The following is a 230,686-nucleotide window of genomic DNA, read 5'->3' as shown; positions in this document are numbered from 1 at the left end:
CCGCCACCGAGTCGAGAAGCGGGATCATCAGGGCGATGCCACCGGCGAGTTCGAGCGCCCCGATGATGTACATCCCCGTGTGGCCCCAGCCGAGCTTGTCGAACGACTCGACCGCCGAGGGATGGGCGATCAGCTTGGGCACGGCGCTGGCGATCGCGAAGAAGAGACCGAGCACGACCTGCAGTGCGGTCAGGGCGATCCGGGCACGACGGGAACGCGTGCTGGCGGCGGCCGGGGCGGAGGTGGCGGTGGCGGTGGCGGTGGGGAGGGTGGTCTCGGACACGGTGGTCTCCTGTGAGGAAGCGGTGGTTGCTGCTTTCGAGGAGATAGACCGTGGGGATACCGGGAACTCATCGGTGCGGAGCGGGGATCTGTTTCCGGCCCCACCACAGGCCCTGGACCCCCGCGTCACCGCACCCCCGGCTCACTCCTTCAGCCCGCTCCCCCTTCCACCGCTCTCCCCTTTTCTTCCACGCCTCTCACGGTTCCGCCGCTCTCTCCCTCTTCCACGCCTCTCACCTTTCCGCCGCTCCCAGCCGCCTCATCCCTTCACGGCCCGCACCCACATCCCGTCGTCCGTCAGGTACCGGTCCACTCTCAGGCCGGCCTCGCCCAGCGCCTCCTCGAACGCGGCCCGGGTCAACGGTCGGGAGAGGAAGGTCTGGGTCCAGGTGGCGTCCGGGAACGTGTACTCCGCGCGCACCGAGTTCACCCCGTCACCGACCGGGTCGGCGGACAGGATGCGGGCGACGAAGCCGGCCGGATCGATGCGCTCGCGGGGGACGTCGCTGTGCCAGTCCAGGCCCTCGCGCTGGACCAACACGCAGCCGCCGTCGGTGACATGACGGGCGCAGGTGTCCAGCAGGGCCCGCCGTACCCGGACGTCCCCGGCATGGACGAGGAACGACGCCAGCATCACCACGTCGAACGTCTCGCCGAGGTCGAGGTCCTCGATGGCGCTGCGCACCGTGCGCGCGCCGCGGACGTGCTCCAGCATCTCGGCGGACTCGTCCACCGCCGTGACCGCGAACCCGAGGTCCAGCAGCGGGTGGGTCATCCGCCCGACGCCACAGCCCAGTTCGAGGATGCGCGCGGCCGGCGGCACCGCGGCGGTGATGATGTCCGGCTCGCTTCCGACGGGCAGCCGGGCGTAGAGCTCGACCGCGCAGCCGTCCGGAGTGATGGCCCCGGGTCCCGTGCCCTCGTATCCCTGACGCTTCTCGATCCTCATGTCCGTCCAACGGACGGCATGCGCACGGCCGTTCCCCTCCCCTGTCACTCGTTCGGGTCACTCTCGTTGCCCACGAGGAGGAGCCCTCGGGCGGGCACAGGGGGCTTGCGCGGAGCTGACGCGGGTTCCTTACGCAGGCCGCGCGGGTGTCCCACGGAGGGGAACGTGTGCCCTACAGCGCGAACCAGCCGCTTCCTCCGTACCAGTGGCCGCCGGCGCGCAGGTGGTCGCCCACCGCGCGCTCGACGCTGCTGCGTCGCGGCAGCCCGTCGACCGGCAGATCCGGGTCGCCGAAGACGAACCCGACCGGCACCCCGTCGTCCGGGCCGGTCTCCTCGGACTCGACGGCGAAGCGGTCCTGGAACCGGATGATGTTGGAGTCGGCCGCCAGGTACCGCTTGAGCTGCGGGTCGAGCAGCCAGGAGTGGCAGTAGGCGATGTCGTGGCGTTCGTCGGGGTAGTGGCGGGCGAAGAACGCGCGGGCCAGGGTGAGCGAGCGGTCGCAGGCGGCCGGGGAGAGCGGGCCCCGGAAGTCGGTGATGTGCAGGCTGAGACAGGGGTCGCCGGGTCCCGCGCCGAGGCCCGCCGCGGCGACGGCACGGCCGGTGCGCTGTCCCAGCACCGCCCGCTGGAACTGGAGGCGGCCCAGCTGGAACAGCTCGCCGTGGAAGTGCAGGGCTATCCACCAGGGGAAGAGCAGTCCGGGGCCGCCCGGGCGCCGGTGGTGCACCGAGACGTGCCGCCCCAGGTCGGCGAGGGTGCGCCGGGACACGTCCTCCGGGATGCCGCGTTCCCGATGGTGGGAGCGGACGTACGGGAGGGCGGCGACGAAGACGAAAAGGGGGAAGCAGCGGCCGAGGGCCCCGGTCGACGCGGGGAGAACCGGCGGCTCCCAAGCCGTGCCGACCTCCCCCATGTCGCGGACGAAGCGGGTGACGCACCGCGCGAGGAGCGTCACGGCCTCGGGATCGGCGGCCAACTGGCCGCGCAGGGACACGAGTTCGTTGATGTGCTCGTGCGGCACGGACAGGTCGAGCAGGACGTCGGGCAGCTCGTCCGCGTCCGGGATCCGCACCGCCTCCCGGGGCGGGCCGTCGCGCTCCAGGTCCTTCAGCCACTCGGCCAGCCTCGCGTCCGCCCGCAGCTCCTTCAGCAGCACTGTCGCCTCCCCCGGCGGCCGCCCTCGGGGCCGCTCTCCTTTGGTGAACGTGCACCACGAAGAGTACGTTTCCCCATAGGAACGGTGATCCTGATGCGTACGGGCAGTGAACCGGTGACAGCGCGCAGTGCTCTGCGGCTGCGGTTCTGGCTGAGCGCGTGGGGGCTGATCTGGGCCGTCGCCGGGACCGTGGCCTTCGTGCTGGCGGGACGGCCGGGCTGGGCGGCGGCCTGCGCGGTGCTGTGGCTGCTCGTCACCGTGGACATGGCGATGATCGTCCGGCACATCCGGCAGGGGCCGCACTACCAGCCGGGCCGTGACGTCCCGCCGTACGAACCGGTCGACGAGCGGCCGGCTCCCCGTCCGCCCCGCCCTCCGCGTCCGCCGACGCAGCACCCCTCGAAGCCGTCGCACCCCTGAGGCGAATCCCTCAGCGCCCCGAGGCCGGACGGACGGGGCGGCGAGGAGTGCCGGGAGGCGTCCTAGGAGTCGAACCGCGCCGCTTCCAGGTACTGCGGCTTCGGGTCGAGTGCGGCCGCCAGTCTGAAGTGGCGCTTCGCCTGCTCGGGGCGTCGCTGGCGCTCGTAGGTCCGGGCGAGCGCGAAGTGCGCGAACGCGTTGTCCGGTTCACGCTCCAGGACGATCGTGAACTCCAGCTCCGCGGGGCGCAGTTGTGCGGCGGCGAAGAAGGCACGCGCGCGCAGCAGCCGGGCCGCCGTGTTCTCGGGGTGCGCGGCGATGACAGGGTCGAGGAGCTTCACCGCGCCCTGCGGGTCCCGCGCGCCGAGCAACTGCTCCGCGGCACGGAAGTCGATGACATGCGTCTCCGGAGTACGTCCGGTCGGTCCGCTGGTCTCGGGCACGGCAGAGTCCTTCCCTCGCTGCAACCGTTCAACGCCCCTCGCGCGGGATGCTATTCCTGGGGCTGCCGGGCCCTGGGCGCGAGATCGCCCCACACGTCCGCCACGCGGCGCTCCAGATCCGCGAGCGGTACGTCGTTGTCGATGACGATGTCCGCGACGGCCAGTCTCTCTTCGCGCGGGGCCTGCGCGGCCATGCGGGCGCGGGCGTCCTCCTCGGTCATACCGCGCAGACGGACGAGGCGGTCGAGCTGGGTCTCGGGGCGGGCGTCCACGACGATCACCAGGTCATACAGCGGGGCGAGGCCGTTCTCGGCGAGCAGGGGCACGTCGTGCACGACGACGGCGTCCGTCGGGGCGGCGTCCTCAAGAGCGCGCGAGCGGGTGCCGACGAGGGGATGCACGATCGCGTTCAGTGTGGCGAGCTTCTCGGGGTCGGCGAAGACGATCGAGCCGAGCCGCGGCCGGTCCAGTGTGCCGTCGGCCGTGAGCACGTCCTTGCCGAAGGCGTCGACGACCGCCGTCAGCCCGGGAGTTCCGGGTTCGACGACCTCGCGTGCGATGCGGTCCGCGTCGATCAGTACCGCCCCGTGCTCGACGAGGAGCCGGGACACTTCGCTCTTGCCGGCGCCGATACCGCCGGTCAGGCCCACCTTCAGCATGTCTGGCAGCTTAGGGCCTGGCACCGACGGGGCATCGGCCCGGGACGCCCGCGCTCCCCGGATCCGGGCTCGGGCGGCCGGGCGGCCGGGCGGCCGGGCGGCGATGTCAGGAGTCGCCCTCGCGCTCCGCCAGGAAACGCTCGAACTCCAGACCGATCTCGTCCGCCGAGGGGATGTCCACCGGTTCCGCGAGCATGTTCCCGCGGCTCTCGGCGCCCGCCGAGGCGTCGTACTGGTGCTCAAGGCCCTGGACTAGCGCGACGAGTTCCTCGTCGCCCTCCTGGATCTGCCGGTCGATCTCGGTCTGGGTGCGGTGCGCCTCGGTCCGCAGGGCGTGCGCGATGCCGGGAAGCACCAGGCCGGTCGCGCCCGTGATGGACTCCAGCACGGTCAGCGCCGCGTCGGGGTACGGCGAGCGCGCGATGTAGTGGGGCACGTGCGCGGCGACACCGAGCACGTCGTGTCCGGCCTCCATGAGGCGGTACTCGACGAGGGACTCGGCGCTTCCGGGGACCTGCGCCTCGTCGAAGGGGCTGCGGTGGCCGGGCACCAGGTCGGTGCGGTTGCCGTGCGGGGTGAGGCCGACCGGGCGGGTGTGCGGGACCCCCATCGGGATGCCGTGGAAGTTCACCGAGAGGCGGACGCCGAGGCGCTCCACGATCTGCTGGACGGCGGCGGCGAAGCGCTCCCACTCGACGTCCGGCTCGGGGCCGGAGAGCAGCAGGAAGGGGGCGCCGGTGGCGTCCTGGACGAGGCGGACGTCGAGCGTCGGCTCCTCGTACTCCGTCCAGCGGTCGCGCTTGAACGTCAGCAGCGGGCGGCGGGCCCGGTAGTCCACGAGCCGGTCGTGGTCGAAGCGGGCCACGACCTGGTGGGGCAGCGAGTCGAGGGCTCGGTCGACGATCTGGTCGCCCGTCTCACCCGCGTCGATGTATCCGTCGAAGTGGTAGAGCATGACAAGACCGGCCGACTCCTGGGCGAGTGCCATGTCGACCACGGCCAGCCCCTTCGGCTCCCATGCGTACAAACCCTGCGGATCAAGCACTGTGACCGCTCCTCCTCGTGTTCGTACTGCACAACATGGTGCGGAGCACGGACATTCCCGTTCCGCGCTCCGCACCGCCGTCCCGTCGCGTTCTCCCGTCCGCCACGAACGGCCGGGGTCCCGCGGTGACGGGAACCGCCACGAGCACAGCACACGCGTGTTACGAGGACGGCACGCGCGCGTGGAGCGTTACGACGACAGCACGCGCGCGTGGAGCGCGCTGACGGCGTTGCGGGCGGAGGTGAAGGCGCCGTGCTGCCAGGCGTCGGTGTAGCTGAGCCAGTCCCCGGCGAAGTAGACGCGTCCGGTGGGCCGGTTCAGGGACGTGTAGCGCGGGTCGTCGGGTCCGCCGGGGGTGTCGTGCCAGGCGGCTTCGAGGTGCGGTGTCTGGCGCCAGTGGTGGGAGAAGGACGAGTCGAGTTCGGTGCGGTACTTCTCGCCGTAGATCTTGACGCCCGCGGCCACCGCGCGCTTCTCGCGGTCCTTGGGACCGAGCTTGGCGTACGAGTCGGCGTCGGAGCCGTAGTTGTAGTAGCCGATCATGACGCCGCGCCGGCCGTTGAAGCCGTAGGAGGGGTGCCAGATGTGGGTGACGTCCTGGTCGGTCTCGGTGATGCCGCCGTAGATGCGGTGGTCGAGCTCCCACCAGCGTGAGCGGTATTCGAGGCCGATCTTGCCCGCGGACTGCGGGGTGATCGCCTCCAGGGCGCTCTGGACGCCGGAGCCGAGGTTGTGCGGGACCTTGGCGAGGATGTTGGGCGGCAGGGCGCCGACGCAGAAGTCGGCGTCGACGGACTTCGTGCGGCCGCCCTGGGTGTACGTGACGGTGACACCGTGGCCCTTGTCGGTGATCCGGGTGACCGCGGCTCCGGTGCGGACGCGGTGGGCTCCGACGGCACGGGTGAGGGCCTTCGGTATCTGGTCCATGCCGCCGACCGGCTGGAACATCAGCATGGCCTGGTCGAATTCGAACTCGAAGGAGAAGTAGCGGCCGACGCCGCTGGCGAAGACCTCGGAGGCGGCGGGGACGTCGCCGAGGAGGACGCCCGGGGTTCCGGCGGCTGCGGGGACGGTGGTGTAGCCCCGGCGCGGCCCGCCCTCGTAGGCGAGCTTGTCGCCGAGTTCGCCGAAGTCCTTGAGGAACTCGACGAGTCGGTCCTGGTCGGTGGCGGTCAGTTCCTTGTCGAGGGCGCCCTTGTCGGTCGCCTTGGCGAGCAGTTCGGAGACGTAGCCGTACACGTCGGCCTTCGCGGTGCGGTGGCGCACCGGCTTGGTCATGCCGGACGACTCGTTGTACATGTACGCGTCCGCGTTCGTGTTCGTGAACACCTCGACGGGGACGCCGAGTTCGCGGCAGTAGTCGAGGGTGACCATCCACTGCGGGATGCGGGCCGGTCCGGCGTTCATGTACTGGCCGTCGCTGAAGCGTGCCGTCTGGGTGTTGCCGTAGAGGTCGGTGGTCGTGTCCCCGCCGCGCACGGTGAAGTTGCGGCCGCCGGTGCGGTCCCTGGCCTCCAGGACCGTACAGTCGTAGCCCGCCTTGCCGAGCTCGTAGGCGGAGGCGAGCCCGGCGATGCCGCCGCCTACGATCACGACCTTTGCGGCGCCTCTCCCGGTGAGCGTGAAATCGCCCGACTTCGGTGCCCGGTAGGGCTGTTCACGCTGGGCGGCCTGCGCGGTGGGCGCGAGGCCGAGGGCTCCCATGGTGGCGAACATCGCGCCGGCACCGCCGGTCAGGCCGACGGTGCGCAAGAACGCGCGCCGGCTCGACGCACTCGATCGCTCCTGTGCTGCCATGTCTTCGGCTCCCCTCTCGATCTTGGATGACCCGGGGATCCTGGCAACGGCCGGTTACAGCCCTGCAGTTACTCGTGTATCCGCCACGTTTCCCTCCCCGCACACCGGCCCGGTACGGACCTTGACGCGGAACCGGGGCACCCTTACGTTCAGATGGGCGCCCAAAGTTCACGTACAAGAACTGTCTTCTTGCGAACCGACGGGAAGGTCACCCCCACATGCGTATCCGACGCACGCTTCTCCTCCCCCTGCTCGGCGCGGCACTGACCACCGGCGGGATGCCGGCGTCCGCCCTCACCGCGAGCGCGGCCCAGACCATCGAGGTCACCACTGCCGCCCAGCTGAAGTCGGCACTCGCCTCGGCCGCTCCCGGCGACACCATCCACCTCGCGGACGGCACGTACACCGGCAACTTCAAGACGACGACGGTCGCGAGCCCCGGCTCCCGCATCACCCTCACCGGCTCCGCGAAGGCCGTCCTCACGGCGGGCGGCGGCTACGGGCTGCACCTCAACGGCGCCTCGTACTGGACGGTCCGGGGCATCACCGTCACCGGCGGCCAGAAGGGCATCATGATCGACTCGGCGAAGGGCGTCGTCGTCGACACGGTCACCGTCCACGGGCTCGACATGGAGGGCGTCCACTTCCGCAACTCCAGCACGGACGGCGCGATCAGGAACTCGAAGATCTACGACACCGGCAACGACGGCCGCGGCATGGGCGAGGGCGTCTACGTCGGCACGGCCGGCGGGACTTCGGACAAGAGCGACCGCGTCGAGATCAGCGGCAACACGATCGGCCCGGACGTGGGCGGCGAGAACGTCGACATCAAGGAGGGCACGACGGGTGCCCGCATCACCGGCAACACCTTCGACGGCAGCGGACTGACCGGCGCCAACTACGACGACTCCTGGGTCGACGTGAAGGGCAACGACGTCCTCGTGGAGAACAACAAGGGGACCGCCACCACGAACGACGGCTACGAGACCCACACGCAGCAGTCCGGCTGGGGCTGCGGCACGGTGTTCCGCGGCAACACCTCGGACCTGCGGGGTGCCACGGGCGACAAGCAGCTCGCGGTGAACGTCACGAACTACAGCACCTCGTGCAGGACCACCGTCTACGCGTCGAACACGGTGACGGGCGGCAAGGGGCTCACCGACATCACGGTGACGCCCTGACCCCTGCCGGAGAACAGGACCCCCATGGAAGTGGGCCCGCACCGAATCGGTGCGGGCCCACTTCTTTCAGCTACTGCCTAGCGGGGAGCCTTTCAGCTCTGGCCGCCGGCGAGCTTCTCACGCAGAGCCGCCAGGGCCTCGTCCGACGCCAGGGCGCCGGAGTTGTCGTCCGACTCCGAGGAGTACGAACCGCCGCCGCCACCGCCACCGGACGCGGCCGGAGCCGCGGTGGAGGTGCTGGCACCCTCGGCCTCGGCCTGAGCGTCCGCCTCGCGGGACTTGATGACCTGAGCCTGGTGCTGCTCGAAGCGCTGCTGCGCCTCGGCGTACTGGGTCTCCCACACCTCACGCTGGGACTCGAAGCCCTCGAGCCAGTCGTTGGTCTCCGGGTCGAAGCCCTCGGGGTAGATGTAGTTGCCCTGGTCGTCGTACGACGCGGCCATGCCGTACAGAGTCGGGTCGAAGTCGACCGACGCCGGGTCGGCACCGAAGGCCTCGTTGGCCTGCTTCAGCGAGAGGCTGATGCGGCGGCGCTCGAGGTCGATGTCGATGACCTTGACGAAGATCTCGTCGTTGACCTGGACGACCTGCTCCGGGATCTCCACGTGGCGCTCGGCCAGCTCGGAGATGTGGACCAGACCCTCGATGCCCTCGTCCACGCGGACGAACGCACCGAACGGGACGAGCTTCGTGACCTTACCCGGGACGACCTGACCGATCTGGTGCGTCCGGGCGAACTGCTGCCACGGGTCTTCCTGCGTCGCCTTGAGCGACAGGGAGACGCGCTCGCGGTCCATGTCGACGTCGAGGACCTCGACGGTGACTTCCTGGCCGACCTCGACAACCTCGGAGGGGTGGTCGATGTGCTTCCAGGAGAGCTCGGAGACGTGCACCAGACCGTCGACGCCACCCAGGTCCACGAAGGCACCGAAGTTGACGATCGAGGAGACGACGCCGGAGCGGACCTGACCCTTCTGCAGGGTCGTGAGGAACGTCTGGCGAACCTCGGACTGGGTCTGCTCCAGCCAGGCACGGCGGGACAGGACCACGTTGTTGCGGTTCTTGTCCAGCTCGATGATCTTGGCCTCGAGCTCCTTGCCCACGTAGGGCTGGAGGTCGCGGACACGGCGCATCTCGACGAGGGAGGCCGGCAGGAAGCCACGGAGGCCGATGTCAAGGATGAGTCCACCCTTGACGACCTCGATGACGGTGCCGGTGACGATGCCGTCCTCTTCCTTGATCTTCTCGATGGTGCCCCAGGCGCGCTCGTACTGGGCACGCTTCTTCGAGAGGATCAGGCGGCCTTCCTTGTCCTCCTTCTGGAGAACAAGGGCTTCGATCTCGTCGCCGACCTTGACGACCTCGTTGGGGTCGACGTCGTGCTTGATCGAGAGCTCGCGGCTCGGGATGACACCTTCGGTCTTGTAACCGATGTCGAGCAGGACCTCGTCCCGGTCGACCTTCACGATTACGCCGTCGACGATGTCGCCGTCGTTGAAATACTTGATCGTCTCGTCGATCGCGGCGAGGAAAGCTTCCTCGTTGCCGATGTCGTTGACCGCTACCTGCGGCGTGGTAGAGGTGGTCTCGGTGCTGCTCGTCATGTGGGAAAGGGCTCCGGTACGGACAGTGAGTCGAAGGACTGCTCACGCCGGGAGCCCGTTTCGCCCTGTAGAAGCCGGACAGCCAAAGAAACGCCGAACCGGAAAACACCCGGTGGCGCCTCGAGAACCGAGGGGACATACATACAGATGCGAGCGTTACCTGCTACGTCTGAGGAGCGCAGGCCCGCAGCGCAACTTGTAGCATACGGGGGCAGCCGGGCAGGGTCAATGCGCGAAGGCGCACACCCGGGGCGGATCGCCGCAATCCCGGCACAAGACCTGTCTCACGAGGCCACGCGGGCAGCCGAACACCTCTGCCGTGACACGCCCGAGACGGGTTGGACGGAAGAGTACGACGAGGGAGCCGATCATCCAAGAGCCCGAACCGTTCGAACCGGAAGCCACCCGACGCGCCGCCGATCTCACCGAGAGTTCGCGGGCGAACCGGGGCTGGTGGGACCGGAACGCGGACGAGTACCAGACCGAACACGGCACGTTCCTCGGTGACGACCGGTTCGTGTGGAGCCCCGAGGGTCTCGACGAGGTGGAGGCCGAGCTGCTCGGCCCGCCGGAGGATCTCAAGGACAAGGACATCCTGGAGATCGGCGCCGGCGCGGCGCAGTGCTCCCGCTGGCTGGCCGGGCAGGGCGCGCGCCCGGTCGCCCTGGACCTCTCCCACCGCCAGCTCCAGCACGCGCTGCGGATCGGCGGAGGAGTGCCGCTGGTGCAGGCGGACGCCTCCGCGCTGCCCTTCGCGGACGCCTCCTTCGACCTCGCGTGCTCGGCCTACGGAGCGCTGCCGTTCATCGCCGACCAGGTGCTGGTGCTGCGCGAGGTGCGCAGGGTGCTGCGCCCGGGCGGCCGTTTCGTCTTCTCCGTCACCCACCCGATCCGCTGGGCGTTCCCCGACGAGCCCGGCCCCGAGGGTCTGTCGGTGTCCGCGTCCTACTTCGACCGCACCCCCTATGTGGAGCAGGACGACGAGGGCCGAGCGGTCTACGTCGAGCACCACAGGACGGTCGGCGACCGGGTGCGGGACGTGGTGGCCGGCGGTTTCCGTCTGGTCGACCTCGTCGAGCCGCAGTGGCCCGCCTGGAACACCCAGGAATGGGGCGGCTGGTCCCCGCTGCGCGGCAACCTGATCCCGGGCACGGCGATCTTCGTGTGCGAACGGGACTGAGCCGGGCGGGACGAGGAGCACGGGCCGGGACAGAGGCGACAAAGGAGAGAACGGGCACGCGTGTGGGTGCACACGCGTGCCCGCGCGCGTGGGCAACGGGTTTGACGCGCGTACGAGACTGGTGGCGTGATCCGTTACGACGCCCTGGACGTGCTGCCCGTACGCGGTGCCCTGCCCGGTCTCGACGACGCCCTGGAGGGGCACGGCGGGGCGGTGCTGGTGGCGCCGCCCGGCACGGGCAAGACGACGCTGGTGCCGCTGGCCCTGGCCGGGCTGCTGGACGACGGGCGCCCGCCGCGCCGGGTGGTGGTGGCGGAGCCGCGGCGGATCGCGGCCCGGGCGGCGGCGCGACGGATGGCGTGGCTGCTGGGCGAGCAGGTCGGTGAGAGCGTCGGTTTCACCGTGCGCGGGGAGCGGGTCGTCGGGCGGCGCGCGCGCGTGGAGGTCGTCACGACGGGTGTCCTGCTCCAGCGGCTGCAACGGGACCAGGAACTGTCGGGCGTCGATGTCGTCGTGCTCGACGAGTGCCACGAGCGGCATCTGGACGCCGACACGGTGGCCGCGTTCCTCCTCGACGTGCGGGCCGCGCTCCGGCCCGAGCTGCGGCTGGTCGCCGCGTCCGCGACGACGGACGCGGGAGGCTGGGCCCGGCTGCTCGGGGACGCCCCGGTCGTCGAGGCGGAGGGTGTCTCCTATCCGGTCGAGGTGGTGTGGGCCCCGCCCGCGCGTCCGGTCCGGCCGCCACACGGGATGCGGGTGGACCCGGCGCTCCTGACACACGTGGCGTCGACGGTGCGGCGGGCGCTGGCCGAACGCACCGGTGACGTCCTGTGCTTCCTTCCCGGCGTCGGGGAGATCGCGCGGGTCGCCGGACAACTGGGCGGCCTCGGTGACGTCGACGTCCTGCAGGTCCACGGCCGGGCGCCGGCCGCCGTACAGGACGCGGTGCTCACGGCGGCCGAGCGACGCCGGGTGGTCCTCGCGACGTCGGTGGCCGAGTCGTCGCTGACGGTTCCCGGGGTGCGCGTGGTGGTGGATTCGGGGCTGGCCCGGGAGCCGCGGGTGGATCACGCGCGCGGGCTGAGCGCGCTGGCGACCGTACGGGCCTCGCAGGCGGCCGGACGGCAGCGGGCGGGACGGGCCGGGCGGGAGGCGCCGGGCGCGGTGTACCGGTGCTGGGCGGAGGCGGAGGACGGCAGGCTGGCGCGTTTCCCCGCGCCGGAGATCAAGGTGGCCGATCTGACGGCGTTCGCGCTCCAGGCGGCCTGCTGGGGTGATCCGGAGGCGACGGGGCTGGCCCTGCTGGATCCGCCGCCGGGCGGGGCGATGGCGGCGGCCCGGTCCGTGCTGTCGGCCGTGGGTGCGGTCGACGTCTCGGGGCGCGCCACCGAGCGCGGTGTCCGCATGTCCCGGCTGGGCCTGCATCCCCGGCTCGCCCGGGCGCTGCTGGACGCGGCACCTGAGGTGGGCGCGGCGCGGGCCGCCGACGTGGTCGCGCTGCTCAGCGAGGAGCCGCCGCGCGAGTACGGCGACGACCTGGCCGCGGCCTGGCGCACGGCCCGGCGCGGCGGTGACGCCTACGCGTCCCGCTGGCGCACCGAGTCCCGCCGGCTGCGTTCGGCCGCGACGGAGGCGGCTTCCGCGGCGGGCCGCGGGCCGTCGTCCTCCGGCACGCCCTCGCGGAAGGGAGCGGAGCGGGGCGACGGGGAGCGGCGCGACGGTTCGGGAGACGGCACGCCCGGGGACGACCGGGTGGTCGGGCTCGTCGCGGCGCTGGCGTTCCCCGAGCGCCTCGCGCGCGTGCAGGGGGCCTCGCATCTCATGGTCAGCGGCACCCGCGCGGACGTCGGGGAGGGTTCCTCGCTGCGCGGTGCTCCCTGGCTGGCGGTGGCCGTCGCCGACCGTCCCGTCGGGAGCGGGCACGCACGCGTGCGGCTCGCCGCCGTCACCGACGAGGGCACGGCGCGGCGGGCCGCCGCCGGACTGCACTCCGAGGGCGACGAGGTCCACTGGGCGCAGGGTGATGTCGTCGCGCGGCGGGTGGAGCGGCTGGGCGCGGTGGAACTGGCGGTGCGACCGCTGCGCAACGCCGGCTCCGGGCTCGTACGGGAGGCGTTGCTGGAAGGGTTGCGGGAGGAGGGGTTCGGTCTGCTGCGGTGGTCGGGGGACGCCGAAGTGCTGCGGCAGCGGCTGGCGTTCGTGCACCGGCGGCTCGGCGCCCCGTGGCCGGACGTCTCCGACGAGGCGCTCCACGCGCGCGCGGAGGAGTGGCTGGAGCCGGAGCTGAGCCGGGCCCGGCGGCGGGCGGACCTGGCGCGGATCGACGCCGGGCAGGCGCTGAACCGGCTGCTGCCGTGGTCCACGGGAGAGGCGGCCCGGCTCGACGAGCTCGCGCCCGAGCGGATCGGGGTGCCGAGCGGTTCACGGATCCGCGTCGACTACGGCGATCCCGAACAGCCGGTGCTCGCCGTGAAGTTGCAGGAGATGTTCGGGCTGCAGGCGTCGCCCGCCGTCGCCGGTGTTCCCGTGCTGGTGCACCTGCTCTCCCCCGCCGGCCGGCCCGCCGCCGTGACAGCGGACCTGGCCTCCTTCTGGAAGGACGGCTACAAGGGCGTACGGGCGGAGTTGCGGGGGCGGTATCCCAAGCATCCGTGGCCCGAGGACCCGGCGACCGCGGAGCCGACGCGGTACACGAACGCCCGGCTCAGGCGCTGACGGGTTCGGGGTCGGCCGCCGGGGCCCGCGCGGCGTCTCCGGGCCTGCGTCCGCGGGCCTCCAGGTAGAGGGACAGCGCCAGCAGGGCGACGCCGAGGACGAGGAATCCCCAGGGGAGGTACGAGGTCAGCAGCAGGATGAGGGTGCGGTTGGACTTGACGAGGTCGACGGTGTGCTCGATGTAGTCCTCGCGCATCTTCACGTGGCCGGAGAAGGCGGTCACCTTGTCCCGGTCGCCGAGGAGGGTGCCGCCGCGCAGCTCCTCCTTGTGGATCTCCTCGCCGTAGACGGGTGCTCCGGTGACCGGTTCGACCCAGAACCTGCGGACGGTGGTGTACCAGCGGGTGGTGCCGGTCTTGGCGACGGACTCCGGGGTGATGCCCTGGACGGGCATGATCTTGGGGAACGTCACCTTCGTCCAGGGGATGGTCTGCTCGAAGTAGTAGACCTTGACGCCCCGGAAGGTCTGGGTGTTCTTGTAGTGGATGGGCGCCGAGGTGCGGGTCTGCGCGTCGAAGTACTCGTAGTCCCGTTTCTCCGTCCGGAAGGGCCACTTGAACTCGATGCCCTCGCGGGTGACGGCGTCGCCGTCGACGGACTCGCCGGTGGCGTGGACGGGGTCCTGGCTGTGGGCGTCGAAGATGTAGCGCTCGGGGAGCTTGGAGACCATCTTCCCGTCGGGGCCCTGGACGTAGGAGAGGGAGTCCCAGACGACGACGTCGCGGCCCGCGGTGCGTTCGATCCGTTCGGAGGCGCCGACGTTGCCCTTCAGGGTCTGCACGATGGTGACCTTGGGGACCTTCTTCGCCTGCATGGTGCCGTAGTCGAGGAGGGTCGCGTTCTTCGCCTCCAGGACCATGTCCTGGTACTGGTCGGCGGGGACCTTGGCCAGCCGCGGGAACGCGTACCAGCGCAGCAGCGGGGACAGCGCCGTGAAGAACACGGCGAGCGCGAGCAGGATCAGGCTTGCCTTGCGGCGCATCTCGACGGCCCTCCCGGTGCGTGGGTCAGGGGTGTTCGGGGACGGTGGTGAGCATCGGCTTCGGCGAGGTATGGCCGGCCGGCGAGCCCATGGCCGTGATGGTCAGGACCAGCGCGAGCGCCACGGCGAAGCCGGTCGCGGCGGCGATGAGGGCACGCATGCGGGCCTCCCGAGGGCCAGGAGCTGATACATCGTCAGGTCCGGCACCGTAGCAACGGCCGCGCGAGATGAGAACACGTCGCACAGCACCTCACGCGCTCAACGGAGCAGGGCGCCCCTTCGCCGGCGGCGAAGGGGCGCCCTGAACGCGTGAACGGGCCGCTAGGCGGCGGGCGTCTCGGACGCCTCGGGTGCGGCGGCGACGGTCAGTTCGACGGTCAGTGTCGCGCCGCCCGTGGTGGTGACGCGGAGCAGGAACGTGCCGGTGGTGTCGTCGGCGTACAGCTTCGGCAGCTTGAGGAGGCCGTCGGCGTCCGTGGTGAGGTCCGTCAGGGTGTGGACGGTCTTGCCGTCGGCGTCCTTGAAGGAGGGGCCCTTGTCGTTCTCGGTGGCGTCGTCGGCGGACTTCACGAGGGTCGCGGTGGCGGCGACCTTGCCGGCGACGGCACCCTTGTAGGTGGCCTTCACCTCGACCTGGTCGGCGAACTCGCCGCCGGGCACACAGGTCAGCGCGGTGTCTGCGGTGCGGGCCAGGGTGTCGGCCTGGCGGGCGGTGACGGTCGCCTTGTGGTCGAGGCCTGCCAGGACGCGGCCCACGACGGTCGCGCGGACGGTGAAGTCGCCGGCCTTCTCGCCCGCGACGAGCGCGGGGGCGGTGGCCGCGCCCAGCCCGTTCGTCATCACGGTGGCGACGCTCTCACCGCCGGTGAAGGTGGCGTCCGTGTCGCCGACGATGGTGAAGCGGACCCGGACCCGCGCCACGGCCTTGTCGGACTTGTCCTCGGTCCGCACCACGATCTTCTGCGCGAAGGTGTCCCCCGCCGTCGCGGTGAGCTTCCCGCTGCCGCCGTCCGCCAGGTGGTCCACCGTCTCGGTGGGCGTGGGCGGGGTGGTGGTGGGCGGAGTGGTGGGTGGCGGGGTGGCCGGGGTCGTCGGAGGTGTCGTGGGGGGCGTCGCGGGAGGCGTGGACTTGGGCGGCTTCGGGGAGTTGCCGGGGTGCGAGGAGGCGGGCGGTGTGGTGCCCGGGCTCGGCGTGGTCGCGTCGTCGCTGTGGTGCGAGGGCAGCGTGCCGGTGCCGTTCGGCACCTCGTGCGTGCCCTTGCGGTAGAACTCCAGCCACGACAGGACGGTGTTGAGGTACGCCGTCGAGTTGTTGTAGCTGAGGATCGACTGGTTCATCTGCGCCTGGACCGACAGGTCGTGGTCGAAGCGGCACAGGTAGTGCCCGGCGGCGAGGGCCGCGTCGTAGATGTTGTTGGGGTCCTTCTTGCCGTCGCCGTTGCCGTCGCGGCCCGCCCAGTCCCAGGTGGAGGGGATGAACTGCATGGGGCCCACCGCGCGGTCGTACGTGCTGTCGCCGTCGTACGCGCCGTGGTCGGTGTCGCTGATGCTGGCGAAGCCGTTGCCGTTCAGGACGGGTCCGAGGATCGGCGACAGGGTCGTACCGCTCGCGTCGACGCGGCCGCCGCGGGCCTGGCCGGACTCGACCTTGCCGATGGCGGCGAGGAGCTGCCAGGGCAGGTTGCAGCCGGGCTTGGACGCGCGCAGCGACTCCTCGGCCTTCTTGTAGGCGTCGAGGACGCTCGCGGGGATGCCCGCCTCCGCGTCGCCCGTGGCGGCCGGTGTCCCGCTTCCCGCGGTCGGTGAGGGCTTCGGGCTGTCGAGCGGCGGCAGGTCCGTGTAGTAGCGCGAGTTGCCGGTCGCGGTGCCGTCGTCGCCCGTGGCACTCGCGTCCTGGCCGACATCGGCTCCGGTGGTCCGTCTTCCGTGGTTGTCGGTGGTCACTCCGGGCGCCTGCGACGCGGACAGTGCGGCGACCGCGACCGCGGCCACCGCTGTGGTTGCCGCGCCCGTGCGCAGCCTCCTGCCGAATTGCGCCGCCATTGAGTGAACCCCTCCCACCGACGGCCGGGCGAGCCTGCCGTCTCTCGGATGTCAGCGCGCTCCAGGTCCCGGTGCGCGTCCTGCCGCTCTCGTGTTCCTCCGCTGTTCGACCGTGCTCCCCGGCACGGTGACCCAGGCGACCCTACGACAACTTCCGTCGCGCGGGGACCCGTTCACGCCCGATATTCACCACTTGGCCATGTCCCGCCGTCCTCCATAATGGCCGTCAGTGATCAGCTGGCCGGACATATCCGGCCAACAGTTGCCACAGGGGGACGACTTGCCTTTCACGCTCAGTCACGCGGCGGCGGTCCTTCCTGCCCTGCGCGGGGACGGAAGCGGGCGCGGACGACTGGTTCCCGCCGTCCTCGTGGCCGGCTCCTTCTCCCCCGACCTGACCTACTACGCGGCGAGTGTGCTGCCCGGCGCGATGGACTTCGGCTCCTTCACCCACGCGTTCACCGGGGTGTTCACCGTCGACGTGCTCATCGCGTGGGCCCTGGTCGGCGCGTGGCTGGGTGTGCGGGAACCGCTCGTGGCGCTGCTTCCGGCGGCTCTGCGGGGGCGGCCGGCCCGGCTGACGCGCTGCGGGGCGCCGCGCGGACGGCCGCGTCCGGAGGTGGCCCTGTGGTGGTACGTCTCGGCCGCGCTCGGCGCGCTGACGCATGTGGTGTGGGACGCGTTCACGCATCACGACCGGTGGGGCGTACGGCTCTTCCCCGTCCTCGGGCGGGACCTGGCGGGCGCTCCGCTCTACTGGTACCTCCAGTACGGCAGTTCGGCGGTGGCGGCCGTCGTGATCGTGGGCTTCACGGTGGCCGCTCTGCGCCGCACCCCGGCCGGCCCGGCCCTCGGGGTGCCGGTGCTGTCCGCCGCCGACCGGTGGCTGGCCTGCGGGGTCGTCGGGGGCTGCGCGCTGGCGGGCGCGGTGCAGCGGGCGCTGCGCTGGTGGGCGTACCGGGGGTCCGTCGCGAAGCCGTGGGAGCTGATTCCGGCCCTGTGCTTCGGCGGCGGTGCGGGACTGGTCCTCGGCCTCGGCCTGTACGCCGCGGGGGTCAGGGTGTGGCGCCCTGCTCCGGCTCGTCCCAGCCCGGCAGCGGCCCGTACGGAGCCGAGCCGTCCGACCCCTCGCTGACCGGAGTCTCGGGGGAGGGAGCCGGGGGCAGGCCACGTCCCCTCGCGAGGCCGCGGTGCACGGCCTGCGCGATGCGTTCGATGGTGCGGACCCCGTACGCCATCGTCGGGTTGTCGTGCGTCAGGACGACGATGCGGTAGGTGCGGGCGGGGCCGGTGAAGGCACCGACGCTGTGGACGCGCCAGCCGTGGGTGGCGCGGGGCAGCCAGCCGTTCTTGAGGTGGGCGGTCAGACCGCGCGGCATCCCGGAGGGCACCCCCCAGCGCTGGTCGCCGCGCACCTCGGCGAGCAGCCGCAGGCCGTAGCCGCGGGTCTTCAGGAACGAGCGGGCGTCGGTGAGCACGTCCAGCAGGCGCATCTGGTCGCCGGCCGTGGTGCGGGTCAGGCCGAAGTAGCCCTTCGGACCGAGGACCGTGCGGCTCGTCCCTGCACGGCTCAGGAGGCGTGACAGGTGGCCGCGGCCGAGGTCGGTCCACAGACGCACGGCGGACGCGTTGTCGGACCGTGTGATCATCGGGCGGACGTTGGCCAGCTCCCAGCGGGTGAGCCTGCGCCGCAGACTCTCCGCCCGGCGCAGGGCACCCTCCATGATCATCACTTTGGCGATGCTCGCGGCGTCGTACTGCCGGTCACTGGCGACCGCGCAGCTGAGCCCAGTCCTGTCGTCGTGCACCGCGACGGACACGGCGCCCCGACGGGCCGACAACGCCGCCTGGAGGTCACGGGACATCCGGGCCGCCAGGTCCGGGTCCCGCGGGGCACGGCAGACGGCGGGCAGCTGGGCGGTACCGGCGTTCGCGGCGACGGCGGGCACCGGCGCGAGCAGGACCGGGACGACGGCCGCGGTCACCGTCACGGTCGCGACCACGACGGTCGCGGACATGGCCGTACGGCGGTGGAGCGTGCGTATACCCATGCCCGCATCCTTACGGGCCCCCCGCACGGTGGGCCCGCTGCGAGGGCCACGCGAGTGACACCACGGCCGGCAGCTGTGGGCGACGTGGGCGACGGACCGCGCCCGAGGAGTACGCGGCGGCCCGCGCCGGGCGTCCGTCGGGGCGCGGGCGCTGTGGGGCGGCCGGCACCGGGTGCCGGTCCTGGCCCGGGACAGAGCACACCTGTCGGGGCGCGGGGAACGCGGGCCACCCCGCGCCACCGCCTGCCGAGGCGCGGGAGACGCGGGTCGGCTCTGCGCGGGCATCTGCCATGGCGCCGGGAACACGGATCGCCGGCACCCGATGTCTGTCGGGGCGCGCGGTCCGGTCCCGCTGTGCGTCCCCCGTGAGCCCTGCCCTGGTGGCGGGGATCCCGGCAGGTGGTGGTGACTGACGGCTGCGGGCCCGGCACCTCCGTGGTGTCGGGCCCGCAGCCGTCGGTCGCACCGGCGGTCAGTGTGCCGCCGACTCCCAGTCCGGGCCCGAGCCGACCGAGACGTCGAGCGGGGCGCGGAGCTGGACCGCGGACGCCATCTCGCGGCGCAGCAGCTCCTCCGTCCGCTCGCGCTCGCCGGGGGCGATCTCCAGGACGATTTCGTCGTGCACCTGGAGGAGCATGCGGGACTTGAGGTCGGCCTCGCGCAGCGCCCGGTCCACGTTCAGCATCGCGATCTTGACGATGTCGGCGGCCGTGCCCTGGATGGGGGCGTTGAGCGCCATGCGCTCGGCGGCCTCCCGGCGCTGCCGGTTGTCGCTGTTGAGGTCGGGCAGATAGCGGCGGCGCCCGAAGAGCGTCGCCGTGTAGCCCGTGGCGCGGGCTTCGTCGACCGCGCGGCGCAGATAGTCCCGCACTCCGCCGAATCGCTCGAAGTACGTGTCCATCAGCCCACGGGCCTCGCCCGCCTCGATGCTCAGCTGCTGGGAGAGACCGAACGCCGACAGCCCGTACGCCAGGCCGTACGACATCGCCTTGATCTTGCGGCGCATCTCCGCGTCGACACCGGACCGCTCCACGGAGAACACCTGCGAGGCCACCGTGGTGTGCAGGTCCTCACCGGAGGTGAACGCCTCCAACAGGCCCTCGTCCTCGGACAGATGGGCCATCACCCGCAGCTCGATCTGGCTGTAGTCCGCGGTCATCAGGGACTCGAAGCCCTCGCCGACAACGAAGCCCCGGCGGATCGCGCGACCCTCGTCTGTGCGCACCGGGATGTTCTGGAGGTTCGGATCGGTCGACGACAGCCGGCCGGTCGCCGCGACCGTCTGATTGAACGTGGTGTGGATCCGGCCGTCCGCGGCGATCGTCTTGATCAGACCCTCGACCGTGGAGCGCAGCTTCGCCTGCTCGCGGTGCCGGAGCATGATCACGGGCAGTTCGTTATCGGTCTGCGCGGCCAGCCAGGCCAGCGCGTCCGCGTCCGTCGTGTAGCCCGTCTTCGTCTTCTTCGTCTTCGGCAGGGCCAGCTCGCCGAAGAGGACCTCCTGGAGCTGCTTGGGCGAGCCGAGGTTGAACTCGTGCCCGGCCGCCGCGTGCGCCTCCTTCACCGCCTGCTGCACGGCGCCCGCGAACATCTGCTCCATGGCCTCCAGATGGGCCTTGTCGGCCGCGATGCCGTGCCGCTCCAGACGGGCCAGCAGGCTGGAGGTGGGCAGCTCCACGTCGCGCAGCAGGTCGGCCGAGCCGACCTCCTGGAGCTTGCCCTCGAACGCCTCGCCCAGGTCGAGGATCGTGCGGGCCTGCGCCATCAGCGCGTCGGCCTCGGCCTGCTCGTCCGTGCCGAAGGCGAGCTGACCGTCGGCCGCCGCGGCCGGTCCCAGCTCGCGCCCCAGGTACTCGAGGGACAGCGCGTCCAGCGCGAAGGAACGACGGCCGGGCTTGACCAGGTAGGCGGCGAGCGCGGTGTCCATCGTCACGCCCTCGATGGTCCAGCCGTGCTCGGCGGCGACCCGCATCGCGCCCTTGGCGTTGTGCAAAATCTTGCGCTGCGCCGGGTCGGCGAGCCACCGCGCGAACGCGTTCTCGTCGGCCGCGTCGAGCTGCGCGGGGTCGAACCAGACGGCCGGCCCCGCTCCCGCGGCCAGCGCCACCTCGGCGACGGAGCCCGTGCCCAGCCCCCAGGTGTCGACCGTGGCCATACCGAGAACGGCCGGGCCGTGCTCGGCGAGCCACGGCTGCAGCTCGCCCGCGCCCAGCACCGCGCCGTCGACGGCGACACCCTCGGCGACCGGCTGCTTCTCCTCGGCCTCCTCCGCCCCCGGATCGACCGCCAGCAGCCGCTCACGCAGCGACGGGTTACGGATCTCCAGGGTGTCCAGGACCATCGCGAGGGCCTTGCGGTCGTACGCGGCGCGCTCCAGGTCGGTGACCGTCCGGGGCAGCTCGACGTCCTTGACCATCTCGGTGAGCCGGCGGTTGAGCTTCACCGCCTCCAGGTGGTCGCGCAGGTTCTGCCCGGCCTTGCCCTTGACCTCGTCCGCCCGCTCGACGAGGTCCGCGAACGAACCGAACTGATTGATCCACTTCGCGGCCGTCTTCTCACCGACACCGGGGATGCCCGGCAGGTTGTCCGACGGGTCGCCGCGCAGCGCGGCGAAGTCCGGGTACTGCGCGGGCGTCAGCCCGTACTTCTCGACAACCTTCTCCGGGGTGAACCGGGTCAGCTCGGAGACACCCTTCGTCGGGTACAGCACCGTCGTGTGCTCGGAGACCAGCTGGAAGGAGTCACGGTCGCCGGTGACGATCAGCACGTCGAAGCCCTCGGCCTCGGCCTGTGTCGCCAGCGTCGCGATGATGTCGTCGGCCTCGAAGCCGTCGACCGCGAACCGCTGCGCGTGCATCGCGTCGAGCAGCTCACCGATCAGCTCGACCTGCCCCTTGAACTCGTCCGGGGTCTTCGACCTGTTCGCCTTGTACTCGGTGAACTCCTCGGAGCGCCACGTCTTGCGCGACACGTCGAACGCCACCGCGAAGTGCGTGGGCGCCTCGTCGCGCAGCGTGTTCGCCAGCATCGACGCGAACCCGTAGATGGCGTTCGTCGGCTGGCCGGTCGCGGTCGTGAAGTTCTCCGCGGGCAACGCGAAGAACGCGCGGTAGGCCAGCGAGTGCCCGTCCATGAGCATCAGGCGCGGGCGGCCCGTACCTGCGGTTTTCTCGGTCTTCTTCGATGCTGTCTCTGCCACACCCCCGATCCTGCCACGGTCCACTGACATCGAGAGCCGTCCCGGCCCGCCGCACCCGCCCCCGACCGGAAATCCCCCGGCCCGCCAGCTTCGCCTCCGACAACGCGTGCGAGGATCGACGGGCTACCAGGAGACGCACACCGAGGTGCGCACGCGAAGGGGGTCCAGCGATGGCCAGCAAGCCGCCGGCCGGCGATCCGGTCCAGGACGCGCCGCAGGTCACCGAGCCGAAGCACGCCGCGGCCGGGCTGCCCGCCATCGGACACACGCTGCGCATCGCCCAGCAGCAGATGGGTGTCCGCCGCACCGCGCTCACCCTGCTCCGCGTCAACCAGAAGGACGGCTTCGACTGCCCGGGCTGCGCCTGGCCCGAGCCCGCCCACCGGCACACCGCGGAGTTCTGCGAGAACGGCGCGAAGGCGGTCGCCGAGGAGGCCACCCTGCGCCGGGTCACCCCGGACTTCTTCGCCGCGCACCCCGTCTCCGACCTCGCCGGCCGCAGCGGCTACTGGCTCGGCCAGCAGGGCCGCCTCACCCGTCCCATGTACCTGCCCGAGGGCGGCGACCACTACGAGCCGGTCGACTGGCAGCGCGCCTTCGACATCATCGCCGGGGAGCTGAAGGACCTCGCCTCCCCCGACGAGGCCGTCTTCTACACCTCGGGCCGCACCAGCAACGAGGCCGCGTTCCTCTACCAGCTGTTCGCCCGCGAGCTCGGCACGAACAACCTGCCCGACTGCTCGAACATGTGCCACGAGTCGTCGGGCTCCGCCCTCTCCGAGACCATCGGCGTCGGCAAGGGCAGCGTCCTGCTCGACGACCTCTACCAGGCCGACCTGATCATCGTCGCCGGCCAGAACCCCGGCACGAACCACCCGCGCATGCTCTCCGCCCTGGAGAAGGCCAAGACCAACGGCGCGAGGATCATCACGGTCAACCCGCTGCCCGAAGCGGGCATGGAGCGCTTCAAGAACCCGCAGACCCCCCAGGGCATGCTCAAGGGCGCCGCGCTCACCGACCTCTTCCTGCAGATCCGTCTCGGCGGCGACCAGGCCCTCTTCCGCCTGCTCAACAAGCTGATCCTCGCCACCGAGGGCGCCGTCGACGAGACGTTCGTCGCGGAACACACCCACGGATTCGAGGAGTTCGCCGAGGCCGCCCGGGCCGCCGACTGGGACGAGACGCTCACCGCGACCGGCCTCACCCGCGACAGCATCGACGAGGCCCTGAAGATGGTCCTCGCCTCGAAGCGCACCATCGTCTGCTGGGCGATGGGCCTCACCCAGCACAAGCACTCCGTGCCGACCATCCGCGAGGTCGTCAACTTCCTCCTGCTGCGGGGCAACATCGGCCGCACCGGCGCCGGTGTCTGCCCGGTGCGCGGCCACTCGAACGTGCAGGGCGACCGCACGATGGGCATCTTCGAACGCCCCGCGCCCGCCTTCCTCGACGCCCTGCAGAAGGAGTTCGGCTTCGCCCCGCCCCGCGAACACGGCTACGACGTCGTCCGGGCCATCCGCGCCCTGCGCGACGGCGAGGCCAAGGTCTTCTTCGCCATGGGCGGCAACTTCGTCTCCGCCTCCCCCGACACCGACGTCACCGAGGCGGCCATGCGGCGCGCCCGGCTGACCGTCCACGTCTCCACGAAGCTGAACCGTTCGCACGTCGTCACCGGCGCGCGCGCCCTCATCCTGCCGACCCTCGGGCGCACCGAACGCGACCTCCAGGGCAGCGGCGAGCAGTTCGTGACCGTCGAGGACTCCATGGGCATGGTGCACGCCTCCCGGGGCCGCCTGGAGCCCGCCAGTGCGCACCTGCTGTCCGAGCCGGCCATCGTGGCCCGCCTGGCACGCCAGGTCCTCGGCGAGGGCAGCGGCACCCCCTGGGAGGAGTTCGAGAAGGACTACGCGAGCATCCGCGACCGCATCGCGCGCGTGATCCCCGGCTTCGAGGACTTCAACGCGCGCGTGGCCGATCCCGCGGGCTTCGCGCTCCCCCACGCCCCGCGCGACGAGCGGCGCTTCACGACGGCCACCGGCAAGGCGAACTTCACGGCGGCGCCCGTCGAGTACCCCGAGCTTCCCGCGGGCCGCCTGCTGCTGCAGACCCTGCGCTCACACGACCAGTACAACACCACCATCTACGGACTCGACGACCGATACCGGGGCATAAAGAACGGCCGCCGCGTCGTCCTCGTCAACCCCGACGACGCCCGCGAACTGAAGATCGCCGACGGCTCGTACGTCGACCTCGTCGGCGAGTGGAAGGACGGCGTGGATCGGCGCGCGCCCGGCTTCCGCGTCGTGCTCTACCCGACCGCCCGGGGCTGCGCGGCCGCCTACTACCCGGAGACCAACGTGCTGGTCCCCCTCGACGCCACCGCCGACACCAGCAACACCCCTGCCAGCAAGTCCGTGGTCGTCCGTCTGGAACAATCGGCAGCCGACTGAGCGTTCGCTCAGCGAGGGCGATCCACGACGCAGTGGTCCACGACGAACGGAGCAGGACCCGATGGGCGAACAGCACACCCCGACGTTCCCGCAAGAGGTCATCGACGAGTACGCGGCGCTCGGCGTCGACCTGCCCGCCCTCTTCTCCGCGGGCCATCTCGGCAACCGCATGGGCGTCCAGATCGTCGAGGCCTCCGCCGACCGCGTCGTCGGCACGATGCCCGTCGAAGGCAACACCCAGCCCTACGGTCTGCTCCACGGCGGCGCCTCCGCGGTCCTCGCCGAGACCATCGGCTCCGTCGGCGCCATGCTCCACGGCGGCATCACCAAGATCGCCGTCGGCGTCGACCTGAACTGCACCCACCACCGAGGCGTCCGCTCCGGCCTCGTCACCGGCGTCGCCACCCCCGTCCACCGCGGACGCACCTCGGCGACGTACGAGATCGTCATCACCGACGAGGACGGCAAGCGCGTGTGCAGCGCCCGCCTGACCTGCATCCTCAAGGACGCACCCCAGAGCTGACCCCCCGGCCCCGCCGGGCCCCGGGCCAGGGGCCGGCGGGCGCCGACGTGAGACGGCCGCGGTACAGAGCCGCGGCCTCCCTCGGACCGGCGCGCCCCGGCCCGGACATGAACCCCCGGACCCCTTCCGACTCCAACTGCCGCATCCCCGGGCCCATTGACCGCGCGTTCCGCTCCGGCTCGGCGTCGGACGTGCCCGGCATCGGGCCCGGCATCGGGCCCGTCGGGCCGTACCCCCGGACGCGGCCGGCAGCACCCGCCCGGCGACCTGCCGACGTCGAACCCCCCACGCCTCGGCGCGCGTTGGGCCGGGCTCCCGCGCGCGCACCGGCGCCCTGCCCGGGCCCTGGCCGCCGTCGCGACCGCAACCACCGGCTGCCTCACCCCGTGGCCCGCTCCCGGCCCCGCCGCGCCGAACCCCGGCCGGTGGGCCGCCGGCGTCACCGCCCCGCACCACAGGGGCCGCGGCCCCCAACCCACTTCGTACCGCTCCGAAGTCGGCGTCGCCCGCGCGCAGGCCCCGTCACCGTCCGCCAAGTCGAAGCCGCACACCCCGAGTTGGCCGCCACCCCCACGCCCCGGCTGCCACGGACAGTGAGGGCGGGCGCGCGCCGCCCGATCACCGTCCGTATCCCCGTATACGGGTGCGCCGTCCTCGCGCCGGGCCCTCGACCTCCCCCGCCTCGACCTGCTCCTCGGCAACAGGACCGCACAGCAACAGCAAAGCTCTCTCTCCGGCGGCGCCCACGCCCGCGACCCGTGGAGCGACCTGCACGCCCTCCATCACCCCAACCCGCCCTCCCCCGTCCCCACTTCACCCGGACGAGGAGCCCCGAACGATCTCACACGGCAGTAACACTCGGTTACCTCTGCCGTAACGAAGCAATGCGCGCACCGCGAGCCGCCGCACCTCACGTCCCCGACAGGACTCCGCCCCGACACCTCCCCCACACCTGCCGCCCCCCGCCACGAACCCGGATCAGGGCGTTCTCACCATGCGAACACGCAGTCACCACCGACCCGCACACCGAAATGCTCCGATCGTCCGCCCCACACCCGCGAGAGCACCCCCCGCATAACAAGAGCGTCACAGCCTTCCCCACGCTCCTGCCCACTCCCCCTACCTGCGCTTATAGTCACGGCCAGTCACCGCGCCGCCGGGCGCGTCTACTGCACGGCCCTGCTTCACCCAGTACGGCCCGGCGAGACACACGGCCCCCACCCTGGGGTGCCGCGCCAGGGAGAGGATTCAACGTGCGACAGCGTTCCATGGTCATACTCACCGCCGTGCTCACTACGGGAGCACTCACGCTGACCGCCTGCGGCTCGCGCGACGACAACGGCGACAGCAAGGACAGCGGCAAGAAGACCGAGATCATCATCGGCGTCGACGCGCCGCTGACCGGCCAGAACTCGGCCACCGGCCTCGGCATCCAGGGTGGCGTCCAGATCGCCGTCAACGACGCCAACAAGAACAACACCGTGCCCGGCGTGACCTTCAAGGTCCAGGCTCTCGACGACAAGGCCATCCCGGCCCAGGGGCAGTCGAACGCCACCGCGCTCGTCCAGAACGACAAGGTTCTCGGCGTCGTCGGCCCGCTCAACTCCGGTGTCGCCACCCAGATGCAGCAGGTCTTCGCCACCGCCAACCTGGTCGAGATCTCGCCGTCCAACACGGCCCCCGAGCTGACGCAGGGCAAGAACTGGCAGACCTCCAAGTCCCGCCCGTTCAAGACCTACTTCCGCACCGCCACCACCGACGCCCTCCAGGGCGGCTTCGCGGCCGACTACGCGTACAACACCCTGAAGAAGCGCAAGGTGTTCGTGGTCGACGACAAGCAGACCTACGGCGCCGGCCTGGCCAAGCTCTTCAAGGCCGGCTTCACCAAGTCCGGCGGCAAGGTCGCGGGCGAGGACCACGTCAACACCGGCGACACGGACTTCTCGGCCCTCGTCACCAAGATCAAGAACTCCAAGGCCGACCTCGTCTACTACGGCGGCCAGTACGACGAGTCCGAGAAGCTCACCAAGCAGCTCAAGGACGGCGGCGCGAAGGTCCCGCTGTTCGGCGGCGACGGCATGTTCAGCGACACCTACATCCAGACCGCAGGCAAGTCCTCCGCCGGTGACCTCGTCACCTCGGTCGGCCAGCCCGTCGACTCCCTGGCCTCCGCCGCCGACTTCATCAAGAAGTACAAGGCCTCCGGCCTCAAGGGCGACTACGGCACGTACGGCGGCTACTCCTACGACGCCGCCACCGCCATCATCAAGGCGATCGGCGCCGTCGTGAAGGACGGAAAGGTCCCGGACGAGGCCCGCGCCAAGATCGTCGCCGAGGTCCAGAAGACCAAGTTCGACGGCATCGCCGGCCCCGTCTCGTTCGACGAGTACGGCGACACCACCAACAAGCAGCTCACCGTCTACCAGGTCGTCGACGGCAAGTGGAAGGCCGTGAAGAGCGGCACGTTCAACGGCTGATCCGCACCACCCCGGGCCACCAGGCGGTTCGGTCACCAAGGGCCACGGCCCGACCGAACCGCCGACCCGGTCCACACCACCGGGACAGGCCCTCAGCACCACCCCTGGGCCGCGCGGCCATGACCACACGTCACCGCGCGGCCCGATCCATACGCCCTGCTCACACTCCCCACCACATGGAGGCCATGCGGTGAACACCCTGCCGCAGCAGCTGGCCAACGGGCTGTTCCTCGGCTCGATGTACGGGCTGATCGCCATCGGTTACACGATGGTGTACGGCATCGTCCAGCTCATCAACTTCGCCCACGGCGAGATCTTCATGACCGGCGGCTTCGGCGCACTCACGGTCTACCTCTACGTTCTGCCCAACGGCACATCCATGTGGATAGCCCTGCCGGCGATGCTGATAGGCGGCGGAATCGTCTCCGTCCTGATCGCCGTCGGGGCCGAACGCTTCGCCTACCGACCACTGCGCGGAGCGCCACGCCTCGCCCCGCTCATCACCGCCATCGGTCTGTCGCTCGCGCTCCAGCAGCTCGTCTTCAACTGGTACCCCGAGGCGAAGAACGACATCACGTTCCCGCAGCTCCCCTTCGGGCCCGTGCACATCGGCTCCGTCAGCATCCAGAGCGGCTCCGTCTTCGTCATCATCGCGGCCCCCCTGTGCATGGCGGCCCTCGCCCTGTTCGTCAGCCTCTCCCGCACCGGCCGCGCCATGCAGGCCACCGCGCAGGACCCTGACACCGCGCAGCTCATGGGCATCGACACCAACCGCATCATCGTCATCGCCTTCGCCATCGGCGGCTTCTTCGCCGCCGTCGCGGCCGTCTCCTACGGACTGCGCTACGGAACCGTCAAGTACGACATGGGCTTCCAGATGGGCCTCAAGGCCTTCACCGCAGCCGTCCTCGGCGGCATCGGCAACATCTACGGAGCCATGATCGGCGGCCTCGTCCTCGGCCTCGCCGAGACCATGGCCACCAGCTACATCGACGGCATCCCCGGCATGCAGCAGCTCGGCGGCGGCGGCTGGTCGTCCGTCTGGGCGTTCGTACTCCTCATCCTCGTACTGCTGTTCAGGCCACAAGGCCTCATCGGCGAACGCGTCGCGGACAGGGCGTGAGCACCATGGCAACCACCGACACCACCACCCCTGAGCGCGGCCTCGTCGCGCTCCCCGCGACCGCCGCGCGCGCCCTCGTCGCCATCGGCGCCGTCGCCACCATCGCCAGCACCTTCATGTCCTGGACCTACACGTCCGACTTCCCCGGGGACCTCACCTACTACGGCTCCCCGGCCGGACTCCAGATCCTCGACCTCGTCGCCGGCGTCCTGACCCTCCTGTTCGCGCTCACCCTCTTCGGTGTCCGCGGCCTCGGCTGGCTCAACCCGGCGAACGCCACCCAGCCCGTCCTCCTCGCCACCGCGTCCGCGTTCGCCGTCAGCTGGTTCAGCGCGATCGCCATCGCCGTCGACCTCAAAGGCCTCGTCGCCCTCGACCCCGGCGCCTACGTCGCCGCCGTCGGCTCGGCCATCGCCCTGGTCGGCGCCCTCGCGCTCCCCAAGCCCGGTGACACCTTCAAGGACTTCGTCACCAAGCCCGGACGCATCCCCCCGGCCGCCCAGCTCCCCGCCTGGGGCGAACGCCTCGTCATCACCGCCGCCACCGCCCTCGCGCTGATCGTCTTTGCGTACGGCGTCGGCGTCGACCCCGACGCGAGCGAAACGTTCCTGGGCTACATCCTCCTGGTCGTCTTCGGCACCTGGTCCCTGTTCACCGCCGGACTGTTCGACCGCTTCGCCCAGCTCAACGCCGGCCACAAGGGATTCGCCACCTCCATGGCCTTCCTCGCGGCAGCCCTCTTCCCCTTCGTCGAGAACAACGAGCACAACTCGAACCTCGGCGTGAACATCCTCGTCGTCGGCACCGTCGCCCTCGGCCTCAACATCGTCGTCGGCCTCACCGGACTCCTCGACCTCGGATACGTCGCCTTCCTCGGCGTCGGCGCCTACGCGGCCGCCCTCGTCTCCGGCTCCGAGTTCTCCCGCTTCGCCGGCGTCCAGTTCCCCTTCTGGGCCGCCATGCTCACCGGCATGCTCGCGTCGCTCGTCTTCGGCGTCCTCATCGGCGCCCCCACCCTGCGCCTGCGCGGCGACTACCTCGCCATCGTGACCCTGGGCTTCGGAGAGATCTTCCGCATCACCGTCAACAACCTCGACGGGACCTCCGGCCCCAACCTCACCAACGGCCCCAACGGCATCTCCATGATCCCGGACCTCAACATCTTCGGGTTCAACTTCGGAAGCAAGCACGACATCGGCGGATTCGCCCTCGGCCGCTTCGCGAACTACTTCCTGCTGATGCTGCTCATCACCGCGCTCGTCGTCCTCGTCTTCAACCGCGCCGCCGACTCCCGGATCGGCCGCTCCTGGATCGCCATCCGCGAGGACGAGACCGCCGCCACCGCCATGGGCATCAACGGCTTCCGCGTCAAGCTCATCGCCTTCGCCCTCGGCGCCTCCCTCGCCGGCCTCGCCGGAACGGTCAGCGCCCACGTCGGCTACAGCGTCAACCCGGCCCCGTACCAGTTCGCCGGCTCCGTGCCCCCGAACTCCGCGTTCCTCCTCGCCGCCGTCGTCCTCGGCGGCATGGGCACCGTGAACGGACCGATCCTCGGCGCCACCCTCCTCTACATGCTCCCCGAGAAGCTCAGCTTCCTGAAGGAGTACCAGCTCCTCGCCTTCGGCATCGCGCTCGTCCTCCTCATGCGCTTCCGCCCCGAAGGCATCATCGCCAACCGCCGCCGCCAACTCGAGTTCCACGAGAGCGACGACACCGACAAGGCCGTCCACATCCCCGAACAAGGCCTGCCCGACTCCACCGTCGGCGTCACCAAGGCAGGGGCGTAACCATCATGACCACCACCACAGCCCCCAGCCCCGTCCTCGAAGCCACCGGCGTCACCATGCGCTTCGGCGGCCTCACCGCCGTCCGCAACGTCGACCTCACCGTCAACGCCGGAGAGATCGTCGGCCTCATCGGCCCCAACGGCGCGGGCAAGACCACCTTCTTCAACTGCCTCACCGGCCTCTACGTCCCCACCGAGGGCAAAGTCGCCTACAAGGGCACCGTCCTGCCCCCCAAGCCCCACCTCGTCACCAGCGCCGGCATCGCCCGCACCTTCCAGAACATCCGGCTCTTCGCCAACATGACCGTCCTGGAAAACGTGCTCGTCGGCCGCCACACCCGCACCAAGGAAGGCCTCTGGTCCGCCCTCCTGCGCGGCCCCGGCTTCCGCAAGGCCGAAGCGACCTCCCGCGAACGCGCCATGGAACTGCTGGAGTTCATCGGCCTCGAACACAAAGCCGACCACCTCTCCCGCAACCTCCCCTACGGCGAACAGCGCAAGCTCGAGATCGCCCGCGCCATGGCCAGCGAGCCCGGCCTGCTCCTCCTCGACGAGCCCACCGCCGGCATGAACCCGCAGGAAACCCGCGCCACCGAAGACCTCGTCTTCGCCATCCGCGACCGCGGCATCGCCGTCCTCGTCATCGAGCACGACATGCGCTTCATCTTCAACCTCAGCGACCGCGTCGCCTGCCTCGTCCAGGGCGAAAAGCTCGTCGAAGGCACCTCCGAAGTCGTCCAGGGTGACGAACGCGTCATCGCCGCCTACCTCGGCACCCCCTTCGAAGGCGCCCCCGGCGACGAAGAGCTCGCCGAGGTCGAAGCAGCCGAAGCCGCCGGAGCCGCCCCCGCCACGACGGCCACCCCGGTCACCCCGGTCACCGAGGCAGCGGACACCACCCCGGCCGCGGAACCGACGGAGCCGACGGAAGCAGCAGCGGAAACCGAGACCCCGGCAACCACCGAGGCCACGGAGACCCCCGCCACGCACACGGCGCACGACACCGACGCCACCGCCGAAGCCGCCCCGGCCGAAGAAACGCCCGCCGCTCCCGAAGCCCCCGCCGTCACCCCGGCCGACGCCGACGAGCCCGACGCGCACGGCAGCAGCACCAGCAAGGAAGGAAACGCCTCGTGACCGCACTGCTCGAGGTCGAAGACCTCAAGGTCGCCTACGGCAAGATCGAAGCCGTCAAGGGCATCTCCTTCAGCGTCGAAGCAGGCCAGATCGTCACCCTCATCGGCACCAACGGCGCCGGCAAGACGACCACCCTGCGCACCCTCTCCGGGCTCCTCAAGCCCAGCGGAGGCCGCATCACCTTCGACGGCAAACCCCTCGCCAGCGTCCCCGCCCACAAGATCGTCGCCCTCGGACTCGCCCACTCCCCCGAGGGACGCCACATCTTCCCCCGCCTCACCATCGCGGAGAACCTCCAGCTCGGAGCCTTCCTCCGCACCGACAAGGCAGGCATCGAGAAGGACATCCAGCGCGCCTACGACCTCTTCCCCATCCTCGGGGAACGCCGCAAGCAGGCCGCCGGAACCCTCTCCGGCGGCGAACAGCAGATGCTCGCCATGGGCCGCGCCCTCATGTCCCAGCCCAAACTGCTCATGCTCGACGAACCCTCCATGGGCCTCTCCCCGATCATGATGCAGAAGATCCTCGCCACCATCGCCGAACTCAAGGCGTCCGGCACGACCATCCTCCTCGTCGAGCAGAACGCCCAGGCCGCGCTCTCCCTCGCCGACCAGGGACACGTCATGGAGGTCGGCAACATCGTCCTCTCCGGCACCGGACAGGACCTCCTGCACGACGAGTCCGTCCGCAAGGCCTACCTCGGCGAGGACTAGTCCCACGCGGCCCCGCCGCACACACGGAGAGGCCCGCACCCTCGGGGGGTGCGGGCCTCTCCGTACGCTCGACGACCGCGCGGACTAGTCCTTCGACGCCTTCTTCTCCTCGGCGTCCTGGATGACCGCCTCCGCCACCTGCTGCATCGACATCCGACGGTCCATCGACGTCTTCTGGATCCAGCGGAACGCCGCGGGCTCGGTCAGCCCGTACTGCGTCTGCAGCACCGACTTCGCCCGGTCCACCAGCTTCCGGGTCTCCAGCCGCTGCGTGAGATCCGCGATCTCCTGCTCCAGCGCCTTCAGCTCCGTGAACCGCGACACCGCCATCTCGATCGCCGGCACCACGTCACTCTTGCTGAACGGCTTCACCAGGTACGCCATCGCACCCGCGTCGCGGGCCCGCTCGACGAGGTCGCGCTGAGAGAACGCGGTGAGCATCAGCACCGGAGCGATGGACTCCGCCGCGATCTTCTCCGCCGCGGAGATGCCGTCGAGCTTGGGCATCTTCACGTCGAGGATCACGAGGTCCGGCCTGTGCTCACGAGCCAGCTCGACGGCCTGCTCGCCGTCACCGGCCTCACCCACGACGCTGTACCCCTCTTCCTCCAGCATCTCCTTCAGGTCGAGACGGATCAGCGCCTCGTCCTCGGCGATGACGACACGGGTCGTCAGCGGAGGCACGTGCGACTTGTCGTCGTCGGGCGCGTCTACGGGCTGGGGCGACTCGGGGGCGGTCACGGGGGCTCCTCGTTCAGGGCGGGACTGCTGACAAGAGCCTACCTAGCTGCGGTAAGGTGAGGGCACGGCGGGTGATCGCTACCCTTTGTTTCAGAGGAAGCCCCGGTAGCCCAGCGGTAGAGGCCATGGATTCAAAACCCATCCAGCGTCGGTTCGAATCCGACTCGGGGCACTTTTCCTTGGATGTCAAGGTTGCTTCATGAAAGCGGATGTTCCCATTCTGGTGAACATCCGCTTTTTGCTGCGTGTCGTTCATTCCGCGTCCGCAGAGTGGCCACATGTACGACGTGGGGACACGCAAGCGAGCTCTGGCACTCGTCGCGCAGGGGCGCAGCCTCAATTCGGTGAGCAAGGAGACCGGCGTCTCCCGGGCTTCGATCCGCTCCTGGCAGTCACGTATTGAGCCTCTGAGCGGCAACCGCTCACAGTCGTGCCCCAGATGCCGGGCCACCCCTGAACCACCGGACGATCCCGACGCCTACGCGTACCTGCTGGGCCTCTATCTCGGAGACGGCTGCATCAGCGCCCACCGACGAGGTGTCCATTTCCTGCGCATCGCGTGCGCCGACGCGTGGCCCGGGCTCATCGAGGCCTGTGTGTCGGCGATGCAACTCGTGCGCCCGGACAACAAGGTCTGCCGCGTCCGGAGCCAGGGCTGCCAGTACGTCACCTGCTCCAGCAAGCACTGGCCCTGCCTGTTCCCCCAGCACGGCCCCGGTAAGAAGCACGATCGCAAGATCACCCTGGAGCCCTGGCAGCAACGCATCGTCGATGACCACCCCTGGGACTTCGTCCGAGGCCTGATCCACTCCGACGGCTGCCGCATCACCAACTGGACGACCCGACTCGTCGGTGGCGAGGCCAAGCGCTACGAGTATCCCCGGTACTTCTTCACCAACAAGTCCGACGACATCAGGCAGTTGTTCACCGACACCCTGGACAACCTCGGCATCGGCTGGACCCACTGCACCCGCCACGGAAACCCGTACAACATCTCGGTCGCCAAGAAGGCCTCCGTAGCCCTCATGGACCTCCACATCGGCCCCAAATACTGACCTCCACACCGAAAAGGGCCCCTCTGGCGGCTCGGAGGGGCCCGGTGTGGTGGGGGTTACTTGGGGCTGTCGTCCTCGCCGATGTGGTGGACGCGGACGAGGTTCGTGGAGCCGGAGACTCCGGGCGGGGAGCCGGCGGTGATCACGACGATGTCGCCCTTGGCGCAGCGCCCGTATTTGAGGAGGAGTTCGTCGACCTGGTCGACCATGGCGTCGGTGGAGTCGACGTGGGGGCCGAGGAAGGTCTCGACGCCCCAGGTGAGGTTGAGCTGGGAGCGGGTGGCGGGGGTGGGGGTGAAGGCGAGGAGGGGGATGGGTGAGCGGTAGCGGGAGAGGCGGCGGACGGTGTCGCCGGACTGGGTGAAGGCGACGAGGAATTTGGCGCCGAGGAAGTCGCCCATCTCTGCTGCGGCGCGGGCGACGGCTCCGCCTTGGGTGCGGGGTTTGTTGCGGTCGGTGAGGGGTGGGAGGCCCTTGGCGAGGATGTCTTCTTCGGCTGCTTCGACGATGCGGCCCATGGTCTTGACGGTTTCGACGGGGTATTTGCCGACGCTGGTTTCGCCGGAGAGCATGACGGCGTCGGTGCCGTCGATGACGGCGTTGGCGACGTCGGAGGCTTCGGCGCGGGTGGGCCGGGAGTTGTCGATCATCGAGTCGAGCATCTGGGTGGCGACGATGACGGGTTTGGCGTTGCGCTTGGCGAGTTTGATGGCGCGCTTTTGGACGATGGGGACTTGTTCGAGGGGCATTTCGACGCCGAGGTCTCCGCGGGCGACCATGATGCCGTCGAAGGCGGCGACGATGTCGTCGATGTTGTCGACGGCCTGGGGTTTTTCGATCTTCGCGATGACGGGGAGGCGGCGGCCTTCTTCGTCCATGATGCGGTGGACGTCTTCGATGTCGCGTCCGCTGCGGACGAAGGAGAGGGCGATGACGTCGCAGCCGGAGCGGAGGGCCCAGCGGAGGTCTGCTTCGTCCTTGTCGGAGAGTGCGGGGACGGAGACGGCGACGCCGGGGAGGTTGAGGCCTTTGTGGTCGGAGACCATGCCGCCTTCGATGACGGTGGTGTGGACGCGGGGGCCGTCGACGGAGGTGACTTCGAGGGAGACTTTGCCGTCGTCGACGAGGATGCGTTCACCGGGTGTGACGTCGGCGGCGAGTCCGTCGTAGGTGGTTCCGCAGGTCTGGCGGTCGCCTTCGGCGCCTTCTTCGACGGTGATGGTGAAGGTGTCTCCGCGTTCAAGGAGTACGGGGCCTTCGGTGAAGCGGCCGAGTCGGATCTTCGGGCCTTGAAGGTCGGCGAGGATGCCGACGCTGCGGCCGGTCTCGTCGGAGGCCTTGCGGACGCGCTGGTAGCGCTCCTCGTGTTCGGCGTGGGTGCCGTGGCTGAGGTTGAGGCGGGCTACGTCCATTCCGGCTTCGACCAGGGCTTTGATCTGGTCGTACGAGTCGGTGGCGGGGCCCAATGTACAGACGATCTTTGCTCGGCGCATGGTTTGAGCCTAGGCCTTACCGGTGGGTAGGGAATTGGTCGCGCGTGACTGCTCAACAACCTTTGCGTGAAGGGTTATTGACAACTGTTGAATTGTGCGCGGGGGTGCTCTGATGAGCAGTGCCGGGGTCGGGGTGGGGCGGTTTGGGGGTCCGTACGGTCGTTCGGTGGCGGCGGGGTGGATGCGGTTGGTGACGGTGCGTGGCGTGTCAGGGGCGGCGTCGGGGCGCGTCCGGGCCGGCGTCGGGGTGGTGGGCGGCTCGGGTCAGAGCTGGGGTGGGGCCATGGTGAAGCGGGCGTTGACCTGGGCGTGGACGTGCTGGCGTTGGGGTTCGAGGTCGAGGGGGGCGGGCTCGTCGTCGGTGGGGGCGGCGGCGAAGGCTGCGCGTCGGAAGCGGGCGCCGCCGGGTGCGGGGAGGGGTGTGGGCTCGGCTCCGATGTCGGCGAGTTCGAGGAGGGCGGTGAGGGTGGTGCCGAGGGCCTCGGCGTATTCGCGGGCGCGTCGGACGGCTTCGCGGACGGCTTCCTGGCGGGCGGCGCGGTGGGTGGGTGAGTCGGGGCGGAGGTCCCACCAGGGTCCGTCGACGCGGGTGAGGTCGAGGTCGGCGAGGGCGGTGGTGAGGTCGCCGAGGGCGGTGAAGTCGTTGAGTTCGGCGGTGATGTGGACGTGGCCGTGGTGGGTGCGGACGCGTTCGCCGCGGCCGTGTCGGCCGAGTTCGGGGGTGATGGAGAAGTGGCCGGTTTCGAGGTGTTCGACGGCGTCGCCGTGGGTTTTGACGAGGTCGAGGGCAAGGGTGTTGCGGCGGGTGAGGTCGGCGAGGGCTTCTCTGCGGTCCTTGCCGCGGGCGGTGACGGTGATGCCGATGCGCGCGATCTCGGGGTCGACTTCGAGGTGGGCTTCGCCTCGGACGGCGAGGCGGGGGGCGTCGGGGGTGCCGTAGGGGGCGGCGGTTTCGTTGGTGGGGGTCATGTGTCCCACTCTGTCACCGGGGTGGGGGGCGGGTGATGGGTGCGGGTCATCGGATGGAAACCTTCTGGGTCTGTTGCGGGGGCGGTTGTTGGGCCAGAATCTACGCGCGTCGTTGACCTTTTCTCGAGGAGTTCCGGACATGCCGTTGAACCGTCGTAAGTTCCTGAAGAAGTCCGCCGTGACGGGTGCGGGGGTGGCGTTCGCGGGTGCGGTCGGCGCGCCCGCGGCGCAGGCTGTGGAGGTGAGGAAGGGGCATCGGCCGGTGAAGCGGTACGCGCTGACGGTGATGGGCACGACGGATCTGCACGGGCACGTGTTCAACTGGGACTACTTCAAGGACGCGGAGTACGCGGACGCGGCGGGGAACGCGCAGGGTCTGGCGCGGATCTCGACGCTGGTGAACGCGATCCGCAAGGAGAAGGGCCGCGCCAACACCTTGCTGCTGGACGCGGGTGACACGATCCAGGGCACGCCGTTGACGTACTACTACGCGAAGGTGGATCCGATCACCGCCAAGGGTGGTCCGGTGCATCCGATGGCGCAGGCGATGAACGCGATCGGCTATGACGCGGTGGCGCTCGGGAACCACGAGTTCAACTACGGGATCGAGACGCTGCGGAAGTTCGAGTCGCAGTGCGACTTTCCGCTGCTGGGTGCGAACGCGCTGGACGCGAAGACGCTGAAGCCGGCGTTCCCTCCGTACTTCATGAAGACGTTCCACGTCCATGGGGCGCCGCCGGTGAAGGTGGCGGTGCTGGGGCTGACGAACCCGGGGATCGCGATCTGGGACAAGGCGTACGTGCAGGGGAAGTTGACGTTCCCGGGTCTTGAGGAGCAGGCGGCGAAGTGGGTGCCGAAGCTGCGGTCGATGGGTGCGGACGTGGTCGTGGTGTCGGCGCACTCGGGTGCGTCGGGGACGTCGTCGTACGGTGACCAGGTGCCGTACGTGGAGAACTCGGCGGCGCTGGTTGCGCAGCAGGTGCCGGGGATCGACGCGATTCTGGTGGGTCACGCGCATCTGGAGATCCCTGAGCTGAAGGTGACGAACACGGCGTCGGGGAAGACGGTGGTGTTGTCGGAGCCGTTGGCGTTCGCTGAGCGGATGTCGGTGTTCGACTTCGAGCTGGTCCTCGAGCGGGGCTGCTGGCGGGTCGAGTCGGTGGCGGCGTCGGTGCGGAACACGAACGCGGTGGCGGACGATCCGAAGATCACGCGGTTGTTGAAGGACGAGCACGATGTGGTCGTGGCGTATGTGAACCAGGTGGTGGGGACGGCGACGGAGACGCTGACGACGGTGGAGGCGCGGTACAAGGACGCGCCGATCATCGATCTGATCACCAGGGTGCAGGAGGACGTGGTGCGGGCGGCGTTGGTGGGGACGCAGTATGCGTCGTTGCCGGTGATCGCGCAGGCGTCGCCGTTCTCGCGGACGTCGGAGATCCCTGCGGGGGATGTGACGATCCGGGATCTGTCGAGTCTGTACGTGTATGACAACACGCTGGTGGCCAAGGTGTTGACGGGTGCTCAGGTGCGGGCGTACCTGGAGTATTCGGCGAACTACTTCGTGCGGACGGCGGTGGGTGCGGTGGTCGACACGGAGAAGCTGACGAACGCGAACAGCCGGCCGGACTACAACTACGACTACGTGTCGGGGCTGCGGTACGACATCGACATCGCGCAGGCGGAGGGTTCGCGGATCAAGAACCTGACGTACGAGGGTGCGGCGCTGGACGATGCCCAGCAGTTCGTGTTCGCGGTGAACAACTACCGTGCCAATGGCGGCGGTGCGTTCCCGCATGTGGCGTCGGCGACGGAGGTGTGGTCGGAGTCGACGGAGATCCGGACGCGGATCGCGGAGTGGGTGACGGCGAAGGGGTCGCTGGACCCGGCGGAGTTCGCCTCGGTGGACTGGAAGCTGACGCGTGAGGGCATGCCGGTGTTCTAGTCCGGTGGGTTGGAGTGAGCGGCGTCGGCGCGGTGTTTCGCGTCGGCGCCGTCTCTTTTTTCGTCTGCCGATGAGGGGGTGTGCGGTGTCGACGGGGGTCATCTGCCGTCGATGAGGGGGGTGAGGGTGCGGGTTTCCTTGCGGGCGGCGGGGACGCGGGGGGTGGGTTCGAGGCCGAAGGTGGTGAAGGAGGTGCGTGCGGGGAGGGGGTAGGGGTCTTTGCCGGTGAGGGTGTTGAGGATGGTGGCGCTGCGCCAGGCGGCGAGGCCGAGGTCGGGGGTGCCGACGCCGTGGGTGTGGAGTTCGGCGTTCTGGACGTAGACGTGTCCGGTGACGGCGGGGTCGAGGACGAGGCGGAACTGGTCGTCGATGGTGGGGCGTTCGGCGCTGTCGCGGCGGAGGTAGGGGTCGAGTCCGGCGAGGAGGGGGCCGATGGGGCGTTCGCGGTAGCCGGTGGCGAGGACGACGGCGTCGGTGGTGAGGCGGGTGCGGGCGCCTTGCTGGACGTGTTCGAGGTGGAGTTCGACTTTGGTGGTGGCGACGCGTCCTGCGGTGCGGACGGTGACGGCGGGGGTGAGGACGGCGTCGGGCCAGCCGCCGTGGAGGGTGCGGCGGTAGAGCTCGTCGTGGATGGCGGCGATGGTGTCGGCGTCGATGCCTTTGTGGAGTTGCCATTGGGCGGCGACGAGCCGGTCGCGGACGGGTTCGGTGAGGGCGTGGAAGTAGCGGGTGTAGTCGGGGGTGAAGTGTTCGAGGCCGAGTTTGGAGTACTCCATGGGGGCGAACGCTTCGGTGCGGGCGAGCCAGTGGATCTTCTCGTGTCCGGCGGGGCGGTTGCGGAGGAGGTCGAGGAAGACCTCGGCGCCCGACTGGCCGGCGCCGATGACGGTGATGTGGTCGGCGGTGAGGAACTGTTCGCGGTGTTTGAGGTAGTCGGCGGCGTGGATGACGGGCACGCCGGGGGCGTCGACGAGGGGTTTGAGGGGTTCGGGGATGTGGGGGGCGGTGCCGACGCCGAGGACGATGTTGCGGGTGTAGGAGCGGCCGAGGGCTTCGGCTTCGCCGTCGGTGTCGATCTGGGTGAAGTCGACTTCGAAGACGTCGCGTTCGGGGTTCCAGCGGACGGCGTCGACCTGGTGGGCGAAGCGGAGTCCGGGGAGGTTGTCGGCGACCCAGCGGCAGTAGGCGTCGTATTCGGCGCGCTGGATGTGGAAGCGCTCGGCGAAGTAGAAGGGGAAGAGTCGTTCGCGGGCTTTGAGGTAGTTGAGGAAGGACCAGGGGCTCGCGGGGTCGGCGAGGGTGACCAGGTCGGCGAGGAAGGGGACTTGGAGGGTGGCGCCGTCGATGAGCATGCCGGGGTGCCAGTCGAAGCCGGGGCGTTGTTCGTAGAAGACGGTGTCGAGTTCGGTCAGGGGGTGGGCGAGGGCGGCCAGGGAGAGGTTGAAGGGGCCGATGCCGATGCCGACCAGGTCGCGGGGTGCTTCGGCGGCGGGGCGCGGGGGGTGGGGCGTCGGGCTCATCGGGGGGTGTGTCCTTCCACCAGTTTCAGGAGCGTGGCCAGGTCGCCGGGCCGGGTGTGGGGGTTGAGGAGGGTGGCTTTGAGCCAGCGGCGGCCGTCGAGGGTGGCGCGGCCGAGGACGGCGCGGCCTTCGTCGAGGAGGGTGCGGCGGACGGCGGCGACGGTGTCGTCGGTGGCGCCGGTGGGCCGGAACAGGACGGTGCTGATGGCGGGCCGGTCGTAGAGCTCGAAGCCGGGGTGGGCGGCTATGAGGTCGGCGAGTTCGTGGGCGTGGGCGCAGACCTGGTCGACGAGGGTGCCGATGCCGTCGCGGCCGAGGGTTTTGAGGGTGACGGCGATCTTGAGGACGTCGGGGCGTCGGGTGGTGCGCAGGGAGCGGCCGAGGAGGTCGGGGTGGCCTGCTTCGGTGTCGTCGTCGGCGTTGAGGTAGTCGGCGCGGTGGGCGAGGGGGGTGAGGTCGGCGGGGTCGCGGACGGCGAGGAGTCCGGCGGCGACGGGCTGCCAGCCGAGTTTGTGCAGGTCGAGGGTGACGGTGTGGGCGTGGGTGAGTCCGTCGAGTCGGTGGCGGTGCCGGTCGCTGAGGAGGAGGCCTCCGCCGTAGGCGGCGTCGATGTGGAGGCGGGCGCCGTGGGTGGCGCAGAGGTCGGCGATGTCGGGCAGGGGGTCGATGAGTCCGGCGTCGGTGGTGCCCGCGGTGGCGGCGACGAGGAGGGGGCCGTGGAGTGCGGTGAGGGCGTCGTCGAGGGCGGCGGGGTCGAGGGTGCCGGCGGGTGCGGGGACGACGACGGGTTCGGGGAGGCCGAGGAGCCATGCGGCGCGGTGGAGGGAGTGGTGGGCGTTGGCGCCGCAGACGAGTTGGATGCCGCCGTGGGCTTCGCGGGCGAGGAGGAGGGCGAGTTGGTTGGACTCGGTGCCGCCGGTGGTGACGAGGGCGTCGCTGTGGGGGGTGCCGTAGACCTCGTGGGCGAGGGTGCGGGTGAGGAGTTCTTCGAGTTCGGAGGCGGCCGGTGCCTGGTCCCAGGAGTCGAGGGAGGGGTTGAGGGCGGAGGCGGCGAGGTCGGCTGCGGTGGCGACGGCGAGGGGTGGGCAGTGCAGGTGGGCGGCGCAGAGGGGGTCGGCGGGGTCGGCGGCGCCTTCGGCGAGGGCGCGGACGAGGTCGTGGAGGGCGTTGTCGTCGCCGTGGCGGGGCAGGAGGTCGCCGGCGCGGTCGCGGAGGGTGCGGGCGACGTGTTCGGGTCCGCCGGCGGGGAGGGGGCCGCCGCGTGCGGCGGAGCCTTCGGCGAGGGCGTCGAGGACGGTGTGGAGCAACGGCCGCAGTGCGTCGGGGCCTTCGGGGCCTGAGGCGAGGGGCGGCGTGCTCATGGATGTCCTCCGGTGGACGCGCGGCGGGGTACGTCCCAGCGTGTACGCGTTTCGGGCAGGTGCGCCCGCCAAGGACAACGATTCGACCCAAACGGGGGTACTGCCGTGCGGAGGAAATGTGGGGGACGGAGGGGGGTGCTAGGGGGTGGTGCGGGGCGCGTCGATGCGCCCCGTGACCTTCTGGAGCCTCTCCGCCGTGGCCGTCCCGGGAGCCGGTTCCCCGCCGGTGGAGGGCGGGGAACCGGTGTGCGGTGAGGGGCTGTCGGGGGTCAGGCCCGGCGGACGCGCAGGGCGCGGGCGAGGTCGTCGAGCTGGTCGGTGAGCTTGCGGCGCAGGGCCGGGATGGGGTCGGCGTCGCGCAGGCAGGTCTCGCCGAGGGTGAGGGTGTCGGAGGTGACGGCGTGGGCGGGGAAGGCCCAGCGGCCGGCGGCGTCGGCGATGGCGGGGCCGCGGCGTTCGGCGACGGCGACGGCGTCGGCCCAGTAGCGCTCGACGTACGGGCGGACGAGGTCGGTCTGTTCGGGCTGCCAGAAGCCCTGGGCGGTGGCGGTGAACAGGTAGTTGGAGAGGTCGTCGGTGGCGAACATGGCGTCCCAGGCGGCGCGTTTGGCCTCGGGGTCGGGCAGTGCGGCGCGGCAGCGGGCGGCGCCTTCCTGGCCGGTGGCGCTGGGGTCCTGGACGAGTTCGGCTTCGATGACGGCGTCGTCGACGGCGCCGAGGACGGAGAGCCTGCCGAGGATGCGCCAGCGCAGCTCGGGGTCGAGTTCGGGGCCGCCGGGGACGGTGCCTTCGGAGAACCAGGCGCTGATGGTGTCGGGGTGGGCTGCGACGTCGATGTGGTGGCGTACGGCGATGAGGCGCAGGCCGGGGTGGGAGCCGTCTTCGGTGCGGCGGATGAGGTCGCGGCACAGGTCGGTGAGGGTGGCGAGGGCGGTGGGGCGCTGCTCGGGGCCGAGGAAGCGGTTGGCGACGTGGGTGGCGGCGAAGGTGAGGACGCCTTGGACGAGGGCGAGGTCGCTCTCGTGCGGGAGGTGGGCGCGGGCGGCGTCGATGTAGGCCATGGGGGGCAGTTCGCCGTCGCGTACGGCGTCGCGCAGGGCGTTCCAGACGACGGCGCGGGTGAGGGCGTGCGGGATGCCGGAGAGGGCGGCTTCGACGGTGGTGAAGGACTCGGTGTCGAAGCGGACCTTGGCGTAGCTGAGGTCGGAGTCGTTGAGGAGGAGGAGTGCGGGGCGGGGGCCGGGGGCGGAGTGGGGGGAGTCGCCCTGGGGGACGTCGAGTTCGAAGCGTTCGCGCAGGGTGAGGCGGCGGTCGTCGCCGGGGACGGTGTCGTATGCGCCGACGGCGATGCGGTGGGGGCGGCTGCCGTCGCGGTCGACGGTGAGGTGCCATGTGCCGTCCGCTTCGCGGAGGGTGGGGGTGAGGGTGTCGACGCCGGTGGTGCGCAGCCAGGTCTCGGCCCAGGCGTGGACGTCGCGTTCGGTGGCGGAGGCGAGGTTGTCGATGAAGTCGGCGAGGGTGGCGTTGCCGAACTTGTGGCGGGCGAAGTGGGTGTTGATGCCCGCGAGGAAGTCCTTCTCGCCGAGCCAGGCGACGAGTTGGCGCAGGGCGGAGGCGCCCTTGGCGTAGGAGATGCCGTCGAAGTTGAGCATGGCGGACGCGGTGTCGGGGACGGCGTCCGGGTCGGGGGCGACGGGGTGGGTGGAGGGGCGCTGGTCGGCGTCGTAGCCCCAGGACTTGCGGGCGACGCCGAAGTCGACCCAGGTGTCGGTGAAGCGGGTGGCTTCGGTGAGGGTCTGGTAGCCCATGTACTCGGCGAAGGACTCGTTGAGCCAGATGTCGTCCCACCAGCGCAGGGTGACGAGGTCGCCGAACCACATGTGGGCCATCTCGTGGGCGATGACCATGGCGCGGGTCTGGCGTTCGGTGTCGGTGACGGCGGAGCGGTAGATGAACTCGTCGCGGAAGGTGACGAGTCCGGGGTTCTCCATGGCGCCTGCGTTGAACTCGGGGACGAACGCCTGGTCGTAGGAGTCGAAGGGGTAGGGCTCGTCGAACTTCTCGTGGTAGCGGTCGTAGCAGGCGCGGGTGACGTCGAGGATCTCGTCGGCGTCGGCGTCGAGGTAGGGGGCGAGGGAGCGGCGGCAGTGCAGGCCGAAGGGCAGGCCGGCGTGTTCGGTGCGTACGGAGTGCCAGGGGCCGGCGGCGACGGCCACGAGGTAGGTGGAGATCAGCGGGGTGGGGGCGGCCTTCCAGCGGCCGTCTCCGAGGTGTTCGGTGACGCCGTTGGCGAGGACGGTCCAGCCTTCGGGGGCGGTGACGGTCAGTTCGAAGACGGACTTGAGGTCGGGCTGGTCGAAGGCGGCGAAGACGCGCTGGACGTCTTCCATGAAGAGCTGGGTGTAGAGGTAGGTCTCGCCGTCGGTGGGGTCGGTGAAGCGGTGCATGCCCTCGCCGGTGCGGGAGTAGCGCATGGCGGCGTCGACGCGCAGTTCGTGTTCGCCTGCGGTGAGGCCCTTGAGGGGCAGCCGGTTCTCGTCGAGGGTCTCGGGGTCGAGGGGCCGGCCGTCGAGGGTGACGGAGCGCAGTTCGGCGGGCTTCAGCTCGACGAAGGTGTCCGCGTCGTCGCGGGCGGTGAAGCGGATGACGGTCAGGGAGTCGAAGGTCTCGTCCCCTCGGGTCACGTCGAGTTCGATCCCGTAGTGGTGGACGTCGAGGATCTGGGCACGGGTCTGCGCTTCGTCGCGCGTCAGTACGGACATGGGGACATGCTGCCCGATCGCGTCACCGGGTCACAGAGGTGGTCCCGTTCGTACGCTTTGTCGTCGCCCGGTCACGAGCCGCTGTTACGGCGTACGGCCCTGTTCCATGCGGTCGCCTTCGCGGGCCAAGGGCCGTCGGGGCTGTTCGGGGATGCGGGTGCCGGGGTCGGCGGGGGCCGTGTCGGGGAGGTGTTCCTTGACGAGGGCGCGCAGGTCGCGCAGTTCCCGTTCGAGGTTCTGGTGGCGCTGCTGGGCCTCGTAGAGGTAGCGGACCTTGGTGCGCAGGGCCCAGGGGTCGACGGGTTTCATGAGGAGTCGGCGACGCCGAGGGCGAAGGCGGTGGCGGTGAGTTCGGTGTCGGGGCCGAATCCGGTGAGGAGGATGACGGGGATGTGCTGGGTCTGTTCGACGCGTCGCATGTAGCGGACGACGTCGAGGCCGCTGACGCCGGGCATGCGGACGTCGAGGAGGAGCAGGGCGACCTGTCCGCGCAGGACTTCTTTGAGTGCTTCGTCGCCGCCGGTGGCGCGTCCTACTCGGTAGCCGAGCGGGGACAGTGCGCTTTCCAGGGCGTACAGGGTGTCCTCGTGGTCGTCGACGATGAGGATCTTGGCATCCGACGGCATGGCCCGGCGTCCCTCGTTCGGGCATACCAGCATATGCCCGCGAGGGCGCGATGCGTCGGGCTGTTTCGTGCGGGAGTGCGCGGCGTGCGCGGCGTGCGCGGCGCGTTCCGGGAGAGTGGTTCTCACTCCGGCGTGGAACGCGCGTTTTCGGGGGGCGGTTCCGCTCCGGCGCGGGGTGCGCGCCCGGAGGGTCTCGTTCTCGCTCCGGGGCGGGGTGGGCGCCCGGGGGGCGGCGGTGTCCGCCGGGCGGTGTGTGTGCGCCTCGGGGTTCCGCCCGCTCCGGTTCGTGCCGGTCGTGCCGGTCTCACTCCCCCGGTTCGGGGGTGGTGGTGCCGGCGTCGTCCGCGATGCGTTCGTGGTGGCGGATGACCTCGGCGATGATGAAGGTCAGGAGCTTCTCGGCGAAGGCCGGGTCCAGTTTGGCGTTCTCGGCGAGGCGGCGCAGCCGGGCGATCTGGTGGGCCTCGCGGGAGGGGTCGGCGGGCGGCAGTTGGTGGGCCGCCTTGAGGTGGCCGACCTGCTGGGTGCACTTGAAGCGTTCGGCGAGCATGTGGACGACGGCGGCGTCGATGTTGTCGATGCTGTCGCGCAGCCGGGCGAGTTCCGCGCGGACGGCGGGGTCGGTTTCCTGGGGTTTGCTGGTGGTCATGTGAGCCAACCCTACGTGGCGTGCGGGGGTTCGATCATGGGTGGATCGTCGGGGTCGGGGACGCGGTTGCTCCAGCCGCCGGGGACGGTGCGGCCCTGTTGTTCGCGGAAGCGGACGGGTGGGATGCCGACGCGGCGGGTGAAGAGGCGGGAGAAGTAGGCGGGGTCGTCGTAGCCGACGCGGCGGGCGACGGCGGCGACGGGCAGGTCGGTGGCGGCGAGGAGTTCCTTGGCGCGGCCGAGGCGGATGCCGAGGAGGTAGTCCTTGGGGCTGCAGCCGGCGGCGCGTCGGACGGCGGTGCGCAGTGCGGCGGGGGTCATGCCGTGGCGGGCGGCGTGGTCGGCGACGGACATCGTCCTGAACGCGTCGCGGGCGAGGGCGTGGAGGACTTCGTCGCCGTCGGGGGCGAGGTCGGCGCGGGCGCGGCGCAGGGTGACGAGGAGTTCGTGGACGGCGGCGCCGGTCTCGACCTCCAGGAGGGGGTTGCCGCGGCGGGCGGCCCGGGCGATGCGGGCGACGACGGCGCGGGCGGCCGCGGCGTCGGAGAGGGGGACGACGGGGCGGCCGGGTTCGATGTAGCCGAGTTCGGTGTACGTGGCGGTGGCGGGGCCGGTGAAGTCGACGAAGCACTCGTCCCAGCCGGGGTCGGGGCCGTAGTGGTGGGGGGTGCCGGGGGTGAGCCAGATGAGGGCGGGGGCGGTGACGGGGTGCCGGCGGCCGTCGGGGGTGCGGTACCAGCCGCTGCCGGCGCTGACGACGACGGCGACGTGGTGGTCGAGGGTGCGGGGGCCGACGGGAGGCAGTTCGCCGTGCTGGAGGCCGACGCCGAGGCAGGCGAGGCCGAGCCGGAGGTGGGCGGGCCCGGGGGTGAAATAGCGCATCCAGGTGTGGTACATCCGTTTTCGTCCCGCCCGGTCGTTCCTTTGCGTTGCGTCCAATCAGCGCTGATCTTTGTCCATGGACGCGGCCGCCGCCAGGGGTGATCGTGTGGCCATGAGCGAGTTCACGGTGGGGGACACCGATTTTCTGCTGGACGGGCGCCCGGTGCGGCTGGTGTCCGGCGCGCTGCACTACTTCCGGGTGCACGAGGGGCAGTGGGCGCACCGGCTGGGGATGCTGCGGGCGCTCGGGCTGAACTGTGTGGAGACGTACGTCCCGTGGAACCTCCACGAGCCGCGTCCCGGTGAGGTCCGTGACGTGGGGCAGCTGGGCCGTTTCCTGGACGCGGCGCGGGCCGCGGGGCTGTGGGCGATCGTGCGGCCGGGCCCGTACATCTGCGCCGAGTGGGAGAACGGCGGCCTGCCGCACTGGCTGACGGGGCGGGCGCGGACGCGGGACCCGGAGTATCTGCGGCAGGTGGAGCGCTGGTTCCGGGTGCTGCTGCCGGAGGTCGTGTCGCGGCAGGTCGACCGCGGCGGGCCGGTGCTGATGGTGCAGGTGGAGAACGAGTACGGCAGTTACGGATCGGACCAGGTGTATCTGGGGTGGCTGGCGGGGCTGTTGCGCGCGGAGGGCGTGCGGGTGCCGCTGTTCACGTCCGACGGGCCCGAGGACCACATGCTGACGGGCGGGTCGGTGCCGGGGGTGCTGGCGACGGCGAACTTCGGGTCGGGGGCGCGCGAGGCGTTCGCGACGCTGCGCCGGCACCGGCCGTCGGGTCCGCTGATGTGCATGGAGTTCTGGTGCGGCTGGTTCGACCACTGGGGTGCGGAGCACGTGGTCCGTGATCCGCGGGAGGCGGCGGACGCGCTGCGGGAGATCCTGGAGTGCGGGGCGTCGGTGAATCTGTACATGGCCCACGGCGGGACGAGTTTCGCGGGCTGGGCGGGCGCCAACCGGGGCGGTGAGCTGCACGAGGGGGCGCTGGAGCCCGACGTGACGTCGTACGACTACGACGCTCCGATCGATGAACTGGGGCGCCCCACCGAGAAGTTCTGGCTCTTCCGGGAGATTCTCGCCGCGTATGCCGAGGGGCCGCTGCCCGATGTGCCGCCCGCCCTTGCGGCGTTGGGCGCGGACGCGGAGGCCGGGCTCGGCGGCTGGGCGTCGCTGGACGAGGTGCTGGAAGCGGTGGGGGGCGAGGAGGCCGAGTACGCGGTGCCGCCCACGTTCGAGGAACTGGACGTGGACCGGGGCCTGGTGAAGTACGAGGTGACCGTGCCGGGGCCGCGGCAGCCGTATCCGCTGTTCGTGAGCGGGCTGCGGGATCTGGCGGTGGTGTCCGTGGACGGGGTGCGGGCCGGGGTGCTCACCGAGGACGAGCCGCGCCTCGAGGAGCCGGTCGCGGGTCCCGCGCGGGTGGAGCTGTGGGTGGAGTCGCTGGGACGGGTCAACTACGGTCCGCGCACCGGCGAGCCGAAGGGCATCACCGGGGGTGTGCTGCACGAGCGGCAGTATCTGCACGGGGTGCGGGCGCGGGCGCTGCGGCTGGACGCGCTGGACGGGGGCGTGGGGCGGGTGCCGTTCGGCGAGGTGCCCGCGGACGGCTCCCCCGGCCTGTACCGCGGCACCGTGGAGGTGTGCGGGGCCGGGGACGCATTCCTCGAACTCCCGGGTTGGACACGGGGGTTCGTCTGGGTCAACGGGTTCGGGCTGGGCCGGTACTGGTCCACGGGACCGCAGCGGGCGCTGTACGTGCCCGGTGCGGTCCTGCGGGAGGGCGTGAACGACGTGTGGGTGCTGGAGCTGGAGGCGGCGGGTCAGTCCGTCTCGGTCACCTCGAACGAGTCGAGGGTGAACTCGGCGGTGCCGTCGTCGCCGGTCTTGCGCAGGCCGACCCAGGCCTCACCGGTGTCAGGGGCGGTGAACTCGTAGGTGTGAGTGGCGGGCCGGGTCGCGACGGGGAGGTCCGTGCGGCTGAGTTCGCGGGTCCGCGCGCCCTCGTCCACGGCGGTGATCCAGGCGTACTGTCCGGCCTTCTCGTTCTCGTGGCGGAAGGTGACCCGGTAGCGCCTGCCCGGCTGGAACCGGACCGTGTGGGGCACGGTCCGGTGGACCAGGCCGTCGTTCTCGCCGCGTGACTTGAGGGACTGGGTGCCGTCGACGACGTCGTCGATCGCCTTGCCGTTCCAGCCGCGTCCGGTGAACGGCGCGTGCCGCTGGGCGATGTGGGTGCGCGGGTCGGTGACGCCGCCCGCGTCGCCCTTCACGAAGGGGCCCCAGCCCTGCGGGACGTGCTCGAAGTCCTCGTGGACGAGGGTGCCGGGTGCGGTGGCGGCGCGGACGGCGGGCACGACGCGGACGTCGGCGAACCGCACGCGTGCCTGCCCGGCCGCCGCGCCGAGTGTGAGCTGCACGGGGCCGCCGCCCTCGGGGACGGTGAAGTAGGTGAACATCCGCTGGAAGCGGGTGCCGTGCTTGCGGTCGGCGGCGACGTGGTTGCCCGCGGTGGACGTGCGGGTGGTGTTGGCGGCGGTGACACCGTCGGCCGTACGGACCCGGAGCGAGGCCTCGCGGCGGTCGTCCGCGCTCGCGCCGACCTCGACCTGTACGGAGGCGGCGTACGTTCCCGGCTGGAGGCGGCTCAGCCGCTGGGAGACGGTGGCGGCGGCGCCGGCGGCGATGTTCAGTTCGTGGTCGCCGAGGGCGTTGAGCTCGACGGAGGCGGGTCCGTCGACCGTCCAGCCTTTCAGGGAGCCGGAGTTGAAGCCGGGGTCGTGGAGCGGGGTGGCCTCGCCCCAGCCGGGGTCGGCCGCGTCGGCGACCCGGGTGCGGTGGAGGACGTACGGCTGTCCGGCGCTCGCGTCGAGGGTGACGCGGCCGGAGCGGACGGGGACGTACGTCTGGAACCTGCGTCCCTGGTCGGTCAGCCGGTACAGGGCGACCCGGGACAGGCCCTCCCAGGTCTTCGGGAGGCGCCAGCTGCTGCTGCCGCCGGCGGGGTTGTAGTGGTAGAGCTTCGTGGCCTGCCGGGGGTCCCAGGGCAGCAGGTAGGTGCCGCCGTCGTAGACGAGGCGTCCCTCGGTGGTGATGCGGCGGGTGCCGTCGGTGTCGGACACGGCGGTCACGGAGGTGGTCGTGCCGAAGGTGATCTCGTGCTCGCCCCAGGTGCGGATCGGGTACGCCTGGAGGTACTTGGCGGGAAGGGAGTGGGTCCAGATCAGGTCGTGGAAGGCGGTCCAGTCGGTCTTGCCGGTCCAGCCCTCGAAGTTGCCCATGCGGGGAACGCCCAGCAGGGTGGGCCACTTGTCGGCGAAGACGTCCTTCTGGTGGTTGCGGACGAAGCGGATGAGCTGCGAGTTGATGCCGCGGGACGTGTCGGGGCCGTAGTCCGTCTCGGTCGCCCAGTGCGACCACAGGGTGGAGCGCTCCAGTCCGTGGCCCCACTCGGAGGTGACGTGCCAGCCCTGGTCGCGCAGGGCGCGCTGGAGGCGGTCGGAGTTCCATCCGGACTCGCGGAACACGTCGATGTAGAGGGAGTTGAGCGCCGGGTCGGCGTCCCGGCGCAGGTCGGCGAAGCGGCGGACGATGTCGCCGGAGACGAGGTCGCGGCGGGCGTCGATGCGGTAGCTCTGGTCGAGCCAGTCCCACTGCGGGTCGTCCTTGTCGACGAGCGTCTCGGAGAAGGCGTGGGCGACGGGGTAGGACTCGGTGGCGTTGACGTGCACGGCGAAGTCGCTGTTCCACTTCCTTCCCGCCCGGACCAGGGTGTTGAGGTCGTCGAGGCCGCCGGCGCGCTCGTTGTAGTTGCCCGCGTAGTCGGGGTGGGCGGAGTCGTGGCCTTCCGACTGGTAGCCCTTGAGGATCGTGAACTGCCGCAGTCCGTCGGTCGCGAGGGAGATCCGCTTGACGTTGTCGAGGGTCGCGAGGAACGGGTTGGTTGCCTGCGAGGCGAAGTTGAAGGGGATGTGCGGCACGACACGCCGGTAGGTGTCCTCGGCGCCGAGCGGGGTGACCATGATGTCGCGGAAGGCGATCGCCGCGTCCTGCCAGTCGATCACCCCGTCGCCGTTGCGGTCGCCGGTGACGACGACGGTGGCGTACGGCAGCGGCTCGGTGTCGGTCGCGCCGGCGGCGCGGTGGGTCCACTGGCCGGGGGCGAGGCGGGCCTCGCCGTAGCCGTCCTTGCGGACGGTCCGGTGCCAGAGTCTGCCGTTCTCCCAGGAGGTGGCGGCGTCGGGCTTGTCGTAGACGGTGTTGGTCTCCAGCGCGCCGGCGAGCCCGTGGTGGGCGACGACGGCGTACGCGCAGCCGGTGGCCGCCTCCGCCGGGCCGTCCGCGGTCGGCGTGACCAGGGTGTCCCCGCTCTTGGCCTGGTCGAGCTGGACGCGGGCGGCGAGGAGTTGGGCGCCCGGCTGGTCGCTGCGGACGGCGAGCAGGGCGAGGTCGGGGATCTCCAGGGTGCCGACGGGAAGGGCGTCCGTTTCGTCGACGGCGGTGACCCGCCAGGTCACGCGGCGGTCCGTGACGGCGATCTCGACGTCGATGGTGGTGCCGCCGGTGAAGGCCAGGCGGTAGGCGGCCGAGGCGGCGCCGGGGGCGGCGGTGACCGTCGGGGTGTGCGCGGTGCCGTCCACGAGGACGGAGGTGACCGGGTCGGACTGGCCGTGCAGCACCGCGCCGGTGGCGCGGTCGGTGTAGGTGACGATCCGCGGGAAGGCGGTGGCGACGCGGACGTCGAGGTGCGCGGAGCGCAGGGTGACGGTGTCGTCGCCGGGGGCGGCCGAGGCCACCGCGGGCAGGCCGAGCACGGCGCCGATCCCGGCGGCGGCTCCGGCCGCGACGACGGTGCGGCGGGTGGGGGTGAACGTGTCTGAGGGCTGCAAGGCTCTCCTCCTGGGGGGCGACGTTCCGGGGCGCCAGACTGCGTCGCGCGGGGCCGGTGTGCCCATGGACAAAGGAGGGGGAGCAGTTGGACTAACGGCCGCCGTCCGCCGCGCGTACGCCACGTGAGGGCCACACGGTGGGCCCGCGTCCCACCGCGTCACGTGCGGTGCGGGCCCGGGAACGGCCGCGGATCCCCGGAGCGGTCGCCGGCCCGGCCCGTCGGGGAAATCGGTTCGGCCCCGGACCCGGGCGTTGGCATACTCCCCGCCATGACCAGTCCACACCAGCAGCCCGTGAGCGCGTCGTTGCGGATCGGCGGCAAGGACGCCGATCTGGAACAGCGGCTCGACGACGAACTCACCGCGTTCAACGCGACGGCGACGGGAGCCGGCGCGCCCGAGCCGGTCTCGGTCCGGGTGACCGATGCCGACGGGGCACTCGTCGGCGGGCTCACCGCCTGGGTGTGGGGCAGTTGCTGCGCCGTCGACATGCTGTGGGTGCGGGCCGACCAGCGGCACGCGGGCTGGGGCGGCAGGCTGCTCCGGGCCGTCGAGGAGGAGGGCGCCCGGCGCGGCTGCACCGAGGTGATCGTCTCCTCCTTCACCTTCCAGGCCCCCGGCTTCTACCGCGGGCACGGATACCGGGAGACCGGCCGCACCGAAGGCATCCCCGGCGGGCACCAGGACGTGCACTTCCACAAGGTGCTCGCCGGCTGACACCGTGCGGGTGCCCCCCGGCCCCGTGCCGCTCGTTCGCTGAACGCGCGACGGCGCCCACGACCAGGGTCGCGGGCGCCGCGGGCACGGACGGACAGACGGAAGACCGGGGCGGGCGGGTGAGGTGTTACAGCCCTGCCGCCGCCCTGGCTATGTCGGCGGCGAAGGTCGAGACCTCGCTGTACACGCCGGGGTAGCCGGGTTCGGCGCAGCCCTGGCCCCAGCTGACGATGCCGACCTGGAGGTAGGCGCCCGTGTCGTCCTTGCGGAACATGGGGCCGCCGGAGTCGCCCTGACAGGTGTCGACGCCGCCCTGCGCGACGAATCCGGCGCAGATCTCGTCACCGGGGACGAGGTCGCTGCCGTACGCCTGCTTGCAGGTGGCGTCGTCGACGAAGGGGACGGTGGCCTTGAGGAGGTAGCGCTGCTGCGCGCCGCCCTCGCGGGCCGCGCCCCAGCCGGCGATGGTGAAGTTGCCGTTGTTGTAGGCGGTGGTGGTGGCGATCTTCAGGGTGGGCAGTTCGATCGGCTTGGCGAGTTTGATGAGCGCCCAGTCCTTGCCCTTGCCGTTGTAGCCGGGAGCCTGGAGGACCTTCGTCGACTTGACCTTGACGGCGCTGCCGCTCTGCAGGTCGACGACGCCGGCGGTGGCGGTGATGGAGGTGTTGTTGCCCGAGCCGTTCACACAGTGCGCGGCGGTGAGGACGATGCTCTTGGTGTAGAGGGCGCCGCCGCAGCCCATGGAGAGGCGGACCATGAACGGGAACTCGCCCTGTGCGGCGCGGGTGCCGCCGACGACGGGCGCGGGGGCGGCCTGCGCGGTCAGCGGCTGGAGGGACGCGGCGGCGAGGACGACCGCCGCGACGGCGAGCAGTCTTCGGACGAGACGGGACTTCTTCGGAGACTTCAACGCGTTTCCTTTCGTGGGGGGTTGTGCGCCGGGCAGGGACACAGAAACGCGAACTGGCATGCTCCTGCCAAGCTGGTGGGGATTATGAGGACCGCCACCTGCCGCGGGCAAGAGCCGCAATCCGGCCAGACACGCCCGCGGCCGCGCCGCGTCCCCGGCCGCCGCGAGGAAGCCCGCCTACAGTGGAGGGGAGTTCCGGCGTCTTCAGGGGGTGCTGACGTGGCGAACGGCGGACCGGTCGAGCACGGCTTCCCTCACCTGGACACGGTGCGGGCGTCGGTCACCGCGCTCTGGAAACGGCTCTCGTACGACACCGTCCACAGCTTCTCGGCCAGCGTGGCGCCCGCCGACGTGGCGTTCGCCGACCTCGACGACCTGCATCTGGGCGCCCAGCGCGTGGCCCGCGAGATGGTGCGGCACTACCGTCTTCCGGACGCCCGGATGATCGTCGGCTTCCGCGAGATGACCCACGCGGCGAACGTCGAACTCGCCGCGGGACCCGAGTACTTCATCGAGCTGAACGACCGCTTCCGCACCCACCGCAGGGACATCGGCGCCGCCCTCGCCCACGAGGTGATGCACGTCTACCTGCACCGCCTCGACCTCGCCTTCCCCGGCACCCGCGACAACGAGATCCTCACCGACACCGCCGCGGCCTACCTCGGCGCGGGCTGGCTGCTCCTCGACGCCTACCGCGAGGACGCCGCGTCCTCGCAGAAGCTCGGCTATCTGACCCCGGAGGAGTTCGGGTACGTCCTCGCCAAGCGGGCCCTGGTGTTCGGCGAGGATCCCTCCGTGTGGTTCACCAGCCCGCAGGCGTACACCGCGTACACCAAGGGGATGGCGCAGGCCCGCCGCGACGAGCAGCAGCCGCCGCTGACCGCGGCCGGCTGGGCGGGCCGCCGCCGCTACGCCAAGGACCGCCGGCAGGCCCAGGAGCACCGCTCCCCCGACCCCGGGGGCGTCGCCTACGCGTTCGCCCCCGACGCCACCGGCCCGCTGCGCGTGTCCTTTTCCTGCCCGACCTGCCACCAGCGGATCAGAGTGCCGGTACGCGGCCGGGTCCGCGCACGGTGCGCGCTGTGCCGGACGGTGCTGGAGTGCGACACCTGACGCACGCGGCGGGTACGTGACGCACGCGCCGGCCGAGGCGCGACCACCGGCGGGCGACGGCCCCGGGACGGACCGAGGGCCGGCCACCGAGGGGTAAGGGGTGAGGCAGGACACCCCAAAAGTCTTTGCCTCGCGTGTCCTTGGCGAGCGAGGGTCGAGGGATGAGCACCGACGACCCCGCCGCCGCCCTCTTCCCCGCCCTGTACGAGGGGGACGAGGACACGGTCGTACGGCTGCTGCGGGCCGGGGTGAGTGCCGAGAGCGTGGACGAGGACGGCCAGAGCGCGTTGTACGCGGCGGCGGTGAGCGACCGGGCCGGGATCGTACGGCTGCTGCTGGCCGGCGGCGCCGACCCCGACCGGCTCAGTCTGGGCACGGACGCCGCCCTGTGCGGCGCGGCCTGCGGCGGGCACGTCGAGGTGGTGCGGGCCCTGCTCGGCGCCGGGGCGGGACCGGACACGGTGGAGGCGTTCGGCTTCACCGCGCTGACCTGGGCGCTGCGGTGCGGTCACACCGCGGTCGTGGAGCTGCTTCTCGCGGCGGGCGCGGACCCGGACAGGCCGGGCCCCTCGGGCGAGGCGCCGTTGGTGACGGCGGCCCGCCGGGGCTCCGTCGGCTGTGTGCGGGCCCTGCTCTCGCGCGGGGCGGGCGCGCGGGCCGAGGCGCTCGCGGAGGCGCGCCGTCTGCTCACCGTCGGTGTCGAGGCCGAGCTGCGTGCCGCTCTGGCCCGCACGCACGGACCCGGACACCGCTCGGTCACCCGGCGCCACGGATCCGCCGAGGGCATCACCATCGAGGTGGAACTCCTGGACGCCCAGGGCAGTCCGTTCGCGGGGGACGAGCTCCAGACGGGGCACACGGAGATCATCGCGCTGCTGACGGCTGCCATGAAACGGCCCGAGCGCTGAACGCCTCTTCCCGACCCACCCGGCGCTCGCACTTCCCGCCTCTCCCCTCCCCGGCCGCCGTCCTGCCCTCTTCTGTCCTCCCCGTCTCCGCCCTGCCGGTTTCCGCGTCGCCCGCCCCCCGCCCGGTCCTGCTCCGACCCTCCGACCGTCCGCCGCTTCGCCCTGTCCGGTCCCGCCCCGCGCTCTACTCCGCGCCGTACACCGCCCCCGGTGCCACCGCCTCCGTCAGGAGTTCGCGGGCCGCGTCGCCCGCCTCGGACGGGGTCCAGCGGGCCCCCTTGTCCGCGCTCGGGCCGGGCCGCCAGCCCTCCATCACGGTGATCCGGCCGCCCTCGGTCTCGAAGACGCGGCCGGTGACCCCGGCGCTCGCGGCCGATCCCAGCCAGACCACCAGCGGCGAGACGTTCTCGGGAGCCATGGCGTCGAAGCCACGGCCCGGCGCCGTCATCGTCTCGGCGAAGGTCCGCTCGGTCATCCGGGTGCGGGCGGCCGGGGCGATGACGTTGACCTGCACGCCGTAGCGGCCCATCTCGGCCGCGGCGACCAGCGTCAGGCCGACGATGCCCGCCTTCGCCGCGCTGTAGTTGCCCTGCCCGACCGACCCCGACAGGCCCGCTCCACTACTGGTGTTGACGACCCTGGCCGCCGGCGTACGGCCTGCCTTCGCCTCCGACCGCCAGTGCGCCGCCGCGTGCCGCAGCGGCAGGAAGTGCCCCTTGAGATGGACCCGCAGTACGGCGTCCCAGTCCTCCTCGTCGAGGTTGACGAGCATCCGGTCGCGCAGGAAGCCGGCGTTGTTGACCAGGGTGTCGAGTCGGCCGTACGTGTCCAGGGCGGCGCGGACGAGGGAGGCGGCGCCGTCGGTGGTCGCGATGTCGCCGCCGTGGGCCACCGCCTCGCCGCCGGCCGCGCGGATCTCCTCGACGACCCGGCGGGCCGGGCTGTCCGGCCCCGGGGCGCCGTCGAGGCCGACGCCGAGGTCGTTCACGACCAGCCGGGCACCCTCGGCGGCGTACGCCAGGGCGTGCGCCCTGCCGAGCCCGCGGCCCGCGCCCGTGACGATCACGACACGTCCCTCGCACAGCAGCGGTGCGCTCATGCCGGTTCTCCCTGCTGGTTCTCGTTGACGGTCGCGGCGTCGAGGAAGGCGGGCCGCTCGCCGCCTCCGTGGACGAGGATCGAGGCTCCACTGATGTAGGCGGCGGCGTCCGAGGCGAGGAAGACGGCGGCTCCGCCGACGTCGGACGGCCGCGCGAGACGGCCCAGCGGGACGGTACGGGCGACGGCCTCGACCCCGTCCTCGCCGCCGTAGTGCAGATGGGCCAGTTCGGTGCGGACCATGCCGACGACCAAGGTGTTGACCCTGATCTCCGGTGCCCACTCGACGGCCATGGAACGGGCCAGGTTCTCCAGCCCCGCCTTCGCCGCCCCGTAGGCCGCCGAGCCGGGCGAGGGCCGGGACCCGCTCACGCTCCCGATCATCACGATCGACCCGCGCGCCCGCCTGAGATGCTCGTACGCGGCGAGCGACGCGGTGAGCGGAGCGGTGAGGTTGAGCTCGATGACCCGGGCGTGCCGTTCGGCGTCCGCCGCGGCGAGCGGCCGGTAGGGGGCGCCGCCCGCGTTGTTGACCAGGACGTCGAGCCGCGGCAGGGACGCGAAGAAGTCCCGTACGGCGGCCGGGTCCCGCAGGTCGACCGGCACGAAGTCGGCCTTCTCCAGGCGGACTTCGGGGGGTCTGCGCGCGCAGACCACGACGTGCGCGCCCGCTCGGGCGAAGGCCCGCGCGATCCCGGCCCCGACCCCGCGGGTGCCGCCGGTGACGACGACCGTCCGGCCTTCCAGGTCCGCGGCGCCGCCGTCGTCGCCGGTGGTGTCCACGTTGTCCACAGGGCCTCCCGCACGGCCGCGATCGCTGCTAGCTTCGCATCACACCTAACAAACGTTTGGTGGAAAGGTAGCTGATGTGCCCATGGGTGTCTCCACCTCGTCCCCGGAAAAGGGGATTTCCGTCGTCACGGCCGACTACCCACCGGTGAACGCGCTGCCGGTGCGCGGCTGGTTCGAGCTGGCCGGCGCCGTCCGCGCGGCGGGCCGCGACCCCGAGGTCCGCTGCGTCGTCCTGGCGGCTGAGGGGCGCGGTTTCAACGCGGGCGTCGACATCAAGGAGATACAGCGCGACCCCACCGGCCACGAAGCGCTGATCGGCGCCAACCAGGGCTGCGCGGAGGCCTTCGCGGCGGTGTATGAGTGCGAGGTGCCCGTCGTCGCGGCGGTGCAGGGCTTCTGCCTGGGCGGCGGCGTGGGCCTCGCGGGGAACGCGGACGCGATCGTGGCGAGCGAGGACGCCTCCTTCGGCCTGCCCGAGCTGGACCGAGGGGCCCTCGGCGCGGCCACGCACCTGGCCCGGCTCGTCCCCCAGCATCTGATGCGCGCCCTGTACTACACCTCGCGCACGGCCACCGCGGCCGAGCTGCACGCGCACGGCTCGGTCTGGAAGGTCGTCCCGCGCGAGGAACTGCGTTCGGCGGCGCTGGGGCTGGCGCGGGAGATCGCCGCGAAGGACGGGCGGCTCATCCGTCTCGCCAAGGCCGCCGTCAACGGCATCGACCCCGTCGACGTGCGCCGCAGCTACCGCTTCGAGCAGGGCTTCACCTACGAGGCCGGCTTCGGCGGAGTGGCCGGCCGCGTCCGCGACACCTTCGGCAAGGAGGCCCCCCGGTGAGCGACAAGACCATGTCGGCGCAGGACGTCGTCGGCCGGCTGGAGAGCGGGATGACGCTCGGTATCGGCGGCTGGGGTTCACGGCGCAAGCCGATGGCCCTGGTGAGAGCGCTGCTCCGCTCCGGGATCACCGACCTGACCGTCGTCGCCTACGGCGGGCCGGATGTCGGCCTGCTCGCGGCGGCCGGGCGTATCCGCAAGCTGGTGACCGCCTTCGCGACGCTCGACTCCATCCCGCTCGAACCGCACTTCCGCGCGGCCCGCGAGCGCGGCGCGTTCGAGCTGACGGAGGTCGACGAGGCGATGTTCATGTGGGGCCTGCACGCCGCCGCGAACCGGCTGCCGTTCCTCCCGGTGCGGGCGGGCATCGGCTCGGACGTGATGCGCATCAACCCGGCTCTCCGGACGGTCACTTCGCCGTATCCCGACCCGTCGTCCGGGGCGCGGGAGGAGCTCGTCGCCATGCCCGCCCTGCGCCTGGACGCGGCCCTGGTCCACATGAACCGCGCGGACCGCGCGGGCAACGGCCAGTACCTCGGCCCGGACCCGTACTTCGACGACCTGTTCTGCGAGGCAGCCGACACCGCGTACGTCTCGTGCGAGCGGATCGTCGACACGGCGGAGCTGACCAAGGAGGCCGCGCCGCAGACCCTGCTCCTCCAGCGGCCGGCCGTCACGGGCGTGGTGGAGACGCCGAACGGCGCGCACTTCACCTCCTGCGCCCCGGACTACGGACGCGACGAAGCCTTCCAGAAGCTGTACGCGACCACGCCGTACGAGGAGTTCGCCGAGCGCTTCCTCGCCGGTGACGAGCACGCCTACCAGAGCGCCGTCCAGGCCTGGCGGAAGGAGCGGGACCAGTGAGCGTCACCCGAGCCGAGTACTGCGTGATCGCCTGCGCCGAGACCTGGCGGGACAACGGCGAGGTGCTCGCCAGCCCCATGGGCCTCGTCCCGTCCGTCGGGGCCCGCCTCGCCCGGCACACCTTCGCCCCCGACCTGCTGCTGACCGACGGCGAGGCACTGCTCGTCGGCCCGGACGGCACCACGGAGGGCTGGCTGCCCTACCGGCGGCATCTGACGGCGGTGACCGGCGGGCGGCGGCACGTGATGATGGGCGCGAGCCAGATCGACCGCTTCGGCAACCAGAACATCTCCTGCATCGGCGACTGGGCCCGGCCCCGGCGCCAGCTCCTCGGGATGCGCGGCGCCCCGGTCAACACCTTGAACAACCCGACCAGTTACTGGATCCCCAAACACTCGACGCGGGTCTTCGTGGAGCGCGTCGACGTGGTGTGCGGGGTGGGGTACGACCGGGCCGCCGCCGCGGGCCCGAGCGCCACCCGCTTCCACCGTCTCCCCCGCGTGGTGACCGACCTCGCGGTCCTCGACTTCGCGACCCCCGACCACGCGATGCGGCTCGCCTCCGTCCACCCGGGCGTCACCCCCGATCAGGTCCGCGCGGCCACCGGGTTCGAGCTGACGATCCCGGCCGAGGTCCCGTTCACCCGCGAACCGACGGACCGGGAGCTGGAGTTGATCCGGACGGTGCTCGACCCGAAGGGGCTGCGGGACCGGGAGGTGCCCGACCCCGCCGGAGACGGCCGGGACCGCGCCGGCCGGGGCGGGGACGGCGGAGCCGCCGTGCGCGGGAGCGGGCGCTGATGGAGACCGCGCTGACCAGACTCGTCGGCGTGCGGCATCCGGTCGTGCAGACCGGCATGGGCTGGGTGGCGGGCCCCCGCCTGGTCTCGGCGACGGCGAACGCGGGGGCGCTGGGCATCCTCGCCTCCGCCACGATGACCCTCGACCACCTCCGGGACGCCGTACGCGAGGTCAGGTCCCGCACCGACCAGCCGTTCGGCGTGAACCTGCGCGCCGACGCGGCGGACGCCGGCGACCGGGTGCGGATCATCGTGGACGAAGGGGTGCGTGTCGCCTCGTTCGCGCTCGCCCCCTCCCGCGAGCTGATCGCCGAGCTGAAGGAGGCGGGTGTGGTCGTCGTGCCGTCCGTCGGCGCCCGACGGCACGCCGAGAAGGTCGCCGACTGGGGCGCCGACGCCGTGATCGTGCAGGGCGGCGAGGGCGGCGGGCACACCGGCGAGGTGGCGACGAGCGTGCTGCTGCCGCAGGTCGTCGACGCCGTGGACATCCCGGTGGTGGCGGCGGGCGGCTTCCACGACGGCCGGGGACTGGTGGCGGCGCTGGCCTACGGGGCGGCGGGCATCGCGATGGGCACACGGTTCCTGCTGACCTCCGACTCGACGGTGCCCGACGCGGTGAAGGCGAGATACCTCGCGGCGACGGTCAGGGACGTCACGGTGACGACGGCCGTCGACGGGATGCCGCACCGCATGCTGCGCACCGACCTCGTCGACGCGCTGGAGCGGGCGGGCCGCACGAGGACATTCGCCCGGGCCGTGCGCCGGGCCGCCGGTTTCCGGCGCCTCTCCGGCCTGACCTGGTCCCGGATGATCCGCGACGGCCTCGCCATGAAGCACGGCAGGGACCTGACCTGGAGCCAGGTCCTGCTCGCCGCCAACACCCCGATGCTTCTCAGGTCGTCCATGGTCGACGGCCGGACGGACCTCGGGGTGATGGCATCGGGCCAGGTGGCCGGCGTGATCGACGACCTGCCGTCATGCGAGGAGCTGATCGCACGGGTGATGCGGGAGTCCCGGGAAACCCTCGACCGGCTTGCGGGCCCGGGAGTCTCGATACCGCACTGACGTGCACGACCGTGGCGTCGGGGCCCGGACGGCGCTCGCGTCCGGGCCTTGCCCCGGCCTTCCTCAGAGGCGTTCGATGATCGTCACGTTGGCCTGGCCGCCGCCCTCGCACATCGTCTGGAGGCCGAAGCGGCCGCCGGTGCGCTCCAGTTCGTGGAGCAGGGTGGTCATCAGCCGGACGCCGGTCGCGCCGAGCGGGTGGCCGAGGGCGATCGCACCGCCGTTGACGTTGACCCGGTCCGGGTCCGCGCCGGTCTCCTTGAGCCAGGCGAGGACCACCGGGGCGAACGCCTCGTTGATCTCGACGAGGTCGATGTCGCCGATGGACATGCCGGTCTTCTTCAGGGCGTGGGCGGTGGCCGGGATGGGGGCGGAGAGCATCCGGATCGGGTCCTCGCCCCGTACGGAGAGGTGGTGCACCCGGGCGCGCGGGGTGAGGCCGTGTTCGCGGACCGCCCGCTCGGAGGCGAGCAGCATCGCGGCGGCGCCGTCGGAGACCTGGGAGGAGCAGGCGGCGGTGATGGTGCCTCCCTCGACGACCGGCTTCAGGCCCGCCATCTTCTCCAGCGAGGTGTCCCGGCGCGGCCCCTCGTCGACGGCGACCTCGCCGAACGGGACGGTCTCGCGGCCGAAGCGGCCCTCGTCGATGGCGCGGATCGCGCGCTGATGCGAGCGGAGGGCGAACTCCTCCTGATCGCGGCGGCTGATGCCCCACTTGGCGGCGATGAGTTCGGCACCGTGGAACTGGTTGACGGGGCGGTCACCGTAGCGCGCCCGCCAGCCCTCGCTGCCCGCGAAGGGTCCCTCGGTGAGGCCCAGCGGTTCGGCGGCCCGGCGGGAGGCGAAGGCGATCGGGATCTGGCTCATGTTCTGCACGCCGCCGGCGACCACCAGGTCCTGGGTGCCGGACAGGACGCCCTGGGCGGCGAAGTGCACGGCCTGCTGCGAGGACCCGCACTGCCGGTCCACGGTGACGCCCGGCACCTCCTCGGGCAGTCCGGCTGCCAGCCAGCAGGTGCGGGCGATGTCACCGGCCTGCGGCCCGACCGTGTCCAGACAGCCGAAGACGACGTCCTCGACGGCTGCCGGGTCCACGCCGGACCGCTCGACCAGCGCGGTGAGCACGTGCGCGCCGAGGTCGGCCGGGTGGACCGCGCCGAGCCCTCCCCGGCGCCGCCCGACAGGCGTGCGGACCGCTTCGACGATGTAGGCCTCGGCCATGACGACTCCCTCGCGAGGATGAGTGGTTCACGTTCGGCTACGTGCGGACGGAGATCCCGTCGAGCACCATCGACAGGTACTGCCGGGCGATCTCCTCGGGGCTGTGCCGGCCACCGGGCCGGTACCAGGACGCGGCGACCCACACGGTGTCCCGGACGAAGCGGTAGGTCAGCCGGATGTCGAGGTCGGCCCGGAAGACCTCGGCGTCGACACCGCGCTCCAGCGTGCTCAGCCACGCCTTCTCGAAGTTGCGCTGCGACTCTGCGAGGAACGCGAAGCGCTCCTGCACGGCGAGGTGACGGGCCTCCTTCTGGTAGATCGCGACGGCCGCGCGGTGCCGGTCGATCTCCCGGAAGGACTCGGTGACCAGGGCCTCCAGGGTCTCCCGGGGGTCCAGTCCGGCTTCCAGGACGGTGTCGTAACCGTCCCAGAGCTCGTCGAGGAAGGTCCGCAGGATCTCCTCCAGCATCGATTCCTTGGAGTCGAAGTGGTAGTAGAGGCTGCCCGCGAGCATTCCGGCCTCGTCCGCGATCCTGCGGACGGTGGTGGCGTTGTAGCCCTGCTCGGCGAAGACCTCGGCGGCGGTGCCGAGCAGTTCGCGGCGGCGCTCCGGGGTCGCGGTCACCTGGGGCTTCTTCTTGGTAGGCACACGGTCATTGTCGTCCTATGCGTGCTGGCTGCTCACGGACACGACCTCGCCGGTGAGATACGAGGAGTAGCCGGACGCGAGGAACACGATCACGTTGGCGATCTCCCAGGGCTCGGCGTACCGGCCGAAGGCCTCCCGGGCGGTGAGTTCCTCCAGCAGTTCGGGCGTGGTCACCTTCACCAGGTGCGGGTGCATGGCGAGGCTCGGCGAGACGGCGTTGACCCGGACCCCGTATGCGGCGGCCTCGATCGCCGCGCACCGGGTGAGCGCCATGACGCCGGCTTTCGCGGCGGCGTAGTGGGCCTGCCCGGACTGGGCCCGCCAGCCGACGACGGAGGCGTTGTTGACGACGACTCCCCCGCCGCCCTGCTCCTTGAGCCGCCGCAGCGCGGCCCGGGTGCACCGGAAGGTGCCGTTCAGTGTCACGTCCAGCACGCGGGACCACTGCTCGTCGGTCATGTCGACGAGAGCCGATGTCCCGCCCAGGCCGGCGTTGTTGACGACGACGTCCAGGCGGTCGTGGATCCTGACGGTGGTGTCGAAGAGGGCCTGGACCTGCTCCTCGTCGGTGACGTCGCAGGGCAGCGCGGTGACGCGTCCGGCGCCGAACTCCCCGGCGAGTGCGGCGGCGGTCTCCTTGAGCCGGCGTGCGTGCGCGTCGCTGATCAGTACGCGCGCGCCCTCCTCCAGGAACCGGCGGGCGGTGGCGCCGCCGATGCCGGCCCCGGCCGCGGCGGTGATGACGGCGGTGCGGCCCTTCAGCAGCCCGTGCCCGGGGACGTACGCCGGACTCTCGACGTCGCTCATGACCCCAAGCTAACCTACCAAACACTTGTTAGGGAAGCGCCGTCACCCGGCGGAGCAGGACCCCCGCGGTCCCACCGCCCGCAGCCGAGAGGTGCCGCCGATGGATCTCACCCCCTCCCCCGCCGACGAGGCCTTCCGCGCCGAGGCCCGCGCCTGGCTGGGCGCGCATGTCCCGGCGGTCCCGCTGCCCTCGCTGGAGACCGAGGAGGGCTTCGCCGCGCACCGCGTCTGGGAGGCCGAACTCGCGGCGGACCGCTGGTCGGTGGTGTCGTGGCCCGCGGCCTACGGCGGCCGCGACGCGGACCTGATGCGCTGGCTGGCCTTCGAGGAGGAGTACCACGCGGCGGGGGCGCCCGGCCGGGTCGGGCAGAACGGGATCAGTCTGCTCGCGCCGACCCTCTTCGACCACGGCACCCCGGAGCAACGGGCGCGTGTGCTGCCGCCGATGGCGACGGGCGAGGTGGTCTGGGCGCAGGCGTGGTCCGAGCCCGAGGCCGGTTCCGACCTGGCGGCGCTGTCGTCGCGCGCGGTGCGGGTGGACGGCGGCTGGCGTCTGAACGGTCAGAAGACCTGGTCGTCGCGGGCCGCGTTCGCCGACCGCGCGTTCGGCCTGTTCCGCGGCGAGCCGGGCCTGGCGAAACCGCACCAGGGACTGACGTACCTGATGTTCGACCTGCGCGCGCCCGGCGTCACCGTGCGGCCCATCGGCCGGCTCGACGGCAGGCCGGCGTTCGCTGAACTCTTCCTGGACGACGTGTTCGTCCCGGACGAGGACGTGATCGGCGAGCCGGGGCAGGGTTGGCGGGTGGCGATGTCGACGGCGGGCAACGAACGCGGCCTGACGCTGCGTTCACCGGGCCGCTTCCTGGCCGCCGCCGACCGGCTGGTGGCACTGTGGCGCGAGCTCGGCGACCCGGCGGACTCGGCGCTGCGCGACCGGGTGGCCGACGCGGTGATCGGCGCCCGTGCCTACCAGTTGTTCACGTGTGCCAACGCCTCCCGGTTCCTCGACGGGGAGGACATCGGTCCGGAGTCCAGCCTGAACAAGGTGTTCTGGTCCGAGTTCGACATCGCGCTGCACGAGACGGCGCTCGATCTGCTGGGCGAGGAGGGCGGGTTGGCGGACAGCGTGTGGTCCGAGGGGCATGTCTTCGCGCTGGCCGGGCCGATCTACGCGGGCACCAACGAGATCCAGCGCGACATCATCGCCGAGCGGCTGCTCGGCCTCCCGAAGGGCCGCCGCTGATGCGTTTCCTGCTCGACGACGAACAGCGCGCCTTCGCCGCCTCCCTGGACGCGATGCTGTCCGCCGCGGACACCCCGTCGGCCGTACGGGCCTGGGCCGACGGCGATCTCGCGCCCGGCCGTGCCCTGTGGTCGCGCATTGCCGATGCCGGGGTCTTCGCGCTGGCCGTACCGGAGGTGTACGAGGGGGTCGGACCGCTGCCTCTCGAACTGGTCGTGGCGTTCGTGGAGTTGGGCCGGCACGCGATACCGGGGCCGGTGGTGGAGACGGTCGCGGCGGCCGCCCTGCTGAGCGGTCTGGGCGAGCGGGGCGAGTCGGGGCCGGCCGGACGACTGCTGCCGGGGCTGGCCTCGGGTGAGAGCGTCGCCACGCTCGCCGCGGACGGCGGGTACGCGCTCGACGCCGACGCCGCGAGCGTGCTGCTCTCCGTGCAGGGCGAGAGCCTGCACCTGGCGCCGGGCCACGGCCCGGTACGCGCGTCCGTGGACCGCGCCCGGCGCCTCGCCCGGCCGCAGACCGGCGGCGAACTCCTGGCGCGCGGACCACAGGTCACCCACGCCGCCCGCCGGGCGTTGACGTGGGCCCGGCTCGCGACCGCCGCCCAGGCGCTCGGCCTCGGCCTCGCGCTCCTCGACCGGACCGTCGCGTACGTCGGGCGGCGCACCCAGTTCGGTGTGCCCGTCGGTTCGTTCCAGGCGGTCAAGCACCGGCTCGCGGACGCGAGGATCGCCCTGGAGTTCGCCCGCCCCCTGCTGTTCGGAGCCGCCCTGTCGATGACGCCCGCCGACGTGGCCGCCGCCAAGGTCACGGCGGTGGAGGCGGCGTACACCACGGCCCGGACCGCGTTGCAACTGCATGGCGCGATCGGCTACACCGCCGAGTACGACCTGTCGCTCTGGCTCACCAAGGCGCGTCCCCTGCGCACCGCGTGGGGCACTCCCGCCGAGTGCCGGGTTCAGGTGCTGGCCGGTCTCAGTGGTGCCCGTCCCCGCTCGTGATCTCGCGGTACTCCTCCGCGGTCGGCTTCGGGACGCGGGCGGCGGGCCCGAGGAGGCCACGCGCCAGCCGGGCCCGCAGCCGCCGGGCGGGACCGGCCCGGCGGACCACGCCGTTAGCGTCGACCTGACGGCCCACCTCGAAGGGCGGTGCCTGTTCGTGCTGGGTGAGGGTGAACCGCTGGGCGGGGGTGAGGGGTTGGTGGACCTCGACGTACTCACCGTGCGGCAGTCTCCTGATGGTGCCCGACTCCCGGCCGTGCAACACCTTCTCGCGGTCGGCGTGTTGCAGCCCCAGGCAGACGCGCCGCGTGACGGCGAAGGCGAGGGCGGGCCCGACGAACACGCCGACGCGGACGAACCAGGTGATCGCGTTGATCGAGAGATGGAAGTGGGTGGCCCACAGGTCGTTGCCGCCGCCGACCAGCAGGATGGCGTACAGCGTCAGCCAGGCCACGCCGAGCGCGGTGCGGGTGGGGACGTTGCGCGGCCGGTCCAGGATGTGGTGCTCGCGCCGGTCGCCGGTGATCCACGCCTCGATGAACGGATAGACGGCGATGGCGGCCATGATGAGCGGGAACAGCGAGAACGGGATGAAGACACCCAACTGGAGGGTGTGGCCGAAGGCGTTGATCTCCCATCCCGGCATCACCCGGATCAGCCCCTCGGAGAACCCGAGGTACCAGTCGGGCTGCGCGCCGGTGGTCACCAGGTCGGGGCGGTAGGGCCCGAACGCCCACACCGGGTTGACGGTGGCGATCGCGCCCATGATCGACAGTACGCCGAAGACCAGGAAGAAGAAGCCGCCGGCCTTCGCCATGTAGACCGGCATGAACGGCATGCCGACGACCGACTTCTCGTCCTTTCCGGCCCCCGGATACTGCGTGTGCTTGTGGTAGAAGACCAGGATCAGGTGGGCGACGACCAGCCCCAGCATGATGCCCGGCAGCAGCAGGACGTGGATGGGGAAGAACCGCGGGATGATGTCGTGCCCCGGGAACTCGCCGCCGAACAGGAAGAAGGAGATGTACGTCCCGACGACCGGGATGGACAGGATCGCGCCCTGCGCGAAGCGGACGCCGGTGCCGGAGAGCAGGTCGTCCGGCAGCGAGTAGCCGGTCAGCCCGGTGAGCAGCCCGAGCATCAACAGGGTCCAGCCGAAAAGCCAGTTGACCTCGCGCGGCTTGCGGAACGCGCCGGTGAAGAACACCCGCATCATGTGCACGAGCATCCCGGCGAGGAAGACCAGCGCCGCCCAGTGGTGGATCTGCCGGATCAGGAGTCCGCCGCGCACGTCGAAGCTGATGTCCAGGGTGGACTCGTACGCCCTGGTCATGATGATGCCGTTCAGCGGCCCGTACGAGCCGTGGTAGACGACCTCGACGCCGCTGGGCTCGAAGAACAGGGTGAGGTAGACGCCCGTGATGATCAGGACGAGGAAGCTGTAGAGGCAGACCTCGCCCAGCATGAACGACCAGTGGTCCGGGAAGACCTTGCGCATGTTGGCCTTGGCCAGCGAGTAGATGCCCAGGCGGCCGTCAGCCCAGTCCGCCAGCCGCTCCCCCTTGGCCGTCTCGGCCCGCCGCCCCTCACGCACACCCATGACGCCCCCTCGGCCCCCAGGGTGCCACGCCCCCCGCCGTAAGCCAACGGTGCGTCGCCACACGGGAGTTGACTCGCCCCCTCCACCCCTGCCCGCCAGAGGGCATCGAGGACGAGGCCGTCACGCCGATGGGGGTCTGGGGGCGCGCCCCAGGTACGGGACGGGTAGGACGGAGGGGAGAAAGATCGTCTACGGGCCGACCCGGATCACCGCGACGGGCCCGGATCCCCGGAGTGTGGCGGGCTCCGCCGTGAGCAGCGCGGCGTCGTAGCGGCCGAGGGACAGCCCGCCGAGCTGCGCGGACCCGCCGAGCGCGACGACCAGCACGGCCGGCCCGGGCGCGACGGACACCCCGTCCCCGGGGAACACCACGTCGACAACCGGAACCGGCGAACCATCCCGGTTCCACATGACGTTGAGGTTCACGACGGGCCCCCCGAGCAGCCGGCACCCGGTGGGCAGGTCACCGGGAAAGCGCCGGGGCACGTACCGGGTGTCGACGAGCCGGTGTTCGTCCCCGACGGTCAGGTCCATCCCGGCGCCCTCGACCATGGTGAGGATCCGGTCCACCCCGGCGAAGGAGGAGAAGGGCCCGTCGGCGCCGACGTCGGCGAGGCTGACCCGCCAAGCGAAGCCGGCCATGTCCGCGCCCTCGGGGTGGACGACGATCTCCCGGGTGACTCCGCCGCCGTTCTTCCAGGGCACGTCTCCGCGCCCGGCGGCGGGCAGGAGGTGTGCGCTCACGTGACGATGCCCTGGGCCCGGGCGGAGGCCAGCCACCGCGGGAACTCCGCGACGAGCCGGTCGTACAGCTCCCCGTCGGTCACCTTCCGCGGGTCCGAACCGGCGTGGAAGAAACCGGCGTTGTCGACGACCCGCTTCTGCGGAACGGCCAACTCGTCGAGCCTGCGCAGGAATTCGAACTGCCTGCCGGCCGGGTCACCGAACCCTATGAACTGCCAGAACAGGGGAAGCCGGGCAGCCTTGCACACGTAGCGTTCGGCGGCGAGCTTGTTGATCGGTCCGCCGTCGGTCTGGAAGACGACGAGGGCGGGCGCCTTGGAGCCGCTGTCGAGGTAGTGGTCGATGACCGCGTCCATGGCGAGGTGGTAGCTGGTCCTGCCCATGTGGCCGAGTCCGGCCACGATCCGCTCGATCCGCCCGTCGTGATTGTCGAGCGCGATGTCGGTGACGGCGTCGACGTCGGTGGAGAAGAAGACGACGGGGACGGTGCCGTCGTCGTCGAGGTGGGCGGACAGCCCGAGCACCCGGTCGGCGAGGGCCTGCACGCTGCCGTCCTCGTAGTACGGCTTCATCGACCCGGAGTAGTCGACGACCAGGTAGACGGCGGCCCGTTGCCCGCTCAGCCCGTGCTTGGTGAGGGAGACCCCGGCGCTCTTGTAGAGGTCGACCAGCGCGGGCGCGGTCTCCTCGACCTTGGTCAGGCTGATTTTGGCCATGCGGGGCTCCCGTCGCACGAGGGTTGCGGTACGGCGAGGTTACGTCACGGCCCCGGCCCCGGTCGGCGCCCACCGGGGCGGGCGCGCGCGTGAACTTCGGGTGCGGCACACCTGTACGCCGTCCCCGCGCACAGCGTCCCTGCGTACCCTGTCCGTCATGAAACGTGCGGGTTTCCTGTTATTGGCGGTCGTTCCGGTCCTGGTCACGACAGCGGTGTACTTCGCGCTGCCCGAGCACCCGGCCAGAGCCGATGCCGGGACGCCCGCGCCGGCCGCGCGGCAGGGCCGCGAGCGGACCGGAGCGACGGCCGAGCGCGAGGGGGACGACGGCAGGAGGGTCGCCGCCGTGCCGGCGGGGCTCGCGGCCCCTGGCAAGAAGGAGGTGGCCCAGCAACTCGTGGCCAGTGCCGAGAACTCGACGCTCGACTGGCGCGAGGCGTACGCCTATGTCGAGGACATCGGAGACGGCCAGGGCTACACGGCGGGCATCATCGGCTTCTGCACCGGCACCCACGACCTGCTCACGCTCGTCGAGTCGTACACGAGCGCGCATCCGGACAATGGGCTCGCCCGCTACCTCCCGGCGCTGCGCGGGGTGGACGGCACGGACTCGCACGAGGGTCTGGACCCGGGCTTCCCGGCGGCCTGGCGTCACGAGGCGACGGTGCCCGCGTTCCGCGCGGCGCAGGACGCCGAGCGCGACCGGGTCTACTTCGACCCCGCCGTCCGGCAGGCGCGGCGCGACGGCCTCGGCACCCTCGGCCAGTTCATCTACTACGACGCGATGGTGATGCACGGCCCCGGCACCGGCGGCTACGGCTTCTACGGTCTGCGCGCCCGTGCGCTGCGCGAGGCGGAGCCCCCGTCGAAGGGCGGCGACGAGAAGGCGTACCTCGACAGGTTCCTGGACGTGCGCCGCGCGGCGATGCGGTCCCGGGACGCCCACCGTGACACCACGCGCATCGACACGGCCCAGCGCGTCTTCCTGCGTGAGGGGAACCTCGGCCTGGACACACCGCTGGTGTGGAAGGTGTACGGCGAGACGTACCGGCTGCGATAGCGCCCGGCCGGCGCGAACACGCCGGTACGGCACCGCCGTTGTGCGGGCATGCGGCGGCGCCTGCCAGGTCGTCCGGTCGGGGACAGGGAGGCAGGCGCCGTCTCGTGTTCCGTACGCCTTTGTACGGGACGTTCTTGAGTGACCGTCAGGTCACGCGATCGGGGTCACCGATCCACGGGTCAGACCATCAGCGAGCGGTCCGTCGGGCGGATCGGGGCGGGCAGGTCGCTCGCTCCGGTGAGGAAACGGTCGACACCGCGGGCGGCCGAGCGGCCCTCCGCGATGGCCCAGACGATGAGGGACTGGCCGCGGCCGGCGTCACCGGCGACGAACACGCCGGGCACGTTGGTCGCGAAGTCGGTGTCGCGGGCGATGTTGCCGCGCTCGTCGAGCTCCAGACCGAACTGGGCGACCACGCCGTTCTCCACGTCGGTGCCGGTGAAGCCCATCGCCAGCGTCACGAGCTGCGCGGGGATCCTGCGCTCCGTGCCGGGCTTCTGGGTCAGCTTGCCGCCGACGAACTCGATCTCGACGAGGTGCAGCCACTGGACGTTGCCGTCCTCGTCGCCCTCGAAGTGGGTGGTGTTGACGGAGTAGACCCGCTCACCGCCCTCCTCGTGCGCGGAGGTGACCTTGTAGAGCATCGGGAACGTGGGCCAGGGCTGGCCCGGGTTCCGCTCCTCGCCCGGCTGCGGCATGATCTCCAGCTGGGTTACCGAGGCAGCGCCCTGACGGTGGGCGGTGCCCACGCAGTCCGCGCCCGTGTCGCCGCCGCCGATGACCACGACGTGCTTGCCCTCGGCGGTGATCGGGGGCGCCACAAAGTCGCCCTCCTGCACCTTGTTGGACAGCGGGAGGTACTCCATGGCCTGGTGGATGCCGTTCAACTCCCGCCCGGGGGCGGGGAGATCACGGGCGGTGGTCGCACCGGCGGCGATGACCACGGCGTCGTACCGCTTGCGCAGGTCCGTCGCCTTGAGGTCGCGGCCGATCTCGATGCCCGTGCGGAAGCGGGTGCCCTCCGCGCGCATCTGCTCGATGCGGCGGTTGATGTGCCGCTTCTCCATCTTGAACTCGGGGATGCCGTAGCGCAGCAGGCCGCCGATGCGGTCGGCGCGCTCGTACACGGCGACGGTGTGGCCGGCGCGGGTGAGCTGCTGGGCGGCGGCGAGACCGGCCGGTCCCGACCCGATGACCGCGACCGTCTTGCCGGAGAGGCGCTCCGGGGCCTGGGCCGCGACACTGCCGCTGTCCCACGCCTTGTCGATGATCGAGACCTCGACGTTCTTGATGGTCACGGCGGGCTGGTTGATGCCGAGCACGCACGCCGACTCGCACGGGGCCGGGCACAGCCGGCCCGTGAACTCCGGGAAGTTGTTCGTGGCGTGCAGTCGCTCGGACGCGGCCTGCCAGTCCTCGCGGTAGGCGTAGTCGTTCCACTCGGGGATCAGGTTCCCGAGCGGACAGCCGTTGTGGCAGAACGGGATGCCGCAGTCCATGCAGCGCGAGGCCTGCTGGGAGATGATCGGGAGCAGCGAGCCCGGAACGTAGACCTCGTTCCAGTCCTTGACGCGCTCCTCGACCGGGCGGGACGTGGCGACCTCACGGCCGTGGTTCAGAAAGCCCTTGGGATCAGCCATTGGTCGCCGCCTCCATCATCTTCTCGGTGATCGCGGACTCGTCGAGTCCGGCTCGCTCGGCGGCGTCCTTGGCGGCGAGCACTGCCTTGTACGTGCTGGGGATGATCTTGCTGAAGCGTTCCACGGCCACGGGCCACTCGGCGAGCAGCTTCTCGGCGACCGTCGAGCCGGTCTCCTCGGCGTGGCGGCGCACGACGTCGTGCAGCCACTCCTTGTCGGTGTCGTCGGGTTCCTCGACGGCGTCCACGCTGGCGATGTTGACGTTGTCGCGGTCGAGGTCGATGACGTACGCGACGCCGCCGGACATGCCGGCCGCGAAGTTGCGGCCCGTCTCGCCGAGGACGACCGCGTGGCCGCCGGTCATGTATTCGCAGCCGTGGTCGCCCACGCCCTCGGAGACCACCGTCGCGCCGGAGTTGCGGACGCAGAAGCGCTCACCGGTGCGACCGCGCAGGAAGAGCTCGCCGCCCGTCGCGCCGTACGCGATGGTGTTGCCCGCGATGGTCGAGTACTCGGCGAGGTGGTCGGCGCCCCGGTCGGGGCGGACGATAACCCGGCCGCCGGAGAGGCCCTTGCCGACGTAGTCGTTGGCGTCGCCCTCCAGGCGGAGCGTGACACCGCGCGGCAGGAAGGCGCCGAACGACTGGCCCGCGCTGCCGGTGAAGGTGATGTCGATGGTGTCCTCGGGCAGGCCCGCACCGCCGAACTTCTTCGTCACCTCGTGGCCGAGCATGGTGCCGACCGTGCGGTTGATGTTGCGGATCGCGACCTGGGCGCGGACCGGCTGGGCGTCGGTCGCGGAGTCCGCGGCGAGCGCGTCGGCGGCCAGCTTGATCAGCTCGTTGTCGAGCGCCTTCTCCAGACCGTGGTCCTGCTCGATGACCTGGTGCAGCGAGGCGCCCTCGGGCAGTTCGGGCACGTAGAAGAGCGGGGACAGGTCCAGTCCCTGCGCCTTCCAGTGGGTGATGGCGCGCTCCACGTCGAGGTTCTCGGCGTGGCCGACGGCCTCTTCGATGGTGCGGAAGCCCAGCTCGGCGAGGATCTCGCGGACCTCTTCGGCGATGAACTTGAAGAAGTTGACGATGTACTCGGCCTTGCCGGCGAACCGCTCGCGCAGCACCGGGTTCTGGGTGGCGATGCCGACGGGGCAGGTGTCCAGGTGGCAGACGCGCATCATGACGCAGCCGGAGACGACGAGCGGCGCGGTCGCGAAACCGAACTCCTCGGCGCCGAGCAGCGCGGCGATGACGACGTCGCGGCCGGTCTTGAGCTGGCCGTCGGTCTGCACGACGATGCGGTCGCGCAGGCCGTTGAGCAGCAGGGTCTGCTGGGTCTCGGCGAGGCCGAGCTCCCAGGGGCCGCCCGCGTGCTTGAGGGAGGTGAGCGGCGAGGCGCCCGTTCCGCCGTCGTGGCCGGAGATGAGGACGACGTCCGCGTGGGCCTTGGAGACACCGGCGGCGACCGTGCCGACGCCGACCTCGGAGACCAGCTTCACGTGGATGCGGGCCTGCGGGTTGGCGTTCTTGAGGTCGTGGATCAGCTGAGCCAGGTCCTCGATGGAGTAGATGTCGTGGTGCGGCGGCGGGGAGATCAGACCGACACCCGGGGTGGAGTGACGGGTCTTGGCGACCCACGGGTAGACCTTGTGGCCGGGCAGCTGGCCGCCCTCGCCGGGCTTGGCGCCCTGGGCCATCTTGATCTGGATGTCGTCGGCGTTGACGAGGTACTCGCTGGTCACGCCGAAGCGGCCGGACGCCACCTGCTTGATGCTGGAGCGGCGCGCCGGGTCGTACAGCCGGTCCGCGTCCTCGCCGCCCTCACCGGTGTTGGACTTGCCGCCGAGCTGGTTCATGGCGATGGCGAGGGTCTCGTGCGCCTCCTTGGAGATGGAGCCGTACGACATGGCGCCGGTGGAGAAGCGCTTGACGATCTCGGAGATCGGCTCGACCTCGTCGAGGGAGATCGAGGGCCGGTCCGAGGAGAAACCGAACAGGCCGCGCAGCGTCATCAGGCGCTCGGACTGCTCGTTCACGCGGTCCGTGTACTTCTTGAAGATCTCGTAGCTGCCGGACCGCGTCGAGTGCTGGAGGCGGAAGACCGTCTCCGGGTCGAACAGGTGCGGCTCGCCCTCGCGGCGCCACTGGTACTCGCCGCCTATGTCCAGGGCGCGGTGCGCGGGCGCGATGCCGGAGGCCGGGTAGGCCTTGGCGTGCCGGGCGGCGACCTCCTTGGCGATGACGTCGAGACCGGCGCCGCCGATCTTGGTGGTCGTGCCGTTGAAGTACTTCTCGACGAAGGCCCGCTCCAGGCCGACGGCCTCGAAGACCTGGGCGCCGCGGTAGGAGGCGACGGTCGAGATGCCCATCTTGGACATGACCTTCAAGACGCCCTTGCCGAGCGCGTAGATCAGGTTCCGGATGGCCTGTTCGGCCTCGATGCCCTGCAGGAAGGTGCCGGCGCGGACGAGGTCCTCGACGGACTCCATCGCGAGGTACGGGTTGACGGCCGCGGCGCCGAAGCCGATGAGCAGGGCGACGTGGTGGACCTCGCGGACGTCGCCGGCCTCGACCAGCAGACCCACCTGGGTGCGCTGCTTGGTGCGGATGAGGTGGTGGTGGACGGCCGCGGTGAGCAGCAGCGAGGGGATCGGCGCGTGCTCGGCGTCGGAGTGGCGGTCCGACAGGACGATGAGCCGGGCGCCGTTCTCTATGGCGGCGTCGACCTCGACGCAGATGTCCTCGATACGGGCGGCGAGCGAGTCGCCGCCGCCGGAGACCCGGTAGAGGCCGGAGAGGGTCGCGGCCTTCATGCCCGGCATGTCGCCGTCGGCGTTGATGTGGATGAGCTTGGCCAGCTCGTCGTTGTCGATCACCGGGAAGGGCAGGGTGACGCTACGACAGGAGGAGGCCGTCGGTTCGAGGATGTTGCCCTGCGGGCCGAGCGAGGAACGCAGGGAGGTGACCAGCTCTTCGCGGATCGCGTCCAGCGGCGGGTTGGTGACCTGCGCGAACAGCTGGGTGAAGTAGTCGAAGAGGAGACGCGGGCGCTGCGAGAGCGCGGCGATCGGCGAGTCGGTGCCCATCGAGCCGATCGGCTCGGCGGCGGCCTTGGCCATCGGCGCGAGGATGATCCGCAGCTCCTCCTCCGTGTAGCCGAAGGTCTGCTGGCGGCGGGTGACCGAGGCGTGGGTGTGCACGATGTGCTCGCGCTCGGGCAGGTCGGAGAGCTCGATCTCGCCGGCCTCCAGCCACTCCGCGTAGGGCAGGTCGTCGGCGAGGCCGGCCTTGATCTCGTCGTCCTCGATGATGCGGTGCTCGGCGGTGTCCACGAGGAACATGCGGCCCGGCTGGAGGCGGCCCTTGCGGACGACTTTGGCGGGGTCGATGTCGAGGACGCCGACCTCGGAGCCGAGGACGACGAGGCCGTCGTCGGTGACCCAGTAGCGGCCGGGGCGCAGGCCGTTGCGGTCGAGGACCGCGCCGACCTGGGTGCCGTCGGTGAAGGTGACGCAGGCCGGGCCGTCCCAGGGCTCCATCATCGTGGCGTGGAACTGGTAGAACGCGCGGCGGGCCGAGTCCATGGAGTCGTGGTTCTCCCACGCCTCCGGGATCATCATGAGCACGGAGTGCGGGAGCGAGCGGCCGCCGAGGTGCAGGAGTTCGAGCACCTCGTCGAAGGAGGCCGAGTCGGAGGCGTCCGGCGTGCAGACGGGGAAGATCCGCTCCAGGCCCTTGTCGCCGAACAGGTCCGAGGCGAGCTGGGACTCGCGGGCCACCATCCAGTTGCGGTTGCCCTTGACCGTGTTGATCTCGCCGTTGTGCGCGACGAAGCGGTACGGGTGGGCGAGCGGCCAGCTCGGGAAGGTGTTGGTGGAGAAGCGGGAGTGCACGAGCGCGATCGCGGAGGCGAAGCGGCGGTCGGACAGGTCCGGGAAGAAGGGCTCGAGCTGGCCGGTGGTCAGCATGCCCTTGTAGACGATGGTCCGCGCGGACAGCGACGGGAAGTAGACACCGGCCTCGCGCTCGGCGCGCTTGCGCAGCACGAACGCGGTGCGGTCGAGGGCGATGCCCTCGCTCGCGTTGTCGCTCACGAAGATCTGGCGGAAGGCGGGCATCGTCGAGCGGGCGGTGGCGCCGAGGAGTCCGGGGGCGACCGGGACCTCGCGCCAGCCGAGCACGGTGAGGCCCTCTTCGGCGGCGATCGTCTCGATCTGTGAGACGGCCTCGTCCGTGCCGTCCTCGGGCAGGAAGGCGATGCCTACCGCGTACGCGCCGGCTGCGGGAAGTTCGAAATCGGCCACCTCGCGGAAGAAGGCGTCCGGGACCTGGGACAGAATGCCCGCGCCGTCGCCCGAGTCGGGCTCGGAACCGGTGGCACCGCGGTGTTCCAGGTTGCGCAGAACGGTGAGCGCCTGCTCGACCAGCGCGTGGCTCGCCTCACCGGTGAGGGTGGCCACGAAGCCGACGCCACAGGCGTCGTGCTCGTTGCGGGGGTCGTACATACCCTGTGCAGCAGGGCGAGCATCCATGAAGGACCATTTCTGGCCGTTCACGGAGTGCTGGGACGGCTGGCGCGGCGTACGCATCGGCTCTCCCGTCGTCGTCGTGGCATATGACTGATGCCGAGGGACGACGTTGGCCCTCTGCTGGGTGCAAAATTTCGTGCAGGTTACATGATGGAGCGGTTCTCGGGAACCGGATACTTCGTTCCAGCATGCGGACACCACGGGGTCGCGGCGGGGCACCGCGCTCGGCGGTGGAAGGTAAGGGGCCTCAACGGACAGATCGGTGGCCGTCGGGCCGGATCGCGGCAGGCTTCGTGACCCGTCGCGGGGGTGCTGCGCAGGCGTCATTGCCTGCGGTGCTTACGGCTCATGCCCGGTGGTTAAGGAATCGAAACCGCCGGGTAACAACTACTTATGCAGTCCCGTGCATAAGCGCTCGTCGCGTCATCCTACGGCCGTACCGAACACGCTGCCCAGGGCGTACGTCACACCTGCCGCGGCACCACCGAGAGCGAGCTGCCGCAGTCCGCTGAACCACCAGCTTCGCGCGGTCACCTTGGCCACGACGGCGCCGCACCCGAAGAGGCCGAACATCGCGAGCAGCAGCGCGGGCCACAGGGCGGTCGCGCCGAGCAGGAACGGCAGGACGGGCAGCAGGGCACCGAGGGCGAACGATCCGAAGCTGGACACGGCGGCGACGGTCGGGGAGGGCAGGTCGCCCGGGTCTATGCCGAGCTCCTCGCGCGCGTGGATCTCCAGCGCCTGCTCGGGGTCGCGGGAGAGCTGCCGGGCGACCTCGCGGGCCAGCTCGGGCTCGACTCCACGGCCCTCGTACAGCGCGGCCAGCTCGCGCTCCTCGTCCATGGGGTGCTTGCGCAGCTCCCGGCGCTCCACCGCGAGCTCCGCCTCGACGAGCTCGCGCTGCGAGGCGACCGAGGTGTACTCACCGGCGGCCATCGAGAAGGCGCCGGCGGCGAGGCCCGCGAGTCCGGTGATGACGATCGTCTGATGCGCGACGTTCCCGCCGGCCACACCGGTCATCAGCGCGAGGTTCGAGACGAGGCCGTCCATCGCGCCGAACACGGCCGGGCGCAGCCATCCGCCGTTGACGTCGCGGTGGGTGTGGTTGTCGCGGTGCGCCTCGTGCAGCGTCGCCTCGGTCTCGATGAGCGCCATGGCGGTCCCCCTGAATGCTTGATTGGACGTCTTCCACTTTTTGACAACCCTAAAAGTACGCCGAGAAATTCCGTCCCGCCAGCAAGGAAAGGCTGCGCTAACCTGCGGCTTTACCTCTTTCCGCTCATCCGTGGCATGACATGCACAGATGTCGACCGGGTGACAGTGGTGCTCGCGAGGCTCCTGTCAACCGCCAAGGTGGGACAGATCCGCAAAGGGTTCCGCGCCCGCACTCCGCGCACCTGCAGGGGCCCTGAGAGGAGAGGCACGTTATGGCTTCCATCGCCTGCATTCCCTCGGCCCCGGTTCCCGGGAACGCCGCCGGTCTTCGTGACCGGGGGCGCGGCGCACTGCTCGGACTCGCCGTCGGGGACGCGCTGGGCGCGCCCGCCGAGAACATGAAGCCGTCGGAGATCCGCGCGAGGTGGGGCCGGATCACCGGGTACGTCGCCGAGCATCCGGCCGGTACGGACGACACCGAGTACGCGATCTTCTCGGGACTGCTGCTGGCCCGGCACGGGTCGGCGCTCACCGTGGCGCACGTCGAGTCCGCCTGGCACCAGTGGATCGCGGACCTCGACGAGGGGCCGTTCCGCGGGGCCGGATTCAGCGAGCGCGGCACGCTGGAGAACCTCCGGCGGGGGCTCGCGGCGCCCATCTCCGCCCAGCACCGGCACGCCTGGAGCGACGGTCTGGCCATGCGCGCGGCACCCTTCGGGGTCTTCGCGGCCGGACGGCCCGCCGAGGCCGCCCGGCTCGTGGCGATCGACGGCTCGGTGAGCCACGACGGCGAGGGCATCTACGGCGGCCAGGCCGTCGCCGCGGGTGTCGCCGCCGCGATGGCGGGCGCCCCGACGATCGCGGTCGTCGCCTCCGCCCTGGCCGTCATCCCGGACGACTCCTGGACGGCCCGCTCGCTGCGCCGCGCGGTCGCGGTGGCCCACCGCGGCGAACGGGCGGTGCGCTCCGCGGTGGTGATCGGCGGCTACCCGTGGACCGACCTCGCCCCCGAGGCGGTGGCCCTCGCCTTCGGGGCGTACGCGGCGGCGGACGGGGAGTTCACGGAGTCGGTGCTCACCGCGGTGAACATGGGCCGCGACGCCGACACGACCGCCGCGGTCGCCGGGGCGTTGGCGGGCGCGACCCAGGGGGCGTCGGCGATCCCGGCGGCCTGGGCGTCCGCCATCGGGCCGGCCCGCGGCAGTTGCCTCCCCTCGATGGAGGGCCACCACATCCTGGACGTGGCCGAACTCCTGACCCCGGAGTCCGAGGAGAAGTGGCGAGCGGCTCCAGGCCTGTGGGCAGCGGGCATCGGCGCGACCTCGGCCGATCCGGCCGCCGACCCTCACGTGGCCCGACCACCCGGCGTCCCCGCGCCCCCCGCCTCCCCCGGTCCCCCTCCTCTCGGGGCCGGGGGGAGCACGCACACCCCTGAGGTGTCCGTCGACGGCGAGGGCCGGTCGTGAGGCCCGGGCCGGCCGGGGACGCGTCCGGTGCGGGGGCCGCGCCCGCGGGGGCCGCCGAGCTGATGCCGCCACCGGTCGCGGCGGGCACGGAGGCGGCGATGCTCATCACGGCGAACCCGCCGGCGCCGGCCCTGGTGGCCGGCTCCGAGCCGGGGACGGTGGGGTTCACCGCGGAGACGACGGCCCCCGGGCGGGCTCCCGTGATGCCGGGGAGCGCCGGCGAGGCCCGGACCCGGGTGACCGGCGGCGCCGTGTCGCCGGCCGGGACGGAGACGGCCGGTGCGCCGCCCCGGCGGATCGAGGGGCTGCTGCTCGGGCTGGCCGCCGGGGACGCCGCCGGCTGGCCCGCCGCCCGGCACCGGGCCGCGCGGATGCCCGAGTGGACGCGGCGGCTGACCCGCGAACTGGACACGTTCGCGGAGCAGAACGCCACGACGACCCTGCCCGTGCCGATCGCCCTGAACCAGCCCCCGGAGCCCCTGCGACTCGGCCCCTCGGACGACGCGGAGTGGGCGGCGTTCGCGGCGGAGGCCGTGCTGCGGGCCGGCGAGACCGCCGCCCTCGGCGACATCAGCCTCGAACGCCGGATGCGCGCGTCCATCGACCTGTCCTGGAACGCCGTGGCCAGTGAGGTCGCCGCCGCCGCGGACCGCGCCCCCGAGGTCGAGTCCGCCCTGCTCCCGCTGCGCGCCCGCATCTCGGTACGGGCCGGACTCGGCAACCTCGCCACCGGGCTGCGCCCGCCCGCCACCGGTCACGACAACCCGCACTATTTCGACGACGCCGCCTGCGTACGGGCCTGCGTGCTCGCCGTCGCGCACCCGGGAGACCCCCGACTCGCGGCGGAACTCGCCGAGTTCGACGCCCGCTACACCCAGGACGGCGACGGGGTGCACGGCGCCCGCGCGATGGCGGCCGCCGTGTCCCTCGCGCTCGCCGGGCATCCCGTCGAGGCCTGCGTGGACGCCGCCCTCGCCGAACTGCCGGCCGGCACGGAGATCGGCCGCAACGCCCGGCACGCCCTCACCCTGGCCCGGGGCAGCGACAGCGCCTTCGCGCTGGTCCCGCTGCTGGAACACCAGATCGTCGACCACGTCTACAGCTACGGCATCGCGGCGGCCGAGACCGTCCCCGTCGCGCTGGCCCTGGCGATCGCCTCAGGTGGCCGGATCGCCGAGGCGGTACCCGCCGCCGCCTGCCTGTCCCGGGTCGCCGACTCGGCCCCGGCCCTCGCCGGGGCGCTCTGCGGGGCGCTCGGCGGGGGCGCCGCCCTCCCCGCCTCCTGGCGCGACGCCTGCCGCACCCTCTCCGGCTGCGCGCTCCCCCGGCTGACCGGCACGGATCTCATCGGGCTCGCCGAACTCCTCGAAGCGGCAGGACGCGCCGACCCGCTCGATTCCCCGGAACTGGCCACCCCAGAGGGATGATTCGGGCATGACGCCCAAAGGAGAAGGAACCGGAACCCTCGACGAACGGATCACCGGAGCCCTCGTCGGAGCCGCCGTCGGCGACGCGCTCGGCGGCCCCGTCGAGGGCTACTCCCCCGACCGGATCGCCGAGCGCCACGGCGGCCGCGTGCACGGTGTCGTGGGCCCCTGGAACGGCGACGACTGGCCCACCGCCCGCCCCATCGCCCCGTACCACAAGGGCGACGGACACGTCACCGACGACACCTTGATGACCCACGCGCTGGTACGGGTCTACGCCGCCGTCCGCGACCACCTCGACGCCTACTCCGTGGCCACGCACCTGGTCCCGGACCTGATGACGACCCCGCGCTGGATCCCGGAGCTGGAGGCCGAGGCGCTCCCCCTCCAGCGGATCTTCCTCGCCGAGAAGTGGCTGGTGGCCCGGCTGCACTACGGCCACGTGGACCCCCGCGAGGCGGGCTCGGGGAACATCGTCAACTGCGGTGCCGCGATGTACATGGCCCCGGTCGGCCTGGTCAACGCGGCCAACCCGGCGGGCGCGTACGCGGAGGCGCTGGACGTCGCAGGCGCCCACCAGTCCTCGTACGGACGCGAGGCGGCCGGGGTGTTCGCGGCGGCGGTCGCGGCGGCCTGCGCACCCGGCGCGACCCCGGACTCGGTCGTCGCCGCGTGTCTGTCGCTGGCCAAGGACGGCACCCGCGACGCCGTCGAGGCGGTGTGCGAAGTCGCCTCCCGGTACACGGACTTCGAGTCGGCGCTCGTCCCGCTGCGCCGGGCGGTGGCCCCCTACGACACGGTCGGCCCCGACTACCGGTCCCCCTCGCTCGGCGCGCGGCGGCCCTCCCGGCTCCACTCCATCGAGGAACTCCCCGTCGCGCTCGGCATGTTGATCGTCTCCGGCGGAGACTTCCGGCACGCGGTGCTCGGCTCGGTCAACTACGGCCGCGACTGCGACTCCATCGCCACCATGGCCGGGGCCGTCGCCGGAGCGCTGGGTTCCGCGGTTCCGCACGACTGGGCGAAGACGGTCGCGGAGTCCAGCCGTCTCGACCTGGACGCCCCGGCGCGCACGCTCATCGAGGTGACGCGGGAGATCTTCGACCGTGACGTCGAACGCCGCCGGGCCCACGAGACGGCGTACGCGGCGCTGACGGGAACACCGTGCTCCGGCTGACCTGGGTACAGCCCGAGGACCTCCTCGGCCACGAACTCCACCAGGCGGCCCAGGACGGCCGCGACGCCGCCCCCGTCGCCGCCCGCTGGCGCGCCGCGGGCGGCGGGGAGGCCCCGCTGCGCGCGGGCGCCTCGGCGGTCCCGGCGCCGCCCCCGCTGCGCCGGCTGGCCCTGGACCTGCTCGACGAACTCGACACGCTGCCGGCCCCGTCGGCCGACGACGAGCCGACGGAACTGGCCCTCATCAGGGCCCGCTGCCCGCGGTGGCCGGCCCCGCCGTCCACCCCCGCGCCGCCTCCCGGCCCGGCCCGGCTGGAGGCCGCCTGGCTGGGCCGGGCCGTGGGCTGCCTGCTCGGCAAACCCGTGGAGAAGCTCCCCCTCCACGGCATCCGTGAGCTCGCCCGCGCCGCGGGCAACTGGCCCCTCGAATCCTGGTTCACCGAGCGGGGCGTCCCGCGGGGGCTCCTGGACGCGCACCCCTGGAACCGGCGCTCCGCCCCCACCTCCCTCGCCGAGAACATCGACGGCATGCCGGAGGACGACGACCTCAACTACCCGCTGCTGAACGTCCTCCTGCTCCAGCGCTGCGGCAGAGGCTTCAGCACGGCGGACGTGGCGCGGCTCTGGCTGGACGAACTCCCCGCCGGCCGGACCTTCACCGCCGAACGCGTCGCCTACGGCAATCTGCTGGCCGGCGTCGAACCCCCGGACACCGCCCGCAGACGCAACCCGTTCCGCGAGTGGATCGGTGCCCTGATCCGCGCCGACGTGCACGGCTGGACCAACCCCGGCGACCCGGCCGGAGCCGCCGAACAGGCCCACCGCGACGCCGTCCTCACCCACACGGCCAACGGCGTCTACGCGGCGATGTTCACGGCCGCCGTCATCGCCGAGGCCGCGACCGGGGCGAGCGACATCCACACCTGCCTGCGCACCGGGCTGACGGTCGTGCCGCCCGGCTCCCGGCTGGCCCGCGCGGTCCGGCACGCCGTCCGACTCGCCCGTACGACGGCGGACTTCGACACCGTCGTCGACGAACTGCACGCCACGCACCGCGCTTACCACTGGGTCCACGCCGTGCCCAACACCGCGCTGATCGCCGCCGCCCTCACCCACGCGGACGGCGACTTCGGCGCGTCGGTGTGCCGCGCGGTGTCCGGCGGCCTGGACACCGACTCGAACGGCGCGACGGCCGGAAGCGTCGCGGGCCTGCTCGCGGGCGACCCCGCCGCCCTGCCCGACCGATGGACGAGTCCCCTCAAGAACCGGCTCGCCACCTCCGTCGCCGACTTCGACGGCGTCGGCTTCGACGCCCTCGCCCACCTCACACAACGGGAGACCGTTCGCCCATGACCCATATCGCCGTGCTCGGCAGCACGAACATGGACCTCGTCGCGTATGTCGCCAAAGCCCCCCAGCGCGGAGAGACGGTGACGGGCAGGGAGTTCCGCACGATCCCCGGCGGCAAGGGCGCGAACCAGGCGGTGGCGGCCGCCCACGCCGGCGCCGACGTCTCGCTGGTCGGCGCGGTGGGCGCCGACTCCTTCGGCACCCAACTCCGCTCCACCCTGGAGCACTTCGGCGTCAACACCGACCATCTGCGCACCATCGAGGGCCCGTCCGGGACCGCCCACATCGTGGTGGACGACGAGGGCGCCAACGCCATCGTCGTCATCCCCGCCGCCAACGGCACCGTCACCGCCCTCGCCCCCGGCGACGAGGGGCTCATCGCCGGCGCCGACGCGCTCCTACTCCAGCTGGAGATCCCGCTGGAGGCCGTCGTCGCCGGCGCGGAGGCCGCCCGCAGGCACGGCGTCCGGACCATCCTCACCCCCGCCCCCGCCCAGTTCCTTCCGCCCCAACTCCTCGCCTCCATCGACCTGTTGGTGCCCAACCAGCACGAGGCCGCCGCCCTCACCGGGTTCACCGACCCGGCCGGAGCCGCCGCCGCCCTCCTCGAACAGGTCCAGGAGGTCGTCGTCACGCTGGGCGCGGCCGGCTGCCTCTACGCGGCCCGGGGCGCCGAACCCCTCACCGTGCCCGCCCCGGAGGTGACCGCCGTGGACTCCACCGGTGCCGGCGACACCTTCGTCGGCACCCTCGCGGTGGCGCTCGCCGAGGGCCGGGAGATGCCGGAGGCGCTCTCCTGGGCGTCGTCGGCCGCCGCCCTGTCGGTGCAGCGGCACGGCGCGACGACCTCGATGCCGTACCGCTCGCAGATCGACGCCGTCCGGTCCGGCTCATGAGCGGCCGACCCGAGGGCGGCTCCCTCAGCGGCCTGCGCGTCCTCGACCTCGCGACGCTGTTCGCGGGCCCGCTCGCCGCCACCCTGCTCGGCGACTTCGGCGCGGAGGTCGTCAAGGTCGAGCACCCGAGGCAGCCGGACCCGTCCCGGGGCCACGGCCCGTCGAAGGACGGCATCGGTCTGTGGTGGAAGCTCCTCGGCCGCAACAAGCGCACGATCACGCTCGACCTGTCCAAGCCCGGCGGCCGGGCCACCCTGCTCCGGCTCGCCGCGGAGGCCGACGTGATCGTCGAGAACTTCCGCCCGGGCACGCTGGAGAAGTGGGACCTGGGCTGGGAGGAACTGTCCGCGGCGAACCCCCGGCTGATCCTCGCCCGGGTCACCGCCTTCGGCCAGTTCGGCCCCTACGCGCGCCGTCCCGGCTTCGGCACGCTCGCGGAGGCGATGAGCGGCTTCGCGGCCATCACCGGCGAACCGGACGCGCCGCCGACCCTGCCCCCCTTCGGCCTGGCCGACTCGATCGCCGGGCTGGCGACCGCGTACGCCGTGCTGACCGCGTTGAACGCGCGTGACCGCACCGGCGAGGGCCAGGTCATCGACATGGCGATCATCGAGCCGATCCTGACCGTCCTCGGCCCGCAGCCCATCTGGTACGACCAGCTCGGTCATGTGCAGGCCCGCACCGGCAACCGCTCGGCGAACAACGCGCCCCGCAACACCTATCGCACGGCGGACGGTTCCTGGGTCGCCGTCTCCACGTCGGCGCAGTCGGTCGCCGAGCGGGTGATGCGGCTCGTCGGCCGCCCGGACGTGATCGACGAGCCGTGGTTCGCGACCGGCGCGGAGCGGGCCCGGCACGCGGACGTCCTCGACGGGGCGGTCGGCGCGTGGATCGCCCGCCACAGCCGGGACGAGGTCCTCGCGGAGTTCGAGAAGGCGGAGGCGGCGGTGGCCCCCGTGCAGGACGTCCGGGACGTCATGACCGACCCGCAGTACCAGGCCCTGGACTCCGTCACCACCGTCGACGACCCCGAACTGGGCCCGTTGCGCATGCAGAACGTCATCTTCCGGCTCTCGGCCACGCCCGGCGCGATCCACTGGGCGGGCCGCCCGCACGGCGCGGACACCGACGCCGTGCTCACCGAACTCGGCCTGACCGGGACCGAGATCGAGGCGCTGAGAGCGGAGGGGGCGCTGTGACGGCGGAGCTGCTGCCCCTCACCTACCTGTACGCGCCCGGTGACCGCCCCGAGGTGGTGGCCAAGGCCCTCGCCTCCGGTGCGGACGTCGTGCTCGTCGACCTGGAGGACGCGGTCGCCCCGGACCGCAAGGGGTATGCCCGCGCCGCCACCGCCGAGTTCCTCACGGAGCGGCCGCCCGTCCCGGTGCACGTGCGGGTCAACGCCCTCGACGGCCCGTTCGCCGACACCGATCTGAAGACCCTCTCGCCGCTGCCCGGCCTGTCCGGTCTGCGCCTGCCGAAGGTGACCTCGCGCTTCGACGTCGTCCGGGTGGCGGAGAGCGCGACCCCCGCGGAGGGCGGCACGATCCCGCTGTACGCCCTGCTGGAGACGGCCCTCGGTGTGGAGCAGGCCTTCGACATCGCCTCGTCGCACAAGGCGCTGCGCGGCATCGCGATCGGCGAGGCGGACCTGCGCGCCGACCTCGGCATCCGGGACGGGGCGGGCCTGGACTGGTCCCGCGCCAGGGTGATCGTGGCCGCCCGCGCGGCGGGCCTGCCGCCGCCGGTCCAGACGGTCTATCCCGACATCCGCGACGTGGAGGGCCTGGCCGCGTCCTGCGCCCACGGGCGCGCGCTCGGCTTCCTCGGCCGCGCGGCCATCCACCCCCGCCAGCTCCCCATCATCGAGCGGGCCTACCTCCCCACTCCCGCCGAGGTCGACGCCGCCGAGGCGGTCATCGCGGCGGCCGCCGCCGAACCGGGCGCCCAGGCCCTGCCGGACGGCCGCTTCATCGACGCGGCGGTGGTCACGGGGGCCCGCCGCACCCTCGCCCTGGCCCGCCGCGCGGTCTGAGCAACGCGAAGGGGGCGCCGCGTCCTGGAACGCGGCGCCCCCTTCGGCGTACGGGCGGAACTCAGCTCTTCTTGGCCGACCCTGCCTCGTCCCGGGACGAGGCCGTCGACGCGGACGGGGCGTCGGACGCCTCGTCGGGCTCCGTCGCGGATTCCCTCCGGGCGGAGGACCCGTCGGCGTCGGCGGGCTCCCCGGAGGTGGCGGAGTCCTCTGCGGCGGGCTTGTCGAGGTCGACCGATTCGGCGTCGGACGCGTCCTTGCCCCCGGTGTCCGTCCCGGACTCGTCCTCCGCCGCGGCGGAAGCCGTCGCCTCGTCACCGTCGGAGGGGGCGTCCGAACCGGCACCCGGCTCCACGACCGCCTCGCGGCCCGGACGCATCCGGGACGAGAGCACGATGTACAGCACCGCCAGGAGGAAGACGCCGATCGCGGTCCAGTCGTTGAGACGCAGGCCCAGGATGTGGTGGGCGTCGTCGACGCGCATGTACTCGATCCAGAACCGGCCCACGCAGTACGCCGCGACGTACAGCGCGAAGGCGCGTCCGTGGCCCAGCGTGAAGCGGCGGTCGGCCCAGATGACCAGCAGACCGACGCCGATGCACCACAGCGACTCGTACAGGAACGTCGGGTGGTAGTAGCCGGGGACGCGGCCGTCCGTGGAGGACGTGATGTGCAGCGCCCACGGGAGGTCCGTCGCCCGGCCGTACAGCTCCTGGTTGAACCAGTTGCCCCAGCGTCCGGCCGCCTGCGCGAAGGCGATACCGGGTGCGACGGCGTCGGCCCACGCGGGCAGCGGGATGCCCCGGCGGCGGCAGCCGATCCACGCGCCGACGGCCCCGAGCGCGATGGCGCCCCAGATGCCGAGGCCGCCCTCCCAGATCTTGAAGGCGTCCACCCAGTCACGGCCGGCGCTGAAGTACAGCTCGTAGTCCGTGATCACGTGGTAGAGCCGGCCGCCGACGAGGCCGAAGGGCACGGCCCAGACCGCGATGTCCGCCACCGTGCCGGTCCGCCCGCCCCGGGCGATCCAGCGCCGGTTGCCGAGCCAGACGGCGAGGAAGACGCCGATGATGATGCAGAACGCGTAGCCGCGCAGCGGAATGGGGCCGAGGTGCAGCACACCGCGCGACGGGCTGGGAATGAAGGCAAGTTCCATGGCAAGGTCGACGCTACCGTGCCGGACGCCACCCACGGCGGGCAGCCCTGCAACGGGTCCATAACGTGCTGTGACCCACGGGCCACAGCGGCCGGTGCCCCGGCCTGTCGGACAGGCCGGGGCACCGGGGCCCCAGGGGCGGCTCAGCCCTTGTTCTCGGCCTCGACCATCTGCTTCAGCTTGGCGGGCGTCATCGACTGGTCCGCGTAGATGTTCTTTCCGCCGAGGAGCACGGTCGGCGTGCCGTTGAATCCGCTGCTCTGGAACGCGGCGTTCGACTTCGTGACCCAGCTGTCGTGCGTGCCGTCGTTGACGCACTTCTGGAACGCGGGGGTGTCCAGCCCGTCGACCTTGCCCGCGAGCTCGATGAGCTTGGCGTTGTCGGCGAAGGTGTCCTCGGTCTCCTTGGGCTGGTTCTCGTAGAGCACGTCGTGGTACGCGCTGAACTTTCCGGCGTCCTGGGCGCAGGCCGCGGCGTTCGCCGCCTTGCGGGAGCCGCTGCCTCCCATGTTCCCGTCGATCAGCGTGACGAGGTGGTACTCCACCTTGAGCCGGCCGGAGTCGACCAGTTCGTGGATGGTCGGGCGGTACGTCGTCTCGAAGGCCTGGCAGGCCGGGCAGCGGAAGTCCTCCCAGACCGTGAGGGTCGACTTGGCGCCGTCCTTGCCGACGGGGATGGCGAGACTGTCCTTGCCGGTGGCCCCCGAGGGCGTCACGACCGGGCCCGCGGCGTCGCTCTTCTTGTCCTTGCCCGAGTTGGCGGCGACCACGCCGATCACGGCCGCCAGACCCAGCACACAGACCACCGAGGCCCCCACGATCAGCGCGCGCCGGCGCTTCTCCGCGGTCTTCTGCTTCTCTCGCTCCGCCGCCATCCGCTCGCGGGCGCTGCGCTTTCCGTCACGGTTCTTCTCGCTCACATCCGGCAGAACGAACCGGGGAGGCGCAGCGCGCCTCCCCGGTCCAAGGTCCACCCGTTCGAGTGAGCGTATTGTCCGTTACGTGCGGACACGCCCTCCGGCGTTACGCCGTTCCGCGTACGCCCTTCGCCAGGTCGCCCGCGAGCGCCCGGACGCCTTCGAGACCGGCCGCCTCGTCCGGCGCGTCCAGCATCAGCTTCACGAACGCGGAGCCGACGATCACGCCGTCGGCGAAGCCGGCCACCTCGGCGGCCTGGGTGGCGTTCGAGACGCCGAGGCCGACGCAGACGGGCAGGTCGGTGGTCGCCTTGGTGCGTGCGACCAGTTCCTGTGCCTGGGCACCGACCGACGCGCGCGTTCCGGTGACGCCCATCAAGGAGGCCGCGTAGACGAAGCCGCTGCCCGCGGCGGTGATCTCCGCGAGCCGGGCGTCCCTGCTGCTGGGCGCGACGACGAAGACGGTCGCGAGACCGTGCTTGTCGGCGTGCTCCCTCCACAGGGCCGACTCCTGCACGGGCAGGTCGGGCAGGATGCAGCCCGCGCCGCCCGCCTCCGCGAGCTCGGCGGTGAAACGCTCGACGCCGTAGCGGTCGATGGGGTTCCAGTACGTCATCACGAGGACCGGCTTGCCGGTGGCCTCGAACGACTCCCGGACCGTCCGCATCACGTCCGCGATCTTGAGGCCGCCCCGCAGGGCGATGTCGTCGGCGGTCTGGATGACGGGCCCGTCGAGGACGGGGTCGCTGTGCGGCAGCCCGACCTCGACGATGTCGGCGCCGCCCTCGAAGACGGCCTTGACGGCGGAGATCCCGCCGTCGACGGTCGGGAACCCGGCCGGCAGGTAGGCGATGAGGGCGGACCTGCCCTCGGCCTTCGCCGCGGCGAGGGTGTCGCTCAACAGCTGGATGTTGCCGCTCACTTGGCGTCCCCCTCGATCTCGGCGTGCTCGCCCTCGGCGTCCGCGGGGACGACGGCGTCGGCCCCGGTCTCGTACAGGCCGAAGTAGCGGGCGGCGGTGTCCATGTCCTTGTCGCCGCGCCCGGACAGGTTGACGACGATCAGCCCGTCCTTGCCCAGCTCCTTGCCGACCTCCAGGGCGCCGGCGAGGGCGTGGGCGCTCTCGATGGCCGGGATGATGCCCTCGGTGCGGGAGAGCAGCAGCAGTGCCTGCATCGCCGCGTCGTCGGTGACCGCGCGGTACTCGCCACGGCCGCTGTCCTTGAGGTAGGCGTGCTCGGGGCCGATGCCGGGGTAGTCGAGTCCGGCCGAGATCGAGTAGGGCTCGGTGATCTGGCCCTCCTCGTCCTGAAGGACGTACGACCGCGATCCGTGCAGGATGCCCGGCTCGCCCGCGGTCAGCGTCGCCGCGTGCTCGCCGGTCTCGACGCCGTGCCCGGCGGGTTCGCAGCCGATCAGGCGGACGTCGCCGTCGGGGATGAAGGCGTGGAAGAGGCCGATGGCGTTGGAGCCGCCGCCGACACAGGCGATGGCGGCGTCGGGCAGCCGCCCTGCGCGCTCCAGGATCTGCCGGCGGGCCTCGACGCCGATGACGCGGTGGAAGTCGCGGACCATGGCGGGGAAGGGGTGCGGGCCCGCCACCGTGCCGAAGAGGTAGTGGGTGCGGTCGACGTTGGCGACCCAGTCGCGGAACGCCTCGTTGATGGCGTCCTTGAGGGTGCGCGAGCCGGACTTCACGGCGATGACCTCGGCGCCGAGCATCCGCATACGGGCCACGTTCAGTGCCTGGCGCTGGGTGTCGATCTCGCCCATGTAGATGGTGCATTCGAGGCCGAACAGCGCGCAGGCGGTGGCCGTGGCGACGCCGTGCTGGCCGGCGCCGGTCTCCGCGATGACGCGGGTCTTGCCCATGCGCTTCGTGAGCAGGGCCTGGCCGAGCACATTGTTGATCTTGTGCGAGCCGGTGTGGTTGAGGTCCTCGCGCTTGAGGAAGACGCGTGCGCCGCCCGCGTGTTCGGCGAAGCGCGGCACCTCCGTGAGGGAGCTGGGGCGTCCGGTGTAGTGGACGAGCAGGTCGTCGAGCTCGCGGGCGAACTCTGGGTCGGCCTTCGCCTTGTCGTACTCGACGGCGACCTCGTCCACGGCGGCGACCAGCGCCTCCGGGATGAACTTTCCGCCGAACGCGCCGAAGTAGCCCTCGGCGGTGGGGACTTGACCCTCGGGGTCGGGAATGAAGAACTCGCTGGGCATGCGGTTACCTCGCAGGGGCGACAGCCCCGGTCACGGGTCGGACAGGAGTTACGTCAACGGGACGCACCCGCGCTCAGCGGTCACCGACGTGCTCGTCGGCGACAGCGCCGCCCCGCCGCCTGCCCACCCGACCGCCGCGACAGGCGTGCTGTCACGAGGTTCGGGGGTGGCGGAACCGGCCGGCCCACCCGAGGGAGGACCGTGCTCAGCCCACCTGAGGAGTGGGCGCGGCCGGACGGGGTGCGAGCGCGCGTACGCGCTCGGGCCATCGCATGCCGTTGACCTGGCCCGGCTCGTCGCCGATGACGTAGCGCACGCGGCGCCCGTGGACCCGGCGGGCGGGGGCCCGGCAGCCGCGCGGACGGCAGCCGCGGGCCAGCCGCGCGTAGGGGTCGCGAGCCGCGGAGGCGGCGGGGAGTACCGCGCCGGACGGCACACGGGGCCGCCCGGTACCGACGAGGTGCCCGTCCGGCGTGACGGCCGGGAGGGAGCCTCCGTCGACCGTGCGCGGTACGGGCGATCCGGCGCGGGGCCGGACGGGACCGCCGGACCGGTCCGACGGGGCCGACCCCGCGCACACCGCGACGCCGTCGGGGCGTGAGCCCGGACGGGGTGCGGCGGGGGCGAGGGTCGGGGTGGTCACCGGAGGGTCAGTCCCGTCCGTGCCGCAGCGCCGGGTGGGCGCCGGCGGCGACGAGGTCGGAGACGGCGGACTTCGGGTCGCGGCCGGTGACGAGGGACTCGCCGACCAGGACCGCGTCGGCGCCCGCGTTGGCGTACGCGATGAGGTCGTGCGGGCCGCGGACACCGGACTCGGCGATCTTGACGAGTTCGTCCGGGATCTCGGGGGCGAGGCGCTCGAAGGTGGTGCGGTCGACCTTCAGCGTCTTGAGGTTGCGCGCGTTGACACCGATGATCTTCGCTCCGGCGTCCACCGCGCGCTCGACCTCGTCCTCGTCGTGCACCTCGACCAGCGGGGTGAGCCCGATGGACTCGGCCCGCTCGATGAGGGACTCCAGGGCGGGCTGGTCGAGGGCCGCGACGATGAGCAGCGCCAGGTCGGCGCCGTACGCGCGGGCCTCCCAGAGCTGGTACGACGTGACGATGAAGTCCTTGCGCAGGACCGGGATGTCCACGCGGGCGCGGACGGCCTCCAGGTCGGCGAGCGAACCGCCGAAGCGGCGCTGTTCGGTGAGGACGGAGATGACGGCCGCGCCACCCGCCTCGTAGTCGGCCGCCAGGGCCGCCGGGTCGGCGATCGCGGCGAGCGCGCCCTTGGAGGGGCTGGACCGCTTCACCTCGCAGATGACCTTGACGCTGTCACCTCGCAGGGCGGCTACGCCGTCCTTGGCCGCAGGAGCCTTCGCCGCGCGCTCCTTGAGCTCGTCGAGGCTGACGCGCGCCTGCCGCTCCGCGAGGTCGGCACGGACTCCGTCGATGATCTCGTCGAGCACACTCACGCGAGCGGCCCCCTTCCCTGCGGTGGACGGTTGAAGCGGTGGATCAGCCGACCCGGGTTCACCGTCGCTGACGGAAAAGTGGGTCACTGCGATGGTATCCGGAGGAAGGCGTAGCCCTCGCATCCGGTTGACGCCGGTCCCACTACCTGGACATTTGTCATTTGATCAAGGATGCAACCAGCCGCCGAAGGGCAGGTTCCGGACAACCGTGAAGACCAGCACCAATGCGCCCACGGTCCACAGGTGGACCGGTCCGAGGTCGAGCCCGGCCGGCCGGCCACGCACGACACGGATCACCCAGAAGGCCCACACGACGGCGAAGACGAGGTAGCCGGCGACGGCGAGCGCGTTGTCCGTGAGCGCCGCGGCGACGTCTCCGTGGACGAAGGCGTGCGCGCTGCGCAGACCGCCGCAGCCGGGGCAGTACACGCCGGTGAGGCGCAGCAGCGGGCAGACCGGGTAGTGCCCGGGCTGGTTGGGGTCGACGGCACCGACGTAGGCGAAGGCACCGGCGACGGCCGCGAGCATCCCGGCCGGCACGGCGAGCCTCCGCAGGACCGCGCGGGCGCCCGTCCCCGTGGAGGTGCCCGCGGGGGCCGCCGGAGCGGGGACGGTGTGCGCCCCCGCGGCGGGACCGGTGTGGGGCTGCGTGCCGGACGGGCTCCAGGGGCCGGGGCCCCCGGTCTGCGTCACCCTCTGGGATTCGGCGTTCACCCGACGCATTCTGCCCCGCGCGCGAGGCGGACGCTCGCCCGGTTCGCGAAAGGCGGCCCCGGCGGATGTGCCGGGACCGCCTTTCGACGTGGACCTTCGGGGATCAGGCGTCGGCGCTCGCGGTCTCCCGGGCGCGCGCGACCTGCGGGGAGGAGGCCTTCGGCTGGCCCAGGCCCATGCTCCGCATGACCATGCCGACGACGCCACCGAGGACGACGACGACCAGGCCGGCCCAGAAGCCCAGCGGGTCGGCCGTCACCATGAAGGCACCCGCGATGCAGAAGCCGATGAAGGCGATGATGACACCGGTCCAGGCGGCCGGGGTGTGACCGTGGCTGCTGCCCGCCATGACTTGCTCCTCGTTGCTGTATGCGTGTGTGAGTCGGACGCTCGTCGTCCATTGTCCCGTACGGACGGGTCTGCCGTGAGCGGGGGGGTCGCCCGTCGCGCGTCGGTCCGGCCGGGTCGGGACGTCCGGCCCGGGGCGTTCGACCGGGCGAGGTGGGGACGCAGGTCCTCACGGGCCGGGACTCAGGTCCCGGCGGGGTCCGGGCCTGTGGGGTCCTCGCCGCGGTCGAGGGCCTTCCAGAGCTCCTCGGGGCGGTCCGGGTCCACCGGCTTCGCCTTGCGGGGCCGGGGAGTGCCGTCGCGCTCGTAGCGGCCGGACATGGCGGGCCACAGCCGTCCGTAGCGCACGGCGAGAAGGCCGGCCAGCAGGATCAGCGCGCCGCCCGCCGCGGCCACGTACGGCCAGGCGGTGTGGCTGAGTCCGGCCGCGGTGGCGGCGGTGTTGCCGGAGGCGGCGGCGGCCTGCTCGTCGAGGGCGGAGGTGTCGCCCGCGCCGAGGACGGCCGCCACGACCGTGCCCGCGCCGGAGAGCGCGAGCAGCACGGAGACCAGCAGGCGGCCGGAGCGGCGGACGGCGAAGACGGCGACCAGCGCGGCGAGGCCGACTATCGCGAGCGCCGCGGGCACACCCGTGACGTCGCTGCCCGTCGCGGTCAGCGGAAAGGCGCCGCCGGCCACGGTCGCGGTTCCCTCCGCCCAGCTCTGCCGGGTGGACAGCAGGGCCACGGTCGCGCCGAGCGCACCGCTCAGCAGGGCCACGCCAAGGCTGCGGCGGCCGGACCGGGAGGGTCCCGCGGCTTCGGATCGGGGGTGAGGTACAGCAGTCACGTGGTCCACTATCGCCTGAACCCGGGTCGAACCGTCACCCGGGGCTCACGTGACCCTCGTCCTATTGCCCGCACCGGTACGTCCCCGCGGGCGCCCGGACGTCCCTCAACTGGCCGCGGTCCGACCGCTCCAGGGATCGGTCCCGGACGGTCGGGGGCCGCCGGAGCTGCGTGGAGAGCAGGTCGAGGGGCCGCAGGGCGGGCAAGAGCACAGGGCCGGGCGGGTGGGTGGGCGAGCCGTCGGGGCCGGGCCGGCCCGGACCCGAGGCAACGACGTCCGGGGCGCCGGACCGGCGGGCGCGGACACGGGGCCAGGTGGGCGGGACGAACCATCGACCCACGCCGGGCCGACCGCCGGCCCGCCACTCGGTGACGGCCGGCCCTCGCTCCGCCTTCCAGGCCCTGGGCGGGACGGGACGGAGCTGGAGCGGCCGGGGTCAGCCGCCGAGGCGGTTCGCCGTGTGGACCGCTCGGAGCACCGCCGCCGCCTTGTTGCGGCACTCCTCGTCCTCCGCCTCCGGGACCGAGTCGGCGACGATGCCGGCGCCGGCCTGCACGTACGCCGTGCCGTCGCGCAGCAGGGCCGTGCGGATGGCGATGGCGGTGTCGGAGTCGCCCGCGAAGTCCAGGTAGCCGACGCAGCCGCCGTACAACCCGCGCCGGGAGGGCTCCAGTTCGTCGATGATCTGCATCGCGCGCGGCTTCGGCGCGCCGGACAGGGTGCCGGCGGGGAAGCAGGCGGTGAGCACGTCGAACGCGGTACGGCCGGCGGCGACGCGGCCGGTCACCGTGGAGACGATGTGCATCACGTGCGAGTACCGCTCGATGGACATGAAGTCGACGACCTCGACGGAGCCCGGCCGGCAGACGCGTCCCAGGTCGTTGCGCCCGAGGTCGACGAGCATGAGGTGCTCGGCGCGCTCCTTGGGGTCGGCGATCAGCTCGTCGGCGAGGGCCTGGTCCTCCTGGACGGTGGCGCCGCGCGGCCGGGTGCCCGCGATGGGGTGCACCATCGCCTGCCCGTCCTCGACCTTGACGAGGGCCTCCGGGGAGGAACCGACGACGTCGAAACCGTCGAAGCGGAACAGGTACATGTACGGGGAGGGGTTGGTCGCCCGCAGCACGCGGTAGACGTCCAACGCGCTGGCCGTGCACGGCGTTTCGAAGCGCTGGGAGGGGACGACCTGGAAGGCCTCGCCGGCCCGGATGCGCTCCTTGACGTCCTCGACGGCCGCCCGGAAGTCGGGGCCGCCCCAGAGAGCGGTGTACTCCGGCAGTTCGGAGGGCGGGAGCGCGGCGGGCGGCTGGGAGACCGCGCGCGAGAGGTCGGCCTCCATGGCGTCGAGGCGGGCGACGGCGTCCGCGTAGGCCTCGTCGACGCCCGTGTCGAGGTCGTTGTGGTTGATGGCGTTGGCGATGAGCTGGACCGAGCCGTCCCAGTGGTCGAGGACGGCCAGGTCGCTGGTGAGCAGCATGGTCAGCTCGGGCAGCTTCAGGTCGTCGCGCTCGCCGGGCCCGATCTTCTCCAGGCGGCGCACGATGTCGTAGCCCAGATAGCCGACCATGCCGCCGGTGAACGGGGGCAGGCCCTCGCCGTGCGGGGTGTGCAGCGCCTCGATGGTGGCGCGCAGCGCGGCGAGCGGGTCACCGTCCACGGGGACGCCGACCGGCGGGGTGCCGAGCCAGTGCGCCTGTCCGTCCCGCTCCGTGAGGGTCGCGGCGGAGCGGACGCCGACGAAGGAGTAGCGGGACCAGGACAGGGAGGTGCGGCCGTTCTCCGCGGATTCGAGCAGGAACGTGCCGGGGCGCTCGGCGGCCAGCTTGCGGTAGAGCGCGACCGGCGTGTCGCCGTCCGCGAGCAGCTTGCGGCTGACGGGGATGACACGGCGGTCGGTGGCCAGCTTGCGGAACGTCTCGAGGTCCATGGCGGCTGACCTTACTGATCCCGGGCCGGTACACCGGAATCGCCGGTCGCTGGTGCCGTCCCGGCGTCCTTCAGCAGCGCGTCGGCGTCGAAGCAGGTGCGGTCGCCGGTGTGGCAGGCGGCGCCCACCTGGTCGACGCGCACGAGCACGGTGTCGGCGTCGCAGTCCAGGGACACGGACTTCACGTGCTGGACGTGGCCGGAGGTGTCGCCCTTGACCCAGTACTCCTGGCGGCTGCGCGACCAGTAGGTGCAGCGGCCCGTGGTGAGGGTGCGATGCAGCGCCTCGTCGTCCATCCAGCCCAGCATCAGCACCTCACCGGTGTCGTACTGCTGGGCGATGGCGGGGACGAGTCCGTCGGTGCCTCGCTTGAGGCGGGCGGCGATCTCGGGGTCGAGGCTGCTGGGCGGAGGCGTGCTGGTCATGGGTGCCATTGTGCCGCGCCCGGCGGACGTACCCGCCCGTTGTCCACAGGCCGGACCCGTTGGCCGTGCCCGGGGCGGGCCTGGCCGGATCCGCCCCGTTCTCCACTGGGCGGACCGGCCACCCGGTCGTAGGCTGGCTGGCATGTCGACCCATGCGAAGCGTGAACGACTCCTTCTCGCCGACCTGTTGGAAGCCGTGGGCCCGGAGGCCCCGACCCTCTGTGAGGGCTGGAACTCCCGGGATCTCGCGGCCCACGTGGTGGTCCGCGAGCGCCGCCCCGACGCGGCGGGCGGCCTCCTCGTCAAGCAGCTCGCCCCCCGCCTCGACCGGGTGATGGCGGAGTTCGCCACGAAGCCGTACGAGGAACTGATCCGGCTGGTCCGCACGGGCCCGCCGCGGTTCTCGCCGTTCTCCCTGAAGCAGATCGACGAGGCGTCGAACGTGGTCGAGTTCTACGTCCACACCGAGGACGTGCGGCGGGCGCAGCCCGGCTGGACTGCGCGCCCGCTGGACGCGGTGTTCCAGGAGGCCCTCTGGTCGCGCCTGGAGCGCACGGCCCGGCTGATGGGCCGCGGCACCCCGACGGGCGTGGTTCTGCGCCGTCCGAACGGTCAGACGACGGTGCTGAACAAGAACACGCCGGTCGTGACGGTGACCGGCGAGCCCTCCGAGCTGCTGATGTTCGCGTTCGGCCGCCAGGCTGTCGCGGACGTCGAGCTGGACGGCGACAAGGAGGCGATCACCAGGCTTCAGGAAGGGAAGCCGCTCGGGATCTGAGGACACCGGGTCGCCCGGCGCCTTCGGCCGGCATCGTTCGAAGGCCGCCGGCTGTCGGGCTCCGGGCCCGTTCCGTCGCGAACGGTCAGCGGGGCAGCTCGGCCCGCCGCAGGTCCCGGACGCAGAGAGCGACGACCCCGCCGAGTCCGCACACGACGGCGCTGGCGACGAAGACGGGTCCGGTGCCCCACCAGCCGATCGCGGCGGCGGTCAGCGGCATGCTGAGCGGGGCGAGGCCCAGGCTGACGATGCCCGCGACGGCGGTGACCCGGCCCAGGTAGGCGGGGTCGGACTGCGTCTGCAGGAGTGCTCCGCACAGGGCGCCGCTGAGTCCGGCGAGCAGTCCGATGGCGAGGGCGACACCGACGGCCGCGCCGACGCCCGGCACGTAGGCGAGCGCGCCGATTGCGACGGAGCCGCCCAGGAGGGCCGCGGCGCCCGCGCTCCCGGCGCGCGGGAGCGTGCCGCGCCAGGCCAGCAGCAGCGCGGCGGCTCCCGCACCGGCGCCGAAGGCGGCGACGACGAGGCCCATGCCGGACGCGCCCCACCCCCGCTGGTCGGCGAGCAGGGCCAGCCCCACGTTCAGGGGGCCCACGAAGCCGAGGTCGCCGAGGGCGATGGCGACGATGAGCGGGGCGAGGACGCGGTGGCCACGGATGTAGCGCAGTCCGTCGCGCAGATCGCGCCAGGCGGTGGCGCGGGCGGGCCGCTCCGGCGCGACGGCCGCGCCGTCCCGGCCGTCGGGCACGCGCACGTGTGTGCCCGATTCGTCCCCGCGCGCGGGGACGCCTCCCGGGTCCCCGGGCGCGCCGTCGACGACGGCCGACGCGGGCTCCCGCATCCGTACGGAGATCAGCAGCGGCACCGACACCGCGATGAGCAGGCCGGCGAGCGCGAAGGCCGTCGCCGAGCCGCCGAGTGCCACGCCGAGTCCGCCGAGGGGCGCGCCCAGCACGTTGGCGAAGCGGACGGCGAGGCCGCGCATGCCCTGGACCCTGGCGAGCTGGTCCCGGCCGGTGACCCGGGCGGGCAGGGCACCCACGGCGGGCATGAACACGGCGTCGACGATGCCGAAGACCACGGCGAGCAGAGCCAGCAGCCAGAGCCCGGGACTGGCCACGAAGAGCAGCGCGGCGACGGTCAGGACGGCCGCGCACCGCACCGCGTCGCTGCCGATGACCACCCTGCGCGGCCCGAACCGGTCGGCGACCACTCCTCCGCCCAGCATCAGCAGGGCCCGTGGCACGGCGCTGACGGCCATCACGAGCCCCGCCTGCGACGGCGTGCCGGACTGGACGGCCGCCCAGGACAGGGCGATGTAGAAGACGTTGTCGCCGATCATCGAGGCCGCGTAGGCGCCGAGCCAGCGCAGTACGTTGCCGTCGCGGTGGGCGGGTCTGCCGGGGGCGTGGGCGACGGGCGGTATGACGGTCGTGGTCACGGACCGGGTCCTCTCGGAGTCAGGCGCGGAACGGGAAGCCGTACGTGTGCAGCGCGACGTTCTCGCGCCCTTCGGTGTCGCCGGCCGCCTCGTCCGCGCGGCCCTTCTCGTCGTACTTCCTGATGACGGTGAGCAACTCCTTGTTGAGCTCGGCCAGTTCGCCCGGGGTCAGGCGCAGGTTCGACTCGGAGTCGGACGCGGCGCTGCCCCACTCGGCGCCCCAGGCGTGCCGCTCGTCCAGAAAGCGCCGGTAGAGGTCGGCCCGCTGGTCGACGAGGAGCCGGGCGAAGGCGGTGTGGGCGGCGGCCTTCTCCGGGGCGCTCCGGAAGTCCTCGTCGTGGACGCTCACGCCTTCCGAGGCCGCCTGCCACCAGCGCTCGCGGCCGTCTCCGCTGCGCGGTTCGGCCTCCTCGATCAGCCCGTGCTCGGCGAGCTTGCGCAGGTGATAGCTGACCAGCGACGGCGCCTCGTCGACCTGCTCGCCGAGCTGGGACGCGGTGGCCGCGCCCGCGACGTGCAGGGCGCGGTACAGCTGCATGCGGAGCGGGTGGGCGATCGCCTTGAGCGTCCCCATGTCGCTGATGCGCCGGTCTTCCTTGCGTGTCATGTCTTCCACCGTAGATGTGAAAGAAAAGTTGCGCAACAAAAATTGCGCAACTTCCCTTTCGCATCCACCGCTTCTCTCACGTGTTCACCGGCGAGCCGCCGCCTCCCACGAAAGAGCCCCGGCCGCCGAAGCGACCGGGGCTTCCCCCACCACGGGGCGACAAGAGCCGCTCAGGGGTCGAGCAGCGTGTGCGCGGCCAGCGCCAGGGACAGTTCCACCACGTCCGCGGGGCGGGTCAGCGAGCGGCCGGTGAGCTGCTCGCAGCGGCGCAGCCGGTTCAGGACCGTGTTGCGGTGGCAGTAGAGCCGTCCGGCGGCCCGCTGGGCGGAACCGTCGCAGGCGAGCCAGGCCGTGAGGGTGTCCAGCATGATGTCCCGGTCGGACAGGTCGAGCCGCAGCAGCGGCCCGAGGACCCGCTCGGAGAGCGCGGCGCCGAGCGCCGGGGCGGAGACGACGAGCGCGGCGGGCAGGTGTTCCTCCAGTACGACGGTGCCGCCGGACCGGGGGCAGGCCCGCAGGGCGGTGTCCGCGAGACGACGGGCGTCACCGATCGCCGCGAGGCCCTCCACCACCGGGCTGATCCCGATCCGGGCCACGGGCGGGGCGGTCAGCCGGCGGGCGATCTCCCCGGCGTCCACGTCGAGTCCGTACGCCCACGGACGCCCCTCACCCCGTCCGTCGCCGCCGTCGTCGGCAGCGGTGGCGCCCGGGGTGCGCTCCTCCGCGCCGTAGTCCGGCCCGGTGCCGGTGTCGAGGAGCCCGGTCTCGTGACCGTGACCGGGTCCGTCCCCGTCGTGGGGGTGGCCGCCGAGCAGGACGATGCCGTAGCTGCCCGCGCCGTCCCGGTCACGGTCGCGGTACCAGAGCACCCGCAGGCCGGAGAGGTGCACCTGGCTCCGCGCCTCGGCGAACGCCCGGCCTGCGGGCAGCCGGGCCAGGACGACCGCGTACCTCCCCTGCTCGGGGAGGCCGAGGGCGGCCGCGGTGGCGGGCAGGTCGGCGATCCGGGCGGTGCCGTCGAGCAGCGCCGCCGTCATCAGCCGCAGCCGGTTCTCCCGCCGCCACATCAGCTCGCGCTCGGTCTGCCGGTAGGCGTCGGCCACCACGGCGCAGTGGTCGTCGACGAAGTTCCAGACGTCGGCGGCGACATGCACGAGCAGGCGGGCGTCGGCGGGATGGCGGCGGGTCGTCTCGTCGACGAGTTCCTGCCAGATCATGCCGCCGCCGAGGCGGAAGGCGCGCAGCAGCGCGTCGAGCGGGAGCCCTCGTTCGGCCCGCGCCCTGCCGATGGCCCACGAGCAGCGCTGGGCGTCCTCGCGCAGCTCACCGGGCCGGATCAGGGAGCCGACGTTGAGCCGCAACGAACGCTGCACCTCGTCGCGCACGCCGTCCACGTCGGCCTCCATGGCCGTGCGGTAGGCGGGTTCACGCTCCCTCAGCAGCGTCATCAGGCGTTCCGTCAGCTCGGGCAGCCCCGCCATGAGTGCCCGGGCGGCGCGGTGCAGGACCGAGAGGGCCTCCGCGTCGACGGCGGAGCGTGCGGCCGGTACCAGGGGCCGCCGTCCGGGCAGGGGCCGGCCGTGGGCGGGTACGAGGTGCTGCATCGCTGTCCTCCACCGGAGTCGGCTCGGTCCGGCCGGTCCCGGGGGCCGACGCGCGGCACACGGGTGCTCCGGACCTCCTGATCCCGCAGGATGACATACCGCCCAGTCGGTACCTAGGGGTGTGCGGTGGTCTTCTCCGCGCGGTCCACCCAGCGGGAGAGCTCGACGCGGGAGCGGACCCCCAGGGCGGCGAAGACATTCCGCAGGTGATGGTCCACCGTGCGGGGGCTCACCGACAGGCGCAGCGCCACTTCACGGTTGGTGGCTCCCTCCGCCACACAGCGAGCGATCCGCAGCTGCTGGGGCGTCAGGAGAGCGAGCGGGCCGGCCGGTTCGGCGGGGGACGCGTCACCGGTGGCGCGCAGTTCCGCCCTCGTCTGCGCGGCCCAGCCGAGCGCGCCGCCCCGCTCGAAGGACACCAGCGCGTCCCGCAGGCGCCCGCGGGCCTCCCCCGGTCTGCGCCGCCGTCTCAGCCAGGCGCCGTAGAGGAGTTGGGTCCGGCCGCGTTCGAAGTCGCCGACGACCTCCTCGTGGTGGGCGAGCGCGGCGGTGAACAGCGGCTCGCATCCGTCGTCGTCACTCAACAGCGCCCGGCAGCGGGCCAGTTGCGCCGGTGCCTGCGGATCGGCGCCCTGCGCGGTCCAGTGCGTGAACTCGGCCACCGCCGACCGGGCGGCCTCCTCCTGGCCGGTGCGGGCCGCCGCCTCCACGAAGCAGGGGACCGCGAGCATCCGTATGGCGAAGTGGCCGTGGCGCGGTCCGGCGCCCACCAGCGGGCCGAGCCGCGCGGCGGCCTCAGGGAGCCGGCCGCGGGCCAGATCTGCACGCGCCCGCGCCCATTGGGACAGGGTGGCGGCCTGCGCGAGACCGTGCGGCGCGGCCATGCGCTCGGCGGCGGACGCGTGCTCCGCGACGGCCTCCTGGGACCCCTCGACGGACGCCACCAGCGCGAGGATCGCGTGATGGTGAGCCGCCAGGTTGCTCTGCCCGGCGGCGAGGGCGGTGCGCAGGCCGTCCTCGGCGTGGGCGCGGGCCCGCGCGTGCCGGCCCGCGCGCAGTTCCCCGTACGCGAGGCGCTCCAGGGCCTGGGCGACCAGGATGTACGGTCCGCGGGCCCTGGCGACGGCGAGCGCGCGGGAGTTGGCCCGGCAGGCGGCGGAGAGGTCACCGGCGACGAGCGCCGCTCCCCCCGCCAGCAGCAGGGACTCGGGGCCGTCGACGATCCCGGCGGCCCCCGTCGCGGCGACCACCTCCCGCAACCGCCGCCGTCCGGTGTCCAGCCGGCCGTGCATGACCGCGGACATCCCCGCCCGGTACGCGGCGACGCGGCCGTCGGTCTCCGGCTGCCCGGGGGCGCGGTCCGGCTCCTCGGGATCAGCCGCCCCCGGGACGGGGTTCACGGCATCGGATCCGCGCTGTCCGGGCCCGCGGTCCAGGGCCTCCAGGCAGGCCACCGCGTCACCCATCGCCCAGGCGGCCTCCATCGCGGCGAGCCGGGCGGCGAGGGCGCGGGCCGGGTCGGCCGCCAGCAACTCGGCCGCCAGCAGCAGCACTTCGCGGGCGTCGGCGACGGGGCCGTCCTGGAGGCCGAGCTGCCCGTGCACCAGCTGGGCCGCTCCCCGGACCGCGTCGGGCGCCCCCTCGTACCCGGCCCGCGCGAGCAACTCCCGTGCCCGGCCGGGCAGTCCGGCGAGCCGGGCCTGCTCCGCCGCGTCGATGAGCCCGAGGGCGCACCCGCTCTCGTCGGTGCGGTCGGCGGTACCGGCGGCGTCCGCGCCTGCGAAACCCCTGCTGTCGGCCGGTCCGGTTTCGACTCTCCCGGCGGGGCGGGCAGGTTCAGCGATGTCCGTACGCCGGTCGTCGGCCGGGAGGACGTTCGACGGTTCGCCGGGACGGGTGGGTCCGGCGGCGGACTGCGGTGCGGGAAACGGGAGTTCGGCGGCCGTCGGTGCGCGCCCCGGTCCCCCACCGGCGCCCGGCCGTGCGCGGGACCGTGGGGTGTCCTGCGGGGCGGGGTCGTATACGGCCGTGACTGCGCGCGGGTCGAGCGGCGGCACCCGGCGTTCCGCACCGTCCGGACGGACCCGGCTCTCCGGGGTCTCGGGACGGCGCGCGAGCGGTCCGGTGCCGTCGTGCGGTCCGGTGCCGTCGTCGTCGACGCGGCGGGGCGGCTCAGGAGTGGTCGCGGCGGCCCCGGGTGCCATGGCGCCCGGCAGCGTGGGTGGCTCCACCGAGCATCCGGGAGGGTCCGGGCGGCCGGGGTCGCGGCTCCGGCCCGGTTCGCGCGCCGCCCCTCGCGGAGGCGGCGGTAAGGCGCTCCGGCCCGTTGTCCGGAGTGGACTTCGCGCAGTCGCGTTTCCCGTCACGACCGCCACGTTACTTCCGCGTAAACGAAGGCGGAAGACCCGCGTTCACTTGACCGGGCGGCCCCGGAAACCCTGTGTGACCAGGACGGACAGGGCCCCGGCGGGGTGCCGGATGGGCCGGCTCCCAGGCCCGGGGCGCAAGGCTTGTGCACCGGCACAAGTGCCGCCGTACACAGGCTCCGTGGCGGTTGCGCCCCGTCCCGAGGCGGACGCGGACGCTGGTGACGGCCACCGGTTCCGGTGGCCGTCACCAGCGCACGGGGTCGTGCGGGTCGAGGTCAGGAGGTGTGCGGGCAGTTGCCCCGGTACTCGGCGATCGTGAGGGACGCCTGCGGCAGCGGGCACAGGAACTGCTCGTAGCGGGTGTCGTTGTCGATGAACCGCTTCAGCCACGAAATGCTGTACTTCGCGATCGTGGTGTTCGAGCTGTTGGGCGTGAAGTGGGTGGCGCCCCGCAGCTCCAGGTACGCCTTGTCGAGGGTGCTCGGCAGGCTCTGGTAGAAGGGCTCGGAGTGCGTGGCCACCGGCGCGATCGTGTCACCGTCGGCGCCCACGACCAGGGTCGGCGTCTTGATCTCCGGCCAGGTGGTGTCGAGGTTCCAGCCGGTGAGCGGGATGGCCGCCTGGAGCGAGGGACGGCTCTTCGCGGCCTCCAGCGTGCCGCCGCCGCCCATGGAGTGGCCCATCACGCCGAGCCGGGTGCTGTCGATCCGGGTCCGCACGGAACTGCTCTGGGTGAGGTAGTCGAGGCCGGCGAGCAACTGCCGCCCGCGGCTGTCCGGTTGGTCGAGGGTGGTCAGGGTGTCGATGGTGAACACCACGAAGCCCTGGGAGGCGAGCCGCGGCCCGAGCCAGGAGATGGACGACTGGTACGCGGTGTAGCCGGGTGCGATGACGACCGCGCCGAAGGTCCCGTCGCTCGTCGAGGTCGGGTAGTAGATGGTGCCGCCGCCGAAGCCGGACACCGACAGCGAGGACACGCTGGTCTGCGAGACGGCGTACGACCCGCGGCTCGCCTCGATACTGGCCGTCGTGGGGGCGGGGCCGCGCTCGTAGGGGTTCGCGGCGGCCTGCGCCGAGACGACCGGTTCTCCGGCGGCCTGCGCTCCGGTGGCCTGGGCGGCGACGAGTCCGCCCGCGGCCAGGAGCGCCGCGAGGCCGGCCCGCACCAGACGGCTCGTGAGCCGGTGCGGTCGGCGTCCGGACGGGGCGGGGCCGCCGGGTGCGGCGGGGAGTGCGCGGTTCTGCTGCACGGTGGGTGCATCCTCTCGGTGAGGGACGACGGACCCGCGCCGCGCCCACGGCGTTGCCGGGGCATGGGTGTCGGATGGCACACGCCGAGGTGCGGCGGGGTCCGTCTCGGTGGTTGCGGTGGCAACTGTCCGGCCCTCAACCGCCTGCGCACATCGGCAGAATCACCGGCCTTGGCTTGCACCGGGCCGCACCCGCCCGGCCGGGCAGCGGCGACTCCCCGCCCGCTCTCCCCGGCCGGACGGGCACACGCCACGCCGGGCGGCGGCCGGATCGGGCCCCACGCCCGAAGGCGTCACCCCCGGTGAGCCACGGCCCCCGGACGCGGTACGAGAACGGCCCGCACCCGGCAGCGAGTGCTGCTCGGGTGCGGGCCGTCGACGTCGTGCCGGCTCCGGCGTGCGAGTCCTAGCGGACGGGGTGTCCGGCCTCCCGCAGGGTCTCCTTGACCTCGCCGATCCGCAGATCCCCGAAGTGGAAGACGGACGCCGCCAGTACCGCGTCGGCGCCCGCACCGACGGCGGGCGGGAAGTGGCCGAGCCGTCCGGCGCCGCCGCTGGCGATCAGCGGAACGGTGACGTGCTTGCGTACGGCCTCGATCATCTCGATGTCGTAGCCGTCCTTCGTGCCGTCCGCGTCCATCGAGTTGAGCAGGATCTCGCCCGCGCCCAGCTCGGCGGCCCGGTGGGCCCACTCGACGGCGTCGATGCCGGTGCCCTGACGGCCGCCGTGCGTGGTGACCTCGAACGAACCGCTCTCGGTCCTGCGCGCGTCCACGGAGAGCACCAGCACCTGGCGGCCGAACCGCTCCGCGATCTCGCGGATCAGGTCGGGCCGGGCGATCGCGGCCGTGTTGACGCCCACCTTGTCGGCGCCGGCCCGCAGCAGCTTGTCGACGTCCTCGGCGGTGCGGACACCGCCGCCGACCGTCAGCGGGATGAAGACCTGCTCGGCGGTGCGGCGCACCACGTCGTACGTGGTCTCGCGGTTGCCCGAGGACGCGGTGATGTCCAGGAACGTCAGCTCGTCGGCGCCCTCGGCGTCGTACACCTTGGCCATCTCGACCGGGTCGCCCGCGTCGCGCAGGTTCTGGAAGTTGACGCCCTTGACGACCCGGCCGTTGTCCACGTCCAGGCAGGGGATGACCCGAACCGCCAGGCTCACGAGGCCTCCTCGTCCACCGGACCGCCCGAACGGAACGCCTCCACCTCGACCTCGACGACCAGGCGCGAGTCCACGAACCCGGACACGATGATCATCGACGCGGCGGGGCGGACGGCGTCGAACAGCTCCTTGTGGGCGCGGCCGACATCCTCCACGTCCCGGGCGTGCGTGATGTACATGCGCGTACGGACGACGTCCTCCTGGCCGAGGCCGAGCTGCTCCAGCGCCGCGAAGGCGACGTTGAAGGAGGTGATCGCCTGGTCGTACGGGCCGCCCTCGGTGATCTCCCCGTCGGCCACCGACGTGCAGCCGGAGACCAGCACCAGACCGTTCGGCAGCTCCACCGCGCGGGAGTAGCCGAAGGCGTCCTCCCAGGGCGCACCGGTGTTCACCCGGCGTACGGCGCTCACGCGGTCACCGCTTCCAGTGCCTCTTCGAGGGTGAACGCCTTGGCGTACAGCGCCTTGCCGACGATGGAGCCCTCGACGCCCAGCGGCACCAGCTCGGCGATGGCGCGCAGGTCGTCCAGCGAGGACACCCCGCCGGAGGCGACCACCGGGCGGTCGGTGGCGGCGCACACGGTCCGCAGCAGCTCCAGGTTGGGTCCCTGGAGCGTGCCGTCCTTGGCGATGTCCGTCACCACGTAGCGGGCGCAGCCCTCGGAGTTGAGGCGCTCCAGCGTCTCGTAGAGGTCGCCGCCGTCGCGGGTCCAGCCGCGGCCGCGCAGGGTCGTGCCGCGGACGTCGAGGCCGACCGCGATCTTGTCGCCGTGCTCCGCGATGACCTTGGCGACCCACTCGGGGGTCTCCAGGGCGGCGGTGCCGAGGTTCACGCGGGTGCATCCGGTGGCCAGGGCGGCCGCCAGGGAGGCGTCGTCGCGGATGCCGCCGGACAGCTCGACCTTGATGTCCATCGCGCGGGTGACCTCGGAGATGAGGTCGCGGTTGTCGCCGGTGCCGAACGCGGCGTCCAGGTCGACGAGGTGCAGCCACTCGGCGCCCGCGCTCTGCCAGGCGAGCGCCGCCTCCAGCGGGGAGCCGTACGAGGTCTCGGTCCCGGACTCGCCGTGCACGAGACGGACGGCCTGGCCGTCGCGCACGTCGACGGCGGGGAGGAGTTCGAGCTTGCTCACAGTGTTCCGATCCAGTTGGTGAGGAGCTGGGCTCCGGCGTCGCCGGACTTCTCGGGGTGGAACTGGGTGGCCCACAGGGCGCCGTTCTCGACGGCCGCCACGAACGGCTTGCCGTGCGTGGACCAGCTCACCAGGGGCGGGCGCATCAGCGGGTTGCCGACCTCCAGGGACCAGTCGTGGACCGCGTAGGAGTGGACGAAGTAGAAGCGGGCGTCGGCGTCGAGCCCCGCGAAGAGCCGGGAGTCCGCCGGGGTGTCCACGGTGTTCCATCCCATGTGGGGCACGACGTCGGCCTGCAACGGTCCGACGGTGCCCGGCCACTCGTCGAGGCCCTCGGTCTCCACGCCGTGCTCGATCCCCCGCGTGAAGAGGATCTGCATGCCGACGCAGATGCCCATCACCGGGCGTCCGCCGGCCAGCCGGCGGCCGATGATCCAGTCGCCGCGGGCCTCCTTGAGGCCCTGCATGCAGGCGGCGAAAGCACCGACGCCGGGCACCAGGAGTCCGTCCGCGTTCATCGCGGTGTCGAAGTCACGCGTTATCTCCACCTCGGCCCCGGCGCGGGCCAGGGCGCGCTCGGCGGAACGCACGTTGCCGAAGCCGTAGTCGAAGACGACGACCTTCTTGGCGGGTGCGCTCACGCCCACACCTCCAGCCGGATGACGCCCGCGACGAGGCACATCGCGGCACCGATGGAGAGCAGCACGATGAGGCTCTTGGGCATCTGCTGCTTGACGAAGGAGTAGATGCCGCCCAGGAGGAACAGGCCGACGACGATGAGAATGCTGGAGAGGCCGGTCACAGTGTCATTCCGTTCGCTTCTCCGACCGCGCGGCGCAGCGGTGCGGGCATCGTCGTTGTCCGCGGCCCGGTGGCCGCGCGTGCGTCACTCACAGTGCGCCCTTGGTGGAAGGAAGAATGCCCTCGGCGCGCGGGTCGCGCTCGGAGGCGTAGCGCAGGGCCCGGGCCAGCGCCTTGAACTGGCACTCCACGATGTGGTGCGCGTTGCGCCCGTACGGCACGTGGACGTGCAGGGCGATCTGGGCCTGGGCCACGAAGGACTCCAGGATGTGCCGGGTCATCGTCGTGTCGTACTCGCCGATCATCGGCGCCATCTTCTCGGGCTCGGTGTGCACGAGGTAGGGACGGCCGGACAGGTCGACGGTCACCTGGGCGAGCGACTCGTCCAGCGGGACGGTGCAGTTGCCGAAGCGGTAGATGCCGACCTTGTCGCCGAGCGCCTGCTTGAAGGCGGCACCGAGCGCGAGGGCGGTGTCCTCGATGGTGTGGTGGGAGTCGATGTGCAGGTCGCCCTCGGTCTTCACCGTGAGGTCGAACAGGCCGTGCCGGCCGAGCTGGTCGAGCATGTGGTCGTAGAAGCCGACGCCGGTCGACACGTCGACCTTGCCCGATCCGTCGAGGTCGATCTCGACGAGGACGGACGTCTCCTTCGTCACCCGCTCCACGCGTCCTACGCGGTTCATGCGCTCTGCTCCTTCTTCAAGTCACGTACCGCGTCGAGGAACGCGTCGTTTTCCTCCGGGGTTCCTGCGGAGACCCGCAGCCACCCCGGTACGCCGTTGTCCCGGACCAGGACGCCCCGGTCGAGGATGTGCCGCCAGGCCTCCTGGGAGTCGGCGAACCGGCCGAACTGCACGAAGTTGGCGTCCGACTCGATCACCTCGAAGCCGAGGGCGAGCAGTTCGGCGACCAGCCGGTCCCGCTCGGCCTTCAGCTGCTCCACGTATCCGAGCAGGACGTCGGTGTGCTCCAGGGCGGCCAGCGCGGTCGCCTGGGTGACGGCCGACAGGTGGTACGGGAGCCGGACGAGCTGTACGGCGTCCACCACGGCGGGGTGGGCGGCGAGATAGCCGAGGCGCAGTCCCGCCGCGCCGAAGGCCTTCGACATCGTGCGGGAGACGACGAGATTCGGCCGTCCTTCGAGCAGCGGCAGCAGCGAGTCGCCGTGGCTGAACTCGACGTACGCCTCGTCGACGACGACCATCGACGGCTTGGCCCGCTGGGCGGCCTCGTAGAGCGCGAGGACCGTCTCGGGCGGGACCGCGTTGCCCGTGGGGTTGTTGGGGGTGGTGATGAAGACGACGTCGGGCCGGTTCTCGGCCACGGCCTGCTCGGCGGCGGCGACGTCGATGGTGAAGTCCGCGTTGCGCGGCCCCGAGATCCAGGCCGTGCCCGTGCCGCGCGCGATGAGCGCGTGCATCGAGTACGAGGGTTCGAAGCCGATCGCGGTGCGGCCGGGTCCGCCGAAGGTCTGGAGGAGCTGCTGGATGACCTCGTTCGAGCCGTTGGCCGCCCACACGTTCTCGGTGGTGACCGGGTGCTTGCCGGTCTTCGTCAGATAGGCGGCGAGCTCGGTGCGCAGCTCGACCGCGTCCCGGTCGGGGTAGCGGTTGAGCCCGCGGGCCGCGTCACGGACGCGCTCGGCGATCCGCTCGACGAGCGGCTCGGGCAGCGGGTAGGGGTTCTCGTTGGTGTTCAGCCGTACGGGGACGTCGAGTTGGGGCGCCCCGTAGGGGGACTTGCCGCGCAGCTCGTCCCGGACGGGGAGATCGTCGATGCCGGTCACTTGCCCTCGGGTACCTTCCATCCGAACCGCGCCTTGATCGCCGCTCCGTGAGCGGGCAGGTCCTCAGCCTCCGCGAGCGTCACCACGTGGTGGGCGACGTCGGCGAGGGCGTCCTTCGTGTAGTCGACGATGTGGATGCCGCGCAGGAAGGACTGGACGGACAGGCCCGAGGAGTGGCAGGCGCAGCCGCCGGTGGGCAGGACGTGGTTGGAGCCCGCCGCGTAGTCGCCCAGCGAGACGGGGGCCCAGGGGCCGACGAAGATCGCTCCGGCGTTCCTGACCCGGTCGGCGACGGCGGCCGCGTCCGCCGTCTGGATCTCCAGGTGTTCGGCGCCGTACGCGTTGACGACGCGCAGGCCCTCGTCGACGCCGTCGACGAGGACGATCGCGGACTGCCGGCCGTCGAGGGCCGGGACGATGCGGTCGTCGATGTGCTTGGTGGCCGCGATCTGCGGCTCCAGCTCCTTCTCCACGGCGTCCGCGAGGGACACGGAGTCGGTGACCAGGACGGCGGCGGCGAGCGGGTCGTGCTCGGCCTGGCTGATCAGGTCGGAGGCGACGTGCACCGGGTCGGCGGTGTCGTCCGCGAGGACGGCGATCTCGGTCGGTCCGGCTTCGGCGTCGATGCCGATCCGGCCGGTGAAGTAGCGCTTGGCGGCGGCGACCCAGATGTTGCCGGGGCCGGTCACCATGTCGACGGACGGGCAGGACTCGGTGCCGTACGCGAACATCGCGACGGCCGTGGCGCCGCCGGCCGCGTACACCTCGTCGACGCCGAGGAGGGCGCAGGCGGCGAGGATCGTGGGGTGCGGGAGGCCGCCGAACGCGGACTGGGCCGGCGAGGCGAGCGCGATGGACCCGACGCCGGCTTCCTGCGCCGGGACCACGTTCATGATCACGGAGGACGGGTACACGGACCGCCCACCGGGCGCGTACAGCCCGACGCGGTCGACCGGCACCCACTTCTCGGTGACCGAGCCGCCGGGCACCACCTGGGTGGTGTGCGTCGTCCGGCGCTGTTCGCGGTGGACCAGGCGGGCGCGGCGGATGGACTCCTCCAGGGCCGCGCGCACGGCGGGGTCGAGCCGCTCCAGCGCGTCGGCGAGGGCCTCGGCGGGAACCCGTACGGACTCCAGCCGGACACCGTCGAACTTCTCCGCGAAGTCGATCAGCGCCGCGTCGCCCCGATGATGCACGGCCTCGCAGATCGGACGCACCTTCTCCAGGGCGGCCGAGACGTCGAAGTCGGCTCGGGGCAGCAGGTCGCGCAGGGCGGTGCCCTCGGGGAGGGCGTCGCCGCGCAGATCGATTCGAGAGATCACGGGGACAATTCTCTCAGACGGCGCGGAGCCGCAGGACGCCTGTATCAATGGCTGATACAAGCCACCTTCGGTTCACCGGAAGATCCCCTTCACCTATAGCGTTCGGGCGGTCACTGAGCGGGCATTGCACGCATGTACGAAACCCGCGAGTAGCCGGGGAGGAAGGGACGTGCCGTGACCGAGGGTGCCGGCCTCCGCACCGGAGATCTGCCGGACGAACTGACCGCCGCCGAGGCCGGGATGTGGCAGGCGTTCCGCAACGGCAGCATGTACGACCTGAGCAGCGGGGACAGCACCGCCGACGATCCGCACGGCGGCCATCCCTGGGGGCCCGAGCGGAGCGTCCGGGCCCGGATCGTCGCCTGGCTGCTGCTCGACGGGCCGCCGCCCCTGCAGGGCCGGGTCGCCTCCCTGAAGCTGACCGGCGTGCTGATCACCGGAGTGCTCGACCTCGCGGGCGGCACGGTGGTGCCGTACGTGGAGCTGAAGGGGTGCCGCTTCGAGAAGGAGGTCCTGCTTCCGGAGTCCCGCTTCACGACCGCACGGCTGGTGGACTGCGCGGTGCCGCGCCTGGAGGCGGCCCGGCTGCACACCGAGGGCGATCTGCACCTGCCCCGCTGCCGCTTCCACAACGGCGTCCGGCTGACCGACGCGCACATCGGCACGGACCTGCTGCTCAACCAGGCCGTGGTCTACCGGGACCGGCGCGGGCGTTCGATCACGGGCGACGGCATGACCGTCGGGCAGGACCTCCAGGCGGAGATGCTGGAGTCGCACGGCGAGCTGAGCCTGCGCGGCGCCACCGTCGGCGTCTCGCTGAGCCTGCGCGGCAGCCTGCTCAGCAACCCGTACGCGCAGCTCGCCCTCAACGCCCCCCAACTGACCGTCAACCGCACGGTGTACCTGACCCCCGCCGGCCTCGGCAATCCGGTGCTGACCAGCGGCACCACCCCGGCGCGCGGCACGCTGGTGCAGCGGTTCGAGTGCCGGGGCGGCATCCGCCTGGACGACGGGCGGTTCGGTGACGCCCTCGACCTGGAACGGGCCCGCTTCGTCCTCGGCGAGGACCAGGAGCTGTCGCTGCGCCGGGTGCAGACACCGGAGCTGCGCTTCCTCGGCGAGGCGCCGGAGCGCGGCAAGGTCGTGTTGTCCGGCGCACGGATCGGCAACCTGGTCGACCGGGCGTCCAGCTGGCCCGCCCCCGGCGCGCTGCACATGGGCGGATTCACCTACGAGAGCCTGGTGCCGCAGGGGGCCTTCCCGCTGACCCGCCGCCTGGAGTGGGTCGCGGCGGCGACCGCCGAGTACAACCCGGAGCCGTACGAGCGACTGGCCGCCGTGCTGCGCAGCTCCGGCGAGGACGAGGACGCCCGCGAGGTGCTGCTCGCCAAGCAGCGCCGCCGCCGCGAGACCCTCCCTCTCGCCGCCAAGCTCTGGGGGTACGCGCAGGACTGGACGGTCGCGTACGGGTACCGGCCGGGCCGGGCCGCCCTGTGGATGGCGGTGCTGTGGGCGGCGGCGTCGGTCGCCTTCGCGCACGCCGACCATCCGCCGGTCGACACCGGCTCCCATCCCCAGTGGAACGCCTCGCTCTTCGCCCTGGACCTGCTGCTGCCGGTGATCGACCTGGGCCAGGTCGGGGCCTGGCAGCTGCGCGGCGGCTGGCAGTGGCTGTCCGCGGCCGTGATCCTCCTCGGCTGGATCCTGGCGACGACGGTGGCGGCCGGCGCGACCCGGCTGCTGCGGCGCGGCTGAGGCGGCGGCCCGTGGCCTCGGGCAGGTCCGGCACGTCGCCTCGGGCCTCCTGTCCGCGCGCACCCCGCTGCCCCGCCCGGGCGGCCGGCACGCTCGGCGGGCGCTCCGGCGCCGGTCCGGCACCTCACCGCGGCCGGACACCGGAACGAGCCACTCTTTGCCCGTCCTTGACCCGACGGGAAGCAACCGCACGACGGTTACGAAAGCGTCACCGCGTCCCTCTGGCGCAGCCCCGACCTGCGGTTTTCAATGGTCCACACCATGGCACTGCTGCGCGCACTCATCCGTACGGCCCGGATGGCACGGAACACCTCCCGCCTCGCCGTCGGGCTGCCCGCCGACGACGAGGTGCTGCTCGACGCGCCCGACGAACGCCTCGGCCCCGCGCTCGTCGCGGCGGGCCGCGGCGAGTACGCCCCCGCCGCCAAGCTGCTCGCCGCCACCCGCGACTCCGCCGAGTGGGAGAACCGCGACCGGTACGCCCTGCGCCTCGCGACCTTCGCGCGCTCCCGCGACCAGTGGCTGCGGGAGTGGCAGGCCGCCGACCCGCACGACCCGGACGCGCTGCTCGTCAGGGCGGAGCTGGCGGTGCGGCGCGGCTGGGAGTCGCCCGCGCGGGCCGAGCTGCTGCGCGAGGTGGGCCCGCTGATCACGTCCGCCGCCGAGGGCGATCGGCGCGACCCGGTGCCGTGGCGGATCGCCCTCGACCACGCGCGCGGCACGAACCTCGGGCACACCGCGTTCGAGCGGCTGTGGAGCGAGGCCGTCCGGCGCTCACCGCACCACTACGGCTGCCACGTGGCCGCCCTCCAGTACCTGTCGGCCGCCTGGTACGGCTCGCACCGGGAGTGCTTCGACTTCGCCGAGCCGGCCGCGCAGGACGCCTTGCCGGGCTCCCTCGTGCAGGCGCTGCCGGTCCGCGCGGCCTTCGCGTACCTCACCGAGGGCGGCGGTCCCGGCGTGCCGCGGAAGAGGCTGGACGCGGCGGCCGACCTCGCGATCGAGGTCTCCGCGTCCTACGCCGCCGCCGACCCCTGGCCGGCCGAGGTGCGCAACCTGCTGACCTACGTCCTCATACGCCTCGACCGCTGGCAGGACGCGCTGGAACAGCTGCGCCTCATCGGCCCGTACGCGACCTCGTTCCCCTGGGACAGGGTCTCCGACGACCCGCTCGGCCAGTTCCTGGAGATGCGCGACGGCGTCCGTCTGGAGGTCGCGGCGGGGCTTCCGCTGCGGGCTCCGCGCCCCGATCGGCATCCAGTCGGTGGGCGCCGCGGACGTGATCGCTCCGGCGACCATTAGGCTTTCGCGTCGTGACCACCGTCCGGCTCCCGCTCTTCCCCCTGAACTCGGTGTTGTTCCCCGGGCTCGTGCTTCCTCTGAACGTGTTCGAGGAGCGCTATCGCGCGATGATGCGCGATCTGCTCAAGATCGCCGAGGACGAACCGCGCCGCTTCGCGGTCGTCGCCATCCGCGACGGCCACGAGGTCTCGCCCAGCGCTCCCGGCATGCCCGACCAGACCGCCGTGCCCGAGCGCGGGCCCGCGGCGGGCTTCGGCGACGACCCGGTGAAGGCCTTCCACGCGGTCGGCTGCATCGCGGACGCGGCGACCGTCCGGGAGCGCGCCGACGGCAGCTTCGAGGTGCTGGCGACCGGTACGACCCGCGTCCGGCTCCTGTCGGTGGACGCCTCCGGGCCGTATCTGACGGCCGAGCTGGAGGAGCTGCCGGAAGAGCCCGGCGAGGAGGCGGGCGCGCTCGCCGAGGGCGTGCTGCGCGCCTTCCGCCAGTACCAGAAGCGGCTGGCCGGAGCGCGCGAGCGTTCGCTGTCGAGCGGCGCGGACCTGCCGGACGAGCCGGCCGTCGTCTCCTACCTCGTCGCGGCCGCCGTGATGCTGGACGTCCCGGCCCGGCAGAGCCTGCTCCAGGCCCCGGACACGGCGTCCCGGCTGCGCGAGGAGCTGAAACTGCTGCGCACCGAGACGGCCATCATCCGTAATCTGCCGTCGTTGCCCGCGTCGGAACTGACGCGCGGCCCGACAAGCCTGAACTGACGTTTGCGGGAAGGCCGATGGCGAAGAAGCCGAAGAAGCAGCAGCCCGGAGGAACCCCGGCGACGGTGGCGCTGACGGAGGCGGGTGTGCCCTACACGGTCCACGCGTACGAGCACGACCCCTCCCATCCGTCGTACGGCGAGGAGGCCGCCGAGGCCATGGGCGTCTCCCCGGAGCGGGTCTTCAAGACCCTGGTGGCGGACGTGGACGGGGCGCTGGTGGTCGCGGTGGTCCCGGTGGCGGGCTCGCTCGACCTGAAGGCCCTCGCCACGGCGGTGGGCGGCAAGCGGGCCGCGATGGCCGACCCCGCGGCGGCGGAGCGCACGACGGGCTACGTCCGGGGCGGGATCTCGCCGCTCGGCCAGCGCAAGCGGCTCCGCACGGTGCTGGACGCGTCGGCGTCGGCCCACGCCACGATCTGCGTCTCGGCGGGCCGTCGCGGCCTGGAGGTCGAGCTCTCCCCGGCCGACCTGGCGCAGCTCACGGAGGCGGTGTCCGCGCCCGTCGGACGGGCGTGACTCCCGGAAACCGGCGCACACCGGCCGTGGCCCGCGGTTGCCGCCCGGCGAGGGCCGCGCGGAGGCGCCCTGCGCACGCTCTCGACGGATGTCCCGTCCTCGGTTAAGCACGGGGGACATGTCGAAAAGAACGCGCAAACGCAAGTGGCGCACCAGGAAGGGCCCCTCGAACCACGGCCGCCGTCCGGCTTGACCCACGCTCCGCACCACGGCACCACCGGCCGGGACCGGTCCTCCTCGGAAGCCCAGGGTCCGGCCGGTCCCGCACGAGGTCCTAGACGGGACCGGAAGGCGTCGACTGGTAGGGGCTCTGCTGGTACGGGTCGGGGTCCCGGGGTCCGAACAGGGCCGTGAGGGCCAGATGGACGACCAGGGCGGTCAGCGACCACGCGAGCAGCGCGCCCTTCGCGCCGAGCTTCAGCGGCGCGGAGAACGTGACGCCCTTGCCGACGGCCTTGGCGTGCGCGACCACGTTCTGCGTCGGACCGAGCCAGACCCCGATGCGCCAGGCGAGCACCGAGCCCAGCAGGCCTCCGAGGGCGAGCGCGACCACCAGCGGCACACCACCGCGCCGGCGCAGCAGGAACACGACCAGCGCGCTCAGCGCGCCGAAGCCCAGGGCGAGAAGAGTGAACGTTCCATCGACACCGATGGCCTGCTCCCCCTCGGTGTCCTTGAGGTACACCGCGGTGTCGTCCGCGATCAGCGGCACGTGCGGCGCCAGCCACCACCAGAGGACTCCGAGGAGCGCCCCCGCGAGCGCCACCGCCACCGTGATCACGGCGGCTTCCCGCAGTTCGGTCTTCATCCCGGGTCCGTCCTGTCCGTAGGAGGCCTCGTACGCGGCGGGGTACGCGGGGTGTGCCGCGGGTCCGTGCGTCTGCGGGGCCTGCCAGGCATGGTGCGGTTGCTGCCGGTTCTGGGGGGACTGTTCGTGCGGCGGCGGAGGTGGAGTCAGCGGAGCGGTCACCCTGACATCGTGCCAGGCCCCGCTGTCACCCGCGTCACCGGACGGCCGCCCGGCGGTAGGCCCAGGTCGCCAGGGCCAGGGACGCGACCGCGACCCCGGCGCAGACGGCCAGATCACCGAGCACCGCGGCCCAGTCGGGCGCCGCGGCGAAGGTGCGGGCGAAGGCCTCGACGCCGTAGGTCGAGGGCAGCAGATCGCGGGCGTACTGGACCGCGGTCGGCATCCGGTCGGCGGGCAGCACCCCCAGCAGCAACGCGGCCGACATGCCCAGCTGCCCGAGCAGTGTGGCCAGCTCGGGCCGGGGCGCGAGCAGCCCGAACGCCGCCCCGAGACCGGCGAGCGCGGCACCCGCGAGGGGGACGACCGCGGCGAGCACCCACAGATGGGCGAGCGGCAGTCCGAAGAGCACGCATCCGAAGGCGGCGGTGACCAGGGTTCCGGGCACGGTGAAGGACGCGTACGCGGCCGCGGCCCCGAGCACCACGGCCGCCGGAGGCACGGGCAGCGTCGCGTAGTGGTCGAGCCCGCCGCTCGCCCGGAGCTGTCCGAAGTACTGCGCGAGCAGGTTGAGGGCGACGAACGCGACGACCAGGACGGTCGACCCGGCCACCACTGCCCGTGCCTCGGCGCCGCCGTCCACCACTCCGCGCATCATGATCATGATGCCGACGGACTGGAAGGTGGCCACGAACAGCAGCGGGATCCGCGCGACACGGGCCCGGGAGAGCTGCGCCCGGTACACGGCGGCCAGCGACGGCCAGAGCCGCGCGGGCGGCCCCAGCTCAGCGGCGCCGGTGTCCGCGGCCAGGGGCAGCGCACTGCCCGGCAGAACTCCGGCGGGTACGACACTCACGTCGAGCTGCTTCCCTTCACTTCGGCAGCCGTCCTGTTCGGCACACGTACGACGCCCTCCTCCCCTACGGATTCCACGCCCCGGACACTCACGCCTTCACCAGCCCCTGCGTCGCGTGGCCGCCGAGGGCGAGGTACACGTCCTCCAGGCTCGGCGTGGCCAGGGTGAAGTCGTCGAGGGCGGCGAAGGCGGCACCCCCGGTGACCGTGGCCACGGCGGCGCGGGCCTCCTCCGGCGCGAGCCGCAGCGTCCAGCGGCGGCCGGACTCGACGGCGCGGTCGCGCAGCGCGGCGACCTCGGGGACATGGAGCGGGGCGCTCGTACGCCAGACGAGTTCCACCCGCACCTCGCCCGCGACGCGTTCCTTGAGCCCGGCCGGGGTGTCGCAGGCGATGACCCGCCCCTCGTCCATGACGGCGACCCGGTCGAGGACGGTCTCGGCCTCGATGACGTTGTGGGTGACGAGCAGGACCGTGGCGCCCTGTTCCACCCGGCGCCGGTCGACCGCGGCCCAGACGGCGCGCCGGGCGACCGGGTCCATGCCGGTGGTGGGCTCGTCGAGGACCAGCAGCGGGCGCTGTCCGACGAGTGCGGCGGCCAGGCAGGCCAGCCTGCGCTGCCCGCCGGACAGCTTCTTCAGGGGGCGCGTGGCGAGCGGGGTCAGGCCCAGTTCGTCGAGGACGGCGTCGCGCTCGGCCCGGGCGGTGCGCAGGTCGAGTCCGCGCAGCCGTCCGGTCGTCTCGGCGGCGAGGGAGACGGTCAGCTCGTCGAGGGCGGTGGACTCCTGCCCGAGATAGGCGAGGATCCGTGCGGCCCGCTCGGGGTGGCGCACGATGTCGTGCCCGAGGATCTCGACGCTGCCGCTGTCGGGGCGCATCAGCCCGGTCAGCTGGCGGACCAGGGTGGACTTGCCGGCGCCGTTCGGGCCGAGGAGCCCGAAGATCTCACCGCGGCGGATGTCCAGACGTACGTCGTCGGTGGCCCTGACCTCGGGCGTCGCCGGGGTGCCACGACGGCCGCGGACGGCCGGATAGGTCTTGGTCAGACCGCGCACGGCGCACACGACATCGCCCCTGTGCCCCATCCGGACCGCCTGTGCCGTGCGCGTACTCACGAAGGACGAGAGTACGGGGTCCGATGCCCCGTTATGCGCCCGGGGCCGGGGCAGGGCCCCCGCGAGGGCCCTCGCACGCCCTCTCCGGAGGCTTCGGATCACTCCCCGGCGGGTGCGTGTTCGGTGGCCGTGCGCACGTCGATCTCGCGCCAGAAGCCGGCCCGGATCGCGTACCGGTCGTGCTCGTCGATCTGGTCGTCCTTGTGCGCGAGCAGGCCGAACCGGGCCGCGTAGCGCAGCAGTTCACCGTCGACCCGGTGCGGGACGCGGGGGTACATCGCCGACAGCTTCTGCAGATGACCGGCGTCGGCGAGGCGTGCCATCCAGCGGCGGGCGAAGACCTGCCCGACCTCGTACGGATCGCCGCCGACGGTCGTGATGTCCTCCTCGCGGTCCGCCCAGCGCTGCTCGGCGGTGGTGAGCTGCGCGAGGGTGGGCAGCGCGGCGGCGTCGGCCGGCTCGGCCACTCCCCCGGGCCGGTCGACCCAGCCCTTGTCCGAGGACCAGCGCAGGGTGGCGTTCGTGGGGTGCTGGGCGGCCTGGGTGCCCGGTCCGCGCAGCGCGGCCAGGTCCTTGGGGGTCGGTACACCCTTGGGGGCGGGCACGCGCTCCTGGACGCCGTTCTGCGATTCGGCGGCCTGGTGGTGCTCGGGCTCCGGGGCGGAGTGCTCGGCCGCCGCCGCGAGGGCCGACTCGGGCAGCGGCGCGGAGAGGATCGCGGCGATTTCCGGACGCGGCACGGGGGGCGGCGCGCAGACCCCGCCGAAGTCCTTCGCGCGGACCGCCTTGGTGATCCAGACACGGTCGAGGACCCGGCGCTCGTCCGCCTCGGCCACCAGGTCCTCGGACTGGTTGTAGTCACCGTCCGCGGCCTGCACGGCCCACAGGTGCACGGCGACGCCGTGCTCCTTGGCGGCCATCATGCCCGGCAGCAGATCCCCGTCGCCGGTCACCAGGACCACGTCGGAACAGGCGCGGTTGCGGGCCAGCTCGGTCAGTTCGGCGTGCATCGCGGCGTCCACGCCCTTCTGCGCCCAACGCCCGTCGCTGCGGGTCAGCGCGCCGAGGCGCACGGTCACCCTGGGCATCACGCGCAGCCTGCGGTGTTCCGGCTGCGGTACGCGGTCGGGGGCGCCGTCGAACCAGTAGATGCGCAGCAACGGCCGCTCGGTGTCGGCCTCGGCGCGCTCGCGCAGGCCCTGGATGAGGGCGGCGTGGTCGACGGTGATCCGGGAGCGTGAAGGCTCCCCGGCGAGAAGGCTGGCAGCAGCCCCGAGCAGATACCCGGCGTCCACCAGGACGATGCAGCGGTCCACGCGGTCCACCCTCTTTCCGGGAGGTTTGCTTCGGGCTTTCTTGGAGTCTGCCCGACCGTGCGGAGGTTAACGGCCGGAACTCGATCTTCGGCGTGGCGAATCGGGAGGGCACGTACCGACAGGGCTTATTACGCACGGTAATTCTAGGAAATGCGCCACTTGCCAGCCTATGTGAATCTGGTCGCGGCCCTGGCCCCTAGATCCCCCTCAGGAGGCATCACCATGGCCAAGAACAAGAATCGCAAGCAGAGCGGCCAGCAGGACCGCTCCTCGCAGGCCGAGCGGGCGCAGGAGCAGGCGCAGCGGTCGTCCGCGGAAGCACAGCAGTCGCCGATGTCGCAGGCTCAGGGCAGCCCCGCTGACGTTGCCCGTAAGCATCAGAAGCGCTTCGGCCACAACTGAGGCTGCTGCGTGGGCCGTTGAGGTCCAGGGTCCGTAGCAAGGCCCGCCGGGCCGCTGAAGCCCGGGCATGATTCGAGGGGCGCATCCGCGTGCGGATGCGCCCCTCGCGCAGGTCACTTGGGCCGGCCCCCGCGGGGCCGGTGGGCGCTCAGCCCGCCAGGCAAGACGGGCCGAGCAGCACCTTCAGGTCGCCGAAGAGCGCCGGGTCGGGCTTCACGCGGTGCCGGTCGAGCCGCAGCACCGTGGTCTTGCGCGGTCCCTGGAGCTTGATGCGGACCTCGCTCTCGCCCTTGTGGTGGCTGAGGATCTCGCCGAGCCGGCTGACCATGGGCGGGGTGACCTTCAGCGCCGGGATGGTGAGGATCACGGGCGCGTTGGTGCCGGCGTTGGACAGGTCGGGGACCTGGAGTTCCATCGCGACCAGACGCGGCACGTCCTCGCGCTTGTCGAGACGTCCCTTGACGAAGACCACGGCGTCCTCGACGAGTTGGGTCGAGACCAGCTGGTAGGTCGCCGGGAAGAACATGCACTCGATGGAGCCCGCGAGGTCCTCGACGGTGGCGATCGCCCAGGCGTTGCCCTGCTTGGTCATCTTGCGCTGGAGGCCCGAGATGATGCCGCCGATGGTCACGACGGCGCCGTCCCCGTGCTCGCCGCCGGTCAGCTGCGAGATGCCCGCGTCCGCCTTGTCGGACAGGACGTGCTCCAGGCCGAAGAGCGGGTGGTCGGAGACGTACAGGCCGAGCATCTCCCGCTCCTGGGCGAGCAGATAGACCTTGTCCCACTCGTCGGTGGTGAACTCCACGTCGAGTCCGAAGCCGGGCTCGCTGGTGGCTTCGTCGCCCATGCCGCCGAAGAGGTCGAACTGGCCCTCGGCCTCCTTGCGCTTGACCGCCACCACGTTGTCGATCATCGGCTCGAACTGCGCGGTGAGGCCCTTGCGGGTGTGCCCCATCGTGTCGAAGGCGCCCGCCTTGATCAGCGATTCCGTGGTGCGCTTGTTGCAGGCGACGGCCTCGACCTTGTCGAGGTAGTCGGGGAACGAGCCGTACTTCCCCTTGGCCTTGCGGCTGCGGATGATCGACTCCACCACGTTCGTACCGACGTTGCGGACGGCGGAGAGGCCGAAGAGGATCACGTCGTCGCCCTGGGCGGCGAAGTTCTGCTCGGACTCGTTCACGTTGGGCGGCAGCACCTTGATGCCCATGCGCCGGCACTCGTTGAGGTAGACGGCCGACTTGTCCTTGTCGTCCTTGACCGAGGTGAGCAGCGCCGCCATGTACTCGGCGGGGTAGTTCGCCTTCAGGTAGCCGGTCCAGTACGACACGAGTCCGTACGCGGCGGAGTGCGCCTTGTTGAAGGCGTATCCGGCGAAGGGGACCAGTACGTCCCACAGGGCCTGGATCGCCTCGTCGCTGTAGTTGTTCTTGCGCGCGCCCGCCTGGAAGAGGACGAAGTTCTTCGCCAGCTCGTCGGCCTTCTTCTTGCCCATCACACGGCGCAGGATGTCGGCCTCGCCGAGCGAGTACCCGGCGATGATCTGGGCGGCCTTCTGGACCTGCTCCTGGTAGACGATCAGGCCGTAGGTGACCGCGAGGACCTCCTGGAGCGGCTCCTCCAGCTCCTTGTGGATCGGCGTGATCTCCTGGCGGTTGTTCTTGCGCTCCGCGTAGTTGATGTGCGAGTTCATGCCCATGGGGCCCGGCCGGTAGAGGGCCGAGACGGCGGAGATGTCCTCGAAGTTGTCGGGCTGCATCTGGCGGAGCAGCGAGCGCATCGGGCCGCCGTCGAACTGGAAGACACCGAGGGTGTCACCGCGGCAGAGCAGTTCGAAGGTCTTCGGGTCGTCCAGCGGCAGGGCGAGCATCTCCAGGTCGACGCCCTTGTTGGCCTTCACCATCTTGATGGCGTCGTCCATGATCGTGAGGTTGCGCAGGCCGAGGAAGTCCATCTTCAGCAGGCCCAGCGACTCGCACTGGGGGTAGTCCCACTGCGTGATGGTCACACCGTCGGAGTGCCGCACCCAGATCGGGGCGTGGTCGACGATGGGCTCGCTGGACATGATCACGCCGGCCGCGTGGACGCCCATCTGCCGGACCAGGCCCTCGACGCCCTTGGCGGTGTCGATGACCTTCTTGACGTCCGGCTCGTTCTCGTACATCGCGCGGATCTCGCCCGCCTCGCCGTAGCGGGGGTGCGAGGAGTCGGTGATGCCGTTGAGGTCGATGCCCTTGCCGAGGACGTCGGCGGGCATCGCCTTGGTGAGCCGGTCGCCCATCGCGTACGGGTAGCCCAGCACGCGCGCGGAGTCCTTGATGGCGTTCTTCGCCTTGATCTTGCCGTACGTGCCGATCATGGCGACCTTGTCGGCGCCGTACTTCTCGGTCACGTACCTGATCACCTCGACGCGCCTGCGCTCGTCGAAGTCGATGTCGACGTCGGGCATGGAGACGCGCTCGGGGTTCAGGAACCGCTCGAAGATCAGGCCGTGCGGGATCGGGTCGAGGTCGGTGATACCCATGGCGTAGGCGACGATCGAACCGGCCGCAGAGCCACGGCCCGGGCCCACCGCGATGCCCTGGTTCTTGGCCCACATGATGAAGTCGGCGACGACGAGGAAGTACCCCGGGAACCCCATCTGGATGATGACGTCCATCTCGTACTCGACCTGCTTCTGGCGGTCGTCGGGGACGCCGCCGGGGAAGCGGCGCTCCATGCCGAGCCGGACTTCCTCCTTGAACCAGGTGATCTCGGTGAAGCCCTCGGGGATGTCGAACTTCGGCATGAGGTTCTTCGCCTCGAACATGCCGGTCGTGTCGATCTGCTCCGCGACCAGGAGGGTGTTGGCGCAGCCCTGCTGCCAGGCCTCCGAGGAGTCGACCGCGTACATCTCGTCCGTCGACTTCAGGTAGTAGCCGGTGCCGTCGAAGCGGAAGCGGTCAGGGTCGGAGAGGTTCTTGCCGGTCTGGATGCACAGCAGGGCGTCGTGGGCGGTGGCCTCGTGCGCGTACGTGTAGTGCGAGTCGTTCGTCACCAGGGGCGGGATGCCGAGCTTCCTGCCGATCTCCAGGAGCCCGTCACGGACCCGGCGCTCGATCTCGATGCCGTGGTCCATCAGCTCCAGGAAATAGCGGTCCTTGCCGAAGATGTCCTGGTACTCGGCGGCCGCCTTCAGGGCTTCGTCGAACTGGCCGAGGCGCAGCCGGGTCTGCAGCTCGCCGGAGGGGCAGCCGGTGGAGGCGATGAGCCCCTCGGACCACTGGGAGATCGTCTCCTTGTCCATCCGGGGCCACTTCTGGAGCCAGCCCTCGGCGTACGCGTCCGAGGAGAGCTTGAAGAGGTTGTGCAGGCCCGTCCGGTTCGCCGCCCAGATCGTCTTGTGCGTGTAACCGCCCGAACCGGACACGTCGTCGCGCTTCTGGTGCGGCTGGCCCCACTGGATCTTGCGCTTGTTGCGCCGGGACTCGGGCGCGACGTACGCCTCGATGCCGATGATCGGCGTGACGCCCGCCTTCTTGGCGGTGTGGAAGAAGTCGTACGCCCCGTGCAGGTTGCCGTGGTCGCTCATCGCGATATGGGTCATACCCATGTCGTTGCACGCGTCGAACATGTCCTTGAGCCGCGCGGCACCGTCCAGCAGCGAGTACTGGGTGTGGACGTGCAGGTGCGTGAACGGCGGCTTCGACACGGTTGCGGCCTCCAAGGCGAACGATCGGCGACAGGCTGCGGACAGTCTGGGGGGACAGCGTCGAAGTCTATGACGCCCGACTGACACTCCGCGGAGCATCACCCGTACCTTCATCCGGGGTCCCGGGATCCGGGGTGTGCGTTCGCCGCCGGAGGCCGGGCACTCCGGCGTATCTTCGTCCGTTGGAAGTGGACGGACACCCTTGTCCCGGGTGCGGCGCGTCCGCTCCCTCATGTCCCGCACCACCTGCACCAGGAGGCACCCAGCGATGTCGGTTCCGCAGCTCAGCGACGAGCAACGCGGCGAGCAGATCCTCGCCGTATTCGACACCGCCTTCGGCGAGCTCCTGGCCGCCGACCCGGCCGCGTTCCGCGTGAAGTTCCGCAAGATGGCGGCCTCCGCCTTCGCGTTCTACCGCGGCACGGCCGGCCTCTTCTACCACGACCTCGAACAGGACAAGCGGGGCGGCCCGTACCTGGACGAGCGCACCTCGCGCGTGTGGATCCACGGCGACCTGCACGCGGAGAACTTCGGCACCTACATGGACGCCCAGGGCCGCCTGATCTTCAACGTGAACGACTTCGACGAGGCCTACGTCGGCCCCTTCACGTGGGACCTCAAGCGCTTCGCCGCCTCCGTGGCCCTGATCGGCTACGCGAAGGCGCTCAGCGACGACCAGATCACCGAGCTGGTCCGGATCTACGCACAGGCCTACCGCGAGCGCATCCACGCCCTCTCGACGGGCGCCAAGAACGACGAGGTGCCCCCCTTCACACTGGACACCGCCGACGGCCCGCTGCTGGGCGCGCTGCGCGTGGCCCGCTCGCTCACCCGCTTCGGGCTGCTCGACTCGATGACCGAGATCCGTGACTTCGAGCGCCGCTTCGCGCCGGGCGGCGGCTCCATCGAGCTGGACGCGGCCACGCGCTACAAGGTCCTCGCCGCCTTCGACGGCTACCTGGAGACCCTCCCGGAGTCCTCGCTGACCCGCCCCGACTCGTACCGCGTGAAGGACGTCGTGGGCCGCCGCGGCATCGGCATCGGCTCGGCCGGTCTCCCGTCGTACAACATCCTCCTGGAGGGCAACAGCGACGCCCTGGAGAACGACGTGGTGATCTACATCAAGCAGGCCCAGACCCCGGCCGTCTCCCGGCACATCACGGATCCCGCGGTCCGCGGCTACTTCCAGCACGAGGGCCACCGCACGGTGATCTCGCAGCGCGCCCTCCAGGCGCACGCGGACCCGTGGCTCGGCTGGACCGAGCTGGACGGCGCGGGCCAGCTCGTCGCCGAGGTCTCGCCGTACGCGGTGGACCTCGACTGGAGCGACCTCGACGACCCCGAGGAGATCGCCTCGGTCGTCGCGGACCTCGGCAGGGCCACCGCGGCGATGCACGCGGCGGCGGACGACGACAGCGGCCACTCGGAGCTGGTGCCGTTCTCCACGGAGCGGGCCATCGACGCGGCGATCGCCGGCGACGAGGACGGCTTCGCCGGTCTCCTGGTCGACTTCGCCCACAGCTACGGCTCCCGGGCGCGCACCGACCACCAGATCTTCGTGGACCTGTTCCGCAACGGACGGATCCCGGGCCTGTAGCCCGGCGGCCGGGTCTGCGCACCACAACGCTCCCGTAACGCACAGGCACCCTTTAGGGGGCTCTTACGGCAGCGCGTGGGAGACTCTCCTCCGCTATGGACATATCCGGGATCCAGCTCAGAGCCGTGCGCGCGGCGGTGTTCACGGCTGTCGTCGTGACGCTGTCCGCCGCGTCGCACGTGCTGCTGTCCCGGGTTCCGCTGCCGCTGACGACCGTGGCCGCGATCACCGCCGCCGTCTTCGCCGTCGCCTTCGCGCTGGCGGGCCGTGAGCGCGGCTTCGGCCGGATCGCGGCCCTGCTGATCCCGCTGGAGCTGGCCGCCGACACCGTGTTCACCACGGGCCAGCACGTCTGCTACGGCAGGGCGGGCGGCCCCGTCGCCGGCCCCCTGCGCTCCGTGGGTCTGGACGTCCTGTGCGGCGGCGGCAGCGTGGGCACGCCCCTGTCCCGGGTGACCGGGGGCGTGCCCGACCGTGCCGACGCCCTGATCGCGCACGCCGACCCGGGCGCCGCCTGGCTGCTGCTCGGCGCCCACCTCGCCGTCGGCCTGCTCGCGGCCGCCTGGCTGCGGCGTGGCGAGCGTGCCCTGGACCAGCTGCTGCGCGCGGTGGCCGCCTCGACGTTCCGCCCCCTGCTGATCGCGGTCGCCGCCGTGACCGTACGGCTCGCCCCGGCCCGTCCGCTGCCGCGTGCCCCGCGCCGGACGACCGCCGCCCGTACCCGCCGGTTCGTGCACTCCGTGGGACGACGCGGACCGCCCACCGCCGCCGCTCTCGCCTGAGCGACCGCTCCCGAGGAACGCCTCCCGAGCGGCGCTCCGCGCAATCTCCCCGCGCCACGGCTCCCCGAGCGCCGGCAGTCCCCCTCACGTACTCCGCGTACGACATGTGCGCGTCCCACCTGGAGATCACCACTATGAGCAAGCGGAACAGCCAGCCGGAGAAGACGGCGGCCCGCGAGCGCCTGCGTATCGAACGCGAGCGCCAGGCCAAGCGCGACAAGGTCAAGCGCCAGGCGATCGTGGCCGGCTCCCTCGTCGCGGTCCTCGCGATAGCCGGCGGCATCGGCTACGCGGTCGTGCAGAACAACAAGCCGTCCCAGTGGGAGGCCGTCGCGAGCGACAAGGTGGTCGCCCCGGCCAACACCACGGGCACGGGCGGCACCACCGTCGTCCTCGGCAAGAGCACCGCGAAGAAGACCCTGAAGCTGTACGAGGACCCGCGCTGCCCGATCTGCGCCTCCTTCGAGCAGACCGTCGGCCCGACCGTCAAGAAGGACCTCGACGCCGGGAAGTTCAAGATCCAGTACATCGGCGGCACGTTCCTCGACGGCGACTCCGACGACAAGGGCAAGATCCAGATCGGTTCCCGCGGCGAGGGCTCCAAGAACGCCATGAGCGCCCTGGGCGCCGCGCTGAACGTGAGCCCCGAGGCCTTCCTGGAGTACAAGACCGCGCTCTACTCGTCGAAGTACCACCCCGACGAGACGGACGACAAGTTCAAGAGCGACGACTACCTGATCAAGGTCGCGAACACGGTCGCCGCGCTGAAGAACAACACCGCGTTCCAGAGCGCCGTCAAGGACGGCAAGTACGACGCCTGGGCCCTGGCCATGTCCGAGACGTTCAACACGAACAAGGACGACGTCAACGGCACGCCGAGCCTGGTGATGGACGGCAAGAAGCTCACCGGCTCGGACGGCACCAACGCCCCGATGACCGTCGAGGACTACACCAAGGCGATCGACGCCGCGGTCAAGGCCTGACCGGCGCAGGTGACCCGGTGGTCCGTGTGACCTGAGCGGCCGGAAGGCGAAGGGCGGGCGAACTTTCACAAGTTCGCCCGCCCTTCGCCTGTACCGGTCGGTAACCTGATCGTCCGTGACCAGTCGACAGAGATCATCCGACTCCGCGGGCGTCCTCGACTCCCGCGCTCCCAGCCGCCGTTCGGTCGTCAAGGCCGCGGCCGCCACCGCCGTCCTCGCCGGCCCCCTCGCCGCCGCGCTGCCCGCCCGCGCCGCGACGGAGACCCCCTCCTTCCTGCACGGCGTCGCCTCCGGCGACCCGCTGCCCGACGGCATCCTGCTGTGGACCCGGGTGACCCCCGAGTCCAGTGCCGTACCGGGCTCGGGACTCGGCGCGGACACCGAGGTGAGCTGGACCGTCGCGACGGACAAGGCGTTCACCACGGTCGTCGCCGAGGGCTCCACCGTCGCGACGGCCGCCGCCGACCACACCGTCAAGGCGGACATCCGCGGCCTGCGGCCCGCCACCGACTACTGGTTCCGGTTCTCCGCCGGCGGCACCGACTCCCCGGCGGCGCGTACCCGCACCGCGCCGGCGGCGGACGCTGCGGTCCCCGGTCTGCGCTTCGGCGTGGTCTCCTGCGCCAACTGGGAGGCGGGCTACTTCTCGGCGTACCGCCACCTCGCGGCCCGGAGCGACCTCGACGCCTGGCTGCATCTGGGCGACTACGTCTACGAGTACAAGTCCGGCGAGTACGGCACCCGGGGCACGGTCGTCCGGCCGCACGCCCCGGCCAACGAGATCATCACCCTCGCCGACTACCGCACCCGGCACGGCCGTTACAAGACCGACCCGGACCTGCAGGCCCTGCACCACAAGGCGCCCGTCGTCGCGATCTGGGACGACCACGAGTTCGCCGACAACTCCTGGTCGGGCGGTGCCGTCAACCACACCGAGGGCGCCGAGGGCACCTGGTCGGCCCGTCAGTCCGCCGCCAAGCAGGCGTACTTCGAGTGGATGCCGGTCCGCCCGGCGATCGCCGGCACCACCTACCGCCGGCTGCGCTTCGGCAAGCTCGCGGACCTCTCGCTGCTCGACCTGCGCTCCTTCCGGTCGCAGCAGGCGTCCACGGCGAGCGGCTCGGTCGACGACCCGGACCGTACGATCACCGGCCGCGCGCAGCTCGACTGGCTGAAGACCGGGCTCAAGGCCTCGGACACCACCTGGCGGCTGGTCGGCAACTCGGTCATGATCTCGCCGTTCGCGGTGGGGGCGCTCTCCGCCGACCTGCTCAAGCCGCTCGCCAAGCTGCTCGGCCTGCCGCAGGAGGGCATCGCCCTCAACACCGACCAGTGGGACGGCTACACCGACGACCGCCGCGAACTGCTCGCCCACCTGCGCTCCAACGCGATCCGCAACACGGTGTTCCTGACCGGCGACATCCACATGGCCTGGGCCAACGACGTGCCGGTGGACGCAGGTACGTACCCGCTGTCGGCCTCCGCCGCTACCGAGTTCGTGGTCACCTCGATGACCTCCGACAACCTCGACGACATCGTCAAGGTCCCCGAGGGCACCGTCTCCGCCCTCGCCTCGCCGGTCATCCGCGCGGCCAACCGCCACGTCCACTGGATCGACACCGACCGCCACGGCTACGGCGTCCTGGACGTCACGCCCGCCCGCGCACAGATGGACTTCTACGTCCTCTCCGACCGCACGAACCCGAACGCGACCTCGTCCTGGGCCCGTTCGTACCGCACCCGCAGCGGCACCCAGACCATGGAGCGCACCTACGACCCGGTGTAGCACCGGGTCGCGGGCCCCTGCCTCCGGCCACAGCCGTAGCTACAGACTGTCGACGAAGCCGAGCGCCACCTTCCAGGTGGCCTCGGCCGCCTCGGCGTCGTAGTCGGGGAGGTCGGGGTCGGTGTAGAGGTGGCCGGCGCCCGCGTAACGGTAGATCTCCACGTCGGCGCCGGCTCTCTGCATCTGGAGGTACCAGGCGCTCAGCCAGTCGTCGGTCTCGAACTGGTCGGGCTCCGCGACATGGAGCTGGACGGGCAGGTCGTCCACGGACGCGGTCTCCGCGATGTCCGACGTGCCGTGCAGCAGGAGCAGCCCGCGGGCCTTCTCGTCCCCGAGGGCCAGGGTCTGCGCGACGGAGGCGCCGAGGGAGAAGCCCGCGTAGACCAGGCCACGGTCGGAGTAGGGCGCGGCGGCCAGCACCGCGCGCTTGAGCAGCTCGACCTTGCCGATCTCCTCGTTGAAGGCCATGCCCTCCTCCACGGTGTCGAAGGTGCGCCCCTCGAAGAGGTCGGGCGTCCACACCTCGTGTCCCGCGGCCCGCAGCCGGTCCGCCGCCGCGCGCACAGCGGGGCGCAGACCGTACGTCGAGTGGAAAAGCATGATGTCCATGGGTTCCATGGTGCCAGCCGGGACCGACAGCCCCGGACGGAGGCCGTAGCCCGGACGGAGGCCGTGTCTCGTGTCACACCGAGGTCGTGGCCCCGCCGGTCGGGCGGCCTTCGCGCTGCCGGCCTCGCGGCGTACCCCGTTTCGTCCGGAGATCACATGTTCATGACCGCCGCGGGCCGGTTACGTTCCTTGGCATGGAGAACGTACTGCGCCCGGTGATCGTCGTCGGCGGCTCGGTCGTGCTCGCACTGCTCATCGGGTGGTCCGTGGACCTCCTGTTGCGTCGGGTGGACGACCGGCACAGCGAGACCTCCCTGTGGGGTCTGCTCCGCCGTGGCCGCATCCCCTTCCAACTGGTCCTGTTCGCGGCACTGCTCAGAGGCTCCTTCGACGAGGCGAAGCTGCTGATGGAGCACCGGATCGGCATCGGCAGGACCCTGACCCTGATCCTCATCGGCGCCGCCGCCTGGCTGGTGGTGAGCATCGCGACGGCGATCGTCGACACCTCGTACTCGCGCTACGCGAACGCGCACCGCGATCCGGCGCGGGTACGCCGGGTCCGCACCCAGGTCGCGCTGATCCAGCGCGTGGTCAGCGCCGTCGTCGGAGTGGTCGCCGTCTCCGCGATGCTGCTGACGTTCCCGGCGATGCGGGCGGCCGGCGCCTCCCTGCTGGCCTCGGCCGGCATCCTGGGCATCGTCGCCGGTGTCGCCGCCCAGTCCACACTGTCGAACCTCTTCGCCGGACTGCAGATCGCCTTCGGCGACATGGTGCGGCTCGGTGACACCGTGGTCGTCGACGGCGAGTGGGGCACGGTCGAGGAGATCACCCTGACCTTCCTCACGGTGCGGACCTGGGACGAGCGCCGGATCACCATGCCGGTGTCGTACTTCACGTCCAAGCCGTTCGAGAACTGGTCCCGCGGCACTCCGCAGATGACCGGGATCGTCTTCCTGCACCTCGACCACTCCGCCCCGGTGGAGGCGATGCGCGGGAAGCTGCGCGACATCCTGCGCGAGTGCCCGGCCTGGGACGGCCGCGACTACGGCCTCGCCGTCACCGACACGACGCCCAACACCATGCAGGTCCGCGCCCTGGTCACCGCGAAGGACGCGGACGACATCTGGACGGTACGGGTCACCGTCCGCGAGCAGATGATGCGCTGGCTGAGCGATCAGCATCCCTACGCGCTCCCCCGCGTCAACACCGCCGCGGCGACGCCGGCGCCGGGACGGACGGGGGCCGCGCCTCACGAGCACAGCGACGGCGTGCCGGCGGGTACGCACGTCAGCAGCCGCTACTTCCACGAACCGATCCGGAAGGGGCCCGGCCGTACGTGACCTTCGCCCCCTCCCGACGTGCCGCCGGTTCAGGCCACCCGCGTTCCCCGCGCGCGGGCCGGCCGGACCTGTGGGCGGTCGTCCGGCAGGGACGGCGCGGTCGGCCGGTCAGCGCAGGCTGCGTACGTCGAGATGCCGCAGGACCCGGTCCACGATCTCCGGATCGGCCCCGGGCTCGCTGCGCGCGGACAGCACCTCGTGCCGGGCCGCGCTCATCATCTCCGCCTGGATGCGCCGCATCCGCTTGATCCTGCGGACCCGCTTCTCGTGCCCCTCGCGCCGCTCCTCGTCCCCCATGTCGGGGCTGATCCGCACCCCGATCTCGAAGGCCCGGCGCAGTAGCTGCTCGGAGACCTCCTCGGGGAGTTCCTCGGCGTCCTCGATCTCCCGCAGCCGCTTCTTCGCGGCCTTCGCGGCCCGCAGCGCCAGCTCCTTCTCGAAGGCCTTCTCGACGTCCTCGTCGGCCCGCACCCCGAGCTTCCTCACCAGCCACGGCAGGGTGAGCCCCTGGATCACCAGCGTGGCCATGATCACCCCGAAGGCGATGAAGACGATCTCGTCCCGGTCGGGGAACGGCGATCCGTCGTCCATCTCCAGCGGGATGGCGAGGGCGAGGGCGACGGACGCCACTCCCCGCATTCCGGCCCACCACATCACCACGGTCTCCCGCCAGGACGTGGGGATCTCCTCGTCGTAGTCCCGCTTGGCGTGCAGCCGCTTGGTCAGCCAGGTCGCGGGCAGCAGCCAGGCCAGGCGTACGAGCACGACCACGGCCACGATCGCGCCGGCCCAGCCGAGCATCTCGCCCCACCGCCCGGCCGCCGTACGGAGCGCGTTGTGCAGTTCGAGCCCGATGAGGCCGAAGGCGACGCCGGTGACGAGCGTGTCGACCACGTCCCAGACCGTGGACCCGGCGAGCCGGGTCATGACGTCGTCGGCGTCGGTGGCGTACTCGGAAAGGAACAGGGCGGTGGTGAGCACGGCGAGCACCCCGGAGCCGTGCAGCTCCTCGGCCAGCACGTACGAGGCGAACGGCACCAGCAGGGTCAGGCCGATCTGCAGGGTGGTGTCGTCGAGCAGGGTCATCAGTTTGTTCGTCGCCCAGCCCAGCGCGAAGCCGACGGCGACGGCCACGACGGCGGACAGCACGAGGTCGAGCCCTGCCCGCCAGGGCGAGAAGGACCCGCTGACCGCGGCGGCGATGGCGACGTGGTAGAGCACGATGGCCGTCACGTCGTTGAAGAGGCCCTCCCCCTCCAGGATCGACACCAGCCGGCGCGGCAGGCCGAGCTGGCCCGCCACGGCGGTCGCGGCGACCGGGTCGGGGGGTGCCACGAGCGCGCCGAGCGCGATGGCGGCGGCGATCGGCAGGCCGGGCACGATGGAGCTGGCGACGGCCGCCACGACGAGCGTGGTGACGAACACCAGCGCCACGGCGAGCAGGAAGATCGGCCGCAGGTTGGCGGCGAACTGTCTCCAGGAGGTGCGCCGCACCGCCGCGTACAGCAACGGAGGCAGCAGCGCGGGCAGGATCAGGTCCGGCGGGATGTCCACGTTCGGGACGAACTTGGGCAGGGCCAGGGCGATACCGAGCAGGGTCATCAGCACCGGCGAGGGCAGCCCGAGCCGTTCTCCCACCGGGACGCTGATCACGGCCCCGAGCAACAGCACGAACAGCAGGGCCAACTGATCCACGGTCAGCGCTCCGGCGAGGTCTAGGCGATCAAGGTCGATCCGGACCTCAAGCGTGCCATGCCGCTAGGACAAACCCCGCTCACAGGGCCTTGCGCATCGCGCGGTGCGGGATTCCGGCGTCGGGGAACTCCGGGCCGTAGGCCGCGTATCCGAGCCGTTCGTAGAAGCCGAGGGCGTGGGTCTGCGCGTGCAGGTCCACGGCGGCCAGGCCACGCGCGTGTGCGGCCCGCTCGATGGCGCCGACGAGCGCGGCGCCGACGCCGAGCCCGCGTGCCTCGCGTGTCACGGCGAGCCGCCCGAGGGAGCCCACGGCCGGGTCCCCACCGGTCTTCGCCGAGGCCGCCTCGCCGTGCAGGAGCCGCCCGGTGCCGAGCGGTACGCCGTCCTCGCGGACCGCCAGCACGTGCAGCGCACCGGCGTCGTACGCGTCGTACTCGATGTCCTCCGGGACGCCCTGCTCACCGACGAAGACGTCCTTGCGCACCCGGAAGCAGGCCTCGCGGTCGGTCGCCTCCTCGGCGACCCGCACCACGTACGAGGCGTCCCGTGCCGCGGGGGAACCTGCCCCCGACCCGTCCGGGCCCGTCACGCGTAGCTCTCCTCACGGACCTTGTCGAGGGCCTGCTGGAGGTCCTCGGGGTAGCCGCTCTCGAACTCGACCCACTGCCCGTCACCGGGGTGCTCGAAGCCGAGACGCTTCGCGTGCAGCCACTGCCGGGCGAGGCCGAGGCGCTTGGAGAGGGTGGGGTCCGCGCCGTAGGTCAGGTCGCCGACGCAGGGGTGGCGGTGGGCCGACATGTGGACGCGGATCTGGTGGGTGCGCCCGGTCTCCAGCTTGATGTCGAGCAGGGAGGCGGCGCGGAATGCCTCGATCAGGTCGTAGTGCGTGACGGAGGCCTTGCCCTCGGCGGTGACCGCCCACTTGTAGTCGTGGTTCGGGTGGCGTCCGATGGGCGCGTCGATGGTGCCGCTGGTCGGGTCGGGGTGGCCCTGCACGAGCGCGTGGTAGCGCTTGTCGACCGTGCGCTCCTTGAACTGGCGCTTCAGCGACGTGTACGCGTACTCCGACTTGGCGACGACCATGAGGCCCGAGGTGCCCACGTCGAGGCGGTGCACGATGCCCTGGCGCTCGGCGGCGCCGGAGGTGGAGATCCGGTACCCGGCGGCGGCGAGGCCGCCGATGACGGTCGGGCCGGACCAGCCGGGGCTGGGGTGGGCGGCCACGCCGACGGGCTTGACGATCACGACCACGTCGTCGTCGTCGTGGACGATCTCCATGCCCTCGACGGGCTCGGCGACGATCTGCACGGGCGCGGGGGCCTGCGGCATCTCGACCTCCAGCCAGGCGCCGCCGTGCACCCGCTCGGACTTGCCGACCACCGAGCCGTCGACCGAGACCTTCCCCGCCGCGGCAAGCTCCGCGGCCTTCGTACGGGAGAAGCCGAACATGCGGGAGATGGCGGCGTCGACACGCTCGCCCTCCAGGCCGTCGGGCACGGGCAGGGTGCGGATCTCGGGAACGGTGCTCACCCGTCGAGTATGCCGGACGCCTCGGACACCCCCGGACCACGGCCCGAACACCCGTACCCCCGGGGCCCCCGTGGAAGCGGCTCCGCGGGCGGTACGCGCGCCGTCCGCGCCGCCTGTGACGAAGCGGAGCCGGGGTGCTCCCCCGGCCCGTCCTCGGGGCGTACGTCAGTCCTTGTGGACCGTTCCGTCCGGGTCGAGGCCCCGGAAGGACAGCAGCACGATCAGGATGCCGCCGCAGACGATCGCCGAGTCGGCGAGGTTGAAGACGGCGAAGTGCTTGGGGGCGATGAAGTCCACGACCGCGCCCTCGAAGACGCCCGGGGAACGGAAGATCCGGTCGGTCAGGTTGCCGAGCGCGCCGCCGAGCAGCAGACCGAGGGCGATGGCCCACGGCACGCTGTAGAGCTTGCGGGCGAGCCGGGCGATGACGACGATCACCGCGGCGGCGATCACCGTGAAGATGATCGTGAACGCCTCGCCGAAGCCGAAGGCCGCGCCCGCGTTGCGGATCGCCTCGAACTTGAGCCAGTCCCCGATGATCTCGATCGAGTCGTGGTGCTCCAGCTTCGCCACGACGATCATCTTGCTGATCAGGTCGAGGGCGTAGGCCAGAACGGCCACCGTGAAGAGCACGGCGATCTTGCGCCGGCCCCGGGGCCGCTCGACCGTCCCGTCCGCCGCGGACGCCGGGGCGGAGTCCCCGGAGGGCCGCTCGGCCGGGGCCTGCCCGGCGCCGCCGGACCGGTCCCCCGACGCCGCGTTCCCGTCGGACTGCTCCGGCTCGGCAGACGCCGCCCCTGGGATGCCCGGCGTACCGATGATGCGCTCCGCCTCTGCCACGTGAGTGAGTCCCTCGACCTAGGTTCCTGACTGAGGACGAGGGTACGGCACACCCCTGCGGGCCTCCGTGCTCAGGAGGCCTCCGCGCCGCGCGCGCGGAGGCCTCCCGCGCGGCGCGGACGGCGGTGCGCCCCGGGCGTCACGGGGACGACGGCTCGGTGCGCGGGAGGCCCGGTCCGCCGTTCAGTGCCGGCGTTCCTGCTTCTGCTTGCACTCGACGCACAGCGTGGCACGCGGGAAGGCCTGCATCCGGGCCTTGCCGATGGCGTCGCCGCAGTTCTCGCAGAGTCCGTACGTTCCCGCGTCGAGGCGGTGCAGGGCGCGCTCGGTCTGCTCCAGCATCTCGCGCGCGTTGGAGTTCAGGGCCATCTCGTGCTCGCGCGTGATGTTCTTGGTGCCGGTGTCCGCCTCGTCGTCGCCCGCGCCGTCACCCGAGTCACGCATCAGGCCGGCGAGGGCCGCCTCGGAGGTCGAGATCTCGGCGCTCAGCCGCAGCGCCTCCGACTGGAGCTCCGCGCGGGCCTCCTCGACCTCGTCCGGGGTCCAGGGGTCCTCGCCGGGGCGCACGGCGAGCTCGCCGGGCTCCGTCGCGGCGAGCCGCGCCTTGGGAACCGCGGTGGACTTCTTGGCGGCCGTGGCCGTGCCAGGGGTCTTCTTCGCAACCACCGTCGTGGCTCCCGTCGTCTCCGCGGCCTCCGCCGCGCCCTCGGCCGCGGACGCGGCCGTCTTCTTGGCCCTGCTGGTGCTCTTCCGCGCCGTACCCGCGGTCTTCTTGGCCGCGGCCTTCCCGGACACCTGCTTCTTCGCCGCGGTCGCCGCCTTCTTGGCGGGAGTCCTCTTCGCCGTGGCCTTCTTCGCGGCGGACTTCCTCGCGGTGCCCGCCTTCGGGGTCCCCGGCCCGGAAGCCGCCGTCCCGGTGGCCGCGGTCTTCGCGGCCGAGCTCTTCCTCGCCGGCGCCTTCGCGGACTGCTCCGGGGAATCGCCCTCCTCCGGGGCCGAGGCCTTCGTCGTGGTGGCCTTCGCGGCGGCCTTCTTCCTGTCGGCCGCCTTGACGCCGGCCTTCTTGTCGGTGGCCTTCTTGGCGACAGTCCTGTCGGCCGTCTTCGCGGTCACGGTCTTGGCCGTCACCGTCTTCGCGGTCACTGTCGCGGCCGGGGTCGCTGTCCTGGAGGTCGTCTTCACCGGTTTCGCCTCGCTCGTCGCGGAAGCCCCCTGTGCGCTCTTCTTCCCACCCACATTCTTGGCCGCCGAACCCGTGGATCTGCCGGACGCCGACTGCTGTACGGCGGTCTTCTTCGCCACCATGGCCGCGGCCCCTTCACATTTTGTGATCTTGCTCGCGCGTCGTGCTGGGACGATAAATCGACTTCTGGCCCGCGGCAACGGGGCACGCCCTCGAATCGTCCGCCCCGCGGGTCCCGCGCGGCAGGCATGCAAGCGTTGTGCCCAGCTCCCCGCCGGGTAATCCGCCGGGACCGCTGTCCCGGGATCCGGACGGGCACCCCGCGCCATTCGGGTCACCGCGCAGGCCACGGCGGTGCCCGGGAAAACCGGTCGGCCACTGTCCCCGGGGCGCCGTACACTGGGCGCAGCGAGAAGCGTGGATGGGGACGAGTAGCGGCGTACGCGGCCAGGAGCGACCCGGGGACGGTGGAAGCCCGGGGGCCAGCGCGACGTGAAGATCACCCCGGAGCCGCCGGCAGAACACCCCCTGAGGGGCCAGTAGACCCGGCATCGCGACCCCAATGAGGGGGCTCACCGGTGCGACGGCGCACGGGCGGGCCAAGGAGGGTGGTACCGCGGGAGCGCGCCGAACACGGCGTCCGCAGCAACAAGGCTCTCGTCCCTCCGACGGAAGGCAGAAAGTCCGTTGGAGGAAGCTCGCCGATGACAGCGCCGACGTACCGCCAGGTGCCCGCCCAGGTCGACCTGCCCGCCCTCGAGCACGCCGTGCTCGACTTCTGGCGTGAGCAGAAGATCTTCGCCAAGAGCCTCGACCAGTCCGAGGGCCGGCCGGAGTGGGTGTTCTACGAGGGTCCGCCCACCGCCAACGGCATGCCGGGCGCCCACCACATCGAGGCGCGCGTCTTCAAGGACGTCTTCCCGCGCTTCCGCACCATGCGTGGCTACCACGTGGGGCGCAAGGCCGGCTGGGACTGCCACGGCCTGCCCGTGGAGCTGGCGGTCGAGAAGGAGCTGGGCTTCACCGGCAAGCAGGACATCGAGGCGTACGGCATCGCCGAGTTCAACGCTCAGTGCCGTGAGTCGGTGACCCGTCACACCGACGCGTTCACCGAGCTGACGAACCGCATGGGCTACTGGGTCGACCTGGACGACGCCTACCGGACGATGGACCCCGAGTACATCGAGTCCGTGTGGTGGTCGCTCAAGGAGATCTTCAACAAGGGCCTGCTGGTCCAGGACTACCGCGTGGCCCCCTGGTGCCCGCGCGACGAGACGGGCCTGTCGGACCACGAACTGGCGCAGGGCTACGAGACGATCATCGACCCCTCCGTCTACGTCCGTTTCCCGCTCACCTCCGGTCCGCTGGCCGGCCGTGCCTCGCTCCTGGTGTGGACGACCACCCCGTGGACCCTGGTCTCCAACACCGCCGTCGCCGCGCACCCGGACGTCACCTATGTCGTCGTGACGAACGGCGAGGAGCAGCTCGTCGTCGCGCAGCCGCTCGTCGAGAAGTCGCTCGGCGAGGGCTGGGAGACCACGGGCGAGTCCTTCACGGGCGCCGAGATGGAGCGCTGGACCTACCAACGTCCGTTCGAGCTCGTCGAGTTCCCCGCGGCGGCGCACTTCGTGGTCAACGCCGAGTACGTGACGACCGAGGACGGTACGGGTCTGGTCCACCAGTCCCCCGCCTTCGGTGAGGACGACCTCAAGGTGTGCCGCGCGTACGGCCTGCCCGTGGTGAACCCGATCCGCCCGAACGGCACCTTCGAGGAGAGCGTCCCCCTGGTGGGCGGTGTCTTCTTCAAGAAGGCGGACGAGAAGCTCACCGAGGACCTCCAGAACCGCGGCCTGCTCTTCAAGCACGTTCCGTACGAGCACAGTTACCCGCACTGCTGGCGCTGCCACACCGCGCTGCTGTACTACGCGCAGCCGTCCTGGTACATCCGCACCACCGCCGTCAAGGACCGCCTCCTCGAGGAGAACGAGGGGACCAACTGGTTCCCGGGGTCCGTCAAGCACGGCCGCTTCGGCGACTGGCTGAACAACAACGTCGACTGGGCGCTCTCCCGCAGCCGCTACTGGGGCACCCCGCTCCCGTTGTGGCGCTGCGAGGAGGGCCACGTCACCTGCGTAGGCTCGCGCGCCGAACTGACCGAGCTGACCGGCACCGACCAGTCGGGCCTGGACCCGCACCGCCCGTTCATCGACGCGGTCACCTTCCCGTGCCCCGAGGGCGGCTGCGGTCTGACGGCGACCCGCGTCCCGGAGGTCATCGACGCCTGGTACGACTCGGGTTCGATGCCGTTCGCGCAGTGGGGCTACCCGTACAAGAACAAGGAACTGTTCGAGAGCCGCTACCCGGCGCAGTTCATCAGCGAGGCCATCGACCAGACCCGCGGCTGGTTCTACACGCTGATGGCCGTCGGCACGCTGGTCTTCGACAAGTCCTCGTACGAGAACGTCGTGTGCCTCGGCCACATCCTCGCCGAGGACGGCCGCAAGATGTCCAAGCACCTGGGCAACATCCTGCAGCCGATCCCGCTGATGGACCAGCACGGCGCCGACGCCGTGCGCTGGTTCATGGCGGCCGGCGGCTCCCCGTGGGCGGCACGCCGCGTGGGCCACGGCACGATCCAGGAGGTCGTCCGCAAGACGCTCCTCACGTACTGGAACACCGTCGCCTTCCAGGCGCTGTACGCCCGTACCGCCGGCTGGTCGCCCAGCGAGGCCGATCCGGCCCCGGCCGACCGTCCGGTCCTGGACCGCTGGCTGCTCTCCGAACTGCACGCGCTCACCGACCAGGTGACGCAGGCGCTGGAGGCCTACGACACGCAGCGCGCCGGCAAGCTTCTTTCGGCGTTCGTCGACGACCTCTCCAACTGGTACGTGCGCCGGTCCCGTCGCCGCTTCTGGCAGGGCGACAAGGCCGCGCTGCGCACCCTGCACGAGGTCGTGGAGACGGTCACGCGGCTGATGGCCCCGCTGACCCCGTTCATCACCGAGCGGGTCTGGCAGGACCTGGTCGTCCCCGTCTCCGCGGACGCCCCCGAGTCGGTCCACCTCTCCTCGTGGCCGGAGGCGGACCTGTCCGCCATCGACCCGGAGCTGTCGCGCCAGATGCTCCTGGTCCGCCGTCTCGTGGAGCTCGGCCGCGCCACGCGCGCGGAGTCGGGCGTCAAGACGCGTCAGCCGCTGTCCCGCGCACTGGTCGCCGCGACCGGCTTCGAGACGCTCGACCGCGAGCTGCACGCGCAGATCACCGAGGAGCTGAACGTGAGCTCCCTCGCATCGCTCTCCGAGGTCGGCGGCTCACTGGTCGACACGACCGCCAAGGCGAACTTCCGCGCTCTGGGCAAGCGGTTCGGCAAGGGCGTCCAGGCGGTCGCGAAGGCCATCGCCGAGACCGATGCCGCCGCGCTGTCGCTCGCCCTGCGCGAGGGCACCGCGTCGGTCGCGGTGGACGGCGAGACCGTGACGCTGGCGCCGGACGAGGTCATCATCACGGAGACCCCGCGCGAGGGCTGGTCGGTCGCTTCCGACTCCGGCGCCACCGTCGCCCTCGACCTGGAGATCACCGAGGAGCTGCGCCGGGCGGGCCTCGCCCGTGACGCGATCCGGCTGATCCAGGAGGCCCGCAAGAACAGCGGCCTGGACGTCGCCGACCGCATCGCGCTCCGCTGGGCCTCCACGGACCCGGCGGTCGCCGCGGCGCTCGGTGAGCACGCGACGCTCATCTCCGACGAGGTGCTCGCCACGGACTTCGCGCAGGGCGAGGCCGACGGCGCCTACGGGGAGCCCTTCACGGACGAGGGTCTGTCCCTGACGTTCCGCCTCCGCAAGGCGTAACACCTCAGCACGACCCTCCCGGGCCGTACGGACCGAAGGCCCGGGCCGCCAGAACTTCCTGGCGGCCCGGGCCTTCGGCGTTGCGTCCCCCGCACAAGCGCCCGCGCGAGCACGCCCGTTCAGGACGCGCGTACGACCACTGCCGGTCGGGCACCCCCGTCCCGTCACTCCCCGTACGTGTCCCCCGCCGCGTGGCCCCCGCGTGCTCGCCCCGGACATCGCCGCCGGCGCCTCACGGACAGCACAAAAGGGCGGAGCCCCCGGATGATCCGGGGGCTCCGCCCTGAACGCTGCCGACGCCTAAGGCGTACTCGAGGCCGTCAGTTGTCGTCCTCGTCGATGAGGAACCCGCGCATCGGCGAGGGCGCCTGCTGCATCGGCGACGGGCCCTGGGGCCGCACCGGTGCCATCGGCTGGGTCATCGCCGGGGACATCTGCTGCTGTCCGCCGTAGGACGGCCCGGCCGGAGCCTGGCCTCCCATGCCCTGGTTGCCGCCGCCGTAGGACGGGGCACCGGCGCCCGCGGGAGCCATGGAGGGCGCGGAGGACGACGGCAGGGAGGCCGCGGCCGGGGTGCGCGGCGGGGCGAGCGAGTCGTCCGCCTGCGTCTCCAGCTGGCGCAGCTGCGACTCCAGGTAGGACTTCAGACGCGTGCGGTACTCGCGCTCGAAGCCGCGCAGGTCCTCGACCTTGCGCTCCAGCGTGGCGCGAGCGGACTCCAGGGAGCCCATCGCGACGCGGTGCTTCTCCTGTGCGTCCCGCTCCAGGGCGTCGGCCTTGGCACGGGCGTCGCGCTCCAGACCCTCGGCGCGGCTGCGGGCCTCACCGACGATCTTGTTGGCCTCGGAACGGGCCTCGGCGATCGCCTGGTCGGCGGTCTGCTGAGCGAGCGAGAGAACACGGGCGGCGCTGTCGCCACCGGGGCCCTGCTGCGGCATCTGCGGACCGTGACCGCCCATGGGGCCACCCATGGGACCGCCCATCGGGCCGCCCATCTGCTGCATCTGCTGCATCTGGCCGGGACCCTGGCCCATCGGACCCTGACCCATCGGACCACCCTGGCCCATGGGGCCCTGGCCCATCGGACCCTGACCCATGGGGCCCTGGCCCATCGGACCCTGGCCCATGGGACCACCCTGGCCCATGGGACCGCCCTGGCCCTGCTGGCCGCCCTGGCCACTGGGGCCGGCGGGAAGCTGCGGCGCACCGCTGGGCAGCTGGGGCGGGCCACCCATGGGGCCACCCATCTGCTGCTGCGGCGGGCCCGATATGCCCGCGGGCACGGGAGCACCAGGGCCACCGCGCATGCCCTGCGGGGGACCCTGCTGGTCCTGCTGTTCAGGAGGCTTGCGCATCCCCTGCTGCTGCTGGTTCTGCGCGGCCGCGCGCGTGGCAGCGGCCAACTTGGCGCGCAGGTCCTCGTTCTCGCGGAGCAGGCGCGTCAGTTCGGCTTCGACCTCATCGAGGAAGGCATCGACCTCGTCCTCGTCATAGCCTTCTCGGAGGCGGACGGTCGTGAACTGCTTGTTCCGCACGTCCTCGGGGGTCAACGGCATCTCTTCACCTCAACGTAGTCGTCGGCATTCGGCAAGACCGTATCGTTCACAGCCGGCTCACGACGGAGATCAGGATGTAGACGATGATCATCAATACGAAGAAGGACAGGTCAAGCGCCACGCCCCCGAGACGCAGCGGCGGAATGAACCGCCGCAGAAGCTTGAGCGGTGGATCGGTGACAGTGTAGGTGGCCTCCAGAACGACCACCATCGCCTTGCCGGGTTGCCATGAGCGGGCGAACTGGAAGACGTAGTCCATGACCAACCGGAAAATCAGCACGATGAGGAAGCACATCAGCGCGATGTAGAAAACCTGCCCGACCACGCTCATGATCCCGTGCTTCCCTCTCCCCTGTTTCCCCTGCGGTGTTCCGGTCCTGCGTCTCAGCTCTGGTTGAAGAACCCGCCCTCTGCGATGCGGGCCTTGTCCTCCGCCGTGACATCGACGTTAGCAGGCGACAACAGGAACACCTTCTGCGTCACCCGCTCGATGCTGCCGTGGAGACCAAACACCAAACCGGCCGCAAAGTCGACAAGTCGCTTCGCATCCGTGTCATCCATCTCGGTCAGATTCATGATCACCGGGGTGCCTTCACGGAAGTGTTCCCCGATGGTACGGGCCTCGTTGTAGGTCCGGGGGTGCAGCGTGGTGATCCGGTACGGCTCTCGTTCCGACACGACCTTGGGCATGATCACCGGGGCGTTCTTCTCCAGGGGCTGACGTTCTTGTGTGATGGATGCCACGGGCGCGATGCGTGCCGGACGCCCGGACTCCGCACCGAGCGAAGCGGAATGGGGCACCGGGTCGCGCGGGGCCGAGGGCTGCACCACTCGTACCGATTCGTCCCGTTGGGACTGGTGCGCCTGATGTGACTGGTGGGGCGGCTCGTGCCGTCGCCGGTCCCGCTCGGGCTCCGGGTCGAGCTCGGGCTCGAAGTCGTCGTCGGGGTCGAATCCCCTGCCGTCGTACCCATCGTCCTCCACGAGGCCGAGGTAGACCGCCATCTTGCGCATCGCGCCGGCCATGCTCTGAGTCCTCCGCTCTGTGGTGGATCGGCTGACGAACTGCCAAGTGCCCGCGATCCACGAGGTCGTTATGCCCGCCTGCGGCGGAAATGACCATATTTTCTGCTGTGGTCCGACTTCTTGGCGACGTTACCCGAGCCTGGGTCGGACTCCGAGTACCGCAGTACCGACGCGTACATGTGTCGCTCCGGCTGCCACGGCCTGTTCGAGGTCCGAGCTCATCCCTGCCGAGACCATGTTCGCAGCCGGATGCGCCCTGCGCAGGACAGTCGACAAATCCATCAGCCGCTCGAACGCCGCCTGTTGCCGGCCCGCGTACTCACCGGTGAGCGGGGCGACGGTCATCAGTCCGTCGAGCCGGAGCCCGGGAGCCCCGGCGACGAGGTCGCCCAACTCATCGATCCCGCCGGTTCCCACGCCTCCGCGCTCGCCGCGACCGCTCTCCTGCGCGTCCAGCGCCACCTGGATCAGGCATCCGATCTCGCGCTCCGTCCGTACCGCCTCCTTCGAGAGGGCCGTGACGAGACGCGCGCGATCGACGGACTGCACGAGATCCGCGTAACCGACCACGGAACGCACCTTGTTGGTCTGCAGCTGCCCGACGAAATGCCATGTGAGGGGCAGATCGGAGCATTCTGCCGCTTTGGGTGCCGCGTCCTGGTCCCGGTTCTCGGCGACGTGCCGCACACCGAGTTCCGAGAGAATCCGCACATCACTCGCCGGATACGTCTTGGTGACCACGATGAGGGTCACCTCTTCACGCCGACGACCGGCCGCCGCGCACGCCGCCGTGATGCGGTCTTCCACTTTCGCCAGGTTTTCGGCGAGTTGAGCCTTACGGTCCGTCATGCCCCATCAGTCCAGCCAGACATAGCCCGCGAGCCGCCCGGTGGTGCGGTCCCGTCGGTACGAGAAGTGGTCCCCCGACTCGATCGTGCAGACCCGCGACTGCTCCCGGTCCCGCACGCCGAGCCGTTCCAACTGCGCGTGCACCCCGCCGGTCACGTCGACCGCGGGAGTTCCCCAACTCGTCTCGGAGTACGCCGCCGGTTCGACGGCGGCGACCTCGGCGCGCATCGCGTCCGGTACTTCGTAGCACCGGCCGCACACCGCGGGGCCGGTGCGGGCGACGATCCGGGCCGGATCGGCGCCGAGTTCCACCATGGCCCGCACGGCGGCGGGCACCACGCCGGCGATCATGCCCGGCCGGCCCGCGTGGGCGGCGGCCGCCACCCCGGCGACCGGGTCGGCCAGCAGAACGGGGGTGCAGTCGGCGGTGAGGACGGCGAGCGCCAGTCCGCGCCGCGTGGTGACGAGGGCGTCGACGGACGGAATGTCCGCGGAGTCCCACGGTCCCCCGACCACCGCCACGTCCGGACCGTGCACCTGGTTCATCCAGACGACCCCGGCCGGGTCGAGCCCGAGCGCCTTGGCGGCCAGGTCCCGGTTGGCGCGTACGGCCTCGGGGTCGTCGCCGACCGCTCCGCCGAGGTTGAGCTCCTCGTACGGAACGGCGCTCACCCCGCCCCACCGGTCGGTGAAGGCGAAATGGGCGCCGCTCGCGTTGCTCGTTCCGGAGCGCTGTCCTATCACTTCAGGAAGTCCGGCACGTCCAGTTCCTCGGCCGCGCTGTCCGAGTAGGAACGGGACGGCGGGACCGGCGGGGAAACGGGCAGTTCACTGACCGGCTCCGGAGCGGGCTCCGGGGCGGCCTCCCTCGGGGTGACGCTGCCGAGCGACCCGAAGGACGGGCGACTCTCGGAGGCGCGCGCCGGGGCGGGCTCCTCACGTCGGGCCGAGGTCGAACCGAGGACGTTGTCCCGCTTGGTCGGCGGCTGGCCGCCGTCGAAGCCGGCGGCGATGACGGTGACCCGCACCTCGTCGCCGAGGGCGTCGTCGATGACCGCGCCGAAGATGATGTTGGCCTCGGGGTGAGCGGCCTCGCTCACCAGCTGGGCGGCCTCGTTGATCTCGAACAGGCCGAGGTCGGAGCCACCGGAGATGGAGAGCAGAACGCCGCGGGCGCCGTCGATGGAGGCCTCGAGGAGCGGCGAGGAGATCGCCATCTCCGCGGCGGCCACCGCGCGGTCGTCGCCGCGGGCCGAGCCGATGCCCATGAGGGCCGAACCCGCCTCGGACATCACGGACTTGACGTCGGCGAAGTCGAGGTTGATCAGACCGGGCGTGGTGATGAGGTCGGTGATGCCCTGAACACCGGAGAGCAGGACCTGGTCCGCCGACTTGAACGCGTCGAGGACCGAGACCTGGCGGTCCGAGATGGACAGCAGCCGGTCGTTCGGGATGACGATGAGGGTGTCGACCTCTTCGCGGAGTTCGGCGATGCCGTCCTCCGCCTGGTTGGCGCGGCGCCGGCCCTCGAAGGTGAACGGGCGGGTGACCACGCCGATGGTGAGGGCGCCGAGCGAGCGGGCGATGTTCGCCACCACCGGAGCGCCGCCGGTGCCCGTGCCACCGCCTTCACCGGCTGTCACGAAGACCATGTCGGCCCCCTTGAGGACCTCCTCGATCTCCTCGCGGTGGTCCTCGGCGGCCTTGCGGCCGACTGCCGGATTGGCTCCGGCCCCGAGGCCGCGCGTGAGTTCCCGGCCGACGTCGAGCTTGACGTCGGCGTCGCTCATCAACAGCGCCTGTGCGTCGGTGTTGATGGCGATGAACTCGACGCCCTTGAGACCGACCTCGATCATCCGGTTGATGGCATTGACACCACCGCCGCCGACACCGATGACTTTGATGACTGCGAGGTAGTTCTGCGGTGCTGCCACGTCGAAGGCCTCTCGCCTCGAGTTACGTGTCGTCGCCTCGCGGTGTTCGCGATCCGACGACTGATGCCGAATGGGACGGTCCGAACGCCGACCCGAACCCTAACGCTGAAGTTTAGGGTTACCAGTGTGTCTGTTCCTTGGACTCTTCCGAACAGGACACTAAGTCGACAAGTGGCGCACGTTCAACGAACACGCCGAACCTCCCGTTTTTCTTTTCACCCTATGTGATCAGCCATGTCGCTGCCCAACCAGGGTGCTGGCCTGCACAGACGTGCGTCAACTCCCCGATGAGGCAGGGGCGGTGGGAGCGCTCACGTCGAAGTGCCGGGCCTTCGGAGCGGCTTTCATGAGAGCGGTGAGTGTTCTGGCCTTCGCCCGGCCGTTCTCGCCACTGCCCCACTCCACGGTCCGGCCGTCCTTCAACTCCAGCGACACGGCGTCGTAGGAACGGACCTTGACCGCGCGGGTGTCGCGGGCGACGGCGGACGGAATGTCACCGGCGATCCGGACCGCCGCGCGCACCAGCCGGTCGGTGGGGAAGCGGCGCAGCGACTCGGGGCGGGACACGGCCAATTCCAGCGAGGGCACGTACTTCGGGGCGTCGGAAACCGTGGCGAATCGCACGCCCTCGTCGTCCACTTCGATGAAGTTTGCGCCCTTTTCGATCAACAGGACCGGAGTCCGCTCGGTCACGTTCAGGCTGATGCCGTGCGGCCAGGAACGGGCGGCGTCGACCGAGTCGATCCGTGGCAGTTTCCGACGCAGCCGCGCCTCGATCGCGCCCGTGTCGACGGAGACCAGCGGGGAGCCGACCGGAACGTCGGCCGCCTTCCGCACCTGTTCGGGCGTCAGGACCCGTGTGCCGGAGGCTGATACGCGTTCTACCCGCAACCAGGGCGAACCGTACAGAACCCACAGCGTGGCGGCGGCGGCCAACACCACAGCGAGAATAAGGATGATGAGCCTATGAGGGCGGCGGAGCCGCCCGAACAGGGGCGGCCGGGGCGGGCCGGATTCCAGCTTCTGCCGTTCACCGCGCTCGGCGGTCGTCGGTCCGGCCACGCTCCCTGCCTTCCCTCATGCGGTCCTAGCGGTGGCGCGAGGCGATCGCCTCGTACACCATGCCGACGAGCAGGTCGTCGGCGTCCCGGCGGCCGAACTCGCTGGCGGCGCGGGACATCTCGTACAGCCGGTGCGGGTCGGCGAGTACGGGCAGCACGTTCTGCTGCACCCACTGCGGGGTCAGTTCCGCGTCGTCGACCAGCAGGCCGCCGCCGGCCTTGACCACCGGCTGGGCGTTCAGCCGCTGTTCGCCGTTGCCGATGGGCAGCGGGACGTAGGCGGCGGGGAGCCCGACGGCGGAGAGTTCGGCGACGGTCATCGCGCCCGCGCGGCAGAGCATCATGTCGGCCGCGGCGTACGCGAGATCCATCCGGTCCACGTACGGTACCGGGATGTACGGGGGCATCCCCGGCATCTGGTGCACCTGCGGCAGTTCGTTCTTCGGGCCGACCGCGTGCAGGATCTGGATCCCGGCCTGCTGGAGGTACGGAGCGGCCTGCTGCACCACCTCGTTGAGGCGGCGGGCGCCCTGCGAGCCGCCCGACACGAGGAGCGTGGGCAGGTTCGGGTCGAGCCCGAACGCGGCGCGCGCCTCGGGCCGTACCGCGGCACGGTCGAGGGTGGCGATCGAGCGGCGCAGCGGGATGCCGATGTACCTGGCGCCGCGGAGCTTGCTGTCGGGGGTGGAGACGGCGACCTGGGCCGCGTAGCGCGAGCCGATCTTGTTGGCCAGCCCGGGGCGCGCGTTGGCCTCGTGGATGATGATCGGCACGCCGAGGCGCTTGGCCGCCAGGTAGCCGGGCAGCGCCACGTAGCCGCCGAAGCCGACGACCGCGTCCGCCTTGGTGCGCTCCATGATCTGCTCGACGGCCTTGATCGTGCCGCGCAGCCGGCCGGGGACCGTGATCAGTTCGGGGGTGGGCTTGCGCGGCAGAGGTACGGCGGGAATGAGCGCGAGTTCGTAGCCGCGCTCGGGTACGAGTCGGGTCTCAAGTCCGCGTTCCGTGCCCAGGGCCGTGATCCCCACGGTCGGGTCCTGCCTCCGCAGGGCATCCGCGAGGGCGAGCGCGGGCTCGATGTGGCCGGCGGTCCCCCCGCCGGCGAGTACGACATGCACCGAAATTCACCGCTCTCCGGACGAACGCGCCGCCGAGGCACGCCGTCGCATCGTGTTCCATCTCCGAGGCCCCGCGGCCCCCGCGGAGCCTCTCACCGCAGGCCGCTTTCTGCCAAAGCGGGGTTGCCGCATGGCGAGCGCCGCCTTCGCAGCGGGATCCTCACGCGCGAAGGCGATCAGGAGCCCGATGGCGAACATGGTCGGCAGCAGGGCGGAACCCCCGTAGGAGAACAGCGGGAGCGGAACACCGGCGATCGGCAGCAGACCGAGCACCGCACCGACGTTGATCACGGCCTGTGCCGTGATCCAGGTGGTCACGCCTCCCGCGGCATACCTCACGAAGGGGTCCTCCGTGCGTCCGGCCACGCGGATACCCGCATAGCCTAGAGCCGCGAAGAGGGCGAGGACCGACAGCGTCCCCGCGAGCCCCAGTTCCTCCCCGGTGATGGCGAAGATGAAGTCGGTGTGCGCTTCGGGCAGTTGGCCCCATTTCTCCACACTGGCCCCGAGGCCGGAGCCGAAGAGCCCGCCGGAGGCCAGGGCGTAGATGCCGTGCACGGCCTGCCAGCAGGTGTCGTGCGGGCCCGGTTCGGTGGCGCCGATGCACCCCAGCCTGGACATGCGGTTGGGGCTCGTCTTGATGAGGATGAAACCGATGGCGAGGGCGACGGACAGCACGCCGACGAACAGCCGCGTGGGCGCTCCCGCCAGCCACAGCAGGCCGAACAGGATGGCCGTCAGGATGATCGCCGTGCCCATGTCGCCGCCGAGCATGATCAGGCCGAGCAGCATGAAGGCGGCGGGCACGAGCGGCACCAGCATGTGCTTCCACTGGGTCAGCAGCCGCTTGTCCTGTTTGCGGGCGAGCAGGTCGGCGCCCCACAGCACGAGCGCGAGCTTGCCGAACTCGCTGGGCTGGATCTGGAAGGAGCCGCCGAGGGAGATCCAGTTCTGGTTGCCGTTGATCTCGACCCCTATCCCGGGGACCTGGACCAGGGCCATCAGGAAGACGGCGCCCGCCAGCATCGGGTAGGCCAGGGCCCGGTGCAGCTTCACCGGCATCCGTGAGGCGACCAGCATGAGCACCCCGCCGATCAGGGCGGCCAGGAACTGCTTGCGGAAGAAGTACGACCCGGGCAGCGACAGCTGGAGCGCGGTGATCTGCGAGGCCGAGTAGACCATCACGAGGCCCAGCACGGTGATCAGCAGGCTGCCGCCCAGGATCAGGTAGTAGGCGGTCAGGGGCCGGTCCCAGGCCCTGCGGGCGCGTGTGACGAACCGGCCCGCGGGGTTGTCGTGGGGGGTGCGGGCGAGGGCGGGGCGCCGGGCCGCCCGCTGCACGGGAGGTCGTCCGGTACGGCTAGTCGGCATCGGCGTCTCCGGGCCACAGCGATGTCACGCGTCCGTCCCTCCCAGGTTCGCCCGGCGAGCCGGCCGGGTCAGGCGCCGAGTTCGCGAACCGCCTCCGCGAACGCGTCACCGCGCTTGTTGTAGTTGGCGAACATGTCCATGGACGCACAGGCCGGTGCCAGCAGCACCGTGTCCCCGGGCCGGGCGAGCCCCTTGGCCTCCTGGACAGCCGCGAGCATCGCCCCAGTGTCGGTCCGGTCGAGGTCGACGACGGGTACTTCCGGGGCGTGTCGCGCCAGGGCTTCGCGGATCAGAGCGCGATCCGCGCCGATCAGGACGGCGCCGCGGAGCCGCTTCGCCGACTTGCTGACGAGCTCGTCGAAGGTCGCGCCCTTGGCGAGCCCGCCGGCGATCCACACGATCGACTCGTAGGCAGCCAAGGAGGCTTCCGCGGCATGCGTGTTGGTCGCCTTGGAGTCGTCGACGTAGGCGACCTCGTCCACGTCGGCGATGTGCGCGATGCGGTGGGCGTCGGGGGTGAAGTCCCGCAGTCCGTCCCGAACGGCCCGGGGAGGCACCCCGTAGGCGCGTGCCAGGGCCGCCGCGGCAAGGGCGTTGGCGATGTTGTGCGGGGCGGGCGGCCGGACGTCGGAGACCTCGGCCAGCTCCTGGGCGTTCTTCTGCCGGTTCTCGACGAAGGCGCGGTCGACCAGGATGCCGTCGACGACGCCGAGTTGGGAGGGGCCGGGCGCGCCGAGGGTGAAGCCGATCGCCCGGCAGCCCTCCTCGACGTCCGCCTCGCGCACCAGGTCCTCGGTGGCCTTGTCGGCCACGTTGTAGACGCAGGCGACCCGATTGCCCTCGTACACGCGGCCCTTGTCGGCGGCGTACGCCTCCATGGAGCCGTGCCAGTCGAGGTGGTCCGGCGCGAGGTTGAGCACCACGGCGGAGTGGGCCCGCAGCGACGGCGCCCAGTGCAGCTGGTAGCTGGAGAGCTCGACGGCGAGGACGTCGTACTTCTCCTCGCCGAGGACCGCGTCGAGCAGGGAGACGCCGATGTTGCCGACCGCGGCCGTGCGCAGGCCCGCCGCCTTCAGGATGGAGGCGAGCATCTGGACGGTGGTGGTCTTGCCGTTGGTGCCGGTGACGGCGAGCCAGGGTGCGGGCTCCCGGCCGTCCAGGTCCCGCAGCCGCCAGGCGAGTTCGACGTCGCCCCAGACGGGGACACCCGCCGCGGCGGCCGCGGCGAACAGCGGCTTGCCGGGCTGCCAGCCGGGCGCGGTCACGACGAGGTCGGTGCCCTCGGGCAGGGTCGCGCCGTCACCGAGGCGCACGGTGACGCCGAGCGCCTCCAGTTCCGCGGCCTGCGCCCGGGCCCGGTCGTCGTCGCCGTCGTTGACGACGGTGACGACCGCGCCGAGGCCGTGCAGGACCCTGGCCGCCGGGATGCCCGAGACGCCGAGGCCGGCGACGGTGACGTTCCTGCCCTGCCAGTTGGTCACTTCTTGGCTGCCCATCCTGCGTAGAAGAGGCCGAGTCCGACGATCACGCACATGCCCTGGATGATCCAGAAGCGGACCACGACAAGGACTTCGGACCACCCCTTCAGTTCGAAGTGGTGTTGCAGTGGGGCCATGCGGAAGACGCGTTTCCCGGTCAGCTTGAAGGAGCCGACCTGGATGACCACCGACATGGTGATGAGGACGAAGAGGCCGCCGAGCAGGGCGACCAGGATCTCCGTGCGGGAGCAGATCGCGAGACCGGCGAGCGCGCCGCCGAGGGCCAGCGAACCGGTGTCGCCCATGAAGATCTTGGCGGGCGAGGTGTTCCACCACAGGAAGCCGAAGCAGGCGCCCATCAGGGCGGAGGCGACGACCGCGAGGTCGAGTGGATCGCGTACCTCGTAACAGGCACCGGGGTTGGTCAGGGTCGCGGCGTTGGCGCAGGACTCCTGGAACTGCCAGACGCCGATGAAGGTGTAGGCGCCGAAGACCATCGTCGCGGCGCCGGTGGCGAGGCCGTCCAGACCGTCCGTCAGGTTCACGCCGTTCGACATGGCGAGAATCATGAACAGCGCCCAGACCACGAACAGCACCGGGCCGATGGACCAGCCGAAGTCCTGGACGAAGGAGAGCTTCGTGGAGGCCGGGGTGTTGCCGCGGTTGTCGGCGAACATCAGCGCCAGCACCGCGAAACTGATGCCGACGATCAGCTGTCCGGCCATCTTCGCCTTGGCCCGCAGGCCCAGCGAACGCCGCTTGATGATCTTGATGTAGTCGTCCAGGAACCCGACCAGGCCCATGCCGGCCATCAGGCCGAGCACCAGCAGACCGGAGAACGTGGGCGTGTAGCCCGTGATCACCTTCGACAGGAAGTACGCGATGATCGTCGCGAGGATGAAGGCGATACCACCCATGGTCGGCGTACCGCGCTTACTGGCGTGCTCGCGCGGGCCGTCGTCGCGGATGTACTGGCCGTAGCCCTTCTTGGCCAGCAGCTTGATCAGCAGCGGAGTGCCGACCAGCGTCAAGAACAGGCCAATGACTCCCGCGAACAGGATCTGCTTCATCATCGGGCGGAAACCTCACCCTCGGCACCGTCGGAGAGCAGCGCCAGCGCCACCCGTTCCAGCCCGACGGACCTGGACGCCTTCACGAGTACGACGTCTCCCGGGCGCAGCTCGCTGCGCAACAGGTCGACAGCCGCCTGTGCGTCGGACACGTGCACCGACTCCTCACCCCACGAACCCTCGTTATATGCGCCCAGTTGCAGCCAGGACGCTTCCCTGCCCCCGACCGCGACGAGCTTGCCGACATTGAGCCGGACGGCAAGCCGTCCGACCGCGTCGTGCTCGGCGAGCGCCTCGTCCCCGAGCTCGGCCATCTGACCGAGCACCGCCCAGGTCCGCCTCCCCTTGCCCATCGACGCGAGCGCGCGCAGGGCGGCTCGCATGGACTCGGGGTTCGCGTTGTAGGCGTCGTTGACGACCGTCACGCCGTCCGGACGCTCGGTGACCTCCATCCGCCAGCGGGAGAGGGAGCCCGCCTCGGAGAGCGCACGGGCGATCTCGTCTGCGGACATGCCCAGCTCATGGCCGACGGCGGCCGCGGCGAGCGCGTTCGACACGTGGTGCTCACCGTACAGGCGCATGGTCACATCACTGCACCCGGAGGGTGTGCGAAGGCTGAAGGCGGGCTGTCCGTTCTCCGTGAGGCGGACGTTCTCGGCACGTACGTCCGCTTCGTCGGACTCTCCGAAAAGGATCACGCGCGCCTTGGTGCGGGACGCCATCGCGCGGACGAGGGGATCGTCGGCGTTGAGGATCGCGGCGCCCTCCTCGGGAAGGCACTCGACCATCTCGCCCTTTGCTTGCGCGATCTGCTCGCGGCCGCCGAACTCGCCGATGTGGGCGGTGCCGACGTTGAGGACGAGACCGATCTTCGGCGGGGTGAGTCCGGTGAGGTAGCGGATGTGCCCGATGCCGCGGGCGCCCATCTCCAGGACGAGGAAACGGGTCTCCTCGGTGGCGCTGAGCGCGGTGAGGGGCAGTCCGATCTCGTTGTTGAGGGAACCGGGCGTGAAGACGGTCGGCGCCTTGGTCCGCAGGACCTGGGCGATCAGGTCCTTGGTGCTGGTCTTGCCCGCGGAGCCGGTGAGGGCGACGAGGGTCGCGCCGAGGCGCTCCACGACGTGCCGGGCGAGGGCTCCGAGCGCGGCCTGCACGTCGTCGACCACGATGGCGGGCACGCCGACGGGGCGGGACGCCAGGAGGGCGACCGCGCCCGCCGCGACCACCGCCTCGGCGAAGTCGTGGCCGTCCACGCGTTCGCCGACGAAGGCGACGAAGAGGCTGCCGGGCTCCACTTCACGGGAGTCCCTGACGACCGGTCCGGTGACCTGTACCGCCGGATCCGGTATGTCGTACGTCTGCCCGCCGACGACTGCTGCGATCTCGGCGAGGGAGAGGGCGATCACAAGTTCATCCCTGGGTCTGCTGGATAGCTTCGCGAAGCACCTGGCGGTCGTCGAAGGGACGCACCACCCCGGCGATGTCCTGGCCCTGCTCGTGTCCCTTGCCCGCGATCAGCACGGTGTCGCCCGGCTTTGCGCGCGCGACGGCCGCGGCGATGGCGGCGGCCCGGTCCTCGAAGACCTGGACCTCGCCGCGCTCGTGCGCCGGCACCTCGGCGGCACCCGCGAGCATCGTGGCGAGAATGGCCAGGGGATCCTCGGAGCGGGGGTTGTCGGAGGTCAGGACGGCTGTGTCGGCGAGCCGGGCCACGGCCGCGCCCATCGGCATCCGCTTGGTCTTGTCGCGGTCGCCGCCGCAGCCGAGCACCACGTGCAGCTCGCCCTCGGTCACCTTGCGCAGGGCGCGCAGCACCGACTCGACGGCGTCCGTCTTGTGGGCGTAGTCGACGACGGCGAGGTACGGCTGGCCCTCGTCGATCCGCTCCAGGCGGCCCGGGACCCCCGGCACGGCGGCGACGCCGTCCGCGGCGGTCTGCGGGTCGATCCCCGCGACGGCGAGGGCGACGATCGCGGCGAGCGTGTTCGCCACGTTGAAGGGGCCGGCGAGCGGCGAGCGCGCGGTGATCCGCTCGCCCTTGGGGCCGACCGCGGTGAACGTCGAGTCCATCGGGCCGACTTCGACGTCCTCGGCGCGCCAGTCGGCGTCGGGGTGGCCCTCGGCGGAGAAGGTGACGACGGGGACGCCGGCCTCCACGGTGAGCCGGCGGCCGTACTCGTCGTCGAGGTTGACCACGCCGAGCCTGCTGCGCTCCGGCGTGAACAGCTGGGCCTTGGCCTGGAAGTAGTCCTCCATGCCGGAGTGGAACTCCATGTGTTCCGGGCTCAGGTTGTTGAAGACGGCGATGTCGAAGACGCAGCCGTCGACGCGGCCGAGGACCAAAGCGTGGCTGGAGACCTCCATCGCGACCGAGTCGACCCCGCGCTCGCGCATGACGGCGAACAGGGCCTGGAGGTCGGTGGCTTCGGGCGTGGTGCGCTCCGACTTGATGCGCTCGTCACCGATGCGCATCTCGACCGTGCCGATGAGCCCGGTGGAGTGGACGGTCTTCAGGCCGCCCTCGACCAGGTAGGCGGTGGTGGTCTTGCCGGAGGTGCCCGTGATGCCGATCTGCAGGAGATCGCGCCCCGGGTGGCCGTAGATGGTGGCCGCCAGTTCACCCATCGATCCGCGCGGGTCCTCGACGACGAGGACCGGAAGACCGGTGGCCGCGGCGCGTTCGGCGCCGGTCGGGTCGGTGAGGACGGCGACGGCACCGAGGCCGGCCGCCTGGGTCACGAAGTCGGCGCCGTGCAGACGCGCGCCGGGCAGGGCGGCGTACACGTCGCCGGGGCGCACCGCGCGGGAGTCATGGGTGATGCCCGTGACCTCCGCGTCGCTCCCCGGCTTCTCGGCGCCCAGTTGACCGGCCAGTTCTCCGAGGTGGGTGGCGGAGACGTGAACCGGTCGCGGCGGCCCCGGATATGTCACAGGGACGCCCTTCTGGGTGGTTTGGGACTGATCAGCGGTTGGCACGGCGGTGAGCGTACCGGGCGCACCCCCGCCGGGGCGAAGCGAGGGCGGGGGCGGGTCCTGCGATGAGGAGCGGTTCCCGGGGTCCGGGGTGATCGTTGTCACGAGTGGTTCCTGGTCCGTTGTGCGTGGGGGCCGATCAGGGCGTTCGGTCGGGGGCGGTCACGGCGTGTAGGTGACGGGGAGTCGGGCGGCCTGGGCGCCGGTGGGCGGGACCTGGAGGGTCTTCAGCGCGAACTCCATGACCTGCTTGTAGACGGGCCCGCAGATCTGACCGCCGAAGTAGCTTCCCTTGGTGGCGTTCTGGATCGCGCAGTACACGGTGATGCGGGGCTTGTCCGCGGGGGCGAACCCGGCGAACGACGAGGTGTAGCCGTGGTACTTGCCGGTGGCGGGATCCACGCGGTTGGCCGTACCCGTCTTGCCCGCGACCCGGTACCCGGGGATGCGCGCCTTGATGCCCGTGCCCTGCTCGTCGTCCACCACGGACTCCAGCATCTGCGCGAGGGTCTTCGCCGTCTTCTCGCTGACGACCCTGGTCTTCTTGGGCTCGGCGGCGGGGGTGAAGCGCCCGTCGGGGCCCTTCGCGCCGCGCACCAGCGTCGGTTCGATCCGGACGCCGCCGTTGGCGATCGTCGAGTAGACGGACGCGGCCTGCATCGCGTTGATCGAGACGCCCTGGCCGAAGGGAATCGTGTACTGCTGCGAGGTCGACCAGCTGTCCGGGGGCGCGAGGATGCCCGCCGTCTCGCCGGGGAAGCCGAGTCCGGTGTGACTGCCGATGCCGAATTTGCGCAGGTACGAGTAGAGGACCCGGTTGGCCTGCTTCTGCGTCCTGCCGAGCTGGCCGGTCGCCAGGATGGTCCCGATGTTGCTGGACTTGGCGAGGACGCCGTTGAGCGTCAGGTGCCAGGTGGCGTGGTCGATGTCGTCCTGGAAGAGCCGGTCGCCGCGGTGCAGGCGGTTGGGCACCACGACATGGGTGGTGGGCGTCGCCGCGTTCTCCTCCAGGACGGCGGCCATCGACATCAGCTTGGCGGTGGAGCCGGGTTCGTACGCGTCCTGGAGGGCCGCGTTGCCCAGGGCCGCGGCGTTGGCCTGGGTGAGGTCGTTGGGGTCGAAGCCGGGCGAGTTGGCCATGGCGAGGACCTGGCCGGTCCGGGTGTCCTGCACTATCACGTAGCCGCGGTCCGCCCCGGACTTCTTCACCTGCTCGGTGATGGCGTCCTGCGCGGCCCACTGGATGTCCCGGTCGATGGTCAGCTCGACGTCGGAGCCGGCCACGGCGGGTGTCTCGGTGGAGCCCACGGTCGGCACCTGACGGCCGCCGGACTGGGCGTAGCGGATCTTGCCGTCCTTGCCGGACAGCTCCTTGTCGAGCTGCTGCTCGACGCCGCCGCCGCCCTTGCCGTCGGCGTTGACCCAGCCCAGTATCCCGGCGGCGAGCTCACCGTTCGGGTACACGCGCTTGCTGGCCGGCACCGCGAGGACGCCGGCGAGGACGTTGACGGTGGCCTCGTCCGTCTCCGACTTGGTCGCGAGCGTGCTCTTCAGGTCCTTGATCTGCTGCCAGACCTGCGGGGTGCGGCGGTGCGCGAGGAGCGTGTAGCGGGTGTTCTTCGCGCGCAGCTTCTTGGCGACGGTGTCGGTGTCCTGGCCGAGGATCGGACCGAGCAGCGCCGCGGCCTGTTCGGGCGCGTCCGTCACCTTGGTGGCCTGCTGCGTGAACATCGTCGGGTCCGCGGTGATGTCGTACGCGTCGACGCTCGTGGCCAGTTCGATGCCGTCGCGGTCGGTGATCCCACCGCGTACGGCGGCCAGTGTGCGCCCGACGTACCGGTTCTGCTCGGCCTTCGCCGCGTAGGTGCTCGCGTCCACGGCCTGGACCTGGAGGAGCCGTACGACGAACGCGATCATCACGAGCGTCAGCGCGAGGCTCACCATGCGCAGCCGGGGGCGCGGGCTGCCGAGCCGGATGACGCGCGGGCCCGCGGGGCGGCGCGAGGCCGGCCGGCGCACGGGGCGGCCGCCGGGGCCCGGTCGGCGCCGACCCCCGGGGCGTACGGGCCGGGCGGGGCCGGGCACACGGCGGCGGGGCGGTTCCCTGTCGGACACTTCCGTCACCTGCCGGGGATCGTGGAGGGCTGCGTGGACGGGGCGGGGGCCCGGGTGGCGAGCGGGCCCGGGGAGGACTGCCCGGGGGCGGTCGGCGCGGCGGGGCTCGCCGGGGCGGCCGTGACCGGGGCGAGGACCTCGGGCGGCGGGGTCACCGGCGTCCGCGCGGCGGACTGCCGGGCGGCGGATCCGGGGACGCCCAGGACCGTGCCGTCGGGGTTGAGGAAGGCCGGGTCGCCGCCGGGGACCATGCCGAGTTCACGGGCGCGGCGCTGGAGGGCGTCGGGAGCGGAGTAGGCGTCCACGTCGCGCTGCAGCGCCTGTTCCTCGTCGGTCAGGCTCTTGGTGTCCTTCTGCAGGTCGTCGAGGCGGAACGCGCCCTCGCTGAGCGCCGAGTTCAGGACCAGGAGTCCGATGAGGCCGCCGCCGAGCAGGAGGACGACCAGCAGGACGAAGGGGGTTCGGGCGGCCTGTCCGGCGCCGGCCGGCAGAAGCCGGGCGAGCCGGGCGGCCCTCCCCCTGAGTTCGGGTTTTCCGCTCACTCGCCCTCCTTCTCCCCGCGCCTCACTCGGCGGCGTCCTCACGGATGCGTTGCGCTCCCCGCAGCCGGGCGGGTGCCGCTCGCCGGTTCTCGGCGACCTCTTCCTCGGTGGGAAGTTCGGCACCACGGGTGAGGAGCTTGAGCCGGGGCTGGTACCGCTCGGGGACGACGGGCAGTCCGGGCGGCGCGGTGTTGGCGGCGCCGGCCGCGAACACCTGCTTGACGAGCCGGTCCTCCAGCGAGTGGTACGACAGCACGGCGATGCGGCCGCCGACGGCCAGCGTCCTCACCGCCGCGGGGACGGCCCGCTCCAGAACGCTCAGCTCGCCGTTGACCTCGATGCGCAGCGCCTGGAAGGTCCGCTTGGCGGGGTTGCCGCCGGTGCGCTTGGCCGCCTGGGGCAGCGCGTCGCGGATCAGCTCGACGAGACGGGCGCTGTTGGTGAACGGCACCTTCTCGCGCTCGCGGACGACGGCGGAGACGATCCGCTTGGCCTGCTTCTCCTCGCCGTACGCGCGCAGGATCCGCACGAGTTCACCGGGCGGGTAGGTGTTGAGGACCTCGGCCGCGCTCATGCCGGTCGTCTGGTCCATGCGCATGTCGAGCGGCGCGTCCTGCGCGTACGCGAACCCTCGGTCCGCCTCGTCGAGTTGCATGGAGGAGACGCCGAGGTCGAACAGGACGCCCTGGACGCGCGGGATGTCCAGCCGCTCCAGCACCTCGGGGAGTTCGTCGTAGACGGCGTGCACCAGGGAGGCCCGGTCGCCGAAGGGGGCGAGGCGCTCTCCGGAGAGGCGCAGCGCCTCCTTGTCGCGGTCCAGGGCGACGAGCCGTACGTCGGGGAACCGGGTGAGCAGTGCCTCGCTGTGACCGCCGAGGCCGAGCGTGCAGTCGACGACCACGGCTCCGGGCTCGGTGAGGGCCGGGGCGAGCATGTCCAGACACCGTCGGAGCATGACCGGGACGTGCCGGCTCCGTCCCTCCGGTCGCTCGCTGCCGTCCTCGGTCGGAAGCGCTTCGCGCCCTTGCATTCCGGGCCCTCTCAGGTCCGGCGCGGCCATACGCACCGCCGGGTCCCCACCCGCTCGGGAAGGGGAGGCCTGCTGGCGCCGGATGAGAGGCGTCAGCCGACCGGGAGCGGGAGGAGGCCGAGCCGTACGTACGCGCCGCGCACGTGGGGAAACGCCGGAAAGTCGCCGGGTTTCCAGGGAAATCAGTCCAGCGGGGAGAGCCTCGCCTCCCGCTTCGCGTCACTTTAGTCCACGGTGTCGCGCGGTCAATCAACCGGCCTGCGCGTCGCGGGCGCCACTCGGAGTGAAGCCGCATATCGGCATGAATCACCCGTACGGGCGGGCCGTCACCGCCCGTGTGGATTAGCTCACAACAAGCCGCGATGGCGTTCTTTGTCCCCTCTCACAGCAGGACTACTCCCTACGTGACCAGTAACGTCGTGGGTATGACGACTTCTGCATCCGTCCCCACCGAACCCGAAGGCGCCATAGCCGCGGACCGCACCGTCACGGACCGTCTCGTCGACGCGAACGGGCAGTACGCCGCCGCGTTCACCGACCCGGGGATGGACGCCCGCCCCGTGCTGCGCGTCGCCGTGGTCGCGTGCATGGACGCCCGGCTCGACCTGCACGCCGCGCTCGGCCTGGAACTCGGCGACTGCCACACCATCCGCAACGCGGGCGGCGTGGTCACCGACGACGTGATCCGCTCCCTCACCATCAGCCAGCGGGCACTCGGCACCCGCAGCGTCGTCCTCATCCACCACACCGGGTGCGGCCTGGAGTCCCTCACCGAGGACTTCCGGCACGACCTGGAGATGGAGGTCGGCCAGCGCCCCGCGTGGGCGGTCGAGGCCTTCCGGGACGTCGAGCAGGACGTGCGCCAGTCGATGCAGCGCGTGCGCACCTCCCCGTTCCTGGTGCGCACCGACGACGTGCGCGGCTTCGTCTTCGACGTCACCACGGGTCTGCTCCGCGAGATCGACCCCGCCTGACCCCCGGCCCGCGAAGCCCCAGGTCGCCACGGTCGTCACCGCGTGGGACCCTCTCTTCACGAAAAACCCCGGCCTCACGGTGCCCAAAGGACCGTAAGAGCTGACATATCGCGGCCAGTTGTCCACAGGCGAGTGACACGAACCGGTAACGGCAACAAGAATGCGGGTGTGGCACCACGCGGAACTGTTCGCGCGTGGTGTCCGTGTTTCGGGGTGGGCCGGTCCGCACAGGGCGTCGGCCCGTGAAAGGGCCGAGGAGGGCCGGGTGACGACCTATGACGATCGAGCGAGCCTCACTGATCTGACCGCCACTGCGGAGCGTGTCCGCAGTTCGGTGGAAGGAGTGATCGAAGGCAAGCCTGAGGTCGTACGGCTTTCGCTGACCGTGCTGCTCGCCGAAGGACATCTTCTGATCGAGGATGTCCCCGGCGTCGGCAAGACCATGCTGGCCAAGGCGCTGGCGCGGTCCATCGACTGCTCGGTGCGGCGCATTCAGTTCACACCCGACCTGCTTCCCTCGGACATCACCGGTGTCTCCATCTGGGACCAGCAGCGGCGTGACTTCGAGTTCAAGCCGGGTGCGATCTTCGCGCAGATCGTGATCGGCGACGAGATCAACCGCGCCTCGCCGAAGACCCAGTCCGCGCTCCTGGAGTCGATGGAGGAGCGGCAGGTCACCATCGACGGGCAGACCTACGAACTGCCCAGCCCCTTCATGGTGGTCGCCACCCAGAACCCGGTCGAGATGGAGGGCACCTACCCACTCCCGGAGGCCCAGCGCGACCGCTTCATGGCCCGCGTCTCCATCGGCTACCCGAGCGCCGAGGCCGAACTGCAGATGCTGGACGTGCACGGCGGGGTGAACCCGCTGGACGACCTCCAGCCGGTCGCCCACGCGCACGACATCGTGAAGCTGATCGACGCGGTCCGCACGGTCCACGTCGCCGACCCCGTCCGCCGGTACGCGGTGGACCTGGTGTCCGCCACCCGCACCCATCCGGACCTCAGACTCGGCGCCTCGCCGCGTGCGACGCTGCACCTGCTGCGCGCCGCGAAGGCCTCCGCCGCGCTCAGCGGCCGCGAGTTCGCCCTGCCGGACGACGTGCAGGCGCTCGCCGTCGCGGTCCTGGCGCACCGCCTGCTGCCCACGGCCCAGGCACAGCTGAACCGCCGCACGGCCGAGCAGGTCGTCCAGGAGATCCTCCAGCACACCGCGGTGCCCGCCGCGCCCCAGCAGTCCGGTCTCACGATGGGCCGGGGCGCGCCCGCGTTCGGCCAGCAGCCGCCCCGGAGGCTGTGATGAGCCACGGGGGCACGGAGCACACCGCCGAGGAGGACAAGGGCGGGCTGCGCACCGCGCTCGCCGGGCTCACCACACGCGGGCGGTCCTTCCTGGCCGCCGGAGTGGCCGCCGCGATCTGCGCCTACGTCCTCGGACAGAGCGATCTGCTCCGGGTCGGCCTGCTCCTCGCGGTGCTGCCACTGGTCTGCGCGACCGTGCTGTACCGCACCCGCTACCGGGTCGCCGGCAGCCGCAGGCTCTCCCCCGGACGCGTGCCCGCCGGCTCGGAGGCCCGCGTCCATCTGCGCATGGAGAACGTCTCGCGGCTCTCCACGGGTCTGCTGATGCTCCAGGACCGGGTGCCGTACGTCCTCGGTCCGCGCCCCCGGTTCGTACTGGACAGGGTGGAGGCGGGCGGCCGTCGCGAGGTGTCCTACCGGGTGCGCTCGGACCTGCGCGGCCGGTACCCGCTGGGCCCGCTGCAGCTGCGGCTGACCGACCCGTTCGGCATGTGCGAGCTGACCCGCTCCTTCTCGACGTACGACACGCTGACGGTCATCCCGCGCGTGGAGGCGCTGCCGCCGGTGCGGCTGACCGGCGAGGCCAAGGGGTACGGCGACGGACGTCAGCGGTCGCTGGCCCTCGCCGGCGAGGACGACATCATCCCGCGCGGGTACCGCTACGGCGACGACCTGCGCCGCGTGCACTGGCGGCTCACCGCGCGCTACGGCGAGCTGATGGTCCGCCGCGAGGAGCAGCCCCAGCGCTCCCGCTGCACCGTGCTGCTCGACACCCGGGGCGTCGCCTTCCGGGGCGCGGGTCCCGACTCTGCCTTCGAATGGGCCGTCTCGGGCGCGGCGTCGGCGCTGGTGCACATGCTCGAACGGGGCTTCTCCGTGCGGCTGTTGACGGACACCGGCAGCTCGGTCCCCGGCGAGGGGGCCGAGGGGTTCACGGGCGCCAGCCAGGAGTCCGCGGACGCCGCCGGGATGATGATGGACACGCTCGCCGTGATCGACCACTCGGACGGTACGGGCCTGTCCCCCGCGTACGACGTACTGCGCGGCGGGAACGAGGGACTGCTGATCGCCTTCCTCGGGGATCTCGACGAGGAACAGGCCTCGGTGCTGGGCAAGATGCGCCAGCGCAGCGGCGGGGCCGTCGCGTTCCTGCTGGACAGTGAGTCCTGGGTACGGGAACCGTCCGACGTGTCCGGCCCGTTGGACAGGAGCGAGGACAGGCTGCGCATGCTGCGCGAGGCGGGCTGGACCGCCGTCACGGTGCCGCGGGGGGTGACCCTCGCCGAGCTGTGGCGCGAGGCGGACCGCCTGCGCACGCACATGGCGTCGACGGGGACTACCACGGGGGGTGGTGGCACATGAGCGGGCGGGCCCGACTGTCACTGTGCGCGACCGCGGCCACGCTCATGACCTCCTGTGCGCTGCTGCCGCTGGTGGACCCGGCGACCTGGCTCTTCCAGGCCGCGTTCCTGCTGGCCGTCCAGAGCGGTGTGGGCGCGCTGACCCGGCGGGTCCCGCTGGCACGGCCGCTGACCGTGGCCGCGCAGGCGCTGGTGACGCTGATGCTGCTGACCCTGGTCTTCGCCCGTCAGCAGGCCGTCGCCGTGATCGTGCCCGGCCCGGAGGTCTTCCAGCACTTCGGAGCCCTGCTCCAGGCGGGCACCGACGACGTCGGCAGGTACTCGATCCCCGCCCCGCTGTCCGACGGCATCCGGCTGATGCTGGTCGGCGGTGTCCTGGTGATCGGGCTCGCGGTGGACGCCCTCGCGGTGACCTATCGCAGCGCCGCACCGGCCGGACTGCCGCTCCTCGCGCTGTACTCGGTCGCCGCCGGTCTCGCCGGTGGCGGCGCGGCCTGGCTGTGGTTCCTGCTCGCTGCGGCCGGCTACCTGATGCTTCTGCTGGCCGAGGGCCGCGACCGGCTCTCGCAGTGGGGCCGCGTCTTCGGCGGGGCCGCCCGCACGCCCGGCCCGGACCTCGCCACCGGCGCCGTCGCACCCGTCAGGACCGGACGGCGGATCGGCGCGGTCGCGCTGGGTATCGCCCTGGTCGTGCCGATCGCCCTGCCCTCCCTGGAGGGCGGTCTGCTGGACGGCACGGGGCGGGGCATGGGCAACGGCCCCGGAGGCGGCGGCACCATCTCCGCCGTGAACCCGCTGGTCTCGCTCCGCGACAGTCTGAACGTGGACGAGGACCGCACGGTCATGACCTACCGCACCAACACGAACGAGACCCAGGACCTGTATCTGCGGATCGTCTCGCTGGACGACTTCGACGGCACGGCCTGGAAGCCGGCCCAGCGGCACATCCAGGAAGTGCCGAAGTCGTTCCCGGCGCCGATCGGTCTCGGCGGCGACGTCCGGCGGTCCTCGATCCAGACCCGCATCTCGGCGGCCGAGTGGTACGGGCAGGACTGGCTGCCGATGCCGTACCCGGCCAGCAAGGTCGACATCAACGGCTCCTGGCGGTACGAGCCGGTGGGGCGCACCCTCGTCGGTGACCACGGCCAGAACACCCGCGGTGTGCAGTACCAGGTGACCAGCCTGATGGTGCAGCCGACTGCGCGGCAGCTGGCGGACGCTCCGGACCCACCGGCCTCTCTGCGGCGCGAGTTCACGAAGGTGCCGGAGTCGTTGCCCGCGGTCGTCGCCAACACGGCCCGCAAGGTCACCCAGGGCTCGGCCAACCACTACGAGGAAGCGGTCAAGCTCCAGGACTACTTCGCCGTCAGCGGCAACTTCCGGTACGACACCGAGGTGCAGGCGGGCAGCGGCTCCGCCGCGATCGCGCGGTTCCTGAAGGAGAAGGAGGGCTTCTGCGTCCACTTCTCCTTCGCGATGGCGGCGATGGCGCGGACGCTGGGGATCCCGGCCCGCGTTGCGGTCGGCTTCACCCCGGGCACCCCGCAGGCCGACGGATCGATGTCGGTGGGACTGCGGGACGCGCACGCCTGGCCCGAGCTGTACTTCGAGGGCGTGGGCTGGACCCGCTTCGAGCCCACCCCCAGCCGGGGCACGGTGCCGGCGTACACGCAGTCGGACACCCCGGGCAACGATCTGCCGGTGGTGCCGAGGCCGTCCGACTCGGCGTCCGCGGCGCCCTCCACGGCCCCGTCGGCCAGCGAGAGCTGCTCGACACAGCTGCGCAAGCTGCAGGCCTGCCCCAGCGAGTCCTCCGCGGCGGCGGTCGGCGCGTCCGACGACGACTGGCCCTGGTTCAAGATCCTCGGACTCGCCCTGGCCGGTCTTCTGGTCCTGGGTGTGCCGCTGCTGCCGATGCTCTGGCGGGTGAGGGTCCGTGCCGTCCGGCTGGGCGGCCACGGCCGCACCGAGACGGACGTGGCGGCGTACACGCTGGCTGCCTGGCTGGAGGTGACGGACACGGCGTGGGACCACGGGATCGCGCCGGAGGACTCGCAGACCCCGAGAAAGGCCGCCGAGCGGATGGCCCGGCTGGGCGAGTTCGGACCGGAGGCCTCGGCCTCGGTGTACCGGCTGGCCGCGGCGGTGGAGCAGGTGCTCTACGCTCCGCGTCCCCGTCCGGTGACGGGTCTCGCGGACGACGCGCGCCGGATCGAGGGGGCCTTGAGAGCCTCCGCGAGCCGTCCCGCCCGGCTGCGCGCGCTTCTCACCCCGCGTTCGGCCGTCCGGGTGGCCTGGTCCACGGCGGCGGCCTGGACCACCTTCCGCACCCGCCTGTCGGCCCGCCTGGACGCTCTCCTCCGCCGCCCATCGGGCCAGAACCCCTGACCGCGGCACCGGCCGGGCGGGTGGAAGCCGGTCCGGCCTCCACCCGCCTCGGCTCGGGCCGAGGCGGCCCGGTCACCTACGGGCGCCCTGAGGTCGGTAGGCGCCGGCTCTGAGGCCTCGACGTCCGGCTGCTGCGGACCCTGCCGCGGACCCCGTGCCGGAACGTCGGAGGGCGCCGGTCGCTCTCCACGCCCTCCCCCAGGGCCTCGGCTTCACGGCCCGGGGAACGCTCTGAACGCATGCCTGAGGGGGCGTCCACCCCGTCGGGTGGACGCCCCCTCAGGCACAAGGTCTTCGGCTACGACACCGGAGGTCTACTGACCGCCCTGATCGTCGCGACGACGCTGCCAGCGCTGTTCGATCCGGTCCATCACCGACCGGCGTTGCCGGCCCTGATGGCGAGCGGCGGGCGAACCCGCAGCGGTCGGCTGTTCACCGGGCTTGGGAGCTTTGCGCCAGCCGGTGACGGCGAGCACCGCGCAGCCCAGCATGACGAGGAAGCCCACCACGCTCAGCCAGATCTGAACTGCGACCATTCCAGCCATGAGGAGCGCGATACCCACCAGGAAGCCCGCGACCGCCTGGTAGACCCGTCGCCGGGTGTACGTACGCAGCCCGCTTCCCTCAAGCGCTGTCGCGAACTTGGGATCTTCGGCGTACAGCGCTCGCTCCATCTGCTCGAGCATTCGCTGCTCGTGCTCCGAGAGCGGCACGGAGTCCTCCTCATCGTGCAGTCGCCGGGGCGACCGGGGGTCCCCTTCAGGATAGGCAGGGAATCGCCCCCGTGAAACCCGCCCCTCTACGCCAATCCGCCAACCGGAACCCGCCATGGCACCCCGATCCACTGAGGCGTGCATTCCCCAGCGAACGGTCCGTCATGCCGGACGGTCTCCCTCGATCATACGGCGCCGAGCACACGATCGGGTGGTCTGTGGCGTACTCCATCTGACGCCGAGCCCCTGATCAGCGGCGCACCGCGGGAGCTGCTCAGCCCTCGGCAGCCCCGCGGGCCTCGCCGAGCACATGGAGTTGTGTGGCCACGGAGTGGAAGGCGGCGAGTTCGGCCGCTGCGGCCTCCAGCTTCAGAAGCGCCTCCAACGCACCCGGCTCGGTGTCCACCAGGACTCCCGGCACCAGGTCCGCGAAGACCCGGACCCCGTGCACGGCGGCCACGTGCAGGCCCGCGCCGGTGACCAGACCGGTGAGCTGTTCGGCGGTGAAACGGTGCGGAACAGGATCACCCTCACCCCAGCGTCCGTCCGGGTCATCGAGGGCGTGTCGCGCCTCCTTGAAGTGGCCGGCGAGGGCCCGGGAGAGCACGGCGCCGCCCAGCCCGGCGGCGAGGAGGCTGAGGACACCCTCGGGCCGCAGGGCGTCCACCACGTTGCGGACGCCTTCGGCCGGACTGTCCACGTACTCCAGGACGCCGTGGCACAGCACCGCGTCGTAGCCACCGCGCTCGACCACGTCGAAGAGTCCGTGCGCGTCGCCCTGCACGCCCTGCACGCGGTCATCCACGCCGGCCTCGGCGGCGCGGCGCTCCAGCGCGAAGAGTGCGTTCGGGCTCGGGTCGACGACGGTGACCCGGTGGCCGAGGCGGGCGACGGGTACGGCGAAGTTGCCGCTGCCGCCTCCGGTGTCCAGGACGTCGAGCGACTCCCGCCCGGCGGCCTTGACCCTGCGGTCGAGGGCGTCCTTGAGGACCTCCCAGACCACGGCGGTACGGAGAGAAGCGCGGGGGCGCATCGGGTCCGACACGGCAGTTGACTCCTCGGCGCGGCACCGCCTCGTGAACGGCGGAGCGATCTTCGGGCCTCCCGGCGGGAGGCAGCAGGCGCCTCCACCTTATTGCCTCCGTCGCCGTCGCCGATCCCCCGTCTCACGCGCGCAGGACCGCGTGACGACGGGGTGCCGATCCCGTGCCCGGCGGACGCGGATCCGAAGCGGATCGGGTGCGGATCAGGTGCCGACCTGATCCCCGCGGTTCCCCCACTCCCTCCGCTCCCCCGGCTCTCCCTCCTGGTCCTGCCGGGGCTGGGGCAGCACGGGTTGTAGGACGAGCAGGCGCTCGACGAGGCGCACGAACATGGCGACGTCGCGTATCAGATCGTCGGCGTCGCGCGTCGTGGCCGCTCCCTGTATGCCCGCCTCGGCGCGGGCGCGGCGGGTCGCCCCCGAGGCGAACAGCGCGCTCCACTCGGTCAGTTCGGGGGCGATCTCCGGCAGGACCTCCCAGGCGCTGCGGATGCGGGCCCTGCGGCGGGACGTGGGCTCCGGGCGGCCACGGGCGGCGAGTACGGCGGCGGCTGTTCGAAGTGCCGCCAAGTGGGCAGTCGCATAGCGCTCGTTCGACGTCTCCAGCGCTGTCGCCTCGTCGAGGCCGGCGCGGGCCTGGGCGAGCAGGTCGAGAGCGGCGGGTGGCGCGGTGGCCCGGCGGAGTACGGGGTGCACGTCGCCGGCGGGGCCGGTCAGTGAGGGGGCAGGGCCGGTTGCGCGGCGCCGACGGGCGGCGGCTGCGGACGAGCTGGCCATGACGAACCTCCTGTCGTCGTGTGACGGCACTGTGGCCGTATGTGCCCATCGTGCGGTATGCCACTGACAATCCGTTCTGACCTGCGGTTTTGCTTCGATCGAAGGTTCGGAGTAGTTTTTGCACTGACCAGTCAGTTCAAAAGTAGTTCGATGTTCCAGGGGATGGGGAAGCTGTGGACGGTCCGTACGGACTGGGCGTCACGGCCGAGGAGTTCGGGCTCAGGGGACCCCGCGGCTGGGCGTTCCGCGGGGTCCGGTTCGACGTGGAGCCGGGATCGCTCGTCGCGATAGAGGGACCGTCCGGGTCGGGCCGTACCTGCCTGTTGCTCGCACTCACGGGACGGATGAAGGCCACCGAGGGGACGGCGGCCGTCGGCTCGTCGCGGCTGCCGAAGCAGTTGGGTGCGGTGCGCCGGGTGAGTGCGGTGGCGCACGTGCCCGGGGTCACGGACCTCGACCCGGCCCTGACCGTCGGGGAGCACCTGCGTGAACGGGCGCTGCTGCAGCGGCGGTTCGGGGGTTCGCTGCGGTCCCTGCTGCGTCCGCGCGGCGAGCGGGCGCGCGAGGCCGAGCTGCGGATGGAGGCCGCCCTGGCCGCCGCGGGGCTCGACCCGGAGGCGCTCCCCAAGGGAGCCAGGACCGCCGTACGGGATCTGGAACGCCTCGAAGCGCTGCGGCTGGAGATCGCCCTGGCCCTGATCGGCCGTCCTCTGCTCCTCGGCGTCGACGACACCGATCTGAAGCTCTCGGACGCCGAACGGGTCGACGCGTGGGCCCTGTTGTCCTCGATCGCCGCATCCGGCATCACGGTGCTCGCCGTGTGCAGCGAGGCCCCCGAGGGAGTCCCCGTCGTGTCCACCACCGCGGCGTCGGCGGACGCCGACGCCCCCGCCGACGCCCTCACGGCAACCGCCGGCGACAGCGACAGCGACAGCGACAGCGACAGCGACAGCGACAGCGACAGCGACAGCGACAGCGATGACAACGACGACGACAAGGAGTCGGCCGATGCGCTCGCCGAAACTGGCCGCTCTTGAGCTCCGCCGCTTCGGCCGGGGCAAGCTCCCCCGGGCCGCGCTGGCCGCTCTTCTGCTGCTGCCCCTGCTGTACGGCGCCCTCTACCTGTGGTCGTTCTGGGACCCGTACGGCCGACTCGACCGCATACCCGTGGCGCTGGTGAACGACGACAAGGGAGCGACCGCCGCCGGCAAGAAGATCGAGGTCGGCGACGACATCACCGAGGGGCTGCACGACAGCGACACCTTCGAGTGGCACCAGGTGAGTTCGGCCGAGGCGCAGCGGGGCATCGAGGACGGCACGTACTACCTGTCGCTCACCATGCCGGGGGACTTCAGCGAGCGGATCGCGTCCAGCTCCGGCAGCTCGCCCGAGACGAGCGCCCTCCAGGTGCGGACCAACGACGCGAACAACTACATCGTCGGGCAGATCTCCCGGACGGTGTTCAGCGAGGTCCGCACGGCGGCGTCCACGAAGACCTCGCGCTCGTTCCTGGACAAGATCTTCATCTCGTTCTCGGACATCCACGGGAAGACCGTGCAGGCGGCCGAGGGGGCCGACGAGCTCAACGGCGGCCTAGGCAAGGCGAAGAAGGGCTCCAAGGACCTGGCCGACGGCCTGAAGGAGGCCAAGAAGGGCAGCGGGAAGCTCTCCGGCGGTCTGAAGAAGCTCACCACGGGCGCGGGGGACCTGGAGGACGGCTCGCGTCAGGTCGCGGACGGCACCCAGCAGTTGGCGGACAGGGTCAACGGGGTCGCGGAGACCGTGGGCCCGTTCCTGAAGGACAACGAGAAGTCGATCGGGGACACCGCCCGGCTCGTCGCCGACTCGACCGCGGGGATCCGCCACAACCTGGACACCCTGGTGACGACGGCCCCGCTCGCGGCCAAGGGGGCGCACGACGCGTCCGACGCGCTGAACAGCGTCTACCGCGCGCGGTGCACGACCCTGCCGATCCCCGACCCGGCGTGTCCCGAGCTGAAGAAGGCCAAGGAGGCGGCCTCCGACGTCGTGAAGGTCGCCGACGACCTCAACACGCTGATCGACGACCAGGACGGCGACCTCGCCGCGATGGACAAGAACCTGAAGACACTGGGGAAGCAGGCGCAGGCCCTCGCCGACCGCTCGCCGCACCTCTCCGAGGACCTCGACGACGCCGTCTCCAAGATCGACAAGCTGAACGACGGTGCCTCGAAGGTCGCCAAGGGGGCGAAGCGGCTGCACTCCGGGCTCGGCACCGCCAAGACCGGCGCCGTCGACCTCGACAACGGCCTGGGGCGCCTGAAGACGGGCGCGACCACGCTCGACGGCGGCCTGTACAAGCTGGTCGGCGGTTCCGACAAACTGGCCGGCGGGCTGCACGACGGCGCCGAGAGGATCCCCGACTACGACAAGGACGACCGCGACCGGCGCACGCAGGTCATGGCCGACCCGGTCCGACTGGCCTCCAGGGACCTGCACAAGGCGCCCAACTACGGCACCGGATTCGCCCCGTACTTCATTCCGTTGTCCCTGTGGGTGGGCGCGATGGTGGCGTACATGCTGATCCAGCCGCTGAACCGGCGCGCGCTCGCCGCGGGCGCGTCGGCCTGGCGCATCGCGCTGGCGGGCTGGCTCCCGGTCGCCGCCGTCGGCGTTCTCCAGACCGCCGCCCTGATGGCGGTGCTGCACTGGGCGATCGGCCTCCAGATGGTGCGGGCGGCCGGAACGGTCGGGTTCCTGTTCCTCGTCACCGCGTGCTTCGCGGCGATCGTGCAGTGGCTGAACGCGCGCTTCGGAGCGGCCGGGCGGATCCTCGTCCTCGCGCTCCTGATGCTCCAGCTGACGTCCGCGGGCGGCACGTACCCCGTCCAGACCAGCCCGGGCTTCTTCAACGCGATCCACCCCTTCCTGCCGATGAGTTACGTGGTCGAGGCGCTGCGCCGGCTCATCACCGGGGGCGGCCTGGGGCCGGTCTGGCTGGCCTGCGCCGTCCTGACCGCCTTCACCGCGGCCGCGCTCGCCCTGACCGCCCTGTCGGCTCACCGCAGACAGGTGTGGACCCTCGACCGGCTGCACCCGGAGCTGAGCCTGTGACTCGGCGTGCGGGCGCTCCTGTGAGAATCGGGACCATGGAAAGCAGCAGCACCACGGCGGGCGGCGGCGGCCGGCGCGAGGCCACCCGGCAGAAGCTCTACGAGGCGGCGGTCACTCTCATCGCCGAGCAAGGCTTCTCCGCCACCACGGTGGACGAGATCGCGGAGCGCGCCGGCGTCGCGAAAGGCACGGTCTACTACAACTTCGCGAGCAAGTCGGTCCTCTTCGAGGAACTGCTGCGGCACGGGGTGGGACTCCTCACCGCCTCGCTGCGGGAGGCGGCGGAGGCGACCGCGCGGGACGGCGGCAGCAAGGTCGACGCGCTGGACGCGATGATCCGCGCCGGTCTCGTCTTCATCGACCGCTACCCGGCCTTCACCCAGCTGTACGTGGCCGAGCTGTGGCGCACCAACCGGGCCTGGCAGTCCACGCTCATGGTGGTGCGGCAGCAGGCCGTCGCCGTCGTCGAGGGTGTGCTGCGCGACGCGGTCGCCGAGGGCGAGCTCAGCGACGAGATCGACATCCCGCTGACCGCGGCGGCCCTGGTCGGGATGGTCCTGGTGGCGGCCCTGGACTGGCAGGCGTTCCAGCCGGAGCGCTCCCTGGACGACGTCCACGCGGCGCTCTCCCGGCTCCTCCAGGGACGGGTCAGCGGCCACCACTGAGCACACGAGAGCGCCGGTCCGCAGTCGCCGCGTCCCCCGCGGGCCCTGCGAACCGGCGCTTTCGTGTGCTCCCCCGTGCGTTCCCCGACGAGACCCCGTTCGGTCGTCCTCCGGGCTCCCCCGTGCCCCACTCCCGCCGAGCCTGTCGGCGGAAGGGGCGGCCAGGGACGCGTGTTCCGTTCCGCCGCCCCGTGCCGGCGGTACCGGAGCCGCGCCCCTTTCCGTGCCTCCACTCTCTCGTTCCCGCAGGTCGGGCCTCATCCGTGCGCCTACTCATCTCGGCGTCTAGGTACGGATACTCAGCCCTGCGCACGGATGCCCAGGACGTGCGCCCGCGGAGTGGCTACGATCGCGTCCGTGTCCGTACTCCCCCTGGTCTTCACCAGCGGCTGGGCCAGCGGCATCAACGCGTACGCGGTGGTGCTGCTCCTCGGCATCTTCGGCGCGACCGGGCTGACCGACGAGGTTCCGGAGACGCTCCAGCGCCCCGAGATCCTGATCACCGTCGGCGTGCTGTTCCTCTTCGAGGCGGTCGCGGACAAGATCCCGTACGTCGACTCGGTCTGGGACTCGGTGCACACCGTGGTCCGGCCTGCCGCGGGCGCCTGGGTCGGGGCGCTGCTCGCCGGACAGAGCGGCTCCGTCTCGGACCTGTGGGCCGGTGTGCTCGGCGGCTCCACGGCGCTGGCGAGCCATACGGTCAAGGCCGGGACCCGGATGGCGATCAACACCTCGCCCGAGCCGTTCAGCAACTTCGTGATGAGCACCGCCGAGGATCTCGGGGTCGCGGGCATCCTGACGTTCGCCATGTTCCATCCGGAGGCGGCGGCGATCATCGCCGCCGTTCTGCTGGCGAGCGGCCTCGTGGTGGTCTACTTCCTCGTCTCGCGCATCCGGCGGTTCATGCGCCGCAGGGCACAGCGCCGGGAGGAGAGACGGCTCGCGCAACGGGTCGGGCAGCCACCCGACAGGACCGGGTCCGTACGCCGGGACTGACCTCGGCGACCGTCCGGCGCCGATCGGTCCCACGCGGGCCGGGCCGCTCGCCCGACCTCCAGGACCGGGCTGTCGGTGGCGGCCGATAAAGTCGCCGGCATGGGACGGATTGCGGTGATCGGCGCCGGGATGGGCGCGATGGCGGCCGCCGCCCGGCTGGCCGTCGCGGGCCACCGGGTGGTGGTGTACGAGCGGGCGGAGACCTACGGCGGTTCCGTGGGCCGCGTCGAGCGCGACGGCTTCGCCTTCGACACGGGCCCCGGCCTGTTGCCGCTGCCCGCGGTGTACCGCGACCTGTTCGTCAAGACGGGCAAGCAGCCGCTTGAGGAGTGCGTCGGCCTGGTGCAGGTCGACCCGTCGGCGCGGCACGTCTTCGCCGACGGCACCCGGGTGTCCCTGCCGAACGCCTCGCGCGCGGGGGTGCTCTCCGCCCTCGACGAAGCGCTCGGCGCGGGTGCGGGCGCCCGGTGGGGCGACTTCCTGGTGCGGGCCCGCGAGGCATGGGACCGCGCGCGCAGACCGCTCCTGGAGGAGCCCCTGTGGCCCAACTGGCCGGTGCTGGCCGAGCGCGACCCGTACCCCTCGGTGCCGCACAGGAAGCTGCTGCGCACCCGCCGGGCCGGCACGCTCGCCGAGGTCGCCGCCTGGGAGCTGCGGGACGCCCGTCTGGCGGCGCTCCTGGAGAGCCATGCCCTGGCGTACGGGCTCGACCCGCGTGCCACGCCCGCGAGCGCCGCGGTGCTGCCGTACCTGGAGCACGCCTTCGGCACCTGGTATGTGCGCGGCGGTGTCCGGGAATTGGCGCGCGCGGTGTACGAGCGCTGCGTGGCCCGCAGGGTCGAGTTCCGGTTCGGGACCGCGATCGGGCGGATCGTGGAGGAGGACGGCCGGGCCGTCGGTGTGGAGCTGTCCCCCGCCGGCGCGGGTGCTTCGGGCACCGGCGCAGGCACCTTCGAGGAGGCGGACTTCGTGGTCGCCGGTGTGGCCCCCGGCGTCCTCGAGGGTCTGCTGCACGGGACGGTGATCCGCAACGGCGACGACGTGCCGGCACGGCCCGGGGGCGCGAGCCGGCTGACGGTCCTGCTCGCGCTGCGCGGCGGGCGTCCCGCGGGGACGGCGCACCGGACGGTGGTCCACACGACCGACCGGGACGGGGAGCTGGACGGGATCTTCGGTGAGCGCCCGGGTCCGCCCGTGGCGCCGACCGTCGTGGTCACGCGGCCCGACGACCCGGCGCTGGTGCCCGACAGCGGCCACGAGGCGGTCACGCTGACCGTCACGGTGCCCTCGGGTGCTGCGGTCTCGGAGGCGGACGTGGAGCGGGTCCTCGACGCCGCCGAGCGGGCCCTGCCGGGTCTGCGGGACGGGCTGCTGTGGCACGAGGTCCGGACACCCGCCGATGTGGCGGAGGCGACGGGTGCCGCGGGGGGCGCTGTGCCCGCCCCGGCACTCGCCGCGGCGGACGGCCGGCTGCTGCACCCGTCGAACAGCACGCGGCTGCCGGGGCTGTTCACGGCCGGGGGCTGGGCGCATCCCGGCGGCGGTCTGCCGCACGCGGGCATGTCGGGCGCCCTGGTGGCGGGACTGATCGTGGAAGGACCCGACTTCCAGGGCTCGCGGTGACCGGAGCCGCGGCGACGCGTCTCAGCGCCGGTGCGGACCCTCGTGCGCGGGGCGCCGGTCAGTACCGGTACTGCTCGTCGTACCCGGTGTTGCCGTTGCCGCCGCCGTTCCCCTGGTAGGGGTACTGCTGCTGCTCGGGCGGGAGTTCGCCGCCGTAGGACTCGTCGGTGTTGCGCTGCTGCGGCACCCAGACACCACCGGCCGGGGTCTCGCCGCCGTACGTGCCGTTGCCGTACTGGTCCTGGCCGTAGCCCTGCTGCGTGTACTGCTGCTGGTCGCCGTAACCCGTGGTGTCGTACGAGGCGCCGGTGTACGTCTGCGTGCCGATGTACGGGTCGGAGTAGGCGGCGTACTGCTGCTGGCCGTTGTCGTAGCCGTACTGCTGCTGGTCGTAGCCGGTGTAGCCGTCGTACGCGTAGGCCTGCTGGTCCTGGGACTGGGCCGTCGCCGCGTACGCCTGCTGGTCCTGGGACGCGCCGGTGTAGGACTGGTCGGTGGCCGCCGCGTAGGCGTTGGCGTCGTACACGCCGTAGGAGCCGGTGTCCTCGGGGAGGGGCTGCGGCGCGTAGACCGCGGTGGCCTCGGCGGCCGTGGGCTCGCCGGCACCCGGGGGCATGAACCGGTCGGACTGGGCGGGCGCGAAGACGTCGTCCTCGCCGGGGTACGGGTCCTCGTTGCCGTAGGACGCCCCGCCGGTCGATTCGAGGTCGGAGACCTCGGGCGACGCGTCGGGGAGCTCCGGCTCGCCGCGGCGGCGCTTGCTGGGCTTGGCCGGCTTCTCGGCCGCGGAGCGGCCGTTGATGGCCCAGCCCTGCGCGAAGCCCTTGCGGAAGGACAGCGTCACGTACGTCTGGCCGACGGTGAACGCGATCGCGCCCAGGCCGATGACCACGACGGAGTGCATCAGGACGCCGAGGACGACACCGAGGAAGCCGACGAAGGCGAGCAGCCGGAACCGCAGGCGCGCCTTGTACTGCAACAGCACCTCGCCGAGCAGCCACAGCGCGACGATGCCGAATGCAAGATAGAGGACCGTCAAGCCCATGTACGCCCCTCTCCCAGTGGCCGCACGCAGTCTGTCGTACGCGGGTGCGACCGGTCTAGGCCTGCTGTGGGTGGTGCAGGCCCAGATTCTCGTAGATTTCCAGCGTCGCCGTGGAGTTGTTCAGCGTGATGAAGTGAAGTCCGGGGACTCCCTCGGCCAACAGCCTCGCACAGAACTCCGTCGCGAACTCGATGCCAATGGAGCGTACAGCCGCCGGATCGTCTTTGACTGTGAGGATCCGCTCTTTCAGGACGTCCGGGAAGGAGGCGTTCGAAAGCTTCGGAAGCCGCTCCAGCATCCGCACGCTCGTCACCGGCATGATCTCGGGGATGACCGGAGTCTCACAGCCGGCCTCGGCCACACGGTCACGCAGCCGCAGGTAGGACTCCGGCTGGAAGAACATCTGGGTGATCGCGTAGTCGGCGCCGGCGCGGCACTTGTCGACGAAGTGGGAGACGTCCAGGTCCCATTCCGTGGACCGCGGGTGCATCTCGGGGAAGGCCGCCACACCGACGCAGAAATCGCCCGACTCCTTGATGAGACGCACGAGTTCGGCGGCGTAGGTCAGACCCTTGGGGTGCGGCACCCAGTCGCCCATGGGGTCGCCCGGCGGGTCGCCGCGCACGGCCAGCATGTTGCGGATACCGGCGTCCGCGTACTGCCCGATGATGTTGCGCAGTTCCGCGACCGAGTGGTTGACGGCGGTCAGGTGGGCTACCGGGGTGAGCGTCGTGTCGAGCACGATCTGCTCGGTCTCCTTGACCGTGCCGGCCCGGGTGGAGCCGCCGGCCCCGTAGGTCACCGAGACGAAGTCGGGCGCCACCGCCTCGACCCGTCGCAGGGCGTTCCACAGGTTCCGCTCACCCTTCGGGGTCTTGGGCGCGGAGAACTCGAACGAGCACGTCTGTTTGCCGGTCGCGAGCATGTCGCGCACGGTGCGTGCGCGATCAGTCCTGGTGGAAGCAGATCCAAGGGCCATACTCGCAGGTTAGCCAGAGGGTGCCCCTTCCCCCACCGAACCGATGAGATTTGTCCCATCTGCCGGTTTCTTGTCCACCCCTCGGACAAAGGCCTGGTCTCGGCCCGCGGGCCCGTCCGTCCTCGGCCGCGGAGCCCTCGGGACTCGCTCCCGGCCGCGCTCCGGGCGTTCATCCCGGACGCGGGTCCCGCGGAGCCGGGGGCTCCCTCGCCCGGCGGTCCTACGCCTCGCGCAGCCGCTTCGCGAACTCGGCGGCGGCCGCTCCCGGGGCGTCCGCCTCGGTGATCGCCCGGACGACGACGACGCGGCGGGCGCCCGCTTCGAGCACCTCGTCGAGGCGGCCGAGGTCGATGCCGCCGATCGCGAACCAGGGGCGGTCGGTCACCAGGGCGGCGGTGTGCCGGACCAGGTCGAGACCGGGTGCGTGCCGGCCGGGCTTGGTGGGGGTGGGCCAGCAGGGGCCGGTGCAGAAGTAGTCCACGCCGTCCTGGCCGGCGGCGGCCTCGGCCTCCGGGCCCGCGTGCGTCGAGCGGCCGATCAGCACGTCGTCGCCGAGGATGGCGCGGGCCGCGGGAACCGGCAGGTCGCCCTGGCCCAGGTGCAGCACGTCGGCGCCGACGGCGTGGGCCACGTCGGCCCGGTCGTTGACCGCGAGGAGCTTGCCGTGGCGGGCACACGCGTCCGCGAGGACCCGGAGGTGCTCCAGCTCCTCCGCAGCCTCCATGCCCTTGTCGCGCAGCTGCACGATGTCGACCCCGCTCGCCAGGACCGCGTCGAGGAACTCGGCGAGGTCTCCCTGGCGCCTGCGGGCGTCGGTGCAGAGGTAGACGCGGGCGTCGGCGAGCCGGGCGCGGGCGGAAGTGGCGGCTGCTGCGGGCATGCGTGGGACCCCCCTTGGTCGGTGCGCGGGGAGCCTCGGCGGCCGGGTTCGTCCCGGCCGCCGCGCTCCCCGCGCCGGACTGTCTCGTTTCAGGTCAGACGGCGAGCGCCTGGGCGCGGCGCTTCACCTCCGTGCCGCGATTCTCGCTCAGAGCCTGCGCGGGGGTACCGGGCAGGGTCGCGTCGGGGGTGAAGAGCCATTCGAGGGCCTCTTCGTCGGAGAAGCCGTCGTCCCTCAGGAGCGTCAGGGTGCCGGACAGGCCCTTGACGACCTTCTGCTCGTTCCCGTCGATGAAGGCGGCGGGAATGTGCAGCGCGCGGTTCTCACCACGGCGTACGGCGATCAGCTGGCCGTCCTTGACCAGCTGCCGGACGCGGGTCACCTCGACGCCGAATTGTTCGGCGATGTCGGGGAGGGTGAGCCAGGCGGGGACGAGAGCATCGATCTTTGCGTCAATCTCGGTCACGGGACAAGCCTGCCATCCCGGACCGACAGTCGGAAGCCGAGGGCGTCCGACCTGGGGTGACGGAGGGGGCCCGACCCCTAGAGCGTGGCGGTCTTCAGCGGCCTCGACGGGTCCGCGAGCAGCAGCGGGTCCATGCGGACACCCGCCTCGATGAGCCGGCGGCCCTGCGCTAGATCCCTCGGGCGGCCCACCGCCAGGAGAGCGACCAGGCGTGTCTCGCGGAGCCAGCACACCGACCAGGAGGCTCCCGAGGAGTCGCCGCGCCACACCAGGGTGTCGGCCGGCGTGTGGTGGCCGACGTACTGCACGAAGCGGCCGAACTGCTCGGACCAGAAGTACGGCACCGGGTCGTAGGCGGCGGGCGTCTCGCCGACGATGTTCGCGGCGACCGTGCGGGGCCCCTGCAGCGCGTTGTCCCAGTGGTGGACGAGAAGGCGGTCCTCGTAGCGCCCCGACGGGAAGGAGGCGCAGTCCCCGACGGCGTAGACGTCCGGCAGCGAGGAGCGCAGGTGGTTGTCGGCGAGGATCTCGCGGTCGGCGCCGAGCGCGATGCCGGAGGCGGCGATCCACCCCGTCGCGGGCCGCGCCCCGATGCCGACGACCACGGCGCCCGCGGGCACCCGGGAGCCGTCGTCCAGGACCACGGCCCCGGGCTCGACGCGCTCCACGCGCGTGTGCGTGCGCAGCGTGGCGCCGCTGTCGGCGTACCAGCCGGCCATCGGCGCGGCCACCTCGGCGGGCAGCGCGGCGGCGAGCGGCCGGTCGGCGGCCTCGACGACCGTCACCGCGCAGCCCGCCTCGCGCGCGGCGGTGGCGAACTCGGCGCCGATCCAGCCGGCGCCGACGACCACGATGTCGTGCTGCTGGAGCAGGACGGGCCGCAGCCGGTCGGCGTCGTCCAGCGTGCGCAGCAGGTGCACCCCCGGCACGCCCTCGGCGCCGGGCAGCCGGATCGGTTCGGCTCCGGTGGCGACGACGAGGACGTCGTACGGGACGGGTCCGCCGGCCGTGTCGAGCTCGTGGTCCCCGGCGCGCACGCCGACCGCCTCCAGGCCGAGCCGCAGGTCGATGTCCAGGGCCTCGAAGTCGACGTCGAAGGCGGAGCCCTCGGCCTTGCCGAGCAGGACGGCCTTGGACAGCGGTGGCCGGTCGTACGGCTGATGCGCCTCCGCACCGATCAGCGTGACGGTGCCCGTGAAGCCCTGCTCGCGCAGGGCGACCGCCGTCTGCACCCCGGCCATGCCCGCGCCCACCACGACGACCCGCCGTGCCGTGGACCCCTGCGCCTTCGCCTGCGTCTGCTCGCTCACCTGGTCACCATAGACACCTGACAATTCGTCAGTCAGCGGACGTGCGCGGTGATCTGCTGCACAGGGGCCGTCTCCCGCACCTCGTCGACCACGCTGGTGCCCGAGCCGGCCTGCGACTCCCATGCCCAGGTCTCCTCCAGCCGCACCCGGCCGTCGGACAGTTCGGTCACCAGGGACACGCAGTGCCCGGACGAGGTGGTGCCGTCGGTCTTGAGCTGGACGTAACGGAAGTCGAGGCGGTCGCCCTCGCGCGTCCCGACGAGGTGTCCGCGGACGACGTCGCCGCCCGCGTAGTCGGCCCAGACCGTGCCGTCCGCCTCGCGGTAGGCGAACCGGGTGCGGGTACCGACCTGACCCGGCGCCTGGTCGGTGACCGGGGCGAGGACGAGGCCGTCGAGCGAGCGTGCCATGGGCGGAGGCTCCCTTACCGAGTCCGTGGAGGGCGGGCTAGGGTGGCCACCGTAAAGCACTCGCGGGAGCCCGTACGCAACGGGCTGAGAGGGAGGCTGGAGCGGCCTCCGACCGTACGAACCTGATCCGGGTCATGCCGGCGAAGGGAGGGGCTGGACGCCCATGTCGCCTGCACGTTCGTCCGACGTCCTCGTCATCGGGGGCGGGATCATCGGTCTCGTCACGGCCTGGCGGGCCGCACAGCGCGGGTTCACCACCGCGCTCGTCGACCCCGAGCCGGGTGGCGGGGCCGCGCAGGTCGCGGCCGGGATGCTCGCGGCCGTCACCGAGCTGCACTACGGCGAGGAGACCCTGCTCGGCCTCAACCTCGCCTCCGCGCGCCGCTATCCGGACTTCGTGGCCGAACTCACCGAGGCGAGCGGCCAGGACCTGGGCTATCGCCGGTGCGGCACGCTGGCCGTCGCTCTGGACGCCGACGACCGCGCCCACCTGCGGGAACTGCACGCGCTGCAGAGCCGTTCGGGCCTCGAGTCGGAGTGGCTGACCGGTCGTGAGTGCCGCCGTCTCGAACCGATGCTCGCGCCGGGGGTGCGCGGCGGCCTGCGGGTCGACGGCGATCACCAGATCGACCCGCGACGCCTCGCGGCCGCCCTGGTCACGGCCTGCGAGCGGGCCGGGGTGAGCGTCCACCGGACCTGGGCGGAGCGGCTGACCGTCGTCCGTGACCGGGCCGCCGGAGTGGTCACCTCGGAGGGCACCGCACTCGGCGCGGGCCAGGTGGTGCTGGCCGGGGGCAGTCTCAGCGGGCAGCTGGCCGGTGTCCCCGACGACGTCCTGCCGCCGGTGCGCCCGGTGAAGGGGCAGGTGCTGCGGCTGACCGTGCCGCAGCGGTACGCGCCGTTCCTGAACCGCACCGTGCGGGCCGTGGTGCGCGGCGGCCACCTGTACCTGGTGCCGCGCGAGAACGGCGAACTCGTGGTGGGCGCGACCAGCGAGGAGCTCGGCTGGGACACCACGGTGACGGCGGGCGGCGTGTACGAGCTGCTGCGCGACGCCCACGAACTGGTGCCCGGCATCACCGAGCTGCCGCTCACCGAGACCCGCGCGGGCCTGCGCCCCGGCTCACCCGACAACGCGCCGCTGCTCGGCCCGACCGCGCTGGACGGGCTGCTGCTGGCCACCGGGCACTTCCGCAACGGCGTGCTCCTCACGCCGGTCACCGGTGACGCCATGGCGCACGTCCTGACCACCGGCGAACTCCCCGACGAAGCCCGGCCCTTCAGCCCGCGGCGCTTCGGCGCCACCGCCCTCACGGAGCAGCCCGCATGAACATCGTCGTCAACGGAGAGCGGCAGCGGATCGCCGCCGGGACCGCTCTCGACACACTCGTCGCCGCCCTCACCCCGGCACCGTCGGGGGTGGCCGCCGCCCTGAACGAGACCGTCGTCCCGCGCGGGCAGTGGTCGTCCACCTCGCTGGCCGAGGGCGACCGCGTCGAGGTCCTCACCGCCGTTCAAGGAGGCTGACCCAATGGCCGACGACCCCTTCGTCCTCGGGGGGACCACCTACGCCTCCCGGCTGATCATGGGCACGGGCGGGGCGCCCAGCCTCGACGTCCTGGAGCGCTCCCTCGTGGCGTCCGGCACGGAGCTGACGACGGTCGCGATGCGGCGGGTGAACGCGTCCGTGCACGGCTCGGTCCTGTCGGTGCTCGACCGCCTCGGCATCCGGGTCCTGCCGAACACGGCCGGCTGCTACACCGCGGGCGAGGCCGTTCTGACGGCCCGTCTCGCGCGCGAGGCGCTCGGCACCGACCTGGTCAAGCTGGAGGTCATCGCCGACGAGCGCACCCTGCTGCCCGATCCGGTGGAGCTGCTGGACGCGGCGGAGACATTGGTCGACGACGGCTTCACGGTGCTGCCGTACACGAACGACGACCCGGTCCTCGCGCGCAAGCTGGAGGACGTCGGCTGCGCCGCGGTCATGCCGCTCGGCTCGCCCATCGGGTCCGGGCTCGGCATCCGCAACCCGCACAACTTCCAGCTCATCGTCGAGCGCGCGGGCGTGCCGGTGATCCTGGACGCCGGGGCCGGTACGGCGTCGGACGCGGCGCTCGCGATGGAGCTGGGCTGCGCGGGGGTGATGCTCGCCTCGGCGGTGACCCGCGCGCAGGAGCCGGTGCTGATGGCGGAGGCCATGCGGCACGCGGTGGAGGGCGGCCGCCTGGCACGGCGAGCGGGCCGCATCCCGCGCCGGCACTTCGCCTCGGCGTCCTCCCCCACCGACGGCATGGCGGCCCTGGACCCGGAGCGCCCGGCCTTCTGACCGCCCCGGAGGCGCCCGCGCATCCCCCCTCGGGGCGGGTGGTGCCCGCCCCGAACCGTGTGATGTCCGCCTCGCCACGCGGACCCGCAGCCGTGCAGGACCGCACGTTCCCGGGTGGCCGGCGGCCCCCCGGCGAGGCGGCGGCCGACGTGCCACGGCCCCGCGGGAGGGGGCCCGAGCTGGCCGGACGCCAGTGCGAGTGCATGGTCCCGGTGCGCGCGGTGCGCGTCACAGGTCGGTCGCAGTCATGCCCCGGTATCGGCCGAACGGGGCGGTCCGACAGTGGTGGCTCGTAGACTCACCTGCGTGGATACGACCCTTCAGGACCCGCTTGTCGGACACGTGCTCGACGGCCGCTACCGCGTCGACGCGCGCATCGCGGTCGGCGGGATGGCCACGGTCTACCGGGCCCTGGACATCCGCCTCGACCGCGTGGTCGCGCTCAAGGTGATGCACCCGGCGCTGGCCGCGGACGGTTCGTTCGTCGACCGTTTCATCCGCGAGGCCAAGTCGGTGGCCCGGCTGGCGCACCCCAACGTGGTGCAGGTCTTCGACCAGGGGACGGACGGGTCGTACGTCTACCTGGCCATGGAGTACATCGCCGGCTGCACCCTGCGCGACGTGCTGCGCGACCGCGGCGCGCTCCAGCCGCGGGCCGCCCTCGACATCCTGGAACCGGTGCTGGCCGCGCTCGGCGCCGCGCACCGCGCCGGGTTCGTGCACCGCGACATGAAGCCGGAGAACGTCCTGATAGGGGATGACGGCCGGGTCAAGGTCGCGGACTTCGGTCTCGTACGCGGGGTGGACACGGTGACGAGCACGACGGGCGCCGTCCTCGGCACCGTCTCGTACCTGGCACCGGAGCAGATCGAGCACGGCACCGCCGACCCCCGCGTCGACGTGTACGCCTGCGGGGTCGTCCTCCACGAGATGCTCACCGGCGCCAAGCCGCACTCCGGGGACTCCCCCGCCCAGGTCTTCTACCAGCACCTCCACGCGGACGTGCCGCCGCCGTCGGCCCGGGTGCCGGGGATGGCCTACGAGCTGGACGAGCTGGTCACCACGTCCACCGCCCGCAATCCGCAGGTGCGCCCCGCCGACGCGGTGGCGCTGCTGGGGCGGGTCCTGGAGGCCCGCGCCGCCCTCACCGCCGACCAGCTCGACGCCGTTCCGCCGGGCGCGCTCGCCGTGGGCCACGACAACGCCCACGACCGTACGAGTGTGATCCCGCGTTCGCTGTCCATGCAGCGCCCGCTGCCGGTGAACGACGACGACGGCGACGGCGTCAATCGGACCAGCCGGTTCGAGAGCACCGGCTACCTCCAGGCCCCGCCCGCCGCGCCGTCGCGGCCTGTGGGCAGGCGTCCTCGACGGGGCATGCTGTTCGTCGTCGCCGCCCTCGTGCTGGTGCTCGGCCTGGGCGCCGGTGTCTGGTACATCAACTCGGGCCAGTTCACCAAGGTCCCGCCGGTCCTGACGCAGACCGAACAGCAGGCGAAGGGCCGTCTCCGGGATGCCGGGCTGGACGTCAAGCAGGTCGAGCACGCCTACAGCGACACCGTGAAGCGGGGCCGGGTCATCAGCACCGACCCGGGGGCCGGCGAGCGGATCCGGGACAACGACTCCGTGACGCTGACCGTGTCGGACGGCCCGAGGACGGTGAAGGTGCCCGACCTGACGGGCGTCGCGCTCGGCAGGGCGAAGGCCCGGCTGAAGGACGCCGGGCTCGCCGCGGGCATGGTCACCAAGGACTTCAGCGAGGACGTCGACCGGGGCTCCGTGATCAGCACGGACCCGGACACGGGCACCTCCCGGCACGCCGGTTCGGCGATCGCGCTCGTGGTCAGCAAGGGCAGCCCGGTGGAGGTGCCGGAGGTCACCGGCTCGTCCGTCGAGGACGCCACGGCGGAGCTGGAGGACGCCGGCCTGAAGGTGAGGATCGCCACGAAGCAGGTCAACTCCGAGTTCGACAAGGGCCAGGTCGCCGAGCAGTCGCCGAGCCCGGGCGGCGAGGCCGCCACGGGCGACACCGTGACGCTGACGGTGTCCAAGGGTCCCGAGATGATCGAGGTCCCCGACGTCGTGGGCGACAGCGTGGACGACGCGACGCAGAAGCTGGAGGACGCCGGCTTCGGGGTCGACGAGGACCGCGGCATCCTCGGACTCTTCGGCGACACGGTCAAGAAGCAGTCGGTGGACGGCGGTGACACCGCGCCCAAGGGCTCGGCCATCACGATCCAGATCCGCTGAGCCCGTAGCACCCGCGGCTCACGGACCGGTGCCACCGGGGGTGCCCGAGGACCGCCCGTGGGGTGTCCGACGGCGCGTGACACCCTGATGGGCGTGACCAGCAAGCAGCTCCGCAACCCCGTCGGCGGCCATGTACCGGTGGCCGGCGGCCTCAGCTCCGTCGGCCTGTCCTACGCCCGCGACCTCGCGGCCGAGACCGTTCAGGTCTTCGTCGCCAACCCGCGCGGCTGGGCGACCCCCGCAGGGAACCCGAAGCAGGACGAGGACTTCCGCGCGGCCTGCGCCGCCGAGTCGGTCCCGGCCTACGTCCACGCCCCGTACCTGATCAACTTCGGGTCGCACACCGAGGCCACGGTCGAGAGGTCGGTGGAGTCGCTGCGGCACTCGCTGCGCCGCGGCCGCGAGATCGGCGCCCTCGGCGTCGTCGTGCACACCGGGAGCGCCACCGGCGGCAGGGAGCGGTCCGTCGCCCTCCGCCAGGTGCGGGCCCACCTGCTGCCGCTGCTCGACGAGCTGACGCACGACGACGACCCGTTCCTGCTGCTGGAGTCGACCGCCGGCCAGGGCGCCTCCCTCTGCTCGCGCACCTGGGACTTCGGACCGTACTTCGAGGCCCTCGACGCCCACCCCAAGCTCGGCGTCTGCCTGGACACCTGCCACATCTTCGCGGCCGGCCACGACCTGACCGGCCCGAGCGGCATGCACCAGACCCTGGACCTGCTGGTCGACACCGTCGGCGAGGGACGGCTGAAGCTGATCCACGCCAACGACTCGAAGGACGTCGTCGGCGCGCACAAGGACCGTCACGAGAACATCGGCTCCGGTCATATCGGCGAGGACCCGTTCCGCGCCCTGATGACCCACCCCGCCACCGAGGGCGTCCCGCTGATCATCGAGACGCCCGGCGGCAAGGAGGGGCACGCGGCGGACGTCGAACGGCTGAAGAAGCTGCGCGACAGCTGAGACACACACGAGGGAATACCCCTGGGGGGTATACGGTTCCTGACAGGTACAGGAACCGCTACCGGACGCCGGGGGCCCTCATGGAGCACGGACCGCACGAGCACGCGCACTCAGGAGCGAGCTGGCAGACGGCCGCCCAGGCCACGCTGCACTGCCTCACGGGCTGTGCCATCGGCGAGGTGCTCGGCATGGTCATCGGTACCGCGTTCGGCTGGGGCAACCTGCCGACCACGGTCCTCGCGATCGCGCTGGCATTCTTCTTCGGTTACGCGCTCACGCTGCGCGGCATCCTGAAGGCGGGCGTCGCCTTCCGAACGGCGTTCCGGGTGGCGCTGGCCGCCGACACGCTGTCGATCGCGGTGATGGAGCTGATCGACAACGGGGTGATCGCGCTGTGGCCGGCCGCGATGGACGCGGCACTGGCCGACGCCCTGTTCTGGGTGTCACTGGCCGTCTCGCTGGTGATCGCCTTCGTGGTCACCACGCCCGTGAACAAGTGGATGATCGGCCGCGGCAAGGGCCACGCCGTGGTGCACGCGTATCACTGACCCGCCCGTCCCGTCCGGGGAGGCGGCGCCGGATCTCAGAGTTCGGGGCCGTCCCCGGGCTCCTCCTGGTAGGAGTAGCGCTGCTCGCGCCAGGGGTCGCCGACGTTGTGGTAGCCCCGCTCCTCCCAGAAACCGCGCCGGTCGGCCGTCATGTACTCGATGCCGCGGACCCACTTGGGGCCCTTCCACGCGTACAGCTGCGGGACCACCAGGCGCAGCGGGAAACCGTGTTCCGCCGTCAGCAGTTCGCCGTCCTTGTGGGTGGCGAAGATGGTGCGCTCGGAGGCGAAGTCCGCGAGGCGCAGGTTCGAGCTGAAGCCGTACTCGGCCCAGACCATGACGTGCGTGACGGCGGGCGAGGGCGGGGCGATCTCCAGGATCGTACGGGCGGGGACGCCACCCCATTCGGCCCCGAGCATGCTGAACTTCGTGACGCAGTGCAGGTCGGCGACGACGGAGGCGTACGGGAGGGCGGTGAACTCCTCGTGGGTCCAGCAGCGCTTGTCCCCGTCGGCGGTGGCACCGAAGACGCGGAATTCCCAGCGTTCGGAGCGGAACTTGGGGACGGGGCCGTAGTGGGTGACCGGCCATCCGCGCTGGAGTCGCTGTCCCGGCGGTAGCTCCGACAGTGCCGATTCTCCTGTTTCCCGCTCTGCCGGCTGACCCATGTCTCCATCCTGACAGACCGGGGGCCGTGCCCATGACCAGCGGGTCGCGGATTCGGGCAACTGCTACTAAGCGTGCACTTACTGGACTGTTTTCGGTGGCCGGTGCAAAGATGCGGCGCAACCTGCCCAGTCCCCCCGCTTGGAAGGAGCCTCTGCGATGCAGGGCGACCCCGAGGTCATCGAATTCCTTAACGAGCAGCTGACCGGCGAGCTGACGGCGATCAACCAGTACTTCCTGCACGCGAAGATGCAGGAGAACTTCGGCTGGACGAAGCTCGCCAAGTACACGCGGCACGAGTCGTTCGACGAGATGAAGCACGCGGAGGTGCTCACCGACCGCATCCTCTTCCTGGACGGCCTGCCGAACTACCAGCGGCTCTTCCACGTGCGGGTGGGGCAGACCGTCACGGAGATGTTCCAGGCCGACCGTCAGGTGGAGGTCGAGGCGATCGACCGTCTGCGGCGCGGGATCGAGGTGATGCGGGCGAAGGGCGACATCACGTCCGCGAACATCTTCGAGTCGATCCTGGAGGACGAGGAGCACCACATCGACTATCTCGACACCCAGCTCGAACTGGTCGAGAAGCTCGGCGAGGCGCTCTACATCGCGCAGCTCATCGAGCAGCCGGAGAGCTAGGCCGGAACGGGACTACGCGGCCTCGCGCCCGGCGGCGTCGTGCAGGGCGGTCTTCTGCAGGACGGCTTCGCGCTGGGCGACCTCGACGGCTCCGCGCACCTCGGCGAGGACCGGCATGCCCTGGTCGGCGAGCTGACGGCGCGGGCAGGAGCCCCTGCCGAGCAGTGCCTGGATCTGGCGGACGCACGACCCGCAGTCCGTGCCCGCCTTGGAGGCGGACGCTATCTGGCGAGGAGTGCAGGCGCCGTCCTCCGCGTGCTTCTTCACTTGCTGCTCGGTGATTCCGAAGCAACTGCAGACGTACACGCGGTTCACCTCCCGCCGGATGGATGGGTCATGCCGTCCCGATAATCGGTGAGGCTAACCTAACCTTACCCGGCACGCCAGAACCATAAAAGTGGGGTGGGGCGCGGATCGTATGTGATCCGCGCCCCACCCTATGCGCTGGTAACAGGCACGAACCGTGCCGGGCTGTTACTGGTCGCGGTACATCTCGGCGACGAGGAAGGCCAGGTCCAGGGACTGGCTGCGGTTCAGGCGGGGATCGCAGGCCGTCTCGTAGCGCTGGTGCAGGTCGTCGACGAAGATCTCGTCGCCGCCGCCCACGCACTCGGTGACGTCGTCACCGGTGAGCTCGACGTGGATGCCGCCCGGGTGCGTGCCGAGACCCTTGTGGACCTCGAAGAAGCCCTTGACCTCGTCGAGCACGTCGTCGAAGCGGCGGGTCTTGTGGCCCGAGGCCGCCTCGTAGGTGTTGCCGTGCATCGGGTCGGTGATCCAGGCGACGGTGGCGCCGGAGGCGGTGACCTTCTCGACCAGCTCGGGCAGCTTGTCGCGGACCTTGTCGGCGCCCATGCGGACGATGAAGGTCAGGCGGCCCGGCTCACGGTCGGGGTCGAGACGCTCGATGTACTGGAGCGCCTCCTCGGCCGTCGTCGTCGGACCCAGCTTGATGCCGATGGGGTTGCGGATCTTCGAGGCGAACTCGATGTGCGCGCCGTCCAGCTGACGGGTGCGCTCGCCGATCCAGACCATGTGGCCCGACACGTCGTACAGGCGGCCCGTACGCGAGTCGACGCGGGTCAGCGCCGTCTCGTAGTCGAGGAGCAGCGCCTCGTGGGAGGCGTAGAACTCGACGGTCTTGAACTCCTCCGGGTCGGTGCCGCAGGCCCGCATGAAGTTCATCGCGTTGTCGATCTCGCGCGCCAGCTGTTCGTAGCGCTGGCCCGAGGGGGACGACTTCACGAAGTCCTGGTTCCAGGCGTGCACCTGGCGCAGGTCGGCGTAGCCGCCGGTGGCGAAGGCGCGCACCAGGTTGAGCGTGGAGGCGGACGCGTTGTACATCCGCTTCAGTCGCTCGGGGTCCGGGATGCGGGCCTTCTCGTTGAACTCGAAGCCGTTGACCGAGTCGCCCCGGTACGTCGGCAGGGTCAGTCCGTCACGGGTCTCGGTGCCCTTGGAGCGCGGCTTCGAGTACTGGCCGGCGATCCGGCCGACCTTCACGACCGGCACGGAGGCGGCGTACGTGAGGACGGCGCCCATCTGGAGCAGGGTCTTGAGCTTGTTGCGGATCTGGTCGGCCGACACGGCGTCGAAGGCCTCGGCGCAGTCGCCGCCCTGGAGGAGGAACGCCTCTCCCTTGGCGACGGATGCCAACCGGGCGCGCAGCTGGTCGCACTCGCCGGCGAAGACGAGGGGCGGATACGACGCGAGGTCCGCGATCACATCGCGCAGAGCCTCGGCATCGGGGTACTCGGGCTGCTGCGCCGCGGGCAGGTCTCGCCAGGTGTTGCCAGCGCTCGCGCTGGGCTTAGCGTTCACGGTCACGCCGACAACATTACGGGGTCGTGTCGGGCGCCCCTTCACATGCTCATCAATTGAGACGAACCCCGCTCGATCGGCGCGGCTCCGGGCGGCCGCACGACAGGTCGCGGCGGCACCCCGGAACCGGGCCGGCGGAGCTCCTAGTCCACGTCGAGGCGGTCGCGGTCGATGGAGATCGTCACGCCGCCGTGGGTCTCGGTGGTGTCGCCGACGTACTGGTGGATGCGCTGGTGCTTGGCCCACACGGTGGAGGGGATCGACGCGTCGGAGGTGGTCGACGTGCCGTTCCAGCGGGCGAAGTGGATCACGTCGGGCAGGGTGACGTCGCTCCGGTGGGCGATCAGGTCGGAGACCAGGGACGAGGTGTTGCCGTACGCGCCCGCGCGGTAGCCCAGCGCGTGCAGGCGCTCGGTGTAGGCGTCGATGTAGCCGAGCACCTGGTCGGTGACCGCTCCGCCGGGCTCGTAGTGCTCCAGGTCGTTGTAGAGCACCGTCCCCTTGCCGAAGCCGAGCGCCGCGGCCTGCGCCGCCGCGTCGTCGGCGGCGGCGGTGCCCTGCGACACCGGGCTGGTGATGGCCGCGCAGCCGCCCCCGCAGCTGCCGCCGTCCGAGGAGGGCTGGCGGCCGACGTAGAGCGGGATGAACCGCCAGCCGCGCGTGTACTGGGTGCGCACCCAGTCGGCGGTGAGGCGCTGCTGGGCGCATGCGCGGTTGAGGCCGCCGATGTAGACGCCGATGGCGCCGTAGCCGGAGTTGTCGCGCCAGGCGTCCATCGCCGACTGGCTCGGGGCGGTGCAGGCGTCGAAGCCCTCGCCGCGGAAGGAGGTCGCGTCGGCCGGCAGCGCGGCCACGGCGGGACGGTCCGCGGGGGCACCGGGCGTCGCGGTGACGGGCAGCCCGGCGCTGCGCAGGACGTCCTGGATGCGGGTGCGGTCGTAGCCGTAGGCGGCGGTGACGGCGATGCGGTCGGCGGTGGCCCGGTAGGTGCGGGCGGTGGGGTTCTCGGTCACGGCGCGCGCCGCGGCCTGGGCGGGCTGGACGAGCAGGGCCTCGGTACGGCCGCTGGCCCGGGCCGGACAGTTCTGGCTGCCGCCGGGGGTGCCGAGGTAGACGGCGTGCCGGTCGAAGCGGACGCAGGCGTCGGGATGTTTCTCCAGGTCCACGATCTGCCAGGAGGCGGGGACGGTGAAGGCGTGGCCCCGGTAGCTGACCTGGGTGACGTCCTCGGAGTCGGTCGGGCGTGGGGCCGACCGCGCGGCGCCGAGCGGCCCGGCGGCGAGGGCGGCTGCCGCGAGGAACACGGTCAGGGTGCGGGCGGCGGTCCGGCGGGGCTGTGGCGAGCGGGCAGGGGGCATGACGGGCGCTCCTCGGTCGGTTGTTCTGTCTGGCCATCCATGGCCGGTGACCGGCTCCTCGGAACGCCGCGCGGAAGCGGTTCACGCTGTTGCCCGTTCCGGGTCGTCGGGTAATGTGCGGCGCATGTACGCGCCGACGAACCAGAACTGGTGGTGGACCGCTCATCCGGCGGCCCACTGACTGCGCGTACGCACGACTTCGCGAAGGCCGCCCGAGGGCGGCCTTCGGTGTTTGCGGACCCGGGTCGTTCCTCTCCGAGATGCACGATCCGAGAGAAGGACCGCACCCATGAACCTGCACGAGCTGCCGGCCGATCCCCGCCCGTTCGCCCTGCTGCGCCGCCGCACCCCGGGCCACGACCACGACGTCGTGGAACTGCTGCTGGGGCCGGTGCGCGAGGTGGAGCACCTCGCCGGCCTCCCCGACGAGTGCCTCGCGCTGATCCCGTTCCGGCAGATCCGGGAGCGCGGTTTCGACGTCCGCGACGACGGCACCCCGCTCGCCGTGCTGGTCCCCGAGGAGCGGCACGAACTGCCGCTCGGGCAGGTCCTGGAGCAGTTGCCCGCGCACGACGTGCGGGTCGAGGGCGGCGGCTTCGACGTCGGCGACGAGGAGTACTCCGGGATCGTCGAGCGGGTGCTGCGCGAGGAGATCGGCAGCGGCGAGGGCGCGAACTTCGTGATCCGGCGGACGTACGAGGGACGGATCCCGGGGTTCGGACGGGCGGACGCGCTGGCGCTGTTCCGCAGGCTGCTGGAGGGCGAGCGCGGCGCGTACTGGACGTTCGTCGTGCACACCGGGGAGCGGACGCTCGTCGGGGCGAGCCCGGAGGTGCACGTCCGGATGTCCGGCGGGACGGTGGTGATGAACCCGATCAGCGGGACGTACCGCTACCCGGCCGGCGGCCCGACGCCCGAGGACCTGCTCGCCTTCCTCTCCGACGGCAAGGAGATCGAGGAGCTCTCGATGGTCGTCGACGAGGAGCTGAAGATGATGTGCACCGTCGGCGACATGGGCGGGGTGGTGGTCGGGCCGCGGCTCAAGGAGATGGCCCATCTCGCGCACACCGAGTACGAGTTGCGCGGCCGGTCCTCGCTGGACGTGCGGGAGGTGCTGCGGGAGACCATGTTCGCGGCGACGGTCACCGGCTCGCCGGTGCAGAACGCGTGCCGGGTCATCGAGCGGCACGAGGTCGGGGGGCGCGGCTACTACGCGGGCGCGCTGGCCCTGCTCGGACGGGACCGTGAGGACGGGCCGGACGGCGCCGGTGGCGGGCAGACACTCGACTCCCCGATCCTCATCCGGACCGCCGACATCGGCGCGGACGGCCGGCTGCGCGTGCCGGTCGGCGCCACGCTGGTCCGGGGATCGGACCCGGCGGGCGAGGTGGCCGAGACGCACGCGAAGGCGGCCGGGGTGCTGGCCGCCCTGGGGGTGCGGCCCCGCGGCCCGCGCCCGGACGGCGTCCGGCCGCGGCTGGGCGACGATCCGCGGGTACGGGCGTCGCTGGACGGCCGGCGGGCCTCGCTCGCGCCGTTCTGGCTGCGGATGCAGGAGCGGTCCCCGGAACTCGCCGGGCACGCCCTGGTCGTGGACGCCGAGGACACCTTCACGGCGATGCTCGCTCACGTGCTGCGGTCGTCGGGGCTCGACGTGACGGTGCGCCGCTTCGACGAGCCGGGGCTGCGGGAGGCACTCGCGACGCACCGGGGACCGGTCGTGCTCGGCCCCGGTCCCGGTGATCCCTCCGACCTCGCGGACCCCAGGATGCGCCTCCTGCGGGCGCTCACCTCGGAAGTGATCCTGGAGCACCGGGACGGGGTCCTCGGTGTCTGCCTCGGGCACGAGCTGATCGCGGCCGAGCTGGGTCTCGAGATCGTCCGCAAGGATGTGCCGTTCCAGGGCGCGCAGACCGTGATCGACCTGTTCGGCCGGGCGGAGACCGTCGGTTTCTACAACAGCTTCGTGGCGCGCTGCGACGAGGAGGCGCTGGTGGAGCTGTCGGCGCACGGCGTCGAGGTCAGCCGCGCGGCGAACGGCGAGGTGCACGCGCTGCGCGGTCCGGGGTTCGCGGGCGTGCAGTTCCACCCGGAGTCGGTGCTGAGCCTGAACGGCACGGCGGTCGTCCGGGAGCTGGTCGGTCAGCTGCGGGGCACCAGCACGTTCTCCGAGCGGCGGCCCTCGGTGTAGTCGACGACGTTGCGGACGGTGGCGTCGACGATCTGGCCGACGGCGTCGGCGGTGTAGTACGCCTGGTGCGAGGTGACCAGGACGTTCGGGAAGGTGACCAGGCGGGCCAGGGTGTCGTCCTCGACGGCTTCGAGGGACTTGTCGAGGAAGAAGAGCCCGGCCTCCGCCTCGTACACGTCGAGGCCGACGCCCGTGAAGCGGCCCTCGCGCAACTGGGCGACGAGGGCCCGGCTGTCGATGAGGCCGCCGCGGCTGGAGTTCACCAGGATCGCGTCGTCCTTCATCGTGCGCAGGGCGTCGGCGTCGATCAGGTGCTGGGTCTGCGGCATCAGCGGGACGTGCAGGGAGATCAGGTCGGACTCGGCGAGGAGGCGCTCCTTGGGGACGTACTCCATGCCGAGTTCGACGCAGGCGGGGTTCTCGGCGATGTCCCAGCCGAGCAGCTTCATGCCGAAGCCGTGGGCGATCCGGGTGAACGCCTCGCCGATCTTCCCGGTGCCGAGGACGCCCGCGGTGCGCCCGTGCATGTCGCGGCCCATCAGCCCGTCGAGCCGGAAGTCGAAGTCGCGGGTGCGGTTGGCGGCACGCACGACACGGCGGTTGACGGCCGTCCCGAGGGTCCAGGCGAACTCGGCGACCGAGTAGGGCGAGTAGTACGAGACGCGCGCGACGGTCATGCCGAGGCGCTCGGCGACGTCCAGGTCGATGTTGTTGAACCCGGTGGAGCGCTGGGCGACGAGCTGGGTGCCGCCGGTGGCCAGGGTCTGCAGGACCCGGTTGCCCAGGCCGCAGTTGACGCTGGTGGAGATCGCCTCGTGGCCCGCCGCGATGGGCGCGGTGTCCTCGGTGAGGAAGACGTCGAGACAGCGGACCTCATGGCGTCCGGCGAAGGCCCTCTCGATCAGGGGCTTCTCGTCGGACTGGACGCCGAACGCCAGGATCTCCACCGGATGCTCCCGTTCTGGAGGGTTGTGGGCCGAATGCCGAATATACGGCCCGTCTCCCCAGGTCGCAGAGGCGAACGGGGGCGCGGTGGAGACCCGGCGCGGCGCCGCCGTCAGCCGAAGAAGACCCCGACCTCCTCGTACAGCGTCGGGTCGACGGTCTTCAGGCGGGCGGTCGCCTCGGCGATGGGGACACGGACGATGTCCGTGCCGCGCAGGGCGACCATCTTGCCGAAGTCGCCGTCCCGGACGGCCTCGATGGCGTGCAGCCCGAAGCGGGTGGCGAGCCAGCGGTCGAAGGCGCTGGGCGTCCCGCCGCGCTGGACGTGCCCGAGGACGGTGGTGCGCGCCTCCTTGCCGGTGCGCCGCTCGATCTCCTTGGCCAGCCACTCGCCGACGCCGGACAGCCGGACGTGCCCGAACGAGTCCAGCGTGCCGTCCTTGAGGACCATGTCGCCGTCCTTGGGCATCGCACCCTCGGCGACGACGACGATCGGCGCGTACGACGCCTTGAAGCGGGAGGTCACCCAGGCGCAGACCTGCTCGACGTCGAAGCGCTGCTCGGGGATGAGGATGACGTTCGCGCCGCCGGCCAGGCCCGAGTGGATGGCGATCCAGCCCGCGTGGCGGCCCATCACCTCGCAGACGAGGACGCGCATGTGCGACTCGGCGGTGGTGTGGAGCCGGTCGATGGCCTCGGTCGCGATGCCGACCGCCGTGTCGAAACCGAAGGTGTAGTCGGTGGCGGACAGGTCGTTGTCTATCGTCTTCGGCACGCCGACGATGTCGATGCCGTACTCGTCGCCGAGCTGCGCGGCGACGCCCAGGGTGTCCTCGCCGCCGATCGCGATGAGCGCGTCGACGGCCTGCTTGACGAGGGTCTCCTTGATCCGGCGGATGCCGTTCTCCTGCTTGAGGGGGTTGGTGCGCGAGGACCCGAGGATGGTGCCGCCGCGCGGCAGGATGCCCCGGACCGCGGGGATGTCCAGCCGGACCGTGTCGTCCTCCAGCGGCCCCCGCCAGCCGTCCCGGAAGCCGACGAAGTCGTAGCCGTACTCCTGTACGCCCTTGCGGACGATGCCCCGGATGACGGCGTTGAGCCCGGGGCAGTCGCCGCCTCCGGTCAGTACTCCGACCCGCATGGAAAAGTCCCTTCGCCGAGTGGCTGATGGACTCACGCTAGTAGTGACCCACGTCACTCCGGGATGGTGCGGATGGTCAATTCCGGTGCATTGTCACGTAGTTGATCACTACAGATCACCCGAAGGGGGACATTGGGCGGTTATCGGACGGTTTACTCGTCGTCCAGTCCGCGCTCGATGGCGTAGCGGACCAGCTCGACGCGGTTGTGGAGCTGGAGCTTGCCCAGGGTGTTCTGCACGTGGTTCTGGACCGTGCGGTGCGAGATGACCAGACGCTCGGCGATCTGCTTGTAGCTCAGGCCCTTGGCGACCAGGCGCAGCACCTCGGTCTCGCGGTCGGTCAGCTGCGGCGCCCGCGGCTCGTCGGCACCGGCCGACGTGACGGGCTCGGAGGCCAGTCGGCGGTACTCGCCGAGGACCAGTCCCGCGAGGCCGGGGGTGAACACCGGGTCCCCGACGGCCGTCCGCCGCACGGCGTCGGTCAGCTCCTCGGTGGACGCGGACTTGAGGAGGTAGCCGGTCGCCCCGGACTTCACCGCCTCCAGCACGTCGGCGTGCTCGCCGCTGGCCGACAGGACGAGGACCCGCAGGGCGGGGTCGGCGCCGACCAGTTCCTTGCAGACCTGGACGCCGGGCTTGGCGGGCAGGTTCAGATCGAGGACGAGGACGTCGGGTGCGGTGGCCAGCGCGCGGCGCACGGCCTGCTCGCCGTCGCCCGCGGTGGCCACCACGTCGAAGCCGGCGGCCTCCAGGTCACGGGCGACGGCGTCCCGCCACATCGGGTGGTCGTCCACCACCATGACCTTCAGGGGGCCTTCGCCCGCCCGCCGCTCCTCCGCCGTGCCGCCCGTCATCGCCGTCCCCTCGTGTCCGTCATCGTGTGCTCGCCCTTCCCCGTGAGACCTTCGGTACCTTCAGCTCGACCTCCGTGCCCTGCCCCGGGACCGAGACCAGCTCCGCCGTGCCGCCCAGGTCACGCAGCCGGCCGCGGATCGACAGCGCCACCCCGAGCCGGCCCTCGCCCTCGGCCTGGGCGAGCCTGCCCTCCGGGATGCCGGGGCCGTCGTCGCGCACGGTCACGAGGACCTCGTCCGGTTCGTCCTCGACCAGGATCCAGGCGCGGGCGTCCGCTCCGACGTGCTTGCGGACGTTGTCCAGGGCGGCGCCGACGGCCGCGGCCAGCTCCCGCGCGGCGGCCGGGGCGAGCGGCACCGGAGCGCCGGGCTCGGAGAAGGTCACGCGCGCGGTGGCGTACGGGGCGAGCAGGGAGCGCAGGTCGACGGGGCCCACGGGGCCGTCCTCGTCGTCCGGTTCGTCGACGGCCCGCACGAGCGCGCCGAGCGCGGCGTCTTCCGACACCCGGGAGAGGGGCACCATCCCGCCCGACACCAGCGTGCGCAGCGCGACCTCCTGCTCGCCCGCCATCCGGCCCAGCTCCGCGGCCTCGCCGCCCAGCGCGCTGCCCCGCCGCTGCACCATCGCGAGGACCTGGAGCACGCCGTCGTGGATGTCACGGGCGAGCCGCTCGCGTTCGCGGGTGGCGGCCTCGATCTCCAGGGCACGGGCGAGGGTGCGCTCGGAGGCACGGGCCACCTCGACGACGTAGCCGATGGCGATGGAGGCGACCCAGACGAGGATCACGTTGTGCACGGTGTCGCGGGTCGGGGCGCCACGCTCGACGAGGTTGGCCGCCGCGACGAGCGTGGAGGCGAACGCCGCCCATCGCCAGCCGCCCTTGATCGCGAACGCCAGGACGGCGCCGGCCGTCCATATCGACGGCAGCGTCGGGCCTCCCGCGTCGATGCGCGAGCCCGCGTCGGCGACCCGGGTGAGCAGGATGCCGGTCAGCGCGACGGTGAGGTCGGCGGCGAGGAACGGCTTGGTGCAGTGGACCGCGCCGGACACCCTCGGCAGGGTGGCCAGGGTCCAGACGAACAGCACGGCGAAGTACGTGACGGCCACCCAGGGGCGGGCGAAGCTGTCGTACGCGGTGGCGAACAGCCCGACCGCGTAGAACATGGTCAGCACCCGGTACGCGGTCAGGGCACGCCACAGCGGCTGCTCGACCGACATCCTCATGACTCTCTCGCGCTTGGCCATGCCCCCCACCCCACACTGCCGACGTCCTGACGGACGCTCCCGGCCGCCGGACCGTTCCCGTCCACTCCGGTCCGTCTTCCCCACGCCGCTCGGCCGCCGGCCCGCCCGGAGGTCTCCTGGCCGCCGCTCCCCCGCCGGACGTCCTTCTGCTAGACGCCCTTCTGCCCGGTGTCCTTCGCCGCGCCGCTCGCGCCGTCGGAGCTGTCCTTCGCGTCGGTGCCCTCGTCCTCGACGACCGTCAGCGCGGCGCGCCTCTGCTCGGCGGCCCGCTGTTCGGCGGCCTCCGCGGCCGCCTGCTTCTCGGCCTGCGCGAGCGCCGCCTTCTCCGCCTTCTCCTCTTCCTTCTCGGCCTTGGCCGCGTCCGCGATCTGCCGCTTGGCGGCCGTCGCGTAGATGTCGACGTACTCCTGGCCGGAGAGCTTCATGATCTCGTACATGACCTCGTCGGTCACCGCGCGGAGCACGAAGCGGTCGTGCTCCATGCCGCTGTACCGGCTGAAGTCCAGCGGCTTGCCGATGCGGATGCCCGGACGCATCAGCTTGGGCATCACCTTCCCCGGCGGCTGGATCTTCTCGGTGTCGATCATCGCGACGGGGATGACGGGCGCGCCGGTGGCGAGCGCCACGCGCGCGAGGCCGCCGGGCTTGCCGCGGTACAGCCGGCCGTCGGGCGAGCGCGTGCCCTCCGGGTAGATACCGAAGAGCTCTCCGCGCTCGATGACGTCTATCCCGCTCTTGATGGCCGCCTCGCCCGCGCCTCGGGCGCCGGAACGGTCCACCGGGAGCTGGCCGACGCCCTTGAAGAAGGCGGCGGTCATCCGCCCCTTGAGGCCGGGCGTCGTGAAGTACTCCGCCTTGGCGATGAAGGTGACCTTGCGATCGAGGATCGCGGGAAGGAAGAACGAGTCCGAGAACGACAGGTGATTGCTCGCCAGGATGGCGGCACCCTCGGCAGGGATGTTCTCGAGGCCTTCCACCCAGGGCCTGAAGGCGAGCTTCAGTGACCCTCCGATGGAAAACTTCATTGCGCCGTAGATCACCCGAGTGCCTCCTGAGTCGTGGATCAGACCTTAACCCGGAGCACTGTCAAAGGCCCCGACGACCCTGGTCGGTGTCAGTACCGTCGCGTACGGTGAAGCAGACCTGGAGTCGTTCCCGCCCTTCTCACGAACAGGAGACCGAGGTGCCGGTCCTTCCTGGAGCCGAGCCGTTCCGCCACGAGGGCGGAGAGGTCGGAGTCCTCCTCTGTCACGGTTTCACCGGCTCCCCGCAGTCACTGCGCCCCTGGGCGGAGTACCTGTCCGAGCGCGGCCTCACCGTCGCGCTGCCCCTGCTGCCGGGGCACGGCACCCGCTGGGAGGACATGCAGCTCACCGGCTGGCAGGACTGGTACGCGGAGGTCGACCGCGAGCTGCGGGCGCTGCGCGAGAGGTGCTCGCGGGTCTTCGTGTTCGGGCTCTCCATGGGCGGCGCGCTGGCCCTGCGGCTCGCCGCCCGGCACGGCGACGAGATCAGCGGCGTCGTGGTCGTCAACCCGCTGAACAAGGTGCACGGCCTCGCTGCGTACGCCCTGCCGGTCATCCGTCACCTCGTCCCCTCGACGAAGGGCATCGCCAGCGACATCGCGAAGGAGGGCTCCGAGGAGCTCGGCTACACACGCGTGCCGCTGCACGCCGCGCACTCGATGCGCAAGCTGTGCGCGGTCGTCGACGCGGAGCTGCCCCAGGTCACCCAGCCGCTCCTGCTGCTGCACAGCCTCCAGGACCATGTGGTCTCCCCCGCCGACGCGGCGCGCATCCTCGGCCGGGTGTCGTCCACGGACGTGACGGAGTCGGTCCTGGAACAGAGCTACCACGTCGCGACGTTGGACCACGACGCGGACCGGATCTTCGAGGAGAGCTACGCCTTCGTCACCCGGCTCGCTCCCGGAGCGGGCAAGGAGTCCGGCCCGGGTCAGGTGGGTCAGCAGGAAGGGACGGCAGCCGGTGGCTGAGCAGGACGCGGACCGCGGCGATTCCGAGGAGAAGGGCGTTCCCGTCGGCGAGCCCCTCGACGGGGCTCTCGGCGAGGGGCTCGGGGAGTCCCGCGCCGAACCGCTCGGAGAACCACTCGCGGAGCCGCTCGGAGACACCCGCGCGGAGGCCCCGGGTGACGCGGGCGGGGAGTCGCCCGGCGACGGGCAGGGCGTGCCGTTCGACGAGGAGGCCGCCTGGCAGTCGATCGTCCGGGGATACGGCGAGGAGCCGCCGGACCCGCCCGGCGCGAAGCCGTTCAAGTCCGTGGAGGACCTGGCACTGCTGGAACCCGAGACGAACGACGGCCCCGACAGCGGCGGCAGGTCCGCCAAGCGCGCCGGGAGAGCCGGGGACGCCACGGGCGACGGGGACGGGGCCGACGACACGACCACGGGTGCCACTTCCCCGTCGGACGCCTCGACCGGCGAGAAGCCCCCGGCCGGCAAGGCCCTCGGCAGCTCGGTCGCCTTCGCGCCCGGCGTGGGCGGCGTCGCGGGCCCGCGTGACCACACGGCGCCCGAACCGGCGGAGGGCGACTTCGACGAGGACGACGAGGGCCACTTCGTACCGCCCGAGCCGCCCCCGCTGCCGGCCGCGGACACGACCGCCAAGTTCGCCTGGCTCGGCGTGCTCGGCGGACCCACGCTGCTGCTGCTCGCCGTGCTGCTCGGCTGGGACATGACCTGGTGGCTCACCACCCTCGGCATCGGCGGCTTCCTCGGCGGCTTCGCCACCCTGGTGACGCGTATGCAGACCGACGACGACGATCTGGACGACCCGGGGCGCGGCGCGGTGGTCTGAACCCCGCACCGCATACGACCGGGGCGGCGACGCCCTAGGACGCGGGCACTCTGAGTGCGGCCAGCACGGGCAGATGGTCCGTGGCCGCCCTCAGGTCCGTCTCCGTGATGCCGGGCAGGCCGAGCGGGACGCCGCAGCCCAGGACCTCGACGCCGGGCGTCGCGAAGATCGCGTCGATGCGGCGCTCCGGCCCGGTGCGCGTCCAGGTGTGCTCCGCGCCCCAGGGGCGGGTCGCCCAGCCGTCCTGGAGGGCGCCGGCCATACGGCGGAACGTCGGCCCGGTCGGGCGTTCGTTGAGGTCGCCGCCCGCGACGGCGTACGGGGTGCCGAGGTCGGCCAGGCGGTCGAGCAGCAGGCCGCCGTGCGCCTGCCGCTCGTCCTTGTGCAGCGACAGATGACAGCTCAGCACACCGATCCGGGCTCCCCCGAAGCGGACCACCGCCGTGGCGAAGCCGCGCCGGTGCCGGCCGGGCATCCGGGGAAGCAGCACGTCCTCGGTGCGCTCGACGGTGGCCCGCAGGGAGCACAGCAGCGCGGGCCCGGAGGTGGTGGCGCCGCCGGAGAGCATCACCTGGCCGGAGGCGGCGGCCAGGCGTGCGAGCTTCTTGCGCCACCGGAAGAAGCGCGGCGCCTCCTGGACCAGGACGAGGTCCGGCGCGCAGGCGGTGATCACACGGGCGAGCGCGGCGGTGTCGTCACGCATCGAGCGGATGTTGTAGCTGAGCACCCTGATCACGGCCGAACCGTCGGGTTCGGTACGGGAGGCGGGCAGCGGACTCGCGGTGGGGCTGGTCGGCATGGCGATCAAGATACGCGCTGCGGCCGTGCCGGACGGGCGGAAGGGCGACGCGAGTCCGGGCTCCTCGGTGCGCGGCGTCCGCGATCGTCCCCGATCGGCGAGGAGGCCCGGCCGCCGGCCGGGCGGGGACCGGGAACGACGGAGCCCGCCGGCCCCCTGAGGGGCTCGGCGGGCTCCGCGGTACGGCAGAGGGGGTGCGCTACATGATCGGGTCGGGCTCACGGGCCAGGTCGGCCGCGCCGACCAGGCCCGCCTTGTTGCCCAGCTGGGCGGCGATCACGTCGGCGACCGGGCGCCAGTTGCCACCCACCAGCCAGCGCTTGTACGACTTGCGGATCGGGTCGAGGACCAGCTCGCCCTCGTCCGAGAGGCCGCCGCCGACGATGAAGGCGGACGGGTCGAAGAGCGAGGCGAGGTCGGCGAGACCCGCGCCGGCCCAGCGGGCCAGCTCGCGGTAGGAGTCCACCGCCACCAGGTCGCCCTGCCGGGCGGCCATCGAGATGTGCTTGCCCTCGATGCCGTCCGGGGTGCCGTCGCCGAGGCCCAGCAGGACCTCGGCTGCCTCCGGGGTGGCGTTGGCCCGCTGCTTGGCGTAGCGGACGAGGGCGCGCCCGGACGCGTACTGCTCCCAGCAGCCCTGCGAACCACAGCCGCACAGCAGACCGTCCGGGACCATCCGGATGTGGCCGAACTCGGCGGCCACGCCGAAGTGCCCGCGGCGCAGCTTGTTGCCGATGATGATGCCGCCGCCGAGGCCGGTGCCCAGGGTGATGCAGATGACGTTGCGGTGCCCCTTGCCCGCACCGAACTTGTACTCCCCCCACGCGGCCGCGTTCGCGTCGTTCTCCACGACGACGGGCAGGCCCACGCGCTGCTCGACCTCGGCCTTGAGCGGCTCCTGGCGCCAGTCGATGTTCGGCGCGAAGTACACCGTCGAGCGCTGGCGGTTCACGTATCCGGCGGCACCGATGCCGACGCCGACGATGTCGTGACCGGCACGCGCGCCCTCCACGGCCGAGGCGATGGCGTCCACGATGGCCTGCGGCGTGCTGGGAGTCGGCACCTTGTGCGTCGAGAGGATGTTGCCTTCCTCGTCGACCACACCGGCCGCGATCTTCGTGCCGCCGATATCGACGCCGATGGTGAGTCCCATGAATCCCTCAGTTTCGGTCGAGCCCCGCTACGGGCAACCGTACCCGAGCGACCTTTAGTCCAAGTCGATGTGTTCCCCTGGACCGGGCTCCTCGTCGCGACTTCCCGTGCCCCGGGTGGTCCAGCGGCGTTCCTGCGTCTCGACGGCCGACCGGTAGGCGGCGAGCAGTTCGGAGCCCGCGGCGGCGAGATGGTCGAAGACGTCCGGGTTGCGCTCCATCACCGGTTCGACGGCGGCCCTGGCCTGCTGGACGACCTGGTTGACCATCTGCTGGGCGGTACCGGAGGCGACCGCGCCGAAGAGCGGCGACTGGATCCCGGAGAGTTTGTCGGCGACGGCGTCGACGAGCTTGCGCAGTTCCTCGGCGGCGGAGCCGGGGGGCGGGCCGTGCTGGGAGCGGCGGCGGGCCCGTTCCTCCGCGAGATCCTCGGCGCACGCCGTCGCCCAGGCGTCGTCGTCCGTCGCGTGCGCCTCATCGACGCGCACCTCGTCGGCCGTCTCCTCCTGAGCGGCGTCGGATGGGGGGCGCTCTTCGCTCATGGCGGACTCCTGCCTACGTGTTCGTGCCTTCGACGTTACCCGAACGGCGGTACACCGTTCACCGTCCCGACGGCCCCGATCGGTACCGGGGCACGTCCTTCGGCCACGTCGCAGGCCCCGCCCCCGCTCAGGTCCCGCGCGGCCACAGGCCGGGGTCCGGCTCGAAGCGGATGCGCAGCTCGCCCTCGCGCAGGGCCGCCCCCGCCACGGTGCACCGGCGCAGCGCGGACGGCAGCGGCACGATGCGGCGGAACGGGCCGACGGTGACGACGAGTTCGTCGCCGCGCCGGATGAGGTCGAGTTCGTCGCGTATCGCGCCGGGCAGCGGGATGTTCCAGACGAGGACGCCGTCGTCCGCGAGACGGTCGACGACGGGCCACTCGACGGGGGTGGGCGCGGTGTTGACGGCCGGTACGGGCAGCGCGGCGAGGTCGTGGGAGCCGCGCGGATCGTGGCCGGCGTGCGGGACCTCGTGGACGTCGTACGCGTCCTGCCATTCGTCCAGGGCCTTGCGCTGCTGGGCGGCGAGGGCCGCGAGCCAGGTGTCGTCGGTGGCACCCGGCAGCACCCGGTTCGCCACCAGGGTGTCGACGGGCAGGCCGCGCAGGGCGAGGGCGGTGGCCGCGGTACGGACGGCGTCGGCGCCCGCAGGTCCCGGCTCGGCGACCAGCCGTACGGTCGTGGCGCGGTCCTCGACGACGGCCTGTACGGCGGCCAGCTCGACGTCCCAGCGGGCGGCCGTCTCGTACAGCCACTCGGAGGGCATGGGCACGCCCGCGAGCCGGCCGAGAACGGGGCGCAGGGCGCGGGCGGCCTGGCGCTCGGGCGGGAGCAGGCGGCGCAGGTAGCGGCGGAGTTCCTCGGGCAGGGAGAGGAGGGCGAGTGCCTGCGGGGCGGGCGGCAGGTCCACGACGAGGAGGCCGTACGCGTCCGACAGCGCGGCGTCGCGCAGGGCCCTGAGCAGGGCGAGTTCCTCGGCGCCGGGCAGCGGCGTGACCTCCTCCGCGTCCAGGCGGGAGGCGCCGAGCAGGTCGAGGGCGGTGGTGGCGCGCTGCTGGAAGGCGGTGAGGTCGTCGCGGAAGCGGGCGGCGGCGTCGGGTCGCCACGCGGTGAGGCCGGGGGCGGCCTCGACGGGGTCCGGGCCGGTGGGGACGCCGAGGACGGCACCGAGGGTGTCGGTGCGGTCGGCGGTGAGCACCAGGGTGCGGGTGCCCTCGCGGGCCGCCTTCAGCGCGGTGGCCGCGGCGACGGTGGTACGGCCGGTGCCGCCCTGGCCGGTGATCAAGATGGTGCGCATGGGGGTGAACGCTACCGGTCTCCGGCCGGGGGCCGATCCCGGGCGAGGCCCGGTGAGTGGGCCGGGGACGTAGGGGCACATCCGCCCGTCGCCGCTGGATCAGGCGTGGGCCGGGACGCGAAACCTGCTGGATCCGAACGGGAGCGACGGGCGTCCGATGTGCCGGCACGGCGCCTCACGCCGGATCCCGGGTGCGGGCCGCGGACGGCTCGGGCGCGTCTCCTTCGGCGGCTGCCGGGATTTCAGCCCCTCCGGCGTTCGAGGAGCGGGGTCCGGGCGGAGCCGCCGGGACGGGAGGGGCGGAGGGGGCGAGGAAGGGCTGTGACCCTGACGGGCGGGGGTTTCCCGGGCTCGCCAGGGTGGAGAAATGGCCGGGAGAGCAGGCGCCCCTCGGGGCTAGGCCGTCTCTTCGACGCGCTTCTTCAGGCCGGCCAGCGCACGGTCGATGATGACCTTCTCGGCCTTGCGCTTGATCATCCCGAGCATCGGGATCTTGACGTCGACGGTGAGCCGGTAGGTCACCTCGGTCGCCCCGGCACCGACGGGCGCGAGTAGGTACGACCCGTCGAGCGAGCGCAGCATCTGGGACTTGACCAGGGTCCAGGAGACCTCGCGGTCCCCGGTCCAGGTGTAACCGAGGGTCTGGTCGTCCTTGATCGCGCCGGCGTCCATGACGAGGCGGACCTGTTCCGCGCGGCCCCGCGCGTCCGTCCCGAGCACCTCGGCCTCCTTCACCTCACCCGTCCAGTCCGGGTAGCGGGCGAAGTCGGCGATCACCGCCATGACCTCCTCCGGTGCCGCCTCGATCGTGATGCTCGAACTGGTGTGTTCCGCCATCGCGGTGGCTCCTCCAGATGCGGTCCGGTGAGGGAGGGTGGTGCGCACGTCTGTGCAGCGTGAAGGCTACCGCGCACAGCCACGGCCGCTGTCACCCCGCCCGGCGTTCACCACCGCCGACGGCTCACCACTCCAGCACCCAGGGCCGGCCCGACCCCGCGAAGTGCCCCACATTCACGCATTCCGTCGCCCCGACGCGCATCCGGCGGGCGAGGGGCTGATGGACGTGGCCGAAGAGCGCGTAGCGGGGGCGCGTGCGCCGGATCGCGTCGAGCAGGGCGCGGGAGCCCCTTTCGAAGCGGCGCGCCACGGTGTCGTAGACCAGTTCCGGAACCTCCGGCGGGATGTGCGTGCAGAGCACGTCGACCTCGCCGACCGCCTCGATCTTGGCCGCGTACTCCTCGTCGCTGATCTCGTACGGGGTGCGCATCGGTGTCCGCAGTCCGCCGCCGACGAAGCCGAACACCCGGCCGCCGATCTCCACCCGCTCGCCGTCGAGGACGGTGGTACCGGGTCCGGCGTACTCCGGCCACAGGTTCGGCATGTCGACATTGCCGTAGGTGGCGTACGTCGGAGTGGGGAACGCGGCGAACATCTCGGCGTACTGCTTGCGTACGGCCTTCTCGATGGCGGCGGCCCGCTCGGTGCCGATGCCGGCCCACAGCCGGGCGCCGAACGCGCGGGCCTCCTCGAAGCGGCGGGCGGTGCGCAGCTCGACGATGCGGTCGGCGTTCTCCACGCCGAAGAGCTCGGGGAAGATGCCGCGCGAGTGGTCCGCGTAGTCCAGGAAGAGGACCAGGTCACCGAGGCAGATCAGGGCGTCCGCGCCGTCGCCCGCTCGGGCCAGGTCCCGGACGTTGCCGTGCACGTCACTGACCACATGAACGCGCGTCCTCGGGTTTCCGACCGGTGTGGGTGCCATGACGATCAAGCGTAGGCGTGTGCGGCAAACGTGAACAGAGGCGGCCGGACCTGCGATTACTGGCTGGCCGGGAAAGGCGTGGACTACTCTGCGCCAAGGAACGCCAACACGTGTGACGCATGGAACATCTCGCTCGACCCCCCTGTCGAAGAAGCCATACCGACGGGTAACGTCCGGCCAGTCCAGTCGTACTCAGGATTTCAACCAGTGATCTTCCGAGTACCTGCCCGAGCCTTGGACCGCACCGTCGCATCACACAGAGTCGTGGCGTCGGCGCCCTATGAGGAGCAGCAGTCTTGCGCGAGTTCAGCCTTCCGGCTTTGTACGAGGTCCCTGCGGACGGAAATCTCACCGACATCGTCCGCAGAAACGCCGCGCAGCATCCCGACGTCGCCGTCATCGCGCGCAAGGTCGGCGGCACATGGACGGACGTGAGCGCCACGACCTTCCTCGCCGAGGTGCGCGCCGCGGCCAAGGGCATGATCGCCTCGGGCGTGCAGCCCGGGGACCGGGTCGCCCTGATGTCCCGCACCCGCTACGAGTGGACGCTGCTCGACTTCGCGATCTGGAGCGCCGGCGCGGTCACCGTGCCGGTGTACGAGACCAGCTCCGCGGAGCAGGTCCAGTGGATCCTCGGTGACTCGGGCGCGACCGCCTGCATCGTGGAGCTGGCCACGCACGCCGCCTCCGTCGAGTCGGTGCGCGACCACCTGCCCGCCCTCAAGCACGTCTGGCAGATCGAGACCGGCGGCGTCGAGGAGCTGGGACGCCTCGGCCACGACGTCAGCGACGCCGCCGTCGAGGAGCGCAGCTCGCTCGCCAAGGCGGACGACCCGGCGACCATCGTCTACACGTCCGGGACGACGGGCCGCCCCAAGGGCTGCGTCCTGACCCACCGCGCGTTCTTCGCCGAGTGCGGCAACATCGTGGAGCGGCTGCGCCCCCTGTTCCGCACGGGCGAGTGCTCCGTGCTGCTCTTCCTCCCGCTCGCGCACGTCTTCGGACGGCTCGTGCAGGTCGCGCCGATGATGGCGCCGATCAAGCTGGGCTGCGTCCCGGACATCAAGAACCTCACGGACGAGCTGGCCTCCTTCCGGCCGACGCTGATCCTCGGTGTGCCGCGCGTCTTCGAGAAGGTCTACAACTCGGCGCGCGCCAAGGCCCAGGCGGACGGCAAGGGCAAGATCTTCGACAAGGCCGCGGACACGGCCATCGCGTACAGCCGGGCGCTGGACACCCCCTCGGGCCCGTCCCTCGGCCTGAAGATCAAGTACAAGACGTTCGACAAGCTCGTCTACAGCAAGCTGCGCGCGGTCCTCGGCGGACGCGGCGAGTACGCGATCTCGGGCGGCGCCCCGCTCGGCGAGCGGCTCGGCCACTTCTTCCGCGGCATCGGCTTCACGGTCCTGGAGGGCTACGGCCTCACCGAGTCCTGCGCCGCCACGGCCTTCAACCCGTGGGACCGCACGAAGATCGGCACGGTCGGCCAGCCGCTGCCCGGCTCCGTCATCCGCATCGCCGACGACGGCGAGGTCCTGCTGCACGGTGAGCACCTGTTCAAGGAGTACTGGAACAACGAGGCCGCGACAGCCGAGGCGCTGGCCGACGGCTGGTTCCACACCGGTGACATCGGCACCCTCGACGAGGACGGCTACCTCCGCATCACCGGCCGCAAGAAGGAGATCATCGTCACCGCCGGCGGCAAGAACGTCGCCCCGGCCGTGATCGAGGACCGCATCCGCGCGCACGCGCTCGTCGCCGAGTGCATGGTGGTCGGCGACGGGCGTCCGTTCGTGGGCGCGCTCGTCACCGTCGACGAGGAGTTCCTGGTCCGCTGGGCCGAGGAGCACGGGAAGCCCGTCAGTTCGACCGCGGCGTCGCTGCGCGAGGACCCGGACCTGCTCGCCGCCATCCAGGACGCGATCGACGACGGCAACGCGGCGGTCTCCAAGGCGGAGTCGGTCCGCAAGTTCCGCATCCTGGCGCACCAGTTCACCGAGGAGTCGGGGCACCTGACGCCCTCGCTGAAGCTGAAGCGGAACGTCGTCGCGAAGGACTACGCGAGCGAGATCGAGGCGCTCTATCGGGGCTGACGCCCTTCAGCGGGGCTGCTGCCCGAGTGCCGGGGTTCCGGCCCCGGCCCCTTGCGGCTGCGCCGCGAGGCCGGCTGTCCGCCAGGATCCGCCGTAGGGGCGGAGGTCCCTCCCGGACGAACGGCCCGTCGTGGTCGCTCGCGCAGTTCCCCGCGCCCCCAAAGGGGGGCCGCTCCTCGGAGCGGCCCCCCTTTGGGGGCAGACCTTTGGCGTCAGAGAAGTTCCCTCAGCCTCTCCGCCAGCAGGTCCCAGCGCCACTTCTGTTCCACCCAGGCGCGGCCCCGCTCCCCCATCCGGCGGCGGAGTTCGGGATCGCCGAGCAGGGTGGTGACGCGGTCGGCGGTCTCCTCGGCCGAGCCGCCGTGGACGACCCAGCCCGTCTCGCCGTCGAGGACGGCGTCGGGCGCGCCGCCCGAGTCGCCGCCCACCACCGGCAGACCCGTCGCGGACGCCTCCAGGTACACGATGCCGAGCCCCTCGACGTCGAGGCCGCCGCGGCGCGTACGGCACGGCATCGCGAAGACGTCCCCGGCGCCGTAGTGCGCGGGCAGCTCCGACCAGGGCACCGCGCCGGTGAACCGCACCGAATCCGCCACCCCGGTGTCGCGGACGAGGGCGCGCAGGTCCTTCTCGTAGGGCCCGCCGCCGACGATCAGCAGCACCGCGTCGGGGTGCTTGGCCAGGACGCGGGGCATCGCGCGGACGAGGGTGTCCTGGCCCTTGCGCGGGACCAGGCGGGAGACGCAGACGACGACCGGCCGGTCGGTGAGGCCGAGCCGGGCGCGGACCTCCGCGCCGCCGGAACCCGGATGGAAGGTCCCCTCGTCGACGCCGGGCGGCAGCTGGACCATGCGGGCCGCGGCCTCGGGCGTCAGCGCGGCGGCGATGCGCGAGCGCGTGTACTCGCCGAGGTAGGTGATCGTGTCGGTGGACTCGCCGATGCGGCGCAGCAGGGTGCGGGCGGCGGGCAGCTGGGCCCAGCCGGCCTCGTGCCCGTGTGTGGTCGCCACGATGCGGCGCGCGCCCGCCCTGCGCAGCGCGGGTGCCATCAGCCCGAGCGGGGCGGCCGCCCCGAACCACACCGACGTACAGCCGTGTTCGCGCAGCAGGCCGACCGCCCGGCGGGTGGCGCCCGGGGTCGGGAGCAGCATCGTCGTGCGGTCCCGTACGACGGTGAAGGGCTGCTCGGCGTCGAACGCCGCGGTCGCCTCGGCACCCTCGTGGCCGCGCTTCCACGTGGAGGCGTAGACGACGAGCTGTTCGGGGTCCAGGCGCAGCGCCATGTTGTGCAGGAAGGCCTGGATGCCGCCCGGACGGGGCGGGAAGTCGTTCGTCACGATCAGGGTCTTGTGCATCGTGTTCGACACTATCGAACCTATACTCACAGGTCGGCACGGCCGCGCTCGACGGCTCGCACACAGGCCGGCGCGTCAGCCTGACTCTTCGAAGCACGGCGGCGACGCACACGGATTCCGGACGAAGAGGGCCAGGTGGGCATGACGGGGGCCAGTCGCGCGAGGGTCGCGTTGGGCATGACCGCGCTGCTCGGCGTCTGGGCTCTGACCAGGGTGCTGCTGCTGCTCTTCGTGACCAGGGTGAACGTCTTCCCCGGTCCGGACGTCACGAGTGACGTGTCGGTGATCTACCAGGGCTGGTACGACGTCCTGCGGCACGGCTCCTTCCCGCGGCAGGACGTCACCTGGCAGTATCCGCCGGCCGCCGCCCTCGCGATCCTCTCCCCCGGCCTGCTGCCGTTCCTGGACTATCCGCACGCCTTCTTCGTGCTGGCCTTCGTCGCCGACCTGGTGGTGTTCGGGCTCCTCCTGTACGCGGGTTCGCGCTCCGGCAGCACGCGGCGGGGGACCTGGGTGTGGGTGATCGGCGTGCCGCTGCTCGGTCCGACCGTGTACGCCCGCTACGACCTGATGGTGACGGCCGTCGCGGTCGCGGCGCTGCTGGCCGGGGTGCGTCATCCGCGGGTGATGGGGGCGCTCGTGGCCTTCGGCGCGATGGTGAAGGTGTGGCCGGTGCTGCTGCTGGTCGGAGCCGTGCGGCGGCGGGCCTGGGTGTCGGCCGCGGTGACGGCGGCCGTGATCGCGGCGGTGTTCTGGATGACGATGCCGGGCGCGTTCGCCTTCCTGACCTTCCAGCGCGACCGCGGCACCGAGGTGGAGTCGCTCGGCTCCCTCGTCTTCCACGTGGCCCGGCACCACGGCTGGAACGGTCAGGTGCTGCTCAACTACGGCTCGGTGGAGTTCCTCGGCCCGCACGTCGACCTCGTGAGCACGGCGGCCCTGGTGCTGACCGCGCTCGCGTTCGGCTGGCTGCTGCTGTGGCGGCTGAGCGCCAGGCGGTTCCTTCCGCACACGCTCGCCGACGCCGCGTTCGTGGCCGTGCTGATGTTCACCGCTACCAGCCGGGTCATCAGCCCGCAGTACATGGTCTGGCTGGTCGGGCTCGCCGCGGTCTGCCTGTGCTTTCGCGCGAGCCGGATGGCGCTGCCCGGGGCCCTGGTGCTGATCGCGTGCTTCGTGACGGTGCTGGAGTTCCCGGTCTACTTCGCGGACGTCGTGGCCAGCGACACGCTCGGCATCACCCTGCTGGTCGTCCGCAACGGCCTGCTGGTGGCCGCCTCGCTCCTCGCGGCCCGGTCGCTGTGGCTCGGCACGGTCTCCGAGCCGGCGCCGGACCTCCCCGCTCAGGCGGCCCGCACCAGGGAGCCCCTGGCCTCCTCCTGACGCGCCGCCCGCCTTGCCCACAACGGCAGGGCGGCGCACTGCACCGTCATGGACAACGCGAGGGCGAGGCAGATCCCGGGCAGTCCGTGTCCGGACAGGACGTGGGCGAGCACCAGCTGGACGGCGGTTCCGGCCAGCGTCACCCGGAGCAGGACCGGCGCTCCCCCGCTGCCCTCGAAGACCCCGCCGAGCGCGATGAAGCAGGCCGTCAGCACCACGTAGGGACCGACGCAGCGCAGGAACAGCGCGCCGTCGTGGGCTACGGCGGGACCGGCGCCGAAGGCCCGCATGATCCAGGGGGCCGCCACGGCGAGGATCCCCGCGGCGGCCAGGCCGACGGTGCCCGACACGAGGAGTGCCTGCCGCCCGATGGCGCGCCGCTCGTCGCGGCCCTCGCCCCGGGTGTGCGCGGTGTGGATCGCGGCGGCCTGCCGTACCGAGTAGAACGCCATGGTGGCGACGTACATGACCTTGTAGGCGATCGCGTACGCCGCCACCGCCGTCGTCCCGATCCGGGCCACGATCGCGACCAGCACCAGGGTGCCGCCCTGGCGGACGGTGAAGTCGGCGGCCATGGGCAGACCGGTGACGAGGGTGCGGCGCAGCGCGGCGCCGGTCGACTCGGCGGGTGACGCGGCGGCGGCCCCGGCCCGCAGGGCGCTGCGGAGCAGGACGCACAGACCCGCAGTGAGGGCCACGCAGCGGCACAGCACCGTCGAGAGGGCGGCTCCCCGCACCCCGTAGGCGTGGATGAGGACGGGGTCGAGGCCGAGGATCAGGCCGTTGGCCAGCAGGGCGAGGCGCATCGGGGTACGGGTGTCGCCTGCGCCCTTCAGGATGCCGTCGACGAGGTTCTGCACGAAGAACACCGCGATGCCGGGCAGGGAGACGGCGAAGTACTGGACGGCGAGGGATACCGCGCGTCCGTCGCCGCCGAGCACGAGGTGGGCCAGCGGCTCGCGCAGCAGGTATCCGCCGAGGGCGATCACGGGCGTGACCAGGGCGCAGAGTGCCCAGCCCCCGCGGACGGCCGACCGGACCGCGCCCGGATCGCGGGCGCCCCGGGCGTGCGCCACCAGCACGGTGGTGCCGGAGGCGAAGACCAGGGCGACGCCGAGCAGCACGTTCTCGGCGTTGGTCGCCACGGCGACGGCCGCGACGGCGGCGCCCCCGAGCCGGGACACCCAGACGGTGTTGATGATCCCGGCGGCGACGGAGGCGAGCAGCGAGAGGTAGACGGGGTGGGCGAGCGCTATGAGGCGGCGGCGATGGGCGTTCATGGGGACTCCCTCGAATCGCCCGGCCGGCGTGGACCCGCCGACCGGGTGCCGCGGCGCGGGCGAAGTCCTCTTATCGAGCTACCTCGTTTCGAGGTAACTCGATAAGAGGTACCATGCCTGAGGAGCGCCCGCAAGCATGTGGGAACAACGGCGAACAGAGGAGCCTGCCGGATGCTGGAGCTATCGATCCTGGGCTTTCTGTACGAGGAACCCCTGCACGGCTATGAGCTGAAGGAGCGCATCAAGGCGCTGAGCGGCCACGTCCGCCCGGTCAGCGACGGCGCCCTCTACCCGGCGATCACCCGCCTGGTCACCGCGGGCAGCGTCGACCAGCGCACCGAGCCCGGGAGCGGAGCGGTACCGCGCCGCGTCCTGTCGCTGACCGGCGTGGGCCGCGCGGACCTGCTGGAGCGGCTGCGGCGGCCCAAGCAGGCCGAGATCACCGACCAGGTGCGCTTCAACACCCTGCTCGCCTTCCTGCGTCACCTGGAGGACTCCGGTGAGCAGGCCGCCGTGCTGCGCCGCCGCCTGGAGTTCCTGGAGACCCCGGCGAGCTTCTTCTACCGGGACGGCCGGCCCGTCCGCGCGGAGGAGACCGAGGACCTGTTCCGGCAGGGCATGCTGCGGGTCGCGCGGGCGACGGGCGAGGCGGAGCGGGCCTGGCTCAGAGAGGCGATCGAGCTGCTCGACCCACGAACGGCCGGGCCCGTCAGCCCAGTTGCTCCCTGAGGTGGTCCCGCCACTGCTGCGTGAACCGTTCCGGCGTCGTGTGCAGCACGTCCCGCAACGCGTCCTCGACGGCGCCCGGGCGTTTCCGGTGGTCGCCCACGGCCCGGTAGAACGCGTTCAGGCGGGCCTCGCCCCAGTGGCCGGCGATCAGCCGGCAGGCCATCCAGCCGCCCTCGTAGGCCTGCGCCAGCGCGGTCGCGTCGCCGGTGAACCCGAAGTCCTTGTCGTCGGGCAGGGCGGCCGGCACATGCCCGTCCGTCACGGCGCGCTGGAGCTCGGAGGCGATCTGCCCGGGCGACCGCCCGCTCCCCCGGTAGCCGACCCAGTCCGCGTACCCCTCGGAGAGCCACAGCGGGGTCGCGGCCGTGGTGTGGGCACGGGTCGCGACATGCGTGCTCTCGTGGGTGAGCACGACCTGCTTGCCGAAGTCGCCGAGGACGCCGTACGCGTCCGGATTGACGATGATCCGGTCCGCGGGCGCCTCGGCCGAACCTCCCACCTCACCGGTGGTGACCGCCGCGATCCCCCGGTACCCGGCCGCCGGAGCCCCCAGCAGCCCCGCCATCCCGTCCAGCGACTTCGGTACGAGGACGACGACGTGCCCGGCCCAGTCGGGGCCCCACGCCCGCGACACGGCGGGCACCGCGTGGTCCGCGAGGGCGGCGAAGGAGCGCAGCCGCTCACCGGACTGCCCGACCCCGAGCACGAGGCTGTGCTCCCCCCGTGCGACCGTCACCGCCCCCTGCTCCCACAGCTGGCGGCCGCTCCTGCCCGTGGGCTCGTCCGAGTCGACGCGCCAGGCCCCGGCCGTGCGGATCAGGCCCAGGGTGCGGCCGGCGGTGACCGGCGCCGTGTCGTAGCCCTCGATGCGGTAGCGGAGCTGGACGCGGGCCGTGGCCGTGTGGCCGGAGACGCTCAGCCGGTCCAGGTGGTAGGACCAGGCCGCGAGCGGCACCTCGCGCAGGTTGGCGAACTCGTCGGAAGCGGCCGACGGGTCGCCCGTGGCCCGGTACGCGGACACGTCCCCGTCCAGGACCGCGGCGGCACGCCGGTCGAGGACGCGTTGCACCGCGGCCGACGACGCGGTGTCGGAGGACGGCCCACCGGAGCAGCCGACGAGCACGGCGAGCAGCAGCACCAGGGAGAGCCCCGCTCGCGACGCACGCCTTCGACCAGCCACGTCGACGATCGTACGGTGCGCGCGCCGTCCGGCCTGGTCCGTGACCCGGGGCCCGGTCCGAGCGGGGGGCCCTGGTCCCGCCGCGCGTCCGTCACGGCCGGGTGACGGACGAGATCGGCATCATCCCGACCGGGTCGTAACGCACCGGGGCTCCCGGGTAGGGCGCGTGGATCACCTGGCCGTTGCCCACGTACATCCCGACGTGGCTGGCGTCGGAGCGGTAGGTGACGAGGTCGCCGGGCTGCGCCTGGGACAGCGGCACCTGCCGTCCGGCGTACCGCTGGGCCTGCGAGGTGCGTGGCAGACCGACACCGGCCCGCGCGTAGGACCACTGCATGAGGCCCGAACAGTCGAAGCCGCCCGGCCCGTTGGCACCCCAGACGTACGGGCGGCCCAGGGCCGAGCGGGCGGCGGCGACGGCGGCGGCCGCGCGCCCCGAGGCCGGAGCGTCGCTCCCGAAGCCGGGCAGGTCCGCGCGCGTCGAGCGCGAGGCGCGGTCGTAGGCGGCGCGGTCGGCGTCGGGCATCGAGTTGAGCAGCCGCCGGGCCTGGGCGAGCTTCCGCTCGACGGTGCGCTTGTTCTGGGCGACGGCCTTGCGGCTGCTCTCCAGTTCGGCGAGTTTCCCGCCGGCCTCCTCGCGTTTCTGGGAGAGGTCGCGCAGGGCGAGCTGGAGGTCCCTGAGTTCACCGGCCTGGTGCGAGGTGATGCGGTCCAGGGCGGCGGCCTTGTCGAGGTAGTCGGCCGGGTCGTCGGAGAAGAGCAGCGCGAGGGAGGGGTCGATGCCGCCGGAGCGGTACTGGGCTCCGGCGAGCGAACCGAGCGCCTCCCGCATGGTGTTGATGCGCTCCTGCTGCCGGGCGATCTCGTCCTGCGCGGTGCCGACCTGCCTGCGCAGGGTGTCGGCGCGTTCGTCGGCCTTGTCGAACGCCTCGGTGGCCTTCTCCGCCTGGGTGTACAGGCGGTCCACCTCGGCGCGGGTGTCGTCCTGCGGTGCCGCGGAGGCGGGCAGGGTACCGAGTGCGGCTGCCGCCGCGGACATCACGCAGGCGGCGATGCCGAAGGCGCCGGCGCCCCGGTCGAAGCCGGTCGGTGCAAGGCGGCGATGGAACCCCACGGGTGGCCGCTCTCCCTTCCGCTGACGGTCCCCCGCTGTTGGGGGAAACGCGCCAGACAGTAGCCGTGCGACCACACACCGGCCAAAGACCTCCGCGGGCACACACAGTGACGCCCCGCCGGAGACGCAGGTCACCGACGGGGCGCGGGGTCAGCGGGAGTTGTCGCAATTCGCCCGTTTGGGCGGCGTGGCGAGGGGTCCCGTCAGGCGGCGGAGGCAGGCTCCGGACCGCCCGTCCGGATCAGATCCGGACGCCGAACTGGAAGGGCATGTTGCCGATCGCCTCGTAGCGGACGACCGCGCCGGTGTGCGGGGCGTGCAGCACCTGGCCGCCGCCCGCGTAGAGACCGACGTGGTGGAAGTCGCCGTAGAAGATGACCAGGTCACCGACCTGGAGATCGCTCTGCGAGTAGATCCGGGTACCGGCGTTGGCCTGGGCCTCGGAGGTGCGCGGTATGGAGACGCCGGCCTGGGCGTAGGCCCAGGAGGTGAGGCCGGAGCAGTCGAAGGAGCTGGGGCCGGAGGCGCCGTAGACGTACGGCGATCCGATGGCACCCTGGGCGGCGGAGAAGGCGGCACCGGCACGGCCGGAGCCCTTGCTGCTACCCAGGTTGACGCGCTCGGTGGCGCGGGTGGCGCGTTCCTGCTCCTTCGCGGCGAGCGCGGCCTTCTCCGTGGCCGTCAGGGAGTTCAGGAGCTTCTGTGCCTCGCCCAGCTTGCCCTGGACTTCCTTCTTCTTCTTCGCGAGCTCGGCCCGGGTGTCGGCGAGGTCCTTGAGCTTCTCGGAGGCCTCGGACCGCTGCTGGGCGAGCGAACGCTGCTTCTCCTGGACCTTCTTGAGCGACTCGACCTGCTGGGCGCTCAACTGGTCCATGGCCGAGGCCTTGTCCAGGTAGCTGTCCGGGTCGGAGGAGAGGAAGAGCGCCACGGACGGGTCGATGCCGCCGGTGCGGTACTGCGCGCTGGCCATCGAACCGAGGCCGTCCCGCAGGTCGTTCAGGTCTTCCTGGCCACGGGCGACGTTGTCCTGGAGGGAGCTGATCTCCTTCTGGAGCTTCTGCTGCTTCTCCTTGGCACCGTCGAGCTTCTCGGTGGCCTTCTCGGCCTCTTCGTAGAGCTTGTCGACCTTGGCCTTGACCTCGTCCTTGCTGGGCTTCTCGGACGGTGCGGCATTGGCGACGTTGGCGCTGAGGGCAACGGCAGCCGCGGCGGCGGTGGTGAGCACGGTCACACGGGTGCGGCTCGGCTGCTTGGGTCGACGGTGGGACGCCACGAAGGCGAGCTCCTTCTTCCTCCAGCCGCCTGCCGCGTAACGCCGACGGGCGGTGCCCCTCCACCGTCACTCCTGATGAGCGATCACCCTAGTTGGAGGTTCGAGGCATGACCCTAGTGACCTTCTTGTGATCAGTTCAAATCCAAACCTGAAAATTCTTTGTCACGGAGCGCATTCTTTGCATTCAACTCACGTGCAGTGATGTCCGCTTGACACTACGTCGCGTGAACACCGGACCAATTCGGGCATGCGGGCCAGAGGTTACGCAAGGTACGTAGGTTGCTCTTGCGACGTACACCCCAGATCGGCGGAGCGCCGTCTCAGCCGCGCGTGAAGCGCTTCAGCAGGACCGCGGAGGCCACCGGCCGGGCGCCCGCCTTCGCGATGCCGTCGGCCACCTCACGGTCGGTCGAGGCGACGATGACCGGCCGGCCCGGCGGCTCGGCCCGCACCAGCTGGCGGATCACCTCGTCCGCGGTGACCCCCGGCTTGGAGAACAGCACCCGCACCCCGCGCGGCGGCGCGAGCAGCACCGGCGCGGCCAGCTCGGCCCCGTCGAAGACACAGGTGACCTCGGCGCCGGTCTGCGCGGCCAGCTGGGAGAGCTGCCCGAGCAGCCTGAGCCGCTGCTTCTCCAGCGGCATCTGGGGATAGCCGGTCTTGGTGACGTTGTAGCCGTCGACGACCAGATGCGCCTGGGGCAGCGCGAGCAGCTGGTCCAGGATCGCGGGGTCGTTCTCCGACAGGGCGCGGGTGGCGATGTCCTTGGGCGTCATCCGCCCCGGCTCGACCGCCTCCACCGTCTCCGCGGGCCGCACCGAGACGGGCGGCAGCGCCAGTTCGCGGCGCAGGCCCTGAGCCGCGTCCAGCACGGTGTCGAGAAGCAGCCGCAGCCGCATGTCCTCGACACTGCGCCCCTCGCGGGCGGCCTTGCGGCCGGCCTCCAGGGCCGCCTCGGCCTCGGTGAGGCGCGCCTTGAGCCGCCGGCCCTCGCTCTCGGCCGCGGACACCTGGGCCTGGCTCTCCGCCCGCGCCGCGTCCGTCTCGCCCTGGAGCTTGCGCAGCGCGGCCTCGCCGCGCTTCACGTCACTGAGGGCCCCGCGCAGCTTGCGGTGAAGCGATTCCGCTTCCTTGCGCGCCGTGTCCAGTTCGGTGCGCAGCCGCTCGGTCTCGGTCCTGATCTGGCCGCGCGCCGCCGCGAGTTCCCCGCGCAGCCGCTCCAGCTCGGCCCGGCTCTCCTCGTCGGCGCGCTCGGCGTCCGCCCGCAGGGCCTCCTCGCCCGCGGCGGTCACCAGCTTCACCCAGCCCGCGGGGCGCAGAACATAGGCCGCGGCCGCCACGTCCAGCGGGTCCGCGGCCGGGGGCGGCGCGGCCGAGTCGAGGGCCGCGGTCAGTTCGGGCTGCGTCTCTCTCAGCTTCTCGGCGATGCGCTGTCTGAACAGCGGGTCCGTCTCCAGCGCCGCCGCCATGGCGGTGCCGGCGAACTTGGCCCGCCGGTTCGGCGCGAAACGGGCGTACTGCCGCAACTGCGCGGGCAGTTCGGCCAGCGTCAGCCCGCCGAAACCGTCCGAGACGATCTGCACGACGCGCCGGCGCACGCCGTCGGGCAGCGGACGATCGAGCACCTCGGCGGCGCCGTCGTCCGGCTCCCCGCCTGTGGTCTCCATCATCCGTCACCCCAATATCCGTGCGGGTCCCGCTCCCTCAGGAGCCGGCACCCGGCCTGTCCACGAGTTCGACCTGATCCACCGCGTTGCACCAGCGGCACCGCACCGACTCGATGGTCTCACTGACCACCTCACGCTCCTCGACCTTCGGCTCACCGGCGAGGTCGAGGTGCATGTACTCGACGACCTTCGAGGAGCGGGTGACGTCGAACCGCGTGAGGTTGCCGCAGAGCGAGCAGCGCCAGCGCGTCTTGGCGTCCGGCAGGGGAACCGTCATAGGGCAGTCGCTTCCTTCTAGTGTCCGTCCGGCACCGGTCTCCCGGTGCATGTGGCTCGTAACCCTACGGCCTGGCGGGTAGTCGACGCTCGGCCGTCCACGGCGGCGAGGCTGTCTGTGCCGATCCGTCCGGTACGTCATGCTCTGCACCATGATCGGCAATTGGAGTACGGCAATCGGCAGAGCGGTGCGGTCCCAGTCGGCACCGGTGACGTACGGGCTGATCGTCCTGTGCTGTCTGATCTTCGTCATCGGTCCCGCCTCGGGCCTCAGTCCCGTGTACGGCACCGGGGACGAACTGCTGGCCGTCCAGCGGGCCTATTTCCGGCGCTGGGGCGTGGTGCCGGCCGATCTGTTCGGCGGGCCACCCCGCGAGGTGCTCACCCCGGCCACGGCCCTGTTCATCCACGGCAGCTGGCTCCACCTCCTGGGCAACATGCTCTTCTTCTACGTCTTCGGACTGCTGACCGAGGAACGCATGGGCCATGTGGAGTTCGCGCTGTTCTACCTCGGGTGCGGATACCTGGCCCTGCTCGGGTACGCGGCCGCCAACACGTCCTCGGAACAGTCCCTGGTCGGGGCGTCCGGGGCGATCTCCGCGGTGCTCGGCGCGTTCCTGTACCTGTTCCCCAAGGCCAGGGTGACCAGTCTCTTCCCGTTCCTGTTCTTCCTGCCGTTGCGCTTCCCGGCCTGGGTGGTGCTGCCGTTCTGGTTCACCCTGCAGTGGCTGGCGGCGGGCCGGAGCGAGTCGGGCCCCGGCGTCGCCTATCTGGCGCACCTGGTGGGCTTCTCGCTGGGCTTCGTCTACGCGTGGGTGCGGTTCGGGCGCCGCGGCACCGCGGTGCCCGTGACGGGTGCACCGCTCGGCGCCCCGCCGGACGGACGGGGCCGGATGGAGCGCGAGTAGGGTGAGATCCCCAGCAGTGGCCCCCTAGGGAGAGAACCAGCCGTGATCACCGCGATCGTCCTCATCAAGACCAGCGTGGACCGGATCCCCGAGATCGCCGAGTCGATCGCGTCGCTGGAGAGCGTCAGCGAGGTCTTCTCCGTCACCGGCACCTACGACCTGATCGCCATGGTCCGGGTCGCGGCCCACGACGACCTCGCGGACGTCATCCCCGGCAGCATCAGCAAGATCCCGGGCGTCGAGGCGACGGACACGCACGTGGCGTTCCGTACGTACTCCCAGCACGACCTGGAGGCGGCGTTCGCGATCGGTCTCGACTCCTGACCGAGGCGTACGCCGCCTCGCGGCGGGCCGTCGTGGGTTCCTAGACCGCCGGCACGCAGCGGCCGTCCTGGGTGCGGTACTGCCACCGCGCGCCGTCCCGCACCAGCTCGCGCACCGCGCGGACGAACCGCTCGACGTGCTCGTCGGGCGTGCCGGCGCCGAAGCTGACGCGGATGGCGTTGAGGGACTTCTCTCCGGGTGCCGCCTCGGGGGCGCCGCACTCCCCCTGGCTCTCGGGGTCGCTGCCGAGCAGCGTGCGGACCAGCGGGTGGGCGCAGAAGAGGCCGTCGCGGACGCCGATGCCGTACTCGGCGGACAGCGCGGCCGCGAAGTGCGAACTGTTCCAGCCCTCGACGACGAAGGAGAGAACGCCGACCCGCGGGGCGTCGTCACCGAAGAGCGAGAGGACCCGGACCTCCGGGACCTCGGCGAGGCCGGCGCGGACGGTGCGGATCAGGTGCTGCTCACGGGCGAGGAGGTTGTCGAAGCCCTCCTCGGTGAGCGCCTTGCAGGCCGAGGCGATGGAGTAGGCGCCGATCACGTTCGGCGAGCCGGCCTCGTGCCGGGCCGCGCTGTCGTGCCACTCCACGTCCACGCCGCCGTCCGCGCGCCGGGTGACCTTGCGGCTGGCGCCGCCGCCCGCCAGGTACGGGTCGGCCTCGCGCAGCCAGTCCGAGCGGCCCGCGAGGACACCGGAGCCGAACGGCGCGTACAGCTTGTGCCCGGAGAAGGCGACCCAGTCGCAGTCGAGGTCCTGGACCGACACCGGGTGGTGCGGGGCGAGCTGGGCGGCGTCGAGGACGATCCGGGCGCCGTGGGCGTGCGCGGCGGCGGCGAGTTCCCGCACCGGCCACAGCTCCCCCGTGACGTTCGAGGCCCCGGTGACGCAGACGAGGGCCGGCCCGTGAGGGTCGCGTGCGGCGAGGGCCTGCTCCAGGGTCGCGACGGCCTCGCCGGGGGTGCGCGGGGCGTTGAGGTACGTCACCCGGGCGTCGCGCCAGGGCAGCAGCGAGGCGTGGTGCTCGGTCTCGAAGACGAAGACCTGGCAGTCGGCCGGGAGCGCGGCGGCGAGCAGGTTGAGCGAGTCGGTGGTGGAGCGGGTGAAGACGACCTGGTCGTCGGTCCGGCAGTCGAGGAACTCGGCGACGGTCCTGCGGGCGTTCTCGAACAGGTCGGTGGACAGCTGCGAGAGGTACCCGGCACCCCGGTGGACGCTGCCGTAGTACGGGGCGTACGCGGCGACGTCGTCCCACACCCGCTGGAGGGCGGGCGCGCTGGCGGCGTAGTCGAGAGCGGCGTAGTCGACCTCGCCGCCGGTGACGAGCGGAACGGTGACGTCCCGGCCCAGGACGGGCAGCGGGGCACAGACGGAGACGTCGGCGGTGGTGGTGACAGACATGGCGGGCTCCTGTGAGGCAGGCGGGATCGCCGCGCGAGCCGGCCGCCCGAAGGCAGCGCTCGGCGCAGGAAGGGGAAAAAAGGGTGTGCGGAGGCGGGGCTCGGCGCCCTATCGCATTCGCTTGCTCACAGAAGGCTCCCTCGAACGACCAGGACCCCTGGTTACGTCCACTCGAAAGAGTGGGAGGGGTCCGCGCTTGCCGTAGACCTCGCTGCCTACGACCTGGTCCTCACCCGGGGCACCCCGCCACGGACGGAGGGTTGCCGGACAGCCGGCCGGGGCCTGATGGCTGTCGCTCATGACCTGATACAGCATCTTGCCAGAAGATCTTCGACGCGCAAGGCGCGGTCCGGATTCTGGACCGCGCCCCGCGTCGCATCACCGGCGCCTCAGGCGTTGCTGGCCGCCACCCACCGGTCGAGGGTGCGCTTCGCCGCCCCGGAGTCGATGGCCTCGGCCGCCTTCGCCATGCCGGCCCGGAGCTGGTCCGCGAGCGGCGCGTCCGTCGGCGACAGGGCCACCAGGGCGGCCGCCGCGTTCAGCAGCACGGCGTCCCGTACCGGCCCGGTCTCGCCGTCCAGCAGCCGATGGGCGACCTCCGCGTTGTACGCCGCGTCGGCGCCGCGCAGCGCCTCGACGGGAACGACGTCGAGACCGACGTCACGGGGGTGGAAGTGCTCCTCGGTGACCTCGCCGTCGCGGACCACCCAGACCCGGGAGCCGGCGGTGGTGGTCAGTTCGTCGAGGCCGTCGTCGCCGCGGAAGACGAGTGAGGAGTTGCCGCGCTCGGCGAAGACGCCCGCCACGATGGGCGCCATCCGTAGGTCGGCGACCCCGACCGCCTGGGCCCTGACCCGGGCCGGGTTCGTCAGCGGTCCCAGCACGTTGAAGGTCGTCCGGATGCCGAGCTGTCCACGCGCCGCCGCCACATGGCGCAGAGCCGGGTGGAACTTGACCGCGAAGCAGAAGGTGATCCCGGCCTCCTCGGCCACCTCCGCGACGCGCTTGACCGTCAGCTGGAGATTGACGCCGAGCTTCTCCAGGACGTCCGAGGAGCCGGACGCCGAGGACGCGGCGCGGTTGCCGTGCTTGACGACCTTGGCGCCGGTGCCGGCCACCACGATCGAGGACATCGTGGAGATGTTGACGGTCTTCGCGCCGTCGCCGCCCGTGCCGACGATGTCGACGGTCCGCCCGGGCACCTCGATCACGTTGGCGTGCTCGTACATCGCCCGGACGAGTCCGGAGATCTCCTGGACGGTCTCGCCCTTGGCCCGCAGTGCCACCACGAAGCCGGCGATCTGCGCGTCGGTCGCCTCGCCGCGCATGATGCGGTCCATCGCCCAGGCCGTGTCGTCCGCGCTCTGGTCGCGGCCTTCGAGGAGACCGTTCAGTACCTCGGGCCAGGAACGGCCCGCCGCGGTGTCGCCTCCAGCGGGGTTCACAGCGCTCATGGTCGCTCCTGGGTTCATGGGTCACGCGAGTGGGTCCGCCCCGCAGCACGGGGGTGAGTCCACCCTATCCAGCCCCGGAGACGGCGAAGAGCCCCGTCCGTGGACGGGGCTCCTGCCGTGGCGAACCGGGGGTGTCGCGGGGATCAGTGGTGGCCGTGGCCGCTCGTGATCTCCTTGTACTCCTCGACGGTGGGCTTGGGGATCTGGTTGTCCTCCCCGTAGTAGCCCTTGCTCATCTTGGCGCGCAGCTTCTGCGCGCTGTTGACCTTGCGCTCGACACCGTTCTCGTCGACCGCCGGGCCGATCTCGGCCGGCTTGTACTGCTCGTGCGCGGTGAGCGTGTGCAGCGCGTCCTGGCTGAGCGGCTCGTGCACCTCGATGAACTCACCGTGCGGCAGGCGCTTGATGATGCCCGACTCGCGGCCGTGCAGCACCTTGTCCCGGTCCCGGCGCTGGAGGCCGAGGCAGATCCGCTTGGTGGCGAGGAACGTGAGCACCGGCACGACGAAGAAGGCGATGCGCACGAACCAGGTGATCGAGTTGATCGCCAGGTGGAAGTGCGTGGCCCAGATGTCGTTGCCACCGCCGACGAGGAGCACGAAGTACCAGCTGATCCAGGCGACACCGAACGCGGTCCGGGTCGGGACGTTGCGCGGGCGGTCCAGGATGTGGTGCTCGCGCTTGTCGCCGGTGACCCAGGACTCGATGAACGGGTAGACCGCGATCGCGACCAGCACCAGCGGGAAGATGACCAGCGGGATGAAAACGCCCAGGACGAGCGTGTGACCCCAGAGGTTGATCTCCCAGCCCGGCATGACGCGGATCAGGCCCTCGGAGAAGCCCATGTACCAGTCGGGCTGGGCCCCCGTGGACACCTGGTCCGGACGGTAGGGGCCCAACGACCAGATCGGGTTGATCGAGGCGATCGCCGCGATGGCCGCGATGACACCGAAGACCAGGAAGAAGAAGCCTCCGGCCTTGGCCATGTAGACCGGCAGCAGCGGCATGCCGACGACGTTGTTGTTCGTCTTGCCGGGGCCCGCGAACTGGGTGTGCTTGTGGTAGAAGACCAGGATCAGGTGGCCGACGACCAGGCCGAGCATGATGCCCGGCAGCAGCAGCACGTGCACCGAGTAGAAGCGGGCCACGAAGTCGCCGCCCGGGAACTCGCCGCCGAACAGGAAGAACGACAGGTACGTGCCGACGATCGGCACGGACAGGACCGCGCCCTCCATGAAGCGCACACCGGTACCGGAGAGCAGGTCGTCCGGGAGCGAGTAACCGGTGAAGCCGGTGAACATGCCGAGGACGAACAACAGGAATCCGAAGACCCAGTTGACCTCGCGGGGCTTGCGGAACGCACCCGTGAAGAACACGCGCATCATGTGCACGAACATGCCGGCGAGGAAGATCAGCGCGGCCCAGTGGTGGATCTGACGGATCAGAAGCCCACCGCGCACATCGAAGGAGATGTGCATGGTCGAGTTGAACGCCTCGGACATCAGCTGTCCCTGCAGCGGGACGTAACTGCCGTGGTACTCCACCTCGTTCATCGACGGGTGGAAGAACAGCGTCAGGTACACACCCGTGAGGATGATGATGATGAAGCTGTAGAGGCAGATCTCACCCAGCATGAACGACCAGTGGTCGGGGAAGATCTTGCGCATGTTGGCCTTGGCCAGGGAGTAGATCCCCAGGCGGCCGTCGGCCCAGTCGGCGACCCGCTCACCGGCGGGCGCCTTCTCGCGCGAGCGCGAGTCGGAGGTGCTGGCAGTACTCATCCGCGCTCCCAGAATGCAGGACCGACGGGCACATCGAAGTCGCCGAGCGCTTCGAGGTAACCCTCATCGTTCACGCCGATGCGCAGCTGCGGCAGCGGGTGACCGGCCGGGCCGAAGATGACTCGGGCACCGTCGGAGAGGTCGAAGGTGGACTGGTGGCACGGGCACAGCGCGTGGTGCGTCTGCTGCTCGTACAGGGAGATCGGGCAGCCGACGTGGGTGCAGATCTTCGAGTACGCCACGATGCCCTGGTAGGACCACTCGAGTTCCTGCTTGTCCTTGATGTTGTCCGGCTGGAGCCGGATGATCATCAGGGCCGACTTGGCGATCTCCTTCTGGAAGTCCTCGTCGTGCTCCTCCAGGCCCTCGGGCTTGACGAAGGTCAGAGAACCGACGGCCACGTCCGAAGGACGGAGCGGCTCGTTGGTGTTCATGTTGACGAGGAGCTTGCCCTTGGACCACAGGGTGTGGCGGAGCTTCGTGCCGGGCAGCGGACCGAGGTCGCGCAGCAGCATGACGCCGGAGAGCGGGAACAGGGCCAGCGCGCCGAACATCGTGTTGCGGATCAGCTTGCGACGGCCGAGCGCGGACTCCTTGGCACCCTGCTTGAAGTCGGCCAGGACCTTGGCCTTGACCTCGGGCTCCGCCTCGATCGCGTGACGCTCGTCGGCGATCTCCACGTCGGACATCAGGGTGCGGGCCCAGTGGACCGCGCCCGCTCCGATCGCGAACAGCGCCACGCCGAGCGTCAGGCCCAGCGTGAAGTTCAGCGCGCTGATGTGGCCGATCGGGAAGACGTAGATCGACCTGTCGTTGGGGATCGCCACGTACGCGACGATGAAGGCGACAGTCGCCAGCATCGACAGCACGAACAGCAGAGCGACAAGTCGCTCGGACCGCCTGGCGGCCCGCTCGTCGATGTCCTGGACGCGGTGCTCGTGGGGCGGGAGCCCCGGGTCCGCGAACGGGTTCTGCTCGTCCGCGACGGCTACCGCGGCATGACCGTGACCGGCGTGGTCGTCGGTGGCCCGCTCAGCGGGCACGTTCTCTTCTGGAATGTCTTGGCTACTCATGACTTCTTGGCCTTTGCGGTCCGAGCGGCGACCCAGACGGCGACGGCGACCAGGGTGCCAAGTCCGAAGATCCAGCCGAACAGGCCCTCGCTGACCGGTCCGAGACCGCCCAGTTCGAGACCACCGGGGCTCTCGGTGTTGTCACCGTTGACCGCGTCGAGGTACGCGATGATGTCCTTCTTGTTCTTCTCCGTCAGCGTGGTGTCGGGGAAGGACGGCATGTTCTGCGGGCCCGTCTGCATGGCCTCGTAGATGTGCTTCGGGTCGACACCCTCAAGAGTCGGCGCGAACTTGCCGTGGGTCAGCGCGCCGCCCTTGCCGGTGAAGTTGTGGCACTGGGCGCAGTTGGTGCGGAACAGTTCGCCACCCTTGGCGATGTCCGCGCCCTCGGGACTGACCTGGCTCTTCGTCGGGACCGAAGGACCGGCGCCGAGCGAGGCGATGTACGCCGCGAGCTGGTCGATCTCGGCCTGCGAGTAGATGACCTTCTTCTTCGGGATCTGCGCGCCGGGCTGCTGGGCCGGCATACGTCCGGTGCCGACCTGGAAGTCGACCGCCGCGGCGCCCACTCCCACCAGGCTCGGCCCGTCGGAGGTGCCCTGACCGCCGGTTCCGTGGCAGCTTGCGCAGCCCACGGCGTACAGCTTCTTGCCCTCGGTGATGGCGAGGGACTGGGCGGTTTCATCGGCCTGCGCCTTGCCCGCGGGTGCGAACGCGGCGTACAGCCCCCCGGTGGCCGCCAGCGCGAGGAGTAGGACGACGACCGCAGCCAGCGGATGGCGTCGTCGTGCGGAGAGCTTTTTCACGGATTACCCCGGTGTCAGGATCTTCTGCGTCGGTGCTTCTGGATGTTTCGGGCGCCGGGCCCGATTACTTGATCAGGTAGATCGTGGCGAAAAGGCCGATCCAGACGACATCGACGAAGTGCCAGTAGTAGGACACGACGATGGCGGCGGTTGCCTGCTCGTGAGTGAACCGCCGAGCCGCATAGGTGCGACCAAGGACCAGCAGGAAGGCGATGAGTCCGCCCGTCACATGCAGTCCGTGGAAGCCGGTGGTCAGGTAGAACACCGAGCCGTACGGGTCGGAGGAGAGCGAGAGCCCGTCCTTCTTGACCAGTTCGGTGTACTCGAAGACCTGACCGCCGATGAAGATCGCACCCATGATGAAGGTGACGGTGAACCACATTCTGAGCTTCTTCACGTCCCCGCGCTCGGCGGCGAAGACGCCGAGCTGACAGGTCAGGGAGGAGAGCACCAGGATCGTGGTGTTCGTCGCCGAGAACGGAAGGTTCAGGCTGGACGCCATTTCCTTCCAGTGATCCGGCCCGGTCACCGATCGCAGGGTGAAGTACATCGCGAAGAGGGCCGCGAAGAACATCAGCTCGGAACTCAGCCAGATGATGGTTCCGACGCTGGTGAGGTTCGGCCGATTGACCGACGGGTGCGCGTGCCCGGTTTCTACTGTCGTTGCTGTCGCCACGACCGACATTATGTCGGTCGCTTATCCCGCCCTCACCCCGGGGGGTGCCGTTCGGAGTGTTGACGGGGTGTGTCCAGCCCGTATGGCCCATCGAAGCCCTGTCCGAACCGGTGTTGACGAGGTGTTCAAGGGAGTAGCATCCGCGCATCGGGCAGGCTCCGGCCGGCCCGGCCGCTTCAGGTCCGTACGACGCCGACGTCCCGGAGGAAGAATGCAGCCGACCGCCACGGTGCTGGTCTACAGCGACGACTCCAACACCCGCGCGCAGGTGCGGCTCGCCACCGGGCGCAGGCCCGCTCCGGACGTTCCCCTCGTGGAGTTCGTCGAGTGCGCGACGCCGGCCGCCGTCATCATGGAGCTCGACAAGGGCGGCATCGACGTGTGCGTGCTGGACGGTGAGGCGGTTCCGCTGGGCGGCATGGGGATCTGCCGGCAGATCAAGGACGAGGTCTTCGACTGCCCGCCCGTCCTCGTCCTCATCGGGCGCCCGCAGGACGCCTGGCTGGCCACCTGGAGCCGTGCGGACGCCGCGGTCACCCTTCCGGTCGACCCGGTGGAGTTCGCCGAGTCCCTGGCCGCGCTGCTGCGCCGCAAGAACCTGCAGAGCGTCTGAGAACCCGCGCCCCCGGGTCCTGTCGTCACCTCCGCGCCTGCGCCCTTCGGGCGAACGACGGGAAGGTGACGACAGGACCTGGAGGGTCGCGGTCTCACACACTCTCGGGGCGAAGCCTCGCGCGCTCGGCCGGAGTCGGGGCGTCCGGTGATCCGCCCACGAGCGCGCTGCCCTCGCGCCAGCTCTTCCAGCCGAGGTTCCAGTCGCCGAAGCCGTTGCCGAACGGGTCCATCATGTCGCCGTTCGAGTTGACGACCTTGACGATGTCGCCCTCGCTGAAGGTGTCGAAGAACCACTCGGCGTTGCTGGTGCTCATGCCGGTGCAGCCGTGGCTGACGTTGGCGGACCCCTGCGAACCGGTCGACCAGGGCGCGGCGTGCACGTACTCGCCGCTCCAGGTCACCCGCGTGGCGTAGTACACGGGCAGGTCGTAGGAGTCCGAACTGCCCTCGGCGATACCGATGCTGGTACCGCGCATCTGTACGTAGTACTCCTTGCCCAGCACGACCTTGACGCCGTTGCGGGTCTCGAAGCCGGGCTTGCCGGTGGTGATGGGGATCTCGTTGATCTGCGCGCCGTTGCGGTAGACCGTCATCTCGTGCGAGCCGGCGTCGGTGACGGCGATGAGCCGGTCGCCCGTGGTGAGCTTCAGGGTCTTGGCGTTGCCGCCCCACAGCCGCTCACCGATCTTGATGCCGGCGAGGTTGCTGTGCGCCGTGATGGTGGCGTGGGTGGGCCAGTACTCCTTGGGGCGGTAGTGGAGCGTCTTGTCGTCCACCCAGTGCCAGGTGCCCTCCACGGCGGGCGAGGAGTCGACCTTGAGGGCACGCTCGACGACCGCGCGGGCCGCCTTGTCCTTCACGGGGGCGCTCAGTTCGGCGGTGACGGGCTGACCGACCCCGTACTTGCCGGCCTTGGGGCCGAACTCGACGTCGAGCGTCTTCTTGGTCTTGGGCGTACTGGTGTCGAAGCCGAGGACCTTGCGCCCGGGGGCGCCGTCCTCGTCCTCGGTGCTCACCCGGACCGTGTAGTGGGCTCCTGCGGCCAGCGGGGACGTGCTGTGCCAGCGACTGCCGTCGGCGGCCAGTTCGCCCGCCACATAGCGTCCTGACGCGTCGGTGGCCGTCACGTCGGTGATGCGCCCGTCGTCGTCCTCGGAGGTGATTTCGAGCGGCTTGTCGGGGTCGACCTTGCCGGGCTTCTTGCTCTCTCCGACGGGGCCGTTGAACGAGATCTGTCCCGCCGCGTCGTACGGCTTCGCCGAGAGCGGGTGGCCGTCGGAGCCGCAGGCGGTGGCGCCCGCTCCGAGGGCGACCACCAGCGCGGTGCAGCTGACGACCGTGCGGATTCGCGGTGAGTGGTTCATGAGCTCACGCTATGAACGCGCGTCAAGGACGGCGCGCCGGGTGGGCCGAGTGAGGGACAGAAGGCGTGGCAAACGAGGGAGCCCGGACTCTCCTGACGGAGTGTCCGGGCTCCCCGGGGTTCAGCGCGTGCTACTGGGTGCGATTCTCACCGTGGTAGTACTCGAAGACCCAGCCCCACAGGCCCATCACGATGAGCGGGGCCGAGAAGTAGAGCAGCCACCAGCCGAAGACGACGCCCATGAAGGCCAGGGCGCCACCGGTGCCGAGCGCGAGCGGCTGCCAGCTGTGCGGGCTGAAGAAGCCCACCTCGCCGGCCTCGTCCGCGACGTCGGCCTCCTTGTCGTCCTGCGCCAGCTGGTCGACGCGCCGGGCCGTGAAGGCCAGGTAGTAGCCGATCATCACGCTCAGGCCGAAGCCCATGAAGAGGGCCGTGGTGCCGGCCGGCTCCTTGGACCACACGCCGTAGACGATCCCCATGACGAGGATGAACGCGGCGAGCCAGAGGAACATCTTGCCTTGGACCTTCACTTGCCGGCCTCCTTGCCACCAGCGAGAGCCGACGAACCGGAACCGGCGTGCTCGAGCTGGTCGAGCGCGGCGATCTCGGGGTGGTGCAGGTCGAACGCCGGGGATTCACTGCGGATCCGCGGCAGGGTGAGGAAGTTGTGCCGCGGCGGCGGGCACGAGGTGGCCCACTCCAGCGAGCGGCCGTAGCCCCACGGGTCGTCGACCTCGACCTTCTTGCCGTACTTGGCCGTCTTCCACACGTTGTAGAGGAACGGCAGGATCGACAGGCCGAGCAGGAACGAGCTGATCGTCGAGATCGTGTTCAGCGCGGTGAAGCCGTCGGCCGCGAGGTAGTCCGCGTAGCGACGCGGCATGCCCTCGGCACCCAGCCAGTGCTGCACCAGGAACGTGCCGTGGAAGCCCACGAACAGCGTCCAGAAGGTGATCTTGCCGAGCCGCTCGTCGAGCATCTTGCCCGTCATCTTCGGCCACCAGAAGTGGAAGCCGGAGAACATCGCGAACACCACGGTGCCGAACACCACGTAGTGGAAGTGCGCCACCACGAAGTACGAGTCCGAGACGTGGAAGTCCATCGGCGGCGAGGCCAGGATGACGCCGGTCAGACCACCGAAGGTGAAGGTGATCAGGAAGCCGACGGCCCAGAGCATCGGTGTCTCGAAGGACAACGAGCCCTTCCACATCGTTCCGATCCAGTTGAAGAACTTCACGCCCGTGGGTACGGCGATGAGGAACGTCATGAAGGAGAAGAACGGGAGCAGTACGCCACCGGTGACGTACATGTGGTGCGCCCACACGGTCACGGACAGACCGGCGATCGCGATGGTCGCGCCGATGAGACCCATGTAGCCGAACATCGGCTTACGGGAGAACACCGGGATGACCTCGGAAATGATGCCGAAGAACGGTAGCGCGATGATGTACACCTCTGGATGGCCGAAGAACCAGAAGAGGTGTTGCCAGAGCAGTGCTCCGCCGTTGGCCGCATCGAAGACATGCGCCCCGAATTTTCGATCCGCCTCCAGGGCGAACAGGGCCGCCGCGAGAACGGGGAAGGCGAGCAGCACCAGTACGGCGGTGAGCAGCACGTTCCAGACGAAGATCGGCATGCGGAACATCGTCATGCCGGGAGCGCGCATGCAGATGATCGTGGTGATGAAGTTGACCGCGCCGAGGATGGTGCCGAAGCCGGAGAAGGCCAGACCCATGATCCACATGTCGGCGCCGATGCCCGGCGAGCGGACCGCGTCGGACAGCGGGCTGTAGGCGAACCAGCCGAAGTCGGCCGCACCCTGCGGGGTGAGGAAGCCACCGACCGCGATCGTCGAGCCGAACAGGTAGAGCCAGTAGGCGAACATGTTCAGCCGCGGGAACGCCACGTCGGGCGCGCCGATCTGCAGCGGCATGATCCAGTTCGTGAAACCGGCGAACAGCGGCGTCGCGAACATCAGCAGCATGATCGTGCCGTGCATCGTGAACGCCTGGTTGAACTGCTCGTTCGACACGATCTGCAGCCCGGGGCGCGCCAGTTCGGCGCGCATGAGCAGCGCCATGACGCCACCGATGCAGAAGAACGCGAACGACGTGACCAGATACAACGTGCCGATCGTCTTGTGGTCCGTGGTGGTGAGCCACTTGATCACAACACTGCCGGGCTGCTTGCGCCGAACCGGCAGCTCGCTCTCGTACGAGTCTTCGGCTGCGTCGGCACCCTGGGGTTCGTTGAGGATGCTCACAGGTTGTTCGTCTCCCGGTTCTTCTCGTGGCCCGTCTGCTCAATGCCGGCCGGGACGTAACCGGTCTGTCCCTTCGCCGCGAGCTCCTTGAGGTGGGCCTCGTAGCGCTCGGGGGAGACGACCTTCACGTTGAAGAGCATCCGGGAGTGGTCGACGCCGCACAGCTCGGCGCACTTGCCCAGGAAGGTGCCCTCGTGGTTGGGCGTCACCTGGAACGAGTTGGTGTGCCCCGGGATGACGTCCTGCTTCATGAGGAACGGCACCACCCAGAAGGAGTGGATGACGTCACGCGAAGTGAGGACGAAGCGGACCGTCTTGCCCTTGGGGAGCCAGAGGGTCGGACCCGGATTGTGGGTCTGCGGGTTCCGCGTGCCGGGCGTACCGACGTCGTAGACACCGCCGGCGTTCGCCGGGAAGTCCTTCTTGAACCGGTCCGGAATGGCCGCCAGGTTCGGGTCTGTCTTGGCGTTCCCGGAGGAGCCGGGGACGTCCGCGACGTAGTTGAAGCCCCAGCTCCACTGGAAGCCCACCACGTTGACCGTGACGTCGGGCTTCTTGTCGAGGCTGAGGAGCTTCGTCTCGTCGCGGGCGGTGAAGTAGAACAGCACCGAGACGATGATGAGCGGGACCACGGTGTACAGCGCCTCGATGGGCATGTTGTACCGGGTCTGCTGAGGAACTTCGACCTTGGTCCGGCTGCGCCGATGGAAGACGACGCTCCACAGGATCAGGCCCCAGACCAGCACGCCCGTGGCGAGCGCGGCCGCCCACGAGCCCTGCCAGAGGGAGAGGATCCGCGGAGCCTCATCCGTCACCGGGGTGGGCATACCAAGGCGGGGGAAGTCTTCCCAGTTGTACGAGCAACCAGTGGCTGTCGCCAGGACCAGGCCCGCAGTCATTGCCTGCAGCAGCTTCCGCCGCATCGGGCGCCGCGGCGTGGGGGTACCGCCCGCGCCCCCCAGGGCGTGGGGGAGGTCGGAGCCGTTGGGACTCACGTAGCGCCTTCCCGAGAGTCTCGCCCGCGCTGTTGGCTGCGGCCTTCTCGCTGGTCGGTCGCCGCCCTGCGTCGGGCAGGGGTTTGGATGTTTATGCGGACCAAACCCTACTGGACGCTATTTGGGGTCGCGCGGGGAGGGTGCCCAACGCGCCGCCCGACTCCCCGAAGGAGTGCTGTTTCGCCTGGGAGGCACTCTTCCCCGTCCTGGAATGCCCCAGTCCGGATGCCTTCTGACGGCCCTTCGGGGCGACGGACTAGCGTGGTGGCGTGTCCTACTTCGACGCCGCGTCCGCGGCTCCGCTGCATCCCGTCGCCCGACAGGCCCTGCAGGCCTCGCTCGACGAGGGGTGGGCCGACCCAGCCCGCCTGTACCGGGAGGGACGGCGGGCCCGGCTGCTGCTCGACGCCGCACGCGAGGCGACGGCCGACGCGGTGGGCTGCCGCCCGGACGAGCTGACCTTCACCACCTCCGGGACCCGCGCGGTGCACTCCGGGATCGCGGGCGCCCTGGCGGGCCGGCGGCGCGTCGGAGGCCACCTGATCGTGTCAGCCGTCGAACACTCGTCGGTACTCCATTCGGCGGAGCGGCACGAGGTGTCGGGCGGCACGACGACACGGATCCCGGTCGACCGGACGGGCCGGGTGTCCCCTTCCTCGTACGCGGAGGCCCTGCGCGCCGACACCGCGCTGGCCTGCCTGCAGTCGGCCAACCATGAGGTGGGCACCGAGCAGCCGGTGGCCGAGGTCGCACAGGTGTGCCGGGGGGCGGGTGTGCCGCTCCTGGTGGACGCGGCGCAGTCGCTGGGCTGGGGCCGGGTGGAGGGAGACTGGTCCCTGCTGACGGCGAGTGCCCACAAGTGGGGCGGGCCTTCGGGGGTCGGACTGCTCGTGGTGCGCAAGGGAGTCCGGTTCGCTCCCCAAGGGCCCTCGGACGAGCGGGAGTCGGGACGTTCGCCCGGCTTCGAGAACATCCCGGCCGTCGTCGCGGCGGCCGCCTCGCTGCGCGCGGTCCGCGCGGAGGCCGAGCAGGAGGCGGTGAGGCTGCGGGAACTGACGGAGCAGATCCGGGTACGGGTGCCCGGTCTGGTCCCGGACGTCGAGGTGGTCGGCGACCCGGTCGGGCGACTGCCGGGGATCGTCACCTTCTCCTGTCTCTATGTCGACGGGGAGACACTGCTGCACGAGCTGGACCGGGTGGGCTTCTCCGTCTCCTCGGGCTCGTCGTGCACGAGCAGCACCCTCACTCCCAGCCATGTCCTGAGGGCCATGGGCGTCCTGAGCGAGGGCAACGTCCGGGTGTCGCTGCCGCCCGGGACCCCGGAGGAGGACGTCGAGCGGTTCCTCGCGGCGCTGCCGGGCACGGTCGCGGCGGTACGCGAGAAGCTCGGCGCGCCGACGTCGGCGGTGCGGGAGGCCGCTGTCCCGGTCGACTCCCTGGTGGTCGACGCGCTGGGCAGGCGCTGCCCCATCCCCGTCATCGAGCTGGCCAAGGTCATCGGGGACGTGCCGGTCGGCGGCACGGTCCGGGTCCTCGCCGACGACGAGGCGGCCCGGCTCGACATCCCGGCGTGGTGCGAGATGCGGGGGCAGGAGTACGTCGGTGAGGAACCGGCGGACCACGGTTCGGCCTATGTGGTCCGCCGGCTGTCCTAGTCGCTCACGGCAGGACCGGGTCCGGCGTGGTCCCGGGGTCCGCCGGTGCTGCTAGGAGAGGTGTGTCCGGACCTCGGCGGCGGCCTCGTGGCCGTACGCCTTGGTGAAGCGGTCCATGAAGTGGCCGCGGCGCAGCTGGTACTCCTGCGTGCCGACCGTCTCGATGACGAGGGTGGCGAGCATGCAGCCGACCTGGGCGGCGCGCTCGTGGGAGACGCCCCAGGCGAGGCCGGAGAGGAAACCGGCCCGGAACGCGTCGCCGACGCCGGTCGGGTCCGCCTTGAGCTCCTCCTCCGGGCAGCCGACCTCGATCGGGTCCTCGCCGACACGCTCGATGCGGACACCGCGCGCGCCGAGGGTGGTCACCCGGTGGCCGACCTTGGAGAGGATCTCCTCGTCGGTCCAGCCGGTCTTGGACTCGATGAGGCCCTTCTCGTACTCGTTGGAGAAGAGGTACGTCGCGCCGTCCAGCAGTATCCGGATCTCTTCGCCGTTCATGCGCGCGATCTGCTGCGAGAAGTCGGCGGCGAAGGGGATCGCGCGGGAGCGGCACTCCTCGGTGTGGCGGAGCATCCCCTCGGGGTCGTCCGCGCCGATCAGGACGAGGTCGAGGCCGCCGACGCGGTCCGCGACGGACTTGAGCTCGATGAGGCGGGCCTCGCTCATCGCGCCCGTGTAGAACGAGCCGATCTGGTTGTGGTCGGCGTCCGTCGTGCACACGAAACGCGCGGTGTGCAGCACCTCGGAGATGCGGACGGACTCGGTGTCGACGCCGTGCCGGTCCAGCCAGGCGCGGTAGTCGTCGAAGTCGGAGCCGGCCGCCCCGACGAGGATCGGCCGGGTGCCGAGCTGGCCCATGCCGAACGCGATGTTCGCGCCGACCCCGCCCCGGCGGACGTCGAGGTTGTCGACCAGGAAGGAAAGGGAGACCGTGTGCAGCTGGTCCGCGACCAATTGGTCGGCGAAACGGCCGGGAAAGGTCATGAGGTGGTCGGTGGCGATGGAGCCGGTGACTGCGATACGCACGGCTAGGACACGCTCCTGCGAGGGGAGGGGATTGACAGTTAACGCTACCGGGTCGGTACGGGACCTCTGAAGCGGGCAAAACTACCCGATAGTAGATCTTTCTTCGTGGCGGCAGGCGTGCATACGGTTCCGGTATGACGAACCTCAAGGTCCCAGGCACCGCTCCGCTCGGCCCGGCCGGCGACCTGGACGGCGATCTCGCGACGTTGCGCGGCGACTGTGCGCGTATGGCCGGGAACTGGGCCGCGCCCACGGCGGTCTCGACCCTCCCCGCCCCTCCTCCCGCCCTCCCTGTCTCTCCCTCCAGCATCCACGGGGTGACCGTGCCGTCCACCTCCGCGCGGATGCTGGACGAGATGTCCGACTACGGCGACTGACGCGCGCCGCCGGAGCGGTGCCGCCGTCCGGGTGAGAACCCGGCGGCGCCGTTCGGGTGAAACGCGCGGAGCGCCCGCAGGGAACCGTGCGCTCCCCCGCTGCGTCCCATCGCTGTCCCCTGTAAAGGGGATGCGGTGTACGACCTTGCGGAGCCCGTCTTCGACAGGGCCCCGCCTGGGGACAGCAGTGGAGCCGAAGGAGCGATGCGGTGAGCACCGAGCGACCCGACAACGACGCGACCGATCCCGTCGAGGGTGACGCCAGGGGTCCTGTCGAGGACGCCGCGGAGGACACCGTCGCGGAACCCGCCGTGAAGGGCGCCGAGGCGGATGACGTGCGCCCCTCCGGGGACTCCGGGGACTCCGGGGACTCCGGGGACTCCGGGGACTCCGGGGACTCCGGGGACTCCGGGGACTCCGGGGACTCCGGGGACTCCGGGGACTCCGGG

Annotated in this window: 200 protein-coding genes, 1 tRNA gene, 1 pseudogene and 2 riboswitches (1 of these 204 only partly in view); of the genes and pseudogenes, 74 read left to right on the top strand and 128 right to left on the bottom strand. The window is 71.6% G+C overall.

The genetic code is table 11. From position 1 onward, the window contains the following. The 3 genes from ACIRQH_RS30205 to ACIRQH_RS30195 form a co-directional block, all read right to left on the bottom strand. Positions 1-283, bottom strand: the 5' portion of a protein-coding gene (locus ACIRQH_RS30205; protein ID WP_404227827.1) for a DoxX family protein. It extends 179 nt beyond the left edge of the window; 283 of the gene's 462 nt are visible here — the first part of the coding sequence; its start codon is at positions 281-283; the stop codon falls past the left edge of the window. A 258-nt stretch (positions 284-541) separates the two neighbouring features. Further along, positions 542-1,231: a class I SAM-dependent methyltransferase gene (locus ACIRQH_RS30200; protein WP_404227824.1), complete on the bottom strand. Its 690-nt coding sequence runs from the start codon at positions 1,229-1,231 to the stop codon at positions 542-544. A 172-nt stretch (positions 1,232-1,403) separates the two neighbouring features. Then, positions 1,404-2,390, bottom strand: coding sequence for an acyltransferase domain-containing protein (locus ACIRQH_RS30195; protein ID WP_404227821.1), 987 nt, complete (start codon positions 2,388-2,390; stop codon positions 1,404-1,406). A 93-nt stretch (positions 2,391-2,483) separates the two neighbouring features. Between ACIRQH_RS30195 and ACIRQH_RS30190 the strand changes: the two genes are divergently transcribed. Further along, positions 2,484-2,810 (top strand): DUF6343 family protein, encoded by a 327-nt coding sequence (locus ACIRQH_RS30190; protein WP_404227818.1) that lies wholly within the window; start codon positions 2,484-2,486, stop codon positions 2,808-2,810. 62 nt (positions 2,811-2,872) lie between these two features. On the opposite strand, the gene ACIRQH_RS30185 is transcribed toward ACIRQH_RS30190, so the two are convergent. The 4 genes from ACIRQH_RS30185 to ACIRQH_RS30170 form a co-directional block, all read right to left on the bottom strand. Beyond that, a complete protein-coding gene (locus ACIRQH_RS30185; RefSeq protein WP_358817043.1) occupies positions 2,873-3,253 on the bottom strand; it encodes a tetratricopeptide repeat protein in 381 nt (126 codons plus the stop codon). 50 nt (positions 3,254-3,303) lie between these two features. Beyond that, on the bottom strand, positions 3,304-3,912 hold the full coding sequence (gene coaE / locus ACIRQH_RS30180; protein ID WP_358817042.1) for a dephospho-CoA kinase: 609 nt from the start codon (positions 3,910-3,912) through the stop codon (positions 3,304-3,306). Positions 3,913-4,018: 106 nt separating this feature from the next. Next, complete coding sequence (locus ACIRQH_RS30175) at positions 4,019-4,957, bottom strand: PAC2 family protein (RefSeq protein WP_358817041.1); 939 nt, start codon at positions 4,955-4,957, stop codon at positions 4,019-4,021. Positions 4,958-5,146: 189 nt separating this feature from the next. Then, positions 5,147-6,673, bottom strand: coding sequence for a flavin monoamine oxidase family protein (locus tag ACIRQH_RS30170; RefSeq protein WP_404227906.1), 1,527 nt, complete (start codon positions 6,671-6,673; stop codon positions 5,147-5,149). A 299-nt stretch (positions 6,674-6,972) separates the two neighbouring features. Between ACIRQH_RS30170 and ACIRQH_RS30165 the strand changes: the two genes are divergently transcribed. Beyond that, the gene (locus ACIRQH_RS30165) at positions 6,973-7,935 is read left to right on the top strand and encodes a right-handed parallel beta-helix repeat-containing protein (RefSeq protein WP_404227814.1); all 963 of its coding nucleotides are present in this window, start codon (positions 6,973-6,975) and stop codon (positions 7,933-7,935) included. A 92-nt stretch (positions 7,936-8,027) separates the two neighbouring features. On the opposite strand, the gene rpsA is transcribed toward ACIRQH_RS30165, so the two are convergent. Next, positions 8,028-9,539 (bottom strand): 30S ribosomal protein S1, encoded by a 1,512-nt coding sequence (gene rpsA, locus ACIRQH_RS30160; RefSeq protein ID WP_358817039.1) that lies wholly within the window; start codon positions 9,537-9,539, stop codon positions 8,028-8,030. A gap of 319 nt (positions 9,540-9,858) precedes the next feature. On the opposite strand from rpsA, the gene ACIRQH_RS30155 reads away from it, so the two are divergent. Together ACIRQH_RS30155 and hrpB are read left to right on the top strand one after the other, a co-directional pair. Beyond that, complete coding sequence (locus ACIRQH_RS30155) at positions 9,859-10,719, top strand: class I SAM-dependent methyltransferase (RefSeq protein WP_358817038.1); 861 nt, start codon at positions 9,859-9,861, stop codon at positions 10,717-10,719. Positions 10,720-10,845: 126 nt separating this feature from the next. Then, on the top strand, positions 10,846-13,434 hold the full coding sequence (gene hrpB, locus ACIRQH_RS30150) for an ATP-dependent helicase HrpB (protein WP_404227811.1): 2,589 nt from the start codon (positions 10,846-10,848) through the stop codon (positions 13,432-13,434). Here hrpB and ACIRQH_RS30145 read toward each other — a convergent pair. From ACIRQH_RS30145 to ACIRQH_RS30135, 3 genes are all read right to left on the bottom strand, one after another. Then, entirely contained in the window at positions 13,424-14,416 is a 993-nt protein-coding gene (locus tag ACIRQH_RS30145; protein ID WP_388934918.1) for a DUF3068 domain-containing protein, read from the bottom strand. The two genes, hrpB and ACIRQH_RS30145, sit on opposite strands and share 11 nt — an antisense overlap. A gap of 25 nt (positions 14,417-14,441) precedes the next feature. Further along, positions 14,442-14,576, bottom strand: a complete 135-nt coding sequence (locus ACIRQH_RS30140; RefSeq protein WP_358817035.1) for an SPW_0924 family protein — start codon at positions 14,574-14,576, stop codon at positions 14,442-14,444. Between the two features lie 161 nt (positions 14,577-14,737). Then, positions 14,738-16,459: a lytic murein transglycosylase gene (locus ACIRQH_RS30135; RefSeq protein ID WP_404227808.1), complete on the bottom strand. Its 1,722-nt coding sequence runs from the start codon at positions 16,457-16,459 to the stop codon at positions 14,738-14,740. A 280-nt stretch (positions 16,460-16,739) separates the two neighbouring features. On the opposite strand from ACIRQH_RS30135, the gene ACIRQH_RS30130 reads away from it, so the two are divergent. Continuing rightward, positions 16,740-17,594 carry a DUF4184 family protein gene (locus tag ACIRQH_RS30130; protein WP_388875155.1) on the top strand — a complete coding sequence of 285 codons (855 nt, stop codon included), beginning with the start codon at positions 16,740-16,742 and terminating at the stop codon, positions 17,592-17,594. On the opposite strand, the gene ACIRQH_RS30125 is transcribed toward ACIRQH_RS30130, so the two are convergent. Beyond that, positions 17,515-18,510, bottom strand: coding sequence for a serine hydrolase (locus tag ACIRQH_RS30125; RefSeq protein WP_404227805.1), 996 nt, complete (start codon positions 18,508-18,510; stop codon positions 17,515-17,517). The genes ACIRQH_RS30130 and ACIRQH_RS30125 overlap by 80 nt on opposite strands. Positions 18,511-18,982: 472 nt before the next feature. Continuing rightward, the gene (polA, locus tag ACIRQH_RS30120; RefSeq protein ID WP_404227803.1) at positions 18,983-21,709 is read right to left on the bottom strand and encodes a DNA polymerase I; all 2,727 of its coding nucleotides are present in this window, start codon (positions 21,707-21,709) and stop codon (positions 18,983-18,985) included. A 170-nt stretch (positions 21,710-21,879) separates the two neighbouring features. On the opposite strand from polA, the gene ACIRQH_RS30115 reads away from it, so the two are divergent. The 7 genes from ACIRQH_RS30115 to ACIRQH_RS30085 all read left to right on the top strand — a co-directional run bounded on the left by ACIRQH_RS30115 (position 21,880) and on the right by ACIRQH_RS30085 (position 31,918). Beyond that, positions 21,880-24,159: an FdhF/YdeP family oxidoreductase gene (locus ACIRQH_RS30115; protein WP_358817030.1), complete on the top strand. Its 2,280-nt coding sequence runs from the start codon at positions 21,880-21,882 to the stop codon at positions 24,157-24,159. 61 nt (positions 24,160-24,220) lie between these two features. After that, entirely contained in the window at positions 24,221-24,682 is a 462-nt protein-coding gene (locus ACIRQH_RS30110) for a PaaI family thioesterase (protein ID WP_266612847.1), read from the top strand. A gap of 1,268 nt (positions 24,683-25,950) precedes the next feature. Then, a complete protein-coding gene (locus tag ACIRQH_RS30105; RefSeq protein WP_358817102.1) occupies positions 25,951-27,159 on the top strand; it encodes a branched-chain amino acid ABC transporter substrate-binding protein in 1,209 nt (402 codons plus the stop codon). Between the two features lie 190 nt (positions 27,160-27,349). Continuing rightward, positions 27,350-28,282: a branched-chain amino acid ABC transporter permease gene (locus ACIRQH_RS30100; RefSeq protein ID WP_358817029.1), complete on the top strand. Its 933-nt coding sequence runs from the start codon at positions 27,350-27,352 to the stop codon at positions 28,280-28,282. Between the two features lie 5 nt (positions 28,283-28,287). Then, a complete protein-coding gene (locus ACIRQH_RS30095; RefSeq protein ID WP_404227801.1) occupies positions 28,288-30,069 on the top strand; it encodes a branched-chain amino acid ABC transporter permease in 1,782 nt (593 codons plus the stop codon). 5 nt (positions 30,070-30,074) lie between these two features. After that, positions 30,075-31,205: an ABC transporter ATP-binding protein gene (locus ACIRQH_RS30090; RefSeq protein ID WP_404227798.1), complete on the top strand. Its 1,131-nt coding sequence runs from the start codon at positions 30,075-30,077 to the stop codon at positions 31,203-31,205. Continuing rightward, complete coding sequence (locus tag ACIRQH_RS30085) at positions 31,202-31,918, top strand: ABC transporter ATP-binding protein (RefSeq protein ID WP_388875168.1); 717 nt, start codon at positions 31,202-31,204, stop codon at positions 31,916-31,918. The genes ACIRQH_RS30090 and ACIRQH_RS30085 overlap by 4 nt, the downstream gene beginning before the upstream one ends. Positions 31,919-32,002: 84 nt before the next feature. Here the strand turns inward: ACIRQH_RS30085 and ACIRQH_RS30080 are convergent, their stop codons facing one another. Beyond that, positions 32,003-32,659, bottom strand: coding sequence for an ANTAR domain-containing response regulator (locus ACIRQH_RS30080; protein WP_404227795.1), 657 nt, complete (start codon positions 32,657-32,659; stop codon positions 32,003-32,005). 99 nt (positions 32,660-32,758) lie between these two features. On the opposite strand from ACIRQH_RS30080, the gene ACIRQH_RS30075 reads away from it, so the two are divergent. Beyond that, positions 32,759-32,831 (top strand) — tRNA-Leu (locus tag ACIRQH_RS30075). A 106-nt stretch (positions 32,832-32,937) separates the two neighbouring features. Further along, positions 32,938-33,714 carry a transcriptional regulator gene (locus tag ACIRQH_RS30070; RefSeq protein WP_388934936.1) on the top strand — a complete coding sequence of 259 codons (777 nt, stop codon included), beginning with the start codon at positions 32,938-32,940 and terminating at the stop codon, positions 33,712-33,714. 56 nt (positions 33,715-33,770) lie between these two features. On the opposite strand, the gene pyk is transcribed toward ACIRQH_RS30070, so the two are convergent. Further along, positions 33,771-35,207, bottom strand: coding sequence for a pyruvate kinase (pyk, locus tag ACIRQH_RS30065; RefSeq protein ID WP_358817023.1), 1,437 nt, complete (start codon positions 35,205-35,207; stop codon positions 33,771-33,773). Between the two features lie 264 nt (positions 35,208-35,471). Continuing rightward, positions 35,472-36,176 carry an SIMPL domain-containing protein gene (locus ACIRQH_RS30060; protein WP_358817022.1) on the bottom strand — a complete coding sequence of 235 codons (705 nt, stop codon included), beginning with the start codon at positions 36,174-36,176 and terminating at the stop codon, positions 35,472-35,474. 139 nt (positions 36,177-36,315) lie between these two features. Between ACIRQH_RS30060 and ACIRQH_RS30055 the strand changes: the two genes are divergently transcribed. Beyond that, the gene (locus ACIRQH_RS30055) at positions 36,316-38,121 is read left to right on the top strand and encodes a 5'-nucleotidase C-terminal domain-containing protein (protein WP_404227791.1); all 1,806 of its coding nucleotides are present in this window, start codon (positions 36,316-36,318) and stop codon (positions 38,119-38,121) included. A gap of 98 nt (positions 38,122-38,219) precedes the next feature. Here the strand turns inward: ACIRQH_RS30055 and ACIRQH_RS30050 are convergent, their stop codons facing one another. From ACIRQH_RS30050 to ACIRQH_RS30025, 6 genes and pseudogenes are all read right to left on the bottom strand, one after another. Then, positions 38,220-39,641: a lysine N(6)-hydroxylase/L-ornithine N(5)-oxygenase family protein gene (locus ACIRQH_RS30050; RefSeq protein ID WP_404227789.1), complete on the bottom strand. Its 1,422-nt coding sequence runs from the start codon at positions 39,639-39,641 to the stop codon at positions 38,220-38,222. Further along, on the bottom strand, positions 39,638-41,002 hold the full coding sequence (locus ACIRQH_RS30045; RefSeq protein ID WP_388934941.1) for a pyridoxal phosphate-dependent decarboxylase family protein: 1,365 nt from the start codon (positions 41,000-41,002) through the stop codon (positions 39,638-39,640). The genes ACIRQH_RS30050 and ACIRQH_RS30045 overlap by 4 nt, the downstream gene beginning before the upstream one ends. Positions 41,003-41,271: 269 nt before the next feature. Continuing rightward, the gene (gene pepN / locus ACIRQH_RS30040) at positions 41,272-43,764 is read right to left on the bottom strand and encodes an aminopeptidase N (protein ID WP_404227786.1); all 2,493 of its coding nucleotides are present in this window, start codon (positions 43,762-43,764) and stop codon (positions 41,272-41,274) included. Positions 43,765-43,848: 84 nt separating this feature from the next. Next, positions 43,849-44,390, bottom strand: a pseudogene (locus ACIRQH_RS30035) (two-component system response regulator). Between the two features lie 304 nt (positions 44,391-44,694). Continuing rightward, positions 44,695-45,039, bottom strand: coding sequence for a chorismate mutase (locus tag ACIRQH_RS30030; protein ID WP_164371601.1), 345 nt, complete (start codon positions 45,037-45,039; stop codon positions 44,695-44,697). Between the two features lie 11 nt (positions 45,040-45,050). Further along, on the bottom strand, positions 45,051-45,935 hold the full coding sequence (locus ACIRQH_RS30025) for a helix-turn-helix domain-containing protein (RefSeq protein ID WP_404227784.1): 885 nt from the start codon (positions 45,933-45,935) through the stop codon (positions 45,051-45,053). Between the two features lie 97 nt (positions 45,936-46,032). On the opposite strand from ACIRQH_RS30025, the gene ACIRQH_RS30020 reads away from it, so the two are divergent. After that, positions 46,033-47,853, top strand: a complete 1,821-nt coding sequence (locus ACIRQH_RS30020) for a beta-galactosidase family protein (RefSeq protein WP_404227781.1) — start codon at positions 46,033-46,035, stop codon at positions 47,851-47,853. Here the strand turns inward: ACIRQH_RS30020 and ACIRQH_RS30015 are convergent. Then, positions 47,739-50,870, bottom strand: a complete 3,132-nt coding sequence (locus tag ACIRQH_RS30015; RefSeq protein ID WP_404227778.1) for an endo-alpha-N-acetylgalactosaminidase family protein — start codon at positions 50,868-50,870, stop codon at positions 47,739-47,741. The genes ACIRQH_RS30020 and ACIRQH_RS30015 overlap by 115 nt on opposite strands. Before the next feature lie 204 nt (positions 50,871-51,074). Here ACIRQH_RS30015 and ACIRQH_RS30010 point away from each other — a divergent pair, with 204 nt between their 5' ends. Continuing rightward, positions 51,075-51,521 carry a GNAT family N-acetyltransferase gene (locus tag ACIRQH_RS30010; RefSeq protein ID WP_358817012.1) on the top strand — a complete coding sequence of 149 codons (447 nt, stop codon included), beginning with the start codon at positions 51,075-51,077 and terminating at the stop codon, positions 51,519-51,521. Between the two features lie 127 nt (positions 51,522-51,648). Here the strand turns inward: ACIRQH_RS30010 and ACIRQH_RS30005 are convergent, their stop codons facing one another. Next, complete coding sequence (locus tag ACIRQH_RS30005) at positions 51,649-52,431, bottom strand: serine protease (protein ID WP_358817011.1); 783 nt, start codon at positions 52,429-52,431, stop codon at positions 51,649-51,651. A gap of 219 nt (positions 52,432-52,650) precedes the next feature. Between ACIRQH_RS30005 and ACIRQH_RS30000 the strand changes: the two genes are divergently transcribed. Beyond that, positions 52,651-53,544 carry a hypothetical protein gene (locus ACIRQH_RS30000; protein WP_404227775.1) on the top strand — a complete coding sequence of 298 codons (894 nt, stop codon included), beginning with the start codon at positions 52,651-52,653 and terminating at the stop codon, positions 53,542-53,544. Positions 53,545-53,705: 161 nt separating this feature from the next. Further along, complete coding sequence (locus tag ACIRQH_RS29995; RefSeq protein ID WP_358817009.1) at positions 53,706-54,452, top strand: ankyrin repeat domain-containing protein; 747 nt, start codon at positions 53,706-53,708, stop codon at positions 54,450-54,452. Between the two features lie 184 nt (positions 54,453-54,636). On the opposite strand, the gene ACIRQH_RS29990 is transcribed toward ACIRQH_RS29995, so the two are convergent. Both ACIRQH_RS29990 and ACIRQH_RS29985 read right to left on the bottom strand, forming a co-directional pair. Next, positions 54,637-55,551 (bottom strand): SDR family oxidoreductase, encoded by a 915-nt coding sequence (locus tag ACIRQH_RS29990; protein ID WP_388875196.1) that lies wholly within the window; start codon positions 55,549-55,551, stop codon positions 54,637-54,639. After that, a complete protein-coding gene (locus tag ACIRQH_RS29985) occupies positions 55,548-56,342 on the bottom strand; it encodes an SDR family oxidoreductase (RefSeq protein ID WP_404227772.1) in 795 nt (264 codons plus the stop codon). The genes ACIRQH_RS29990 and ACIRQH_RS29985 overlap by 4 nt, the downstream gene beginning before the upstream one ends. 82 nt (positions 56,343-56,424) lie before the next feature. Here ACIRQH_RS29985 and ACIRQH_RS29980 point away from each other — a divergent pair, with 82 nt between their 5' ends. Genes ACIRQH_RS29980 through ACIRQH_RS29965 form a run of 4 tightly spaced genes read left to right on the top strand, consistent with a single transcriptional unit; the run spans position 56,425 to position 59,904 of the window. Beyond that, positions 56,425-57,177 (top strand): enoyl-CoA hydratase family protein, encoded by a 753-nt coding sequence (locus ACIRQH_RS29980; protein WP_388875198.1) that lies wholly within the window; start codon positions 56,425-56,427, stop codon positions 57,175-57,177. Then, on the top strand, positions 57,174-58,040 hold the full coding sequence (locus tag ACIRQH_RS29975) for a CoA transferase subunit A (RefSeq protein ID WP_388875200.1): 867 nt from the start codon (positions 57,174-57,176) through the stop codon (positions 58,038-58,040). Before ACIRQH_RS29980 ends, ACIRQH_RS29975 begins: the two co-directional genes overlap by 4 nt. Continuing rightward, positions 58,037-58,840, top strand: a complete 804-nt coding sequence (locus ACIRQH_RS29970) for a CoA-transferase subunit beta (protein ID WP_388929780.1) — start codon at positions 58,037-58,039, stop codon at positions 58,838-58,840. The genes ACIRQH_RS29975 and ACIRQH_RS29970 overlap by 4 nt, the downstream gene beginning before the upstream one ends. After that, positions 58,840-59,904 carry an NAD(P)H-dependent flavin oxidoreductase gene (locus tag ACIRQH_RS29965; RefSeq protein ID WP_404227768.1) on the top strand — a complete coding sequence of 355 codons (1,065 nt, stop codon included), beginning with the start codon at positions 58,840-58,842 and terminating at the stop codon, positions 59,902-59,904. Before ACIRQH_RS29970 ends, ACIRQH_RS29965 begins: the two co-directional genes overlap by 1 nt. A gap of 63 nt (positions 59,905-59,967) precedes the next feature. On the opposite strand, the gene ACIRQH_RS29960 is transcribed toward ACIRQH_RS29965, so the two are convergent. From ACIRQH_RS29960 to ACIRQH_RS29950, 3 genes are read right to left on the bottom strand one after another with little or no spacing between them, the layout of a single operon-like run. Beyond that, positions 59,968-61,125, bottom strand: a complete 1,158-nt coding sequence (locus ACIRQH_RS29960; RefSeq protein ID WP_388929782.1) for an acetyl-CoA C-acetyltransferase — start codon at positions 61,123-61,125, stop codon at positions 59,968-59,970. Between the two features lie 37 nt (positions 61,126-61,162). Beyond that, positions 61,163-61,774 (bottom strand): TetR/AcrR family transcriptional regulator, encoded by a 612-nt coding sequence (locus tag ACIRQH_RS29955; protein ID WP_388875210.1) that lies wholly within the window; start codon positions 61,772-61,774, stop codon positions 61,163-61,165. Between the two features lie 15 nt (positions 61,775-61,789). Then, positions 61,790-62,581 (bottom strand): SDR family oxidoreductase, encoded by a 792-nt coding sequence (locus tag ACIRQH_RS29950; RefSeq protein WP_404227765.1) that lies wholly within the window; start codon positions 62,579-62,581, stop codon positions 61,790-61,792. Positions 62,582-62,681: 100 nt separating this feature from the next. Between ACIRQH_RS29950 and ACIRQH_RS29945 the strand changes: the two genes are divergently transcribed. After that, the gene (locus ACIRQH_RS29945) at positions 62,682-63,827 is read left to right on the top strand and encodes an acyl-CoA dehydrogenase family protein (protein ID WP_404227762.1); all 1,146 of its coding nucleotides are present in this window, start codon (positions 62,682-62,684) and stop codon (positions 63,825-63,827) included. Next, positions 63,827-64,825, top strand: coding sequence for an acyl-CoA dehydrogenase family protein (locus tag ACIRQH_RS29940; protein WP_404227760.1), 999 nt, complete (start codon positions 63,827-63,829; stop codon positions 64,823-64,825). The genes ACIRQH_RS29945 and ACIRQH_RS29940 overlap by 1 nt, the downstream gene beginning before the upstream one ends. Here ACIRQH_RS29940 and ACIRQH_RS29935 read toward each other — a convergent pair. From ACIRQH_RS29935 to ACIRQH_RS29925, 3 genes are all read right to left on the bottom strand, one after another. Continuing rightward, on the bottom strand, positions 64,800-66,425 hold the full coding sequence (locus tag ACIRQH_RS29935) for a cytochrome bc complex cytochrome b subunit (protein WP_388875222.1): 1,626 nt from the start codon (positions 66,423-66,425) through the stop codon (positions 64,800-64,802). The genes ACIRQH_RS29940 and ACIRQH_RS29935 overlap by 26 nt on opposite strands. A 189-nt stretch (positions 66,426-66,614) precedes the next feature. Continuing rightward, positions 66,615-67,169 (bottom strand): HutD family protein, encoded by a 555-nt coding sequence (locus tag ACIRQH_RS29930; RefSeq protein ID WP_404227758.1) that lies wholly within the window; start codon positions 67,167-67,169, stop codon positions 66,615-66,617. Further along, the gene (locus tag ACIRQH_RS29925; RefSeq protein WP_388875227.1) at positions 67,166-67,885 is read right to left on the bottom strand and encodes a vWA domain-containing protein; all 720 of its coding nucleotides are present in this window, start codon (positions 67,883-67,885) and stop codon (positions 67,166-67,168) included. The genes ACIRQH_RS29930 and ACIRQH_RS29925 overlap by 4 nt, the downstream gene beginning before the upstream one ends. A 157-nt stretch (positions 67,886-68,042) precedes the next feature. Between ACIRQH_RS29925 and ACIRQH_RS29920 the strand changes: the two genes are divergently transcribed. Further along, positions 68,043-68,945, top strand: a complete 903-nt coding sequence (locus ACIRQH_RS29920; protein WP_358816994.1) for a chitosanase — start codon at positions 68,043-68,045, stop codon at positions 68,943-68,945. A 179-nt stretch (positions 68,946-69,124) separates the two neighbouring features. On the opposite strand, the gene ACIRQH_RS29915 is transcribed toward ACIRQH_RS29920, so the two are convergent. The 3 genes from ACIRQH_RS29915 to ACIRQH_RS29905 all read right to left on the bottom strand — a co-directional run bounded on the left by ACIRQH_RS29915 (position 69,125) and on the right by ACIRQH_RS29905 (position 76,265). Then, entirely contained in the window at positions 69,125-70,585 is a 1,461-nt protein-coding gene (locus ACIRQH_RS29915; protein ID WP_388875230.1) for a glutamate synthase subunit beta, read from the bottom strand. After that, on the bottom strand, positions 70,578-75,113 hold the full coding sequence (gltB, locus tag ACIRQH_RS29910; RefSeq protein ID WP_404227754.1) for a glutamate synthase large subunit: 4,536 nt from the start codon (positions 75,111-75,113) through the stop codon (positions 70,578-70,580). Before gltB ends, ACIRQH_RS29915 begins: the two co-directional genes overlap by 8 nt. Before the next feature lie 420 nt (positions 75,114-75,533). Then, positions 75,534-76,265, bottom strand: coding sequence for a VIT1/CCC1 transporter family protein (locus tag ACIRQH_RS29905; RefSeq protein WP_388875233.1), 732 nt, complete (start codon positions 76,263-76,265; stop codon positions 75,534-75,536). Between the two features lie 272 nt (positions 76,266-76,537). Here ACIRQH_RS29905 and ACIRQH_RS29900 point away from each other — a divergent pair, with 272 nt between their 5' ends. The 7 genes from ACIRQH_RS29900 to ACIRQH_RS29870 all read left to right on the top strand — a co-directional run bounded on the left by ACIRQH_RS29900 (position 76,538) and on the right by ACIRQH_RS29870 (position 84,615). After that, positions 76,538-77,731, top strand: coding sequence for an ADP-ribosylglycohydrolase family protein (locus ACIRQH_RS29900; RefSeq protein ID WP_358816991.1), 1,194 nt, complete (start codon positions 76,538-76,540; stop codon positions 77,729-77,731). A 62-nt stretch (positions 77,732-77,793) separates the two neighbouring features. Then, positions 77,794-79,158, top strand: a complete 1,365-nt coding sequence (locus tag ACIRQH_RS29895; RefSeq protein ID WP_388875367.1) for an ADP-ribosylglycohydrolase family protein — start codon at positions 77,794-77,796, stop codon at positions 79,156-79,158. A 7-nt stretch (positions 79,159-79,165) separates the two neighbouring features. Next, on the top strand, positions 79,166-80,335 hold the full coding sequence (locus ACIRQH_RS29890) for an ADP-ribosylglycohydrolase family protein (RefSeq protein WP_388875236.1): 1,170 nt from the start codon (positions 79,166-79,168) through the stop codon (positions 80,333-80,335). Next, positions 80,323-81,687 carry an ADP-ribosylglycohydrolase family protein gene (locus tag ACIRQH_RS29885; protein WP_388875239.1) on the top strand — a complete coding sequence of 455 codons (1,365 nt, stop codon included), beginning with the start codon at positions 80,323-80,325 and terminating at the stop codon, positions 81,685-81,687. The genes ACIRQH_RS29890 and ACIRQH_RS29885 overlap by 13 nt, the downstream gene beginning before the upstream one ends. Continuing rightward, positions 81,684-82,580, top strand: coding sequence for a ribokinase (gene rbsK / locus ACIRQH_RS29880; RefSeq protein WP_358816988.1), 897 nt, complete (start codon positions 81,684-81,686; stop codon positions 82,578-82,580). Before ACIRQH_RS29885 ends, rbsK begins: the two co-directional genes overlap by 4 nt. Then, positions 82,577-83,779 carry a CoA transferase gene (locus tag ACIRQH_RS29875; protein ID WP_358816987.1) on the top strand — a complete coding sequence of 401 codons (1,203 nt, stop codon included), beginning with the start codon at positions 82,577-82,579 and terminating at the stop codon, positions 83,777-83,779. Before rbsK ends, ACIRQH_RS29875 begins: the two co-directional genes overlap by 4 nt. Next, entirely contained in the window at positions 83,776-84,615 is an 840-nt protein-coding gene (locus tag ACIRQH_RS29870) for an HpcH/HpaI aldolase/citrate lyase family protein (RefSeq protein ID WP_388929787.1), read from the top strand. Before ACIRQH_RS29875 ends, ACIRQH_RS29870 begins: the two co-directional genes overlap by 4 nt. Before the next feature lie 61 nt (positions 84,616-84,676). On the opposite strand, the gene lgt is transcribed toward ACIRQH_RS29870, so the two are convergent. From lgt to hisI, 11 genes are all read right to left on the bottom strand, one after another. Then, entirely contained in the window at positions 84,677-85,771 is a 1,095-nt protein-coding gene (lgt, locus tag ACIRQH_RS29865) for a prolipoprotein diacylglyceryl transferase (protein ID WP_388875248.1), read from the bottom strand. A gap of 143 nt (positions 85,772-85,914) precedes the next feature. Continuing rightward, complete coding sequence (locus tag ACIRQH_RS29860) at positions 85,915-86,691, bottom strand: thioredoxin domain-containing protein (RefSeq protein ID WP_358816984.1); 777 nt, start codon at positions 86,689-86,691, stop codon at positions 85,915-85,917. 103 nt (positions 86,692-86,794) lie between these two features. After that, a complete protein-coding gene (trpA, locus tag ACIRQH_RS29855; protein WP_388875252.1) occupies positions 86,795-87,610 on the bottom strand; it encodes a tryptophan synthase subunit alpha in 816 nt (271 codons plus the stop codon). Beyond that, positions 87,607-88,899, bottom strand: a complete 1,293-nt coding sequence (gene trpB / locus ACIRQH_RS29850) for a tryptophan synthase subunit beta (RefSeq protein ID WP_358816982.1) — start codon at positions 88,897-88,899, stop codon at positions 87,607-87,609. The genes trpA and trpB overlap by 4 nt, the downstream gene beginning before the upstream one ends. Before the next feature lie 205 nt (positions 88,900-89,104). Beyond that, positions 89,105-89,335, bottom strand: a complete 231-nt coding sequence (gene trpM, locus ACIRQH_RS29845) for a tryptophan biosynthesis modulator TrpM (RefSeq protein ID WP_388875369.1) — start codon at positions 89,333-89,335, stop codon at positions 89,105-89,107. 214 nt (positions 89,336-89,549) lie between these two features. After that, positions 89,550-90,359 (bottom strand): indole-3-glycerol phosphate synthase TrpC, encoded by an 810-nt coding sequence (gene trpC / locus ACIRQH_RS29840; protein ID WP_358816980.1) that lies wholly within the window; start codon positions 90,357-90,359, stop codon positions 89,550-89,552. Between the two features lie 165 nt (positions 90,360-90,524). Beyond that, entirely contained in the window at positions 90,525-91,082 is a 558-nt protein-coding gene (locus ACIRQH_RS29835) for a DUF2752 domain-containing protein (protein ID WP_388875256.1), read from the bottom strand. A 94-nt stretch (positions 91,083-91,176) separates the two neighbouring features. Further along, positions 91,177-91,422, bottom strand: coding sequence for an HGxxPAAW family protein (locus ACIRQH_RS29830; protein WP_358816978.1), 246 nt, complete (start codon positions 91,420-91,422; stop codon positions 91,177-91,179). 182 nt (positions 91,423-91,604) lie between these two features. Continuing rightward, positions 91,605-92,258: a TIGR02234 family membrane protein gene (locus ACIRQH_RS29825; protein ID WP_404227746.1), complete on the bottom strand. Its 654-nt coding sequence runs from the start codon at positions 92,256-92,258 to the stop codon at positions 91,605-91,607. Positions 92,259-92,685: 427 nt separating this feature from the next. Then, positions 92,686-94,173: an anthranilate synthase component I gene (locus ACIRQH_RS29820; RefSeq protein WP_388875260.1), complete on the bottom strand. Its 1,488-nt coding sequence runs from the start codon at positions 94,171-94,173 to the stop codon at positions 92,686-92,688. 11 nt (positions 94,174-94,184) lie between these two features. Continuing rightward, a complete protein-coding gene (gene hisI, locus ACIRQH_RS29815; protein WP_388875263.1) occupies positions 94,185-94,598 on the bottom strand; it encodes a phosphoribosyl-AMP cyclohydrolase in 414 nt (137 codons plus the stop codon). A 142-nt stretch (positions 94,599-94,740) separates the two neighbouring features. Between hisI and ACIRQH_RS29810 the strand changes: the two genes are divergently transcribed. Continuing rightward, positions 94,741-95,376 (top strand): TIGR03085 family metal-binding protein, encoded by a 636-nt coding sequence (locus tag ACIRQH_RS29810; protein ID WP_358820405.1) that lies wholly within the window; start codon positions 94,741-94,743, stop codon positions 95,374-95,376. Between the two features lie 85 nt (positions 95,377-95,461). On the opposite strand, the gene ACIRQH_RS29805 is transcribed toward ACIRQH_RS29810, so the two are convergent. The 13 genes from ACIRQH_RS29805 to hisD form a co-directional block, all read right to left on the bottom strand. Next, complete coding sequence (locus ACIRQH_RS29805; RefSeq protein ID WP_404227742.1) at positions 95,462-96,817, bottom strand: MFS transporter; 1,356 nt, start codon at positions 96,815-96,817, stop codon at positions 95,462-95,464. Positions 96,818-96,836: 19 nt separating this feature from the next. After that, positions 96,837-97,424: an ArsR/SmtB family transcription factor gene (locus ACIRQH_RS29800; RefSeq protein WP_404227740.1), complete on the bottom strand. Its 588-nt coding sequence runs from the start codon at positions 97,422-97,424 to the stop codon at positions 96,837-96,839. Between the two features lie 170 nt (positions 97,425-97,594). Beyond that, positions 97,595-99,028 carry a PucR family transcriptional regulator gene (locus ACIRQH_RS29795; RefSeq protein WP_404227737.1) on the bottom strand — a complete coding sequence of 478 codons (1,434 nt, stop codon included), beginning with the start codon at positions 99,026-99,028 and terminating at the stop codon, positions 97,595-97,597. Positions 99,029-99,141: 113 nt separating this feature from the next. Beyond that, entirely contained in the window at positions 99,142-101,259 is a 2,118-nt protein-coding gene (locus ACIRQH_RS29790; RefSeq protein WP_404227734.1) for a LuxR C-terminal-related transcriptional regulator, read from the bottom strand. A gap of 413 nt (positions 101,260-101,672) precedes the next feature. Continuing rightward, on the bottom strand, positions 101,673-102,647 hold the full coding sequence (locus tag ACIRQH_RS29785) for an alpha/beta hydrolase family protein (protein ID WP_388875278.1): 975 nt from the start codon (positions 102,645-102,647) through the stop codon (positions 101,673-101,675). Between the two features lie 406 nt (positions 102,648-103,053). Beyond that, positions 103,054-103,809, bottom strand: a complete 756-nt coding sequence (hisF, locus tag ACIRQH_RS29780) for an imidazole glycerol phosphate synthase subunit HisF (protein ID WP_388875281.1) — start codon at positions 103,807-103,809, stop codon at positions 103,054-103,056. Beyond that, on the bottom strand, positions 103,806-104,219 hold the full coding sequence (locus ACIRQH_RS29775) for a RidA family protein (protein ID WP_404227730.1): 414 nt from the start codon (positions 104,217-104,219) through the stop codon (positions 103,806-103,808). The genes hisF and ACIRQH_RS29775 overlap by 4 nt, the downstream gene beginning before the upstream one ends. Further along, positions 104,216-104,941 (bottom strand): bifunctional 1-(5-phosphoribosyl)-5-((5-phosphoribosylamino)methylideneamino)imidazole-4-carboxamide isomerase/phosphoribosylanthranilate isomerase PriA, encoded by a 726-nt coding sequence (priA, locus tag ACIRQH_RS29770; protein WP_358820411.1) that lies wholly within the window; start codon positions 104,939-104,941, stop codon positions 104,216-104,218. Before priA ends, ACIRQH_RS29775 begins: the two co-directional genes overlap by 4 nt. Beyond that, positions 104,938-105,582, bottom strand: coding sequence for an imidazole glycerol phosphate synthase subunit HisH (hisH, locus tag ACIRQH_RS29765; RefSeq protein WP_388875285.1), 645 nt, complete (start codon positions 105,580-105,582; stop codon positions 104,938-104,940). The genes priA and hisH overlap by 4 nt, the downstream gene beginning before the upstream one ends. Further along, entirely contained in the window at positions 105,579-105,743 is a 165-nt protein-coding gene (locus ACIRQH_RS29760) for a hypothetical protein (RefSeq protein ID WP_358820413.1), read from the bottom strand. Before ACIRQH_RS29760 ends, hisH begins: the two co-directional genes overlap by 4 nt. Positions 105,744-105,831: 88 nt before the next feature. Then, a complete protein-coding gene (hisB, locus tag ACIRQH_RS29755; protein WP_081216706.1) occupies positions 105,832-106,425 on the bottom strand; it encodes an imidazoleglycerol-phosphate dehydratase HisB in 594 nt (197 codons plus the stop codon). Then, on the bottom strand, positions 106,422-107,549 hold the full coding sequence (locus tag ACIRQH_RS29750) for a histidinol-phosphate transaminase (protein WP_404227725.1): 1,128 nt from the start codon (positions 107,547-107,549) through the stop codon (positions 106,422-106,424). Before ACIRQH_RS29750 ends, hisB begins: the two co-directional genes overlap by 4 nt. Continuing rightward, entirely contained in the window at positions 107,525-108,850 is a 1,326-nt protein-coding gene (gene hisD, locus ACIRQH_RS29745; protein ID WP_358820415.1) for a histidinol dehydrogenase, read from the bottom strand. The genes ACIRQH_RS29750 and hisD overlap by 25 nt, the downstream gene beginning before the upstream one ends. Before the next feature lie 174 nt (positions 108,851-109,024). Here hisD and ACIRQH_RS29740 point away from each other — a divergent pair, with 174 nt between their 5' ends. The 4 genes from ACIRQH_RS29740 to ybaK all read left to right on the top strand — a co-directional run bounded on the left by ACIRQH_RS29740 (position 109,025) and on the right by ybaK (position 113,177). After that, positions 109,025-110,605 carry an oxidoreductase gene (locus ACIRQH_RS29740; RefSeq protein WP_404227723.1) on the top strand — a complete coding sequence of 527 codons (1,581 nt, stop codon included), beginning with the start codon at positions 109,025-109,027 and terminating at the stop codon, positions 110,603-110,605. 249 nt (positions 110,606-110,854) lie between these two features. Beyond that, positions 110,855-111,907 carry a hypothetical protein gene (locus tag ACIRQH_RS29735; protein ID WP_388875293.1) on the top strand — a complete coding sequence of 351 codons (1,053 nt, stop codon included), beginning with the start codon at positions 110,855-110,857 and terminating at the stop codon, positions 111,905-111,907. Between the two features lie 11 nt (positions 111,908-111,918). Beyond that, the gene (locus tag ACIRQH_RS29730; protein WP_355870087.1) at positions 111,919-112,659 is read left to right on the top strand and encodes an LON peptidase substrate-binding domain-containing protein; all 741 of its coding nucleotides are present in this window, start codon (positions 111,919-111,921) and stop codon (positions 112,657-112,659) included. 17 nt (positions 112,660-112,676) lie between these two features. Beyond that, complete coding sequence (gene ybaK, locus ACIRQH_RS29725; RefSeq protein ID WP_388875296.1) at positions 112,677-113,177, top strand: Cys-tRNA(Pro) deacylase; 501 nt, start codon at positions 112,677-112,679, stop codon at positions 113,175-113,177. Positions 113,178-113,451: 274 nt separating this feature from the next. Here ybaK and ACIRQH_RS29720 read toward each other — a convergent pair whose 3' ends face one another. The 4 genes from ACIRQH_RS29720 to ACIRQH_RS29705 all read right to left on the bottom strand — a co-directional run bounded on the left by ACIRQH_RS29720 (position 113,452) and on the right by ACIRQH_RS29705 (position 117,430). Beyond that, positions 113,452-114,147, bottom strand: coding sequence for an AAA family ATPase (locus ACIRQH_RS29720; protein WP_358820419.1), 696 nt, complete (start codon positions 114,145-114,147; stop codon positions 113,452-113,454). 34 nt (positions 114,148-114,181) lie between these two features. Next, positions 114,182-115,000 (bottom strand): ABC transporter permease, encoded by an 819-nt coding sequence (locus tag ACIRQH_RS29715; RefSeq protein WP_358820420.1) that lies wholly within the window; start codon positions 114,998-115,000, stop codon positions 114,182-114,184. A gap of 88 nt (positions 115,001-115,088) precedes the next feature. Then, positions 115,089-116,063, bottom strand: coding sequence for an ABC transporter ATP-binding protein (locus ACIRQH_RS29710; protein ID WP_388929994.1), 975 nt, complete (start codon positions 116,061-116,063; stop codon positions 115,089-115,091). A gap of 149 nt (positions 116,064-116,212) precedes the next feature. Beyond that, complete coding sequence (locus ACIRQH_RS29705) at positions 116,213-117,430, bottom strand: NYN domain-containing protein (protein ID WP_358820421.1); 1,218 nt, start codon at positions 117,428-117,430, stop codon at positions 116,213-116,215. A gap of 222 nt (positions 117,431-117,652) precedes the next feature. Between ACIRQH_RS29705 and ACIRQH_RS29700 the strand changes: the two genes are divergently transcribed. Next, positions 117,653-117,832, top strand: a complete 180-nt coding sequence (locus ACIRQH_RS29700; RefSeq protein WP_358820422.1) for a hypothetical protein — start codon at positions 117,653-117,655, stop codon at positions 117,830-117,832. A gap of 148 nt (positions 117,833-117,980) precedes the next feature. Here ACIRQH_RS29700 and dnaE read toward each other — a convergent pair whose 3' ends face one another. Continuing rightward, entirely contained in the window at positions 117,981-121,520 is a 3,540-nt protein-coding gene (gene dnaE, locus ACIRQH_RS29695) for a DNA polymerase III subunit alpha (protein WP_358820423.1), read from the bottom strand. A 268-nt stretch (positions 121,521-121,788) separates the two neighbouring features. Here dnaE and ACIRQH_RS29690 point away from each other — a divergent pair, with 268 nt between their 5' ends. From ACIRQH_RS29690 to ACIRQH_RS29675, 4 genes are all read left to right on the top strand, one after another. Then, on the top strand, positions 121,789-123,117 hold the full coding sequence (locus ACIRQH_RS29690; RefSeq protein ID WP_358820424.1) for a DUF2252 domain-containing protein: 1,329 nt from the start codon (positions 121,789-121,791) through the stop codon (positions 123,115-123,117). Positions 123,118-123,212: 95 nt separating this feature from the next. Next, positions 123,213-123,899, top strand: coding sequence for a hypothetical protein (locus ACIRQH_RS29685; protein WP_404227716.1), 687 nt, complete (start codon positions 123,213-123,215; stop codon positions 123,897-123,899). A 134-nt stretch (positions 123,900-124,033) separates the two neighbouring features. Further along, on the top strand, positions 124,034-124,882 hold the full coding sequence (locus ACIRQH_RS29680; RefSeq protein WP_358820426.1) for a thioredoxin domain-containing protein: 849 nt from the start codon (positions 124,034-124,036) through the stop codon (positions 124,880-124,882). Positions 124,883-124,997: 115 nt separating this feature from the next. Next, positions 124,998-126,668 carry an alkaline phosphatase D family protein gene (locus ACIRQH_RS29675; protein ID WP_358820427.1) on the top strand — a complete coding sequence of 557 codons (1,671 nt, stop codon included), beginning with the start codon at positions 124,998-125,000 and terminating at the stop codon, positions 126,666-126,668. Between the two features lie 39 nt (positions 126,669-126,707). On the opposite strand, the gene ACIRQH_RS29670 is transcribed toward ACIRQH_RS29675, so the two are convergent. After that, positions 126,708-127,277, bottom strand: a complete 570-nt coding sequence (locus ACIRQH_RS29670; RefSeq protein ID WP_358820428.1) for a dienelactone hydrolase family protein — start codon at positions 127,275-127,277, stop codon at positions 126,708-126,710. Positions 127,278-127,471: 194 nt separating this feature from the next. On the opposite strand from ACIRQH_RS29670, the gene ACIRQH_RS29665 reads away from it, so the two are divergent. After that, positions 127,472-128,617: a mechanosensitive ion channel family protein gene (locus tag ACIRQH_RS29665; RefSeq protein ID WP_404227713.1), complete on the top strand. Its 1,146-nt coding sequence runs from the start codon at positions 127,472-127,474 to the stop codon at positions 128,615-128,617. 108 nt (positions 128,618-128,725) lie between these two features. Here the strand turns inward: ACIRQH_RS29665 and ACIRQH_RS29660 are convergent, their stop codons facing one another. The 5 genes from ACIRQH_RS29660 to ACIRQH_RS29640 form a co-directional block, all read right to left on the bottom strand. Then, positions 128,726-130,312, bottom strand: coding sequence for a Na+/H+ antiporter (locus ACIRQH_RS29660; RefSeq protein WP_404227711.1), 1,587 nt, complete (start codon positions 130,310-130,312; stop codon positions 128,726-128,728). A 79-nt stretch (positions 130,313-130,391) separates the two neighbouring features. Next, complete coding sequence (locus ACIRQH_RS29655) at positions 130,392-130,901, bottom strand: GNAT family N-acetyltransferase (protein ID WP_358820431.1); 510 nt, start codon at positions 130,899-130,901, stop codon at positions 130,392-130,394. Further along, positions 130,898-131,842 (bottom strand): RluA family pseudouridine synthase, encoded by a 945-nt coding sequence (locus ACIRQH_RS29650; protein WP_358820432.1) that lies wholly within the window; start codon positions 131,840-131,842, stop codon positions 130,898-130,900. The genes ACIRQH_RS29655 and ACIRQH_RS29650 overlap by 4 nt, the downstream gene beginning before the upstream one ends. A gap of 165 nt (positions 131,843-132,007) precedes the next feature. After that, entirely contained in the window at positions 132,008-132,682 is a 675-nt protein-coding gene (lspA, locus tag ACIRQH_RS29645) for a signal peptidase II (protein WP_358820433.1), read from the bottom strand. 183 nt (positions 132,683-132,865) lie between these two features. Next, the gene (locus ACIRQH_RS29640) at positions 132,866-133,987 is read right to left on the bottom strand and encodes a TraR/DksA family transcriptional regulator (RefSeq protein ID WP_404227706.1); all 1,122 of its coding nucleotides are present in this window, start codon (positions 133,985-133,987) and stop codon (positions 132,866-132,868) included. A 582-nt stretch (positions 133,988-134,569) separates the two neighbouring features. Between ACIRQH_RS29640 and ileS the strand changes: the two genes are divergently transcribed. Continuing rightward, complete coding sequence (gene ileS, locus ACIRQH_RS29635; protein WP_358820435.1) at positions 134,570-137,713, top strand: isoleucine--tRNA ligase; 3,144 nt, start codon at positions 134,570-134,572, stop codon at positions 137,711-137,713. A gap of 320 nt (positions 137,714-138,033) precedes the next feature. Here the strand turns inward: ileS and ACIRQH_RS29630 are convergent, their stop codons facing one another. From ACIRQH_RS29630 to rsmH, 16 genes are all read right to left on the bottom strand, one after another. Then, a complete protein-coding gene (locus ACIRQH_RS29630; protein WP_404227703.1) occupies positions 138,034-139,269 on the bottom strand; it encodes a DivIVA domain-containing protein in 1,236 nt (411 codons plus the stop codon). A gap of 46 nt (positions 139,270-139,315) precedes the next feature. After that, positions 139,316-139,600, bottom strand: coding sequence for a YggT family protein (locus ACIRQH_RS29625; RefSeq protein ID WP_261706878.1), 285 nt, complete (start codon positions 139,598-139,600; stop codon positions 139,316-139,318). A 53-nt stretch (positions 139,601-139,653) separates the two neighbouring features. Continuing rightward, positions 139,654-140,295 carry a cell division protein SepF gene (locus tag ACIRQH_RS29620; protein ID WP_355870145.1) on the bottom strand — a complete coding sequence of 214 codons (642 nt, stop codon included), beginning with the start codon at positions 140,293-140,295 and terminating at the stop codon, positions 139,654-139,656. A 129-nt stretch (positions 140,296-140,424) separates the two neighbouring features. After that, a complete protein-coding gene (locus tag ACIRQH_RS29615) occupies positions 140,425-141,144 on the bottom strand; it encodes a YggS family pyridoxal phosphate-dependent enzyme (protein WP_404227701.1) in 720 nt (239 codons plus the stop codon). A gap of 6 nt (positions 141,145-141,150) precedes the next feature. Then, on the bottom strand, positions 141,151-141,888 hold the full coding sequence (gene pgeF, locus ACIRQH_RS29610) for a peptidoglycan editing factor PgeF (RefSeq protein ID WP_404227698.1): 738 nt from the start codon (positions 141,886-141,888) through the stop codon (positions 141,151-141,153). Beyond that, positions 141,885-143,078 (bottom strand): cell division protein FtsZ, encoded by a 1,194-nt coding sequence (gene ftsZ, locus ACIRQH_RS29605; protein ID WP_358820439.1) that lies wholly within the window; start codon positions 143,076-143,078, stop codon positions 141,885-141,887. Before ftsZ ends, pgeF begins: the two co-directional genes overlap by 4 nt. 276 nt (positions 143,079-143,354) lie before the next feature. Continuing rightward, on the bottom strand, positions 143,355-144,140 hold the full coding sequence (locus tag ACIRQH_RS29600; RefSeq protein ID WP_358820440.1) for an FtsQ-type POTRA domain-containing protein: 786 nt from the start codon (positions 144,138-144,140) through the stop codon (positions 143,355-143,357). A 25-nt stretch (positions 144,141-144,165) separates the two neighbouring features. Further along, the gene (murG, locus tag ACIRQH_RS29595; RefSeq protein ID WP_081216733.1) at positions 144,166-145,257 is read right to left on the bottom strand and encodes an undecaprenyldiphospho-muramoylpentapeptide beta-N-acetylglucosaminyltransferase; all 1,092 of its coding nucleotides are present in this window, start codon (positions 145,255-145,257) and stop codon (positions 144,166-144,168) included. 6 nt (positions 145,258-145,263) lie between these two features. Then, on the bottom strand, positions 145,264-146,628 hold the full coding sequence (gene ftsW, locus ACIRQH_RS29590) for a putative lipid II flippase FtsW (RefSeq protein ID WP_358820441.1): 1,365 nt from the start codon (positions 146,626-146,628) through the stop codon (positions 145,264-145,266). Positions 146,629-146,696: 68 nt separating this feature from the next. After that, a complete protein-coding gene (gene murD / locus ACIRQH_RS29585) occupies positions 146,697-148,124 on the bottom strand; it encodes a UDP-N-acetylmuramoyl-L-alanine--D-glutamate ligase (protein ID WP_358820442.1) in 1,428 nt (475 codons plus the stop codon). After that, positions 148,106-149,179 (bottom strand): phospho-N-acetylmuramoyl-pentapeptide-transferase, encoded by a 1,074-nt coding sequence (gene mraY, locus ACIRQH_RS29580; RefSeq protein WP_355870165.1) that lies wholly within the window; start codon positions 149,177-149,179, stop codon positions 148,106-148,108. The genes murD and mraY overlap by 19 nt, the downstream gene beginning before the upstream one ends. Then, positions 149,176-150,582 (bottom strand): UDP-N-acetylmuramoyl-tripeptide--D-alanyl-D-alanine ligase, encoded by a 1,407-nt coding sequence (gene murF, locus ACIRQH_RS29575; protein ID WP_358820443.1) that lies wholly within the window; start codon positions 150,580-150,582, stop codon positions 149,176-149,178. The genes mraY and murF overlap by 4 nt, the downstream gene beginning before the upstream one ends. Positions 150,583-150,586: 4 nt before the next feature. Continuing rightward, on the bottom strand, positions 150,587-152,254 hold the full coding sequence (locus ACIRQH_RS29570) for a UDP-N-acetylmuramoyl-L-alanyl-D-glutamate--2,6-diaminopimelate ligase (protein WP_358820444.1): 1,668 nt from the start codon (positions 152,252-152,254) through the stop codon (positions 150,587-150,589). Positions 152,255-152,311: 57 nt separating this feature from the next. Further along, complete coding sequence (locus ACIRQH_RS29565) at positions 152,312-154,264, bottom strand: peptidoglycan D,D-transpeptidase FtsI family protein (RefSeq protein WP_388929800.1); 1,953 nt, start codon at positions 154,262-154,264, stop codon at positions 152,312-152,314. Positions 154,265-154,269: 5 nt separating this feature from the next. After that, positions 154,270-154,806: a septum formation initiator family protein gene (locus ACIRQH_RS29560; RefSeq protein WP_358820446.1), complete on the bottom strand. Its 537-nt coding sequence runs from the start codon at positions 154,804-154,806 to the stop codon at positions 154,270-154,272. A 22-nt stretch (positions 154,807-154,828) separates the two neighbouring features. Beyond that, a complete protein-coding gene (gene rsmH / locus ACIRQH_RS29555) occupies positions 154,829-155,836 on the bottom strand; it encodes a 16S rRNA (cytosine(1402)-N(4))-methyltransferase RsmH (RefSeq protein WP_358820447.1) in 1,008 nt (335 codons plus the stop codon). A gap of 362 nt (positions 155,837-156,198) precedes the next feature. On the opposite strand from rsmH, the gene ACIRQH_RS29550 reads away from it, so the two are divergent. From ACIRQH_RS29550 to ACIRQH_RS29535, 4 genes are all read left to right on the top strand, one after another. Beyond that, the gene (locus ACIRQH_RS29550) at positions 156,199-156,810 is read left to right on the top strand and encodes a carbonic anhydrase (protein WP_358820448.1); all 612 of its coding nucleotides are present in this window, start codon (positions 156,199-156,201) and stop codon (positions 156,808-156,810) included. Positions 156,811-157,075: 265 nt separating this feature from the next. After that, the gene (locus ACIRQH_RS29545; RefSeq protein WP_358820449.1) at positions 157,076-158,110 is read left to right on the top strand and encodes a MoxR family ATPase; all 1,035 of its coding nucleotides are present in this window, start codon (positions 157,076-157,078) and stop codon (positions 158,108-158,110) included. Further along, positions 158,110-159,474, top strand: a complete 1,365-nt coding sequence (locus tag ACIRQH_RS29540; protein ID WP_358820450.1) for a DUF58 domain-containing protein — start codon at positions 158,110-158,112, stop codon at positions 159,472-159,474. Before ACIRQH_RS29545 ends, ACIRQH_RS29540 begins: the two co-directional genes overlap by 1 nt. After that, positions 159,471-161,861 (top strand): DUF3488 and DUF4129 domain-containing transglutaminase family protein, encoded by a 2,391-nt coding sequence (locus ACIRQH_RS29535; RefSeq protein ID WP_404227689.1) that lies wholly within the window; start codon positions 159,471-159,473, stop codon positions 161,859-161,861. Before ACIRQH_RS29540 ends, ACIRQH_RS29535 begins: the two co-directional genes overlap by 4 nt. A gap of 314 nt (positions 161,862-162,175) precedes the next feature. Here ACIRQH_RS29535 and ACIRQH_RS29530 read toward each other — a convergent pair whose 3' ends face one another. The 3 genes from ACIRQH_RS29530 to ACIRQH_RS29520 form a co-directional block, all read right to left on the bottom strand. Continuing rightward, on the bottom strand, positions 162,176-162,574 hold the full coding sequence (locus tag ACIRQH_RS29530) for a DUF3040 domain-containing protein (protein ID WP_358820452.1): 399 nt from the start codon (positions 162,572-162,574) through the stop codon (positions 162,176-162,178). A gap of 274 nt (positions 162,575-162,848) precedes the next feature. Next, on the bottom strand, positions 162,849-163,619 hold the full coding sequence (locus ACIRQH_RS29525) for a methyltransferase (protein ID WP_358820453.1): 771 nt from the start codon (positions 163,617-163,619) through the stop codon (positions 162,849-162,851). Positions 163,620-163,820: 201 nt separating this feature from the next. Then, a complete protein-coding gene (locus tag ACIRQH_RS29520; RefSeq protein WP_404227686.1) occupies positions 163,821-164,393 on the bottom strand; it encodes an SAV_6107 family HEPN domain-containing protein in 573 nt (190 codons plus the stop codon). Between the two features lie 173 nt (positions 164,394-164,566). On the opposite strand from ACIRQH_RS29520, the gene ACIRQH_RS29515 reads away from it, so the two are divergent. The 5 genes from ACIRQH_RS29515 to ACIRQH_RS29495 all read left to right on the top strand — a co-directional run bounded on the left by ACIRQH_RS29515 (position 164,567) and on the right by ACIRQH_RS29495 (position 170,770). Beyond that, positions 164,567-165,430, top strand: a complete 864-nt coding sequence (locus ACIRQH_RS29515) for an ATP-binding cassette domain-containing protein (RefSeq protein ID WP_404227683.1) — start codon at positions 164,567-164,569, stop codon at positions 165,428-165,430. Further along, the gene (locus tag ACIRQH_RS29510; RefSeq protein WP_404227681.1) at positions 165,402-167,486 is read left to right on the top strand and encodes a YhgE/Pip family protein; all 2,085 of its coding nucleotides are present in this window, start codon (positions 165,402-165,404) and stop codon (positions 167,484-167,486) included. The genes ACIRQH_RS29515 and ACIRQH_RS29510 overlap by 29 nt, the downstream gene beginning before the upstream one ends. 35 nt (positions 167,487-167,521) lie before the next feature. Then, positions 167,522-168,151: a TetR/AcrR family transcriptional regulator gene (locus ACIRQH_RS29505; RefSeq protein ID WP_358815121.1), complete on the top strand. Its 630-nt coding sequence runs from the start codon at positions 167,522-167,524 to the stop codon at positions 168,149-168,151. A 357-nt stretch (positions 168,152-168,508) separates the two neighbouring features. Beyond that, a complete protein-coding gene (locus tag ACIRQH_RS29500; RefSeq protein WP_358815122.1) occupies positions 168,509-169,147 on the top strand; it encodes a DUF4126 domain-containing protein in 639 nt (212 codons plus the stop codon). A 99-nt stretch (positions 169,148-169,246) separates the two neighbouring features. Next, on the top strand, positions 169,247-170,770 hold the full coding sequence (locus tag ACIRQH_RS29495) for a phytoene desaturase family protein (RefSeq protein WP_388875357.1): 1,524 nt from the start codon (positions 169,247-169,249) through the stop codon (positions 170,768-170,770). A 58-nt stretch (positions 170,771-170,828) separates the two neighbouring features. On the opposite strand, the gene ACIRQH_RS29490 is transcribed toward ACIRQH_RS29495, so the two are convergent. From ACIRQH_RS29490 to ACIRQH_RS29465, 6 genes are all read right to left on the bottom strand, one after another. Next, positions 170,829-171,815, bottom strand: coding sequence for a hypothetical protein (locus ACIRQH_RS29490; RefSeq protein ID WP_388875360.1), 987 nt, complete (start codon positions 171,813-171,815; stop codon positions 170,829-170,831). Positions 171,816-171,870: 55 nt separating this feature from the next. Next, on the bottom strand, positions 171,871-172,794 hold the full coding sequence (metF, locus tag ACIRQH_RS29485) for a methylenetetrahydrofolate reductase [NAD(P)H] (RefSeq protein WP_358815125.1): 924 nt from the start codon (positions 172,792-172,794) through the stop codon (positions 171,871-171,873). A 220-nt stretch (positions 172,795-173,014) separates the two neighbouring features. Further along, positions 173,015-173,674, bottom strand: coding sequence for a thiamine phosphate synthase (gene thiE, locus ACIRQH_RS29480; RefSeq protein WP_404227676.1), 660 nt, complete (start codon positions 173,672-173,674; stop codon positions 173,015-173,017). A gap of 94 nt (positions 173,675-173,768) precedes the next feature. Further along, complete coding sequence (locus tag ACIRQH_RS29475) at positions 173,769-174,140, bottom strand: Rv2175c family DNA-binding protein (RefSeq protein ID WP_358815127.1); 372 nt, start codon at positions 174,138-174,140, stop codon at positions 173,769-173,771. Positions 174,141-174,217: 77 nt separating this feature from the next. After that, complete coding sequence (locus tag ACIRQH_RS29470; RefSeq protein ID WP_388865121.1) at positions 174,218-175,450, bottom strand: NAD(P)/FAD-dependent oxidoreductase; 1,233 nt, start codon at positions 175,448-175,450, stop codon at positions 174,218-174,220. Between the two features lie 32 nt (positions 175,451-175,482). After that, positions 175,483-175,860, bottom strand: coding sequence for a hypothetical protein (locus tag ACIRQH_RS29465; protein WP_358815129.1), 378 nt, complete (start codon positions 175,858-175,860; stop codon positions 175,483-175,485). 52 nt (positions 175,861-175,912) lie between these two features. Further along, positions 175,913-176,026, top strand: a riboswitch (TPP riboswitch). On the opposite strand from ACIRQH_RS29465, the gene thiO reads away from it, so the two are divergent. The 6 genes from thiO to ACIRQH_RS29435 all read left to right on the top strand — a co-directional run bounded on the left by thiO (position 176,024) and on the right by ACIRQH_RS29435 (position 181,947). Continuing rightward, a complete protein-coding gene (gene thiO, locus ACIRQH_RS29460; RefSeq protein ID WP_404227673.1) occupies positions 176,024-177,190 on the top strand; it encodes a glycine oxidase ThiO in 1,167 nt (388 codons plus the stop codon). (Overlaps the previous riboswitch by 3 nt.) Then, positions 177,187-177,387 (top strand): sulfur carrier protein ThiS, encoded by a 201-nt coding sequence (thiS, locus tag ACIRQH_RS29455; protein ID WP_358815131.1) that lies wholly within the window; start codon positions 177,187-177,189, stop codon positions 177,385-177,387. Before thiO ends, thiS begins: the two co-directional genes overlap by 4 nt. A 4-nt stretch (positions 177,388-177,391) precedes the next feature. Beyond that, positions 177,392-178,186, top strand: coding sequence for a thiazole synthase (locus ACIRQH_RS29450; RefSeq protein ID WP_358815132.1), 795 nt, complete (start codon positions 177,392-177,394; stop codon positions 178,184-178,186). Positions 178,187-178,492: 306 nt separating this feature from the next. Further along, positions 178,493-180,436 carry a Stk1 family PASTA domain-containing Ser/Thr kinase gene (gene pknB / locus ACIRQH_RS29445; RefSeq protein WP_388865116.1) on the top strand — a complete coding sequence of 648 codons (1,944 nt, stop codon included), beginning with the start codon at positions 178,493-178,495 and terminating at the stop codon, positions 180,434-180,436. A gap of 87 nt (positions 180,437-180,523) precedes the next feature. Beyond that, the gene (locus ACIRQH_RS29440; RefSeq protein ID WP_388865161.1) at positions 180,524-181,399 is read left to right on the top strand and encodes a deoxyribonuclease IV; all 876 of its coding nucleotides are present in this window, start codon (positions 180,524-180,526) and stop codon (positions 181,397-181,399) included. 80 nt (positions 181,400-181,479) lie between these two features. After that, positions 181,480-181,947 carry a DUF4396 domain-containing protein gene (locus ACIRQH_RS29435; RefSeq protein WP_388865114.1) on the top strand — a complete coding sequence of 156 codons (468 nt, stop codon included), beginning with the start codon at positions 181,480-181,482 and terminating at the stop codon, positions 181,945-181,947. A 35-nt stretch (positions 181,948-181,982) separates the two neighbouring features. Here ACIRQH_RS29435 and ACIRQH_RS29430 read toward each other — a convergent pair whose 3' ends face one another. After that, positions 181,983-182,615 (bottom strand): sulfite oxidase-like oxidoreductase, encoded by a 633-nt coding sequence (locus ACIRQH_RS29430; protein WP_358815136.1) that lies wholly within the window; start codon positions 182,613-182,615, stop codon positions 181,983-181,985. Between the two features lie 157 nt (positions 182,616-182,772). Here ACIRQH_RS29430 and bfr point away from each other — a divergent pair, with 157 nt between their 5' ends. Continuing rightward, a complete protein-coding gene (gene bfr / locus ACIRQH_RS29425; protein WP_081216766.1) occupies positions 182,773-183,252 on the top strand; it encodes a bacterioferritin in 480 nt (159 codons plus the stop codon). 12 nt (positions 183,253-183,264) lie between these two features. Here the strand turns inward: bfr and ACIRQH_RS29420 are convergent, their stop codons facing one another. The 3 genes from ACIRQH_RS29420 to ACIRQH_RS29410 form a co-directional block, all read right to left on the bottom strand. After that, positions 183,265-183,567: a (2Fe-2S)-binding protein gene (locus tag ACIRQH_RS29420; RefSeq protein ID WP_358815137.1), complete on the bottom strand. Its 303-nt coding sequence runs from the start codon at positions 183,565-183,567 to the stop codon at positions 183,265-183,267. Positions 183,568-183,726: 159 nt separating this feature from the next. Next, positions 183,727-185,079, bottom strand: a complete 1,353-nt coding sequence (locus ACIRQH_RS29415) for a class II 3-deoxy-7-phosphoheptulonate synthase (RefSeq protein WP_358815138.1) — start codon at positions 185,077-185,079, stop codon at positions 183,727-183,729. Positions 185,080-185,216: 137 nt separating this feature from the next. After that, complete coding sequence (locus ACIRQH_RS29410) at positions 185,217-186,431, bottom strand: glycoside hydrolase domain-containing protein (protein ID WP_388865111.1); 1,215 nt, start codon at positions 186,429-186,431, stop codon at positions 185,217-185,219. Here ACIRQH_RS29410 and ACIRQH_RS29405 point away from each other — a divergent pair. Further along, entirely contained in the window at positions 186,430-186,612 is a 183-nt protein-coding gene (locus ACIRQH_RS29405) for a trp operon leader peptide (RefSeq protein WP_388865109.1), read from the top strand. The genes ACIRQH_RS29410 and ACIRQH_RS29405 overlap by 2 nt on opposite strands. Positions 186,613-186,720: 108 nt before the next feature. Beyond that, entirely contained in the window at positions 186,721-188,622 is a 1,902-nt protein-coding gene (locus tag ACIRQH_RS29400) for an anthranilate synthase family protein (RefSeq protein WP_388865107.1), read from the top strand. Here the strand turns inward: ACIRQH_RS29400 and ACIRQH_RS29395 are convergent. The 5 genes from ACIRQH_RS29395 to ACIRQH_RS29375 all read right to left on the bottom strand — a co-directional run bounded on the left by ACIRQH_RS29395 (position 188,574) and on the right by ACIRQH_RS29375 (position 193,833). After that, positions 188,574-189,569 carry a 2-hydroxyacid dehydrogenase gene (locus ACIRQH_RS29395; protein WP_358815141.1) on the bottom strand — a complete coding sequence of 332 codons (996 nt, stop codon included), beginning with the start codon at positions 189,567-189,569 and terminating at the stop codon, positions 188,574-188,576. The two genes, ACIRQH_RS29400 and ACIRQH_RS29395, sit on opposite strands and share 49 nt — an antisense overlap. Positions 189,570-189,679: 110 nt before the next feature. Next, positions 189,680-190,708, bottom strand: a complete 1,029-nt coding sequence (locus ACIRQH_RS29390; protein ID WP_358815142.1) for a 6-phosphofructokinase — start codon at positions 190,706-190,708, stop codon at positions 189,680-189,682. A gap of 152 nt (positions 190,709-190,860) precedes the next feature. Next, positions 190,861-191,508 carry a response regulator transcription factor gene (locus ACIRQH_RS29385; RefSeq protein WP_358815340.1) on the bottom strand — a complete coding sequence of 216 codons (648 nt, stop codon included), beginning with the start codon at positions 191,506-191,508 and terminating at the stop codon, positions 190,861-190,863. A gap of 73 nt (positions 191,509-191,581) precedes the next feature. Further along, positions 191,582-192,808, bottom strand: a complete 1,227-nt coding sequence (macS, locus tag ACIRQH_RS29380) for a MacS family sensor histidine kinase (RefSeq protein ID WP_388865103.1) — start codon at positions 192,806-192,808, stop codon at positions 191,582-191,584. Between the two features lie 149 nt (positions 192,809-192,957). Beyond that, entirely contained in the window at positions 192,958-193,833 is an 876-nt protein-coding gene (locus ACIRQH_RS29375; RefSeq protein ID WP_404227665.1) for a lysophospholipid acyltransferase family protein, read from the bottom strand. 158 nt (positions 193,834-193,991) lie between these two features. Here ACIRQH_RS29375 and ACIRQH_RS29370 point away from each other — a divergent pair, with 158 nt between their 5' ends. Together ACIRQH_RS29370 and ACIRQH_RS29365 are read left to right on the top strand one after the other, a co-directional pair. After that, positions 193,992-194,801 carry an alpha/beta fold hydrolase gene (locus tag ACIRQH_RS29370; RefSeq protein ID WP_358815145.1) on the top strand — a complete coding sequence of 270 codons (810 nt, stop codon included), beginning with the start codon at positions 193,992-193,994 and terminating at the stop codon, positions 194,799-194,801. Beyond that, the gene (locus ACIRQH_RS29365; RefSeq protein WP_388865099.1) at positions 194,794-195,624 is read left to right on the top strand and encodes a hypothetical protein; all 831 of its coding nucleotides are present in this window, start codon (positions 194,794-194,796) and stop codon (positions 195,622-195,624) included. The genes ACIRQH_RS29370 and ACIRQH_RS29365 overlap by 8 nt, the downstream gene beginning before the upstream one ends. A gap of 34 nt (positions 195,625-195,658) precedes the next feature. Here ACIRQH_RS29365 and ACIRQH_RS29360 read toward each other — a convergent pair whose 3' ends face one another. The 6 genes from ACIRQH_RS29360 to ACIRQH_RS29335 form a co-directional block, all read right to left on the bottom strand. Beyond that, positions 195,659-196,423 (bottom strand): endonuclease/exonuclease/phosphatase family protein, encoded by a 765-nt coding sequence (locus tag ACIRQH_RS29360; RefSeq protein ID WP_404227661.1) that lies wholly within the window; start codon positions 196,421-196,423, stop codon positions 195,659-195,661. Between the two features lie 199 nt (positions 196,424-196,622). Beyond that, the gene (locus tag ACIRQH_RS29355; protein WP_388865095.1) at positions 196,623-197,576 is read right to left on the bottom strand and encodes an ROK family glucokinase; all 954 of its coding nucleotides are present in this window, start codon (positions 197,574-197,576) and stop codon (positions 196,623-196,625) included. Between the two features lie 54 nt (positions 197,577-197,630). Next, positions 197,631-198,116 carry a DUF5304 domain-containing protein gene (locus tag ACIRQH_RS29350; protein WP_358815149.1) on the bottom strand — a complete coding sequence of 162 codons (486 nt, stop codon included), beginning with the start codon at positions 198,114-198,116 and terminating at the stop codon, positions 197,631-197,633. 127 nt (positions 198,117-198,243) lie between these two features. Beyond that, entirely contained in the window at positions 198,244-199,413 is a 1,170-nt protein-coding gene (locus ACIRQH_RS29345) for an ArsA family ATPase (protein WP_404227659.1), read from the bottom strand. Between the two features lie 396 nt (positions 199,414-199,809). Beyond that, on the bottom strand, positions 199,810-200,250 hold the full coding sequence (locus tag ACIRQH_RS29340; RefSeq protein WP_358815151.1) for an SRPBCC family protein: 441 nt from the start codon (positions 200,248-200,250) through the stop codon (positions 199,810-199,812). 124 nt (positions 200,251-200,374) lie between these two features. Continuing rightward, on the bottom strand, positions 200,375-201,130 hold the full coding sequence (locus tag ACIRQH_RS29335; RefSeq protein ID WP_388865159.1) for a metallophosphoesterase: 756 nt from the start codon (positions 201,128-201,130) through the stop codon (positions 200,375-200,377). A 338-nt stretch (positions 201,131-201,468) separates the two neighbouring features. Here ACIRQH_RS29335 and ACIRQH_RS29330 point away from each other — a divergent pair, with 338 nt between their 5' ends. Continuing rightward, complete coding sequence (locus ACIRQH_RS29330; protein ID WP_358815152.1) at positions 201,469-203,265, top strand: AMP-dependent synthetase/ligase; 1,797 nt, start codon at positions 201,469-201,471, stop codon at positions 203,263-203,265. Between the two features lie 212 nt (positions 203,266-203,477). Here the strand turns inward: ACIRQH_RS29330 and ACIRQH_RS29325 are convergent, their stop codons facing one another. After that, positions 203,478-204,620: a glycosyltransferase family 4 protein gene (locus ACIRQH_RS29325; protein WP_388865090.1), complete on the bottom strand. Its 1,143-nt coding sequence runs from the start codon at positions 204,618-204,620 to the stop codon at positions 203,478-203,480. A gap of 141 nt (positions 204,621-204,761) precedes the next feature. Here ACIRQH_RS29325 and ACIRQH_RS29320 point away from each other — a divergent pair, with 141 nt between their 5' ends. Further along, positions 204,762-206,003: a glycosyltransferase 87 family protein gene (locus ACIRQH_RS29320; protein ID WP_404227655.1), complete on the top strand. Its 1,242-nt coding sequence runs from the start codon at positions 204,762-204,764 to the stop codon at positions 206,001-206,003. Here the strand turns inward: ACIRQH_RS29320 and ACIRQH_RS29315 are convergent. After that, the gene (locus ACIRQH_RS29315; protein ID WP_404227652.1) at positions 205,964-207,283 is read right to left on the bottom strand and encodes an MATE family efflux transporter; all 1,320 of its coding nucleotides are present in this window, start codon (positions 207,281-207,283) and stop codon (positions 205,964-205,966) included. The two genes, ACIRQH_RS29320 and ACIRQH_RS29315, sit on opposite strands and share 40 nt — an antisense overlap. Before the next feature lie 171 nt (positions 207,284-207,454). On the opposite strand from ACIRQH_RS29315, the gene ACIRQH_RS29310 reads away from it, so the two are divergent. Further along, complete coding sequence (locus ACIRQH_RS29310) at positions 207,455-208,012, top strand: PadR family transcriptional regulator (RefSeq protein WP_388865084.1); 558 nt, start codon at positions 207,455-207,457, stop codon at positions 208,010-208,012. Here ACIRQH_RS29310 and ACIRQH_RS29305 read toward each other — a convergent pair. The 5 genes from ACIRQH_RS29305 to ACIRQH_RS29285 all read right to left on the bottom strand — a co-directional run bounded on the left by ACIRQH_RS29305 (position 207,993) and on the right by ACIRQH_RS29285 (position 213,523). Then, positions 207,993-209,192 carry a hypothetical protein gene (locus ACIRQH_RS29305; protein ID WP_388929816.1) on the bottom strand — a complete coding sequence of 400 codons (1,200 nt, stop codon included), beginning with the start codon at positions 209,190-209,192 and terminating at the stop codon, positions 207,993-207,995. The genes ACIRQH_RS29310 and ACIRQH_RS29305 overlap by 20 nt on opposite strands. Positions 209,193-209,283: 91 nt before the next feature. Then, the gene (locus ACIRQH_RS29300) at positions 209,284-210,306 is read right to left on the bottom strand and encodes an NlpC/P60 family protein (protein ID WP_388865080.1); all 1,023 of its coding nucleotides are present in this window, start codon (positions 210,304-210,306) and stop codon (positions 209,284-209,286) included. 241 nt (positions 210,307-210,547) lie between these two features. Beyond that, positions 210,548-211,579: an NlpC/P60 family protein gene (locus ACIRQH_RS29295; protein ID WP_358815159.1), complete on the bottom strand. Its 1,032-nt coding sequence runs from the start codon at positions 211,577-211,579 to the stop codon at positions 210,548-210,550. Positions 211,580-211,899: 320 nt separating this feature from the next. Then, the gene (locus ACIRQH_RS29290; RefSeq protein WP_404227649.1) at positions 211,900-213,249 is read right to left on the bottom strand and encodes an NYN domain-containing protein; all 1,350 of its coding nucleotides are present in this window, start codon (positions 213,247-213,249) and stop codon (positions 211,900-211,902) included. Between the two features lie 34 nt (positions 213,250-213,283). Beyond that, a complete protein-coding gene (locus tag ACIRQH_RS29285; protein ID WP_358815161.1) occupies positions 213,284-213,523 on the bottom strand; it encodes a hypothetical protein in 240 nt (79 codons plus the stop codon). A 151-nt stretch (positions 213,524-213,674) separates the two neighbouring features. Here ACIRQH_RS29285 and ACIRQH_RS29280 point away from each other — a divergent pair, with 151 nt between their 5' ends. Both ACIRQH_RS29280 and ACIRQH_RS29275 read left to right on the top strand, forming a co-directional pair. Beyond that, on the top strand, positions 213,675-214,430 hold the full coding sequence (locus tag ACIRQH_RS29280; protein WP_388929819.1) for a rhomboid family intramembrane serine protease: 756 nt from the start codon (positions 213,675-213,677) through the stop codon (positions 214,428-214,430). 42 nt (positions 214,431-214,472) lie between these two features. Next, positions 214,473-214,754 carry an Lrp/AsnC ligand binding domain-containing protein gene (locus ACIRQH_RS29275; RefSeq protein ID WP_358815163.1) on the top strand — a complete coding sequence of 94 codons (282 nt, stop codon included), beginning with the start codon at positions 214,473-214,475 and terminating at the stop codon, positions 214,752-214,754. Positions 214,755-214,794: 40 nt separating this feature from the next. On the opposite strand, the gene ACIRQH_RS29270 is transcribed toward ACIRQH_RS29275, so the two are convergent. The 6 genes from ACIRQH_RS29270 to ACIRQH_RS29245 all read right to left on the bottom strand — a co-directional run bounded on the left by ACIRQH_RS29270 (position 214,795) and on the right by ACIRQH_RS29245 (position 221,952). Then, complete coding sequence (locus tag ACIRQH_RS29270; protein WP_358815164.1) at positions 214,795-216,153, bottom strand: aminotransferase class V-fold PLP-dependent enzyme; 1,359 nt, start codon at positions 216,151-216,153, stop codon at positions 214,795-214,797. 187 nt (positions 216,154-216,340) lie between these two features. Beyond that, positions 216,341-216,457, bottom strand: a riboswitch (SAM riboswitch). A gap of 85 nt (positions 216,458-216,542) precedes the next feature. Further along, the gene (gene trpD / locus ACIRQH_RS29265; RefSeq protein ID WP_358815165.1) at positions 216,543-217,607 is read right to left on the bottom strand and encodes an anthranilate phosphoribosyltransferase; all 1,065 of its coding nucleotides are present in this window, start codon (positions 217,605-217,607) and stop codon (positions 216,543-216,545) included. A gap of 143 nt (positions 217,608-217,750) precedes the next feature. Beyond that, positions 217,751-219,388, bottom strand: coding sequence for a cytochrome bc complex cytochrome b subunit (locus ACIRQH_RS29260; protein ID WP_388865075.1), 1,638 nt, complete (start codon positions 219,386-219,388; stop codon positions 217,751-217,753). Next, complete coding sequence (locus ACIRQH_RS29255; protein WP_358815167.1) at positions 219,385-220,461, bottom strand: Rieske 2Fe-2S domain-containing protein; 1,077 nt, start codon at positions 220,459-220,461, stop codon at positions 219,385-219,387. The genes ACIRQH_RS29260 and ACIRQH_RS29255 overlap by 4 nt, the downstream gene beginning before the upstream one ends. Continuing rightward, positions 220,458-221,267, bottom strand: a complete 810-nt coding sequence (locus ACIRQH_RS29250) for a c-type cytochrome (protein WP_358815168.1) — start codon at positions 221,265-221,267, stop codon at positions 220,458-220,460. The genes ACIRQH_RS29255 and ACIRQH_RS29250 overlap by 4 nt, the downstream gene beginning before the upstream one ends. Positions 221,268-221,331: 64 nt before the next feature. Next, positions 221,332-221,952 (bottom strand): heme-copper oxidase subunit III, encoded by a 621-nt coding sequence (locus tag ACIRQH_RS29245; RefSeq protein WP_081216795.1) that lies wholly within the window; start codon positions 221,950-221,952, stop codon positions 221,332-221,334. Positions 221,953-222,154: 202 nt separating this feature from the next. Between ACIRQH_RS29245 and ACIRQH_RS29240 the strand changes: the two genes are divergently transcribed. Then, on the top strand, positions 222,155-222,556 hold the full coding sequence (locus ACIRQH_RS29240) for a hypothetical protein (protein ID WP_358815169.1): 402 nt from the start codon (positions 222,155-222,157) through the stop codon (positions 222,554-222,556). Between the two features lie 94 nt (positions 222,557-222,650). On the opposite strand, the gene ACIRQH_RS29235 is transcribed toward ACIRQH_RS29240, so the two are convergent. The 4 genes from ACIRQH_RS29235 to coxB form a co-directional block, all read right to left on the bottom strand. Then, on the bottom strand, positions 222,651-223,922 hold the full coding sequence (locus tag ACIRQH_RS29235) for an Ig-like domain-containing protein (RefSeq protein ID WP_388865072.1): 1,272 nt from the start codon (positions 223,920-223,922) through the stop codon (positions 222,651-222,653). A gap of 130 nt (positions 223,923-224,052) precedes the next feature. Continuing rightward, a complete protein-coding gene (locus ACIRQH_RS29230) occupies positions 224,053-224,451 on the bottom strand; it encodes a cytochrome c oxidase subunit 4 (protein WP_358815171.1) in 399 nt (132 codons plus the stop codon). Then, positions 224,448-226,184 carry a cytochrome c oxidase subunit I gene (gene ctaD, locus ACIRQH_RS29225; RefSeq protein WP_358815172.1) on the bottom strand — a complete coding sequence of 579 codons (1,737 nt, stop codon included), beginning with the start codon at positions 226,182-226,184 and terminating at the stop codon, positions 224,448-224,450. The genes ACIRQH_RS29230 and ctaD overlap by 4 nt, the downstream gene beginning before the upstream one ends. Then, entirely contained in the window at positions 226,181-227,179 is a 999-nt protein-coding gene (gene coxB, locus ACIRQH_RS29220; protein WP_388865069.1) for a cytochrome c oxidase subunit II, read from the bottom strand. Before coxB ends, ctaD begins: the two co-directional genes overlap by 4 nt. A 269-nt stretch (positions 227,180-227,448) precedes the next feature. Between coxB and ACIRQH_RS29215 the strand changes: the two genes are divergently transcribed. Next, entirely contained in the window at positions 227,449-228,834 is a 1,386-nt protein-coding gene (locus ACIRQH_RS29215) for a cysteine desulfurase/sulfurtransferase TusA family protein (RefSeq protein WP_404227640.1), read from the top strand. Between the two features lie 51 nt (positions 228,835-228,885). Here ACIRQH_RS29215 and ACIRQH_RS29210 read toward each other — a convergent pair whose 3' ends face one another. After that, positions 228,886-229,860: a carbohydrate kinase family protein gene (locus ACIRQH_RS29210; RefSeq protein WP_358815174.1), complete on the bottom strand. Its 975-nt coding sequence runs from the start codon at positions 229,858-229,860 to the stop codon at positions 228,886-228,888. Between the two features lie 134 nt (positions 229,861-229,994). Here ACIRQH_RS29210 and ACIRQH_RS29205 point away from each other — a divergent pair, with 134 nt between their 5' ends. After that, on the top strand, positions 229,995-230,237 hold the full coding sequence (locus tag ACIRQH_RS29205) for a hypothetical protein (protein WP_358815175.1): 243 nt from the start codon (positions 229,995-229,997) through the stop codon (positions 230,235-230,237). A gap of 209 nt (positions 230,238-230,446) precedes the next feature. Then, positions 230,447-230,686 (top strand): hypothetical protein (locus tag ACIRQH_RS29200; RefSeq protein ID WP_404227637.1); only part of this gene is annotated, 240 nt, incomplete at its 3' end.

This window comes from Streptomyces sp. NPDC102279, assembly GCF_044766365.1.
In the GTDB taxonomy this organism is placed as follows: Bacteria; Actinomycetota; Actinomycetes; order Streptomycetales; family Streptomycetaceae; genus Streptomyces.
The sequence above is the reverse complement of the archived record's forward strand: the minus strand, read 5'-3'. Positions and strand labels throughout refer to the sequence as shown.

Coding starts and splice junctions, on each gene's coding strand:
- ACIRQH_RS30200 (WP_404227824.1), bottom strand. CDS start 1,231: ATGAGGATCGAGAAGCGTCAGGGATACGAGGGCACGGGACCCGGGGCC.
- ACIRQH_RS30190 (WP_404227818.1), top strand. CDS start 2,484: ATGCGTACGGGCAGTGAACCGGTGACAGCGCGCAGTGCTCTGCGGCTG.
- coaE (WP_358817042.1), bottom strand. CDS start 3,912: ATGCTGAAGGTGGGCCTGACCGGCGGTATCGGCGCCGGCAAGAGCGAA.
- ACIRQH_RS30170 (WP_404227906.1), bottom strand. CDS start 6,673: ATGTTCGCCACCATGGGAGCCCTCGGCCTCGCGCCCACCGCGCAGGCC.
- ACIRQH_RS30165 (WP_404227814.1), top strand. CDS start 6,973: ATGCGTATCCGACGCACGCTTCTCCTCCCCCTGCTCGGCGCGGCACTG.
- rpsA (WP_358817039.1), bottom strand. CDS start 9,539: ATGACGAGCAGCACCGAGACCACCTCTACCACGCCGCAGGTAGCGGTC.
- ACIRQH_RS30145 (WP_388934918.1), bottom strand. CDS start 14,416: ATGCGCCGCAAGGCAAGCCTGATCCTGCTCGCGCTCGCCGTGTTCTTC.
- ACIRQH_RS30140 (WP_358817035.1), bottom strand. CDS start 14,576: ATGCGTGCCCTCATCGCCGCCGCGACCGGCTTCGCCGTGGCGCTCGCG.
- ACIRQH_RS30135 (WP_404227808.1), bottom strand. CDS start 16,459: ATGGCGGCGCAATTCGGCAGGAGGCTGCGCACGGGCGCGGCAACCACA.
- ACIRQH_RS30125 (WP_404227805.1), bottom strand. CDS start 18,510: ATGGGTATACGCACGCTCCACCGCCGTACGGCCATGTCCGCGACCGTC.
- ACIRQH_RS30115 (WP_358817030.1), top strand. CDS start 21,880: ATGGCCAGCAAGCCGCCGGCCGGCGATCCGGTCCAGGACGCGCCGCAG.
- ACIRQH_RS30110 (WP_266612847.1), top strand. CDS start 24,221: ATGGGCGAACAGCACACCCCGACGTTCCCGCAAGAGGTCATCGACGAG.
- ACIRQH_RS30105 (WP_358817102.1), top strand. CDS start 25,951: ATGGTCATACTCACCGCCGTGCTCACTACGGGAGCACTCACGCTGACC.
- ACIRQH_RS30095 (WP_404227801.1), top strand. CDS start 28,288: ATGGCAACCACCGACACCACCACCCCTGAGCGCGGCCTCGTCGCGCTC.
- ACIRQH_RS30090 (WP_404227798.1), top strand. CDS start 30,075: ATGACCACCACCACAGCCCCCAGCCCCGTCCTCGAAGCCACCGGCGTC.
- ACIRQH_RS30070 (WP_388934936.1), top strand. CDS start 32,938: ATGTACGACGTGGGGACACGCAAGCGAGCTCTGGCACTCGTCGCGCAG.
- pyk (WP_358817023.1), bottom strand. CDS start 35,207: ATGCGCCGAGCAAAGATCGTCTGTACATTGGGCCCCGCCACCGACTCG.
- ACIRQH_RS30060 (WP_358817022.1), bottom strand. CDS start 36,176: ATGACCCCCACCAACGAAACCGCCGCCCCCTACGGCACCCCCGACGCC.
- ACIRQH_RS30055 (WP_404227791.1), top strand. CDS start 36,316: ATGCCGTTGAACCGTCGTAAGTTCCTGAAGAAGTCCGCCGTGACGGGT.
- ACIRQH_RS30050 (WP_404227789.1), bottom strand. CDS start 39,641: ATGAGCCCGACGCCCCACCCCCCGCGCCCCGCCGCCGAAGCACCCCGC.
- ACIRQH_RS30045 (WP_388934941.1), bottom strand. CDS start 41,002: ATGAGCACGCCGCCCCTCGCCTCAGGCCCCGAAGGCCCCGACGCACTG.
- pepN (WP_404227786.1), bottom strand. CDS start 43,764: ATGTCCGTACTGACGCGCGACGAAGCGCAGACCCGTGCCCAGATCCTC.
- ACIRQH_RS30030 (WP_164371601.1), bottom strand. CDS start 45,039: ATGACCACCAGCAAACCCCAGGAAACCGACCCCGCCGTCCGCGCGGAA.
- ACIRQH_RS30025 (WP_404227784.1), bottom strand. CDS start 45,935: ATGTACCACACCTGGATGCGCTATTTCACCCCCGGGCCCGCCCACCTC.
- ACIRQH_RS30020 (WP_404227781.1), top strand. CDS start 46,033: ATGAGCGAGTTCACGGTGGGGGACACCGATTTTCTGCTGGACGGGCGC.
- ACIRQH_RS30015 (WP_404227778.1), bottom strand. CDS start 50,870: ATGGGCACACCGGCCCCGCGCGACGCAGTCTGGCGCCCCGGAACGTCG.
- ACIRQH_RS30010 (WP_358817012.1), top strand. CDS start 51,075: ATGACCAGTCCACACCAGCAGCCCGTGAGCGCGTCGTTGCGGATCGGC.
- ACIRQH_RS29995 (WP_358817009.1), top strand. CDS start 53,706: ATGAGCACCGACGACCCCGCCGCCGCCCTCTTCCCCGCCCTGTACGAG.
- ACIRQH_RS29990 (WP_388875196.1), bottom strand. CDS start 55,551: ATGAGCGCACCGCTGCTGTGCGAGGGACGTGTCGTGATCGTCACGGGC.
- ACIRQH_RS29980 (WP_388875198.1), top strand. CDS start 56,425: ATGGGTGTCTCCACCTCGTCCCCGGAAAAGGGGATTTCCGTCGTCACG.
- ACIRQH_RS29965 (WP_404227768.1), top strand. CDS start 58,840: ATGGAGACCGCGCTGACCAGACTCGTCGGCGTGCGGCATCCGGTCGTG.
- ACIRQH_RS29960 (WP_388929782.1), bottom strand. CDS start 61,125: ATGGCCGAGGCCTACATCGTCGAAGCGGTCCGCACGCCTGTCGGGCGG.
- ACIRQH_RS29950 (WP_404227765.1), bottom strand. CDS start 62,581: ATGAGCGACGTCGAGAGTCCGGCGTACGTCCCCGGGCACGGGCTGCTG.
- ACIRQH_RS29945 (WP_404227762.1), top strand. CDS start 62,682: ATGGATCTCACCCCCTCCCCCGCCGACGAGGCCTTCCGCGCCGAGGCC.
- ACIRQH_RS29940 (WP_404227760.1), top strand. CDS start 63,827: ATGCGTTTCCTGCTCGACGACGAACAGCGCGCCTTCGCCGCCTCCCTG.
- ACIRQH_RS29935 (WP_388875222.1), bottom strand. CDS start 66,425: ATGGGTGTGCGTGAGGGGCGGCGGGCCGAGACGGCCAAGGGGGAGCGG.
- ACIRQH_RS29925 (WP_388875227.1), bottom strand. CDS start 67,885: ATGGCCAAAATCAGCCTGACCAAGGTCGAGGAGACCGCGCCCGCGCTG.
- ACIRQH_RS29920 (WP_358816994.1), top strand. CDS start 68,043: ATGAAACGTGCGGGTTTCCTGTTATTGGCGGTCGTTCCGGTCCTGGTC.
- ACIRQH_RS29915 (WP_388875230.1), bottom strand. CDS start 70,585: ATGGCTGATCCCAAGGGCTTTCTGAACCACGGCCGTGAGGTCGCCACG.
- gltB (WP_404227754.1), bottom strand. CDS start 75,113: ATGGATGCTCGCCCTGCTGCACAGGGTATGTACGACCCCCGCAACGAG.
- ACIRQH_RS29905 (WP_388875233.1), bottom strand. CDS start 76,265: ATGGCGCTCATCGAGACCGAGGCGACGCTGCACGAGGCGCACCGCGAC.
- ACIRQH_RS29900 (WP_358816991.1), top strand. CDS start 76,538: ATGGCTTCCATCGCCTGCATTCCCTCGGCCCCGGTTCCCGGGAACGCC.
- ACIRQH_RS29895 (WP_388875367.1), top strand. CDS start 77,794: ATGCCGCCACCGGTCGCGGCGGGCACGGAGGCGGCGATGCTCATCACG.
- ACIRQH_RS29890 (WP_388875236.1), top strand. CDS start 79,166: ATGACGCCCAAAGGAGAAGGAACCGGAACCCTCGACGAACGGATCACC.
- rbsK (WP_358816988.1), top strand. CDS start 81,684: ATGACCCATATCGCCGTGCTCGGCAGCACGAACATGGACCTCGTCGCG.
- ACIRQH_RS29875 (WP_358816987.1), top strand. CDS start 82,577: ATGAGCGGCCGACCCGAGGGCGGCTCCCTCAGCGGCCTGCGCGTCCTC.
- lgt (WP_388875248.1), bottom strand. CDS start 85,771: ATGGAACTTGCCTTCATTCCCAGCCCGTCGCGCGGTGTGCTGCACCTC.
- trpB (WP_358816982.1), bottom strand. CDS start 88,899: ATGCCCAGCGAGTTCTTCATTCCCGACCCCGAGGGTCAAGTCCCCACC.
- ACIRQH_RS29835 (WP_388875256.1), bottom strand. CDS start 91,082: ATGCGTCGGGTGAACGCCGAATCCCAGAGGGTGACGCAGACCGGGGGC.
- ACIRQH_RS29830 (WP_358816978.1), bottom strand. CDS start 91,422: ATGGCGGGCAGCAGCCACGGTCACACCCCGGCCGCCTGGACCGGTGTC.
- ACIRQH_RS29820 (WP_388875260.1), bottom strand. CDS start 94,173: ATGGACCTCGAGACGTTCCGCAAGCTGGCCACCGACCGCCGTGTCATC.
- hisI (WP_388875263.1), bottom strand. CDS start 94,598: ATGACCAGCACGCCTCCGCCCAGCAGCCTCGACCCCGAGATCGCCGCC.
- ACIRQH_RS29810 (WP_358820405.1), top strand. CDS start 94,741: ATGTCGACCCATGCGAAGCGTGAACGACTCCTTCTCGCCGACCTGTTG.
- ACIRQH_RS29800 (WP_404227740.1), bottom strand. CDS start 97,424: ATGACACGCAAGGAAGACCGGCGCATCAGCGACATGGGGACGCTCAAG.
- ACIRQH_RS29795 (WP_404227737.1), bottom strand. CDS start 99,028: ATGCAGCACCTCGTACCCGCCCACGGCCGGCCCCTGCCCGGACGGCGG.
- hisB (WP_081216706.1), bottom strand. CDS start 106,425: ATGAACCGCGTAGGACGCGTGGAGCGGGTGACGAAGGAGACGTCCGTC.
- ACIRQH_RS29750 (WP_404227725.1), bottom strand. CDS start 107,549: ATGGAAGGTACCCGAGGGCAAGTGACCGGCATCGACGATCTCCCCGTC.
- ACIRQH_RS29735 (WP_388875293.1), top strand. CDS start 110,855: ATGGTCCACACCATGGCACTGCTGCGCGCACTCATCCGTACGGCCCGG.
- ybaK (WP_388875296.1), top strand. CDS start 112,677: ATGGCGAAGAAGCCGAAGAAGCAGCAGCCCGGAGGAACCCCGGCGACG.
- ACIRQH_RS29700 (WP_358820422.1), top strand. CDS start 117,653: ATGGCCAAGAACAAGAATCGCAAGCAGAGCGGCCAGCAGGACCGCTCC.
- ACIRQH_RS29690 (WP_358820424.1), top strand. CDS start 121,789: ATGTCGGTTCCGCAGCTCAGCGACGAGCAACGCGGCGAGCAGATCCTC.
- ACIRQH_RS29685 (WP_404227716.1), top strand. CDS start 123,213: ATGGACATATCCGGGATCCAGCTCAGAGCCGTGCGCGCGGCGGTGTTC.
- ACIRQH_RS29680 (WP_358820426.1), top strand. CDS start 124,034: ATGAGCAAGCGGAACAGCCAGCCGGAGAAGACGGCGGCCCGCGAGCGC.
- ACIRQH_RS29670 (WP_358820428.1), bottom strand. CDS start 127,277: ATGGACATCATGCTTTTCCACTCGACGTACGGTCTGCGCCCCGCTGTG.
- ACIRQH_RS29665 (WP_404227713.1), top strand. CDS start 127,472: ATGGAGAACGTACTGCGCCCGGTGATCGTCGTCGGCGGCTCGGTCGTG.
- ACIRQH_RS29640 (WP_404227706.1), bottom strand. CDS start 133,987: ATGGTGGCGAAGAAGACCGCCGTACAGCAGTCGGCGTCCGGCAGATCC.
- ileS (WP_358820435.1), top strand. CDS start 134,570: ATGACAGCGCCGACGTACCGCCAGGTGCCCGCCCAGGTCGACCTGCCC.
- ACIRQH_RS29630 (WP_404227703.1), bottom strand. CDS start 139,269: ATGCCGTTGACCCCCGAGGACGTGCGGAACAAGCAGTTCACGACCGTC.
- ACIRQH_RS29625 (WP_261706878.1), bottom strand. CDS start 139,600: ATGAGCGTGGTCGGGCAGGTTTTCTACATCGCGCTGATGTGCTTCCTC.
- ACIRQH_RS29620 (WP_355870145.1), bottom strand. CDS start 140,295: ATGGCCGGCGCGATGCGCAAGATGGCGGTCTACCTCGGCCTCGTGGAG.
- ACIRQH_RS29615 (WP_404227701.1), bottom strand. CDS start 141,144: ATGACGGACCGTAAGGCTCAACTCGCCGAAAACCTGGCGAAAGTGGAA.
- ftsW (WP_358820441.1), bottom strand. CDS start 146,628: ATGCCGACTAGCCGTACCGGACGACCTCCCGTGCAGCGGGCGGCCCGG.
- murD (WP_358820442.1), bottom strand. CDS start 148,124: ATGGGCAGCCAAGAAGTGACCAACTGGCAGGGCAGGAACGTCACCGTC.
- mraY (WP_355870165.1), bottom strand. CDS start 149,179: ATGATGAAGCAGATCCTGTTCGCGGGAGTCATTGGCCTGTTCTTGACG.
- rsmH (WP_358820447.1), bottom strand. CDS start 155,836: ATGCAAGGGCGCGAAGCGCTTCCGACCGAGGACGGCAGCGAGCGACCG.
- ACIRQH_RS29550 (WP_358820448.1), top strand. CDS start 156,199: ATGGCGTTCTTTGTCCCCTCTCACAGCAGGACTACTCCCTACGTGACC.
- ACIRQH_RS29540 (WP_358820450.1), top strand. CDS start 158,110: ATGAGCCACGGGGGCACGGAGCACACCGCCGAGGAGGACAAGGGCGGG.
- ACIRQH_RS29535 (WP_404227689.1), top strand. CDS start 159,471: ATGAGCGGGCGGGCCCGACTGTCACTGTGCGCGACCGCGGCCACGCTC.
- ACIRQH_RS29520 (WP_404227686.1), bottom strand. CDS start 164,393: ATGGCCAGCTCGTCCGCAGCCGCCGCCCGTCGGCGCCGCGCAACCGGC.
- ACIRQH_RS29510 (WP_404227681.1), top strand. CDS start 165,402: ATGCGCTCGCCGAAACTGGCCGCTCTTGAGCTCCGCCGCTTCGGCCGG.
- ACIRQH_RS29505 (WP_358815121.1), top strand. CDS start 167,522: ATGGAAAGCAGCAGCACCACGGCGGGCGGCGGCGGCCGGCGCGAGGCC.
- ACIRQH_RS29495 (WP_388875357.1), top strand. CDS start 169,247: ATGGGACGGATTGCGGTGATCGGCGCCGGGATGGGCGCGATGGCGGCC.
- ACIRQH_RS29490 (WP_388875360.1), bottom strand. CDS start 171,815: ATGGGCTTGACGGTCCTCTATCTTGCATTCGGCATCGTCGCGCTGTGG.
- metF (WP_358815125.1), bottom strand. CDS start 172,794: ATGGCCCTTGGATCTGCTTCCACCAGGACTGATCGCGCACGCACCGTG.
- thiE (WP_404227676.1), bottom strand. CDS start 173,674: ATGCCCGCAGCAGCCGCCACTTCCGCCCGCGCCCGGCTCGCCGACGCC.
- ACIRQH_RS29465 (WP_358815129.1), bottom strand. CDS start 175,860: ATGGCACGCTCGCTCGACGGCCTCGTCCTCGCCCCGGTCACCGACCAG.
- thiO (WP_404227673.1), top strand. CDS start 176,024: ATGTCGCCTGCACGTTCGTCCGACGTCCTCGTCATCGGGGGCGGGATC.
- thiS (WP_358815131.1), top strand. CDS start 177,187: ATGAACATCGTCGTCAACGGAGAGCGGCAGCGGATCGCCGCCGGGACC.
- ACIRQH_RS29450 (WP_358815132.1), top strand. CDS start 177,392: ATGGCCGACGACCCCTTCGTCCTCGGGGGGACCACCTACGCCTCCCGG.
- ACIRQH_RS29440 (WP_388865161.1), top strand. CDS start 180,524: ATGGGCGTGACCAGCAAGCAGCTCCGCAACCCCGTCGGCGGCCATGTA.
- ACIRQH_RS29435 (WP_388865114.1), top strand. CDS start 181,480: ATGGAGCACGGACCGCACGAGCACGCGCACTCAGGAGCGAGCTGGCAG.
- ACIRQH_RS29430 (WP_358815136.1), bottom strand. CDS start 182,615: ATGGGTCAGCCGGCAGAGCGGGAAACAGGAGAATCGGCACTGTCGGAG.
- bfr (WP_081216766.1), top strand. CDS start 182,773: ATGCAGGGCGACCCCGAGGTCATCGAATTCCTTAACGAGCAGCTGACC.
- ACIRQH_RS29405 (WP_388865109.1), top strand. CDS start 186,430: ATGACGGGCGCTCCTCGGTCGGTTGTTCTGTCTGGCCATCCATGGCCG.
- ACIRQH_RS29410 (WP_388865111.1), bottom strand. CDS start 186,431: ATGCCCCCTGCCCGCTCGCCACAGCCCCGCCGGACCGCCGCCCGCACC.
- ACIRQH_RS29400 (WP_388865107.1), top strand. CDS start 186,721: ATGAACCTGCACGAGCTGCCGGCCGATCCCCGCCCGTTCGCCCTGCTG.
- ACIRQH_RS29390 (WP_358815142.1), bottom strand. CDS start 190,708: ATGCGGGTCGGAGTACTGACCGGAGGCGGCGACTGCCCCGGGCTCAAC.
- ACIRQH_RS29385 (WP_358815340.1), bottom strand. CDS start 191,508: ATGGTGGTGGACGACCACCCGATGTGGCGGGACGCCGTCGCCCGTGAC.
- macS (WP_388865103.1), bottom strand. CDS start 192,808: ATGGCCAAGCGCGAGAGAGTCATGAGGATGTCGGTCGAGCAGCCGCTG.
- ACIRQH_RS29375 (WP_404227665.1), bottom strand. CDS start 193,833: ATGAAGTTTTCCATCGGAGGGTCACTGAAGCTCGCCTTCAGGCCCTGG.
- ACIRQH_RS29360 (WP_404227661.1), bottom strand. CDS start 196,423: ATGCCGACCAGCCCCACCGCGAGTCCGCTGCCCGCCTCCCGTACCGAA.
- ACIRQH_RS29355 (WP_388865095.1), bottom strand. CDS start 197,576: ATGGGACTCACCATCGGCGTCGATATCGGCGGCACGAAGATCGCGGCC.
- ACIRQH_RS29350 (WP_358815149.1), bottom strand. CDS start 198,116: ATGAGCGAAGAGCGCCCCCCATCCGACGCCGCTCAGGAGGAGACGGCC.
- ACIRQH_RS29345 (WP_404227659.1), bottom strand. CDS start 199,413: ATGCGCACCATCTTGATCACCGGCCAGGGCGGCACCGGCCGTACCACC.
- ACIRQH_RS29340 (WP_358815151.1), bottom strand. CDS start 200,250: ATGGCGGAACACACCAGTTCGAGCATCACGATCGAGGCGGCACCGGAG.
- ACIRQH_RS29325 (WP_388865090.1), bottom strand. CDS start 204,620: ATGCACAAGACCCTGATCGTGACGAACGACTTCCCGCCCCGTCCGGGC.
- ACIRQH_RS29320 (WP_404227655.1), top strand. CDS start 204,762: ATGACGGGGGCCAGTCGCGCGAGGGTCGCGTTGGGCATGACCGCGCTG.
- ACIRQH_RS29315 (WP_404227652.1), bottom strand. CDS start 207,283: ATGAACGCCCATCGCCGCCGCCTCATAGCGCTCGCCCACCCCGTCTAC.
- ACIRQH_RS29310 (WP_388865084.1), top strand. CDS start 207,455: ATGCTGGAGCTATCGATCCTGGGCTTTCTGTACGAGGAACCCCTGCAC.
- ACIRQH_RS29290 (WP_404227649.1), bottom strand. CDS start 213,249: ATGATGGAGACCACAGGCGGGGAGCCGGACGACGGCGCCGCCGAGGTG.
- ACIRQH_RS29285 (WP_358815161.1), bottom strand. CDS start 213,523: ATGACGGTTCCCCTGCCGGACGCCAAGACGCGCTGGCGCTGCTCGCTC.
- ACIRQH_RS29280 (WP_388929819.1), top strand. CDS start 213,675: ATGATCGGCAATTGGAGTACGGCAATCGGCAGAGCGGTGCGGTCCCAG.
- ACIRQH_RS29270 (WP_358815164.1), bottom strand. CDS start 216,153: ATGTCTGTCACCACCACCGCCGACGTCTCCGTCTGTGCCCCGCTGCCC.
- trpD (WP_358815165.1), bottom strand. CDS start 217,607: ATGAGCGCTGTGAACCCCGCTGGAGGCGACACCGCGGCGGGCCGTTCC.
- ACIRQH_RS29260 (WP_388865075.1), bottom strand. CDS start 219,388: ATGAGTACTGCCAGCACCTCCGACTCGCGCTCGCGCGAGAAGGCGCCC.
- ACIRQH_RS29255 (WP_358815167.1), bottom strand. CDS start 220,461: ATGAGTAGCCAAGACATTCCAGAAGAGAACGTGCCCGCTGAGCGGGCC.
- ACIRQH_RS29245 (WP_081216795.1), bottom strand. CDS start 221,952: ATGTCGGTCGTGGCGACAGCAACGACAGTAGAAACCGGGCACGCGCAC.
- ACIRQH_RS29240 (WP_358815169.1), top strand. CDS start 222,155: ATGCAGCCGACCGCCACGGTGCTGGTCTACAGCGACGACTCCAACACC.
- ACIRQH_RS29235 (WP_388865072.1), bottom strand. CDS start 223,922: ATGAACCACTCACCGCGAATCCGCACGGTCGTCAGCTGCACCGCGCTG.
- ACIRQH_RS29205 (WP_358815175.1), top strand. CDS start 229,995: ATGACGAACCTCAAGGTCCCAGGCACCGCTCCGCTCGGCCCGGCCGGC.